The organism is Arcanobacterium sp. S3PF19 (assembly GCF_000758825.1).
Classification (GTDB): Bacteria; Actinomycetota; Actinomycetes; order Actinomycetales; family Actinomycetaceae; genus Arcanobacterium_A.
In genome coordinates, this window is record NZ_JRMX01000005.1 from 1 (window position 1) to 213018 (window position 213018).

Annotated in this window: 176 protein-coding genes, 7 tRNA genes, 1 other RNA gene, 1 pseudogene and 1 riboswitch; of the genes and pseudogenes, 90 read left to right on the forward strand and 95 right to left on the reverse strand. The window is 55.8% G+C overall.

Going from position 1 to position 213018, the window contains the following annotated elements:
* Window positions 1-161 precede the first annotated feature (161 nt).
* From HMPREF1631_RS00495 to dxs, 5 genes are all read left to right on the forward strand, one after another.
* Window positions 162-1121 (forward strand): class C sortase, encoded by a 960-nt coding sequence (locus HMPREF1631_RS00495; RefSeq protein WP_052046887.1) that lies wholly within the window; start codon window positions 162-164, stop codon window positions 1119-1121.
* 146 nt (window positions 1122-1267) lie between these two features.
* Window positions 1268-6562, forward strand: coding sequence for a GA module-containing protein (locus tag HMPREF1631_RS00500; protein WP_084707248.1), 5295 nt, complete (start codon window positions 1268-1270; stop codon window positions 6560-6562).
* Between the two features lie 207 nt (window positions 6563-6769).
* Entirely contained in the window at window positions 6770-9397 is a 2628-nt protein-coding gene (locus HMPREF1631_RS00505) for a BspA family leucine-rich repeat surface protein (RefSeq protein ID WP_156956168.1), read from the forward strand.
* A 78-nt stretch (window positions 9398-9475) separates the two neighbouring features.
* Window positions 9476-10003, forward strand: coding sequence for a hypothetical protein (locus tag HMPREF1631_RS00510; protein ID WP_034231104.1), 528 nt, complete (start codon window positions 9476-9478; stop codon window positions 10001-10003).
* Window positions 10004-10085: 82 nt separating this feature from the next.
* A complete protein-coding gene (dxs, locus tag HMPREF1631_RS00515) occupies window positions 10086-11996 on the forward strand; it encodes a 1-deoxy-D-xylulose-5-phosphate synthase (protein ID WP_034231107.1) in 1911 nt (636 codons plus the stop codon).
* Between the two features lie 19 nt (window positions 11997-12015).
* Here the strand turns inward: dxs and HMPREF1631_RS00520 are convergent, their stop codons facing one another.
* Genes HMPREF1631_RS00520 through mprF form a run of 3 tightly spaced genes read right to left on the reverse strand, consistent with a single transcriptional unit; the run spans window position 12016 to window position 16633 of the window.
* The gene (locus HMPREF1631_RS00520; protein WP_232215377.1) at window positions 12016-13224 is read right to left on the reverse strand and encodes an HRDC domain-containing protein; all 1209 of its coding nucleotides are present in this window, start codon (window positions 13222-13224) and stop codon (window positions 12016-12018) included.
* Complete coding sequence (locus tag HMPREF1631_RS00525; protein WP_034231109.1) at window positions 13221-13808, reverse strand: DUF3000 domain-containing protein; 588 nt, start codon at window positions 13806-13808, stop codon at window positions 13221-13223. The genes HMPREF1631_RS00520 and HMPREF1631_RS00525 overlap by 4 nt, the downstream gene beginning before the upstream one ends.
* The gene (gene mprF, locus HMPREF1631_RS00530; RefSeq protein WP_052046889.1) at window positions 13805-16633 is read right to left on the reverse strand and encodes a bifunctional lysylphosphatidylglycerol flippase/synthetase MprF; all 2829 of its coding nucleotides are present in this window, start codon (window positions 16631-16633) and stop codon (window positions 13805-13807) included. The genes HMPREF1631_RS00525 and mprF overlap by 4 nt, the downstream gene beginning before the upstream one ends.
* Before the next feature lie 174 nt (window positions 16634-16807).
* Here mprF and HMPREF1631_RS00535 point away from each other — a divergent pair, with 174 nt between their 5' ends.
* Window positions 16808-18193 carry an esterase family protein gene (locus HMPREF1631_RS00535; protein ID WP_034231111.1) on the forward strand — a complete coding sequence of 462 codons (1386 nt, stop codon included), beginning with the start codon at window positions 16808-16810 and terminating at the stop codon, window positions 18191-18193.
* Here HMPREF1631_RS00535 and glgX read toward each other — a convergent pair.
* Window positions 18147-20333, reverse strand: coding sequence for a glycogen debranching protein GlgX (gene glgX / locus HMPREF1631_RS00540; RefSeq protein WP_034231113.1), 2187 nt, complete (start codon window positions 20331-20333; stop codon window positions 18147-18149). The two genes, HMPREF1631_RS00535 and glgX, sit on opposite strands and share 47 nt — an antisense overlap.
* A gap of 90 nt (window positions 20334-20423) precedes the next feature.
* Window positions 20424-20495 (reverse strand) — tRNA-Val (locus tag HMPREF1631_RS00545).
* Between the two features lie 359 nt (window positions 20496-20854).
* Between HMPREF1631_RS00545 and HMPREF1631_RS00555 the strand changes: the two genes are divergently transcribed.
* The 3 genes from HMPREF1631_RS00555 (at window position 20855) to HMPREF1631_RS00565 (ending at window position 21126) form a co-directional block, all read left to right on the forward strand.
* Window positions 20855-20927, forward strand: a tRNA-Gly gene (locus HMPREF1631_RS00555).
* Window positions 20928-20959: 32 nt separating this feature from the next.
* Window positions 20960-21033: transfer RNA gene (locus tag HMPREF1631_RS00560), tRNA-Cys, on the forward strand.
* Between the two features lie 18 nt (window positions 21034-21051).
* A tRNA-Val gene (locus HMPREF1631_RS00565) sits at window positions 21052-21126 on the forward strand.
* 13 nt (window positions 21127-21139) lie between these two features.
* On the opposite strand, the gene HMPREF1631_RS00570 is transcribed toward HMPREF1631_RS00565, so the two are convergent.
* Both HMPREF1631_RS00570 and HMPREF1631_RS00580 read right to left on the reverse strand, forming a co-directional pair.
* Entirely contained in the window at window positions 21140-21949 is an 810-nt protein-coding gene (locus HMPREF1631_RS00570) for a sulfite exporter TauE/SafE family protein (RefSeq protein ID WP_034231117.1), read from the reverse strand.
* A gap of 203 nt (window positions 21950-22152) precedes the next feature.
* Window positions 22153-23526: an L-serine ammonia-lyase gene (locus HMPREF1631_RS00580; protein ID WP_034231122.1), complete on the reverse strand. Its 1374-nt coding sequence runs from the start codon at window positions 23524-23526 to the stop codon at window positions 22153-22155.
* Between the two features lie 164 nt (window positions 23527-23690).
* Between HMPREF1631_RS00580 and thrS the strand changes: the two genes are divergently transcribed.
* From thrS to HMPREF1631_RS00655, 15 genes are all read left to right on the forward strand, one after another.
* Window positions 23691-25703, forward strand: coding sequence for a threonine--tRNA ligase (gene thrS / locus HMPREF1631_RS00585; protein WP_034231124.1), 2013 nt, complete (start codon window positions 23691-23693; stop codon window positions 25701-25703).
* A gap of 60 nt (window positions 25704-25763) precedes the next feature.
* Window positions 25764-26396 carry a phosphatidylinositol phosphate synthase gene (gene pgsA / locus HMPREF1631_RS00590; RefSeq protein ID WP_034231125.1) on the forward strand — a complete coding sequence of 211 codons (633 nt, stop codon included), beginning with the start codon at window positions 25764-25766 and terminating at the stop codon, window positions 26394-26396.
* Window positions 26393-27391, forward strand: coding sequence for a phosphatidylinositol mannoside acyltransferase (locus HMPREF1631_RS00595; protein WP_052046890.1), 999 nt, complete (start codon window positions 26393-26395; stop codon window positions 27389-27391). Before pgsA ends, HMPREF1631_RS00595 begins: the two co-directional genes overlap by 4 nt.
* Complete coding sequence (locus HMPREF1631_RS00600; RefSeq protein WP_034231128.1) at window positions 27388-28518, forward strand: glycosyltransferase family 4 protein; 1131 nt, start codon at window positions 27388-27390, stop codon at window positions 28516-28518. Before HMPREF1631_RS00595 ends, HMPREF1631_RS00600 begins: the two co-directional genes overlap by 4 nt.
* Window positions 28515-29099: a hypothetical protein gene (locus HMPREF1631_RS00605; protein WP_034231130.1), complete on the forward strand. Its 585-nt coding sequence runs from the start codon at window positions 28515-28517 to the stop codon at window positions 29097-29099. Before HMPREF1631_RS00600 ends, HMPREF1631_RS00605 begins: the two co-directional genes overlap by 4 nt.
* A gap of 31 nt (window positions 29100-29130) precedes the next feature.
* Window positions 29131-29718 carry an NUDIX hydrolase gene (locus HMPREF1631_RS00610; protein ID WP_034231426.1) on the forward strand — a complete coding sequence of 196 codons (588 nt, stop codon included), beginning with the start codon at window positions 29131-29133 and terminating at the stop codon, window positions 29716-29718.
* 96 nt (window positions 29719-29814) lie between these two features.
* Entirely contained in the window at window positions 29815-30576 is a 762-nt protein-coding gene (locus tag HMPREF1631_RS00615) for a YebC/PmpR family DNA-binding transcriptional regulator (protein WP_034231132.1), read from the forward strand.
* A gap of 1 nt (window position 30577) precedes the next feature.
* Entirely contained in the window at window positions 30578-31201 is a 624-nt protein-coding gene (gene ruvC / locus HMPREF1631_RS00620) for a crossover junction endodeoxyribonuclease RuvC (protein WP_034231135.1), read from the forward strand.
* A 113-nt stretch (window positions 31202-31314) separates the two neighbouring features.
* On the forward strand, window positions 31315-31908 hold the full coding sequence (gene ruvA / locus HMPREF1631_RS00625; RefSeq protein ID WP_034231137.1) for a Holliday junction branch migration protein RuvA: 594 nt from the start codon (window positions 31315-31317) through the stop codon (window positions 31906-31908).
* Window positions 31909-31911: 3 nt separating this feature from the next.
* Window positions 31912-32934 carry a Holliday junction branch migration DNA helicase RuvB gene (gene ruvB, locus HMPREF1631_RS00630; protein ID WP_369794714.1) on the forward strand — a complete coding sequence of 341 codons (1023 nt, stop codon included), beginning with the start codon at window positions 31912-31914 and terminating at the stop codon, window positions 32932-32934.
* 56 nt (window positions 32935-32990) lie between these two features.
* Window positions 32991-33383 (forward strand): preprotein translocase subunit YajC, encoded by a 393-nt coding sequence (locus HMPREF1631_RS00635; RefSeq protein ID WP_052046892.1) that lies wholly within the window; start codon window positions 32991-32993, stop codon window positions 33381-33383.
* A gap of 78 nt (window positions 33384-33461) precedes the next feature.
* On the forward strand, window positions 33462-35303 hold the full coding sequence (gene secD / locus HMPREF1631_RS00640) for a protein translocase subunit SecD (protein WP_232215378.1): 1842 nt from the start codon (window positions 33462-33464) through the stop codon (window positions 35301-35303).
* A complete protein-coding gene (gene secF, locus HMPREF1631_RS00645; protein ID WP_034231143.1) occupies window positions 35303-36436 on the forward strand; it encodes a protein translocase subunit SecF in 1134 nt (377 codons plus the stop codon). The genes secD and secF overlap by 1 nt, the downstream gene beginning before the upstream one ends.
* A 2-nt stretch (window positions 36437-36438) precedes the next feature.
* A complete protein-coding gene (locus HMPREF1631_RS00650) occupies window positions 36439-36987 on the forward strand; it encodes an adenine phosphoribosyltransferase (RefSeq protein ID WP_034231146.1) in 549 nt (182 codons plus the stop codon).
* 83 nt (window positions 36988-37070) lie between these two features.
* Window positions 37071-39395, forward strand: coding sequence for a bifunctional (p)ppGpp synthetase/guanosine-3',5'-bis(diphosphate) 3'-pyrophosphohydrolase (locus HMPREF1631_RS00655; protein ID WP_232215379.1), 2325 nt, complete (start codon window positions 37071-37073; stop codon window positions 39393-39395).
* 51 nt (window positions 39396-39446) lie between these two features.
* Here the strand turns inward: HMPREF1631_RS00655 and HMPREF1631_RS00660 are convergent, their stop codons facing one another.
* Window positions 39447-40016 carry a hypothetical protein gene (locus tag HMPREF1631_RS00660; protein WP_034231149.1) on the reverse strand — a complete coding sequence of 190 codons (570 nt, stop codon included), beginning with the start codon at window positions 40014-40016 and terminating at the stop codon, window positions 39447-39449.
* Between the two features lie 133 nt (window positions 40017-40149).
* Window positions 40150-41481: a DUF349 domain-containing protein gene (locus tag HMPREF1631_RS00665; RefSeq protein WP_034231152.1), complete on the reverse strand. Its 1332-nt coding sequence runs from the start codon at window positions 41479-41481 to the stop codon at window positions 40150-40152.
* A 113-nt stretch (window positions 41482-41594) separates the two neighbouring features.
* Between HMPREF1631_RS00665 and HMPREF1631_RS00670 the strand changes: the two genes are divergently transcribed.
* Window positions 41595-42329 (forward strand): MBL fold metallo-hydrolase, encoded by a 735-nt coding sequence (locus HMPREF1631_RS00670; RefSeq protein ID WP_052046893.1) that lies wholly within the window; start codon window positions 41595-41597, stop codon window positions 42327-42329.
* Between the two features lie 81 nt (window positions 42330-42410).
* A complete protein-coding gene (hisS, locus tag HMPREF1631_RS00675; RefSeq protein WP_034231154.1) occupies window positions 42411-43733 on the forward strand; it encodes a histidine--tRNA ligase in 1323 nt (440 codons plus the stop codon).
* Between the two features lie 46 nt (window positions 43734-43779).
* Here hisS and HMPREF1631_RS00680 read toward each other — a convergent pair whose 3' ends face one another.
* Together HMPREF1631_RS00680 and HMPREF1631_RS00685 are read right to left on the reverse strand one after the other, a co-directional pair.
* A complete protein-coding gene (locus tag HMPREF1631_RS00680; RefSeq protein ID WP_034231157.1) occupies window positions 43780-45600 on the reverse strand; it encodes a DEAD/DEAH box helicase in 1821 nt (606 codons plus the stop codon).
* Between the two features lie 153 nt (window positions 45601-45753).
* The gene (locus HMPREF1631_RS00685; RefSeq protein ID WP_052046894.1) at window positions 45754-47133 is read right to left on the reverse strand and encodes an MFS transporter; all 1380 of its coding nucleotides are present in this window, start codon (window positions 47131-47133) and stop codon (window positions 45754-45756) included.
* 243 nt (window positions 47134-47376) lie between these two features.
* Here HMPREF1631_RS00685 and aspS point away from each other — a divergent pair, with 243 nt between their 5' ends.
* Together aspS and HMPREF1631_RS00695 are read left to right on the forward strand one after the other, a co-directional pair.
* Entirely contained in the window at window positions 47377-49152 is a 1776-nt protein-coding gene (gene aspS / locus HMPREF1631_RS00690; protein ID WP_034231446.1) for an aspartate--tRNA ligase, read from the forward strand.
* Between the two features lie 3 nt (window positions 49153-49155).
* Window positions 49156-49947 (forward strand): N-acetyltransferase, encoded by a 792-nt coding sequence (locus HMPREF1631_RS00695; protein ID WP_034231159.1) that lies wholly within the window; start codon window positions 49156-49158, stop codon window positions 49945-49947.
* Between the two features lie 44 nt (window positions 49948-49991).
* Here HMPREF1631_RS00695 and HMPREF1631_RS00700 read toward each other — a convergent pair whose 3' ends face one another.
* Complete coding sequence (locus tag HMPREF1631_RS00700; protein WP_034231161.1) at window positions 49992-52427, reverse strand: MMPL family transporter; 2436 nt, start codon at window positions 52425-52427, stop codon at window positions 49992-49994.
* 67 nt (window positions 52428-52494) lie between these two features.
* Here HMPREF1631_RS00700 and HMPREF1631_RS00705 point away from each other — a divergent pair, with 67 nt between their 5' ends.
* The 22 genes from HMPREF1631_RS00705 (at window position 52495) to HMPREF1631_RS00815 (ending at window position 73827) form a co-directional block, all read left to right on the forward strand.
* The gene (locus HMPREF1631_RS00705; RefSeq protein WP_034231448.1) at window positions 52495-53835 is read left to right on the forward strand and encodes a replication-associated recombination protein A; all 1341 of its coding nucleotides are present in this window, start codon (window positions 52495-52497) and stop codon (window positions 53833-53835) included.
* A gap of 119 nt (window positions 53836-53954) precedes the next feature.
* Window positions 53955-54575 (forward strand): 30S ribosomal protein S4, encoded by a 621-nt coding sequence (rpsD, locus tag HMPREF1631_RS00710; RefSeq protein ID WP_034231163.1) that lies wholly within the window; start codon window positions 53955-53957, stop codon window positions 54573-54575.
* Between the two features lie 89 nt (window positions 54576-54664).
* Entirely contained in the window at window positions 54665-55069 is a 405-nt protein-coding gene (locus tag HMPREF1631_RS00715) for a DUF948 domain-containing protein (RefSeq protein ID WP_052046895.1), read from the forward strand.
* A gap of 36 nt (window positions 55070-55105) precedes the next feature.
* Window positions 55106-57772, forward strand: coding sequence for an alanine--tRNA ligase (alaS, locus tag HMPREF1631_RS00720; protein WP_034231165.1), 2667 nt, complete (start codon window positions 55106-55108; stop codon window positions 57770-57772).
* Between the two features lie 13 nt (window positions 57773-57785).
* Window positions 57786-58250, forward strand: coding sequence for a Holliday junction resolvase RuvX (gene ruvX, locus HMPREF1631_RS00725; RefSeq protein WP_232215380.1), 465 nt, complete (start codon window positions 57786-57788; stop codon window positions 58248-58250).
* A 37-nt stretch (window positions 58251-58287) separates the two neighbouring features.
* Window positions 58288-59346: an endolytic transglycosylase MltG gene (mltG, locus tag HMPREF1631_RS00730; RefSeq protein ID WP_052046897.1), complete on the forward strand. Its 1059-nt coding sequence runs from the start codon at window positions 58288-58290 to the stop codon at window positions 59344-59346.
* Window positions 59327-60136 (forward strand): hypothetical protein, encoded by an 810-nt coding sequence (locus tag HMPREF1631_RS00735; RefSeq protein WP_034231168.1) that lies wholly within the window; start codon window positions 59327-59329, stop codon window positions 60134-60136. The genes mltG and HMPREF1631_RS00735 overlap by 20 nt, the downstream gene beginning before the upstream one ends.
* Before the next feature lie 38 nt (window positions 60137-60174).
* Window positions 60175-60639 carry a hypothetical protein gene (locus tag HMPREF1631_RS00740; protein WP_156956170.1) on the forward strand — a complete coding sequence of 155 codons (465 nt, stop codon included), beginning with the start codon at window positions 60175-60177 and terminating at the stop codon, window positions 60637-60639.
* Window positions 60640-60676: 37 nt separating this feature from the next.
* Entirely contained in the window at window positions 60677-61213 is a 537-nt protein-coding gene (locus HMPREF1631_RS00745) for a hypothetical protein (protein ID WP_034231172.1), read from the forward strand.
* Window positions 61214-61300: 87 nt separating this feature from the next.
* Window positions 61301-61858: an elongation factor P gene (efp, locus tag HMPREF1631_RS00750; RefSeq protein ID WP_034231174.1), complete on the forward strand. Its 558-nt coding sequence runs from the start codon at window positions 61301-61303 to the stop codon at window positions 61856-61858.
* A gap of 44 nt (window positions 61859-61902) precedes the next feature.
* Entirely contained in the window at window positions 61903-62376 is a 474-nt protein-coding gene (gene nusB, locus HMPREF1631_RS00755) for a transcription antitermination factor NusB (protein ID WP_198017345.1), read from the forward strand.
* Between the two features lie 205 nt (window positions 62377-62581).
* Window positions 62582-62893, forward strand: coding sequence for an integration host factor, actinobacterial type (gene mihF, locus HMPREF1631_RS00760; RefSeq protein WP_034231176.1), 312 nt, complete (start codon window positions 62582-62584; stop codon window positions 62891-62893).
* 81 nt (window positions 62894-62974) lie between these two features.
* Complete coding sequence (gene gmk / locus HMPREF1631_RS00765) at window positions 62975-63541, forward strand: guanylate kinase (RefSeq protein WP_034231178.1); 567 nt, start codon at window positions 62975-62977, stop codon at window positions 63539-63541.
* A gap of 42 nt (window positions 63542-63583) precedes the next feature.
* Window positions 63584-63853 (forward strand): DNA-directed RNA polymerase subunit omega, encoded by a 270-nt coding sequence (gene rpoZ, locus HMPREF1631_RS00770; protein WP_034231180.1) that lies wholly within the window; start codon window positions 63584-63586, stop codon window positions 63851-63853.
* Window positions 63850-65145 carry a bifunctional phosphopantothenoylcysteine decarboxylase/phosphopantothenate--cysteine ligase CoaBC gene (gene coaBC / locus HMPREF1631_RS00775; protein ID WP_232215381.1) on the forward strand — a complete coding sequence of 432 codons (1296 nt, stop codon included), beginning with the start codon at window positions 63850-63852 and terminating at the stop codon, window positions 65143-65145. The genes rpoZ and coaBC overlap by 4 nt, the downstream gene beginning before the upstream one ends.
* A gap of 74 nt (window positions 65146-65219) precedes the next feature.
* Window positions 65220-66413 carry a methionine adenosyltransferase gene (gene metK / locus HMPREF1631_RS00780; protein ID WP_034231464.1) on the forward strand — a complete coding sequence of 398 codons (1194 nt, stop codon included), beginning with the start codon at window positions 65220-65222 and terminating at the stop codon, window positions 66411-66413.
* Between the two features lie 40 nt (window positions 66414-66453).
* Window positions 66454-68517 (forward strand): hypothetical protein, encoded by a 2064-nt coding sequence (locus tag HMPREF1631_RS00785; protein ID WP_034231187.1) that lies wholly within the window; start codon window positions 66454-66456, stop codon window positions 68515-68517.
* A gap of 31 nt (window positions 68518-68548) precedes the next feature.
* The gene (gene fmt / locus HMPREF1631_RS00790) at window positions 68549-69511 is read left to right on the forward strand and encodes a methionyl-tRNA formyltransferase (protein ID WP_034231189.1); all 963 of its coding nucleotides are present in this window, start codon (window positions 68549-68551) and stop codon (window positions 69509-69511) included.
* Window positions 69504-70934: a transcription antitermination factor NusB gene (locus HMPREF1631_RS00795; RefSeq protein WP_052046899.1), complete on the forward strand. Its 1431-nt coding sequence runs from the start codon at window positions 69504-69506 to the stop codon at window positions 70932-70934. Before fmt ends, HMPREF1631_RS00795 begins: the two co-directional genes overlap by 8 nt.
* Window positions 70935-70970: 36 nt before the next feature.
* Complete coding sequence (rpe, locus tag HMPREF1631_RS00800; protein ID WP_034231469.1) at window positions 70971-71633, forward strand: ribulose-phosphate 3-epimerase; 663 nt, start codon at window positions 70971-70973, stop codon at window positions 71631-71633.
* Window positions 71634-71826: 193 nt separating this feature from the next.
* Window positions 71827-71971, forward strand: a riboswitch (FMN riboswitch).
* A gap of 73 nt (window positions 71972-72044) precedes the next feature.
* Entirely contained in the window at window positions 72045-72803 is a 759-nt protein-coding gene (locus HMPREF1631_RS00810; RefSeq protein ID WP_034231194.1) for an ABC transporter permease, read from the forward strand.
* Between the two features lie 10 nt (window positions 72804-72813).
* Complete coding sequence (locus HMPREF1631_RS00815; RefSeq protein WP_034231195.1) at window positions 72814-73827, forward strand: ABC transporter substrate-binding protein; 1014 nt, start codon at window positions 72814-72816, stop codon at window positions 73825-73827.
* Here HMPREF1631_RS00815 and HMPREF1631_RS00820 read toward each other — a convergent pair.
* Window positions 73824-74921: a DUF3866 family protein gene (locus HMPREF1631_RS00820; RefSeq protein WP_034231471.1), complete on the reverse strand. Its 1098-nt coding sequence runs from the start codon at window positions 74919-74921 to the stop codon at window positions 73824-73826. The two genes, HMPREF1631_RS00815 and HMPREF1631_RS00820, sit on opposite strands and share 4 nt — an antisense overlap.
* A gap of 31 nt (window positions 74922-74952) precedes the next feature.
* Between HMPREF1631_RS00820 and HMPREF1631_RS00825 the strand changes: the two genes are divergently transcribed.
* The 6 genes from HMPREF1631_RS00825 to lnt are packed head-to-tail and all read left to right on the forward strand — an operon-like array spanning window position 74953 to window position 82395.
* Window positions 74953-75969: a YafY family protein gene (locus HMPREF1631_RS00825; protein ID WP_084707256.1), complete on the forward strand. Its 1017-nt coding sequence runs from the start codon at window positions 74953-74955 to the stop codon at window positions 75967-75969.
* A 1-nt stretch (window position 75970) separates the two neighbouring features.
* Window positions 75971-76957, forward strand: a complete 987-nt coding sequence (locus HMPREF1631_RS00830; RefSeq protein ID WP_034231197.1) for a YafY family protein — start codon at window positions 75971-75973, stop codon at window positions 76955-76957.
* Entirely contained in the window at window positions 76954-77325 is a 372-nt protein-coding gene (locus tag HMPREF1631_RS00835) for a hypothetical protein (protein WP_034231200.1), read from the forward strand. The genes HMPREF1631_RS00830 and HMPREF1631_RS00835 overlap by 4 nt, the downstream gene beginning before the upstream one ends.
* The gene (locus tag HMPREF1631_RS00840) at window positions 77322-78233 is read left to right on the forward strand and encodes a diacylglycerol kinase family protein (protein WP_034231203.1); all 912 of its coding nucleotides are present in this window, start codon (window positions 77322-77324) and stop codon (window positions 78231-78233) included. The genes HMPREF1631_RS00835 and HMPREF1631_RS00840 overlap by 4 nt, the downstream gene beginning before the upstream one ends.
* Complete coding sequence (locus HMPREF1631_RS00845; protein ID WP_052046900.1) at window positions 78230-80842, forward strand: RNA helicase; 2613 nt, start codon at window positions 78230-78232, stop codon at window positions 80840-80842. Before HMPREF1631_RS00840 ends, HMPREF1631_RS00845 begins: the two co-directional genes overlap by 4 nt.
* A complete protein-coding gene (gene lnt, locus HMPREF1631_RS00850; RefSeq protein ID WP_156956171.1) occupies window positions 80782-82395 on the forward strand; it encodes an apolipoprotein N-acyltransferase in 1614 nt (537 codons plus the stop codon). The genes HMPREF1631_RS00845 and lnt overlap by 61 nt, the downstream gene beginning before the upstream one ends.
* Window positions 82396-82397: 2 nt before the next feature.
* Here lnt and HMPREF1631_RS00855 read toward each other — a convergent pair whose 3' ends face one another.
* The 4 genes from HMPREF1631_RS00855 to HMPREF1631_RS00870 all read right to left on the reverse strand — a co-directional run bounded on the left by HMPREF1631_RS00855 (window position 82398) and on the right by HMPREF1631_RS00870 (window position 84914).
* On the reverse strand, window positions 82398-82760 hold the full coding sequence (locus tag HMPREF1631_RS00855) for an RNA polymerase-binding protein RbpA (protein ID WP_034231217.1): 363 nt from the start codon (window positions 82758-82760) through the stop codon (window positions 82398-82400).
* Between the two features lie 260 nt (window positions 82761-83020).
* Window positions 83021-83527 (reverse strand): MerR family transcriptional regulator, encoded by a 507-nt coding sequence (locus HMPREF1631_RS00860; protein ID WP_034231219.1) that lies wholly within the window; start codon window positions 83525-83527, stop codon window positions 83021-83023.
* A gap of 176 nt (window positions 83528-83703) precedes the next feature.
* Window positions 83704-84456, reverse strand: coding sequence for a MerR family transcriptional regulator (locus tag HMPREF1631_RS00865; RefSeq protein WP_034231222.1), 753 nt, complete (start codon window positions 84454-84456; stop codon window positions 83704-83706).
* Between the two features lie 8 nt (window positions 84457-84464).
* Window positions 84465-84914 carry an FHA domain-containing protein gene (locus tag HMPREF1631_RS00870; protein ID WP_034231225.1) on the reverse strand — a complete coding sequence of 150 codons (450 nt, stop codon included), beginning with the start codon at window positions 84912-84914 and terminating at the stop codon, window positions 84465-84467.
* 247 nt (window positions 84915-85161) lie between these two features.
* On the opposite strand from HMPREF1631_RS00870, the gene HMPREF1631_RS00875 reads away from it, so the two are divergent.
* The 7 genes from HMPREF1631_RS00875 (at window position 85162) to HMPREF1631_RS00905 (ending at window position 92375) form a co-directional block, all read left to right on the forward strand.
* Window positions 85162-85235, forward strand: a tRNA-Pro gene (locus HMPREF1631_RS00875).
* Between the two features lie 435 nt (window positions 85236-85670).
* The gene (locus HMPREF1631_RS00880) at window positions 85671-86858 is read left to right on the forward strand and encodes a LacI family DNA-binding transcriptional regulator (RefSeq protein WP_232215382.1); all 1188 of its coding nucleotides are present in this window, start codon (window positions 85671-85673) and stop codon (window positions 86856-86858) included.
* Window positions 86859-87023: 165 nt separating this feature from the next.
* Entirely contained in the window at window positions 87024-87389 is a 366-nt protein-coding gene (locus HMPREF1631_RS00885; RefSeq protein ID WP_034231227.1) for an L-rhamnose mutarotase, read from the forward strand.
* Between the two features lie 23 nt (window positions 87390-87412).
* A complete protein-coding gene (locus HMPREF1631_RS00890; protein ID WP_034231229.1) occupies window positions 87413-88705 on the forward strand; it encodes an MFS transporter in 1293 nt (430 codons plus the stop codon).
* Between the two features lie 31 nt (window positions 88706-88736).
* Window positions 88737-89915, forward strand: a complete 1179-nt coding sequence (rhaI, locus tag HMPREF1631_RS00895) for an L-rhamnose isomerase (RefSeq protein WP_034231231.1) — start codon at window positions 88737-88739, stop codon at window positions 89913-89915.
* Between the two features lie 125 nt (window positions 89916-90040).
* Entirely contained in the window at window positions 90041-91540 is a 1500-nt protein-coding gene (locus HMPREF1631_RS00900; RefSeq protein WP_034231232.1) for a rhamnulokinase family protein, read from the forward strand.
* Window positions 91541-91556: 16 nt separating this feature from the next.
* Window positions 91557-92375, forward strand: a complete 819-nt coding sequence (locus HMPREF1631_RS00905; protein WP_034231234.1) for a class II aldolase/adducin family protein — start codon at window positions 91557-91559, stop codon at window positions 92373-92375.
* Window positions 92376-92821: 446 nt separating this feature from the next.
* Here HMPREF1631_RS00905 and HMPREF1631_RS00910 read toward each other — a convergent pair whose 3' ends face one another.
* The 8 genes from HMPREF1631_RS00910 to xerD all read right to left on the reverse strand — a co-directional run bounded on the left by HMPREF1631_RS00910 (window position 92822) and on the right by xerD (window position 99714).
* Window positions 92822-93469 (reverse strand): NUDIX hydrolase N-terminal domain-containing protein, encoded by a 648-nt coding sequence (locus HMPREF1631_RS00910; RefSeq protein WP_034231236.1) that lies wholly within the window; start codon window positions 93467-93469, stop codon window positions 92822-92824.
* Window positions 93470-93601: 132 nt separating this feature from the next.
* Window positions 93602-95044, reverse strand: a complete 1443-nt coding sequence (gene der / locus HMPREF1631_RS00915; RefSeq protein WP_034231238.1) for a ribosome biogenesis GTPase Der — start codon at window positions 95042-95044, stop codon at window positions 93602-93604.
* Window positions 95037-95756 carry a (d)CMP kinase gene (gene cmk / locus HMPREF1631_RS00920; RefSeq protein ID WP_034231475.1) on the reverse strand — a complete coding sequence of 240 codons (720 nt, stop codon included), beginning with the start codon at window positions 95754-95756 and terminating at the stop codon, window positions 95037-95039. Before cmk ends, der begins: the two co-directional genes overlap by 8 nt.
* Window positions 95757-95774: 18 nt before the next feature.
* Complete coding sequence (locus tag HMPREF1631_RS00925) at window positions 95775-96530, reverse strand: pseudouridine synthase (protein ID WP_034231240.1); 756 nt, start codon at window positions 96528-96530, stop codon at window positions 95775-95777.
* The gene (locus tag HMPREF1631_RS00930) at window positions 96527-97108 is read right to left on the reverse strand and encodes an SMC-Scp complex subunit ScpB (protein ID WP_034231242.1); all 582 of its coding nucleotides are present in this window, start codon (window positions 97106-97108) and stop codon (window positions 96527-96529) included. The genes HMPREF1631_RS00925 and HMPREF1631_RS00930 overlap by 4 nt, the downstream gene beginning before the upstream one ends.
* Window positions 97101-97919 (reverse strand): ScpA family protein, encoded by an 819-nt coding sequence (locus HMPREF1631_RS00935; RefSeq protein WP_034231243.1) that lies wholly within the window; start codon window positions 97917-97919, stop codon window positions 97101-97103. The genes HMPREF1631_RS00930 and HMPREF1631_RS00935 overlap by 8 nt, the downstream gene beginning before the upstream one ends.
* 13 nt (window positions 97920-97932) lie before the next feature.
* Window positions 97933-98790 carry an AAA family ATPase gene (locus tag HMPREF1631_RS00940; protein ID WP_034231245.1) on the reverse strand — a complete coding sequence of 286 codons (858 nt, stop codon included), beginning with the start codon at window positions 98788-98790 and terminating at the stop codon, window positions 97933-97935.
* Window positions 98791-98820: 30 nt separating this feature from the next.
* Window positions 98821-99714, reverse strand: a complete 894-nt coding sequence (gene xerD / locus HMPREF1631_RS00945) for a site-specific tyrosine recombinase XerD (RefSeq protein WP_084707292.1) — start codon at window positions 99712-99714, stop codon at window positions 98821-98823.
* Window positions 99715-99945: 231 nt separating this feature from the next.
* Here xerD and tkt point away from each other — a divergent pair, with 231 nt between their 5' ends.
* Together tkt and tal are read left to right on the forward strand one after the other, a co-directional pair.
* Window positions 99946-102051: a transketolase gene (gene tkt / locus HMPREF1631_RS00950; RefSeq protein ID WP_034231480.1), complete on the forward strand. Its 2106-nt coding sequence runs from the start codon at window positions 99946-99948 to the stop codon at window positions 102049-102051.
* A gap of 5 nt (window positions 102052-102056) precedes the next feature.
* Window positions 102057-103157: a transaldolase gene (gene tal / locus HMPREF1631_RS00955; RefSeq protein ID WP_232215383.1), complete on the forward strand. Its 1101-nt coding sequence runs from the start codon at window positions 102057-102059 to the stop codon at window positions 103155-103157.
* Between the two features lie 124 nt (window positions 103158-103281).
* On the opposite strand, the gene HMPREF1631_RS07150 is transcribed toward tal, so the two are convergent.
* The 10 genes from HMPREF1631_RS07150 to uvrA form a co-directional block, all read right to left on the reverse strand.
* Window positions 103282-103629: a hypothetical protein gene (locus tag HMPREF1631_RS07150; protein ID WP_198017347.1), complete on the reverse strand. Its 348-nt coding sequence runs from the start codon at window positions 103627-103629 to the stop codon at window positions 103282-103284.
* On the reverse strand, window positions 103581-103823 hold the full coding sequence (secG, locus tag HMPREF1631_RS00960) for a preprotein translocase subunit SecG (RefSeq protein ID WP_034231250.1): 243 nt from the start codon (window positions 103821-103823) through the stop codon (window positions 103581-103583). Before secG ends, HMPREF1631_RS07150 begins: the two co-directional genes overlap by 49 nt.
* A 140-nt stretch (window positions 103824-103963) precedes the next feature.
* A complete protein-coding gene (gene tpiA / locus HMPREF1631_RS00965; protein ID WP_034231253.1) occupies window positions 103964-104740 on the reverse strand; it encodes a triose-phosphate isomerase in 777 nt (258 codons plus the stop codon).
* Between the two features lie 3 nt (window positions 104741-104743).
* Window positions 104744-105937: a phosphoglycerate kinase gene (gene pgk / locus HMPREF1631_RS00970; protein WP_034231255.1), complete on the reverse strand. Its 1194-nt coding sequence runs from the start codon at window positions 105935-105937 to the stop codon at window positions 104744-104746.
* A gap of 92 nt (window positions 105938-106029) precedes the next feature.
* Window positions 106030-107034: a type I glyceraldehyde-3-phosphate dehydrogenase gene (gene gap, locus HMPREF1631_RS00975; protein ID WP_034231258.1), complete on the reverse strand. Its 1005-nt coding sequence runs from the start codon at window positions 107032-107034 to the stop codon at window positions 106030-106032.
* Window positions 107035-107262: 228 nt separating this feature from the next.
* Entirely contained in the window at window positions 107263-108252 is a 990-nt protein-coding gene (gene whiA, locus HMPREF1631_RS00980) for a DNA-binding protein WhiA (RefSeq protein ID WP_034231261.1), read from the reverse strand.
* Between the two features lie 63 nt (window positions 108253-108315).
* Window positions 108316-109314 carry a uridine diphosphate-N-acetylglucosamine-binding protein YvcK gene (gene yvcK, locus HMPREF1631_RS00985; protein WP_052046927.1) on the reverse strand — a complete coding sequence of 333 codons (999 nt, stop codon included), beginning with the start codon at window positions 109312-109314 and terminating at the stop codon, window positions 108316-108318.
* 19 nt (window positions 109315-109333) lie between these two features.
* The gene (gene rapZ, locus HMPREF1631_RS00990) at window positions 109334-110278 is read right to left on the reverse strand and encodes an RNase adapter RapZ (protein WP_034231264.1); all 945 of its coding nucleotides are present in this window, start codon (window positions 110276-110278) and stop codon (window positions 109334-109336) included.
* A gap of 25 nt (window positions 110279-110303) precedes the next feature.
* A complete protein-coding gene (gene uvrC, locus HMPREF1631_RS00995) occupies window positions 110304-112301 on the reverse strand; it encodes an excinuclease ABC subunit UvrC (protein ID WP_034231266.1) in 1998 nt (665 codons plus the stop codon).
* 7 nt (window positions 112302-112308) lie between these two features.
* Window positions 112309-115179 carry an excinuclease ABC subunit UvrA gene (gene uvrA / locus HMPREF1631_RS01000; RefSeq protein WP_034231269.1) on the reverse strand — a complete coding sequence of 957 codons (2871 nt, stop codon included), beginning with the start codon at window positions 115177-115179 and terminating at the stop codon, window positions 112309-112311.
* A 96-nt stretch (window positions 115180-115275) separates the two neighbouring features.
* On the opposite strand from uvrA, the gene HMPREF1631_RS01005 reads away from it, so the two are divergent.
* Window positions 115276-115563, forward strand: a complete 288-nt coding sequence (locus HMPREF1631_RS01005) for a YciI family protein (RefSeq protein WP_232215384.1) — start codon at window positions 115276-115278, stop codon at window positions 115561-115563.
* 17 nt (window positions 115564-115580) lie between these two features.
* Here HMPREF1631_RS01005 and HMPREF1631_RS01010 read toward each other — a convergent pair whose 3' ends face one another.
* The 11 genes from HMPREF1631_RS01010 to HMPREF1631_RS01060 form a co-directional block, all read right to left on the reverse strand.
* The gene (locus HMPREF1631_RS01010; protein WP_369794707.1) at window positions 115581-116690 is read right to left on the reverse strand and encodes a TerC/Alx family metal homeostasis membrane protein; all 1110 of its coding nucleotides are present in this window, start codon (window positions 116688-116690) and stop codon (window positions 115581-115583) included.
* A gap of 255 nt (window positions 116691-116945) precedes the next feature.
* On the reverse strand, window positions 116946-118982 hold the full coding sequence (gene uvrB / locus HMPREF1631_RS01015) for an excinuclease ABC subunit UvrB (RefSeq protein WP_034231272.1): 2037 nt from the start codon (window positions 118980-118982) through the stop codon (window positions 116946-116948).
* Window positions 118979-119818 (reverse strand): dephospho-CoA kinase, encoded by an 840-nt coding sequence (gene coaE, locus HMPREF1631_RS06695; RefSeq protein WP_198017348.1) that lies wholly within the window; start codon window positions 119816-119818, stop codon window positions 118979-118981. Before coaE ends, uvrB begins: the two co-directional genes overlap by 4 nt.
* Window positions 119819-119930: 112 nt before the next feature.
* On the reverse strand, window positions 119931-121400 hold the full coding sequence (gene rpsA / locus HMPREF1631_RS01025) for a 30S ribosomal protein S1 (RefSeq protein ID WP_034231274.1): 1470 nt from the start codon (window positions 121398-121400) through the stop codon (window positions 119931-119933).
* 177 nt (window positions 121401-121577) lie between these two features.
* Window positions 121578-124298 carry a DNA polymerase I gene (polA, locus tag HMPREF1631_RS01030; RefSeq protein ID WP_034231284.1) on the reverse strand — a complete coding sequence of 907 codons (2721 nt, stop codon included), beginning with the start codon at window positions 124296-124298 and terminating at the stop codon, window positions 121578-121580.
* Between the two features lie 76 nt (window positions 124299-124374).
* Entirely contained in the window at window positions 124375-125025 is a 651-nt protein-coding gene (locus HMPREF1631_RS01035) for an ANTAR domain-containing response regulator (protein WP_369794709.1), read from the reverse strand.
* A 37-nt stretch (window positions 125026-125062) separates the two neighbouring features.
* A tRNA-Leu gene (locus HMPREF1631_RS01040) sits at window positions 125063-125145 on the reverse strand.
* 73 nt (window positions 125146-125218) lie between these two features.
* A complete protein-coding gene (gene pyk, locus HMPREF1631_RS01045) occupies window positions 125219-126643 on the reverse strand; it encodes a pyruvate kinase (RefSeq protein WP_034231287.1) in 1425 nt (474 codons plus the stop codon).
* Window positions 126644-126647: 4 nt separating this feature from the next.
* Window positions 126648-127598, reverse strand: coding sequence for a prolipoprotein diacylglyceryl transferase (lgt, locus tag HMPREF1631_RS01050; protein WP_084707266.1), 951 nt, complete (start codon window positions 127596-127598; stop codon window positions 126648-126650).
* Between the two features lie 2 nt (window positions 127599-127600).
* Window positions 127601-128482 carry an FKBP-type peptidyl-prolyl cis-trans isomerase gene (locus HMPREF1631_RS01055; protein ID WP_034231289.1) on the reverse strand — a complete coding sequence of 294 codons (882 nt, stop codon included), beginning with the start codon at window positions 128480-128482 and terminating at the stop codon, window positions 127601-127603.
* Window positions 128479-129483 carry a tRNA (adenine-N1)-methyltransferase gene (locus HMPREF1631_RS01060; protein WP_052046903.1) on the reverse strand — a complete coding sequence of 335 codons (1005 nt, stop codon included), beginning with the start codon at window positions 129481-129483 and terminating at the stop codon, window positions 128479-128481. The genes HMPREF1631_RS01055 and HMPREF1631_RS01060 overlap by 4 nt, the downstream gene beginning before the upstream one ends.
* Window positions 129484-129538: 55 nt before the next feature.
* On the opposite strand from HMPREF1631_RS01060, the gene HMPREF1631_RS01065 reads away from it, so the two are divergent.
* Window positions 129539-130393 (forward strand): PD-(D/E)XK nuclease family protein, encoded by an 855-nt coding sequence (locus HMPREF1631_RS01065; protein ID WP_052046904.1) that lies wholly within the window; start codon window positions 129539-129541, stop codon window positions 130391-130393.
* 32 nt (window positions 130394-130425) lie between these two features.
* Here HMPREF1631_RS01065 and HMPREF1631_RS01070 read toward each other — a convergent pair whose 3' ends face one another.
* On the reverse strand, window positions 130426-131277 hold the full coding sequence (locus HMPREF1631_RS01070; RefSeq protein ID WP_034231292.1) for an undecaprenyl-diphosphate phosphatase: 852 nt from the start codon (window positions 131275-131277) through the stop codon (window positions 130426-130428).
* 50 nt (window positions 131278-131327) lie between these two features.
* Here HMPREF1631_RS01070 and HMPREF1631_RS01075 point away from each other — a divergent pair, with 50 nt between their 5' ends.
* On the forward strand, window positions 131328-132281 hold the full coding sequence (locus HMPREF1631_RS01075) for an aldo/keto reductase (protein ID WP_034231294.1): 954 nt from the start codon (window positions 131328-131330) through the stop codon (window positions 132279-132281).
* A 6-nt stretch (window positions 132282-132287) separates the two neighbouring features.
* Here the strand turns inward: HMPREF1631_RS01075 and HMPREF1631_RS01080 are convergent, their stop codons facing one another.
* Complete coding sequence (locus HMPREF1631_RS01080; RefSeq protein ID WP_052046905.1) at window positions 132288-132644, reverse strand: hypothetical protein; 357 nt, start codon at window positions 132642-132644, stop codon at window positions 132288-132290.
* 195 nt (window positions 132645-132839) lie between these two features.
* Window positions 132840-132925 (reverse strand) — tRNA-Leu (locus tag HMPREF1631_RS01085).
* A 231-nt stretch (window positions 132926-133156) separates the two neighbouring features.
* Here HMPREF1631_RS01085 and HMPREF1631_RS01090 point away from each other — a divergent pair.
* Window positions 133157-133588: pseudogene (locus tag HMPREF1631_RS01090) on the forward strand (phosphoribosyl-ATP diphosphatase); the annotation flags it as partial.
* 13 nt (window positions 133589-133601) lie between these two features.
* Here the strand turns inward: HMPREF1631_RS01090 and HMPREF1631_RS01095 are convergent.
* Window positions 133602-134099 carry a hypothetical protein gene (locus HMPREF1631_RS01095; RefSeq protein WP_034231300.1) on the reverse strand — a complete coding sequence of 166 codons (498 nt, stop codon included), beginning with the start codon at window positions 134097-134099 and terminating at the stop codon, window positions 133602-133604.
* A gap of 178 nt (window positions 134100-134277) precedes the next feature.
* On the opposite strand from HMPREF1631_RS01095, the gene HMPREF1631_RS01100 reads away from it, so the two are divergent.
* A complete protein-coding gene (locus HMPREF1631_RS01100; RefSeq protein WP_034231303.1) occupies window positions 134278-134754 on the forward strand; it encodes a tRNA (cytidine(34)-2'-O)-methyltransferase in 477 nt (158 codons plus the stop codon).
* A 133-nt stretch (window positions 134755-134887) separates the two neighbouring features.
* Window positions 134888-135223, forward strand: a complete 336-nt coding sequence (locus HMPREF1631_RS01105) for a helix-turn-helix domain-containing protein (RefSeq protein ID WP_034231306.1) — start codon at window positions 134888-134890, stop codon at window positions 135221-135223.
* Here the strand turns inward: HMPREF1631_RS01105 and HMPREF1631_RS01110 are convergent.
* From HMPREF1631_RS01110 to glgA, 3 genes are all read right to left on the reverse strand, one after another.
* Complete coding sequence (locus HMPREF1631_RS01110) at window positions 135177-136034, reverse strand: RNA methyltransferase (RefSeq protein WP_034231307.1); 858 nt, start codon at window positions 136032-136034, stop codon at window positions 135177-135179. The two genes, HMPREF1631_RS01105 and HMPREF1631_RS01110, sit on opposite strands and share 47 nt — an antisense overlap.
* A 7-nt stretch (window positions 136035-136041) precedes the next feature.
* Window positions 136042-136848: an ABC transporter ATP-binding protein gene (locus HMPREF1631_RS01115; protein WP_034231309.1), complete on the reverse strand. Its 807-nt coding sequence runs from the start codon at window positions 136846-136848 to the stop codon at window positions 136042-136044.
* A gap of 64 nt (window positions 136849-136912) precedes the next feature.
* Window positions 136913-138148, reverse strand: coding sequence for a glycogen synthase (gene glgA / locus HMPREF1631_RS01120; protein ID WP_034231312.1), 1236 nt, complete (start codon window positions 138146-138148; stop codon window positions 136913-136915).
* Window positions 138149-138290: 142 nt separating this feature from the next.
* Between glgA and glgC the strand changes: the two genes are divergently transcribed.
* Window positions 138291-139535 carry a glucose-1-phosphate adenylyltransferase gene (glgC, locus tag HMPREF1631_RS01125; RefSeq protein ID WP_156956174.1) on the forward strand — a complete coding sequence of 415 codons (1245 nt, stop codon included), beginning with the start codon at window positions 138291-138293 and terminating at the stop codon, window positions 139533-139535.
* 26 nt (window positions 139536-139561) lie between these two features.
* On the opposite strand, the gene HMPREF1631_RS01130 is transcribed toward glgC, so the two are convergent.
* From HMPREF1631_RS01130 to HMPREF1631_RS07195, 19 genes are all read right to left on the reverse strand, one after another.
* Window positions 139562-141175, reverse strand: coding sequence for an ABC-F family ATP-binding cassette domain-containing protein (locus tag HMPREF1631_RS01130; RefSeq protein ID WP_034231316.1), 1614 nt, complete (start codon window positions 141173-141175; stop codon window positions 139562-139564).
* Window positions 141176-141245: 70 nt separating this feature from the next.
* Window positions 141246-141581: a metal-sulfur cluster assembly factor gene (locus HMPREF1631_RS01135; RefSeq protein WP_052046906.1), complete on the reverse strand. Its 336-nt coding sequence runs from the start codon at window positions 141579-141581 to the stop codon at window positions 141246-141248.
* Window positions 141582-142046: a Fe-S cluster assembly sulfur transfer protein SufU gene (gene sufU / locus HMPREF1631_RS01140; protein WP_034231318.1), complete on the reverse strand. Its 465-nt coding sequence runs from the start codon at window positions 142044-142046 to the stop codon at window positions 141582-141584.
* 12 nt (window positions 142047-142058) lie between these two features.
* Window positions 142059-143351 carry a SufS family cysteine desulfurase gene (locus HMPREF1631_RS01145; RefSeq protein WP_052046929.1) on the reverse strand — a complete coding sequence of 431 codons (1293 nt, stop codon included), beginning with the start codon at window positions 143349-143351 and terminating at the stop codon, window positions 142059-142061.
* Between the two features lie 58 nt (window positions 143352-143409).
* Window positions 143410-144162, reverse strand: a complete 753-nt coding sequence (gene sufC, locus HMPREF1631_RS01150) for a Fe-S cluster assembly ATPase SufC (protein WP_034231320.1) — start codon at window positions 144160-144162, stop codon at window positions 143410-143412.
* Between the two features lie 51 nt (window positions 144163-144213).
* Window positions 144214-144543, reverse strand: a complete 330-nt coding sequence (locus tag HMPREF1631_RS01155) for a non-heme iron oxygenase ferredoxin subunit (protein ID WP_034231321.1) — start codon at window positions 144541-144543, stop codon at window positions 144214-144216.
* Complete coding sequence (gene sufD, locus HMPREF1631_RS01160) at window positions 144536-145666, reverse strand: Fe-S cluster assembly protein SufD (protein ID WP_232215385.1); 1131 nt, start codon at window positions 145664-145666, stop codon at window positions 144536-144538. The genes HMPREF1631_RS01155 and sufD overlap by 8 nt, the downstream gene beginning before the upstream one ends.
* Before the next feature lie 13 nt (window positions 145667-145679).
* Window positions 145680-147119: a Fe-S cluster assembly protein SufB gene (gene sufB, locus HMPREF1631_RS01165; RefSeq protein WP_034231325.1), complete on the reverse strand. Its 1440-nt coding sequence runs from the start codon at window positions 147117-147119 to the stop codon at window positions 145680-145682.
* A 34-nt stretch (window positions 147120-147153) separates the two neighbouring features.
* Window positions 147154-147837 (reverse strand): metalloregulator ArsR/SmtB family transcription factor, encoded by a 684-nt coding sequence (locus tag HMPREF1631_RS01170; RefSeq protein WP_034231507.1) that lies wholly within the window; start codon window positions 147835-147837, stop codon window positions 147154-147156.
* 535 nt (window positions 147838-148372) lie between these two features.
* Window positions 148373-150013 (reverse strand): murein biosynthesis integral membrane protein MurJ, encoded by a 1641-nt coding sequence (murJ, locus tag HMPREF1631_RS01175; RefSeq protein WP_156956175.1) that lies wholly within the window; start codon window positions 150011-150013, stop codon window positions 148373-148375.
* Window positions 149955-150791, reverse strand: a complete 837-nt coding sequence (locus HMPREF1631_RS01180) for a hypothetical protein (protein WP_052046908.1) — start codon at window positions 150789-150791, stop codon at window positions 149955-149957. Before HMPREF1631_RS01180 ends, murJ begins: the two co-directional genes overlap by 59 nt.
* An 18-nt stretch (window positions 150792-150809) precedes the next feature.
* Window positions 150810-151787, reverse strand: coding sequence for a copper transporter (locus tag HMPREF1631_RS06700; protein WP_156956176.1), 978 nt, complete (start codon window positions 151785-151787; stop codon window positions 150810-150812).
* A 2-nt stretch (window positions 151788-151789) separates the two neighbouring features.
* Window positions 151790-152974, reverse strand: coding sequence for a putative cytokinetic ring protein SteA (gene steA / locus HMPREF1631_RS01190; RefSeq protein WP_034231327.1), 1185 nt, complete (start codon window positions 152972-152974; stop codon window positions 151790-151792).
* Between the two features lie 4 nt (window positions 152975-152978).
* A complete protein-coding gene (gene recN / locus HMPREF1631_RS01195; RefSeq protein ID WP_034231328.1) occupies window positions 152979-154676 on the reverse strand; it encodes a DNA repair protein RecN in 1698 nt (565 codons plus the stop codon).
* Window positions 154673-155515, reverse strand: a complete 843-nt coding sequence (locus HMPREF1631_RS01200; RefSeq protein ID WP_034231331.1) for an NAD kinase — start codon at window positions 155513-155515, stop codon at window positions 154673-154675. Before HMPREF1631_RS01200 ends, recN begins: the two co-directional genes overlap by 4 nt.
* A gap of 61 nt (window positions 155516-155576) precedes the next feature.
* On the reverse strand, window positions 155577-156440 hold the full coding sequence (locus HMPREF1631_RS01205; protein ID WP_034231333.1) for a TlyA family RNA methyltransferase: 864 nt from the start codon (window positions 156438-156440) through the stop codon (window positions 155577-155579).
* A gap of 5 nt (window positions 156441-156445) precedes the next feature.
* Entirely contained in the window at window positions 156446-156580 is a 135-nt protein-coding gene (locus HMPREF1631_RS07265; protein ID WP_255347275.1) for a hypothetical protein, read from the reverse strand.
* Window positions 156577-157614 (reverse strand): HAD-IIA family hydrolase, encoded by a 1038-nt coding sequence (locus HMPREF1631_RS01210; protein WP_034231335.1) that lies wholly within the window; start codon window positions 157612-157614, stop codon window positions 156577-156579. Before HMPREF1631_RS01210 ends, HMPREF1631_RS07265 begins: the two co-directional genes overlap by 4 nt.
* Window positions 157614-159020, reverse strand: a complete 1407-nt coding sequence (locus tag HMPREF1631_RS07195; RefSeq protein WP_232215386.1) for a hypothetical protein — start codon at window positions 159018-159020, stop codon at window positions 157614-157616. The genes HMPREF1631_RS01210 and HMPREF1631_RS07195 overlap by 1 nt, the downstream gene beginning before the upstream one ends.
* A gap of 161 nt (window positions 159021-159181) precedes the next feature.
* On the opposite strand from HMPREF1631_RS07195, the gene HMPREF1631_RS01220 reads away from it, so the two are divergent.
* Window positions 159182-160264, forward strand: a complete 1083-nt coding sequence (locus HMPREF1631_RS01220; protein WP_034231518.1) for a polyprenyl synthetase family protein — start codon at window positions 159182-159184, stop codon at window positions 160262-160264.
* A gap of 25 nt (window positions 160265-160289) precedes the next feature.
* Here HMPREF1631_RS01220 and HMPREF1631_RS01225 read toward each other — a convergent pair whose 3' ends face one another.
* Window positions 160290-160649, reverse strand: a complete 360-nt coding sequence (locus HMPREF1631_RS01225; RefSeq protein WP_034231337.1) for an Rv2175c family DNA-binding protein — start codon at window positions 160647-160649, stop codon at window positions 160290-160292.
* 142 nt (window positions 160650-160791) lie between these two features.
* Here HMPREF1631_RS01225 and HMPREF1631_RS06705 point away from each other — a divergent pair, with 142 nt between their 5' ends.
* Entirely contained in the window at window positions 160792-162345 is a 1554-nt protein-coding gene (locus HMPREF1631_RS06705; protein WP_052046911.1) for a transglycosylase SLT domain-containing protein, read from the forward strand.
* A gap of 79 nt (window positions 162346-162424) precedes the next feature.
* On the forward strand, window positions 162425-164458 hold the full coding sequence (pknB, locus tag HMPREF1631_RS01240; protein ID WP_034231342.1) for a Stk1 family PASTA domain-containing Ser/Thr kinase: 2034 nt from the start codon (window positions 162425-162427) through the stop codon (window positions 164456-164458).
* 99 nt (window positions 164459-164557) lie between these two features.
* Here pknB and HMPREF1631_RS01245 read toward each other — a convergent pair whose 3' ends face one another.
* The 6 genes from HMPREF1631_RS01245 to HMPREF1631_RS01270 all read right to left on the reverse strand — a co-directional run bounded on the left by HMPREF1631_RS01245 (window position 164558) and on the right by HMPREF1631_RS01270 (window position 170278).
* Window positions 164558-165784: a pyrophosphate--fructose-6-phosphate 1-phosphotransferase gene (locus HMPREF1631_RS01245; RefSeq protein WP_034231345.1), complete on the reverse strand. Its 1227-nt coding sequence runs from the start codon at window positions 165782-165784 to the stop codon at window positions 164558-164560.
* A 73-nt stretch (window positions 165785-165857) separates the two neighbouring features.
* Window positions 165858-166277 (reverse strand): response regulator transcription factor, encoded by a 420-nt coding sequence (locus tag HMPREF1631_RS01250; protein ID WP_034231348.1) that lies wholly within the window; start codon window positions 166275-166277, stop codon window positions 165858-165860.
* A 41-nt stretch (window positions 166278-166318) separates the two neighbouring features.
* Window positions 166319-167269 (reverse strand): FKBP-type peptidyl-prolyl cis-trans isomerase, encoded by a 951-nt coding sequence (locus HMPREF1631_RS01255; RefSeq protein WP_034231351.1) that lies wholly within the window; start codon window positions 167267-167269, stop codon window positions 166319-166321.
* Window positions 167270-167338: 69 nt separating this feature from the next.
* Window positions 167339-167689 (reverse strand): iron-sulfur cluster insertion protein ErpA, encoded by a 351-nt coding sequence (erpA, locus tag HMPREF1631_RS01260; protein WP_034231352.1) that lies wholly within the window; start codon window positions 167687-167689, stop codon window positions 167339-167341.
* Between the two features lie 75 nt (window positions 167690-167764).
* Window positions 167765-168934 carry a glycerate kinase gene (locus tag HMPREF1631_RS01265; RefSeq protein ID WP_034231354.1) on the reverse strand — a complete coding sequence of 390 codons (1170 nt, stop codon included), beginning with the start codon at window positions 168932-168934 and terminating at the stop codon, window positions 167765-167767.
* Entirely contained in the window at window positions 168935-170278 is a 1344-nt protein-coding gene (locus HMPREF1631_RS01270) for a M20/M25/M40 family metallo-hydrolase (protein WP_034231357.1), read from the reverse strand.
* A gap of 145 nt (window positions 170279-170423) precedes the next feature.
* On the opposite strand from HMPREF1631_RS01270, the gene HMPREF1631_RS01275 reads away from it, so the two are divergent.
* Window positions 170424-171077 carry a DUF3043 domain-containing protein gene (locus HMPREF1631_RS01275; protein ID WP_052046912.1) on the forward strand — a complete coding sequence of 218 codons (654 nt, stop codon included), beginning with the start codon at window positions 170424-170426 and terminating at the stop codon, window positions 171075-171077.
* Between the two features lie 30 nt (window positions 171078-171107).
* Window positions 171108-172592: a leucyl aminopeptidase gene (locus HMPREF1631_RS01280; protein WP_052046913.1), complete on the forward strand. Its 1485-nt coding sequence runs from the start codon at window positions 171108-171110 to the stop codon at window positions 172590-172592.
* Window positions 172593-172594: 2 nt separating this feature from the next.
* Here the strand turns inward: HMPREF1631_RS01280 and HMPREF1631_RS01285 are convergent, their stop codons facing one another.
* Entirely contained in the window at window positions 172595-172939 is a 345-nt protein-coding gene (locus HMPREF1631_RS01285; RefSeq protein ID WP_052046914.1) for a hypothetical protein, read from the reverse strand.
* A 225-nt stretch (window positions 172940-173164) separates the two neighbouring features.
* Here HMPREF1631_RS01285 and lpdA point away from each other — a divergent pair, with 225 nt between their 5' ends.
* The 8 genes from lpdA to HMPREF1631_RS01325 all read left to right on the forward strand — a co-directional run bounded on the left by lpdA (window position 173165) and on the right by HMPREF1631_RS01325 (window position 182568).
* On the forward strand, window positions 173165-174541 hold the full coding sequence (gene lpdA / locus HMPREF1631_RS01290; protein WP_034231359.1) for a dihydrolipoyl dehydrogenase: 1377 nt from the start codon (window positions 173165-173167) through the stop codon (window positions 174539-174541).
* An 11-nt stretch (window positions 174542-174552) separates the two neighbouring features.
* The gene (gene sucB / locus HMPREF1631_RS01295) at window positions 174553-175947 is read left to right on the forward strand and encodes a 2-oxoglutarate dehydrogenase, E2 component, dihydrolipoamide succinyltransferase (RefSeq protein ID WP_034231361.1); all 1395 of its coding nucleotides are present in this window, start codon (window positions 174553-174555) and stop codon (window positions 175945-175947) included.
* Window positions 175948-176158: 211 nt separating this feature from the next.
* On the forward strand, window positions 176159-177379 hold the full coding sequence (locus tag HMPREF1631_RS01300) for an MFS transporter (protein ID WP_052046915.1): 1221 nt from the start codon (window positions 176159-176161) through the stop codon (window positions 177377-177379).
* 87 nt (window positions 177380-177466) lie between these two features.
* A complete protein-coding gene (locus HMPREF1631_RS01305; RefSeq protein WP_034231363.1) occupies window positions 177467-178177 on the forward strand; it encodes a DUF4191 domain-containing protein in 711 nt (236 codons plus the stop codon).
* A gap of 24 nt (window positions 178178-178201) precedes the next feature.
* Window positions 178202-179626 (forward strand): type I glutamate--ammonia ligase, encoded by a 1425-nt coding sequence (gene glnA, locus HMPREF1631_RS01310; RefSeq protein WP_034231366.1) that lies wholly within the window; start codon window positions 178202-178204, stop codon window positions 179624-179626.
* Between the two features lie 271 nt (window positions 179627-179897).
* Complete coding sequence (locus HMPREF1631_RS01315; protein WP_034231369.1) at window positions 179898-180809, forward strand: ABC transporter substrate-binding protein; 912 nt, start codon at window positions 179898-179900, stop codon at window positions 180807-180809.
* Between the two features lie 2 nt (window positions 180810-180811).
* Window positions 180812-181786 carry an amino acid ABC transporter permease gene (locus tag HMPREF1631_RS01320; RefSeq protein ID WP_034231371.1) on the forward strand — a complete coding sequence of 325 codons (975 nt, stop codon included), beginning with the start codon at window positions 180812-180814 and terminating at the stop codon, window positions 181784-181786.
* Between the two features lie 11 nt (window positions 181787-181797).
* Window positions 181798-182568 carry an amino acid ABC transporter ATP-binding protein gene (locus tag HMPREF1631_RS01325; protein ID WP_034231373.1) on the forward strand — a complete coding sequence of 257 codons (771 nt, stop codon included), beginning with the start codon at window positions 181798-181800 and terminating at the stop codon, window positions 182566-182568.
* A gap of 26 nt (window positions 182569-182594) precedes the next feature.
* On the opposite strand, the gene HMPREF1631_RS01330 is transcribed toward HMPREF1631_RS01325, so the two are convergent.
* Both HMPREF1631_RS01330 and HMPREF1631_RS01335 read right to left on the reverse strand, forming a co-directional pair.
* Window positions 182595-185588: a bifunctional [glutamine synthetase] adenylyltransferase/[glutamine synthetase]-adenylyl-L-tyrosine phosphorylase gene (locus tag HMPREF1631_RS01330; protein WP_034231376.1), complete on the reverse strand. Its 2994-nt coding sequence runs from the start codon at window positions 185586-185588 to the stop codon at window positions 182595-182597.
* Window positions 185588-186919, reverse strand: coding sequence for a glutamine synthetase family protein (locus tag HMPREF1631_RS01335; RefSeq protein ID WP_034231378.1), 1332 nt, complete (start codon window positions 186917-186919; stop codon window positions 185588-185590). Before HMPREF1631_RS01335 ends, HMPREF1631_RS01330 begins: the two co-directional genes overlap by 1 nt.
* 104 nt (window positions 186920-187023) lie before the next feature.
* Here HMPREF1631_RS01335 and panB point away from each other — a divergent pair, with 104 nt between their 5' ends.
* Genes panB through ppgK form a run of 3 tightly spaced genes read left to right on the forward strand, consistent with a single transcriptional unit; the run spans window position 187024 to window position 189600 of the window.
* A complete protein-coding gene (gene panB, locus HMPREF1631_RS01340; RefSeq protein WP_052046916.1) occupies window positions 187024-187821 on the forward strand; it encodes a 3-methyl-2-oxobutanoate hydroxymethyltransferase in 798 nt (265 codons plus the stop codon).
* A 48-nt stretch (window positions 187822-187869) separates the two neighbouring features.
* Complete coding sequence (gene map / locus HMPREF1631_RS01345; protein WP_034231383.1) at window positions 187870-188775, forward strand: type I methionyl aminopeptidase; 906 nt, start codon at window positions 187870-187872, stop codon at window positions 188773-188775.
* 48 nt (window positions 188776-188823) lie between these two features.
* Window positions 188824-189600, forward strand: a complete 777-nt coding sequence (ppgK, locus tag HMPREF1631_RS01350; protein WP_156956177.1) for a polyphosphate--glucose phosphotransferase — start codon at window positions 188824-188826, stop codon at window positions 189598-189600.
* 56 nt (window positions 189601-189656) lie between these two features.
* Here the strand turns inward: ppgK and rnpB are convergent.
* An RNA gene (gene rnpB, locus HMPREF1631_RS06720) (RNase P RNA component class A) lies at window positions 189657-190020 on the reverse strand.
* A gap of 43 nt (window positions 190021-190063) precedes the next feature.
* Here rnpB and HMPREF1631_RS01355 point away from each other — a divergent pair.
* A complete protein-coding gene (locus tag HMPREF1631_RS01355) occupies window positions 190064-190852 on the forward strand; it encodes a YaaA family protein (RefSeq protein WP_034231387.1) in 789 nt (262 codons plus the stop codon).
* A 77-nt stretch (window positions 190853-190929) separates the two neighbouring features.
* On the opposite strand, the gene HMPREF1631_RS01360 is transcribed toward HMPREF1631_RS01355, so the two are convergent.
* Together HMPREF1631_RS01360 and HMPREF1631_RS01365 are read right to left on the reverse strand one after the other, a co-directional pair.
* Window positions 190930-193029 (reverse strand): YhgE/Pip domain-containing protein, encoded by a 2100-nt coding sequence (locus HMPREF1631_RS01360; protein WP_232215387.1) that lies wholly within the window; start codon window positions 193027-193029, stop codon window positions 190930-190932.
* A gap of 8 nt (window positions 193030-193037) precedes the next feature.
* Window positions 193038-193721 (reverse strand): ATP-binding cassette domain-containing protein, encoded by a 684-nt coding sequence (locus HMPREF1631_RS01365; protein WP_084707296.1) that lies wholly within the window; start codon window positions 193719-193721, stop codon window positions 193038-193040.
* Window positions 193722-194034: 313 nt separating this feature from the next.
* On the opposite strand from HMPREF1631_RS01365, the gene panD reads away from it, so the two are divergent.
* Window positions 194035-194544 carry an aspartate 1-decarboxylase gene (gene panD / locus HMPREF1631_RS07060; RefSeq protein WP_232215388.1) on the forward strand — a complete coding sequence of 170 codons (510 nt, stop codon included), beginning with the start codon at window positions 194035-194037 and terminating at the stop codon, window positions 194542-194544.
* Here panD and HMPREF1631_RS01375 read toward each other — a convergent pair whose 3' ends face one another.
* The 10 genes from HMPREF1631_RS01375 to HMPREF1631_RS01425 all read right to left on the reverse strand — a co-directional run bounded on the left by HMPREF1631_RS01375 (window position 194545) and on the right by HMPREF1631_RS01425 (window position 211994).
* On the reverse strand, window positions 194545-197265 hold the full coding sequence (locus HMPREF1631_RS01375) for a BspA family leucine-rich repeat surface protein (RefSeq protein ID WP_034231391.1): 2721 nt from the start codon (window positions 197263-197265) through the stop codon (window positions 194545-194547). It lies immediately after the preceding gene.
* A 139-nt stretch (window positions 197266-197404) separates the two neighbouring features.
* Window positions 197405-198181 carry a hypothetical protein gene (locus HMPREF1631_RS06710; protein WP_052046918.1) on the reverse strand — a complete coding sequence of 259 codons (777 nt, stop codon included), beginning with the start codon at window positions 198179-198181 and terminating at the stop codon, window positions 197405-197407.
* A complete protein-coding gene (locus HMPREF1631_RS01385; protein ID WP_232215389.1) occupies window positions 198178-199083 on the reverse strand; it encodes a class C sortase in 906 nt (301 codons plus the stop codon). The genes HMPREF1631_RS06710 and HMPREF1631_RS01385 overlap by 4 nt, the downstream gene beginning before the upstream one ends.
* A 50-nt stretch (window positions 199084-199133) precedes the next feature.
* Window positions 199134-200669 (reverse strand): SpaH/EbpB family LPXTG-anchored major pilin, encoded by a 1536-nt coding sequence (locus HMPREF1631_RS01390; RefSeq protein WP_034231396.1) that lies wholly within the window; start codon window positions 200667-200669, stop codon window positions 199134-199136.
* Between the two features lie 203 nt (window positions 200670-200872).
* Window positions 200873-207730: a DUF5979 domain-containing protein gene (locus tag HMPREF1631_RS01395; RefSeq protein ID WP_034231399.1), complete on the reverse strand. Its 6858-nt coding sequence runs from the start codon at window positions 207728-207730 to the stop codon at window positions 200873-200875.
* A 438-nt stretch (window positions 207731-208168) separates the two neighbouring features.
* Window positions 208169-208570 (reverse strand): InlB B-repeat-containing protein, encoded by a 402-nt coding sequence (locus tag HMPREF1631_RS07280; RefSeq protein WP_304412809.1) that lies wholly within the window; start codon window positions 208568-208570, stop codon window positions 208169-208171.
* Window positions 208571-208664: 94 nt separating this feature from the next.
* Window positions 208665-210020: a hypothetical protein gene (locus tag HMPREF1631_RS06715; RefSeq protein WP_052046920.1), complete on the reverse strand. Its 1356-nt coding sequence runs from the start codon at window positions 210018-210020 to the stop codon at window positions 208665-208667.
* Window positions 210021-210191: 171 nt separating this feature from the next.
* On the reverse strand, window positions 210192-211346 hold the full coding sequence (locus HMPREF1631_RS01415; RefSeq protein ID WP_084707276.1) for an acyltransferase: 1155 nt from the start codon (window positions 211344-211346) through the stop codon (window positions 210192-210194).
* Window positions 211331-211588, reverse strand: a complete 258-nt coding sequence (locus HMPREF1631_RS01420; RefSeq protein ID WP_232215390.1) for a helix-turn-helix transcriptional regulator — start codon at window positions 211586-211588, stop codon at window positions 211331-211333. The genes HMPREF1631_RS01415 and HMPREF1631_RS01420 overlap by 16 nt, the downstream gene beginning before the upstream one ends.
* Window positions 211589-211652: 64 nt before the next feature.
* Window positions 211653-211994, reverse strand: coding sequence for a hypothetical protein (locus HMPREF1631_RS01425; RefSeq protein ID WP_052046922.1), 342 nt, complete (start codon window positions 211992-211994; stop codon window positions 211653-211655).
* Between the last annotated feature and the right edge of the window lie 1024 nt (window positions 211995-213018).

Here is a 213018-nt window from a genome sequence, read left to right on the forward strand (position 1 = left end):
CGCAGGCGTATACGCAGCCGGCGGATTCAGAAGAAAAGAAAAGAAAACAGCATAAAGTTTTCTTCTTTTCGCCGGAATACTAAAATAACGGGGGTGCGGCCGCAGCGGCCGCACCCCCGTGCCACCCCGCGCGGATATCGAAACAGGTTAAAGAGGAAAATGTGCTGCGTAAACTGCTGATCATACTGCTGACGGTTCTGGGAATCGGGCTGCTGATGTATCCGGTAGTCGGTATTTATCTGGGCAATATCGAGCTGCTGAAAGAATCGCGCGCGCAGGAGAAACGGCTGGAAAAGCTGAACAGCACACCGAAAAAGGCAGACAGACTCTTTGCGCAGGCCCGGGAGTATAACGCCAATATCCGGGGAATCCCGATTCTGGATCCGTATCTGCACCGAATGACGTCCAAAGGCGCAAAAGAATACAAAGACTATGAAAATACTCTCGGGGACGACGTCATCGCCCGGCTCGTGGTGCCGAAAGCGAATATCGATCTGCCCGTACGCCACGGCACGGAAGAAAATGCGATCTCCGCGGGCGTCGGCCATCTGTTCGGTACAACGCTGCCCGTGGGAGGGAAAAACACAAATTCCGTGCTCACCGCGCACTCGGGTTTGGTTACGGCGAGCCTGTTTGACGATCTGCCGAAGCTGAAAAAGGGCGATTCCGTTTTTGTGCACGTGCTGAACCGGAAACTGGCTTATCGGGTGGTAAAAATTACCGTGATTAAACCCACGGACCTGGAGCTGTTTAATCCCGTGCCCGGAAAAGATATTTTGACGCTGTTTACCTGCACGCCCTATGGAATCAATACACATCGTTTGGTGGTGACGGCCTACAGAACCGGTCTGCGCGGCGCCGGCGGGGAAGACGAAAAGCCGATTTGGATCGAGGCGTTCAGATATTGGATGATTCTGCCTGCTGCGCTCAGTCTGACGGGCGCCGCGTTGGTGATCTACTTCGGTTTTTGCAAAAAGAAAAAGGAAGACGGGCCGAGCGCCGGCCGGGGTGCGCAGGCGCCTGCCGGCCGCGGGGAACACGCTCCCGGGAACTGCCCGTCTGCCGGGTCTGCGCCTGCCAAAACTGCGCATGGCAGACACGTGCGCGGCGCAAATATGTGAAAACCGGTATTTGGCGTGGCGTAATTCACTTAATTTTTTATTATGTGAAACTTGAGTTTTAGTAAAATTGTTCCTGTATCGGCTGTGGCCGAGGCATACCTATTTTCTGATATTTAATGCAAGTCATGAAATAAAAGGATTGAATAATGGAACACAGTTTACCCGCAAAATACTCAGCAAAATCACAGAGCAACACCCGACCCATGCTTTTCAGAAGCGCCTGCGCCGCCGTGCTTGCAGGTGCGATGATGCTCGGAGGGGGAGGTGCTCCGGCCTTCGCAGACGGATACGTCAGCGGCGACAACAACAATCTTTACTACGGATACAAGACCGACGCCGGATACAGCGCCATTCATTTGCTCACCGAGGTGCAGTTCTACGACACCGCGGAAGACGCGCACAAAGGGGATGCCTCAAAGCAGAATCCGATGGGCAGGTACGTGCGTGTGCACTATTATTCAAACGATCCGGAAGACGTTGCCGCGCAGCCCGATTTCTGGGCGCTGCGTCCTTCGTGGTGGTTCGGCGTGCCCAAGGGGCTGGAAAACGTACAGCACATTAAGCTGATCCGCAAAGAGCGCACCACGCACAGCGGCAGCGTACAGGTTAAGCACCCGGAGGTTGTGGGCGGTAAAGACCGCAGAGGCTTTACCGTTGTAACTGCGCACGAGTATGCCAGGCCCTCGGATTTTGACGGCATTTCACGCAGCCATTATTCGCAGAACGACCGTCTGAACAGCTCCAAGGCGCAAAAGACGTGGGACACACTGGTTGGTTTCACCAAATACGACAACACGGGCAACACCAAAGACCAGTGGCCGAGGTTCCAGAACAACACCCAGTCGATCTTTGTGGATTGGGAGTCCGCCGGCGCGCGTTCCTACGATTTCACTTATATTGCCAGGATTTCGGACAAGGTTGCGCAGGACCGCGTGAACAATCCGCTGTACTTCACCGCCGGCGTGCACCGTCCGGTGGGTAACTGGCATTACGCAACGGGCCGCGCGTATTATGCGCCCCGGGCTGCCGACAATATCAAAATCAAGTATCCGCCGCTGACCGAGGTTGCGAATACGGCGAAGCTTACCGGGGAGGAAAATGCGCTGGTGGTAAAGGCGATTAAAGACGCCAACGCGCGCAACGCGGATTTTGGGAAGTATCTGCGCCCGGCAGACGGCATAACGGTAAACGCGGACGGCAGCGCGAAGATTACCTTTGCCGACGGATCTTCGGTGCAGATTCCTTCCGTCATGCTGGTAAAGCAGGGGCAGAAGATGGCGGAGAAGTACCGTCCGCAGCCGGCGAAAAAGACAGGCGTGATTAAACTTGATGCTCTGACGCCGGATGAAAAGAAGCAGGTGAAAGAAGCTCTGGTGGCGGCGAATAAGAAAGACGGCGCCGAGAACGATTTCTTAAAGCATCTGCAGAAGAACGGCACGGATTACGCCATTGAGGTAGAAAACAACGGCGACGCGCAGATTACCTTCGCCGACGGATCCAAGATCACGGTTCCGGCTTCGGAGCTGGTGTATCAGGGCGAAACGATTGCCGACTGGGCGCCTTACGGCGTGCCGGATCCGATTGAGGTGGAAAATCCGCAGACGCTGAAGCCGGATGAGATCACGAAAGTGATTGCCGCATTCGACGAAGCCAACAAGGATCTTTCGATCTATCAGGATTCGAAGAAAGAGGGTAAGAGCCCGGTTGAGTTCAAAGACGGCAATGCCGTGATCACCTGGAAAGACGGTTCGCTCACCACAGTGCCGGGATATCTCTTCCTGAAGAAGAAGGCGGCGGATGTGCCGCAGCAGCCCAAGCCGCCGGTGCAGACGGATAAGCAGTTTAAGGTGACTCCGAAGTCGCCCACGGCCGTGAATTTCGATCCGTTCCATCCCAAGCCCGGGGATTTGGATGCGAATCAGACGCAGATCGATGCTCTGAAGTTAGCTTTGAAGAAGTATTCGGCTGTGGATACGGCGGACGGCACCACGCCCGTTACGATTACCGGGGTGGATTTTGACTTCGATAACGGCAAGGTGGTTTTCCACGCCGACGGATACAAAGATTCTTCCTATCCGATGGGTCTGTTCCTGAAGCAGAAGCCCGATAAGCAGACGCCGAAGGAAACGGAGCACACGCCCGCCGGTACGAGCTATAAGTATAAGGTAACCCCGGTGGAACGTGAGGGAAATACGCCGAGTATGCCGGAACAGGTAAAAGCGCTGAAGAGCTTTATTAAGTCCAATTACGGCATTGATCTGACGAATGATCCCACTGTGGCCGACAGCTACAGTCTGCCGGAAAATGCGCAGGCGGTTCCCGGTACCTCGGGAATGAATGTGTTCAAGAAGGGGACACATGATGATGCGGGTGTGACGACCATAAATATCGCCGGAGACGGCAGCCTGACCGTGCAGGGATATGAAAAGGGTAATCCCAACCCCAAGCAGCTGTTTACCGTGCCCGTGAGTGAGCTCTACGTGAAGAAGGGCGCGCCGACCGACCACACGGTTTCCGATCTGAAGGATCTGGCGAAGAAACTCGTCAAATCGAAGAAGGCTGAAGGCGTAACGGCTTCCGACTTTGAAAAGGCGGGCGTCCCGGCCACCGACGACAACACGATCAACGCGATGGACGAGCAGGCACTGCGCGATTTCATCAAGAAAGTCTCCGATGCCCGGCATATCGAAGAACCGCGCAGATACAAGACCGATCCGCTTCCCGTGGAAGACCTGTCCGCAGCGGGGGATTCCTTCGCCGCCGCGGTGCAGAAGTTCATTGCCGCCAACTATGACGGCGCGAACGTAACCGTCACCGGAAACGAAGTAAAGCTCGTCACGAAAGAGGGCAGCGGAGAACTGAAGAACGTCTACAATCTCACGCCGAAGGCGGATACCTCCGGAATGAAGACGGCCTCTGCAGACAATCCGAAGGGAATTGCCTCCATTAAGAAGAGCAGCGACGGGAAGGGTGCCGATGTCTGCGATCCGGAGGGCAAAGTACTCTTCTCTCTCTCGCAGGCCGAGCTGTACAGCCAAAGCGAAAAGCCAATGCCGGCAGATCAGCTGCAGAAGATGAAAGACGAGGCAAAGAAGGCCATCGAGAGAAATCCGAAGCTGACCAAAGAGCAGAAGGCAGACTTCGCGAAGCAGATCGACGATGCAGATACTCCGCAGAAAGTGCGCGAGATTCTGCAGAAAGCCAATGAGCAGGCCGGGCAGAATAATGTGAGCAGCGAAGATCTGAAGAAGAAGCAGCAGGAAGAAGAGCAGAAAGCACAGGAGGCTGCCAGGAAGAAAGCCGAGGAAGAGGCAAAACAGAAGGCCGAGGAACAGACCCGCAAAGACAAGGCCAATGCGGAGAACACCATCGGCACTCTGGACAACCTCAGCGACGGTGAAAAGCAGGAGCTGAAGAAGAAGCTGAACGGCGACGGAGCGGGTAACGAAGGTGCAAAGACTCCGGCGGAAGTACAGCAGATTCTCGATGAGGCAAAGGCGAGAGACGCTGCCCATGCGGCGGAAAAGAAGCTCGTCTTCCTTGACCACGGAAAGGGTGCGCAGAGCGAAGCCGCCGATCCGAACCATAAGGAAGACGCGGCACTTGACGAGCTGCTGCACCGGGAGGAGTCGAAGCAGAATCAGGCGCTGAAGAAGCTTGAAGATCTGCTGAAACCGAACTCGGGCGCGACCGCCGCGCAGATCGATGCCGCCGTGGAGGAAGCAAAGCGGGCAAACGGCGAAAACGAGCTGACGGCGAAGCAGAATGCGAAAGCAGAGCTTGCCGCGCTGCCGCAGCTGACGGAGGAACAGCGAAAGGCCGCAGAGGAGAAAATCAACTCTGCCACCGCTCCTTCGCAGATCAAGAAGGCGCTGGACGACGCCAAGACCCAGGACGCGAAGAACAGGAGCGACGGCGAAAACCAGCGTGCCGAGCAGAACAAAGCACAGGCCGAAGCCGACAAGCAGGCTTTGGAACAGGAAAAGAAGCAGGCAAAGGAGGATCTGGACAAGATTCCCGACCTGACCGAAGAGGAAAAGAAAGCGGCCGTGGAGGAGATCGACCACGCGACGAAGAAGGGTGACGCTCCGGCTGTGGTGAACCGCGCCAAGAAGCAGAAGAAGATCCGCGCCGTTTTGAAAGAAATTTCCGGGCTGGAACATCTGAACAACCGGCAGAAAGCGACGTTTGAGAGCATAATCAAACAGAGCGACGGCACGAACAAGACGGGCGAGAACGGCCAACCCACCGACAGAGACGATATTGACGACGCCCTGGACCAGGCGCTGAAGCTCAACGGAGCCATGAAGCGTTTGCAGGACCTGGACGGAATCGCCAATACCTTCAGGAACGGTGAAAAGTATAAGGCACTGGATGCGGGACATCCGGATCAGAAGGCCAAGAAAGACGCCTTTGATTCCGCGTTCGGACGCACCGACTCCGCGGCAGACCCGAATCAGCCGGGTGTGCTGAATAAGGAGAAAGGCGACGATCTCGGATTTGATCAGGTAAACGGGCTTTACCGCGAGCTCCTGGAGGCCATGAAGGCCATTGATCCCGCCGTGCAGGGAGCCGGTCTGTACACCGAAGATCTGCAAAAGGAATACGATGCGGACGCGAAGCTGAAGGCGGATAAGGATCCGAAGTACGAAAACGCATCCGAGAATGTAAAGCTCGCTTTTGATACGGCTCTGAACAACGCCAAGAGCGCGTTGGACGAGGCGAAGAAGGCGGGCGCGGCCACGGATCAGGCGGCGCAGGATAAAGTCACCGACGCCTATGTGCAGCTGGTGAAGGCGCGTCAGGCGCTGGACGGCGTGGACACCGCCGGGCTGAAAGCACTGGTGGACGAAGCGCCGGGCGTTAAGGCGGACACGGTATTTACCAAGTCCAAAGAGGATCTGCGCCGGGCGTACGAACAGGCTGTCGCCGACGGTGCCGCTCTGCTGACCCGCAAAGGCGTAACCGAGAAAGAAGTGCAGAGCGCGATCGCAAAGATAAATGCGGCCAAGGCTGCGCTGAACGGCGTGGATACCGCCGGACTGCAGGAGGAAGTCGGAAAGAAAGACGGAATAACCGGATCCGACAAATACCAAAATGCTTCCGCGGATAAGAAGGCGGAATACGACCGGGCACTCGCCGAAGCAAATAATGCGCTGGCGGAGGCTGCGGATACGAATTCCGGCAAGACGGCCCGGGAAAAGCAGCAGCGTGTAAATGCGGCTTTGGAGCGTCTGCGTCAGGCGGAAAATGCGCTTGACGGCAAGGCTTCCGTGCCCGCGCCCGCGCCCGCACCTGCTCCGGCTCCGACGCCCGTGCCCGCACACCGCCTGGCCCGCTCGGGAAGCAATGCTTCCTTCGCAGGTCTGCTGGCATCCGTGATGGCACTTGCCGGCGCAGCGGCTGCCGCCTTTGGGCGCCGCCGCGGCGAACGGAAATAAAAATCTGATTTGAGGAAATAAATCAGGCTTTTGGGCAGTGCCGTTCCGCATTTGTGATGCGGAACGGCACTGCCTTCCTTTTTTTGCGGGATAAACGCCTTTGCCCGCGCATGCCTGCGGACTATGGGTGCACTGTCTTCCGTTTACGGAATAAACTCTTTGCATTGTATACTTGAATGGACTTGATCAAAAGAAGTGGAGATATGAGTGGATAATTGTCGTTGTCTGTTGCCCGAAAGCCGAAAGGCACGTTTCCTGATCGCGCTCTTTACCGTGATTACGGCGTGCGCTACTGCTTTTTCCTGTTTCTCTTCGGCCCGGGCAGACCGCACGGACGGTGTATCCGCACCGCACTCTGCCGCCGCGGCGCCGGGCAGTGCCGGTTCCGCTTCCGGGGAAAATGCCTCCGGTCTTCTGCTTACCGATGAGAAGGCAGAGAAGATGGAAGGCTGTGAAGCGGTTATCGAAGGGGACTATATTATTCTCCGTCCGAAGAACAATGCCGCGGAAGGCATACTTTGGAGACCGCGGGACGACGTAAAATACAAAAAATACAGAGACGAATACTATGCCGTGCAAAAAGTTCTCACCGACGAAAAAGCGGAGGGGAAAACCCTGAAGATAGAGGGAAAGATATACGGCTATAAATCCCTGTGGCGTCTCTTCTACCAATCTCCGATAAAATCCCTGGGCAATATCGACCGGCTCGACGTGGGCAACGTGACCGGAATGTATGAAATTTTCAGGGACGCCAAATTTATCTCCGATCTGAAACCGCTGGCGAAATGGAACGTCGGAAACGTAACCGATTTCAGCTACGCGTTCAGCGGGGCAAAATCCCTGATTAACCCGACGGGAATAGAAAACTGGGATGTATCGAAAGCTGCTTCGCTCACTTATCTTTTTTCCGAATCCGGGATCGCCTCTCTTGACGCTGTGAAAACGTGGAACACGAAGAACACGGAAAATATGCGCGGCCTGGTGGCAGGATGCGTAAACCTCTCAAGCCTTGAACCGCTTGCCGGCTGGAATACCGCCAACGTAACCAATATGCAGTTCCTGGCTGCCGGGTGCAAAAATATAAAATCCCTCAAAGGCCTGGAGAAGTGGAATACGTCGAAGGTAGATAATCTTGTGGGTGCGTTTTGGCAGTGCGCAGATCTGAACGACATTTCCGCACTGGCCAAGTGGGACGTTTCAAAGGTGAAGGAAATGAGCGGACTGTTTAGCACCTGCGGCAGCCTGGAAGATGTTTCCCCGCTTAAAAACTGGCAGACACAGAGCCTGGAAAAAATGGATTCCATTTTTGAAAACTGTACGCAGCTGAAAAACCCGGATGTTGTTTCGCATTGGGATACATCCAAAGTGACGGATTTCGGCAAGGCGTTTGACGGTGTGCCGCCCATGCCGCAGACGACAGTCCTGGATTTCAGCAACAAAAGAATTACCAAAGACAACATCTCCTCGCTTTCCACTCTCAAAGATCTGCAGGGAGTAATTATTGCCAATAATTGGCAGGTGGACGCCGATGCGCAGGCCGGTTTGGAAGCGGCGCTGTTTGCCAACCCGGTGAAGCACATTATCGTTACGGACAACGAAACACTGCTTACAAAACTCAAAGACGTCAAATATCCGAAACCGGTTACGCTTTGCGCGAAAGGGGAGAAGTTTTCGCTTTATCTGCCGGCGGTGTACGATTCGCGTATTAACGGCACGGGCAAACCCGCTTCCCATGATGCAATGGCTGTGGTGGGACCGCAGGTGAAAGCGGCAATCGAAGGAAAGATCGAAGAACTGCGGAAGGACCGTCCGCAGCTGAACCTTGCCGGAGATTATCTTCCGCCGGCCGAATCCGCGGCAGGGGAGTCTCCTCTGCGGCTCTTTCAGGATTATTTCCCGGGCGTGAAGGAAAAAATTGCGGCAAAAATGCAGTATGCGGCCGACGCAGATGCGCCCTATGACGCAAAGACCGTTGTCACGCCTGCAACAGACGGGGAAAAGAGCGTAATCACGGTTGTGAAGCCGGACGGGCAGAAAGAAATTAAAGAAACGGTGCTCCGCAAGGCGGTAAACGGACTGACGAAAGTGGGCAGCAGGAAGGAAATCCGGGGCACGGACGGGAGCGTGACCACCGAAATATACGGTGTCGACCCCGATACGGGAGCTTTGAGTGCCGCTGCGCTGAGCAGAAAGACCGTGAAAAAGGGAACGGAGATTTTGGATATCGCCACGCGCGTGACCAAAACAAAAGAGACCATAAAAGCGCACATGAAATACGAAGCCGATCCAAGCCTGACTTTCCGCTCTTCGGTGACGGTAACGCAGGCGGAAAACGGCGAGAAACAGATCACCGTAAAGAGCTATACGGAAAACGGCAGCCGGAAAGAAACGAGAACCGAAGATATTCTCAAACCCGCGCGGGAGGGACTGACCAAAATCGGAAATGCGGAGACGACTTACGAAACAATAGGCACTTCACGGGTGAAAGTGGTCAAAACATATGCCGTTGATCCGCTTACCGGTGTGCTGGGAGACGTAATATCCACACATAAAACGCTCACAGCGCAAACACTGCGGAACAATGCCGTTACCCACACGCCGGCGCTGCCTCCTGCCCGCAGCGTTTTGCCAAACGAAATGCCGGCGCGGAGCCGGGGCGGACACGCCGGCCGGGCCGCTTCCGCACCCGGCACGCGGCATCTGGCGAAGTCGGGCAGCTGTGAAACATGGCTGCCGGCGCTGTTCTTCCTTCTGCCGGCGGCGGGAATTACCCTGTCGCGCCGATCCCGGCGGGCACGGAACCGATTTGTGGGCGGAAGCGCTCCGCTTGCGTAAAGTCTGCCGTGCCCACACCGTTCGTGCCTGAAAAACGGTAAAATATAAATCAGGTATGAAAACGAAGGTGAGGTAATAATGCAGGTACACAAGGCGACGCAGGCGGATATCGCAGAAATTGAGGATATTTATGCCCGGGCGCGGGTATTCATGAAAGAAAACGGCAATCCGAATCAGTGGGGAAACGGTTATCCCTCGCATGAAAATGTCCTCGCGGACCTTGCCTCGGGTGCTCTCTACGCCGTGGAAGACGCCGACGGTCTGTGCGGGGTATTTACCATGACAGAGGGGGAGGAGCCCACATACCGCAAAATTGACGGGCACTGGCTGAACGACAGGCCCTATCTTACTTTGCACCGCGTTGCCGGGAAAAAGCGCACGGAAAAGGATTCTTCCGCCGCGCCCGCGGGGAGAAAAACGGGTATATTCGCTTCTGCGGTGGAATATGCGAAGCAGTTCGGACTCGATATCCGCGTAGACACCCACGAACTGAATCTGCCGATGCGCGCGGCGATTAAAAAGGCCGGGTTCACCGAATGCGGTACCGTATGGGTGCGCGACGGTTCGCCAAGGATCGCTTTTCATCTTCCCTGCGCGGAGCGCTGAGCGGGCGGGGGTAAATTGAGGCCGCCCCAAAAGAAACGTAAAATTAAATTGGCATGCGTAGGCGGTGTGGCTTGGAGGCACTATGGAAATATTGGACTCGCTAAACGGTCCACAGGATCTGCGTCGGCTCAGCGAAACGGAACTGGTCCGTCTGGCGGGGGAAATACGCCGGTTTCTGATCACCAATGTGTCGAAAACGGGAGGGCATCTCGGGCCGAATCTGGGCGTCGTGGAACTTACGATTGCCCTGCACCGCGTATTTGACTCCCCGGCGGACAAACTTATTTTCGACACGGGACATCAGGCATACGTGCACAAAATTCTGACCGGGCGCAAAGATTTCACGCGCCTGCGCCGCTCGGGGGGTCTGTCCGGGTATCCGTCCCGCGCCGAATCGGAACACGATATCGTGGAAAATTCCCATGCCACAACCGCTCTTTCGTGGGCGGACGGCATTTCGCGCGGGTTTCTGCTCTCCGGGCGCAAAGACCGCGTAGTTGCGGTTATCGGCGACGGTGCGCTGACCGGGGGGATGGCATGGGAAGCACTGAACAACATAGCCGAAGACGCAAAGCGTCCGCTGATTATCGTGCTGAACGACAACGGCAGATCGTATGCACCCACCGTAGGCGGTTTTATCCGCAGATTTGACGCCGTGCGCAAACTCGACGGACTGCGCGTGAACCGGCGTTACGAGGATATGCTGGATTGGGGAAAACGGGCGCTGAAAGGCGCCGGAACACCCGGCCAGCTGGCTTACGAGACGCTGCACGGTCTGAAACGCGGCATGAAAGGCGTATTTTTTGACGCCGGCATTTTCGATTCCCTGGGTCTGAAATATCTGGGCCCGGTAAACGGGCACGATCTTCCGCAGCTGCTGGAAGCCCTGGAGATGGCAAAAAATTTCGGTGCCCCCGTTGTTGTGCACGTGATCACGGAAAAAGGACGCGGATATAAGCCGGCGGAACTGAACACCGACGATCATTTTCATGCCGTCGGAGCGATTCACCCGGAGACAGGTCTGCCGCTTGTTCCCTCCAGATTCGGATGGACGAAGATATTCGCCGACGAAATTACGAAGATTGCCGCGAAGAATCCGAAAATAATCGGGATCACGGCGGCAATGATGCTCCCCGTGGGGCTGGGGCCGCTGCAAAAGAAATATCCGCAGCGGGTGATAGATACGGGCATTGCAGAGCAGCACGCGCTGACTATGGCGGCAGGCCTGGCAAACAGCGGTTTCCATCCGGTGGTTGCGCTCTACGCAACGTTCATGAACCGTGCATTCGATCAGCTTTTAATGGATGTAGCCCTGCACCGCGAGCCGGTTACGGTCTGTCTGGACCGCTCGGGGATCACCGGAGACGACGGACCGTCGCACAACGGAATGTGGGATATTTCCCTGGCGGCAATGATTCCCGGACTGGCGGTCGGGGTTCCGCGCGACGAAATCAGAATGCGGGCCATCCTGAACACGGCGGCCGAAATGGACGGCCCGAATCTGATCCGTTATCCGAAAGGCGGGGTGAGCGGCGAAATTCCGGCTGTGGAGCACCGCGGAACAGTGGATATTCTCTTTCGGCGCAGGGAAAGCGGGGAAAACGGGAAAAAACCCGTTCTGCTTGTCGGTGTGGGGGTGATGAACGGTATTTTAACCCAAGCTGCCCAAAGTATGGATACGGAATGCGTTGTGGCCGATCCGAAATGGATTTTTCCGATATCCGACGATCTCGTCTCCCTTGCGAAAGAAAGCAGGGCATTGGTTGTTTTGGAAGACGGTTTGGTCAACGGCGGATTCGGCGCGGAATTAAATCTGACGCTGCAGCAGCATGACGTACAGATTCCCACGAAGCTGCTGGGAATTGCAAAACAGTTTCCGCACCACGACACGCGCTCCCATATCCTGCAAAAGATGGGGATGACTGCCGCGGACGTATGCGCTGCCGTCCGTGCCCTCGACGGGCAGAGCAAAGCGGGAGAAGAGCGCGGATAAGAGGCCTGCGGCAGCGGCGTCAGTTCCCGGAAAAAGAATCCATGATCCGCGCGGCGAGCTGTTCTGTCTGCCACGGACGCGCCCCGTATGCGTGAAGTTTTTCCTCCAAGTCGCTGCCGCCGGACCAGCCCTCCCAGGCAAGCTGTTTTTGGATCGCCGGTTTCAGCAGCACTTCCTGGCGGATTCCCAGTTCTTCGGCGCGTGCCAGCACGCAGCCGCGCACCGCTTTCCACCGCCGGGCGGCATTGGGATTAACGTGCTCCCATTTATACGGCTGCGGAAAAGGATTTTTCGTGTCTTTTGCGCTCAGCTCCGGAAGATTTTCCCCACTGACCTTCCATGCGCTGTTCACGGCATTCCACCAGTATTTTACGTCCCTTTGCAGTATCCGCCGGCGCAGCGGCACGGAATTTGCCAGATCGGAAAAAGAGCGGGGTTTCCGGCGTGCTATTTCCCCCAGGACGGCTGAGGGAATGACTTTCCCGGGAGCTACATCCCGTATTTGGGCGATTCTGTCGCGTTCCGCCCACAGACGGGAGAGCATTTCCAGAGCGCGGCGGTCGTCTATCTCCAGTTTTCGCTGTGTTTTCCGCCAGGGCTGCCGGGGTTTCGCGGGAGCCGGGCGCAGAAGAACTTCCCTGCATTCCTGGGCGAACCACTCGTAGCGGTTGGCGGAGTGCAGCATGGCAAGCAGTTTTTCCCGCAGTTCATGCAGCAGTTCCACGTCAAGGGCCGCATAGGCGCGCATTTCCCCGGTCAGCGGACGCTTTGACCAGTCGTCGGCGGAGTGCTCTTTTGCCAGCGCGTAGCCCAGCACTTCGGCCACCATGGACTGCAGTGAGACGCGCTCGAATCCGAGAATCAGGCCGGCCAGTTCGGTGTCAAACAGGCTCTTCGGCTTCAGACCCAATTCGCGCAGGGAAGGCAGATCCTGATCGGCTGCGTGCAAAATCCATTCATCGTCCATAAGCGCGCGCAGCCGGTCCAGCCGGTCTTCGATTCCGACCGGATCCAAAAGAAAAATGGGGGAGTCTGCGCGTTTGATCTGCACCAGGTAGGCGCGGTTCGAATATCTGATTCCCATCGCCCTCTCGGTGTCGACGGCAAACGGGCCGCTGCATCTGCCGAGAACGGAAAACATTTCCGACAGATCTTCATGCGTTACATCGGGAATCCCTCCGCGCGGGACGGAAAGCTCAACGGTATTGGAAAAATCGATATGTTTCAAATCGTCCCGATCCTCTGCGGCAAAGAATAAAGAAGCGGATTATACGGAGGCAGACCGGCAAGTGTGGCGGCAAAATCGGCCCATGCCCGCAGGTGGGCAGTCAAATTGGGCGAGTTGGGGGTCCAGGACGCACGCAGCTCCAGTTCGATACGCGAAAGATCAAGCGTCTGCCCGCCGAAAGTTTCATTAAAGACGCGTGTTACCGTGCCGTTCAGATTATGAAAAGACGAATTCGCGGCCCGCAGCGAATCGTGAATCCAAGACCATGCCACTTCTCCCAGAAGGGGATCGTCTCCGAGTTCCGATTCGATCGGTGCCTGTGCGTGAATAACGATTCTGAACTGACCGTCCCATGCAGGCTGACCCTGAGGATCATAGAGAACCACAAATTTGGTGTTTCCGCGGTAGAAATCCGGATCACAGTGCGCGTCTTCGTTTATCTCCGCCTGCAGGGCAACGGCCCAGGGCGCAATACGCGTCGGCGGGGGAATCTGCGTGAGATGAAACTCCGGCCGGAACTTCTGCCCTTTCAGAGATTCAAGGGCAGTAACGAAGTCCTGCGGCGGAAGATTCTGGTCACTCACACACCGACTTTATCCTCTGAGTCGCCCGAAGTGGTTGTTGCCACGCCGTGGGGTGCCGAATCCCGTTTATTTTCCTTTTTGGGTTTCTCCTCCGGCCCGGGTTTTGATTTTGTTTTTGCCTTTGGTTTCGGCTTTGCCCCGGACGCTGCGGATTTGGGCCCGCAGGCCCCGGATTTCGTCTCCGGCGGGTTTTCCGCACCGGGATCGGTGAAATGCAGGGAACTGTTGCGGCACGCGGCGAAAAGTTCCCTGCTGCGTCTGCAGTCGTCGCTGTCGTGGTCGGTCGGTTTATTGATGATTTCCAGCAGCGCCAGGAGCAGCGAAGGCAGAGATTTCTTTGACGAATACACCAGATAGCGGGAATCCCAGCGGGGCCTGAACTTTTCTTTGTATGCACGCAACCCGTGGAAGTTGTATATCCGGTCGCCGAAATCATGCACGTAGCGCACAACGAGTTCCGCGCCGTGCGAATGGCGTTTGCGCCCCACGTTGGAAAGCGGGGCCATTCCCAAATTGAATTCCTTAAAGCCGACTTCTTTTGCCCACTCAATAAGCGAAACCAAAATTCCGTCCATCGTGCCGCCGGGGGAGTCCGGACGGAAACGCATCAGATCGAAAGAAACGGTTTCTTTGTTGAAGAAAACAACATTTGCGAATCCCTCAATGCGTTCTTTGGAACGCACAACGGCCACCGGGCCGTTCGACAGATAATCGGGATCAAAGAATCCCAGAGAATACCCCATTTCCTCACGTTCGCCGAGCCAGGAATCGGAAACTTCTTTCAGCTCTTTGATCAGGGAATCGCTGAACGGGGGATAAATCAGTTCGAAAAAGGTGCCGTTTTGCGCCATCCGGTTGCGCATTCTGCGGAATATCTTTCCGGAGTTGCCCACATTGGAATACGAATCCAGTTCGATGGTTGCGTCTTCCCCGATTTTTACGATTTGCAGTCCTTCCTCGACAACCAGGGGAAGATAGCGGTTGGCAATCTGATAGAAGGCAATACTCATATTGTGGTCGTCGGCAAAAGTAAGCAATTCGTCGACGGCGGCGGGAAAATCATCCCCGACACCGATCGGGTCGCCCAGAACCAGCAGCGATCCGCGGTGCGGGCGGTAGAGAAAAGCAACCGTATGGGCGCTGTTGTAGAATATCTGCTTGTCGCCCAGGCCGTAAAGATACGAGTAGTTGTTGCCGTCGTGGGAAAGAAGAAAATTATGGAACTCGTCGATTTCTCCGTGCGTGGGAGCCACAAAATCGAGTTTCTGCGAATGCGAAAAGATAATCGTCGTCACGATCACGCTGATTGCAAACAGGCAGAAAGCCAGCTGCAAAAGACGGTGGTTGGGACTGACCGAACGGATATAAACGGTTTTTGCGTGTATTGCCCAAATCCGCAGCGACAGCAGAATCAGGGGAATCAGCAAAGTAAGCACGGTGGCCTTTATCAGCTGCGCTTTTGTGGGCTTTTTCGGCTCGTTTTGGAAATGGTCGCGCGAAGCGAGCAGCAATACGGCGAAGAGAAGCAAAATAGCGGCATCCTTATATTCCATTCCCTCGCGCAGAGAAGACAGGACGCCCACGGCAAGCAGCCCGACGGCAATAAAATATACGTGGCGCACACGCTGTTTCAGGCCGTAGGCAAGCACGATCAGCATGGTTCCGATGGCAATCGACGTCAGGGCGGTTGCGTTGCGGATATCCGCCGACAAAAACCCGTAAAGGTGGACAGAGCGCAGGAATTTCTCGGAAGTGACCGTAGACAGAATCAGCAAAACACCGCCAAGAGCAGTGTAGAACCACAGCACATTGTGGATCATTCCCCCTCTGCGCCGGGCATTTTCCAGTTCGCGGTGGGCATCCAAAAATTCCGTGGTCGACAAAAGCAGTGCAAGCAGCCACGGGACGACGTAGTAGGAAATACGGAAAAGCAGCACGCCCAGGAACAGCTCGGAAGTGTCGATGCTGTGATTGGCGAAGAGTGTCAGGACGGCAAGATCAAATGTGCCGATTCCCGCCGGAAGCATTGAAAGCAGACCGATCACGGTTGCCGCGGAATACACAAACAGGCTGAACATGAAATGCGCGTCCGGGGCGAACAGGCGGATGCAGATCCAGAAAAAGACCGCGGCCGCCGCCCAGTCCACAACCGACGCCAGCAGCATTTGGCATTTCTGCGCAAAGTTTTGGTGGGAAAGAAAAGATTTGCCCAGATTTATCCGGCCGAGCCTGATGTGCTGACCGAAGAAATAAAACGGCAGATACAGGCATCCGACGAGGGAGATGATGAGCGCGCTGCCTTCCCAGCGCAGGGCAATCGGCAGTGTGGCGAGAATGATTGCAAACAGTCCGAGAAGGTTCGCCGCCCAGACGGACATGGTCAGGTTCAGCGCTTTTTTCGTGTCTATTCCGCGTGAAGTGTAGTGTTTTGTGCGCAGCGTTCCGCCCGTCAGTCCGCCCAAACCGGCGAAATTGTTGAATGCCTGGGCAATCCATCCGATCGTGAGTGCGTTCTTTACGGATATGTCCACGCCGAAGTGCCGCCGCGCAAACACGTCGTAGACGCCGGTTGCCATAAAGGCAAAAATTCCGAGAAGCATGACCCCCACGAGCACGTCAGGACGCTGACGGGAAAAAATTTCCTTCACCGTGAACAGTGAAATCGAAGACAACTCGCGATACGCCACAAAGGCCACGCTCAGGAGCATAACCGCATAAAAAATACGCAGCAGCGCTTTTCGGTGGGCGCCGAAGAAGTTCCGTGCCTTTTCCCAAAAAGCCGGGCCGTGCATTTCGCGCTCCGCGGCCGTACTGTTTTTCCTCATACCCTCAATTATACTTTTTGCCGAATCGGCAAAGGTGAAGCCGGGGAATGATTTTTTTCATGCAGATTCATACCTGAGTATGACTGCTCATATAACAGGGTGAAAAATTGTACTCTATCCTTGATTAATGAAATAATCAAACGTCATTAAAGGAAATCAGTAGGATAGAAAAAGATGTTTGCCCCCGATTCGCTGCTGTGGACAGTGCCGATTGCGGTCCTGTTCGTATTTTTTTTCGCCGGAGCGGTGAAAATGCTTCGGAACGGGGGAATGTTCCGTTTTGCCTTTGCCGTGCTGGGTGCGGCGGCGATTTTGTGTGCCGCGGCGGGATGGCAGATTAACTATTTCAGCGGATACGCAAAAAGCTGGGAAGAAGCGAAAACGATTCTTGCCGGAGAAAACGGAGCTGCCGGGCCGCCGGTGGCGATGCTGACCGCCCCGGCGCACAGCGCGGAAAACAAAATGAGTGCGCAGGGCACTTTTCTTGATACTTCCGATTTGGGCAGCGGCAGCAACAGCACCGACACGCTTTACAGATTTCGCGGCAGATATTCCGGTATAGAGCAGAAGGTGCGCATTTGGGCGCCTGCCGGCTGGCAGGAGAAAAAGAATCTGCACGTAATGTTTCTGCTGCATGGTTTTCCCGCCAATCCCGGAAAAGTATTTTCCAGACTGCAGGCGGATACGGCGCTGTCTCAGCCCGGGCTGGAAAACACGATATTGGTTATGCCGGAAACGCGTCCCGATCCGAAAGAACCTGACTGCGTTGATTTTAAAGACCGCCCCAAAGTGGGAACGTGGATTCTGAAAGACGTTGTGGAAGTGGTACGGGATAATTTCCCCGTTTCCGCCGACAGCGACGACTGGTCTATCGGGGGAGTCTCCGCGGGAGCGTACTGCTCCGGAATTTTGGCGGCGAAAGGCAATTCGCTCTTTGGCAGAGTCATCTTCCTCTCGGGATACGACGATCCCGCTTTCGGCGGCCTCAGACATCTTTCCGAGGCACGGCAGCGTCCCTACCGGATAACGCAGGCCCTTTCGGATGCCGCAAAAAAGCGTAAAAAACCGCTGAAAGTATTTGCTTTTGCTTCCGGCACGGATCGGGACGCGATCGGCTCGCTCAACGGCCTGTTGGCCCTAAAAAACAATAATCTGCAGGTGAAAGCCGTATATTACCGATACGGCGGACACAATTGGCAAACATGGTCGCGGGCATTTTCCGATGCGGGAAAATGGCTTGCCGGCAGGGAACCGTCGCACACCCGTACCCGGCCGATTCCCATTTCCCGCTCGGTGCTGAATCTTCCCGTGGTATTCGGGGCGGTGTATGCGCTGACTCTGATCGGTGCGCTGTGGATGCTGCTGAGAACCGGCAGAAAAAATCGTGCATCTTTGCCGCGGCGGCGCGGCGCAAAGTCGCCGGGAATGAAAAAAGCGGCGGCGGTCACGGTCTGTGCCATGGTATATGTCCTGATCGGATTCGCTTTTCTTGCCAATTTGCAGTTTGAAACGGTCAGTTCGTTTGCCGATCTGCGCGCAGTGTTTCAGCTGCTACACTGAGCAGGGATATTCGGTCAAATCCCTTTTCCCGCCGGCGCTGCAGAACCGTCACCGATCTGGAACGGACCGTAAAACAGTCGCCCGGCCGGTAGGCAGGGGGCATTTCGGCGTCCGCCGCGGAATCGGTAGACAGGGTCGGAATCCAGTCGGTTCCGATTTCGGAAGCGGGCACCGTGAATTTCAGATCTTCGGCCGAGGCGTTGAACGCAATCAGGAAATCGTCGTCGGTGATTTTCTCCCCGCGCAGATTCGGTTCGGTGATTTTGTCGCCGTTATAAAACACCATCAGCGCCCGGGCGTAAGACGTAGTCCAGTCGCTCTCGGTCATATACGTACCGTCGTTGCGCAGCCATTCGATGTCTCCGAGGACGGATGAGCCTCCGCGCGAAGAGGCACCGCGGAAAAATCTGCGGCGGCGGAATACCGGATGCCCGCCGCGCAGGGCAATCAGTTTTTGCGCGAAAGCGAAAATTTCCTCCGCTTCATCGTCAAAATCCCAGTTCATCCAGGAAATGGGATTGTTTTGGCAGTAGGTGTTGTTGTTGCCGTTCTGCGTGCGCCCGATCTCGTCCCCGTGGGAGATCATCGGCACGCCTTGGGAGAGAAGCAGCGTGGCAAGAAAATTTTTAATCTGCCGCAGCCGAAGTGTCTTTATCTGCGGGTCGTCGGTGGGGCCTTCCGTGCCGCAGTTCCACGAACGGTTGTGGTTTTCCCCGTCGAGAGAATTCTCTTTGTTCGCCTCATTGTGTTTTTCGTTGTACGAAACCAGATCGCGCAGCGTGAATCCGTCGTGGGCAACGATGAAATTAATTGAGGCCATCGGTTTGCGCCCGGAATGGGCATACAGATCGGACGAACCGCTGAGACGGGAGGCGAATTCTTCCAGCGTGGAAGGTTCCCCGCGCCAAAAATCGCGCATTGTGTCGCGGTATTTTCCGTTCCATTCCGTCCACAGGGACGGGAATTCCCCCACGTTGTATCCGCCCTCGCCGATGTCCCACGGTTCGGCAATCAGTTTTACCTGCGAAATTACCGGATCCTGCTGGATGATGTCGAAGAAAGTGGAAAGCTTGTCTACCGCGTGCAGTTCCCGTGCCAGAGTGGAGGCCAGGTCGAAACGGAAACCGTCGACGTGCATTTCCTCGATCCAGTAGCGCAGGGAGTCGGTGATCAGCTGCAGCGTGCGCGATTCGCGCATATTCAGGGAGTTTCCGGTTCCCGTGGTATCGAAATAGTGTGCGGGGTCTTCGGGCACAAGGCGGTAATAGGAGGGATTGTCCAAACCGCGCAGAGACAGCGTCGGACCCAGATGGTTGCCCTCGGCGGTGTGGTTGTAGACGACGTCCAGAATGACTTCGATATCCGCCTCGTGCAGTGCCTTTACCATCGATTTGAACTCATCGACCTGCTGCCCGCGGCTGCCGGAGGAGGAGTAGGTGTTCTGCGGGGCGAAAAAACCGATTGTGTTGTAACCCCAATAGTTTGAAAGTCCTTTTTCGATCAGACCCGTGTCGTTTACGAACTGGTGGACCGGCATCAGTTCAACGGCGGTAACTCCCAGTTTCCGCAGATACCCGATGTTTGCCGGATGCGCCATGCCCATATAGGTGCCGCGCAGAGAGGCGGGAATATCCGGGTTGAGCTTCGTCATTCCCAAAATATGCGTTTCATAGATAACGGTATTGTGGTATTCGTGTTTCGGAGGGCGGTCGTGCCCCCAGTCGAAATAGGGACTGTGGACGACGGAGAGCATCGTATGCCCCAAAGAATTTTCCCGGCAGCGTTTATCGGGATTGGAAAAATCGTAGGAAAAATTGGCCCGGTGGTTTTCCACCTGTCCCTCGATGGCTTTTGCATACGGATCGAGCAGAATTTTGGAGTCGTTGAAGCGCAGTCCGCGCGCCGGGTCAAATTCCCCGAAAGCGCGGAAACCGTAACGCTGCCCGGGGCGGATACCCGGCAGATAGCAGTGCCGGACGTCGGCGTCCGTTTCCGAGAGCATAATCTGTGTCTCGCTGCCGTCGTCGTCAATCAGGCAAAGACTGATTTTTTCGGCGTGGGCGGAATAAACCGCAAAATTCGTGCCCATGCCGTCGTAAGCGGCTCCGAGGGGATAGGGGCGTCCCGGCCAGATTTCCATCGTGCTTCCGTTCCGAAAATTAGGGGAATTAAAGGCGGCGCATACCGTCAATACAAAGATACCAAGTGTGTGCGCAATAAGCATTGAAAGTGGGCGATATGGGGTTCGAACCCATGACCTCTTCCGTGTGAAGGAAGCGCGCTACCACTGCGCCAATCGCCCGAAAGTTACCAGTCGATTATAGACCATCGAAACCGGATACCGATAATCGCATATCCTATTTGGGGTGTGTTGTCGGACACCTCCGGTAAATTTCCGGTGTTTTCTCCGTTTCCGTCCTTTTGTTTTCTTTTCTTCCGGATCTTTCGGGTTTCGCATCCCCGGTGAGTTTTCCGCTGTGTGCGCACGGGCGGAAAAGTTCTGTGCGCACGGGCGGACAGGTTTTTGCGCAGGCGCGCGGAAAGGCGTGCGGGCAGGCGTGGGGAAGTGGCGTAGGCCACGATGGGGGACTGGACATTTCGCAGGCAAAGTGGATATAGTAATCAAGTCGCAGCAAAACGACTCTTTGCCGGCGATGTTCTGCGGATGTAGCTCAGTTGGTAGAGCACAACCTTGCCAAGGTTGGGGTCGCGGGTTCGAGTCCCGTCATCCGCTCGATAGCCGGCAGAAGGTCTGCTTAACTACGTGGTGGGTTGGCCGAGAGGCGAGGCAGCGGCCTGCAAAGCCGTATACACGGGTTCGAATCCCGTACCCACCTCCACTTTCTGTGGGCAGCATTGGGCGGTTAGCGCAGCGGTAGCGCGTTTCCCTGACACGGAAGAGGTCGCTGGTTCGATCCCAGTACCGCCCACCAATGTGAATACGGTTCAGAGCCGGGAGTTTTTCCCGGCTTTTCTTTTTCCCTTCAGCAGTGTGCTGACTATCATCGCAATCAGAAACAGGCTGAACAGATACGACCCTGTGCGGGGTGTGATCCACTGTGCCATTTTCACTCCGCAGGGAGTGGTCAGTGTGGCAGTTACGCCAATCACAAGCCCGGTGCGCAGATCTGCCACGCGGTGTCTGAGATTGGCTGCCGTTCCGCTGAGCGAGGTGGGGATCATTACCAGCAGTGACGTGCCGCGGGCAAGCAAATCCCCGGCGCCGGCCAGCAGTTCCAGTCCGGGAACGATAATTCCGCCGCCGCCCACGCCGACCAGTCCGGCAAAAGTTCCGGAAACAATCCCGATTCCGATCATCAGCAAAACGGAGACAAAACTAATTTCAATCCGCGATTCGCGCACGGAAACATGAAACTGTTCGGCAACGATAATGCAGCAGGCAAAGGCGCAGAAAATCCACGGCAGAATTCTTTCCGGCAGTATTCGCAGCAGCCACGTGCCGATCTGCGTGCCGCATATGGCTCCGCAGGATACACAGAGCATGGCGGGCAGGCAAACCTCTCCGGCCAATCCGTAGGACAGCGCTCCGGCGGCGGAAGTAACAATAATGGCGGCAAGGGAGGTGGCCGCCGCGCGGCGCTGCGTCATTCCCATTACTGCCGTAAGTGCGGGAACAATTACCATTCCGCCGCCCACGCCGAACATACCGGCCAAAATGCCCGCCACTGCCCCGATCAGGGCAACCGCGCAAAAGCGTGAAAAGGGTATATGGGAGTATCCGGTGGGTGTTTTCATAAAATCAGTGTACTAAAACGCCGGAAGAAACTGAATTCCGTGTGCGGCCCGTTCCCATTCGGATGCGCCCGAACACGTTCCCTGCGGGGCAGATAAGCATTGTGTGCCCATTTTCTTTCGGGCGTGTTTTCCCCGGCGCGCGGGATGCGGAAACGGCCGGGGAAGGCGAAACGGAAAGAGGGAGGGGGAAACGGAGGGCAAACCTAGCATATGGTCACGTTTACGGCCAGACCGCCGAGAGAAGTCTCTTTGTATTTTGACTGCATATCCAAACCGGTCTCCCGCATCGTCTTAATCACCGAATCCAGGGAAACCAGATGTTTTCCGTCTCCGCGCAGTGCCGTGCGCGCTGCCGCCACCGCTTTTACCGCCGCAATGGCATTGCGTTCGATACAGGGAATCTGCACGAGTCCGGCAATCGGATCACACGTCAGTCCGAGGTTGTGCTCCATTCCGATTTCGGCCGCGTTTTCAATCTGTTCCGGCGTGCCGCCCAAAATGGCGGCCATTGCGCCTGCCGCCATTGAACACGCCGAACCAACTTCGCCCTGGCAGCCGACTTCCGCGCCCGAGATGGAGGCCATGGTTTTGAAAATAATGCCGATTGCACCTGCGGTAAGGAAGAAAGAAATAATTCCCTCTTCGTCTTCTGCGCGGATAAAATCGTTGTAATAGCGCAGCACCGCCGGAATAATGCCCGCGGCTCCGTTTGTGGGGGCGGTGACGATCCTGCCCCCTGCGGCGTTTTCTTCGTTTACCGCAAGTGCGTACAGCGTGAGCCAATCCATGCCTGCCAGCGGATCGGCGGTTTTCCCTTCCGCGCCGAGTTTGGCAAACAGCTCCGGTGCCCGCCGGGGAACGTGCAGTCCGCCGGGAAGAATTCCCCGGGTGTGCAGACCGTTGTCGATACACTGATCCATAACGCTGCGGATCTCAAGCAGCCCGCTGCGGATTTCTTCCCTGCTGCGCCAAACGAGTTCGTTTTCCAAAGCCGCCTGCGCGATCGTAAGTCCGTTCTTCCGGCAGATTTCCAGGAGCTCGGTCATGCTCCGATAGGGATAGGGGACGGCCGTGCCGTCTTTGGCAGGCTGCACGCTGTTCATGGACCCGGCGTCTCCGCCGACCACAAACCCGCCGCCCACGGAATAGTAATAGGCGGATTCCAAGAGCCGCCCGGCGCCGTCGAAGGCTTCCAGGCGCATTCCGTTTGGGTGTGCGGGAAGTTCGATTTCCCCCTTCAGCTCGATGTCGGTTTCTTCCCTGAAGTCGATCGGGTGACGCCTGTCCAGGTCAAGCCGTCCGGAAGTGCGAATCCGGGCCAGTGTTTCCTGTGTTTGGCGCGGGTCTGCGGTTTCCGGTGTTTCTCCCATCAGACCAAGGATTACAGCCGTATCCGTGCCGTGCCCTTTTCCCGTATAGCCCAGCGAACCGTATAAAACGCAGTTTACGCGGACCGTCTTTTCCAGCCGCGGGGCAAGTGTGCGCAGAAACATATTCGCAGCGCGCATCGGACCGACCGTGTGGGACGAAGACGGACCGATGCCAATGGAAAACAGATCAAATACACTTAATGCCATATAAACAGACTAACGCAAAGGGGAACGGTATTTAAGGATCGGTTTCGGGTTAGATTCGGCACGTCCCGCCGTGGCGGAAGAATTAGGAGGAAGAACAGGGTAAGCTGGTTACGAAAGTTCCATGCAGGTACCCCTGTTTCGTATCTGCGCTTTGAGGAGGTAGAGTGAAACTCGTTATTGACGGCGAAACTGTAGAGATCAATACGCCGGAAAACGGAATCGATTATTTTTCCGCAGACAGAAAAATCGTGGCTTTGCGGGTAAACGGCGAACTTAAGGATTTGGCCGTATCTTTGGATACGTTTCCTGAAGGCGCGCAGGTGGAGTCGGTACGGATCGATTCCCCGGACGGCCTGAATATTCTGCGACACTCTGCCACACACGTGCTCGCGCAGGCGGTGCAGAATAAGTTCCCCGAGGTGAATTTGGGAATCGGGCCGTTTATTACGGACGGTTTTTACTATGATTTCGGCAATATTGGGGCGGTCACGCCGGAGCTGCTCAAAGAGCTGGAAAAAGATATGAAACGGATTGTCCGGGAAGGGCAGCGTTTTGTCCGCCGCCGGGTAACGGAGGAGGAAGCCCGCCGCGAACTGGCAGACCAGCCCTATAAAATAGAGCTGGTCGGAATGAAGGGCGGCAGCGATGCGGACAACAATCTTGCCGCAGACGGCGCGTCCGTGGAAGTCGGCGGCACAGAGCTGACGATTTACGACAACGTCCGCCGCAACGGGGAAGTGGCCTGGAAAGATCTCTGCCGCGGGCCGCACCTTCCCAATACGAAGCTGATCGGAAACGGATTTGCCCTGACGCGTTCTTCGGCAGCCTATTGGCGGGGAGACCAAAACAACGATTCGCTGCAGCGGATATACGGAACGGCGTGGGCCACCAAAGAAGATCTGATTGCCTACCGGGAGCGGATTGCCGAATCCGAACGCAGGGATCACCGTAAACTGGGTGCGGAACTGGATTTGTTTTCCTTCCCCGACGAGATCGGTTCCGGTTTGGCGGTATTCCATCCCAAAGGCGGGATTGTGCGGATGGAAATGGAAAATTATTCACGCGAAAAGCATCTCAAAGCAGGCTATTCGTTTGTGAACACGCCGCATATCACGAAAGCGAATCTGTTTGAAACCTCGGGCCATCTGGATTTTTACGCCGAGGGGATGTACCCTCCGATGCATCTGGACGAGGAACGCGACGCGGAAGGGAATGTGACCAAGCAGGGCGCGGATTATTACCTCAAGCCCATGAACTGCCCGATGCACAATCTCATCTACCGTTCCCGCGGCCGCTCCTACAGGGAGCTTCCGCTGCGCCTGTTTGAATTCGGCACGGTTTACCGCAACGAAAAATCGGGAGTGATCCACGGTCTGACGCGGGCGCGCGGTTTCACGCAGGACGATGCGCACATTTACTGCACCCGCGGGCAGATGAAGGACGAGCTTTCCCGGCTTCTGACATTCGTGCTGGATCTGCTGAAAGACTACGGCCTGAATGATTTTTATCTGGAACTTTCGACGAAAGACCCGAAGAAATTTGTGGGTGACGATGCCCTGTGGGAGGAAGCAACCCAAACACTGGCGCAGGTTGCCGCCGAATCCGGTCTGGAACTGATTCCGGATCCGCAGGGCGCGGCATTCTACGGACCGAAAATTTCGGTGCAGGCGCGCGACGCGCTGGGCCGCACATGGCAGATGTCCACAATTCAGCTTGATTTTAATCTGCCGCAGCGTTTCGCTCTGGAATATACCGCCCCCGACGGTTCCAGACAGCGTCCGGTGATGATTCACCGTGCCCTGTTCGGTTCCATCGAGCGTTTCTTCGGCGTACTCACCGAACATTACGCGGGGGCATTCCCGGCCTGGCTGGCACCGGTGCAGGTACGCTGCGTGCCCGTAGCGGATGCTTTCGACGGATATCTGGACGGCATTGCCGAGAGGCTGCGCGAACTTGGCGTACGCACGGAAGTAGACAAATCCGGCGACCGGTTCCCGAAGAAGATCCGAAACGCCTCGCGCGACAAAATCCCCTTTACGCTGATCGCCGGCGGTCAGGATGCGGAAAACAACGCCGTTTCCTTCAGAATGCGTGACGGATCGCAGGATAACTGTGTTCCCGTTGACGAGGCCATAGCACGGATCACGGAGCAGATTAGGACACACGCAAATCAGTAGGGCGGAACATATTTTGTGTGCAAAATCTGCCGCGGGGCAGACTTCTGAGGAGGAAAACAGATGCTGAGCCGTACGGGACGTCCTTTGGCGCGGATACTTTTTGGGCCGGTCGCACGTATTTTCGTCAGAATCGGAATCTCTGCCAATACGGTTACGGTCCTTGGCACAGTGCTTACGGTGGTTGCCGTTCTTACCTTTTTCCCGCTGGGATATCTGCGTACGGGTACGGTGGTTGCCGCAGTGCTCGTGATATTCGACAATCTGGACGGGCAGATCGCCCGCTCCACGCACACCGACAGCAAATGGGGTGCATTTTTGGATTCCACGATGGATCGGATTGCGGATGCGGCGGTCAATGCCGGAATTCTGATCTGGGCTTATCTGTGGGCGGATGCCGGATGCCGGGTATGGATTTTGGGCGGCACTCTGGCGGCGCTCATTTTCGGATCGGTTGTGCCTTACGCCCGTGCGCGGGCCGAAGCCGTGGGGATGAATGCTGCGATCGGGATTGCCGAGCGCGCCGACAGGCTGGCTTTCACCGGTATCTGCGTTTTTTTGGTCGGATGCGGACTGAGTGAATGGATTCTGGCTGTCGGAATGTGGATTTTGGCTTTTCTTGCCGCGATAACATCCGCACAGCGGATATATACCGTGTATCGGCAGTGCGCCTCGCTGCGGCAGGTGTCCCGATGAATAAAGTGAAACTGTTTCTGTGGGCACAGGCGTTTACGGATAAGGTGCCCGAGACTCTGTCGCGTACCGTTTTTGAACTGATCGGCACGGCGGCGGGATTATCCAATCTTCGCGGCGTGCGCCGGCTGCGGAAAAACTGCCGGCGGATTGCGCCCCTGTCTTCGGGCCCGGGGCAGCGTCTGCGTTCCGCGCGGATAATGCGCTCCTACCTGCGTTACTATCACGGATCGCTCCGGCTTCCCGCTCTCACTGCCGGGCAGATCCGTGCCCGGGTGCGGGTAGATAATCTTTCCGTTCTGCGTGCCCGGCTTCGGAGCGGTTCGGCCGCTGCGGCCCTTCTGCACTGCGGAAATTGGGATTTGGCCGGCGCGTGGGCAAATATGGAGCTTGCGCCCGTGCATACCATTGCGGAAAAACTGAGTCCGCCCGAATTGGCGGATTATTTTTTGGATTTCCGCCGAAAACTGGGAATGACGATCTACCAGGCCGTGAAAGGCGGGAATTCCATCGGGAAGCTGACTGCGGATATGCGCGGCGGAAAATGTCTGGTGCCTTTGCTGTGCGACCGTGACCTTTCCGCGACGGGGGTGGAGGTTTCCCTGTGCGGAAAAACAATTCGGGTAGCGCCGGGAGCGGCTATTTTGGCTGTGCGTCTGGGCGTGCCTCTGATCCCGGTTTTTATCCGTGAAGAAAATTTTTCCTCCGACCGTGACCGTGTCCGCCGGGCGGGTTCGCCGTGGGGGATAAGGATCACCGTCGGAGAACCCATTCCGGTTCCCCCAAAATATCGGGGAAAGGAAAAACCGTCCGCGGAAATTCTGCGCGATCTTTGCCAAAAATGGATGAATCAGGCTGAAAAGTTCCTCACGGAATATCCTGAACAGTGGTATATGCTGCAGAAAGTGTTTACCGAGGATCTCGACCCGGCGCGCTTGGCCGCGGCGGGCGCCCCTGCCTGCGGAAAAGACAGTTTCAGACGGGAATCTGTGCGGTGAAGATCGGAATTGCGTGCGGTTATTCCTGGGACGTGCCCGGCGGCGTGCAGATTCACGTGCGCGACCTGGCACGGGAACTCATTTCCCGGGGCCATGAAGTCAGTGTGCTTGCTCCCTCGGGGAAAAAACCGGAAGAGTTGGAGCCTTTTGTCTTTCCGGTCGGGCGGGCAATCCCGATCCGCTACAACGGCTCGGTAGCCAGGATTGCGTTCGGCGCAAAAGTCAACCGCCGCGTGCGCATGTGGCTGAATGCCGGAGATTTTGACGTGCTGCACGTCCACGAACCTTTTACGCCCTCGGCGTCAATGCTGGCGCTGATGAACGCAAAATGCCCGGTGGTGTCCACCTTTCACACGGCAGGGGATAAATTTCTTGCCCTTTCGCTTACCGCACCTTTGATTGTGCCGCTGCTGGATAAAATTCAGGCCCGGATTGCGGTTTCCGAAGAGGCGCGCCGAACCGCGGTGCAGCATTTCGGCGCAGACGCATGGGTGATTCCCAACGGCGTGAAAATTTCCGGTCTTCTTTCGGAGAAAAAAGACCCCCGTTTTGCCGGCACCGCCGGCGCCCCGACGCTTGCTTTTCTGGGGAGAATTGACGAACCGCGCAAAGGTCTGCATCTGGTTGCGAAAGCTTTTCCGAAAATAGCGGAAAAGTTCCCGCGGGCAAAATTATTCGTGGCGGGAAGAGGGGATATTGCCAAAGCCGGGAAACTCTTTGGGCCCCTGGGCGCACAGACGGAATTTTTGGGTGCCGTCTCCGATTCGCAAAAGGCCGCCCTGCTGGGAAGCGCGGATCTGTATCTGGCGCCGAACACCGGCGGGGAATCCTTTGGGATTATTCTTGTGGAGGCGATGGCGGCCGGAGCGGCAATTGTGGCGTCGGACATTCCGGCTTTCCGTGCCGTGCTGGAAAACGGCAGATACGGTCTGCATTTTCGCAATGAAGATCCGCAGGACTTGGCAGATACCGTGATTGCGGCCCTGGAACAGCCGCAATTGCGCGAAAAGCTTTCTTCGGAGGCCAATTCCCATGCGTGGAAATACGACTGGTCGTCCGTGGCGACGCAGATTCTGCGCGTGTACGAAACCGCGCGTAAAATTTACGGGCCGAAGGAGTGCGCGTGACGGTGAAAGTTCTTGTTTTGGCGGTTTTTCTGCTGTGTGCGCTGTTTGCGCTCAGTGCCGCGGTGCGGGCGAGGAAACTTACCTATCTGCACACAACGGTGCTGAAAAGCAGAATTCTGACGGAGGCGGCGCTGGCCGCCAGAGCCGCCGCGGCACGCAGGTGCGCAAAAATACCGGAGCTGAACGCGGAAAATGCCCGGCTGCTGGACGAGACCGCTGCCGCCGCCGCGCAGCTTGCGGGGATCGGGCTGTGTGCGGATAATTTGGCGCAGGTGAGCGGGGAAAAACTTTTTTCCCCGGCAGATCCCGAAGAGTGCGAACGGCGTCTGCTTGCCGAATCGGAGCTTTCGCGCGTAATCCGCCGGGTTATAGATCCCCTGGAGGCAAAAACACTGAGCGCGGCGTCCGCGCGCGAAATTGCCGCACTTGCCGAAAAACGCGAAGATCTGCGGATGATCCGCAGATTCCACAACATACACGTCACTCAGGCACGCCGCGTGCACGCCACGCCGACGGCACGCATATTCCGTCTTGCGGGATCTGTGCAGATGCCGAAAACCGTTGATCTGGATGACCGCTGAAAACAGGAACGGGGAAAGACGGGGACGGAAAATGAGCGAAGAACGCAGCGAAACGGATCTGACGGCCGCTGCCGCCCGCGATGTGGCCGGGAACTGGCCCGTGGATGCCGACGGCTACCCGCACAGGCAGGCGGCGCGGGTGGTTCTGCTGGATCCATGCGACCGCTGTTTTCTGATTTTCGGCCATGACTACGCCGATAGGAATCACTGCTGGTGGTTCACTGTCGGAGGCGGGATGGAAAACGGGGAGAGTCTGCGCGAAACGGCTGTGCGCGAACTTGCCGAGGAAACCGGGCTGTCCGTGTCTGTCAGCCGGCTTACCGGTCCGGTGCTTCTGCGCCGCTGCACGTTTAATTTCGTTCGCGAGGTGCGTAAACAGGACGAAACATATTTTCTGCTGCGTGTTACGCAAAATGAGGCGGATCTGCTGCTGAAGGGGAAAAACAGAAATCTGACCTATCTGGAAAAGCACGTGCTCGACGAATACAGATGGTGGACCTTTGCGCAGATGAACCGGGCGCAGGCTGCCGGAACCGTTATTTATCCGCCCGGCCTGGCGCGGATGTGTGCGCACTGGGCGCGGGGATGGGACGGAAAAACACGGGAAATCACGCAATAACCGCCAAAGGGCGAAACCCGGCGGGGAAAACTTTTCCCGGGGCCGGAAAAGACTGTAAAATAAGTAGGACTTAAAGAGAAATTTGAAGGAGAACCTGTGTCGGGACATTCCAAGTGGGCCACCACAAAGCATAAGAAAGCAGCGATTGACGCAAAACGCGGAAAGCTTTTTGCCCGTCTGATCAAGAATATCGAAGTTGCGGCACGTACGGGAGGTCCGGATCCCGCCGGAAACCCGACTCTGTTTGATGCGGTGCAGAAAGCAAAAAAGAATTCCGTGCCGAGCGACAACATCGACAGGGCACTGAAGCGTGCTTCGGGCGAAGGGCAGGACGGCGTCATATATGAAAACATCATGTATGAAGGCTATGCTTCCGGCGGTGTGGCGGTGCTGATCGAGTGTCTGACGGATAACCGCAACCGCGCCGCTTCCGATGTGCGCGTGGCCCTGACACGCAACGGCGGTACGCTTGCCGACCCGGGTTCGGTGTCTTATATGTTTGCCCGCCGCGGTGTGGTGGAAGTGCCCAAGGCCGACGGTGTGGACGAAGACTCGATTCTGCTGGCCGTGCTGGACGCGGGTGCGGAAGAAGTAAACGACGAAGGCGATGTGTTTGAGGTGATGTCGGCGCCCAATGACGTGGTTGCCGTGCGCAGCGCCCTGATGGATGCGGGAATCGACTACAATTCCGCGGAAGTTCAGTTTGTGCCCTCGGTGAAGGTGGCCGTCGACAAAGACGGTGCGCAGAAGGTGCTGAAAGTACTCGACGCGCTCGACGATCTGGACGACATTCAGAATGTCTATTCCAACGTTGATATTCCGGCCGCCGTGATGGAAGAACTGGAAGCGGAAGACTGATTTGCGGATTCTCGGCGTTGATCCCGGTCTCACCCGATGCGGTCTTGGAGTTATCGAATTCTCCGGGGGGCGTCGGGTGAAACTTATTGACGTCTCGGTTGCGCGTTCCAAAGCCGAATTGCCCCCGCAGCAGCGTCTGCTGCTTATTTACAACAAACTTGTCGAGACAATGTGTCTTATGCGCCCGGATGCCGTTGCCGTGGAGCGTGTATTTGCCAAAGACAACGTGCTCTCCGTGACTTCCACCGCCCAGGTTGCGGGACTGGCAATGCTGTGTGCCGCACAGCGTTCCCTGCCGGTGGCGCTGTATTCCCCGACCGAGGTGAAGGCCGCGGTATGCGGTAACGGGCGGGCGGAAAAGTCGCAGGTGCAGCTGATGGTGCAGCGGATTCTGAAAATGGATGCTCCCGCCAAACCCGCCGACGCGGCCGATTCGCTGGCGATTGCCATCTGCCACGCATGGAAAGGAGTGCTTCTCGGGCGCGAAACTTCCCGTGCGCAGCACGGAGGGGCAAATATGCTCCCGCGCGCCGAGGGTCCGGATCTGACACCGGCGCAGAAAATGTGGGCGCGGGCACAGCGGGAGAATGCCTGCAGAGGTGCAGTGAGGCGACATTCCCGGTAAATTGCGTTAAACTTAACTTAAAACATCTGTTCGATATTATTGTCTGTTACGGGTACGGATCGGACGGCGGTCTATGGGCAGTAAAAGACGGACAGCGGGTATAAGGGGGTAAGGTGATATCTTCGCTGACGGGACGGGTGCTTTCGCGCAATGCTTCCTCTGCGGTAATTGAAGTCGGGGGGATAGGTTTTTGCGTGTTCGCCACTGCCGATACGCTAAGCACGCTCACCGAGGGGGAGTCGGTAACGCTGCCGACCGTGCTGGTTGTGAAGGAAGATTCCCTTACGCTTTACGGTTTTGCCGACGCCGAGGAACGCAGCGTATTTGAAGTTCTGACCGGCATCTCCGGTATCGGACCGCGCATCGCCCTCGCGGTTCTGACCGTGTTTTCCCCCGACGGACTGCGGGCGGTGCTTGCGGCAAAAAACGAGAAAGAGCTTACCCGCGTGCCCGGGATAGGGATTAAAGGCGCCCGGCGTATGATTCTGGAAATCGGAGACAGGCTCGGTCCGGGAAGCCTATCCGCTCCGAAAGTGTCTCCCGCCGCTCCCGGCGCGGAAAACGATGTGGTACAGGCGTTGGTTAACCTCGGCTGGAACGAACGTGACGCGCAGCAGGCATACGGGCAGGCGGCGCAAAACATTCCTGCCGGCACTGCCGCACAGCTGCTGCGCGGCGCCCTGCAGATTTTGGGAAGTCGGATGTAAATGATGGATGATTGGAACGTTACCGGTTTGGATGCGGGGGAAACGGAGCGTGCGCAGGAAGCGGCGCTGCGTCCGAAACATCTTACGGAATTTGTGGGGCAGACCGTGGTATGCAACCAGCTTTCACTGGTTTTGGATGCATCTGCGGCCCGGGGAGGAACACCGGATCATGTGCTGCTTGCCGGGCCGCCCGGTCTGGGCAAAACAACTCTGGCGATGATTATTGCCGGCGAAGCCGGCGGTTCGCTGCGTCTCACTTCCGGCCCGGCCATTCAGCATCCGGGGGATTTGGCGGCTGTTCTGTCTTCTCTGCAGGAAGGCGATGTGCTGTTTATCGACGAAATTCACCGTCTGGCGCGCACGGCCGAGGAAATGCTGTATTTGGCGATGGAAGATTTTCGCGTGGACGTGATGGTCGGGAAAGGGCCCGGCGCAACGTCCATTCCGCTTCCGCTGCCTGCGTTTACCGTGGTCGGGGCAACGACGCGCGCCGGTCTTCTGCCGGCTCCCCTGCGCGACCGTTTTGGTTTTACGGCGCATTTGGATTATTACGCGGTGCCCGAGCTGGCACAGATCGTGGAAAACAACGCGGTCAAATTGGATGCGCGGATCAGCGCCGACGCGGCTTTGGAAATAGCTTCGCGTTCCAGGGGAACACCCCGAATCGCCAACCGTCTTTTGCGCCGCGTGCAGGACTGGGCGCAGGTCCGCGGCACGGGAGTGTTGGATCTGGCCGCCGCAAGAGCCGCACTGGAAGTATTTGAAGTTGACGAATCCGGTTTGGACCGCCTCGACCGTGCCGTGCTGAACGCGGTTTGCACCCGCTTTGGCGGCGGTCCGGTAGGTTTGACCACGCTTGCCGTTTCGGTGGGGGAGGAACCGGAAACGGTGGAGACGGTCGCCGAACCCTATCTGGTACGGGAGGGATTTTTGGTCCGCACTCCCCGCGGACGTGTGGCGACACAGGCTGCATGGCGGCATTTGGGACTGGAAATGCCGGAAATGCCCGATACGCTTTTCAGTTAGGCCCAAAACGGGTAAAGTCTATTAGGTTGGAGTTATTTTCAGAAAATGGAGAGTCTATGGATCCGATTACTTTAATCGCTTTGGTCGTTGTTTTCGGCGGTATGCTTTTGTTTATGTCGCGCGCGGGGAAGAAGGCCCAGGCGCGGGCACGGGAAGAGAAGCAGTCGGCGCTGGTTGTCGGAAATAATGTGGTTACCGTAGGCGGATTTTTCGGACGGATTGTAGATATCGACGGGGATGCGGTTACTTTGGAATCGCCTTCCGGAGATGAAACCGTGTGGCTGAAAGACGCGATCCGCGGGCAGATGGATATCCCCTTTGCCGCCGTCAGCGAAGAAGAGGCAGCCGAGCTGGACCGGCAGGAAAACGCGCGGGATGACTCGCAGCCGGCGGCGGAAAACGCAGCGGAGGGCGAATCCGATACCGAAAAAGAATCTGAAAATAACTAGTTCGCGGTTCGTCCGCAGTGAGAAGAAAAGATTAATCGCGTGTCTCGAAAAAGGGAAAAAAGAACTCGCACGCAGTCGGTGAAACGCATTCTGGTGTTGTTTGTGCTGATTGCGATGCTGCTCGGAACATTGGTTTACGCCGGGATAAAGACGAAAGAAAACCGATTTACCCCCGATTTGGCTCTTGATCTGGAAGGCGGTACCCAGCTTATTCTTACGCCGGTAAGCACAGACGGATCACAGATCACACAGGATGATGTGAATCAGGCAATTGAGATCATCCGTCAGCGTGTGGATGCCTCGGGTGTGGCGGAAGCCGAAATTTCGGCCCAGGGCGGGCACAACATTGTTGTTGCCATTCCGGGTGCGCCCAAGAAAGAAACGCTTGATTTGGTGCGTACCTCCGCTGTTCTCAGACTGCGGCCGGTTATCGGCGTGTTGGCTCCGAAAGCGGTTGATTCCAAGGCAATTGCGCAGATGAAAGCGGCAAAAGCCGGTGAAAAGGACGTGCAGAAGGCAGCTGCCTCCGCGCCGAAACTCACCTCGGCACAGATCGACCGGGAACTGACGGCGATCGTTGACGCAAACGGAAACGGAAAAGTGGATTCGAAGCCGGCTTCGGATCCGAAAAACGGTTCCGATCAGGCATGGATCACCGAACAGCTGATGTTTGACGCCTACAGACTGGACTGCGGTTCGAAAGCGGCACGCATTAAAGGAACATCGGACAATCCCAAGACGGGCATTGCCTCCTGCTCGAGCGACGGAAAAGTAAAGTATCTTCTCGGCCCCGCCGAAATTGAGGGCACGAATCTGACGAAAGCCTCGTCGAATCTTGCCACCGACTCAAACGGCAATCCCTCCGGCGGATGGGCGGTAAGCATGCAGTTCGACGCGGCGGGAGCGAAAAAGTTTGCGGAAGTTACCGGCCGGATCTACAAGATGAAGAGCCCGCTCAATCAGTTTGCGATTGTGCTCGACGGGCAGGTAATCAGCGCGCCGGTGCCCAACGGTCCCATCGTGGGCGGTCAGGCGCAGATCACGGGCAATTTCAAGGCCGCCGCCGCCGCGAGCCTGGCGAATCAGCTTTCCTTCGGTTCCCTTCCGCTGAATTTTGAAGTTCAGTCTGAGGAACAGATTTCCGCCACTCTCGGTTCGGAACAGCTTTACGCGGGTCTGGTTGCCGGTCTGATCGGTTTGATCGTTATTGTGCTTTATATGCTCTGGCACTATCACGCGCTGGGCGTAATTTCGGTTCTTTCAATCATTTTGTCCACCGGTCTTTCCTACTTTGTGATCTGTCTGCTTTCGTGGGTGATGGGGTACCGTCTTTCCATGGCAGGCGTGCTGGGAATGATTATTTCGATCGGTGTGACTGCCGATTCGTTCATTGTGTATTTTGAGCGTATACGCGACGAAATGCGTGACGGACGAAATGTGCCGGGAGCCATTTTCCACGGTTGGGAACGCGCAAAGCGTACGATTATTATTTCCGACTGCGTAAACCTGATTGCCTCCACCGTGCTGTTTATCCTCACAGTCGGTTCGGTTCGCGGATTTGCCTTTACCCTGGGCGTAACGACGGTCCTTGATCTGTTGGTTGTGATGATGTTTACCTATCCGCTGATGGAGCTGTTCGGCCATACCGACTTCTTCGGACAGGGACGGCGTTTCTCCGGACTGAACAGGGAAAAGCTGACAAAAACGCCGCTGTACCGCGGGCGCGGCCGAATCGCCGACCGCCGGGGCAGTGCGGATTACCCGGCAGGGAAAACCGCGGAAAACAGAGCATCCGGCAGTGATCTTTCCGATGCCGAAGATGCGCACCTCAGTCTTGCCGAACGGAAAGCAAAAGAACGCAGGGCGGAAAAAGCCGCGGCTTTGAAAGGCATGACGGACAAATCGGGAGGTACACGCTGATGTCTGTGTATTCGGTAGGAAATGATTTATATTCGGGAAAAAAGTCGTTTGCCATTATCGGAAAGCGAAAGATCTGGTTCGCGATTGCGGTTCTCGCAATTCTGCTTTCCCTGGTTTCCTTTGCGGTGAAAAGCCCCAATCTGGGAATTGAATTCCGCGGCGGATCCCAGTTTACCGTCAGCGGTACGGACAACACTTCCCAGAAACCCGCCGTGGATGTGGTAAAGAGTATCGGGAAAGACGATGCCCCGCGTGTTTCTTCGGTAGGCAGACGCGGAATGCGTGTCCAGACCGTGCGTCTGGACGACAGGCAGACCCAGCAGGTAAAGGAATCCCTGGCGAAAGAGTACCGGGTTCCCGTGAAAGACGTAACTTCCACGTATATCGGTCCGTCCTGGGGCCAGGACATCCTGAACAAGGCAATCCGCGCCATGATTGTCTTTATGGTTACCGTATCGATTGTTTTGGTGGCCTATTTCAGGTCGTGGACGATTGCAGTGGGCGCAATGGGCGCGTTAATGCACGATTTTGTGGTCACGCTCGGTATCTACTGGATTTTGGGACTGGAAATTACGCCGTCCACGATTATCGGAATTTTAACCATTCTCGGATACTCGCTCTACGATACCGTGGTTGTGTTCGACAAGGTGCGCGAAAACACGGTTTCTCTGCGTTCGCAGTCCCGCTATACATTTGAGGAATCGGCGAATCTTGCCATTAACCAGACACTGATCCGGTCTCTGAATACGTCTCTGACCGGTCTGTTCCCCGTAATTTCCGTGCTCTTGGTCGGAGTGGGCGTTTTCGGTGCGGATACCCTGCGTGATCTGGCTTTGGTGATGTTTATCGGAATGGTGCTTTCCACGCTGTCTTCAATATTTATTGCCGCTCCGCTTGCCGTTGCTTTGGGTGCGCGTAATGCGGACATCAAAGAACACACGCTGAAAGTGCGTCAGATACGTGCCGCACACTCAGGAGAATCCAACAATGCGGACGCCGGCGGCGCCGCGCAGGCGGAATCGGATATGCTGGCATATGCCGGTGTGGACGAGCGTGTCGCGGGCCGGCACTTGGGCAGCGCGGCGCAGCCGAAACGTCATTCACAGCAGAAGCGGAAGAATAAGAGGAAATAATTATGTCACAGTCATCAGTATTTCCGACGGATGTGGTGGAACTTGTTGAGAGCCATATTCGCGAAGTGGCGGATTTTCCCGCACCGGGAGTGTTGTTTCGCGATATCACTCCGTTAATCGCAGACAGGGAATCTTTTGGGGCTCTGATTGGGATGCTTGCGCAACATTACCGGGGAAAAGTTGACGCTGTTGCCGGCCTGGAATCGCGGGGTTTCATTTTGGCCGCTCCGCTTGCCGTCGGATTGGGAGTGGGAATGCTGACCGTGCGTAAGGCCGGGCGTCTGCCCGGTCCCGTGGTCGGCGTGGATTACGATTTGGAATACGGTTCGGCGCGCATGGAGCTCCAGCCCTTTACGGTTGAAGACGGAATGCGCGTGCTTGTGATCGACGATGTTTTGGCAACAGGCGGAACTGCGGGAGCGGCGGTGGATCTGATTCGCCGTGCGGGCGGAAATCCTGTGGGGATCTGCGTTCTGCTTGAGCTGTCGGATCTGGGAGGAAGAGAATATCTCGGTCCGGATATGCCCGTGGATTCGGTATTGTCGTATTAACGGACCGCGCTTCGGCAGATTTGATTTTCGGCGGATGTTTCCAAATCTCAGAAACGTCCGCCGATTATCTTTAAATATGCTAAATGACTTATAATCCGTACATGGGCGCTAACGGAAAAGAAGATTTGCCTGCCTCGGATGTTTCGGCTGCGGAGGATGGCGGGACTGTTTCCCATGCGTACCGCGGCCGGCAGATTCCGCAGCTGCTGCAGCCGGTTTTTGCGGCACTGGGCGAGAGGGAAATTTCTTCCGCGCGTCTGCTGCACGCTTTTGAGGTTGCCGATTATTGGCACAAAGGGCAAAAAAGACGCTCGGGCGAACCCTACATTATCCATCCCGTTGCGGTATGCACGATTCTTGCGGAACTGGGAATGGACGAAGAAACGCTGGTTGCCGCATTGCTGCACGACACTGTGGAAGACACCGGCTACACGCTGAGTGCGTTAAAAAAGGAATTTGGGCCGACCGTTGCCCTGCTTGTGGACGGAGTAACCAAACTCGATAAGGTGGAATTCGGCAAAGCTGCCCAGGCCGAGACGGTGCGCAAAATGGTGGTGGCAATGGCGAAGGATATCCGCGTGCTGCTGATTAAGCTGGGAGACCGGCTGCATAACGCGCGTACCTGGAAATATGTTCCCGTGCAGTCGGCGCAGCACAAGGCACGCGAGACTCTGGAGATTTATGCCCCGCTGGCGCACAGGCTGGGAATGAACTCAATTAAATGGGAATTGGAAGACCGATCGTTTAAAACACTCTACCCGGCCGTATATTCCGAAATCGAGCGGATGGTGAAAGAACGCAATCCGAAGCGTGCGGCGTACATCGAAACGGTAAAAACAATGCTTCAGCGTGAATTGGAAAAAGCTCATGTGGAATGCAGTATTTCCGGGCGTCCGAAGCATTACTATTCCATCTATCAGAAAATGATTCTGCGCGGCCGGGATTTTGAAGACATCTACGATTTAATCGGTGTGCGTGTGCTGGTAAACGAGGTTGCCGACTGCTACACGGCTCTGGGCGTGGCGAACTCGGTGTTTACGCCGATTCAGGGCAGGATCAAGGATTATATCGCATCCCCGAAATTTAATTTTTATCAGTCGATCCATACTTCCGTTTTGGGACCCGAAGGGCGCACGGTGGAGATTCAGATCCGAACCCACGATATGCACAGGCGTGCGGAATACGGGGTTGCCGCGCACTGGCGGTATAAGGAAAATCCGAATCAGGAGACCGAAACAAAAAATACCACCGCAGAGGATACGCAGCTTGAATGGCTGCGCCAGCTGGTTGACTGGCAGCGGGAAACAGCCGATTCCGCGGAATTTTTGGATTCCCTGCGCTATGAAATGTCCGGCAATCAGGTGTATGTGTTTACGCCCGCAGGCGAAGTAATGGAACTGCTGGCGGGAGCTACTCCGGTCGACTTTGCCTATGCCATTCACACAGAGGTCGGCCACCGCACGGTGGGTGCAAAAGTAAACGACCGTCTGGTAACTTTGGACCACCGCCTGGAATCGGGGGACACCGTTGAAATCATTACGGCGAAATCCGATGACGCCGGTCCGTCCCAGGGATGGATAGATTTTGTGGTTACACCCAGGGCACGGGCAAAAATAAAAGCCTGGTTTACGCGCAACCGCCGTGACGAAGCTCTTGAATTGGGCAAAGACAAGCTGGCAAAGATGATTCGGCGGAAGAACGAACCGGTGCAGCGTCTGATGTCGCACGAGACTTTGGGTGCCGTGGCGCAGGATCTGAACTGCAGCGATATTTCCGAACTGTATATCGCTTTGGGGGAGGGGAATATCTCTCCGGAAGCAGTGGTGAATCATCTGATTTCGAGTCAGGGCGGCACGGCGGGTGTTGAGGAAACGATGTCGGAAGCGGTCACTCCCACGCGGATCAGACACCGCAAAGAGGGCAATGCCAATTCCGCGGTGGTTGTTGCCGGTCTGGACGACGCCGATGTGCTGGTGAAGCTGGCACGCTGCTGTACGCCCGTTCCGCCGGACGAAATAGTCGGATTCGTGACGCGCGGAAAAGGTATCTCGGTACATCGGGCCGACTGTCCGAATGTGCAATCCCTGCGCCGCGAACCGGACCGGTTCCTCGATATTGCCTGGGACGGTCAGCCGGACGGAATCTTCCTCGTGCAGGTGCAGGTCGAGGCTTTGGACCGGCGCGGACTGCTGGCCGATGTGACCCGTGTGTTTTCCGAACACGATATTAATATGCTTTCCGGTTCGATGAATACGACGGCGGATCGGATTGCGCGCTCAAATTTCACTTTCGAGATGGCCGATCCCCGCCATCTGCAGCAGGTTTTGAAAGAGCTGCGCAAAATAGAGGGTGTTCACGACGCATATCGCGTCACCGGTTCAAAGAAGACCGGGGCAAAACGCGTATAGCTTTCTCTTTCCGCAGTGCCAAACGCGCCGCGGTGAAACCGGCGGCAGTGTCTATTTTTCGTTTACGGCGGTGTTTTCGCTTCGCACCGGCGGAAGTGTCGGTTCCATGTTGTATATCAGTTGGATTAATATCTGCCTGATGGTTCTGATGTGGGGTATGCGCGGCATTTTCTGCGCAGTGTGCAGAATTTTTCTCAGACTCGTGCCCGATTCGGTGATCCGGGGCAGAAGACTTACTCCCGTGCACAGATCGCTGCGCAGGAAATCGATGGCAGTAAGTTCCGGTCCGCTTACTTTCAGATTTTCATACGTGCACAGAAAATGCGCGGGAATGATTCTGCGCGTTGCGCTTCCGCGGTATTTCGCGTCGCTGCGGGCAACGGGAAGCGACCGCGCCAGACTTATCCGGTATATGCCTGTGTGTATCCAAAGCGCGGTATCCAAAATTGCGATGTCCCCGCTGTGTACGAGTGCGTTTACCGCATGTGCGCGAAACCCGGGAGTACCGGTCAGATTTTTCGGCACAAAGCAGCGGTTGGGAAATTCCAAATAAAATCTGCTGTTTCGGTAGTAGTTCAGTTCCGCCAAAGTCTGTGCCCTGTGAATAAAGAAACCGCTCATATCCCAACTATCGCACAGGGTGGCAAACGGCGGGGGAGTTTTCCACAGCTGCGAAAACTCCCCCGTGCGGATTTGGGCCGAAAACGGTTTCGTCGTCCCGCATCCGCATACACGCGGGGCACGGTGCGGCTTTTTACCCCTCGGTTACGGCTTTCAGCCAGGCTTTACGCGCCTCCAAAGCTTCTTCAAACTCTTTTATTTTAGCGGTTTCGCCCTGTTCCTTTGCCGTTTCGATCCGGGCTTGCAGATCCGCGATCAGCTCTTCCAGCTGCGCCGCCATTCCCGAAGCACGCTCGTCCTTTTCCGGATCGGTCGAAGCCCACTGCTCGTTTTCCGCATCGCGGATCGCGGCTTCGATTTCCCTCATCCGTCCTTCGGTGCGCGCAATATCGGCGCGCGGCACACGGCCGATACGGTCCCATTTGTCTCCGATGGCCCGAATCTGTTCTTTGGCATAGGCAACATCGTTAATCGGCAGCAGTTTCTCCGCCTCGGCCAAAAGTTCGAGTTTCTGTGTCAGATTGCCGGCGTATTCCTCGTCGATTTGCGCGTTGTAGGCTGTTCTGGCGTCAAAAAATACCTGCTGTGCGGCGCGGAAACGCTCCCAAAGACGGTCATCGTCCTTTCTTCCCGAACGTCCCGCCTTCTTCCATTCTTCCAGCAGTCTGCGGTACGCGGCCGTAGTCGCCGTCCAGTCCGTGGATGTCTGCAAATCCACGGCGCGGGCAATAATGTCTTCTTTTTGCGCCACGGTCGCCCTGCGCTGTGCCTCCAGCTCTGAAAAGTGCTGCCGGCGGTGGCGGTCAAACTTTGTGCGTGCTGCCGAAAAACGTTTCCACAGTCCGTCCTCGGTGGCACGGTCGATCCGTGCGCCGTGGCGCTGGGCATACTTCCACTGTTCAAAGATCTTTTCAAATTCCTCACGTGAATCACGCCAATGCGTTTTTTCCGGATCCCGGTTGGCGATCTCCTCGGCGTGCTCCACGAGCGCGGTGCGTTCCTGCAGGGCTTTTTCCTTCGCCGCGGCGCGTTCCCCGGAAACGGTCTGCGCACGCTTCTCTATTGCCGCCGTAAGTTCCTGCGCCCTGTTGCGCAGGGCGTCCACGTCTCCCACCACGGCGGGCTCCGTCAGTTCGTCCTGCAGCGTTTTCAGCGATTTGCGCGCTTCTTCCGGCGAAATATGTTCCACGCGCGCTTCCAGCAGATCTATCTGCGCCTTTAAGTCGAGATACCGCCGTACGTACAGTTTCAGGGCGTCTGCGTCCGTGCCGCCTGCGGCGTACTGTCCTACGATTCGTTCCCCGTCGGCCGTTTTCAGCCAGACATTATGCTCTTCGTCCACGCGTCCCCACTTTGCGGCCTGCCCGGCCGCGTTTTCGTTTTGCAAAGCGCGTGCGTTTCGCTGCGCTTCGGCGGCAGGTTTGGGCAGCGGAACCGGTTTCTTAAAATTCTGTGAGGGATTCATTTTAAGCTTTCCTTCCTGACGGGGTAGAGGTGATTACCGTACAACGGTGTAAACCGTTTTTATTCTACGCCGTTTTTCCGTTAATGTTGAAATACGCCATAGTCAGGTAGGGGATGGATATGATTCTGCTGCGTTACGCTCAGACATTTTTGGAAGCAAACACTTATTTGATTGCCGCCGACGGCGAAAAAACAGCTTTGGTTGTGGATCCCGGCGCGGGATCTAGAATTTGGGTGCGGGAAACACTGCGGGATTTGGATTTGGAATGTGCGGCGGTGCTTGTCACCCACGGACACCCCGATCACGTCTGGGACGCGGCGGCCGTGGCGGGGAACAGCCCCGTTTATGTGCCTGCGCCGGACCGGTACCGTTTTGACGATCCGGCTTCCTATCTCACCGCGGATTTTTCCAATGCGCGTCTGGCTCTTTCGCGGATGGGCGGCGGTCCGTGGCGGAAACCGGACAACGTCTGCGATGTTCCGGGAGAATCCTACGATTCGGGATTCGAAATCGTGCCGAAAATACGCATCCGCGCGGTTGCGGCTCCCGGGCATACGGAAGGGTCGGCGGTTTTCCTTTTTGCCGGGCAGTCCACGCTGAACCGGGACAATGCCATTCTGCTTACGGGAAGGGAAGAACATTTCCTGCTGACGGGCGATGTTATTTTCAACGGCGGAATCGGCCGATGCGACCTGCCGGGCGGCGACGAACAGAAAATGGCGGCTACTTTGCGTTTCCTTGTCAATGCGGTTAAACCCGAAACGTATCTGCTTCCCGGGCACGGTCCGCACACAACGATGTTTCACGAAACGCGCCATTCGCCTTTTATGCATGCTGCAATGAGCTGACACTCCGTTTCGGAGGTTAGACATTGGTTACTAAACGTATGCCGGCTGTCGGTTTTATAAAATAAATGGGAGTATAGAAATATGACAAAGATATCAGGATTTCCCGAGTGGCTTCCCGAATGCCGCATGATAGAACAGAAGTTTTTGGACACCCTGCGTTCAACGTTTGAGCTGCATGGTTTTTCCGGTATCGAAACACGTGCCGTGGAACCGGTTTCGCAGCTGCTGAGCAAAGGTGAAACGTCGAAGGAAATTTATCTGCTTTCCCGCCTGCAGGAAGCAGGCAGCGGACGCGAAGCACAGCTGGGACTGCATTTCGACCTGACTGTTCCGCTTGCCCGTTACGTGCTGGAAAATGCGGGGAAACTGGATTTCCCCTTCCGCCGCTATCAGATTCAGAAAGTGTGGCGCGGGGAGCGTCCGCAGGAGGGCAGATTCCGTGAATTTGTGCAGGCCGACGTGGATGTTGTCGGGCGGGATTCCCTGGCTTTTCATCACGAAACGGAACTGCCTTTGGTGATGGTGGATGCTTTGTCCAAACTGCCGATTCCGCGTGTGGTGATTCATGCCTCCAACCGAAAAGTTGCCCAGGGGTTCTATGAGGCCCTGGGACTGGAAGACATAGAAGAAACACTGCGGATTATGGATAAACTGGACAAAATCGGACCCGAAGCGGTTAAACAGCTGCTGCGGGAACGTGTGGGGGCAGACGAATCCCGGGCGGAAGCGGCACTGCGGCTGGCGGAAATTTCCGCTCCCGATGCGAGCTTTGCCGATCGGGTCCTGGCTCTGGGTCTGCGCAGCCCCCTGCTGGATGAGGGGCTGGAGGAACTGGTCAATCTGGTGGAACGGGCAAATGCGCTGATTCCGGGGGCGATGGTTGCCGATCTGAAAATTGCCCGCGGTTTGGATTATTACACCGGTTCCGTTTACGAGTCGGTTTTGGAAGGGCATGAAGATTTGGGTTCCGTCTGTTCCGGCGGACGCTACGATTCACTGGTTTCCGACGGGAAACAGACGTTCCCGGGTGTGGGGCTGTCGATCGGTGTTTCGCGGATTTTGGCGCGGATTATCGGTCAGGGCAAAGTTGTTCCCAGCCGGCGGGTGCCTGCCGCGGTTTTGGTTGCGGTAAATGACGAAAAAGAGCGTTTTCACGCAGAATCCACCGCCATGCGGCTGCGCCGCCGCGGAATTCCCACGGAAGTCTGCCCGAACAGCGCAAAGTTCGGCAAACAGATTAAGTATGCCGACAAACGCGGCATACCCTATGTCTGGTTTACCACGGATGAGGGCGAGCAGGTGAAAGACATCCGTTCCGGAGTGCAGGAAAATGCCGATCCGCAGACGTGGATGCCCCTGCCTGCGGATCTGCATGTGGAGTTTAGCGCGGATACCGCGGTATAAATGCGGATATGCCGATTTCGCCCCGGCTGCGGCCGGGGCGTTTTTCTCAGCGGTGTTTTTTCTTTCCGGCTTTGCGTGCGTTCAGCCGTGCCTTTTTCCGCCGGTTTTCTTTCCCGGCAGCGCGTGCTTTGCGGCGTTCTTCCCCAAACTTCGTGTCTGCCCGGTGCTTGCGGATCTCGGCTTCGCCAAAGTTTGTTTTCCGTTTTCCCGGCCCGCGGTCTTTTGAAATTCTCAGCGCACGCCCGGAGACATGTGCGCGCGAAATTTTATGCAGCGTTTTTTCATCGAGTTCTTCCTGAAACTCAACCAGGGAAAAACTGGGGAAAATATCGATGCGTCCCAGCTGCGAACCGCGGATTTTGCTCTCTGCGGTGATGGCACCCACGATCGACCCCGGAGAAATTCCGTCCCGGTGCCCGACTTCCACACGGTACATCGTTCCCCGGCCGGCAAATGTCGGTTCCGCGCCGCCGCGGGTTTTTCTGCGTTTCCCGCCTTTAGGCCCGCTGTCGAATGTTTCGGTCAGAATATCGGGCCCGTCTTCTCCCTGTGTTCCGCTGTCCCGTGCGCCCAAAGCCATCAGAGCATAGGTAAGTGTTTCCAGACTGAATTTGCCGCCCCGGGATTCAACTTCCGTAAAGTGTTCCTTCAGCACGGTTTCGTATATCGCCAGATGTCCCTTTTCCGCTCTTTCCCCCGCTTCCCGCAGCAGTTTGCGCGCCCGGTGCGCAGAGACCTGTGCGGAGGTGGGAAGCTGTATTTCCTTCGGTTTTGCGTGCGTGATTTTTTCGATTTTCCGCAGACGCGATTTTTCTTTCGGGGTGACGAAAGTCAGAGCGCAGCCGTGCCTGCCGGCGCGTCCCGTTCTGCCTATGCGGTGCACGTACGTCTCCGCTTCCCGCGGCACGTCGTAATTTACCACGAGACCGATTCTCTCCACGTCAAGACCGCGTGCGGCAACATCCGTGGCCACCAGTACATCGAGAAACCCGCTGCGCAGACGGTTTACCAGTTTTTCCCGGTCGGTCTGCGCCACATCGCCGGAAAGAGCCGCCGCATGGATTCCGCGTGCCGTAAGTTCCAGGGAAAGTTCCTCGGCGGTGGCGCGCGTGCGCACAAAAATCAGGGCCGCATCGGCATCGGTGGTTGCCAGCACACGGGAAAGCGCCCCGATCTTATGCCGCGCGGGAACCACGGCGTAAGACTGTGCGATGGTGTCTACCGTGGAAGACGGGGGAGTGACGGTGATTTCAACCGGATCGTTCAGATACGTGTCGGCCACCCGGCGGATAGCGGGAGGCATGGTTGCCGAAAACAGCGCGGAGACGCGCTGTTCGGGAAGACATTTCGCAATGGTCTCCACGTCTTCGGCGAAACCCATCCGCAGCATTTCGTCTGCTTCGTCAAGCACAAAATAGTGCACCCGGGACAGATCCAATGCGCCGCGTCCGATCAGATCCATAATCCGCCCCGGTGTGCCGACAACCACCTGGGCCCCGCGCTCCAAGGCGTTCAGCTGCGGGCCGTAGGCAGATCCGCCGTAGACGGAAACAACGTTAATTTCGGCAATTTCCGCGGAAAAAGCGGCGATCGCGTCCGCCCCCTGCAGGGCCAGTTCGCGGGTCGGGGTAAGTACCAGGGCCTGCACAAATCTGTCTGCCGGATTGAGCTGCGCCAGCATCGGCAGCGCAAATGCCGCCGTTTTTCCCGTTCCGGTCTGTGCCACGCCGACAACGTCACGGTGTGCGCTCAGCGCAGGTATGGCCTGCTCCTGGATTGGGGTGGGTGTGGAAAAACCCATTTCCGTAATGGCGGCAAGAATATATTCCGGCAGGTTTAACGCGGAAAAAGAAGTATTTTGAGGCATGAAATTCCATAATCTGATAGTTTGCGGAAACGGTCAACGCTGTCTGCGGACCCTGCTCCGGTTATCGTATCACAAGTTTCCGGGCCGGAGTGCCGGTGCGCCGATGACATCGCCGCCGCGGCGCAGGGGGATTGGGCGTACGGGCAGCGGGATTCAGCTTCGGGGGCGGATCCGCCGCGCGGTCAGCAGACCGGCTGCCATTACCGCGCAGACGAAGCCGATTGTGACGGCGAAGGCGCTGTTGCCCATCGGGGCTGCGAAAGCGTAGACAATTCCGGCGTAGGCAATCATTACGGCAGCGCCAAGCGTATCGGAGATCTGAAGCCCGGAAGAAGTTTTTCCGTGTTCGTGCATGGCAGTGAGCGCAAGGGCGTGAACCGTCATTGCCGGATATACCAGGCCGATCCCGAAGGAGGCTATCAGCCATCCGATAAAAGTGATTTCTCCCGGCACGTTCGGAATCACCCCCGGCAGCGTTAAAGCGGATCCGACAATCTGTGCCGAAGACCCGATCAGAGGCAGTGCACGCCGAATTTTTCCCTCCGGCAGCCTGCCCTGTATCCAAGATCCTATCGCCCAGGTAACCGAACCTACGGTGAGTACCAGTCCGGCGCGCGTGGGAGAAAACCCGTGCACGTTTTTCAGCATTAGGGGCAGATAAAGCTCAACCGCCAGATAGGTGCCGTTGATGATCCCCCGGTAAAACACGGTTGCCGGAACGCCCGGAGCCGCCGTAAGCGTGCGCGGGGGAAGCAGGGGGCGGATTGCTCCCAGACTCAGACAGGTGAAAAACACAATTGCCGCGAGAACAGAGAGATTAAGCTGTTTTGCGTCCATCCCCGAAAGCATCTGCAAAAGACAGGCCGCAATTCCGGAAACGGCCGCGGCAAGAATCATTTTCGGCAGCCCGGGCAGTTCCTTCCGCTCCCGGGCATCGGGGAAGCGGCGCAGCTTTGTCAGCATAAAAGGGGCGGCGGCCAGCAGCAGAATCGGCGTGACGCCGAATACCAACCGCCAGTGCAGATAGTCCACAAAAATACCGGCGATTGCCGGGCCGACCAAGGACGGAAATACCCAGGCGGCGGCGAATGCGGCGAAAAATGCGGGCTGCCGCACGGGTTCGACATGCCTTCCGATCATCACATACAGCGGCACTATCAGCATTCCGGCGCCGAGACCCTGCGTGGCCCGTCCCAAAACAAGAATTCCGATATCCGGTGCGAAAGCGGCAAAACTCAGACCGCACAGAAAAAGAACCGAGCCCGTGTATAAAACGGGTTTCGGGCCTTTGGCATCGCACCACGGGCCTGCCAGGGCCGTGGTGATCAGCTGCGTGGCAAGTACTATTCCGGAGGCAAGCGCGTAAAAATTCTCCCCGCCCAGATCTTCAACCACATATGGCATGGCCGTGGCTACTGCGACCGCCTCGAAGGCAACGAGCGAAATCATGGTTACGGAAATATATTTCAGCCAGCGCTGCAGATTTTTCGGTGCGTCGGAATGCTGCCGGCGGCCGGGACGGGTGTCGCACACGCAATTCTCCTTTTTCTGTTTTTCCGTACAGTTTCCTATGCAACCGTTTTCTTATCTTCCATGGTGAGGGGGAAAGGTATTCTTTGCAATCTGCGAAGCTGTGAGTTTTCACTCGGGCGGGCGGCTGTTTTCCCCTCCCGCGCCGGCGGGAGTAGACTTTAACCCGTGTATCGCCCCCGTCTCGGGCATACTGTAGCCCACTCGTCTCGTGGGTGAATTTCCACAATCGAAATGAGGATTAAATTGCTTCGAACAAGAATGGCAGGTTCTCTGCGAAAAGCTGACGTAGGAAAAACCGTTACCCTGGCCGGGTGGGTAGACCGCCGGCGCGATCACGGAGGAATTGCTTTTATCGATCTGCGTGACGCTTCCGGAATTACCCAGATTACGATCCGCGAAGATGTTGCGCACAATCTGCGCGCGGAATTTGTGATCAAAGTTGTGGGCGTGGTCAACGAACGTCCCGACGGAAATGTGAATACCGCACTTCCCACGGGTGAAATTGAGGTTGAAGCCCGGGAAGTGGAGGTTTTGAATCCTTCGGCACCTCTTCCGTTCCAGGTTTCCGACCATGCAGACGATGCGGGCCAGGTCAACGAAGAAACCCGTCTGAAGTACCGCTATCTGGATCTGCGCCGTTCGTACGAGCAAAAGGCAATCCGTCTGCGCGCCAAAGTTTCCCGGGCGGCCCGGCGTGTGCTGGATGGACACGATTTTGTGGAAATTGAAACACCGACACTGATCCGTTCCACGCCCGAAGGCGCACGCGACTTTATCGTGCCGGCCCGTCTCGCACCGGGATCATGGTATGCGCTGCCGCAGTCGCCCCAGCTTTTTAAGCAGCTGCTGATGGTAGCGGGAATGGAACGCTATTACCAGATTGCCCGCTGCTACCGCGACGAGGATTTCCGTGCCGACCGCCAGCCTGAATTTACGCAGTTGGACATCGAGATGTCTTTTGTGGAGCAGGAAGACGTGATGAAGGTTTCCGAAGACGTGATTCGTGAAATCTGGGCTCTGATCGGAGCGAAAATACCCGAGAAAATTCCGCATATGCCCTTCAAAGAGGCAATGGAGCGTTTCGGTTCGGACAAGCCCGATCTGCGCTTCGGACAGGAGCTTACGGATCTTACCCAATACTTTGCGCAGACGCCGTTCCGTCTTTTCCATGCGCCGTATGTGGGAGCGGTGGTTATGCCGGGAGGTGCGTCCCAGCCCCGCCGTACCTTTGACAAATGGCAGGAATGGGCCCGGGCGCGCGGCGCAAAGGGACTTGCGTACGTAACCGTAAGCGAAGACGGCACACTGGGAGGCCCGGTATCGAAGAACATTTCGGATACCGAACGCGCAGGCCTGAGAGAAATTACGGGCGCGAAACCGGGAGACTGTATTTTCTTTGCGGCCGGCGAACCCACCGCGGCACGCGATCTTCTGGGGGCCGCGCGGCTGGAAATCGGCAGACGCTGCAATCTGATTGACGAAGATGCGTGGGCTTTCGTCTGGATTGTGGACGCGCCTCTGTTTAAGCCGGCAAAGCAGGCGGAAGCGGAAGGCGACGTGGCTGTGGCGGACGGTGCGTGGACGGCCGTGCATCACGCCTTTACCTCCCCGAAGCCCGAATGGCTGGACCGCTTTGACCGCGATCCGGGAAATGCCCTTGCCTATGCCTATGATATTGTCTGCAACGGAAATGAAATCGGCGGCGGATCTATCCGTATTCACCGCCGCGACGTGCAGGAACGTATCTTCAAGGTGATGGGTCTGAACGAAGAGCAGGCACAGGAGAAGTTTGGGTTCCTGCTGGATGCATTTAAGTTCGGCGCACCGCCGCACGGCGGTCTTGCTTTCGGCTGGGACCGGATCGTTGCCCTGCTGATGAAGGCTCCCTCAATCCGCGATGTGATTGCTTTCCCGAAGATCGGCAACGGATGGGATCCGATGACCGATGCCCCTGCGCCGATTACCGCCGCGCAGAGGAAAGAGGCGGGAGTTGACGCGGATCCCGGGAAAAAGGCGTAACCGTTGATCCGTCCGTTTTTCACATCTGAGGCGCTGACCCGTTTTTACCAATTCGCGGTGGCGCCTCAGATAACGGGAACTTCCCGTGTGCACTACCGCAGTTCCGATACGGTTATGGTATCGGGCCGGCCGGAGGGGAAAGAAGAAACATTTCTGTTTGTGCTCGGCGAAAACAGGCAGGAGCTGCACAGATATTTGGACGAATTTCGCCTGCGCGCAAAACGTCCGGACACGGTTTTGTTTGACCGGCGCATTTATGCTGCCCTGGGAGAGGAAAACAGAGAATTCTTCGGCCCGTTTTGGGGATGGAAATGGGACTTTTACTGGGCAACCGAGCCTCTTGCGCCGGCACCCGGAACCGAAAAGGTACAGTTCCTGAAAGCGGGGAGCGATCCGTGCCGCGCGGCGCTTCCCGAAATAAGAAACCTACTGGAAACGGTGATTCCCACTACCGACGCCCTGCGCGAATCCGAATCCCACGACTGGTTTGTCTACCGGCAGGATAACGGTGAAATCGCTGCCGTAATGGGCGGGCAGAAACGCGGCTGCGGCATACATTTTGCGGGCCTGGGGGCTTTGCCGAAATTTCGCGGACAGGGCTGTGCGACGGCCGTGATGACCGCGGCAGTTTCGTATTCCCTGCATATGCCGGGGATTGAGGGGATCAGTTTCGGTGCCTGGAACTGGAACACCAAGGCACAGCGGCTTTACCGCCGTTTGGGCATCCGCTGCGGGGATTGTCTGATTCACGGAGGCCGGGAACCGTTTGCGGAAGCAAATTCCGGCAGACGGTAATTTTCCGCGTATTTCCGGCCGCGCCCGGCGCCATGGCGCGAGAATCAGTGCACAATCCTGAACCTGTCGTATATTTTGCGCAAAGGCCCGGGTGCCCACCAGTTCCACTTTCCCAGCAGCGTCATCAGTGCGGGCACAAGAAGCATCCGGACCAGCGAGGCGTCAACAAATACCGTCACTGCCAGGGCAACGCCGATTTGCACAATGGGCAGCAGATCTCCGAAGCTGAATCCGATAAAGACGGCAATAATCGTAAGTGCCGCAGCGGTCACAATTCTTCCCGAGCGCTGCAGGCCTTTCTCCACCGCCGTGTTGTTGTCGCCGATCAGATCCCAGTACTCTTTGATCCGTGCCAGCAAAAATACTTCGTAGTCCATTGCCAGGCCGAATCCGAAAGCGGCCGCGCAGGCAACCACGAATGTTTCCAGGCTGTCTGACCGGGGCACGCCGAACAGTCCGTGCCGGAAAATAAAGACGGTGATCCCCATGGAAGTCACAAGAGAGAAAATATTGATCATCAGTGCTTTCAGCGGGGCGGCAAGAGATCCGGTCAGCAGAAAAAGCAGAATGAACACTGCCGAAATGATAATTCCGGCGGCGTAGGGAGCGCCTTCTTTCAGAGAGCCGATAAAATCATATTGCGTGGCCGCGGCCCCGCCGACGAAGAACCGGACGGCACTTTTTTGCGCGCGCAGGTCCTGTACTATTTTTGTTGCTTTTGCACCCACGGGGTCGGAGACTTTCGCGTACACGTTTACGATCGTGCCGTTTTGCGGTTTTTCGCCGATTTCCGCGCGTTTCACGTCCTCACGCCCGTGAAGGCCGCGGATAAAAGATTCGGCGTTTCTGCCCGGTCCGGGAACGAAAACAGATACGGTCGGAATGGCGAAAGCCGGGTAATCCCGTTCCGTTAAAGCCAGGGCCCGGTGCACTTCGCTGTCTTTGGGTGCGTATTCGGTGAAATTGGAGCGCATGGCCATATCCCGGATAGGCATGGCGGCCACGAACATCACCGCCGCCACCGCAATCAGAACTTTCCACGGACGGCGGTGTACCCATGCCGCAAGTTTGGAAAACATTCCGTATTCCCCGGTTGCGTCGCCCAGAATCCGGAAAAGCACGCGGATGCCGCGGATCCGCACAAGACGGGAAGGGCGGATCAGCTTTTTGCCGAAAATGCATATCAGCGCGGGAACCAATGTGACTGCGGTAAATACGGCAAAGAGGGTGACAAGCATTCCTCCGAGGGCGATCATTTTCAGCATCGGAGCCTTCATCACAAACAGCCCCGCAATGGAGCAGGCAATCGTGAGCGCGGAAAAAGATACGGTTCTCCCGGCCGTGCGCACGGTTTCGGTAACGGCACGGCGGATGGCCTTGTCCGTGACGTGCGCGGGGGAAGACCCAAAATCGGTGCCGGAATCCGAAACACCCGAAATCTCTTCACGAAAACGCGACACAACCAGCAGTCCGTAATCAATGGACAGGGCAAGACCGATGATCGTAATAATGTTAAGCAGGAAAGAATCGACGTTGGCACAGAAAGTGACGGCCCAGACCGCGCCCATCGACAGCCCGATCGCGCTCAGTGCCGATACCAGGGGCAGACCTGCCGCCAACAGTCCGCCGAAAACAATCACAAGAAGAACAAGTGCCACCGGCAGACCTACTATTTCGCCGCGTACCAGGTCTGTGGCGGTCCGGTCCATGAGCGTTTGGCGCAGCAGGGACGGAGAGAGGGCGCTGACGGTCACGGAAGCATTTTTCTTCCGCGCGCAGGTTTTGAAATCCGAAATAAGCGCGGCGAGCCGTTTGCTTTGGGCAGCCTCGTGCCCTGTTTTCATTTTAATTACGGTGGCAAACCCGGAATGCGACCGAAGTGCGGCGGCCGGATTTTTCAGGGAGGCTGTTTTTTCCGCGGCCTGTTTTTCCGCTTCGGACAGAATTTTTTCTTTCGCCTTTGCCGCGGTTTGCGAAGCAATTTGCTGTTTCACGGCTTCGCGTGCTTTGGGGTCGGCGATGGCCGCAATTTCCGTATGTCTGCCCAATTCCTGCGCCACGGCCGCGTCGATTTGCGGTTTCGCGGCATTTACGGCCGCTTCGCCGGCTTTTCGTTTTTGCTCTTCGACGTTGCGCCAAAATGCGGCATCGACGGTGAGCGGGTCGGAAAAAGAGGCCACAGTGCGCAGTGCGCGTGCTTTTTTGCCGAAATTTTCGAGTTCGCCGCGCAGTTCCCCGGGTTTTGCGTGTTCGGTTATCAGGATGAGGGTTTCTCCGTCGGTTTTTGCCGACTGTGCCTGCGCAACGCGGTCGGAATCCGAACCGGGAACCATGGATTCCCCGGATTTAAGACGTTGGAAAATATTTCCCCCGCCAAATCCGCCCAGGGCGGCGGTCAGCCCGGCAACGACGAAAATAACCCAGACAAGGATGAATATCCGTGGACGCTCTGCGACATGTTTTCCCAGATAATCAAACATATTTCAATATTAGCGCAGTTTGTGCCCCGTGTTCCGTGTTCCGCTGAGAGCCGATACAATAAAAAACGTGGATTTATTTTCGGATTCGGCTCTTGCCGACAACGGTACCCCGAAGGATACCCATGCCCCGCTTGCCGTGAGAATGCGCCCGCGCACGGTCGGGGAAGTTTTGGGCCAGGACCACCTGCTGCTCCCGGGCAGGCCTTTGCGCCGGCTGATCGACGGCGAAGAGGGTGCGGCGCCCGTTTCCGTTTTCCTGTGGGGGCCGCCCGGAATCGGAAAAACCACTCTGGCTTATCTGTGCGCACAGAACACGAAGAGAAGATTTGTCGAAATTTCCGCGGTGCAGGCCGGAGTTAAAGAGCTGCGCGCGGTGATTGAATCGGCGAAGGAATCTCTGTATGTGGACGGCAGGGAAACGGTTCTGTTTATCGACGAAGTCCATCGTTTTTCAAAGACCCAGCAGGATGCGCTTCTTCCCGCAGTGGAAAACAGATGGGTGATTTTAATTGCGGCCACCACGGAAAATCCTTCCTTCTCCGTCATTTCCCCGCTGCTTTCCCGCTCGCTTCTGCTCACGCTGCACCCGCTGGAAAAGAAAGACATTATGGCGCTGCTCGACCGGGCAGTGCACGATCCGCGCGGTTTGGCAGGCAGGGCCGAGCCGGATTCCGGGGCCCTGGAGGCAATAGCGGATCTGGCGGGCAACGACGGGCGCCGGGCTCTGACGCTTTTGGAAGCCGCCGCCGCGCGTACGGCCGGCAGACTCACCGCTGCGGATGTGGAAGCCGCCGCCGACACGTATGCCGTGCGCTACGACCGGGCGGGAGATCAGCACTACAACGTAATTTCGGCGTTTATCAAATCGGTTCGGGGTTCCGATGCGGATGCCGCGCTTCATTATCTGGCACGTATGCTGGAAGCGGGGGAAGATCCGCGTTTTATTGCCCGCAGACTGATGATTTCGGCATCGGAGGATATCGGTCTGGCCGATCCGTCGGCCCTGCAGGCAGCCACCGCCGCGGCACAGGCCGTGGCGTTGGTGGGAATGCCGGAGGCACGTATCATTTTGGCCCAGGCAACCGTGCATCTGGCCACGGCTCCGAAATCAAACCGCGTGTATGTGGCCGTGAACGAGGCGATTGCGGATGTCCGGGGCGGAAAAACGGGAACCGTTCCCGTGCATCTGTGGGACAAAACGGCGAAATCCTCACAGGCTGCCGCGGCGCAGACAGGGAAAAACACAGAGTATAAATATGCGCACGACTGCCCCGGGGGAATTGCGAGGCAGCAGTATCTGCCGGATGAGATCGCCGGCAGAACCTATTACCGTCCCTCCGGGCGCGGTTATGAGGCAAAAATCACGGAATGGCTGGCAGGAATCAATAAAGCTCTGGGAAAGAAATAATGCTACAATTTTCTGGTTGCCGAATATGTGTTTTGGCATCCTGGGATCTTAGCCGCAGCGGTTGGTCCCGCAGTAAACAGTAACCGTTACTGTGCCATTTTGTCGACAGGAGAAAAATTATGGCAGGCAATCGTTCACGTAAACTTGTGCGCGAATCCCGTGCTCTGGGAATCGCCCTTACGCCGAAGGCCGAGAAATATATGCAGCGCCGTCCCTACCGTCCGGGCGAGCACGGCCGCGGCCGCGTAAAGGAATCCGATTATTCGATTCGTCTGAAGGAGAAGCAGCGTCTGCGTGCCCAGTACGGAATTCGCGAATCCCAGCTCCGCAAGGTATGGGACGAAGCGCGCAGAATGGACGGACTGGCCGGTGAAAATCTGGTCGAACTGCTTGAAATGCGTCTGGATGCGCTGGTGCTGCGTGCGGGATTTGCACGGACCATTGCCCAGGCGAGGCAGGTAGTGGTTCACCGCCATATTATGGTGGACGGCCGGCTCGTGGACCGTCCCTCTTTCCGGGTAAAGCCCGGTCAGGTGGTTCAGGTGAAGCCGCGTTCGCAGACCTCCCCGCAGTTCCTGGTGGCTGCGCAGGGTCAGCATGCCGATGTTTTGCCGGCGATGCCGGAATATCTGAAGGCAGACCTGACGAAGCTGCGCTTTGAACTGATCAGGCGTCCCAAGCGGGCGGAAGTTCCGGTCATCTGCGATGTGCAGATGGTTGTGGAACATTACTCGCGGTAATTCTTTCACTGTGGCGCGTCACTGTTTTTTCGTGGCGCGCCATTTGTTTCTCCGCACAATTTTTATACGCGATGGAGTAGACTTCTGCTATGCAGGAAATTTCTTTGGGACAGATCGCGGCTTTGGTTGCCGCGCTTGCTTTTTTGGTGCTTGTTTATTATTCAATCCGTCCGTTGCGTAAGCTGGGCAAAGTTCTCGATCGGATGGCCGAATCCCTGCGCGAGCTTACCGAGCATACGCTGCCCGCAATAGACGAGGCCGCAAACACGGTGGCGGAGGCAAACAACCAGGTGAAAAAGCTGGATGTGATCACAGAAGCTGCGGCGCGGACAAGCGAAGACATTTCGGCCATGACCACCTTGGTCACTTCCACGGTGGGTGCGCCGTTTTTGGCGGCCCGCAAGGGCGCGGAAAAAGTCAGGGACGTATTTCACAGGCGCGGTTTTGAATCCTCCGCGGGAGAAGCCAAAGACGCCACCGGGCGTAAAAATTAACAACAGAAATCATATCTATAAGGAAAAGACATAAATATGCGCAGTGCAGAAATCAGAAATCGGTGGCTGGAGTATTTTGCCCGGCACAATCATAAAATTGTGCCCAGTGTGCCGCTGGTTTCCCCCGATCCTTCCATTCTTTTCACGATCGCGGGTATGGTTCCTTTTATTCCGTATATTGTGGGGACCGAGCCGGCGCCCTATCCGCGGGTGGCTTCGGTGCAGAAATGTATTCGGACCAACGACATAGACAATGTGGGAAAAACTACGCGTCACGGCACATTTTTTCAGATGTGCGGCAATTTTTCCTTTGGCGATTATTTTAAGGAAGGCGCAATCGACCTTGCTTTCGGGCTGCTGACCTCCTCCGTTTCCGAGGGGGGATTCGGACTGGACGGCGACCGTTTGTGGGTAACGATCTGGGAAAAAGACGACGTGGCCTACGATGCGCTGACGAAGTCCGTCGGGTTGGACCCGAAACACATCGTGAAGCTGAAGAAGGAAGAAAACTTTTGGTCTACGGGGCAGCCCGGTCCGGCCGGCGGATGTGCGGAGATTCATTATGACCGCGGCCCGGCATACGGACCGGAGGCCGTGGGCGGCACTGTGGATCCGGGGGGCGACCGCTATCTGGAAATTTGGAATCTGGTGTTTGACGAGTTTCTCCGGGGAGAAGGCGAAGGAAAAGACTTCCCCCTTTTGGGCAAACTCGAGCAGACCGCCATTGATACGGGGGCGGGCCTGGAGAGAATTGCATTTTTGCTTCAGAACAAGGCAAATATGTATGAGACGGACCAGGTGTACCCGGTGATCGAAACGACCGGGGAGATCACCGGCCGAAAATACGGCAGCAGCGCCCACGACGATGTTCTCATGCGTCAGATTGCCGACCATGTGCGTTCTTCGCTGATGCTTATCGGAGACGGCGTGCGTCCGGGCAACGACGGCCGCGGTTATGTGCTGCGGCGCCTGATTAGGCGTTCCGTGCGTTCAATGCGTCTGCTCGGTTACGACGAGCCCGCGCTGAAATATCTGCTTCCTGTTTCCCGCGACGCAATGCAGGAGACGTATCCCGAGCTGGGTGCGAAATTCGCGGAAATATCCGATGTGGCATACGGCGAGGAAGATGCATTCCGCCGCACGCTTGCGGCAGGCACGCAGATTTTTGATGTTGCGGTCAGCCGGGCGAAAAAAGAGAAAACCGTTATTTCGGGTACGGAAGCCTTTACGCTGCACGATACGTACGGTTTCCCGATCGACATCACGCTGGAAATGGCCGCCGAGGCGGGCGTGAAAGTGGACGAGCAGGGTTTCAGGGACTGCATGCAGGAGCAGAAAGACCGGGCCCGCGCGGACGCTCAGGCGAAAAAGACGGGCCATGTGGACGCATCCGTCTATCATGAGCTGCAGGAGAAGTCGGGAGGCAAAACCGATTTCCTGGGATATACGGAAGCGAAAGCCGATGCCAAAACAGTTGGTATTCTGGTTGACGGAAAACCGGTTCCCGCCGTCAGCGCGCCTTGCAGAGTGGACGTTATTTTGGACCGTACTCCTTTCTGGGCGGAACAGGGCGGCCAGCTTGCCGATCAGGGAACGATAACCAATGCGGAGGGCGTGTTCATTCGCGTGGAGGACGTACAGATGCCCGTGAAAGGTCTGTTCGTGCACCGCGGAGAGCTTACCGAGGGGGAGCTGGTGTTGGATGCGCCTGTGCTGGCACAGATCGACACGGACCGGCGGGCACAGATTGCCCGGGCGCATACCGCCACGCATATGATCCACAAGGCACTGCACGAACACCTGGGCGAACAGGCAACGCAGGCAGGCTCGGAGAATTCTCCCTCCCGGGTACGTTTTGATTTCCGTCACGGCAGACAGGTTCCCGCGGATGTGTTTAACGCGATTGAAGCCCGGGTAAACGAGCGCCTGCGCGACAATCTTGAAGTTACCGACGAAATCATGGATATCGATGCCGCCCGTGCTTCCGGTGCGATGGCTCTTTTCGGCGAAAAATACGGAAAGAATGTGCGTGTGGTATCGATCGGCGGAAACTGGTCGAAAGAACTGTGCGCGGGCACGCATGTGAAGAATGTAGGGGAAATCGGACTGGTGACGCTGCTGGGGCAGTCTTCGGTCGGTTCGGGCGTGCGCAGAATAGAAGCACTCGTGGGAAAGGGTGCCTATGCGCAGAACGCGAAGGAGCGCGCCATTTTGGCACAGCTGGGCAATCTCGCCCATGTGCAGCCGCAGGAGCTCTGCGCGAATCTTGAAATGCTGATGGGGAAGCTGAAAAATGCCGAGAAAGAACTGGCCGCTCTGCGTCAGGACCGGGTAAAACAGCAGCTGGACAGGATTTTTGCGCAGCGTGAGAAGATAGGGGATCTCACGGTGATCTGCGCGGATTTGGGTGAAGTCGGCGCAGCGGACGATATTCGGATGGCGGCTGTCGAGCTGCGCAACAGGCTTGCCGCGGAATCTGCGGCGGTGGCCGTGTTCGGAGTCGTCGGTGACCGTGCCTCGGTAGCGGTTGCCACTACCGCGCCCGCACGGGAAAAGGGCATTAAGGCGGGTGCCCTGGTGTCCCGGACTGCCGCGGTTCTCGGCGGCGGCGGCGGCGGAAAACCGGATATTGCCCAGGGCGGCGGTCAGAATCCTGCCGCTATTTCCCGGGCGATGGAGCATCTGCGGGCAGCTTTGGCATAAGATGAGAAGCGGAGTGCGGATCGCGGTAGATGTGGGAAAGACCCGGGTGGGAATGGCAAAAACGGATTCCTCCGGGATTCTCGCGGTGCCTATCGGCACGTTTCTGCGCGAAAAAGATGATTTCCGTGCTCTGCGGGAAGCTGTTTCGTCATCCCGCATTTTGGAAATTTATGTCGGTCTGCCGCTGAACATGGACGGTACGGAAGGCAAATCCGCCCGCGATGCCAGGCGGTGGGCGCGCCGGGCGGGCAAATGGGTATGCGGGGCGCCGATCCGCTTTGTCGACGAACGCCTGACCACCGTTACGGCACACCGTCAGCTGCACGAAGCCGGCAGACGGGAAATTTCGCACAGGGCTGTTGTGGATCAGCAGGCGGCAGTTATCATTTTGGAAAGTGCTTTGGCATACGAACGGAACACGGGAAAAATTCCGGGTATTCCCGGGGACGGAGGCAACGTTGACCGTGATTTTTCATGAAGATACCGCTTTTCGGAAAAACGGACCGCGTGGGAGAATGTCTTCCCGGAAAAGAACCCTCCTCACGGGTACTGTGCTTTTGTTTACGACTGCTCTGCTGGTTTTTGCGCTGGTGGTGGCACTGCCGAAGATCATGGAAGTTATCGGCGGCACGAGTGGCAAAGATTATTCGGGCAAAGGCAGGGGAGAAGTTACCGTAACTGTTCCCGCGGGGTCCAACGGTGCGAAAATCGGGGAAATCCTGCTGCAAAAAGACGTGGTGGCTTCGGCGGAGGCTTTTGTGTCCGAATTTAAAAACAATCCGCGCGCAAATTCCATCCGGGCAGGCAGCTACCGGCTGAGGAAGAAAATGTCGGCGGCAAACGCACTGGCCGCATTGCTGGATCCGGCTTCCCGGGCGGAAATTCGGATCACGATTCCCGAAGGATTTACGAAAGCACAGGCTGCGGCGAGAATTGCCCGACTGCTGAAAATTTCCCCGCAGAAAGTGAAAGATGCGATGGATGATGCGGCAGGTATCGGACTGCCTGCGGAATCCGGGGGAAACATCGAAGGCTGGCTTGCCCCTCTTACCTATGAATTCGCTCCGGACACGGATGTGAAATCGGTTTTGAAAAAGATGGTTTCCTGTCAGGTGAAAAAATTGGAGAAGGCGGGCGTGGACCCAGGCAGCCGGCAGAGAGTTCTCACGGTAGCCTCGATTGTCGAGCGTGAGGTAAGCTGGCACGAATATTACGGCAAAGTAGCCCGCGTAATTGAAAACCGTCTCAAATCGGATTCCGAATCCCACGGACTGCTGCAGATGGATTCAACCGTAATGTACGGAGTGGGGAAGACTTCCGGTATCCCGGGAGCGGACGATTTGGCAAACGACAATCCATACAATACGTATATACATCCGGGGCTTCCCCCGGCGCCCATTTCTTCCCCCGGCGCGGATGCGATTCGGGCGGCGGCGAATCCGACACCCGGTGACTGGCTGTATTTTGTGACCGTTAATCTCGATTCCGGTGAAACGCAGTTCACCACGACGCTTTCCGAACATCAGAAGTATGTGCAGGAATTTAAAGACTGGTATGCAAAAAACAGAAAATAAGCCGGCCGGCGAGCGCCCCGGAATCGGAATAATCGGTGCGGTGCGCAATGGGCGGGAACTGCGCCGGGCGGCAGCTCTGTGCGGAATCCGGGCGGTGTCCGTGCCTGCCCAAGACGCGGAGGGTATTTTGGCCGATCCGCACTGCCCTCTGGCGGGAGCGGTTTTCTGTTCGGATGCTTTCGGCGGAAAGTTGGCTTTTGACATGCTCGATGAGCAGGCAAAATTGACAGGCCGTACCGATACCGCCGTGCTGCAGCCCGCCGGAGGCTCCCGGCTGCTTGTTGGGTTTAATACCCGCCTTGCCGGTATCTCCGATACACTGCGCGCTTTTTTTCCGGTTCCCCCGCGCCGCTGTCTGGTACTGGGCAGTTCCCGGTATGCCGCGGAAATGCTGATGGTTTTGCCGCAGTTTCGTGACCTGGAAACCGAGGCTGCCGTAGATGCGCGGGATATTGCTTCTCCGGTGTCGCTTGCGATCCGGAAACTGGGTCTTTCCGTACATTGCCATACATTCGCGGATATCGGCCGGGCAGTGGCTGCGGCGGATCTGCTGATCGTGGCCGATCCGCCTCCGTGTGCTTCGTTTCTGCGGGAGAATTACGGTTCCGCGCTGCGGGGAAAGACTGTTTTTCTGGCTTCACCGCAGGAGTCCGCAGCCGAGGCGGAGAGATTCGCCAAATATCTGCCCGGCTGCGTAATTTCGGAAAAACCGGTCGGCGTGTTTCAGACGCTGGCACAGATACGGCTCCTGGCAGGAAAATCTTTGAATTTTTCGGATTTGTGTGGATAGTTTCCGCTGCCCGCAGGCAGATCTTTTACAGTGGAACCATGTATTTTTGTCTGAATCAGCCTTTTGCGCTGCAGAACATCTTTTTTCTCGGAATCATAATTCCGCTGGCGGTAAACGCGGCGGCCGATTTTCGCCGGCGCATTGTTTATCCTGCGCTTACACACCTGTCGGCACTGATTTTTACCTTTTCGGCGGCGTATAATTTCTACCGCGGAGTTCTTTCGCCGCAGACGGCGGCTGTCTCTGCCGCCGTGGCGCTGTGCTGTGAACTGATTCTGTTTTGCGGATGGAAAGCGGGGCTTATCGGAAAAGGCGATTTAAGGATTTTTGCGGTTACGCTGCCGCTGGTCGGTCTGCGGGGAGCGGAACGGATTCTGTTTCATCTCGCGGGTGCGGGACTTTTCACGGTTGCCGTGGGTTTGCTGTGCAAAAACGCAAACACCCGCGAAATCCCGATGGCGCCCGGCATCGTGGTATCTTTGGCGGCAGTAAGTCTGCTGTGAATTTAACGGAAAAATACGCTATCGGTATGGAGAACGAATGACGTTGGTCTTTATTGTGGGGGTAAGCGGCACAGGCAAGCACAGGCTTCTTCTGCGTCTGCAGGAGCACGGCTGGAACTGTGCCGATTTGCGGCGTTTTCCCGCATCGGATTCCGATTCTTTTTCCGCGTCGGTGATGGCCGGGGATTATGAAAAACTTGATGAGGACCTGAGCCGGGGAATTGCTCTTCTCGCCGCTGATGCCCGTTCCCGCCCCGGGGAACATTTTGCGGTTGCCGTTCCCGAACTCGTATTTGAGCTGCCGAAATTGGGTTATTCAAAAGCGTTTTCCCGATTTCGGATTTGTGCGGAAGAATGTGGCGTGTTGCCGGTCTGTCTGCAGAGCGATCTGTCCTGCCTGGTGAGAAAAAACGGATTGTTTGGCGCAAAATCGCAGTTTATTATGCCAAGACGGGTATTGCGCGAAAAAATCGGGCAGCTGAACAGAATCTGGGACACTTTTTCCGTATTGCGTATCGATACTTCCGCAGGTGTGGAGGAAGCGGTAAAGCAAGTAATTCTACACTCATTTTAAGCCCGCGATGGAAGACGGGCCGGTATATTGGGTATTCTGAAAAAGGACTGTTCATTTCGTGCGTAAGCACAAAACGATAGGATATTTATGGCTACTACCAATGATCTGAAAAACGGAATGGTATTGAAAATTGACAACCAGCTGTGGCAGGTTGTTGAATTTCAGCATGTCAAGCCGGGCAAGGGGCCGGCTTTTGTGCGCACCAAAATTAAAAACGTGCTTTCCGGAAAGAATGTGGATAAAACGTTCAATGCCGGCGTGAAGGTGGAAACCGCCACGGTTGACCGCCGCGACATGCAGTATCTGTACAACGACGGCACGGATTATATTTTTATGGATCTGGAGACGTATGAGCAGCTTCCGATTTCCGCCGAAATAATCGGGGACCAAAAGTATTTTATGTTGGAGAACCAGAACGTGGTTGTGGCAACGAACGACGGTACGGTGCTGTTTGTGGAGCTGCCTTCTTCGGTGGTTTTGGAAATTACGCATACCGAACCCGGTCTGCAGGGGGACCGCTCCAATGCGGGCACCAAACCGGCCACCCTGGAAACGGGATATGAGATTCAGGTGCCGCTGTTTGTTGAAGAGGGAGTAAAGATTAAGGTTGATACGCGCACGGGAGAATACATCAACCGCGCTTAAACCGCGGGGCAGTGTTTTCGGGAATTTGCGGGAGATTTTTAACTGTGGCTGAAACTCGGCGTCGTCACGACGGTAAACGAAAAGGTCGTTCTGTGCAGCGTCAGCGTGCGCTGGATGTTTTGTTTGAGGCTGATGCGAAGCAGATTGCCCCCGAATCGCTGGAAGAACTGCTGAACGGAAGAAAAGTTGTTTCTACCGCGCAGCAGCCCATCGGTGATTACGGGGTGCAGATTGTGCGGACCTATGCGAATTGGGCGGACGACGTCGATTCCATGATCGAAGCGGCTTCGCCGGCCTGGTCGGTGTCCAGGATGAGCGCGGTAGACAGAAATCTGCTGCGGATCGGAGCCGTGGAACTGATGTATCTGGAAGTGGACAAACCGATTGTGGTTACGGAAATTGCAAATTTGGCGCGGGATTTTTCCACGGATAAGGCAGTCGGATTTGTGATGGGCGTGTTGAACCGGATTGACGAAATCCGCCGGGCGGAAACGGCCGGCAAATCCGGCGATTCCTGAGATATCTTATCTACCTGCTCTAATGCTGTGCGGAGAAACCGGTATGCGGTTTCTCCGCACAGCATTTTCATGCCCCGGAAAAAACATAAATTAGACCGGTGCAAGAAAAATGCCGAAATCTATCCGATTTCCTTTTATTCGCGCTAATATGTGAATACATGAACACTAAGTACATGGATATCGTCACGCAATAGAGGAGGTTGTGATGGCTCTTCCAAAGCTCACTGTGGAACAACGTAAGGCCGCCTTGGAGAAAGCGGCACTGGTTCGGCGCCAGCGCGCAGAACTGAAGCAGAATCTCAAAGAAGGAAAGATCAGACTTTCCGAGGTACTTCGGATGGGCACGGAAAACGATATTGCCGGAAAACTTAAGGTAAGCGCTCTTCTTACCTCACTTTCCGGAGTCGGTACGGCGAAAGCCAAGGCATGCATGGAGGAGATCGGAATTTCCGAATCCCGCCGTGTGGCCGGTCTCGGACCAAACCAATCGAAGGCTCTTATCGAGCGGTTTGGCTGACGCCAATATCCGGTCCCCGAACCCGAAGTATGCATATACTTCGGGTTTGACTTTTTAACGGTGTTTTTTCACAATAAGCCTATGAGCGATACTCATCCCAATGTATATGTTGTGTGCGGACCGACTGCGGTGGGCAAAGGCACGGTGCTCAAAGAGGTATTTGCCCACAGCGACCGGCTGTGGTACTCGGTTTCGGCCACTACGCGTTCTCCCCGTCCGGGGGAAATAAACGGAAAAGATTATTATTTTGTTTCCCGGGCGGAGTTTGACAGGATGATTGCAGACAACCGGATGCTGGAGTGGGCAACCGTGCATAAAGTTCACCGTTACGGCACGCCGCGCGAGCCCGTGCTGCAGGCACTTGCCGCCGGCAAAATTGCCGTGCTGGAACTCGATTTGGCCGGTGCGCGGCAGGTGCGGAAAACCATGCCGGAAGCAAAACAGATTTTTATTGCCCCGCCGTCATGGGAGGCGCTGAAACAGCGGCTGATCGGCCGGGGTACGGAAGACGCGGCCGAGCAGGAGCGCCGTCTTGCCACCGCGCGTGTCGAGCTGGCGGCACAGGATGAATTCGACGAAATCGTGATTAATGATTCAGTGGCTAATGCCACCCGGAAAATACTGCACATTATGGGTATTAATCAGTAAAATTAGATGTTGCACGTGTGATACTCAGTTTGAGAGGTATGAATGTACGGTACTACACCAAATCCGGAAGGAATTACCAAACCCGCCATCGACGATCTGCTCAGTAAGGTTGATTCGAAGTATTCGCTGGTTGTGTTCGGCGCTGCCCGTGCGCGTCAGATCAACTCGTATCGGCAGGAGATGAAGTCCGGGGATGTGAACGTGACCAATATCGGTCCGTTGGTTCCTTCCACGCCCGAAGACAAGCCGCTGTCCATCGCACTTGAGGAAATTGCACAGGATAAGCTGGAAATGACTGTCGAAGGCGAATGACCGGCACTGTTTCCGGTAAAGATTCTCCGTTAATCATGGATAATGTGCATACCGTTACGGGAAAACGGATAATTCTCGGAGTCAGCGGCGGGATTGCGGCCTATAAGGCGGCGGTGCTGCTGCGCAGACTTACCGAGGCAGGCAACAGGGTAACGGTAATTCCCACGGATGCCGCTTTGCGGATGGTGGGGAAGGCGACGTGGGAAGCCTTAAGCGGAAACAGTGTTTCCGCGGATGTGTTTGACGGTGCCGATCGGGTGAACCATGTCCGTCTGGGGCAGGAAGCCGATCTGTGCCTGGTTGTTCCCGCCACCGCGGATACGATTGCGAAGATGGCCCACGGTATTGCCGACAATCTGCTTTTGACGACTCTTCTTTCCGTATCCTGTCCGGTTGCCGTTGCGCCGGCGATGCATACACAGATGTGGAACAATCCGGCGACACGTCATAATATCGATCTGCTGCGCGGGAGGGGAACGGTAATTCTCGGACCTGTTTCCGGCCGGCTTACGGGCCGCGATTCCGGACCCGGGCGAATGATGGAGCCGGAGGAGATTATCCGCCGGATTTCGGCCCTGCCTGACGGGAAGATACACGGTGCGGATCTGCGGGGAAAAACCGTTTTGATTTCCGGAGGGGGAACACGCGAGCCGATTGATCCGGTACGTTTTATCGGCAACCGTTCCTCCGGGCGGATGGCAGCCGAACTGGCACGCAGTGCGGCGCTGCGCGGCGGAAAAACGATTCTGGTGAGCGCAAATACGGAAGCGGAGATTCTGCGCTCCCTTCCCGGGTCCGTGCGGAATGTTCCCGTGCAGACCGCTGCCGAACTGGCACGCGAAATGCAAAAATATGCGGCCTGTGCCGACATTGTGATTATGGCTGCCGCGGTTTGCGACTACCGTACGCAGTGCGCGGGGGATGCAAAAATCAAACGCGGGAAAGATCCGATCACCCTTACGCTTGTGCCCAATCCCGATATTCTCCTTGATCTGGCGGAAAACAGACGCAGGGAAAAACAGCTGGTCGTGGGGTTTGCGGCCGAAACCGGAAGCGCGGGGAAGGACTTTCTGCAGCTGGGAAGGGAAAAGGCGCGCAGAAAGAAAGCGGATTTTCTGGCCGTTAATTTGGTTGGGGAAGAGCAGGGCTTTGGTCCGGTGAAAACCGAGCTGTTTCTTCTGGACCGCGAGGGACGGGAAAAAACCCGTTTTTCCGGGGAGAAAAGTACGGTTGCGCGGGACATGATGGAGTTCCTTGCGGAAAATCTTTATCCGGCGGAAAACAGGCCGTGACTGCGGCCCGTCGCCGGCCTGGTATTGCCGCCGGGCATTTTATTCAGTCGTTTAATACGGAAAGCGTAGGAAAAATGAGTTTACAGTCTTTTACTTCCGAATCGGTGACCGAGGGACATCCCGATAAAGTCTGCGATCTGATTTCCGATTCCGTGCTCGATGCTCTGCTGGAGCAGGATCCGCGGGCAAGAGTGGCGGTGGAAACTCTGGTCACTACGGGTTTGGTGCATGTCGCAGGAGAAGTCACAACGGATGCGTATGCCGAGATTCCGCAGATAGTCAGGCAGTGTCTGCGAAATATCGGCTATACGTCTTCCGGGGTGGGTTTTGACGCCGATTCCTGCGGGATTTCCGTTTCGCTCGATGCACAGTCGGCGGATATTGCCTCCGGGGTAAACAATTCTTTGGAACTGCGTTCGGACGGCGAAGGCGTCGATGTCTACGACAGGCAGGGAGCGGGGGATCAGGGCTTGATGTTCGGATACGCGGCGGCGGAAACTCCGGTTCTTATGCCGCTGCCGATTTACCTTTCCCACCGACTTGCGCAGAGACTGGCGCAGGTGCGTAAAGACGGCACGCTGGATGTTTTGCGTCCGGACGGCAAAACGCAGGTGACCGTATCCTATGACGGAGGTGTCCCGGTAAGTGTGGATACGGTTGTCGTTTCCGCCCAGCACGATCCGCAGATAACACAGGAAGAGCTGCGGGAAAAGATTATTGCGCATGTTATCGACCCGGTGCTCGCGGAATATGCGGCACATTATCTGCCCGGGCCTGCGAAGATTTTGGTTAATCCCTCGGGGCGCTTTGTGATCGGCGGGCCGATGGGTGATGCCGGAGTGACGGGCAGAAAAATTATTGTGGATACCTACGGGGGAATGGCACGTCACGGCGGGGGAGCGTTCTCGGGAAAAGATCCTTCAAAAGTGGACCGTTCCGCTTCCTATGCGGCACGCTGGGTGGCAAAAAATGTTGTGGCCGCGCAGCTCGCGGACCGCTGCGAAGTGCAGATTGCCTATGCGATTGGGCAGGCGCGCCCCGTCTCACTGCGCATTGATACCTTCGGCACGGAAAAGTGCAGACCGGAGCAGATCGGGCGGGCTGTACGCAAAGTGTTTGATCTGCGCCCCGCGGCCATTGTGGAGGCATTGGATCTGCTGCGTCCGATTTACGCGCAGACGGCGGCATACGGTCATTTCGGCCGGGAAGAAAAGGATTTTACGTGGGAATACGTAAACCGTGTCGGAGAGCTGCAGGCTGCTTTGTAAGGCGGAAAAAATTTGGGGAGCGGTGTGATTCAATAGGTATATGAAATCCCGAAATGAATTTGACGCACCGGATTTATTCACGGATCTGCCCGAAATCGGCAGGCAGTGCGAGCTGCTGCCCGCGCCCGCGCCCGTTGAACGGGATTATTGTGCGCAGAGCGAAAACGGCGTGGCGGAAATTTTGTTGGATCTGCCGCTGCGTCATGTGGACAGACCTTTCGATTACGCCGTGCCGCAGCGTTTTTCCGATTTGCGTGAGGGAATGAAAGTTCTCGTTCCTTTCGGGGCACGAAAAGTTGAGGGATACGTCGTAAAGAGAAAAAACACCACCGCAAATCCGGGTGCGCTGAAAGCGGTTGTGAAACTGCGTTCATCCGTTCCCGTTTTGGACGGAGATATTCTCCGTCTGTGCGAATCCGTTTCTTTTACCTCGATGGCGCCGGTGGCAGACTGTCTGCGGCTGGCTGTTCCTGCGCGCCATGCCCGCGCCGAACAGCGTATTTTGTCGCTGCCTGCACCGGTTTTCCCCCAATATGAGCAGGAAAAGACCGAAAAATCGGATCTGCCGCCGCGCTGCTCCCGGGATTTGGTCCATCTTTTGCCCGGCAGTGATTATTTTGCGGAGAATATATCTTTGCTCAAACAGACGCTGTCTGCGGGCAGGGGGATTTTGATTCTGACTCCCACCGCCGGGCAGGCGGATAAAATCCGTAGGCGTCTCAGTCTGCTTTTGCCGGAGGAACCGGTTACGGAATATACCGCGGAACTTGGCCGGGAGGAACGTTTTCTGCGATATCTTTCAATTTTGCGCGGAAGAACGAGGATCGTGGTGGGTACGCGCAGTGCCGCCTGGGCTCCCGTAAAAAACATCGGTTTGATCATTCATTTTGATGATCTGCATACTGCCTATACCGAACAGCACAGTCCCTACTGCGACGCGCGGGATGTACTGTATGCGCGCTCCGGACTGCAAAAATGCAGGTATATTATCTGTAATTTGGGCCCGAGCACCGCGGGAGCGTATTTTGCGCGAAAAAGCGGGGGACAGATTATTGACGCGCCCCCCGCAAAACGGCGCTCCGGACTGCCGCAGATTCTGGCTGCAAACAGTTATCTGTATGAGGGATCCCCGTGGGCCAGAATGCCGGATTCCGTTTTTTCCTTTGTGCGTGAGGGGCTGACGCGCGGATGCGTGCTGGTGGCCGTACCCCACTGCGGGTATCTGCCGATGATTGCCTGCCGGCAGTGCCGTGTGGGGGCGAAATGCGAAAAATGCGGCGGCAGACTGGAAATGCCCGCCCCCGATGCCGCTTTGAGATGTGTGCGCTGCGCAGAGCAGGTGCGGCACTTCAGGTGCGGTGAATGCGGATGTACCTCTTTCCGTGCCGTACGGATCGGAAGCAACCGTACGGCACAGGAATTGGGAAGGGCTTTCCGCGGAATTCCCGTTATTCTCGGGCACGAATGTGCACAGTCCGAAATCGTCGGGGAGCGGAAACTGATTGTGGCTGCCGTCGGCAGTATACCCCATGCGGCAGACGGGTATTCCTGTGCCATCGTGCTTGACACAAATTTTATGCTCAACAGTGCCACAGCCTGTGGCGAAGAAATGTTTTTGCGTACGCTGGCAAAAATAACGCCTTTCGTCCGCACCAGGGAAAACGGCGGAAAAATGCTGCTTGTTGGTGATCTGCCGGATAATTTGGTGCGGGTTTTCGGCAGATGGAATTTTTCCGAATGGGAAGACTGCAGGCTGCGGGAGCTGTCGCAACTGGGTTTTCCGCCGGTTTTGAAGTGGTATGAGCTGAGCGGATCGCGGGCCGAGCTGAAAGAATTCCTCGCTCTGCTGCGTCTGCGTCTGGGTGCGGGGGAAACAGGGGCGGATATTCCTTTTGAGGCGCTGCTTACCGGCGGAAGATCGGAGCTGATTAAAGGTCTGGGTATTTTCGGTCCGCAGCGCGCGGAAAACGGCAGATACACCCTAAACATAAAAATCAGTTCTTCGAATGCTTCCGTGCCGAAAAAAATCAGAGACGCCGTAACCGAGATTCACCTGCGTATTGCCCGCTGCGGTATTCGGATTCGGCGGATAAAACATTTATAATAAAACCGTCCCGAGCAGAAATGGATTTACAGTGCGGATTTTATTTGCAGGCACGCCGGCTTCGGCAACTGTCGTGTTGGAGGCATTGCTTCATTCGGAGCATGAGATTGCCGGTGTTCTGACCCGCGCGCCGGCGCCCGTGGGGCGCAGACGCGTGCTGACGGAAAGTCCCGTCCACGATTATGCCCGTTCCCACGGTATTCCTGTCTATACGCCTGCCACACTGAAAAATAACGCCGATTTTGCCGCAGATCTGAAAAACATGAATGTGGATGTAACGGTGGTGGTCGCCTACGGGATGCTGATTCCCGCCGATCTGCTGCAGATTCCGGCGCACGGCTGGTTCAATCTGCATTATTCGCTGCTTCCACGGTGGCGGGGTGCATCCCCGGTGCAGGCCACAATTGCGGCAGGTGACGACACGTGCGGATTTACGGTGTTTCAGATCGATGCGGGCCTGGACACCGGCCGCGTTCTCTGCCGTGAATCCTTTCCCCGCGATCCGAACCTGACGGCGGATGAACTGATTTCTTTCCTTTCTCTGCGCGGTGCGCGGCGTATTGTATCGGAGCTGGACGCTTTTCCCGCCGGAGGATATGTTTTGCACCCGCAGGAGGGAGATCCCTCTTATGCGGGTAAACTTTCTTCCGCCGCGGCGCGGATCAACTGGAATCTTCCCGCGCGGGAGGTGCAGAATCTGATTCACGCCAATACGGCTCATCCGGGAGCCTGGACGGTGCTTGAAGGGCAGCGGATAAAAATCGGAAAAGTGAAAATTTCCGCCTCCGCCTCGGATCTGAAGCCGGGGGAGATCTGCTTTTCCGGCGGAAATGTCGAAGTGGGCACGCACACGGAAAATATAATCCTGTCTGCCGTAATCCCTGCGGGGAAAACGCGGATGGACGCATCTGCCTGGTATCGCGGAGTGCAAAATCACTCCGGTTGCCGTATCTTTGAAACGGAACCCGAGAGGGAACAGGATTCCCATGTCTGACCGCGGGCCGAAAAATTGGCGTCCGGGACGGCGTCCCTCAGACCGGGCCCGTCGGCTCGCATTTGAGGTATTGTGCAGCGTTGAGGCAGACGGTGCTTTTGCGAATCTTGTTTTGCCCAAACGTCTGAGCGCGGCGCATTTCAACAAGCCCGACGCTTCTTTTGCCACCAACATCTGTTACGGAACTTTGCGTCTGCAGGGGCGTTGGGACGCAATTATTTCCCTTTGCACTCAGGGAAGAAACGCGGCGGATTTGGATCTTCCCGTAAAAATTTTACTGCGCATGGGCGCACACCAGCTTCTTGAACTCAACACTCCCGCACATGCCGCGATATTTGAAACCGTCTCTTTGGCAAGAAACACCGTGGGCACGGGTGCCTCCGGTTTTGTAAATGCCGTTTTGCGGCGGATATCGGAGCGTACGCTTCGGCAGTGGCGCGAGGCACTGCGCGATGTGTGCGGAGGGGGCAAATATAATTCCGTTGATTTTCTGGCGGCGTGGTTTTCGCATCCGCAGTGGATTGTCCGGGCATACGCCGAAGCCCTGGGTGCAAACGGCAGAGAGAAGAAAGATCTGCTAAAAGTTTTGGCAGCCAATAACGAGGCACCGGAAGTGGCATTGGCGGCGCGCGAAATCAGCGTGGAAGAGCTGCAGGCGGATATTGCCCGCGGGAAAATGCACAGCGAAAAGGGCAGGCTTGTGGATTCCGCGGTTATTCTGAAAGACGGAGATCCGCACAGAATTTTTGCCGTCCGCGACAGACTTGCCGGTGTGCAGGATGAAGGATCGCAGCTGGTGGCACAGATTACGGCGCACGCACCGATTGCCGGAAACGACGGAATGTGGCTTGATATGTGTGCCGGCCCGGGCGGAAAAACTGCTCTGCTGGCTGCCGCCGCAGGGAAACGGGGTGCGCATATTTATGCAAATGAGCTGCATGCCCACCGTCTTTCGCTGGTGGAGTCGGCCGTGAGTCCCCGAAGTGCCGACGTATCCCTGCGTAACGGCGACGGACGCGACATCGGAGAGGAAGAACCGGAAAGATACGACCGGATTTTGATTGACGCTCCCTGTACGGGGATCGGATCTCTCAGGCGCAGGCCGGAATCGCGGTGGAGAAAAAATGCCGCAGATGCTTTGAATCTCGCCAAAGTTCAGGGAGAACTGCTGGATTCCGGAATGCAGGCGCTGCGCGTGGGAGGGCTGCTGGTCTATTCGACCTGTTCTCCCTATCTTAGGGAAACACACGAAGTCGTACGCTCTTTCCTTGCGCGTCATCCCGAAGCTGAGCTGAGGGATATTGTGAAGACGGCTTCCGCTCTGTCGCAGGTTACATTCCCGGAAGGAAGAAAAACACTGCAGCTGTGGCCGGATACGGATGCTTCCGATGCAATGTTTGTGGCAGGATTTACGAAAAAGTAGCATTTGCTGCGAAAAATACCGAAAGAAAGGAACACAGTGGCTATTCGGATCAGTCCCTCGGTTTTAAACTGCGATTTTTCCGATTTAAAGGGGGAATTGGCAAAAATATCAAATGCCGACTGGGCACACATTGACGTGATGGATAATCATTTCGTTCCCAATATGACATTCGGTATTCCGTTGGTAGAGGCGATCGCAAAAATTTCCCCTCTTCCTCTGGACTGTCATCTGATGATCGAACAGCCGGATATTTGGGCGCCGCAATACGTGGAAGCCGGCGGTTCCTCGGTGACTTTTCATGCCGAGGCGGCGCAGGCTCCCCTGCGTTTGGCACGGCAGCTGCGTGCCCAGGGAGCGCGTGCGGGACTTGCGGTGAAACCCGCCACGGCAATTGATCCCTATCTGGATATTCTGGATGAATTCGATATGCTCCTGATCATGACTGTGGAACCCGGCTTTGGCGGACAGTCCTTTATTTCCTCCATGATGCGGAAAGTGGCAAAAACCCGTGAAGCCGTGCGCAAAAGCGGACTGGATGTGTGGATCCAGGTTGACGGCGGTGTTTCCCGCGACACAATTGAAATTGCGGCGCAGGCGGGCGCGGACACTTTTGTGGCCGGTTCCGCCGTATACAGGGCTGCGGATGCGGCAGAGGAAGTAAACGTGCTGCGGGATTTGGCTTCGGGGCACTGCCACTGACCGCATTTTCGCTTTTGAACGCGCAGATTTGGCTTTGGGCGGCGGGAAGCGGGCGGGAAAATATCCTGCCCGCCTTGCGGCATCTGTCGGCTTTGCCCCGGATCCGTTCTGCCTGCGCCGCATTGAGGCGGGAAAATGATTTCCTTTTTCTGTGGAAAACGGGGAAGAAAAGTAATACACTGGGGTCGTACCTGTAGTGCTCCGGGGTCAGTGTAAGTCTGAACCGGCGGTGAAAGTCCGCGACCCGGCTCTGCCGCATATGTGATATGTGCGCTTTGCCGGCTGAAAAGGTGAAATTCCTTTACCGACGGTTAAAGTCCGGATGGGAGGCGCACGAACGGCGGTGGGTTATGCCACCGCTTTCGGCTACTTTTTCTTGGCGTGCTATAAAAACTCGAGCAGAGGATTTTCATGCACATTCCGAAATGGGTTTTTCCCGTTCTGTTGGGTGCGGTGATACTGGGGCTTTGGATATTGTCCGGTGTGCTTTATCCGGCAAATTCGTATGCGCTTCCGCAGCCGCAGTCGGTTGTGAAACGTCTTTACGACGGAATCGCCGCCGGCTACCTCGTTTCGGCTCTTTCCCAAACTCTGCGCGAATCTTTGCTGGGCTGCTGTTTGGCTGCTTTGGTTTCGATTCCGCTGGGGATTCTGATTGCCCGTTTCCGGTTCGTAAGTGCGGCCGTTGAGCCGTATTTGGCTGCCTCGCAGGCGATTCCGGCCGTTGCGGTGGCGCCGCTGCTTGTGATCTGGATCGGCTACGGCACACTGCCGATAGTTGTGCTATGCGCAATTATCGTGTCTTTTCCGATTGTGATCAATACGGCGGTGGGAATCCGCTCAATAGACGCAGATATCGTCGAAGCTGCCCGTCTCGATGGGGCAGACGGCATAAAATTGCTGGTCTATCTGGAAATTCCGCTGGCTTCCCCCTCTGTTTTGGCGGGTCTGCGCAACGGATTTACGCTTGCGGTTACGGGAGCCGTAGTGGGGGAAATGGTTATCGGCGGGAATGACGGCATGGGAATCCGCCTTATGTCTTTTCAGCAGACAGGGGATACCGCGGGAATGTTTTCCTGCATTGCACTGCTCGCGGCGGCTGCCGTTGGCATCTACTCGGTACTGCGCTTTTTGGAGAACCGAAGCGTAAAGTCAGTCAGTAAAAATTAGGTGAAACAATATGAAGAAACTGCTTTCCCTGCTCGCAGCGGCAGGTATTTGTCTTTCCGGCTGTTCGGACAGCGTCCGCACGTCGGCAGAACACAACCGGACAGATTCGAAACACCACAGCATTACCGTGGGTCTGACATATATTCCGAATATCCAGTTTTCTCCCCTGTATGTGGCGGAAAAGGAAGGATATTTCCGTGATTTCGGTCTGGACGTTACATTGCGCCATCACGGTGCGCAGGAAGCGCTCTTTGGCGCATTGTCTTCGGGTACGGAAGATATCGTTTTTGCCGGCGCCGATGAGATGATGCAGGCGCGGGATTCGGGGGTGGATGTGGTAAATTGGGCCACAATGTACCAAAATTATCCCGTTGCCCTGATTTCCCCGAAAAGCGCGGGTATTAAATCATGGACGGATCTGAAAGGCAGACGTATCGGAGTGCCCGGTCCCTACGGTGAAAATTATTTCGGTCTGCAGTCCGCTCTGCGCGCCCACCACCTGGAAAAAGAGGTGACTGTGGAATATATCGGCTACACCCAGGCCGCGGCTTTGAAAGAAAAGAAAGTGGATGCGGTGATCGGTTTCGTAAACAATGACGCGGTGGCATTGGAAAAAGCCGGGATGGAAGTTGATCTGCTGCCGATCGCGGACAAAAAAGAACCGAATCTGATCGGTGTGGGATTCGGGTCGAAGCGTTCCGGTATCCGGGTGCAGGTCTATGCGAAATTCCTGAAAGCAGTGGAGAAAGCCGTGCGCAAAGCGCACAGCGACCCGCAGGCGGCACTGACGGCCACGGAAAAATACGTGCCGTCGGTGAAGGATCCGCAGACGGCGGAAATGACGAAAGAGATATTGCGCCGAACGCTGGAACTGTATCGGGGGAGCGGAATTTTCGGCAGGCAGGATTGCGGGGCCTGGGAGCGTATGTCCCATTTCCTTAAGGAAGCCGGGCTGGTGAAAAAGACTGTTCCCGCACGGGAAGCGTTTACCCGGTCGGTGACCGAAGCTGCGCGTAAACTTTAAAAGCAGTATCCCGCCGCGTAAGCGGCAATGAATGAAATGGGATCCTCCTGCAGGGTTCTGCCCATGGTGCGCAGAGTGTAACCGCACTGCGCAAGGCGGTTAAACGCATCGGGCACGGCAATATCTGCCCGGCTCAGATGCGGATAACCGAGCAGCTGTTCTTTTTGCCGTCTTACCTTGGCTTCAAGTCTGCTGTTTGCTGCGAGAGACGCACAGTCTGTGGGAAAGGGAACCATGCAGGGGGTATGCACAAGCCTGGTCAAAACCGTCATGGTGTGGTGGGAAATTCCGAAGTGCCGTTCCCGTAAATCGGCCTGCGACATCCGCAGTGCGGCAATCGGGCGGCCGCCGAGAGTGTATGCCGCTTCCAGAACGGATGCGATCTGCGTTCCGGAAAATCCCCAGCGGGTCCCTGTCCCCAGATTTCCCGGTCCCTGGGTTACAACTGCCAGATCCGCATGCCACACGTGTTTTGCCGCCAGCAGTGCGGAATAGATATTCACCGCTTCCAGGTCTCCGCCGAAAGCCTGGCCGCAGCTGACTGTGCCGATAATTGCCCCATTTTCCTTCAGTGACCATGCCAGTTGGGAAAACCAGGCGGGCAGTGCGCCGCCGTCGGTCATAATATAGGCGATTTTGGGCTGCGGCATATTATGTGCGGCCGCTTTGTCCCGCGCTCCCTGTACAACTGCGGGCAGTGCGGAGTGCAGATCGGCGGCAATGACGGGCATGGATTCAATGGAATCGCTGTCTTCCAGGATGCCGTGAAATTCGGATTCCTGTTCGTCTACTCCCTGCACCATATACTGCAGCGGAGTGTAGCGGGCCTTTACCAGATGACCGGGCTGCGGGGGAGGATCGGCCGGCATTCGGGTTAAATTTGCGATTACAAACAGATATCCGCCCGTTCCCAATCCGCGTTTTACGGCCGCGGCAGACACATATACCTCGTCACCTGCGAGAATATCCCCAACAAGAGGCAGATAAGCCAGCGCTTTTCCCGTTTCCCCGGATTCGAGGCACACCGACAGTTCCCGGGCCGGTCCCCACTGTCTGCCGATATTTTTTACTGTTGCACGACGCCAAATGATCACATCATCCATTCTAATCGACTATGCTTGAAACATGGTACAGGAACGGGCACACCCGGCAGCTATGCGGCGGATCGCGCTAAGATTTAAACTGGCGCAGGGCAATGCGTCTTTTTCCGAGCTTTTGCGCCTTCCCGCATATCAGAGCCACAGGATTAGCGAGCGCGGCAGGCAGCGGCTGCTGGAAAACGATCTTGCCGACCTGAGAAAAGCCGGTTTTACGGTAAATGCCGTTTCCGCAGGCGGTGAAATACGTTACGAACTGGACGATTCGCGGCAGATTCCGATCCGCAGCGATACTCCGCTCGATCTGCAGATGATTCGCTCGCTGCTGATATACAAGGGGAAAACTTCGGCCGAAGAGTATGCCCAATCTGCGATTAACAAACTGCTTGCGCAAAGTATACCGTTTACGGCGCAGGAAAATACCGCTGTGATTCCCACGGTGCCGGCCGGCGATTATATTTTACAGATTGCCCGAGCCATTGCCGGAAAAAAGTCACTGAAATTTGATTACCGTCCCGCAGGGAAGCCCGATACCCGCACATACCGCGTGCAGCCGATTCGGGTAGAGGTGCATTTCAACGCTTTTTACTGTCTCGCATACGAAATCAGCGTAAACGGCAGGGAAACCGGTGCGTTGCGCCGGTATAGGGCCGAAAGAATAGTAAATGAACCTGTTTTGGAACCGGGAACGGCGCTTCTTGGAAAGACTGCGGAAACGGAAAACGAATCGGCGTATTTCCGCATTGTGCACTCCCGGGTGCTGATTCGGGAAAACACGTGCGTTCCGCTTATGCAGCTGGCGGAAAAAACGGAGAAGAATGCGCTGCGGACTGCGGAGGGAAATTTTCACAGACTTACGCTGATCCCGATGGCGGTACAGGATTTGCTGGAATATGCGGGCTTTTACGGTCCGGATCTCATTTTGGAGGAGCCGGTTTCGCTGCGCGAGGATTATCTCCGCCGTCTGCGGCTTATGCGGCAGATATGCGCAGGCGGCGCGGATGGGAAACGCGGGGATGCAAAAACGGGGGAGGACGGAAACTAAAATGACGGATATTTCAATTTCCCGCAAGCTCTCCCTGCTTGCGTTTCTCTACCTGCACGGTCCGGTCACAAAACGGGAACTGGCACGGCATTACGGGCGCAGTGTGCGCGAAATCCACGATGAACTGACGCAACTGTTTTGCATGGAACTGACTTCCGCGGACGGTGAATCGTATCTTTGCCCGATTGACATCATTTTTGACGCGGAAAATGCCAATCCGCAGGATGTGGTGGAAATAGGGGGACTGCGGGAATACGGACTGCCCAAACTGGGTCTTGATGAACTGATCACGGTGCTGAGCATGGTTGATCTGGCGTTAAACTCCGCTGCCCCCGATGAGTTGGAGGAGCTGCGGCATCTGCGCTCCGTACTGGTAAAATCCGCGGCGGATGCCGGTTACGCCGATGCCGTGTGGGCGGAGCCGGCATTGATCGGAAACCGAGGCACGCTTCAGGTTATAGCGGAGGCGATAAAAAACAGATGTAAAATTACTTTTCGTTACTGGAAGTCGGACGGATACCGGGCGCGCAGCGAAACGGTGCGCGGTCTGCCCGTCTCGCTGCGTGCGGCGCATAAAACGTATCTCGGTTTTATGCGGGACGACGGAGAGCCGCGGGTGTACCGCACGGACCGGATTTCCGATGTTTCTTCTCTGAACGAAACGGTGGGGAAAAAAGAGGCAGACGGGTATATGCGCATTTTGCGTAAACGCGGCTGCGATTTCGGTACCGATTATGCAATTCTGCGGTGTCTGCCGCAGGCGCGCTGGGTTGCCGAAACGGTACCCGCCGCGGAAGTGGGGAAGGAAACGGAACAGGAATTGGAACTGCGTATTCCCGTAGCGGGCGTATCCTGGATCAGTGTGCTGCTTCTGCAGCTGGGAGAGAGCGTAAAAGATATCGGGCCCGCCGCACTGCGCGAAGAATTGGGTGATATTTACCGGGCACGGATTTTGGCCGCAGAGCGTGCGCAGGAGGATATACGGTGACGCTTATTCTGTTTTTTACGGCGGGGTTGGCGCTCCTGTCTGTCTATCTGCTCGTGCTGCTTTACCGCTGCGGAAAGTCGCTGTTGGGTCTGGGGAGAGCCTGCGCGGATTTTGCCGCCGCCTTTACCTCTTTTGTTACTCCGCACGTCCGTGAATATGTGCGGCAAAACGATATTTACGAAGATCCCTGCCGGAAACGCGCCGCACGGGAAAAACGCCTTGAAATACGGAAATACCGTGCCGCCGCCCGCGCGCGGCGTCTGGAAAATGCCGCAAAACGCTGGTCTGCCGCAGATTTTTCCCCCGCTCCCGCCCGCGGCGCAAAACACGGCGGACAGGCTGCGGCGAAGGCGGGTGAAGAACGGTGATTTTGGGTATTGCCGTTAATCCGCGTGCAAAAAACGGCGGTGTGCGCAGGTCGAAGCAGCAGATAAAACGGCTGATCGACGGATATCCCGTTGAGCCGAAGTGGTTTACCGGCCCGAACGCACAGTGCGTACTGAATGCAATCCGTGAAGCGGTGGCAGAGGGTGGGATTGACGCGCTGCTGGTGGCAGGCGGTGACGGAATGGTCCATCTGGGAGTGGAGGCGGTGGCGGGCACGGAAATTCCCCTCGGTATCGTTGCGCTGGGATCGGGCAACGATATTGCGCGCGAGTTCTCCCTTCCTGTGCACAATATCCGCGATTCGCTGCAAAAAATTATGTCTGCGCTGTATACGCGGCGGTTTTATGAGGCAGACGTAATTCATATTGATTCGGCGGCGGGGGAAAAGAACGCGCTGGCGATCGTGAGTTTGGGTATCGATGCCGATATTAATTATCGGACCAATGCCATGACCTGGCCGAAAGGGAAAATGCGTTATATTCGCGCTATTTTCCCCGGAATCAGAAATTACCGCCCCTACGGTGTGAAAATCGAATCGGAGCAATGCACGCTGACTTCTTCGATGTGTCTGCTCTCCGTGGCCAATACACGGTTTTTCGGCGGTGGTTTCAATATCTCTCCAATGGCCAAACCCGATGACGGCCTGTTAAACGTGGTGTTTGTTCCGGCTCTGAAACTTCCCGATTTTGCTGTTCTTCTGCCAAAATTGGCGGCGGCAAAGCATATTTCAGATTCGCGGGTGATGCACTTTCAGACGGAAAAAATTAAAATTTCCGCCGCCGCTCAGGCCGGAATTCATCCTCCGAGAATTATGGCGGACGGAGAATACGTCGGAGACCTTCCCGCCACGGTGACGGTGTTACGGAAAGCGATAAAACTTGCATTATGAATTCTGTTTTAAGTTATTTCACGGATAAATGTGCCCGCCGCGGAATCGTGCCCGATACGTTTCAGACAGATTCCATGCGTGCGCTGGAAGAGGGCAGGGACGTGCTTCTGAGTGCGCCGACCGGCGCGGGAAAAACATTGGTGGCACAGTTCGGCATTGAATTGGCTTTGGCCCATGGCTGCGAATATGTCTACACGGCACCGGTAAAAGCACTGTCGAATCAGAAATATAAGCAGTTTTGCCTGCTCTACGGCGAGGAAAACGTGGGTTTGCTCACCGGCGACACGGTGATCAACAGTTCTGCCCCGATTCTGGTGATGACCACCGAAGTGTTGCGCAATATCCTGTTTTCCCCTTCCGGGCGCACACGGCATTTTGGGTATGTGGTGCTCGATGAGATCCATTATCTCTCCGATCCCTGGCGCGGACCGGTCTGGGAAGAAATAATTTTACAGCTGCCTTCGGCAACGCGCCTGATTTCCCTGTCCGCCACAATCGAGAATATCGGCGAATTCGCCTCCTGGCTCACTTCGGTGCGCGGGGACACCGCGGTTGTCACTTCCGATTTACGCCCGGTGCCTTTGACCCGGCTTGTTGCGCACAAAAATTCTTTTGTTGCCGTGGATGATTTTTTGGCACACCGGGAAAAATACCGTCTGCATGCCGCGGAAAAGTACGGCAGACATTTTGCAGGCAGGGGAGGCAGTCGCGGTGTGGGGGCCGCGGCGCGGAAAAAGCTTGTTTTGGCTCTGCGCCGCGCAGGATATCTGCCCGCGATTTATTTTATTTTCTCCCGCCGCGGCTGCGACCGTGCGGTGCAGGATTTTATCGACGCCGATATCTGCTTTACCGATTCCGCGCAGCAGCGGGAGATTAGGCTGCAGCTGGATGCACTGGCCCAAACTCTCGGTGAGCAGGAGATGAAAACTGTCCGGTTCCGTTTCTGGAGCAGGGCTCTTCTGCGCGGATTCGGGGCGCATCATGCGGGAATGTTTCCGGCGCTGAAGGAACTTACCGAAAAACTGATGTCGCAGGGCCTGCTGGCATTGGTATATGCTACCGGCACGCTGGCGCTGGGAATTGATATGCCGGTGCGCACAGTTGTTTTGGAATCGCTGATGAAATGGGACGGCAGCGGTTTTGTAAATCTGTCTGCCACGGAATTTACGCAGCTGATCGGGCGCGCGGGCAGACGCGGAAAAGATGTGCGCGGCTATGCGGTTACGGTGAACACGCCTGAGTTGGATCCGCAGGTACTGGAATATGTTTCGGCGGGAAAAGCCGAACGGCTGGAATCTGCTTTTTATCCCACCTACAACACGGTTGTAAATTTGCTGCAAAATTACGGCCTTGATACCGCAAAATCAATTATGGGCAGGTCTTTTGCCCAGGCGCAGATAAATGAACAGCTTGCCGGGGAAAAACGGAAACTGGCCCGGATATGCGCGCGCATCGGGCAGCTGAAGCCAAAACTGGAGCATGTCTGTGCAAAAGGTGATTTTTTGGCTTATCTGGATGCACGGGCGCAGGCGGGCCGGGCTTCAAAATCCGCCCGAAAAAAGGCGAGGGAAGATTACCGGCGGGCGGTTGAAAAATCGTGGCGTACGGTAAAGACCGGTGGTCTGTACGCATTTTCCCTGGAGGGAGAGCTGGTTTATGCGTTGGTTCTCTCCGTGCGGGGGGAGCGGATCCGCATGCTGAATTCGCAGGGGGAGCGGATCTGGGTTCACCGCCGCAGACTGACTTCCGTGCTGCGTGCTCTGGGCACTGTTTCGCTGCCGCACGGTCTGTCGCTGAAAAATGCCGCCGTGCGCGAAGATCTTGCCGCGCGGATTTCCGCACCGGTGAAAGAGCGCATTGAACTGGGAACGGATATGGATCTCACGCATTCGTGGGACCGCATGGCCGTATCGCCCACTGAGGGGATGAAGGGAAACAAAGTTCATTTCTGCCCCGACCTTCCGCAGCATTTGGCCGCAGCGGAGGAGTATCTTTCTCTTCTTGAACGCAGGCAGAGCACGGAACGTTTTTTGGACGAATACCGCGACGCCGTCATAAAGGAATTTCTTGCTTCCTGCCGGGTGTTGGAATGTCTGGGATATCTTCAGCGCAGTTCCGACACATATAAGGTAAGTATGAACGGAAATTTGCTGCGCGGGATTCACAACGAGTCCGATCTGCTGATTACGCTGTGTCTTAACGAACCCGAATTTCAAAATCTTGATCCGCTGCGTTTTGCCGCTCTCTGCGCCGGCTTTCTGGGAGACAAGCGTCTGGGGAAAACCGCCATTGTGGATAAAAGGCTGCGCCGGGCCTGGGCGGCAGTGGAGAAAAATTATGTTTATCTCAGCGATCTGGAATCAAAATTCGCAATTGTGCGTACTTTTGAGCCGGACAGCTGCGGCATTTCATTATTTTATATGTGGGGCAGGGGAGAACAGCTGTCTGCGCTTCTGCACCGCAACAGAACGGATGTGGGGGATTTTATCAGTGCCGCGCGCAGACTCATCGATTTGCTGCGCCAGCTTTCCGCGGCGGGTGAGGGCTCGTGGGTTGGGCACACTGCGCAGGAGGCAATAAAGATTTTGCGCCGTTGGGACTGGCTGTAAATATGCGCACGGTGAAATACGGATTTTTGGCTGTTTTGGGCGGAGTGTGTTCTTTTCTTTCGGCTCCTCCGATTTGTCTGTGGCCGCTTCTGTTTCCGGCGGTTGCCTGTTTTGCCGCCGTGACTTTCTTCGGCAGCGTCCGTTTGGCGTTTGCGTCCGCGTTTCTTTGGGGATTGGTTTATTTTGGGCTTTTATTTGACTGGGTCACGGTTTCATCCGGTTCGGTTTTGGCGCGGATCGTGCTCAGCGTGGCCGAAGCTTTATTCGTGGCGGTGCTGGGCGTGCTGTGGAACGGTTTGGCCCGTTTTTTCCCCTCTGCGCGCAAAACGTTTGCGCAGACTCTGTTTTTATCCGTTTTTTGCGCTGTACTTTGGGTGGGAATCGAAGAAATACGTTCGCGTTTTCCTTTTGGCGGAATGCCCTGGGGGTTGGCGGCTTTTTCCCTGAACGATTCTCCTCTTTTGCGGCTGGCGCCTTACGGATCGGTTCATCTCGTGGGATTTACGGCCGTGGCCGCGGCGGTGCTGGGCTTTTGGGCAGTGGTGCATATTTTTGCGGGAAAACGTTTTTTGGCAGTGGGCAGCGGATTGCTGGCGGCTGCTCTTGTGCTGTTGCCCTCCGCTTTTCCCCGACACTTTTCCGGCAGGGGTCTTTCTCCCATACGTGTCGGTATCGTACAGGGTAACGTCCCCACAAAAGAAGAACTTGCGCAAGGTGTTGGGCGGGAGATCACCGTTTCGGAAAACCATGTGCGCCGGGCTCTGTCTCTGATCCGTTCCGAAAAAGTGGATTTGCTGCTGCTGCCGGAATCCGCCTCCGATCTGGATTTCCGCACGGATCCGCAGGCGGGGGCGCTGTTTCGCGGATTGGCGAAGAAAGCGAATGTGCCTGTGCTGCTTGGTACGCAGCACTATATTAAAAACCTGCGGACGAATGATTATGTGCTTTTGACCCCGGAGGGGAAAATCGGCGATACGTACTCAAAACAGCATCCCGTGCCGTTTGGGGAGTATCTTCCGTTTCGTTCCCTGATAACCCGGATTGTGCCGCGTGCCCGGGAGATATCCTTGGATATGATTCCGGGCAGGGGCCCTGCTGTGGTGAAAGTAAATCTGCGGGGAAAAATGCTGAAAATTGCGGTGCCGATCTGCTTTGAAGTTGCATATACGTCGGTGGTTGCGCAGGCGATGCAGGATGCCGGGTTTTTGGTCGTCCCGACGAACAATGCCTCTTTCGGGAATACGGGCGAAGCCGATCAGCAGTTTGCGATGACGCGTTTCAGGGCGGCCGAACACGGGGTAAGTGCAGTCCAGGTTTCAACTTCGGGTATTTCGGGGGCGGTAGATCCGCAGGGAAGAGTGCTCTACCGTTCCGCTTTGTTTACCGCCGATTCCGCGGCAGTGAAAGTGTATCCCGCAAAGGGGCATACTTTTGCCACGAGAACTTATTTTTCCAGGCTTATCGCAGTGGCCGCGGCGAACGTGTGCGCGGCTGCGTGCAGCCTGTCGGGATTTGCGGCAGGAAAAATACGTGCGCGCCGCCCGCGCCGGTAAAATCAGTGCTTTTGATAAAATCTGGTATGCAGCTTCCCGGAGCGCAGAAGTTCCAGACGCTCGTGCAGGATAACTTCCAATTCTTCTTTGCTGCGCCGTTCCAAAAGCATATCCCAGTGCGTGCGCGCCGGTTTCGGCTGCGTTTCTTCGCCGGAGGTGTCTTCTCCGCCTGCGAGTTCCGCCACGGCTCCGCATTTACATTCCCATTTGTAGGGTGACTCCGCGTCTATTGCCAGCGTTACCTTAAACCGGTGTCCGTTTGCGCATACATAGCTTTCCTCACGGCGTTCCACAAAGGAAACGCCCGTTTCGGATTCCAGGGAGTTGGCACCGATTTTCATGCCCCGCAGTGAACGCTCTACCATTTTGTTTTCTTTCCTCCGTCTGTTATTCACCTAAATCATAGCGAAGAGAAATAAAAATCTCTATTTGCTTTCCATTTGCCTTCCGTGCTGCCGGTCTCTTCCATAAAGCCGATAATGTACATTATGTCAAATTATAGTGGGAGAAAAGAAAACGGCATTTATAAAAGGCATACGAATATATCGGCCGGCGTCTCTCCCACAGGCTTCTCTCACACGCAGCAATGAAGCGGACCGGAAGTTTCGCGGGAAAATATTAGCGTTTACGCTTTGGCGGCGCGCCTGAGCGCAAGTTCGTCAACTGTATGATTTGCTTCCAAATGCTCGGTCGGCAGTTTCGACAGCGAACCTTCCACTTCGCGCCAAACTTTGCCCAAAGCGATACCGAACACGCCCTGTCCGCCGTTGATCAGATCAATTACTTCGTCGTTGGAAGTGCACAGATAAACAGAGGCTCCGTCCGACATCATCGTTACGCCGGTCAGATCGTCGACGCCAAAGGTCTTCAGCTGTTCTGCGGCGACGCGGATCTGCTGCAGGGAAACGCCCGTGTCGAGCAGTCTTTTGACTACTTTCAGGAGCAGAACGTCGCGGAAAGAATACAGTCTCTGCGTCCCGGAGCCGCTTGCGACGCGAATGTCGGGTACTACCAGACCCGTACGGTCCCAATAGTCCAGCTGGCGGTATGTGATTCCCAGTGCGCGGCACACCGCCGGCCCCCGGTATCCCGTCTGCATATCCAAATCCGGCAAAACATCACCGAACAGCATCTGTTGTGCGCGCTGTGGGACGCGATGCGTGGTTGCGTCTGACACGTCTGCCTCCTCGTAACTGTATCTGCTACTAGCCTATTGCTCTTTCACAATATTCTCAACAATATACAGAAAAATGCGTTTGGCGTGTCGTATAGGGTGTGTATTAAAGAATTACTTTAAGTATTTCCGTATCAGCGCAGTTCAACATCTATGTTTTCGACCAGCAGGGCGCGATAGTAGTTTGTAAGCATAATGCTGAATTCCGCAGTCTGCGCCACGGCCCGTTCTTTTGCCAGTGCGGACACACGGGAACGCTCCGTAGCCAGCAGATTCACCACATTAACCGCATGGGAATGTGCCGAATTGCGCACAGATTTCAGAATCCGCAAATCAATTCCCGCTTTTTTCAGCAGTTCGGCATACCTGAGAATATCTGCCGCCTGTGAGGTAAGTCTGCCTCTGGAATCCATCGCAATAATTCCCGCACGCACGTAATCTTCCACATCGGCCACGGAAATACCCACAAGCGCGGCCAACTCCCCTTTTTGCAGACGCGTGCCGGGCTTTACGGCATACTTGTCGGTGTCGCGCAGCGCCCGCAGCTTACCCGGATGCTCGCGTTCCGCACTTCCGCAGTCCAACTGTTTCAGAAGTTCTTTTATCTGCGGCAGACTCACATAGCGGTCTCTCTGCTCGATAAGGATAAACCGCAGACGTTCAACGTCCGCTATCGAAAAAAGGCGCTGATTGGATGCCGTGCGTTTGGGGAAAATAAGTTCCTGGGACTCATAATACCGAATCTTCGATGCCGCCAGAAACGGAAATTCGGATTTAAGAATAGCCAGCACTTCCCCGATTTTTAAAGACGGGTCGTGCGAAACTTCCTGCGGCCAGAAAGAAACGGGCGCATTCCACTCATGGTATTTCCGTGTTTGTGCAGACATGGACGGCCTTAGGAGTTTTTGCAGAAGGTGAGCCGGTATTTGCCGATCTGCACGATATCGCCGTTAAACAGTTTCGCCTCTTCCATCAGTTCCCGGTTCACATAGGTGCCGTTGAGTGAGCACAGATCGCGCACAAAGAACTGCCCGTCTTCGCGGATGAACACGGCGTGGCGGCGGGAAACCGTAAAATCGTCGAGAAAAATATCGGACTGCGGGTTTCGGCCAACCGTTACCCGGTCGGCATTAAGCAGAAAACGTGCCCCCTGATTTGGCCCGGACACTGCTATCAGCAGCGCGGAATCCGGCGGCAAAGCCGCAACTGCGGCCATATCCTCACTGTCCGGCCCGTGAATCCTGCCCACAGGTTCGGGCTGTGTGCGGGTAATGGCGGAAATACGGGAAGTGAGCGAACCGCTGCCGTCCTCCGTATGAATGGAATCAAAACTCTGATCCGACATTTCCGCTCCCCCTTATCTGCCGTGTTTTTACACTTAGAACCATTCTAGCCTATTTGAAAAATCTATTGCAGCTGTGAAATAAATTTTACAGTTGCAATTCTCACCCGGTCTTTTTTCGTTGTGCCAATGCGGAAAAACAGGTTCCGTTCCTCACGTCTCTCCCCCGTTTTTCCACAGGTGCCGGAACCGAATTGAATAAAAGTTTTCCATAGGCTAAAATTTCTATCTGTGCGGAAATTTCCGCAATCGGGCTATGGCGCAGTTTGGTAGCGCACTTGACTGGGGGTCAAGGGGTCGTGGGTTCAAATCCCGCTAGCCCGACTGGCGGAGCGTCTGTTTCGGTGTAAAATAGCTTTTCTTTTATACCTTGAGCAAAAACACTGTTCAGGTGTCCCCTCTTTGAGATCGTTAATTTCTTTATCTTTTCCGTATTCAAAATCATGTCGGTCTCACAATGCAATTAGAATATCCCAGAGCGTTTTCCTATGCGTATGTCAATTTTCCACGCCTTCCGCTTCGATGTAATACGGGAAAATTTCGGCACGAAGGGAATCCCTCGGACAGTATCCGTCATATATCTGCTGGGTAACACAGGCTATCCGCTGTCACCTCGCCGATTTCTTCCGGAGATTATTTTGATGCAAAGAATGGTCGGGTCTTGAAGCGGGTAGTGTGGTTTCCCACGCAATACTTGCACACGCTCGCCCAATATGACCATGCGTTAGATTTATGAAAAAATATCAAAGGAATTGTGCGATGCGGCAGGCCACATCGTTAGACTTAGAAGCGGAAGAATCCGGAAGGCAGAACATGACAGATCAACAGTACGAAAAACCCGAACTTTCGGAAGCTGTCGGCAGCACCGCTCACCCAGAAACCTGTCCGGGGCCTCTGACATTACCGTTTCAATTCCAAGGGGGAAATGTAACCCGACGCCCCAGTATCCGCGAGGTGTCACAATTGGCCGGAGTGTCATTGGGAACCGCTTCCAACGTTCTCAATCATCCGGAACTGGTTTCCGAGCATACACGTAAAAAAGTTGAAGCGGCTATCGAAAAACTTGGTTTCATCCCCTCCGAAGCCGGGCGCCGTTTGCGCAAAGTAGATTCCAAGTTGGTCGGTGTTCTTGTTTTCGATGTTGCCAACCCTTTTTTCGCCGCCGCCGCAAGCGCAATTGAAGCTCGTTTGGCAGAAGAATCATGTTTTCCCATTATAGCCTCAACAGGAGGAGATCCTGACCGTGAAGTCAATCTGCTTCGTCTCTTGCTCGGACAAGAAGTACGCGGAATTATTCTGACTCCGTCTTCCAATGCGGAAAAAAGTCTGCAATTACTCGAGACTACCAAAATACCTCTCGTTTTACTTGATCATCCGGCGCTGAAAAAAGGAATGAGTGCGGTTTCGGTTGACGATACCCGAGGAGCTGAGATAGCTATTGAGCACCTTCGGAGTCTCGGCCATCGTCGCATCGGTTTTATCAACGGTTCGCTTAAAGTGCGGCAAGCGCAGGCGCGAAGAGCAGGAGTGCGCAAAACCGTCATGAAATTCAATGACTTGTTGACCTTGGCGGAAATTAACGCCGAGCGTTTTGATGTGGCAAGCGGTGAAAGGGCTATGACGGAGCTCCTTTCCCTTCATCCGGAAGTAACCGCTGTTTTTTGTGCCAACGATTCTCTCGCAATAGGCGCAATGCGTGCTGCCAGACGTCGTCATCTGGCTGTCCCCCGCGATATATCCATTGTCGGCTTTGACGATATTGACGTTGCCCGTGAACTCATTACTCCGTTGACAACAGTTCGTCAGCCGATGGAGCAACTCGGGGAAACGGCAGCTCGTCTTCTTTTGGGGCAACTTGTCGAAGGCCGAGATATTGCCTTTGTCCCCAAGCTGGTAGTTCGAGAATCGACAGCACCTCCGCGCCATCCGGATAATGACCTCGTTTAAATGAGATTACTGAATTTTTCCTGAGACGGTTCGGGCAGTGCAATAAATGCTCAAGCCTTAGTTACCCGTGAATGAATCACGTTTTCTCTTGACATTGAATCGTATCAAAGATACGATTCAATAACAGATTGAAACCTTTCAATCTTTCAACGAAGGAGTTGACTTATGGCTGACACCCCGAATGTTGACCGTATTTTGAATGACACGACGCAGAAGTCAGATTCAAGATGCGGCTTTATTTTACGAGTTCGTAAAGACAAGCTGGATGAATACCTCCAAGCGCACTGTCATGTATGGGAAGAGATGCGCGATGCCTTATCGCGTTCCGGATGGCGAAACTACTCGCTCTTCGTCGATCCGGAAACCGCTGTCGTTTTCGGTTATTTCGAAGCTGATGACGTGTGGCAAGCTATGAGCCGTATAAATAACGAGGAAATTAATGCCAAGTGGCAGAGCGAAATGGCTCAATACTTTGTACAACCCAATGGTGGTACGAATTACTTCTTGTCCCAGTATTTTTATCTTCAGTGACATCTGATTTCAACGGAGAAAATATGTCAAAAAAACCATTAACCGGATGGAAGGCAACAATTGCCGTTTCCATGTCTAATTATATCGATTCAGGGTCCATTATTGCGATTGCAACCTCGCTTAGTTTTTGGGGGGCCGCATACTTCCCCGACGACAATGGCAGAATCGCGGGATTGCTTGCGGCTTTCAGTTCCAATGCTTTCGGTGCCGCTATCGGCGCTCTTATTGGCGGACCCTTGTGTGACAAATACGGACGAAAGGTCATCTACACCTACGACCTGCTGGTGTACTCATTAGGCGGACTCATTGTAGTCTTTGCTGCTAACCTCCCGATGCTATTCATCGGCTTCGTCATTATCGGACTTGCGGTAGGTGCATCGGTTCCGGCCGGATGGACATATATTGCGGAATTTGCACCAAGCAAAAGCAGAGGCAGGCATATCGGAGCAACTCAATTAGCCTGGTCATTCGGACCGTTTATCGGTTTTGGTCTCGCAAGCGCGGTAACACCTCTGGGGCTGCTCGGGTCCCGACTGATCTTTGCGCACCTCGTGATTATTGCTTTGATTACATGGTATATTAGACGAAATTTGGAAGAATCGGAGGCTTGGGAACAAGCCAAAGGAGGTTTGGAAACCAAACCGCCGTCAATGTTTCAGTCCTTTAAGGCTCTCTTCTCCTGGAAGTGCAATATCCGAGCATTGGTTTTCCTCGCAGTTATTTATACCTGTTGGAACCAGGCCGCCTCACAAAACGGCATTTTCCTTCCAACCATACTCAACAGCGTTGGGTATGACCAACTGGCTTCGAATCTATTTTCCATGCTCTCGTGGGGCGTAGTCATTATTGGCACAGTATTCTTTATGTACTTCGTGGATACGATCCCCTACCGTACCCACTTCTTTATCGGCGCACTTCTGGCTATTGTTGCCTGGATTATCCTCATATTCGGCCCTTCCGATTCCGCCTTTACCGCTTTCGGTTACGCAATCATTTGGGGTATTTCAGCCGGGCCATCTGCACAGGCCTTTTACTCGGTGTGGGCGCCGGAACTTTTCGCAACTCCGTATCGTGCCGGTGCACAGGGAATTATCTTCTTCCTGGTACGAGTTGCATCTGGTCTTATTTCCCTTATCTTCCCAGTCATTCTTCAATGGGAGAATGGACTCATGATCGACGGACTGCTCCTTATTGGATTCCTCTCGGTCTCTCTCATTGTCGGCACCTTTGGTTCACCGAAGACTCAAGGGAAGTCACTCGAAAAAATAGAGATCGAGCGGTATGGGCGGGTTGTTTCAGCCGTATTGTCGAAATAAACACTAAAGAAATATTGAGAAAGGAACAAACATGGTGAAATTCAGTGATCTCAGCGCGAAAAATCGCGAGATTCTCGAACATCAGGATATTGAACTGCCCTCGTGGGCTTTTGGAAATTCCGGCACACGTTTCCGTGTTTTCACAACACCGGGTGTACCCCGCGATCCCTTCGAGAAGATATCTGATGCAGCGCAGGTCAATTTCTACACTCACGCTGCATCTAAAGTTTCCCTCCATATCCCATGGGACATCACCGATGACTACGATGCTCTGCGTAAGCATGCGGAAGACCTGGGTGTAACAATTGGAACAATTAACTCGAATGTTTTCCAAGACGAGGATTACAAATTCGGCTCTTTGTGCAACGCGAACCCGAAAATTCGCCAAAAAGCAATCGATCATCACAGGCAATGCATCGATATCATGCGCAAGACAGGGTCGAAGGATCTGAAAATTTGGCTGGCTGACGGCACAAACTATCCGGGTCAGGATTCCATACGGGAACGTCAGGATCGACTGGCAGAATCTCTTGCGGATATTTATGCGGAACTTGATGACGATATGCGTCTGATTCTTGAGTACAAGTTATTCGAGCCGGCTTTTTACCACACTGATGTTCCTGATTGGGGAACATCGCTTGTTCAGTGCCAGGCACTGGGAGAACGGGCTATGGTCGTTCTTGATACCGGACACCATGCTCCTGGAACCAATATCGAATTCATCGTGGCTCAGCTCCTCCGAATAGGACGCCTTGGTGCATTTGATTTCAATTCTCGGTTCTACGCCGACGATGATCTCATCGTGGGAGCCGCTGATCCGTTCCAGCTTTTCCGCATTCTCAATGAGATCGTCGGTGCAAATGCCCTGGATGAAGGATCCCCCGTGAACTTCATGCTTGATCAGTGTCATAACCTGGAAGAAAAAATCCCTGCCGAAATTCGCTCTGTGCTCAATGTGCAGGAAATGACGGCGAAAGCTCTGCTTGTTGACCGGGATGCTCTCAAAGAAAAACAGGTAGCCGGAGATGTTCTTGGTGCAAATGAGATTTTCATGGACGCTTTCTACACCGATGTACGCGGACTCTTGGGCGAATTACGTGAGTCTGAGGGACTTGATCCGGATCCGATGCGGGCCTTTATGGAATCAGGCTACCAGGAGAAGATTCGGAAGGAACGAATTGGCGGAACTCAGGCAAGCTGGGGAGCCTAAAACTTTCACGCTTTCCTGCAGAAAGCTTTATCGATTTATCCCGCGCTTGAACTGTTGAGTGCCGAAGCGGCTTCGGGCCGAGTTTTTACAAGCCCGGCCCGAAGCCCCGATGAGGAATTTGAATAATGAAAAATTTTGTTGCCGTCGATTTGGGCGCTTCGTCCGGCAGAGTTATAACCGCCTCAATTACTGACGGAAAACTGAAATCGACAAATGAAATCACTAGATTTCGAAACGGACCTATCTGTGTTCCGAGTATCGGAAAGAATAACTTTTTCTGGCCAATACTTCGAATATGGGAGCATATTTGCGTGTCGCTGAAGAATCTGTGCGAAATGCCTATCGAATCAATAGGTGTGGACACATGGGCGGTTGATTACGCTCTCCTCGGCCCGGAAGGCGGACTCATAACTCCCCCCTTCAGTTATCGGGACAGCAGAACTCAGGATATTCCTGAAATAGTGTATTCCCGATACTCGGCAACGGATATCTACACACATAACGGTCTGCAAAACATCGATATCAACACAATTTTCCAATTGCTTGCCGCAGCTGGCAGCAGAGACTATCGGTCAGTTGTGGAAAAGGCGGAATCAGTCCTGCTGCTGCCTGATCTCGTCAATTATTGGCTCACGGGAAAGAAATATGCGGAAATAACAAACGCTTCGTCAACTGGCTTTGTCAATCCGCGTACCAGATCTTGGTCGGGTAAAATGACTGACATATATGAGGAGATATCTGGTGTCGATATCTCTGCGAAACTGCCCGAACTCATTGAACCGGGAACTTGGATCGGTGTTGTGCGAAATGAGATCTGCGATCTACGGACCCAAAACGGGGAAACTACTTCGGTGGTGGCGGTAGGCAGTCATGACACCGCCTCTGCGGTAGCGGCTGTGCCCGCTGAGGAACACAAGAACTTCGCTTTTATTTCCTGCGGAACATGGTCATTGGCCGGACTCGAATTGGATTCACCGATTCTCAGCGAGGAATCCAAGCAGGCAAATTTTACAAATGAACTCGGTGTTGACGGAACCATCCGTTATTTGAAGAACATTATGGGAATGTGGATTTTTAACGGTTGTGTGAACCAATGGAAAAAAACAGATCCGGGCCTCTCGATTGCTCAGGTCGTTTCTCTTGCGACGTCAGCAGCGCCCTTTCGTACGATTATCGATGTTAATAACCCAATTTTTGCAACACCCGGTGATATGATTGCGCGAATTGATTCTCTGGCCGAAAACAGTGGGCAACCACGGCCCAGAGATATCGGGGAATATGCCCGTTGCGTCATCGAATCTCTGGCTCTTGCGCACGCTAAAACCATCGAGCAGGCTACACGCCTTGCGCATAAAGATATAGATGTCATCCACATCGTCGGAGGAGGATCTCAGAACAAATTACTGTGTCAATTGACCGCCGACGCGTGCGGAGTTCCCGTTGTCGCAGGTCCCACGGAAGCAACAGCGCTTGGAAATATTTTACTCCAGGCGCGAACGGCCCGTTCGATACCGGATTCACTTATTGCGCTGCGTGAAGTTGTACGCGCATCGACCGAACTAACCGACTATACACCCAAGAACAACCAAAACGTTTGGCAAGAAGCCCGACGTCGAATTTTCTGATAAGAATGGAGAGACCATGACTTCTCAATTAACTGTTGACGCCCTTCTGGAACAAATGGGAGTGGCTGGACGTCGCCTCGACCACCTGCATGCTGCAGAAGCCGGTGCGGGAAATATATCTATTTCTATTGATTGGAATACCGATCTTGAATCGGTATTTACGGAGAAACAAATCGGCGTCAAACTTCCCCGGAAAGTACCTGCTTTGGCGGGACGAACGGTGTTCGTAACAGGATCGGGCTGCCGTTTGCGTGAAGTGGCAGATGCGCCCGAAAAAAGCGTTTCGGCTTTCATTGTGGATAAAGGGGGTGAAACCGGCACCTGGTACACACATTCAAACAAGACATATCAGCGCCCCACGAGCGAATTCAATTCACATCTTGCGGTGCATAATGACCAAGTGGTTCAGCGGGGTATAAGTTTTCAAGCCATTGTACATGCGCAGCCCCCGTATCTCGTTGCTCTCTCGCATATCTCTGAGACCCTAAACAACAAGGATTTTAATCGCATGATTTTCCGTTGGGAACCAGAAACCATTGTTCAGGTTCCAGAAGGAATCGCCGTCCTTAAATTTATGGTTCCCGGCAGCGATGAACTTATGGAGAACAATGTGATCGGACTGCGTGATCATCGCATTGCGCTATGGGCTAAGCATGGAATTATGGTTCGTTCGAATTTCTCCGCGCTTTCCGCAGTCGATATCATCGAGTACCTTGAGACCGGCGCCATGTATGAACATATGAACGCCGCAAGCGGCGGAAAGAGCACTGGACTGAGCGATGATGAAATCCGCCGTGTTGTATCCGCGTTCAACGTAAAAACAGATATGTACTAAACGGTATAAACCGCCGGGAGAGGATGAACTCCCCCTCTTTCTCCTCCTCGGATGCCGAGTCGGTGAGGCGTTGGAATTTTCCGCCCTCACCGACTCGGCATTTGGTCAAAGGAGTACGTGTTGCCGTAAAGAAACCGCGTAGATTATCTGAGTGCTGAAGATGACAGAAAATGTGCGGTTAACTTTTCGGATTATGTTGCGGTTTCTCCTCGTCGGTCGGCGGAGTTTTCGGAATTTCGACTTTTCCTGCACGTGAAAGATGCGCGGATATTTATCTTTGCAACGTTATTATGTGTTTCCCGTGTTCTTGAAATTTGAAACGGGCAAGAATCCGTTCGGTTTTATCGTATATTCCGGTCAGCCTGACGCTTCGGCCCATTTTCACGCCTGTAAAGAAAGGCAAATTCGACGCGTCTGTCGTTATGGGCGGCCGGATATTTTACAATTCAGCAGAACACGGCCTGCCAATTGGGATCTTTTACGGCCCGGAAACAGAGGCTGATCTGCTCCGGCGTCTGCTTCGCCGTACAGATTTCCGGCAGTTCGTCTTCCGCGAAATACCGCGCGTCCAGTGTTTCGCTGTTGGGTACGAATCTGCCGCCCAAAGGAGTGCATTCGACAAATATTTTCACGATATTGTGCACCCACGTGCGTCCTGTGCGATTGTCGCGGATCAACACCGCGAGCAGTCGCGTAGGCTGTACCTCCAAACCGGATTCCTCGCGTGCCTCCTTGACCGTGTTCGAAGCAACGGTTTCGTCCGCGTCAACCCATCCGCCCGGAAATGACCACAGTCCGTCATTTTCTTTTACGAATAAAAGTTTTTCCCGTGTTTGGTCAAAAATCACCGCGCGCGTGTCCAGCTTCGGAGTCTGATACCCGTCCTCATTGCAGAACAGATCTTTGACTTTCGCCAAAGAAATCTCTCCGGCGGAATATGCGGTAAGGATTTCTGCCGAAATTTCACGGATTCTTTCATAGCGTTCACGCTCAAAAACATTTTGGGTGTACGCCAGTCCGGACTGCGAGAGGGCCTGCAGTTCTTTGGCCCATGAAAGCCACTGCGGTTCGGAAGGATAAAATGCACTGCTCATATTTCCGATTTTACCGCAATATGCCCTCCGCCGGTTTCCTGCGGAAGGCGTGCCCCGCCCGATACCAAAAACCGCGGGAGCTGCCCGGTTTTTGGTTGCGGAGCATACCCCGCAAAACCGATCCCGAAGCGGCTATGGGCGGCGCCGTTTGCGTTCACGCACCGAAATCTGAATCGGGGATCCGGTGAAGCCGAATTCTTCCCTGATTTTCCGTTCCAGAAAACGGCGGTATCCGTGATCCAAAAATCCCGAGGTAAACAAAACGAACTTCGGCGGACAGTTTGCCACCTGCGTGCCGAACAGAATCCGCGGCTGCTTCCCTCCGCGTACCGGATGCGGATTGGCCGCCACCACCTCGCCCAAAAAGGCATTCAGTTTTCCTGTCGGAATTCTTTTTTCCCATGAGGCCAAAGCCGTATTCATTGCCCGCGTAATACGGTTGGTATGCCATCCCGTGAGCGCGGAAAGATTTACCCGTTCCATCCAGGGCAGCTGAACCAAATCCCTGGCAATTTCGCGCTCCAGATCCGCCCGGCGTTCTTCGTCCGTCAGATCCCATTTGTTGCAGATTAAAACAATTGCTTTTCCTGCATCTATCACCTGCCGGATTACGCGCACATCCTGCTCGGACAGAACCTGCGTGGCATCGGTGAGTACCAACCCGAGATCGGCGTTTTCCAATGCCCTCTGCGTGCGCACGGAAGCGTAATAGTCGGCGCCGTGCGTTAAATGCACACGGCGGCGGATCCCCGCGGTATCGACAAAAGTCCACAGCCGGCCGTCCAGTTCCACGGTTTCGTCCACGGGATCGCGGGTAGTGCCCGCAGTATCGTTTACGACCACGCGGTTTTCTCCCGTCAGCCTGTTGAGCAGCGAGGATTTGCCCACGTTCGGCCGGCCGATCAGCGCTATGCGGTGCAGGCCCGCCTTTCCGCTCTGTTTCCTCCCCGAAACTTCGGGCAGAACGGCAAGAACGGCATCCAGCAGATCTCCCGTGCCGCGCCCGTGCAGGGCGGAAACCGGATACGGACGGCCCAAACCGAGATTCCACAGCTGCGCCGCATCTGCTTCCTGCTGTGCGGAGTCAACTTTATTGGCGGCAAGAACAACCGGACGGTTCGCCCTGCGCAGCATTTTTACAATCTGTTCGTCGGTGTGTGTGATTCCCACATTCGCATCCACGGTCAGAAGTACGGCATCCGCCTGCCGCACCGCATATTCTGCCTGCAGGGCCACGGATTTGTCGATCCCCTCGGTTTTTGCCTCCCAGCCGCCGGTATCCACAACCGTGAAATTTCTGCCGTTCCATCCGGCTTCATAAGATACCCTGTCGCGCGTCACGCCGGGTTCGTCCTGTACCACGGCTGCCCGCCGGCCCACGATTCTGTTTACAAGCGTGGATTTGCCCACGTTCGGCCGGCCCACCACCGCCAGTACGGGCAGGGAAGGCAGAGCGTCGCGGGCAGGCATTGCAAAATCCTCATCGAGGATGGAGTAATCCTGCCCGTCGAGTTCATATCCGTCGAGAAACGAACGCTGCAGGGCAAAACTGTTATCCCGGTTTTCTTTATTCACCGCGCGGACCTCCGACAAGAGCAGCCACCGCGTCCACGGTCTGTTCGAGAGTGAGATTCGACGAATCTATTTCGGTTACCCCCTCCTGCGCGGTCATAAATTCAGAAACGGCGGAGTCGTCGCGGTCTCTGCGCAGAACTTCGTCGCGCGTGGCGGCCAGAGCCTGTGCGCTGTCGCTTCCCCGTACTTCCCGTGCCCGCCGGGCAAGCCGGGCTTCCCGGCTGGCCGTCAGCAGAATGCGTACGTCGGCATCGGGGGCAACTACCGTGGTAATGTCGCGTCCTTCGGCAACAATTCCCTTTCCCCCGGAGAATCCGCCCGGTTCGCATTCGCGGGCGATGATTTCCCGCTGTCTGCGGATCAGTTCTTTGCGCACGTCGGGATTGGTCGCCACCTGCGAAACCACTTTCGACAGTCCGGAAGTGCGAATGACGTCCGTGATATCCGTATCTCCGCAGATCACGTTTTGCCGCCGGGGATCGGTCTGCACGGTAAGCGGCATTTTCCGCACAGCTGCGGAAACAGCATCGCGGTCTGTTAAAGTGATGTTCTTTTGCATCACCCACCATGTTGCGGCGCGGTACATTGCCCCGGTATCGAGATAACCGAGACCGAATCTTTCCGCTACTTTTCGCGCCACCGTGGACTTTCCCGACCCGGAAGGCCCATCAATCGCCACGACCGCGGATACGGGCGTTTTTCCGTTTCCCATTGCTTTCCTTTCCGACACTTACATTCCCACCAGATGCTTCAATGCGCTCAGCTCACTGCCTGCGATTACGCGTGTCCGCCCCGGTTTCAGATGGCCTACGGTGATATTGCCGAATCCCGTGCGGACCAGTTCCATCACCGGATGCCCGACTTCTTCCATCATTCTGCGCACAATACGATTTTTCCCCGAATGCAGCCGCAGTTCCACAATTGAATTCCGGGCTGCCGATTCACGCAGCGTAAAACGGTCTACTTTTATCGGCCCGTCGTCCAAAGTAATTCCGTTTTCAAGAACTTTGCCCAGACCGCGCGTCACTGTTCCCTGCACGCGCGCAATGTATGTTTTCGGCACTTCATAGGAGGGGTGGGTAAGACGGTGGGTCAGTTCGCCGTCATTGGACAGCAAAATCAGTCCTTCCGTGTCTGCGTCGAGGCGTCCCACATGGAACAGCCGCCCGGGACGGTCGCTGACGAAATCCTGAAGCGTTTTCCGCCCCTGGTCGTCGTGCATGGTCGAAACCACGCCCGGCGGTTTGTAAAGCGCAACGGTCAGCATGTTTTCATTCTGTTCAATACGCATTCCGTCCACGTGGATCACCGCCGTCTGCGGATCTACCCGCACACCCAGCTGTCTGACCACGGTTCCGTTTACGCTTACGCGCCCCTGCCCGATCATTGCCTCGCACGCCCTGCGCGAGCCTACGCCGGCGTGTGCCAGTATTTTCTGCAGCCGTTGCCCCTGCGGGTCGTGAATATCGCGGTTTGCTGTGCTCATAGTATTTCTTTCTCGATATCTTCCAAAGCTTCATTATCCGGCAGATAAGGAGCCAAGTCCGGTAAATCGGAGAGAGATTTCAGCCCCATTTTTTCCAGAAAACAATCCGTTGTTTCATACAGTCCCGCGCCGCTTTGCGGTGCCGTCGCGCACTTGCGGATCAGTCCGCGCATCAGCAGGGTACGCACTACCGAGTCTACTTCCACTCCGCGCACCGCGGCAATCTGTGAACGGGTTACCGGCTGCCGGTAGGCGATAACCGCCAGTGTTTCCAGTGCCTGCACCGAAAGTTTTTCGTTCTGCCCGGCGGTTGCGTATTCGCCGACAACGTCGGCAAAACGCGGGTGGGAATAAAAACGCCATCCGCCGGCCGCCTCCCGCAGCTGAAAACCGCGCAGATATCCTTCCCCGTTTTGTGTCTCCTGCCCTGCGCACGAGCGTGCTATTTCCCTGAGCAGGGAAACTGTTTCCGCTTCGTCCAGCGAAAGTGTTTCCGCCAGCCGTGCAGCCGGAACGGGACTGTCGGCAACCATCAGAATTGCTTCCAGTGCGCCTTTCAGATACGCGCTGTCAGACACGGCTCTCCCCTTTCGTGCTTTTTTCCGCTGCCGGCGATTTAACCGCGGTCCGTATAATATAGAGCGGATCCAGCGGCGCATTCTGCTCTGCGGAAATTTCCCCGTTCCGCAGAAGTTCCAGAATAGCAAGAAAACGGGAGATAACGGTAGACACGTTGCCGGCGTCACGGCACAGTCCGGAAAACGACACTCTGTCTCCCGCGATCAGCCTCCCGCGCAGATAAGCCAGCTGCGATTCCACAGACACCGGCGGATCATGCAGATGGTCAAAGTTTACTTCGTCTTTTTTCCGGGACAGGACTCCGGCGGCGAGCCGGGCAAATTCCTCCGGAGTCAGATCCAACACCGTTTGCGGGAGCAGTGCGCTGATCTGCGGTTCCGGAGGAACATCGCGCGCAAAAGCCAGGGACTGCATGGCCAGACGGAGAGCGAATCCGTGTGCCACTTCTTTGAATGCCCGATACTGAAGCATTTTGGCAAACAGCAGATCACGCGCCTCCAGCAGTTCGGGCATTTCCCCGTCGCTCTCTTCGTTTCGGGGCAGCAGACGTGCCGCCTTCAGATCCAAAAGCGTTGCCGCAACTACCAAAAATTCCGAGGCCCCGGACAGGTCCAAATCTTTTTGGGCGCGCAAAAAAGCTATAAAATCGTCGGTAACCTGCGACAGCGATACTTTTGTGATATCCAGGCGCCGGCGGGCAATCAGCGAAAGAAGCACTTCAAAAGGGCCGGCAAACACATCCAGATGCACGGCGAATTCTTCTTTTGCGGAGCTGAATAAATCCGGTTCCGCGGCGGGTGCTCCCTTCATGGTTTTCCTGCCGTCAGGCACTGGCTCCCCGGGCAATCAGCTCCCGTGCCAGCTGTCTGTAGGCTTTCGCCCCGGGGTGGTTGGGTGCATATGTTGTAATCGGCTCGGCGGCAATTGTGGCGTCGGGGAATTTGACGGTGCGTGAAATCTGGGTTTCAAACACTTTCTTTCCAAATCTTTCCCTGACCAGATCGATTACTTCCCGGGCATGGATCGTGCGGGTGTCGACCATCGTCAGCAAAACACCGTCGATTACCAGACGCGGGTTGAGACGGTCCTGCACTCTTTCTATCTGATCGACCAGCAGTGCCACTCCGCGCATTGCAAAAAATTCCGCACCGAGAGGAATAATTACGCCGTGCGCGGCGGTAAGCGCATTCACGGTAAGCAGCCCGAGGGAAGGCTGGCAGTCCACGATAATCACATCGTATTCATCCGTCACCGGACGCAGCACGCGCGACAGGCACTGTTCCCTTGCCACCTCGTTGATCAGCTGAATTTCGGCCGCGGAAAGTTCGATGTTTGCCGGTGCCACATCAAGTCCGGGCACGGATGTGTGCACAATTATCTCCCTGATGTCGGGTTTTGCCGCAATCATTTCACTGTAAACCGTGCGTTCCAGCGCCATCGCGTTTATTCCCAGTCCCGCCGAGGCAGCTCCCTGCGGATCGAAATCAACTACCAGCACTTTGCGCCCGTATCCCGCCAGTGCCGCGGCCAGATTGATGGAAGTGGTGGTTTTCCCCACGCCGCCTTTTTGGTTACACATGGCAATAATCCGCGCCGGACCGTGGCTCTCCGGTTCTTTTGGCAGCGGAAACGCTTCGCCCTCGCCCAAATTCACAAAAAGTTCGCTCTGTTGTGCATTCACAATACTAATCTACCAAAATTTCCCCCAAATTTACGTATGCAGGGCACGCGGATGGGCAGTTGCATATACTTCGCGGATCGTTTCCGCGGTTATCTTGGTGTATATCTGTGTCGTGGCAACGGAGGCATGGCCGAGAAGTTCCTGTACGACACGTATGTCCGCACCTCCCTGCAGCAGATGTGTGGCAAAAGAATGACGAAAGGTGTGCGGGCTGATGTGCCTCAGGTGCGCGCGCTGTGCCGCCCGGCGGATAATTTCCCACGCGGATTGCCTGGAAAGCGGATTGCCGCGTTTGTTCAGAAACAGATACGGATTTCCGCTTCCTTTTGCGGCAAGCGCCGGTCTTCCCCGCACGAGATACGCGTCCAGGGCGGCCAGAGCGTAGCTGCCCAGCGGAACAATGCGTTCTTTTCCGCCTTTTCCCAGCAGCATGACGGACGCGGTTTCCCGGGAGATATCTTCCGCGCTCAGTGAAACGGCTTCGGAAATTCTGGCTCCGGTTCCGTAGAGCATCTCCAGCAGTGCCCTGTCGCGCAGGGAAACGGGATCGTCTCCCGCGCCGGCGGATTCAATCAGGTTCTGCATTTCCCCGACGGTGACCGCTTTGGGCAGCCGCAGCGGGATTTTGGGCGGTTTTACTTCCGCGGCCGGGTTGTGCTTCGTTTTTCCTTCCTCGAAGGCAAATTTATGCAGACCGCGGACGCAGGCGAGTATTCTGGCCACCGACGGGCGCGACAGATGCAGCCGGCTGTTTTTGCCCTGCAGATACTCCGCGAAGGCTTCCACGTGCCGCGTGTGCACCGCGGACAGTTCGGCAATATGCTCCGAATGCAGATAATCCGCATAGTAGCGCAGATCCCTGCCGTACGCCTTCAGTGTGTTTGCGGCCAGTGAGCGTTCGGCGCGTAAATGGCTGAGATACATATCGATGACGGGAAACGGTTTTCGTTCCGCTGTGATTTTGCGCACTTCATTTTCTGCTTTCTGTCGGATTCTCTTTGATTATAGCCATTTTGTTTTGACTTCCCTGCCCATGTGCCGTTTTTCTTTTCGCGCCGCGCATAGTCCCGAAGAAGTATGTGGCGCAATGCACTATAATTATCCGCAGGAGAGACCAATATTATAACAACGACTGTTATGGAAGTGAGTACCCGTATGAGTACGTTAAAATGGACGGAATACGACCAGAAAGCAGTGGATGCCGGGCGTGCGCTTGCCGCCGATGCCGTGCAGAAAGCCGGGAACGGTCACCCGGGCACCGCAATTTCACTCTCGCCGCTGGCGTATCTGCTCTTTCAGAAAATAATGCGCCACGATCCGCGCGACGACCGTTGGGTGGGAAGAGACAGATTTGTGCTTTCCATCGGACACTCTTCGCTTACGCTTTACAATCAGCTGTTTTTTGCCGGGTACGGCCTGGAACTGTCTGATCTTGAATCTCTGCGCACCGAAAATTCCCTTACTCCCGGGCATCCGGAATACCGGCACACAAAAGGTGTGGAGATGACCACCGGTCCTCTTGGCCAGGGCGTTTCTTCCGCCGTGGGAATGGCGATGGCCGCCCGGCGGGAACGCGGTCTTTTCGACCCCGACGCGCCGGCCGGGGAAAGCCCTTTCGACCACTATATCTTTGCCGTCTGCGGTGAAGGCTGTCTGCAGGAGGGCGTTACTTCCGAAGCGTGCTCGCTGGCGGGCACACAGGAACTCGGAAATCTGATTCTGATTTTCGACGAAAACAGAATTTCCATCGAAGACGACACGCAGGTTGCCTTCACCGAAGACGTGCTTGCCAGATTTGCCGCCTACGGATGGCATACCCAAAGCGTGAACTGGCGCGGAAAAGACGGATACAACGAAGATTTGGATGCGCTGTATGCGGCGATTGAAAACGCAAAAAAGGTTACGGACAGGCCGTCCGTCATAAAACTGTCTACGATTATCGCCTGGCCTTCGCCCACCAAACAGGGCACGGGAGGTTCGCACGGTTCGGCGCTGGGCGAAGAAGAAATCCGCGGCCTGAAGAAAATTTTGGGTCTCGACCCGGAAAAAACTTTCGACGTTCCCGCGGATCTATTGGCCTATACCCGCCGTCAGGCTGCCGAAAGAGCGGCCGGCGCACATAAAACATGGGATGCGCGTTTTGCCGCGTGGCGGAAGGCAAATCCGCACAGGGCAGAGCTGTTTGACCGGCTGCAGGCCGGAAAACTGCCCGAAAACTGTCGGGAGGCTTTTCCGGTTTTCGAACCCGGGAAAGATATTTCCACCCGTGCGGCTTCGGGCCGGGTGCTCAATGCGATTAAAGATGTTTTCCCCGAACTTTGGGGCGGATCGGCCGATTTGGCGGGCTCAAACAATACGGCGATGAAAGGGGATCCGTCCTTCATTCCCGCCGAGCATTCAACCAATGCCTGGTCAGGGAATATATACGGCAGGAATGTGCATTTCGGAATTCGCGAACACGCGATGGGCGCAATTCTCAACGGGATTGTGCTGCACGGGCCGACACGCGCCTATGGAGGAACATTCTTCGTGTTCTCCGACTATATGCGTCCCGCTGTCCGCCTGGCGGCACTGATGAAAGTGCCTTCCGTGTTTGTGTGGACGCATGATTCGATAGGCGTGGGCGAAGACGGTCCGACGCATCAGCCGATCGAACATCTGTGGGCATACCGGGCAATTCCCGATTTTGATCTTGTGCGCCCCGCGGATGCCAACGAAACATCCTATGCGTGGCGTGGGATTCTGGAACAGAAAGAACGGCCGGCGGCGATTGTTCTTTCCCGGCAGAATCTGCCCGTATTCGAACGCGGCACGGAAGCAAAGGGAGATATGCTCGCCCCGGCCTGCGGCGTTTTGCGCGGCGGTTACGTGCTTGCCGCGGGAGATGACGTCGCCCTGCTCGCCACGGGTTCGGAAGTGTCAATAGCTCTTGACGCACGTAAGATTCTGGCAGAAGAGGGTATTTCCGCGCGCGTTGTTTCTCTCCCCTGCCTTTCCTGGTTCGAGGCGCAGGACAGCTCATATCGGGAAGAGGTGCTTCCTCCCGCCATGAAGGCCCGTGTAAGCGTGGAAGCCGGTTCGACTTTCGGCTGGGCCGGATATGTCGGAGACGCCGGCAGAAGCATCGGAATAAATCACTACGGAGAATCGGCCCCCGCAAAGAGGCTTTTTGAAAAGTACGGCATTACGGCGCAGGCAGTTGCCGCGGCGGCAAAGGAGTCCCTTGCCGCCGCTGCCGGATCCCGCTGCGGAAAGGAATGAATACGATGAACAATATCGAAAAACTACGTGAGTGCGGCGTCTCGGTATGGCTGGATGATCTTTCTCGCGCCCGCCTGGTTTCGGGGCAGCTGGAAAAGATGATCGGGGACGGTTTTATCAGCGGCGTGACCACGAATCCGTCTATTTTCCGCAACGCAATCAGCGGAGCCCGGGATTATCGGGAAGATATCGCCAAATTATCCGATGCCGGCAAATCGGCGGAAGAGATTATTACTGTTCTTACGTCCGAAGACGTAAGGCAGGCATGTGATCTGTTTGCCGAAACCTACCGCAATACCAACGGATACGACGGGCGGGTGTCGATTGAAGTGGATCCGCGTCTGGCCCATGCCGGCGAAGAAACGGTAGTGCAGGCAAAGAAGCTGTGGAAACTGGTAGACCGTCCGAATGTGATGATTAAAATTCCGGCCACGCTTGAAGGTCTGCATGCCATTACTGCCGCCGTGGCAGAGGGAATATCGGTCAACGTAACTCTGATCTTCTCCGCCGACCGCTACCGGCAGGTGATTGATGCCTATTTCTGCGGATTGGAAAAGGCACTGGAAAAAGGGATCGATATCAGTACCATTCATTCGGTTGCTTCGTTTTTCGTCTCCCGTGTGGACACCGAAATCGATGCCCGGCTGAGCGAAATCGGTTCTCCCGACGCACTGGCGATGCGCGGCAAAGCGGCTCTGGCCAACGCCCGTGTCGCCTATGGCGTGTATCTGGATCATTTTGTGAATTCGCAGCGTTTTGCGCAGTTGGCTGCCCGGGGTGCCAATATCCAGCGTCCTTTGTGGGCGTCGACGGGTGTGAAGAATCCCGATTACTCCCCCACTTTGTATGTTGACCGTCTGGTGGCAAAGAACACCGTGAATACAATGCCGGAGGCAACGTTGCGGGCAACATTGGACACTGCGGAAATAACCGGAGACACAATCTGCGGTGAAATTGAAAATTCCGAACAGATAATTAAACAGATTGTCCGTCTGGGAATTGATTTTTCTTCCGCTACCGACAGGCTCGAAGCCGAGGGTGTGGAAAAGTTTGAGATTGCATGGAATGAGCTGAACGAAGCCGTGGCCGAAGCCATGCAGCAATAATCGGTTACGGTTTATGGTTTTGGGGGTGGCCGCTTTCGCTGCCACCCCCAAAACACTTTATATTTGTTTGACGGACGTTGTTATTGTTTTTTGCGCGGCATCCCAATTTGCTTTCACATTTCCGTCAGCGTAAAAGGGGTACGTCACGGATTTGCGAATAGTCTTCCGCCATTGCCGGCGGAATGAAACACACGAGGGAAAACACCATGGCAAGTATCGCGGATATGCAAAGACACAGGCGGACTTTTCCGTTTCCGTAGATCTGTTTCGGCACTGAAATCTCCAAAAATAAACCATTATTCTTGGATTTAAAACTACTTAGGTCAACCTGATTTTTCTGTCCTTTTTGTGTGAAACCGCAAATTACGGCTAAAAACAAAGCTGCCCCAAAATCTGTGTTGGGGCAGCTTTTGTGCGGTAAGATCACATGAATTTGGTCAGCAGACCGATCAGAATAATCAAAACCGTCCATATCACCGAAGTTCCGATGGTGATTCGGTTCAGATTCCTTTCCGCGACGCCCGAAGAACGCATGGAAGTGGAAATGCCTCCGCCGAACATATCCGAAATGCCGCCTCCGCGGCCTTTGTGCAGCAGAATTGCGACCATCAAAAGCAGACTTGAAATCACCAAGAGTACTTTGCAAATGACTAAAATAACGCCCACTTCTCTATACTTCCTTTACAGCCTAAATTCCGCTTTGTTTTGCAGCCAAGTCGAATTTCGACACAGCCTTAATAATACAAGATGTTGGTGAGTTGTAAAAGTTTACCGCCCACCAACATCCCGCAGTGTTTCGGACTGCCTTATCCCAGATAAGTTACAATCTTTGCGAATTCATCCGCTTTCAGCGAAGCTCCGCCCACGAGGGCTCCGTCCACATCAGGCTGCGCCATGATGTCTTTTACGTTTGCGGACTTCACCGAACCGCCGTACTGAATACGCAGTGCATCGGCAGTGGCCCGGTCGAACAGTTCGGCGACCTTTGTTCTGATTGCGCCGCATACCTCCTGTGCGTTTTCCGGTGTGGCCACTTCTCCGGTTCCGATTGCCCAAATGGGTTCGTAGGCGATAACCGACTTTGCCACTTCTTCGGCAGTCAGACCGGAGAGCATTTCCTCTACCTGGCCCAGCACGTACTGTACGTGTGTACCGGCTTTGCGGATTTCCAGAGCTTCGCCGCAGCACATAATCGGCAGCAGACCCGCATCCAGTGCCTTCTTCGCCTTCTGCCCCACGAGCTGCGAGGTCTCACCGTGGTATTCGCGGCGTTCCGAATGTCCGACGACCACATACGTGCACCCCAAAGCGGTGAGCATGGCTGTGGAAATCTCGCCGGTGTAAGCTCCGGCATCGTGGACGGACACATCCTGTGCCCCGTACTTAATTTTCATTTCATCGGCTTCAACCAGCGTCTGCACAGAGCGGATATCGGTAAACGGAACGATTACCGCAGCTTCCACCCTGCTGAAATCGTGCTTCAGATCTTTCAGCGTCCAGTCAAGCTTCTGTACGAGTGCGGCAGCCTCCAGATGATCCAGATTCATCTTCCAGTTACCGGCCATTAACGGTGTGCGTGCCATAAATTAATCCTCCAATACGGCAATTCCCGGCAGGGTCTTTCCCTCAAGAAACTCGAGCGAAGCTCCGCCGCCGGTTGAAATATGGTTAAATTTAGTCTCATCGTAACCCAGCGTGCGTACCGCGGCCGCGGAATCTCCGCCTCCGACAATGGTGAATCCGCAGGCATCCTGCATCGCCTGCGCCACTGCGCGGGTACCTTTTGCAAATGCCTCAAATTCAAATACGCCCATCGGTCCGTTCCATACGATCGTCTTGGAATCGGCAATTGCCTGTGCGTATCTTTCCGCCGTCTGCGGACCGATATCCAGACCCATTTCCTGCGCGGGCATTGCGTCCGCCGGATGCACCGAAGCAGGCGCGTCGGCTTTGAATTCGGCAGCGGTGACGTTGTCTGTGGGAAGCAGGATTTCAACTCCCTTTTGCTTCGCCTTTTCCAAATATGCTTTGGCGTTTTCGATCTGATCTTCTTCCAGCAGTGACTTTCCTACTTCGTATCCCTGTGCCCGAAGGAAAGTATATGCCATACCGCCGCCGATGAGCAGCCGGTCCGCTTTCTCGATGAGATTGTCGATCACGCCCAGCTTGTCGGAAACTTTTGAGCCGCCGAGAATAACCGTGTAAGGACGCTGCGGATTGTCGGTTGCCTTGGAAAGCGAATCGATCTCTTTGAATACGAGTTCGCCCGCCGCAGACGGAAGCAGCTTTGCCACATCGTATACAGACGCCTGCTTACGGTGTACCACACCGAAACCGTCCGAAACATACACATCCGCCAGAGCCGCGTACAGGGCGGCCAGTTCTTCGCGTTCGCTGTCTGTTTTGGATGTTTCGCGCGGGTCAAAGCGGACATTTTCCAGCAGCACCACTTCGCCCGGACCGACCTGCGCCGCCAGACGGTGGGCATCTTCTCCCACAGTGTCGGCAGCAAGTTTTACGTTTTGGCCCAAAAGCTCTCCCAGGCGTGCCGCAACGGGAGCCAGCGAAAAGTCCGGGTTTACCTTTCCTTTCGGACGGCCCAGATGTGCCATTACGACAACTTTCGCCCCGGCTTTGACAAGTCGGGTAAGAGTCGGAAGGGCGGCACGGATCCGGCCGTCGTCGGTGATGTTCTTTTCCGCGTCGAGAGGCACATTAAAGTCTGAGCGAACAAGTACTTTCTTCCCTGAAAGATCTCCGAGTGAATCAATTGTACGCATTATTTTCTTCTCCGTTTGACGAGTTTTGAAAAGATAGGTGTCTGTGCCGAATCGCACAGACACCTATCAGTTCGACATAATTAATGCTTGGCTTAGAGCTTGGAAGCTACGAGCGAGCAAAGGTCAACGAGGCGGTTGGAGTAACCCCATTCGTTGTCGTACCAGGAAACAACCTTCACCTGATTGCCGATCACCTTGGTCAGACCGGAATCGAAGATGGAAGAATGCGGATCGGTTTCGATATCCTTCGACACGATCGGATCTTCGGTGTAGGCGAGAATGCCCTTCAGTTCGCCTTCCGCTGCCTTCTTAACGGCAGCATTTACTTCCTCAACGGTGAGTTCACGCGGGGCTTCGAAGGTCAGATCCGTTACCGAGCCGGTCGGAGTCGGAACACGCAGCGCGTAGCCGTCGAACTTGCCCTTGAGCTCCGGAATTACCAACGCAACGGCTGCCGCGGCACCCGTCTTGGTCGGAACGATGTTCAGAGCTGCCGCCCGCGCACGGCGCAGATCCTTGTGCGGACCGTCCTGCAGATTCTGATCGGCGGTGTATGCGTGAATGGTGGTCATCAGACCCTTTACAATGCCGAATTCATCGTTCAGAACCTTGGCCAGCGGGGCAAGGCAGTTTGTGGTGCAGGAAGCGTTGGAAATAATGTTGTGCTTCGCCGGATCGTAATCCTTTTCGTTTACACCGAGCACGAAAGTTGCGTCTTCATTCTTCGCCGGAGCAGAAATGAGAACCTTCTTCGCTCCCGCGGCAATGTGCGCCTTCGCGTCTTCGGCATTGGTGAAACGGCCCGTGGACTCAACAACGATATCCACGTTCAGCTTGCCCCACGGAAGATCGGCCGGGTTACGCTCTGCGAAAGACTTAATTTCCTTGCCGCCGATGAAAATGGCGTCATCGTCGTAGCTGACTTCCTGATCGAGTTTACCCAAAATGGAATCGTACTTGAGCAGGTGTGCAAGGGTCTTGTTGTCGGTAAGATCGTTGATTGCCACGATCTCAAAATCAGCACCCTTGGCAAGAGCCGCACGGGTGAAATTACGGCCAATACGGCCAAAGCCGTTAATACCAACGCGAATAGTCACTCTGTTCCTCCTTGTACACAGATGTGTACGTAGTATGAGATGTTATCGCCGGGCATCACCGGCGATCTCACGATAAGCACCTGCCTGTGCAAGGCACTTTTCGATCCGTATCAATACTATCTCCAAATCACACTTAAGTTAAGGACTAACGGCACTTTCGCGTGTTTCATTCACAGATAGCGAATGTGCCTGTGTTGTTTTTCACTTTGGTGCGCAAAGAAGAACGGTTTATCCCCGCAAAGAACGTTTTTCCGCTTCCTCAACGGCATCCAGTGTGGAGGGAATTCCGAGTTCCTGCGCGCGTTTGTCGGCCATCGTGTTCAGTCTGCGCAGTCTGCCCGCAACCGCATCCTTTGTGGCGGTCTGCGAAAGTCTTTCTCCCAGCACGTTCAGCGAGTCGTGCGGGTATTTTATTCTGCATTCCCCGGCTTCGCGCAGCTTTTCGGGAATATCGGCTCCGAGAATTTCAAAGGCACGTTTTACGCGGATTACCGCAATCACCGCCGCGTCCGCACTGCGGCGCATATTGGCGTCGTCAAAGTTCGCCAGCCGGTTAATGCTTCCGTTGACTTCCCGCTGCGTGCGCAGCTCCTCCCAGACAAGAACCGCATCGTTGGCGCCGATTCGGGTGAGCATTGCGGAAATTGCATCTCCTTCGCGGATATCGACCCGATGCGCACCCCGCGATTCTCTTGCCCTGTAGGGAATCTCCATCCGTCTCGCCAGGCCGCCGATCGCATAGGCAGCTTCCAAAGACGGGCACGTAACTTCCAAAGAGGCATTTCTGCCCGGCTCAAGCAGGGTTCCCCGGGCCAAAAAAGCACCCCGCCAGGCCGCCGCCGCATCGGCTTTCGATCCCGAGACGATATGCGGTGCCAGACCCCTCATCAGCCGCCCTTTGGCGTCCAGCAGACCGAGTCTGCGCGCAATCCGCTCCCCGCGGTCCGTCACCTGCAGCACATAATGATTTCCGTTGCGCATTGAATTGTGCACGGCCACCAGTTCCGCCGTAATGTTGTATGCCCTGCGCAAAAGTTCCCACAGATGCCGTGCCGCTCCGGGATGCGTGAGTTCCGCGTGCAGGCCAACCACGCCGGAATTGATCTGCAGGCCTCCGGCAAATCTGAACATGGTCGAAATCTCGGCCACCATAGACGAGGCAAGGGGCGGATACACATCCGAAATTTCATTTTTTACCGGCACGGTTAACGCTGGCATTGACGTAACTCCTCATAAAGACTACATTACAAGCTATCAAAAATCCGTTTTTCCCGCGACCCGTCAATCCCCGCCACGGGCGCAGCTGCGGAAATTAAATGCAATTTCACGGTAAGCCGCGGCAAGGTAGAGCGGATCATGGCGCACCGGATTCCGGGGATCGGCAACATTGCGGCAGTACAGAGAAGCATTGCACAGCTGCGCCTCGTTTTGCAGCCTGTCCGGGTGTGCCGTCGCTCCCCTGTCTGCCAAAACCGCATCCAGTTTCACACCGGGAGCAGTATCGCGGAAAATGCGTACCAAATCCGCGGCAGACATGGACTGCGTCTCCGCATCGTCACTCAGATTCAGCACCAGTATCTTTTTCGCTTTCGACGCCGTGAGAGCCGCACGCAGCTGCGGAACCAGAAGATGCGGAATTACGGACGTATACCAGGATCCGGGACCGAAAAAAATCAGATCGGCATCGCCAATCGCGTCCAACGCTTCCTGTGCGACCGCAGGATTGGGCGGAATAATCCGAATCCTGTCGATCCGCGCATTTGATTTCGCCACCGAAACCTGCCCGTGAATCGTTTTCCTGCTGCCGCGGACACTCGCATCGGCCTCGATCTGCAGGGGAACGGAAGCCATGGGCACAACCCGTCCTTTTGTGTTCAGCAGCCGTCCCACCCAGTCCAAACCCGTTACCGGGTCGTCGCCGAGCAAATCCCAAAGTCCGGTAATCAGCAGATTGCCGAGCGAATGCCCATTCAGATCCCCGGCAGAAGAAAAACGGTACTGCAAAACATCACGCCACGTCTGACCCCACTCACTGTCGTCACACAGTGCGGAGAGAGCCATCCGCAGATCGCCCGGGGGAAGCACGCCGAACTCTTTGCGCAGGCGCCCCGAGGAGCCTCCGTCGTCTGCCACCGTTACCACGGCAGTTACATTGCGGGTCAGAATTTTCAGTGCCGAAAGGGAAGCGTACAGGCCGTGGCCGCCGCCGAGGGCAACCACTTTCGGGCCGCGGGCCCCGGAATCCGAAAATACGGATTCCATCCGATGATATGCATCCATTGGTGCGCGCACCTGCCGTTTATTCGCGTCCCAGATCACGGTGCAGCGTGCGCACGGCAATCCCCCGTTCGCGCAGCAGCCGGGAAATTTCCTCCGCTATTGCCACCGAGCGGTGTTTTCCGCCCGTGCATCCGACGGCCACCGTCACATACGGTTTCAGTTCGTGTTCGTATCCGTCCACCAGCCCCGCCAGCAGGTCGGCATATTTTTGGGCAAAGGTACGTGCCCCGTCGACATTGAGCACAAAATCCCGCACGGGACGGTCTTTTCCGTTAAGGTGACGCAGTTCGGAGACCCAATACGGATTCGGGACAAAACGCACGTCGGCAACGTGGTCGGCGTCCAGGGGAATACCGTATTTAAAACCGAAACTCATCACCGTAAAACTGACTTTTGCCTGCGTTTCGGAAGCGACGTTGCTGCGGATTTTGCGCGCCAGATCGTGCACGGAAAGATTTGTGGTATCGATTACCGTATCGGCCCGGTTACGCAGCTCGCGCAGTGTTTCCCTCTCCCGCCGGATTCCCTGCAGCAGCGTCCCCTCTCCCTGAAGCGGGTGCGGGCGGCGCACGGACTCATACCGGCGGACCAACTCCTCGTCGGAAGCGTCCAGATAAATAATCCGGTAATCGACGCACGACTCGTGCAGGGAATGCAGCACATCCACCAATTCCAAAAAGAAATCCCGGGAGCGCACATCAACCACACACGCCAGTTTCTGCACGCTTCCCGCCGGTGTTATCAGCCGTGACATCGCCTGCAGCAGACGCGGCGGAAGATTGTCGATCACATACCAGCCCAAATCTTCCAACGTGGCGGCGGCGCGGCTTCTGCCGGCTCCGGACATTCCCGTTACGATGAGAATTTCGGGCACGGTATTTTGGGGCAGGGTGGCCCTGCCGTCCAAATCCGCAATAAATTTGGGAATCTTGGCTGTGTCGTTGATGTTCGCAAAATCGCTCATATGACTATCGTGCCACGAAAATTTATTATTCACCATCGGCCGGGTAATTATGGGAATGCAGATATTCGCTGACCGTCTGTGCCAGCTTCGGTCCGATTCCCGGCACCCGGAGCAGATCTTCGGGCGCGGCATTGCGGATACGTTTCACGGATCCGAACTTTTTCAGCAGCAGTTTCTGTTTGTGCTCCCCCAGGCCCGGAATTTCGTCCAGTGCCGAGCGGGTCATTGCCTTTGCCCGTTTTCTGCGATGGAAAGTGATCGCAAAACGGTGGGATTCGTCGCGCAGATGCTGCAGCAGCCGCAAAGCCGGAGAACTGCGCGAAAAAATAATCGGATATTCCTCCCCCGGGATCCAGACCTCTTCGAGCCGCTTTGCCAAACCGATCACGCAAATCTGCGCCCCGGCGGCGGCAATTGCCTTTGCCGCCGCATTCACCTGCGGCAGGCCTCCGTCTACCACAATTAAATCCGGACGGTAGGCAAAATGCGGTTTTTCCGCGGCCCGGTCCGTGCGGGCTTCCGCCGGCTGCTCCCGGCCGTGCCCCTGCGCGCAAAGATTGGTATTTTCCCGTTTCAGGCGGGAGAGCCGGCGTGTAAGTATTTCATTCATTGCCGCAGTATCGTCTGCTTCCCCGTCTCCGCCGTGCACTTCGAAATGGCGGTATTCTTTTTTCTTCGGCATACCGTCTTCAAATACGACCATCGAAGCCACCCGGTATGTTCCCTGCGTGTGGGAAATATCGTAGCATTCGATCCGCAGCGGGGAAACGGGAAGATCCAATCCCGCGCGCAGTTCCTTCAGTGCCGCATCCCGCTGCGGCAGATCGCCGATCCGTGCCAGTTTGTGCTGCCGCAGAATCCGCACCGCATTTTCCTCTACGGTCTGCATCAGCTGTGCTTTTATTCCCCTTTGCGGCACGCGAAAATGCACGGCGGCTCCGCGCAGCGCAGTCAGCCACCCGAGCAGGGCTTCTTCGTCGGCGGGAAGCAGAGGGAGCCAGATTTCGCGCGGTATTGCGCCGACAGCTGTATGACGGACGTCGTCTACCGATTTGGCGCCGCTTTTTTCAAAAGCGGCGCTGCTCCGGGCGGATTCCCCGTACGCCTGAATCAGAAGCGAATTCAGCAGCGTAGGTGCATCGTAGCCTCCCGTTTCCGTAATCCACCCGCGCTGACCGCGCACACGTCCTGCGCGCACATAGAAAACCTGCACTCCGGCTTCCAGCTCGTCCGTGCTCAGCGCAAAAATATCGGCATCCGTGTCCCGCGCAAGCACAAGCGTATTGCGCCGGGCAATTGTTTCCAAAGCCGTGATCTGATCCCTGATTTTTGCTGCCGTCTCAAATTCCAGATTCCCGGCCGCAAGGTGCATCTGCCGGGTCTTCTCGCCGATCAGTTCTTCGCCGTCCGATTCCAGATACCGCACAAGAGAGCGGATAATTCCCCGATACTCTTCCTCCGAAACACGTCCGACACAGGGGGCGCAGCATTTGTCGATAAATCCGTTAAGGCAGGGACGGTTTGTTTTCCGCGCCGTTTCAAAAACCCCTTTGGTGCAGGTGCGCACGGGAAAAATTCTGCGCAGCAGGTCAAGGGACTCGCGTACCGCATGCACCTGCGTGTACGGACCGTAATAGCGGTTCCCTCTGCGGTGTGCGCTGCGGGTGACCACAAGCCTCGGGTACTCTTCGGACTCGGTTACGGCAAGATACGGATATGATTTGTCGTCGCGGTACATGATGTTGTAGCGCGGAGTGTATTCTTTAATCCAGGCATATTCGAGTGTAAGCGCCTCGAGTTCCGAGCGGACGGTCACCCATGTTACCCCGGAAGCGGAAAAAACCATTTTTCGCGTGCGCGGATGGAGTTTTTGCGGGTCGCGAAAATAGGAGACCAAGCGTTTACGCAGCGATTTGGCCTTCCCCACATAGATAATGCGTCCTTCGCCGTCAAGGAAACGGTATACTCCCGGTTCGACGGGAATATCGGATGTTTTCGGACGGTACTCTGCCGGATCTGCCATGCGCGTTTCACCCTGCGTCTGCCGGTGTTTTCATCCCGAGTAGCGGGGCAAGAAAACGCGCCGTGTATGAATTTGGATTTTTTGCCACCGTTTCGGGTCTGCCTTCGGCAATGACCAGGCCGCCGCCCACGCCGCCCTCGGGGCCCATGTCTATGATCCAGTCGGCGGACTTTATCACATCCAGATTGTGTTCGATAACGATCACGGTATTTCCTTTGTCGGTCAGCTCCCCGAGTACTGCCAGAAGTTTGCGCACATCTTCAAAATGCAGTCCCGTTGTAGGCTCGTCAAGCACGTAAACCGTCTTTCCGTTGGAGCGTCTATGCAGTTCGGAAGCCAATTTTACGCGCTGTGCCTCACCCCCGGAAAGAGTCGGAGCAGGCTGTCCGAGGCGGATATATCCCAGGCCGACGGATTCAAGCACTTTCAGATATTTCGTAATGCCGGGCACGGAGGAGAAAAATTCTTTCGCTTCCGAAATGGTCATATTAAGCACCTGGGCAACGTTTTTCCCTTTGTATGTTACTTCCAGTGTTTCGCGGTTGTAGCGGGCGCCGTGGCACACTTCGCAGGGAACATAGACGTCTGGCAGAAAATTCATTTCGATTTTCAGCGTTCCGTCCCCGCCGCATGATTCGCATCTGCCTCCCTTGACGTTGAAGGAGAATCTTCCCGGTCCGTATCCGCGCACCTGCGCTTCCTGTGTCTGCGCAAAAAGACGGCGGATAGGATCCCACATTCCCGTATAGGTTGCGGGATTCGATCGGGGCGTGCGTCCGATCGGGGACTGGTCCACATGGACGATTTTATCCAGATTTTCCGCGCCCAGTATGTCTTTGTGGCGTCCGGGAACGTGGCGCGAACCGTTTAATTTATTTGCCAGCGATTCGTAAAGAATCGAATTTACGAGCGTGGACTTACCCGAACCGGATACACCCGTTACCGCCGTGAATACTCCCAGGGGGAAGCTGACGTTTATGCCGCGCAGATTATTTTCTTTCGCGCCTATGATTTTGATCTGTGCTTTTTTGTCTGTTTTTCTGCGCTTGGAAGGGACGGCAATCGTGCGTCTGCCCGTCAGATAATCTCCCGTCAGACAATGCTCTGCGGTGCCGATTTGTGCCGGAGGTCCGCTGTAGACGACCTCTCCTCCGTGTTCGCCCGCATACGGTCCGATATCCAGCACCCAGTCCGCGGTGCGGATTGTGTCTTCGTCGTGTTCGACCACAATCAGGGTATTTCCCAGATCCCGCAGCCGGCGCAGCGCGGCAAGAAGTTTTTCGTTGTCTCTTTGGTGCAGACCGATAGACGGTTCGTCCAGCACGTAGAGCACGCCTACCAGACCGGAGCCGATTTGCGTGGCCAGACGGATTCGCTGCGCCTCGCCCCCGGAAAGTGTGCCGGCGGCCCGCGAAAGCGTGAGATATCCCAAACCGACCGAAACAAGAAACTTCAGCCGTGCCAGGATTTCGGTCAGTATCTGCGCCGAAATTTTGGCTGCCCGTCCCTGCAGGGAAATATTTTCCAGATACGAAAGCGCACTTTCCACAGACAGGTCGGTCAGCTGCGAGATATTCAGTTCTCCCACGCGCACGGCCAGAACTTCCGGTTTCAGACGCGCGCCGCCGCATTTCACGCAGGGCACATTTCTCATATATCCCCGGTAACGTTCTTTTTGCGTATCGGAATCCGTTTCCCCGTATTTGCGCATTACATACTGTGCTGCGCCCTCAAACCCGGAATAGTAGGTTTTTTCTCTGCCCCAGCGGTTTTTGTAGCGCATTTTTACCCGATAGCCGTGCCCCAGAAGCACCGCATTTTGCTGGGCCGGGGTCAGTGTGCGCCAGGGATCGCGGAGCGAAAATCCGAGTTCCGCGGCAAGTGCGGAAACTTTCTGCATGAAAAATTCCGCCGCTTTTTTTGACGCGGCGTGTGCCCAGGGAATAACGGCACCTTCCGCAATGCTTTTTTCCGGATCCGAAATCAGCAGTTCCGGATCGACATGCAGTTTAAACCCGATTCCCCCGCATTCGGCGCACGCTCCGTAGGGCGCGTTGAAGGAAAAAGTGCGCGGTTCTATTTCCTCCAGTTCCAGCGGGTGACGGTTCGGGCAGGAACGCTGTTCGGAAAAATTGCGTGTTTTGCGCTCTTCTTCCTGTTCGTCGTTGAAGTAGACGGTTACGGTTCCGTGTGCCAGACGCAGTGCCGTTTCCACGGAGTCCGTTAGCCGGGTGCGGATTTCGGGTTTGATTACTATTCTGTCCACACCGGCGAAAATTGTGTGCTTTTTCGTTTTGGCAAGCGGTTTCGTTTCGCCCAGGCGCATTGACTCCCCGTCCACGCGAACCCGGGAAAAACCTTCCGCCTGCAGTTCTTTAAACACTTCTAAATGTTCGCCTTTTCTTCCGCGGACCACCGGAGCCAAAATTTCACATCGCGTTCCCCCGGGATACGCCAAAAGCGTATCGACAATCTGTTCGGCGCTCTGTGCCGAAATTTTTTCCCCGCATACCGGGCAGTACTGCGTCCCGGCGCGGGCATACAAAAGACGCAGATAGTCGTATATTTCCGTAATCGTTCCCACTGTGGAACGCGGATTGCGGTTGGTGGATTTCTGATCTATGGAGACGGCCGGGGAAAGTCCCTCAATAAAATCCACATCCGGTTTGTCCATCTGTCCGAGAAACTGCCGCGCGTAGGAACTGAGCGATTCCACATAACGGCGCTGCCCTTCGGCGAAAACAGTGTCGAAAGCCAGAGAGGATTTTCCCGAACCGGAGAGTCCGGTGAAGACAACCATCTTGTTTCGCGGAATGTCAACCGTGATGTTTTTCAGATTGTGTTCCCTTGCGCCCTGCACATGTATTACGTCTTCCATTCTTTCAGTTTAGCCGCAATTCCCTTCCCAAACAAACGTTCGACGGCGGAACCGGTCACACCGGCGGACCGGGATTTTATCCCCTAAACTGATGATATGAGCATGAACATCGCAGCAGTATTTTACACTTACGACTCTGCGCGGGCAGACGATCTGGCCGCCGTACGCCCCAAACACCGTGATTTTCTCCGCAGTCTGCGCGAAGAGGGAAAACTTCTTGCTTCGGGGCCTTTGTCTCCGGGCGGCGCGCTGATTGTGGTCCGCGCCCGCTCGGAAGAGGAAGCTCTGGTGCTTTTGGACGGAGATCCGATGCGGACGGCGGGCCTGGTCACCAAACGCAGTGCCCGGATGTGGGAACCGGTTATCGGCCCCTTCGGGGAATAGTTTCCGGCCCGTTTCCGTTATTTTTCCTCCGCGGTTTCCCCGTCTTCGGCAGGTGTCCGAAAACCGGTTTCGTCCCCCGCTTTGGGAAGATATTTTCGTGACCCGTAAACCGAGGCGGCAACCGTAAGAAGGATTATTCCCAAAATCACGGAAACGGATGCCAAAATCGAGGGTTCCGGCACAAAATCCAGCACGCCGTAGCCGTGTGAGGCATGAAGCAGCAGTTTCCAGGCAATAAATCCCAAAATTGCGGCCAGACCGTAGTGCAGATAAATCAGCCGTTCAAGCAGCCCGTCCACAAGGAAGAAAAGCTGACGCAGACCGAGCAGGGCAAACGCATTGGAAGCGAACACAATAAAAGGCTGCTTTGTCAGGCCGAAGATAGCCGGAATGGAATCCAGGGCAAACATCAGATCAATGGAACCGATTGAAACAATGCACAGCAGCAGCGGTGTGATCCGTGTTTTCCCCTCATGGCGCAAAATCAGCCGGTCTCCGACAAAACCCGGGGTAACAGGGGCAACACGGGAAACCAGACGCGTTACGAACGTAGGTTCATACTCTTCTTCCGCCGATTCTTTGCCCGATGCGCGCTCACGCGATTCGCGCAGACCGTCTATCGTCTGCGTAACCGCGGTATAAAGCATCCACAGCCCGAAGATAAAGAAAACCCACACGAAATGTTCTATGAGTTTCGCGCCGATCATAATAAAAATAAAACGCAGCACCAGGGCAATCACGATTCCGTACATCAGCACTTTCTGCTGGTATACGCGCGGTACGCGAAATGCGGCAATAATAATGATGAAGACGAAGATGTTGTCCAGCGACAGTGAATATTCCGTTATGTACCCGGCGAAAAATTCGGCGGCAAACTCGCCGCTGTGCCGAAAATACAGAATTATGCCGAACACCGCCGCCAGGGAAACATAGACAGCCGTCCACCGCGCCGCTTCCCCGATCGTCGGTTCATGTGCTTTGCGCACGTGTCCAAGCAGGTCAAAGGCAATCAGCGCCAAAACGGCCAGTCCCAAAACAGCCCACTCCCACGGGTATACATGCATCTGTGTCTGCTGTGCGGAAGCCGGGGCGGCGAAGAGAAAACTGCACAAAAGATTATCTGTCATATACGCATCCTTTTCAGTACGGTCCGAATCAGAGGTCTCTTCCCGCCCCGCGTCTTTCCGGCGGGGCCGCGGCCCGGATGCAGGGCAACGTACTGACGAACCGCTGTTCTGTGGGAATACTCCCCTCTGCGGTAATTCTACTGCAAACAGCCCCGGAGAAGACGGGGATGAAACATGACATACAATACATAAAGCGTATGCGGTGATTTTCCCGTGCCGTGTGCCGACGCCGGGTTTTGGGCGTGCGGGCGGCCGTTAATCAAGTACGGCGCGGATTTCCTGTTTCAGATCCCTTATTTCATCACGCAGACGCGCGGCCTGCTCGAAGCGCAGATTCTTTGCCGCTTCACGCATTTGTTCCGTCAGTTCCGTAAGCAGCGTATCAAGTTCCCTGCTTTCGCATTTGGCACCCGCGCGCGGATTTGCTTTTTCGCTGTTTCGCAGCTTTTGCGTATCGGCTTCCTCGCGGACAAGCATATCCGTTACGTCGGCGATTTTCTTTCGCAGCGGCTGCGGATCTATTCCGTGTCTGCGGTTAAACTCAATCTGAATTTCGCGCCGGCGGTTCGTTTCCTCAATTGCCGCCCGCATATTGGGCGTAACCGTATCGGCATACATATGCACTTCCCCGGAAACGTTGCGTGCGGCACGTCCGATGGTTTGGATCAGCGATTTTGTCGAACGCAGGAATCCCTGTTTGTCCGCATCCAAAATTGCCACCAGCGAAACTTCGGGCAGATCCAGTCCCTCGCGCAGCAGATTGATCCCCACGAGCACATCGAATTTTCCCAGTCTCAGCTCGCGCAGCAGCTCCACCCGGCGCAGAGTGTCGATGTCGGAATGCAGATATTCCACGCGCACACCGCGTTCCGCCAAATAATTTGTGAGGTCTTCGGCCATTTTCTTGGTCAGCGTGGTTACCAGAACCCGTTCGTCGCGTTCGCTGCGCAGACGTATTTCCTCCAAAAGATCGTCTATCTGTCCCGCGGTCGGCTTTACCGTGATCTTCGGATCCGTCAGTCCCGTGGGACGGATGATCTGTTCCACGTATCCGTCCGCCCGGCCCAGTTCATAATCGCCGGGTGTTGCGGAGAGGTATACGGTCTGTCCGATACGTTCCAGAAATTCTTCCCATTTCAGCGGACGGTTATCCATTGCCGAGGGAAGTCTGAACCCGTATTCAACCAGAGTGCGTTTACGCGACATATCCCCTTCGTACATCGCTCCGATCTGCGGTACGGTCACATGGGATTCGTCAATAATCAAAACAAAGTCATCTGGGAAATAATCCAGCAGCGTGTTTGGCGCGCTGCCTGCCGGACGGCCGTCTATGTGTCTGGAATAATTTTCGATACCTGCGCACGAACCGATATTGCGCATCATCTCCAAGTCAAATTCGGTGCGCATTTCCAGCCGCTGTGCCTCGAGAAGCTTATTTTGCGCCCGCAGTTCGGCAAGACGCCCGCTCAGCTCCGTTTCGATGGAACGGATCGCCTTTTTCATCCGTTCCTCTCCGGCCACATAATGTGAGGCGGGAAAGATATGGGCGGTATCCGTTTCTTCCATTACTTCCCCGGTCAGGGGATTCAGCAGCGAAAGGGAATCGATTTCGTCTCCGAAAAATTCGATCCGCACCGCCAGTTCCTCATATACGGGAATGATTTCCACGGTATCCCCGCGTACGCGAAATGTTCCCCGCCGAAAATCCAGATCATTGCGTGAATACTGCATCTGCACAAACTTCTTCAGCAGTTCGTCACGGGAAAGTTCCTCTCCTGTGCGGAGCATCGTCATCCGGGACACGTATTCCTCCGGCGTGCCCAAGCCGTAGATACACGACACGGAAGCCACCACAACCGTATCGCGTCTGGTCAGAAGGGAATTTGTGGCAGAATGACGCAGGCGTTCCACCTCGTCGTTAATCGAGGAGTCTTTTTCGATGAAGGTATCGGTCTGCGGAACGTAGGCTTCGGGCTGATAGTAGTCGTAATATGAAACGAAGTATTCCACTGCGTTATTCGGAAGCAGTTCTCTGAATTCGGCTGCCATCTGTGCGGCCAGCGTTTTATTCGGTTCGAGAATCAGTGTGGGACGCTGTATCTGTTCGATCAGCCAGGCTGCGGTGGCGGATTTGCCGGTGCCCGTTGCGCCCAGCAGAACAATATCTTTTTCCCCGCTGTTGATCCGTTCCGTCAGTTCCCTAATTGCTTTCGGCTGGTCTCCGGCAGGAGAATAACGGGAAATAACCTGAAACGGTTTCCCGCCCGGGGGAATTTTTGCAGCCGGATTCATTTTTCGTATTTCCTTTCCGCGCATTCGGACAGGACGAGGAAACTGCGCACGTCCCGGCAGTATGCCAGTCTTTTTTTCATCAGGTCGGCGCAGGTGGAGAATGTTATTTCCCGCGGGATTTTCAAATATTTCAGGCGGCCTGCGAATTCATCACCCTGCCCGGTTTCCCCCGTCCGGTTTTCCCCGGTGTCCCTGCCGCAGGCAGAGGAACGCTCCAGGAAATCGGCAAAGGGTGAAATCCAACTGTGCCACAGCCACTTTACGCTGTGTGTCAGGATTTCGGGGGCCGCATCATTTTTGATATGCACATCGCACATTTTCGCCACGGCAGCGGGATCATCCTGCGCGGCGATCCGCTCTTCGGCTTCGCGGCGGGTCATCTTCCGCCGGCGGATCATTCTTTCAATCCGCGTTTCCCTGTCGGCGTTTACGTGAAGGGCGGCGTGTACGCAAAATTCCAAACCGCTGCCCAAAAACAGCGGAATATTGTGCACAATAACGCAATGCGGGCGGTGCAGAAGAATCTCTTTTTCCCGGGCGCATGCCATTTTTGCAATCACGGGATGCAAAACGGAATTTAAAATCCGCAGACTTTCCGGGACGCGAAAGACCTCCGCCGCCAAAGCCGCGCGGTTCAGAGTGCCGTCGGGGGTAATCATCTGCTTCCCCCACCTGCCGCGGATCTGTTCCAGGGCTGCGGAACCGGGGGAAACGGCTTCGCGCGCCAGAATATCGTAATCTATTATCTGCGCGCCAAACTTTTCCAGCCGCAGGGCGACACAGGATTTGCCGCCCGCAATCGGTCCGGTCAAAGCGAGTTTCAGCATGGTGGCCATTCTTAATATGAAAAACGGATTTTGGAAAATGCGCGAAAACGGCTGTTTGCGGATATGCGAACCGGTGGATACACACCGTACCCACCGGTTTCGGATAAAATCAGAATGATTTTCAGAGAAGCTTTTCGCGCAGTGCGGCCAACGCTTCGTCGTCAGCCAATGCGCCGTCCGCATCATTCCCGGAAGAATAGGATGCCGGTACTTCCTCTGCCGTGTCCGAAGAGGAGGAAGCATCCGACGCTGCGGCAGCATCAGCTTCGCGTTCCCGCGCAACCTGCACACGGTGGGCCTGCCAGCGGGCTTCCGCCTTGGCATATTCGGCCTCCCAGGCAGCCTGGTTTTCTTCGTATCCTTCCATCCATTCGTTGGTTTCCGGATCGAAGCCTTCCGGATACTTGTAGTTTCCGTCTTCGTCGTATTCGGTAGGCATTCCGTAAAGCGAAGGATCAAAATCTTCGGAATCCGGATCCACGCCTTCGTTCGCCTGCTTCAGCGAGAGCGAAATACGCCGGCGTTCAAGGTCGATGTCGATAACCTTCACAAACACCTCGTCATTGACCTTTGCCACCTGCTCCGGCATTTCAATGTGACGCTGTGCCAGCTCGGAGATGTGCACAAGGCCTTCGATTCCGTCTTCGACGCGCACGAACGCCCCAAAGGGCACAATCTTCGTTACCTTGCCGGGAACAACCTGACCGATGGCATGGGTGCGGGCAAATGTCTGCCACGGATCTTCCTGGGTGGCCTTCAGGGACAGGGATACGCGCTCCCGGTCGAAGTCCACGTCCAGCACCTCAACGGTTACGGGCATACCCACTTCAACGACTTCGGAAGGATGGTCGATGTGCTTCCAGGACAGCTCCGAGACGTGTACGAGACCGTCTACCCCGCCCAAATCGACAAACGCGCCGAAATTGACGATCGAGGAGATCACACCTTCGCGCACCTGACCCTTCTGCAGGGTATTCAGGAAGTGCGAGCGGACTTCGGACTGCGTCTGCTCCAGGAACGCCCGCCGGCTGAGCACCACATTGTTGCGGTTCTTGTCGAGTTCGATAATTTTTGCTTCGATCTGCTGTCCGATGTACGGCTGCAGGTCGCGCACGCGGCGCATTTCGACCAGGGATGCGGGAAGGAATCCGCGCAGACCGATGTCGAGAATCAGACCGCCCTTTACAACCTCGATAACGGTACCGGTGACTACGCCGTCGGCTTCCTTGACGGCCTCAATCTCAGCCCATGCACGCTCATACTGTGCGCGCTTCTTGGAAAGCATGAGACGGCCTTCTTTGTCTTCTTTCTGCGTAACAAGCGCGGCGATCTTATCGCCGATCTTCACCTCGTCCTCGGGATCCACATCATGCTTGATGGAAAGCTCCTTGGAGGGAATTACGCCTTCGGTTTTGTAGCCGATATCGAGAAGGACTTCATCGCGGTCTACTTTTACTACGGTACCTTCGACGATGTCTCCGTCGTTAAAGTACTTGATTGTTTCATCGACAGCAGCGATTAAATCTTCTTTGGTGCCGATATCGTTGATTGCGACCTCCGGATATTTGGAGGTTTCTTTGTTAGCGGTCATAGAGTTGATAACTCCGTTACGGATTAAACTAGTTCTTACATGGACAAGGTATCTTCCGAAGATTTCCCCGGAACACACCAATGTCTAACTTTACTGGGAAAAGTGCTGTGTATGCAAGCCTAAAAGCATATGAAAACCGCGCTTTTGCGCACATTCGCCCGTGGGGTGCGTATTTTGTCAGTGTGCCGCCGCACGCCAGTTTTCCCCCACGCCCATGCCAACGGTGAGCGGCACGTCCAGATTTACGGCATGACCCATTTTTTCCCGCACGATGCGTTCGACGGTTTCCCGCTCCTGTGCTTTTATTTCCAGTACCAGTTCGTCGTGCACCTGAAGCAGAATTCTTGAGGTAAGGTTTTGCCGCCGCAGTTCCGCTTCCGTATCCGTCATGGCGATTTTCATTATGTCTGCCGCCGACCCCTGAATCGGGGCGTTAAGCGCCATTCTTTCCGCGGCTTCGCGCAGCCGGCGGTTTTCGGAAAGCAGATCCGGAAGATACCTGCGGCGTCCGAACATCGTTTCGGTGTAGCCTTTTTTACGTGCTTTTTCCACAAGGGAATCAAGATAGTGTTTTACGTTGCCGAAACGGGCAAAATATTCCTTCATCAGATTTCGTGCCTCAAACACCGGGATACGCAGTCTCTCCGACAGCCCGTATGCGGAAAGACCGTAAGCCAGACCATAGCTTACCGCTTTGATTTTGGTGCGCTGCTGCGGGGAAACCTGCCCGGGTGGTATTGAAAATACTTTTCCGGCAACATATTTATGCAGATCGTCTCCGTGATTGAAAGCCGCGATCAGTTCGGCGTCGCCGGACAGATGTGCCATCAGGCGCATCTCGATTTGGGAATAATCGGCAGTAAGCAGGAGATCATACCCGCTGCCAGGCACGAATATCTCGCGAATCTGTTTCCCCTCTTCGGTGCGCGCGTGGATATTCTGCAGATTCGGATCGGTGGAAGAAAGTCTTCCCGTGGCCGCCACAGTCTGCTGATATGTGGTATGGATTCTTCCGTCCGCACAGATTGCTTTTTGCAGCCCTTCTGCAGACTGCAGCAGTTTAACCGCGTCACGGTACTGCAGCAGGGCGGAGAGAAAATTCTGCCCCCGAATTGCGGCGTCGTCCTCCCGGAACGCAATTTTTTCCAACAGCTGCCGCAGAGCCTGCGCATTGGTTGTGTATCCCGTGGCGGTTTTTTTGGTGTGCGGAAGTTCCAGTTGTGTGAACAGTACCTCCTGCAGCTGTTTGGGGCTCATCAGATTAACCGAGTCGTCGCCGATTGCGTTATATGCCTCCTGCCGCGCAGCGGCGGCTCCGTCGTCAAAATCGGAAATCAGTTTTTCCAGGCGCGGCCGGTCAACGGCAATGCCGCGGTCTTCCATGCGCGCAAGAACTTCACCGGCATTCAGTTCCATTTCCAAAAGCAGTCCGCTGTGCTCATTTTGCGCCAGACGCGCGTCAAATACATCCGCAAGGTCGAGAACGCGTACTGCAGCGAAGACCAAAGAAGCGTCGGAACCGCCCAAAGTACCGCAGGGAGAAATATCAAGCGTGCCGGGATCGTGTTCTTCGGGCACCGTTCCCAGATAGCGTTCCGTCAGTTCGTTAAATTCGTAACTGCGGCTGTCAGGATGCAAAAGATAGGCCTGAATTTCGGTGTCTGTGCAGATCCCCGTAATTTCCAGATCACAGGCAAACAGGGCATGCCGCAGTGCCTTTCCTCCGTGAACGGCCTTTCGGGCATTCGGATCGGCGAGCCAGGAGCGGATTGCCCGGCGGTCCGCTTCGTCCGTTTCCTGCGGGGAAAACAGAATTACATCGCCGTTTTCCGCGGCAACGGCAACTTTTCCCGCTACTCCCCTGCCCGGAGAAAACACCCCGCCGACAGCCAGGCCCCAAATTTTTTCCGAACGCCGCAAAAAGTCTGCGGGAGCAGCTTCTTCGTGTGTGAGCAGACGTATTTCGCGGATGGCCGGAGCATCCGCGGCCGGGCTCTGCGCAGGATCTTCGCCGCCGTCACGCACCGGCAGCGTGCGCAGCACCTTTGCCCGTACGGAAGAAAACTCCAGCAGATCGCAGAGTCTGTTGAAAACCGGACGGTCCACCCCGCGGGGAATCAGCTCGCCGAAATCCCCTACCGGGTGAAGATCCGTAACGAGCCGGTTTAACTCCCGATTCAGCATGACCTGCGGAATATGGGCACGCAGCGACTCGCCGGCTTTCCCCTTAATTTCTTCGGCGTGGGAAATTATTTCGTTTAAATTCCGATATTTCTTAATCCATTTTGCCGCCGTTTTCGGCCCGACGCCCGGCACACCGGGAAGATTGTCCGCACCTTCTCCGACAAGCGCCGCCATATCGGAGTATTCGCCGGGCAGTACGCCCGTTTTTTCCGCTATTTTCTCCGGCGTAAGCAGCTGCATCCGGGAGCGGGGCATCGGATAGACAACCGAGACCCGATCGGTTATGAGCTGATAGGAGTCTTTGTCGCCGGAGGCAATAAACACCCGCATTCCCCGCTTTTCGCCCTGAACGGCAAAAGAAGCCACGATGTCGTCGGCCTCGTAATCCTCGACGGTAAACCACCTGATCCCCACGGCGTCCAGCAGCTGCCTGATCAGTTCAATCTGCCCTTTGAACTCTTCCGGGGTCTTTTTTCTGCCCGCCTTGTACGCATCGTATTTTCGGCTGCGGAAAGTCCCGCCCGGAAGATCGAAGGCAACGGCAACATGAGTGGGATCATATTCCTTTATCAGATGCAGAAGCGTGTTTGTAAATCCATGCACCGCATTTGTGTACTGCCCCGCGTTGTTGCGGAAAGAATCGGCAGGAAGCGCATAGAAAGCCCGGAAAGCCATCGAATGACCGTCGATCAGTAAAAGTCTGTATTCACTCACGGTTTCATTCTACCTTACGCTTCCCCGGAAAAAGACGGCGGGTGTGAGGAAGAGGTGTTGCGGCGAAACTCCGGCTTTATGCCCTGCCCACCTGCTCGATTACGGCATCGGCAACTTCGCGCATCGTGAGTCTGCGGTCCATGGACGTTTTTTGAATCCAGCGGAAAGCTTCCGGCTCGGTAAGCCCCATCTTATCCTGCAGCAGACCTTTGGCACGGTCGATGCGTTTGCGTGTTTCAAACTGTTCGGTCAGTGATTCCACTTCGTTTTGCAGGGAAATTATTTCCTGGTTGCGCGAAATGGCAATCTCGATTGCCGGCAAAAGATCGGCGGGCGTGAAGGGTTTGATCACATACGCCATCGCGCCGGCGTCCCGGGCACGGTCCACCAGATCTTTCTGTGAAAATGCGGTCAGCATAACAATGGCACAGTTTTGCCTGTCCAAAATCTTTTCCGCGGCGGTGATCCCGTCCGTACCCGGCATTTTCACGTCCATTACGATCAGGTCGGGCTGCAGTTCGCCGGCGGCTTCAATCGCTTCGTCGCCGTTTGTCGCTTCCCCGACAACATCGTATCCGGCTTCGCGCAGCGTCTCTACGATATCGAGGCGGATCAGCGTTTCGTCTTCCACCACCACTGCGCGGATAAGATTCCTGTCCGAATCGTCGGCGATCCGATCTACTTTCGTTCCCGCTACTTCTTTGATTCCGTCATTTTCTGCTGACATTGCATCTCCCCTGAAACGCACAGTGTTTTTTCACCAGTGCTCCCGGCGGGACTCGAACCCGCACGCTTTGTGGGCGCTGCATTTTGAGTGCAGTGTGTCTACCAATTCCACCACAGGAGCAATGCCGACCAAGTATAAATATACAATCTGTACCTGACCGGCTCAAATCCAAAGGCAGTGTTCCCTCACACCCTCAGCGGTGCGAAAGCGTCTCTCCTACCTTATGGATTCGGATCGTATTCGTTGAACCGGCCGTCCCCGGCGGCATTCCGCAGATAATAACCACGCGGTCGCCTTCCACAGCCATCCCCCGTTCGCGCAGCGTCAGATCAACCTGATCCACCATTTCGTCGGTGTTCGTTACCTGCGGAACCAGAATGCTCTGCACGCCCCAGGTCAGGGCAAGCTGCTTGCGTATATGCTCAAAAGGAGTAAATACCACCAGCGGGATCCGGGCCCGCAGACGCGCCATACGCCGTGCGGTCTGCCCCGAGCTGGTAAATACGGTAAGGAACTTGACTCCCAGCGACTCCCCAATATCCATCGCGGCCCGGGTGAGAACACCGTTTCGCGTGCGGTGCAGATTCGCGGTTTTCGGAATCGTCTCCAGTCCCTGTTCCTCCGTGTATTCGATAACCGAAGCCATCGTCTCCACGCAGCGGATCGGATATTTGCCCACGGAAGTCTCCCCCGAAAGCATTACCGCGTCGGCACCGTCCAAAATCGCGTTTGCGCAGTCCGAAGTTTCCGCCCGCGTGGGAGTCGGGGAACTGATCATCGACTCCAAAACCTGCGTTGCCACAATAACGGGTTTTGCATACCGCCGGGCGATGCCGATTGCCCTTTTCTGCACCAGGGGCACCTGCTGCAGGGGAAGCTCCACGCCCAGATCGCCGCGTGCCACCATAAAGCCGTCGAAAACCTGCGCCAGTTCCTCAAGTACCTCCACGGCCTGGGGCTTTTCAATCTTCGCGATTACCGGCACCGTGCGCCCGACCCTGTCCATGATTTCATGCACGTCTTTTGCGTCGGCAGGCGAACGGACAAACGACAGAGCCACCAAATCGCAGCCGTAATCCAGACCCCACTCCAAATCGATCCGGTCTTTCTCGGACAGAGCCGGCACCGAAACGGCCACGCCGGGAAGATTGACGCCTTTATGATCGGAAACCGGTCCGCCGACCACGGTTTCCGTCGTTACCCGCGGTCCTTCGACTTTCACCACACGGACCTGCACTTTGCCGTCGTCAATCAGGATAATATCGCCCGGCGCGCAGTCTCCCGGCAGCCCTTTGTGCGTGGTGGAAACCAGCTCTTTGCTTCCGGGAACGTCCTCGGTGGTGATCGTAAAAATATCTCCCGGTTCAAGCGTTATCGGACCGTCGGCAAACGTGCCCAAACGGATTTTCGGCCCCTGCAGATCCACAAGAACCGCCACCGGAACATCCAATTCGTCGGCGGCTTCGCGAACCCAGTCGATACGCTCCTCATGCTCGGCATGTGTTCCGTGCGAGGCATTAATCCGCGCCACGTTCATGCCGGCTTTAATCAGCTCAACAATTTTTTCCTTGGATCCGGTAGCCGGGCCCAGGGTACATACAATCTTTGCTCTTCGCATAATTCTATTCTACCTGAGTTTTACCGATTTTACCCGTCTTATTTTTTGCGCCGGCCGAATCCGGCGCGTACGGCACTTCTTCGGCAAATTCCGCGGAAGAAGACGAAGGATTTTTGTCTTTTTCCGGTGCGTGCAGATATATTTCACACAGTTCCGGCCGTTGGCGCAGATAACGGGCGTAGACGGCGGACAGAACAACGGAAAAGAGAAAAACCAGCAGGGAAACCCACACGTTCAGCCGCGCACCGGCAATGATCTGCGCTTCGTCGATACGCAGATTTTCAATCCACGTCCGGCCCAAAGTGTAAATCGCCGCATACAGCAGCGCCAGACGCCCGCCGTTCAGGCGGAATTTCTTTTCCGCCCACAGCAAAACGGCCGCGCCCGCAATGCACCAGAGCGATTCGTACAAAAACGTGGGATGAAAAAGCGTGCCCGGAGAGTAGCCCGGCATCAGATGCCCGGCATCGATTTCCAGTCCCCAGGGCAGATCCGTCGGTTTTCCGTACAGCTCCTGATTGAAGTAATTTCCGAACCTGCCAATTGCCTGCGCCAGAATCAGCCCCGGCACAATCGCGTCCGCGAAAGGGGCAAAACGGAGATTTTTCCTGTGCAGGGCAACGAAAACCGCCGCCGCACCAAAGACGACGCCACCCCAGATACCCAAACCGCCTTCCCAGATTCGGAATATCTTCGTCACATCCCCGTTTTTTCCGAAATAGGGACCGGGTGTGGTCACAATATGATAAAGCCGTGCCCCCAAAATTCCGGCAACCACCGCATACACGGCAACATCAAAAGTGACATCCCGCGGTCCCCCTTTTGCCCGGTAACGCCTGTCGGTCAGCCAACACGCCGTCACGATTCCCAGCAGAATCATAAGCGCATATGCCCGAATGGGAATCGGTCCCAGATACCATACGTTTTGTCCCGGCGAGGGAATCGAAAAATGCATTCTTATTCCTTTCCGTCTCCCGTTTGTCTCCCGGTTTCCGACTCGGTTCCGAGAATATCAATCACTACGGTTAAATCGTTCTTTCCCTGCGCTTCGGCTGCCGGAATTCCGACCGCGATCCGCGATCCGCAGCGCTGATCGGTGACTGCTTCGCGCAGCCCCTCCAACGCCTGCGAAATTTTAAATTTTGCCGGCGCGGATTTTTTCCACGTATTCTCAAGCACTTTCCCCGCGGAATTTACAAGCAGATAGTTCGCAGTCACCGTATCATGCGGTTTGACCTGCACGCCGGAGCCTTTAACGGCCTGGTATACGGTTAAGGCCGAATACGGACCCTGCTGCGGGCCGGAAACGGATACGGGGATACCGTCCTTCCCCGGTGTTATTTCGGGGAGATTCGTGCCGGCCGGCGGGCGAATCCACGGTCCCCGCAAAACGGTGGGGAGAATATCTACAATCACGATTTCCAGCCGCACCGCACTGTCGGTACGTTTCAGCAGCGCAACCCTGCTTCCTTCGCGCATTCCCAAAACGGCGGGCGCCAGATCTTTCAGCTCTTTTTTGCGTGCGCTGCCGGAAAACACGATCTCGCTGTTTCTGTCAATCGGCTTATATCCCTTTTGGTAGATAAATGCCTGTGCCCTGTAGCGCAGCTGCCCCCGTTCGGCAATAAGACGTCCTGTGCCCCGCGTTAAAATCCGCACTTCGCCCGCGTTGGGAAAAGCACTGCCCGCGGCCTGCACGCTCAGCGGAGCTCCCGGCGCACCCGAAACGGAAATCCGCAGCGGCGTGGTGTGGGAAAAATCGAAATTCAGCACGGTTCCAAACACCAAACCCGTGCAGATACTTGCCAAAAGCACGCAAAACGCCGTTGTGCGCCTCATTTTCCGCTCTCCGGTTTCTCTCCGCCGGTCCCGTGCATGTATGCCTCTTCCGCGGCGCTCCTTCGTGCCACGTCCCGGCACACCTTTCGCAGTTTCCTTTCCGAAATTTTGCGTTCTTCGCCGGCTGCGGCCGGCGGGGACACTCTCTCCCGCAGCGGTCCGCTGCCCCGAGCCAGTCTGCGGGCGGTAACCAAAAATCCGGTATGGGCAACCATCCGATGGTCCGGACGCACGGACAGTCCGTCCAAATGCCATGTACGCAGCATCGTCTCATTGGCAACCGGTTCCGTGAACAGCCGCGTTTCGCGCAGTTTCTCCACAAAACAGGACATTTGCGTCGTAGTCGTCACATACGCCAGAATAACACCGCCGGAAACAAGCGCCCGGGCCGCGGCGGAAACATTTTCCCACGGATCGAGCAGATCAAATATAACCCGGTCGATATCCGCTTCCTTCTGCGCCGCGAGCACATTTTGCACATCGTCCAGGACTATCTGCCAGTTTGCCATCTCCCCGCGAAACCAGGAGCGCACATTTGCCCGGGCAATGTCGGCAAATTCCGCGCGTTTCTCAGCGGAAATCAGTTTTCCCCCGGGACCCGCCGCGTTCAGAAGGGATATCGACAGGGCACCGGAGCCGACGCCGGCTTCAACTATTCTCGCTCCCGGAAAAATATCTGCCTGATGAATGATCTGCCCGGCATCTTTGGGGTAAACCACGGTTGCGCCGCGCGGCATCGAAAGAACATAATCCGAGATCAGGGGACGCAAAGCCAGCAGACGCCGCCCGGCGCCGGTTTCCAGCACCGTTCCCTCTTCTTTTCCGATCAGCTCCCTGTGCCGGAAATTCCCCCTTCCGCACTGAAAAAACCCGTTTTCCGTGAGCGTAACCGTATAATGTTTGCCTTTCGTGTCGGTCAGCTGAACGCGCTCTCCGATGCGAAACGGCCCGCGCCGAAAATTTTGGGCATACGGTTTTGGATTGTTCCGGTCCATATTCATCCACATTCTCCGCTCCGAAAGGCAACACCTGCGCTTATAAGTGTAGGGTAAGGGTATGGATATTTCATTACCCGCAGCCGAAGCGCCGTCTTCCGGGGCCGCGCTCTCGCCCTCGCGGGTTTCAGATTACCGCAACTGCCCGCTGAAATTCCGCTTTCTTGTGATAGACAGGCTGCACCGCACTCCCTCCGCTGCCGCACTGCGCGGAACGATAGTACACGCCGTTTTGGAGCATCTTTTTGATCTGCCGCCGCAGGAACGCACGAATGCACGCGCCCGCGCGGCGCTGCGCCCCACGTGGGAGGAACATCTTCTGCGCGAACCGGAATCCGGGGAGCTGTTCGCAGACGAAGAAGAAAAACAGGCCTGGCTGGATTCGGCACTCCCGCTGCTGGATATGTATTTTCATCTGGAGCGTCCGCAGTTTCTCAATCCTGCGGCACGCGAAAAACACATACGGGCCACAATCCCCGCGGGGCTTGCGATCCGGGGAATTATCGACCGTATCGACAGGGCTCCGAACGGGGATTTGCGGATAGTCGACTACAAAACCGGAAAATCACCCGCGCCGCGTTTCGGCGCCCAATATCTTTTTCAGATGAATTTCTATGTCACGGCCGTGTTTCGCGGCGACGGCATTCTTGCGAAAAGAACGCAGCTTATTTTTCTGAAAAACGGCAGAGTCCTTACCTACGATCCCACGATGGAAGACGTTCTGCGCACGGAATACGAATTGGAGAAAGTCTGGGAAAAAATTACGCATGACATCGCTTCCGATTCTTTTCTGCCCCGGGAAAGCCCTCTTTGCCACTGGTGTGAATTCAGACGGCTGTGCCCCGCTCTGGGAGGAACCGCACCGCAGATGAGCGAATCGGGGGCAAAGCATCTTCTTGGTGCGAAGTGCGGCTAAAGCGCTGTGTGCGTGTGGGCGGGTCGCGCCGGTTACGCCGCCCGCAGCAGCCCTGCGGCAAGCATCAGCACCACCGCGGCAGCCAGAACCAGTCTGTAAACAACAAACGGCAGATAGGATTTCGTTTCGATCAGTTTCAGGAACCAGACGATCACCGCGTATCCCACCGCAAAAGCCACAACCGTTGCGACCAGTGTGGGAAGCGCGCCGGCGGAAGCTCCGGCAGAGGAATCCGAGAACAGCCGGTAAAACCCGGAGCCCAGCACGGCCGGAATCGCCAGCAGAAACGAAGCCCGGGCCGCAGCTGCCCTTGTGTATCCCAAAAGCATTCCCACCGTGATGGTTCCCCCGGAACGCGATACGCCGGGAATCAGAGCCAGGGACTGCGCAAACCCCAGAATTACCCCGTCGCGCAGAGTCATTTCCCGCAGCTGTATGCGGCGCTTTCCGATTCTGTCGGCCACGCCCAGCAGAACGCCGAACACAAACAGCATCAAAGCCGTCAGATAAAGATTGCGGAACACGGAATCGATGGCGTCTTCCAGCGCCAGCCCGAGAACAACAATCGGAACGGTACCGAAAATCACGATCCAACCCAAACGCACGTCGGGATCGCCGCGCAGCGCACTGCGCCGGGCGGCGCCTGACTTTCCGAACGGCAGCGAGCACAGCCATTTACGGATAATACGTGTAATATCGCGCCAAAAATAAAGCACGACGGCAATTTCCGTACCGATTTGCGTAACGGCGGTAAACGTCACTCCCGGATCTCCCAGATGCGGAAAGAGTTCGCCCGCAATGCGCAGATGCGCGGAAGAGGAAATCGGCAAAAACTCGGTTAAACCCTGTACTATTCCCAAAATAACGGCTGCAAAAATACTCACACACCCAGAGTATCGCCAAAAATACGAAAAGTTGAGTTAGGCTCGTTTATGTGAAACATACCAATATCGGACAATCGGGACTGCGTGTCGGCAGACTCGCAGTCGGCACTCTTACCTGGGGACGCGACACGGATTTGGACGACGCTGCCGCAATCACTTCTTCCCTGCTCGCAGCAGGAGGCAATCTGATCGATATTTCTCCCGCATACGGGGAGGGACTGGCTGTCGAAACGCTCGGAAAAATTCTTCGGAAAAGCGTTTCGCGCTCCGATCTGGTTATTGCCGCCCACACCGGTTTTTCCTGCACCGAAGGCACGGAACACACAGACTTCCGGGCTGAGGTGCACGCAGGAAGAAACACGGTTATTGCCAACACCGAACACACTCTGTCCGTATTGGGCACGCATTACCTTGATCTGCTGGTTCTGGGCGCTCCGGATCCGTCCACGCCGTTGGGGGAAACTCTTTCCACGGCCGAAAATCTTCTCCGGCGCGGGCTGGTGCGTTATCTCGCAATAGCCAATTACCCGGCATGGAAAGCCGCTCTGGCACTGCAGCGCGTTGCCGATGACGGGGAGAAAATAATTGCCCTGGGCACGCAGCTCTCACTCCTAAACAGGCAGCGGGCGGAGCAGCTGCTGCAGCTGGCGGAATTCACGCATACGTCCGTTATTGCCTATGCGCCTCTCGCCGGCGGGGCTCTGACGGGAAAATACCGCAATACCATTCCGCCCACATCCAGGGCCGCCACGCCGCATCTGGCGTATACGGTCTCCCCGTTTCTCACCGAACGGCCGCGCCGGATAACCGAGGCTGTGGCCAAGGCGGCGGACGGTTTGGGACGCACACCCTCCGATATCGCCCTGTCCTGGCTGCTGTCGGACCAAAATGTGGCTGCGGCCGTCTGCGGCCCGCGCACGGCGAACCAGGCAAACCGGCTTTTCGCCGCCGAAACAGAGGATCTTCCCGAACAGGTGCTGAAAGTCCTAAACGATATCTCCTAAGAGACGTCAGTCTCCGTAGTCCAGATCGTCTTCGTCGTCGTAGGCAAAACCGCCGTCATCGAATTCTTCGTCGTCGAACTCCGAATCAAATTCTTCGTCGTCTTCATCCCCGGCGAAGTCGGCACTCTCCGCGGAAAATGCCGAATCGGAATCTTCGGTTTCCTCCGCATAGGTATCGAACGGCGCCTCGATGCCAAACCGGGTAAAAATCGCATCATCGTAGACGGTGTACGCATCCGCAAGGCGGTCGGCGGCGCGCAGCACGGCCGGTGAATCGGGATCTTTGAATTCATGCACGGCGCTGTTGAAATTTTCCAGCGCATTTGCCAATTCCCGATATGCATTAAGTGATTCGTCGTCCATAGCAGAATCGTATCTTACCCCGCTCTTTATTGCCAGCAGAACAGCCGCCGCGCCGGATTCTGAAACGCCTGCCCGAACGGCCGCTCCCGCCTTCCGGCATGGGGCGCTGCGGAATAAGGAAAATCCGGATAAAAAATACCGGCGGGACGAGCCGCCGGAGAGCCGAACAGTATCGGAAACAAAATGTCAAAACCGTGCGCGGAGGGGGACTTGAACCCCCACCCACTAATGCGTGGACTAGCACCTCAAGCTAGCGCGTCTGCCTATTCCGCCACCCGCGCGTTTAATAACGTTAAATAATCTATCACGGACAAACACCTGTTACAAAATTGCCGCCCGCCTTTTCGGTGTGACTTATCTAATGCGTGCCCGACGCGGAAAACACCTGAAAAAGAAAGAGCATCTCCCAAAACCAAATAACACAATCCCCGAAACAAAGATAGAATGCAGAGTGAAGAATAACTCTCCGTGAGAATCAAGGAGCGGAAATGACTGCATTGGATCCAAACCGTCCGGAAGATCTGGTTCGCCGGTTTCATGAAGTATACGGATTGCCGGTTAAAACGGATACACCCAACGTCGACAGACAACGCGTCCATATGCGCATGAGGCTGATTGCCGAGGAATTTGCCGAACTTTTTGGCGCGGTTTACGGCAGCAGGGCACGCGAAATAGTTGAAGAGGCCACCGCCCGGGCCGCAGCCGCGGACAGCCGCAGACGCGATACCGTGGAAACCGCCGACGCGTTGGGAGACTTGATATACGTAATTTACGGGATGGCTTTGGAAACGGGAATTCCGATGGGTGCGGTACTGGCCGAAATCCAGGCCTCGAACCTTTCAAAACTCGGGGAAGACGGAAAACCCATCTACCGCGAAGACGGAAAAGTCCTGAAAGGCCCGCATTTTTTCCCGCCGAATCTGAAAAAAGTGCTCGGAATCTGAAAAAGTGCCCGGATTAGGGTAAATCCGAAGCGGTATTTTCCCCGTTTTCCCCCTGCCTGTTTTCTTTTTCCGGGCAGAGCGGCCCCGCAGCGGAACCGTCAAGCGTTGCGCACAGAATTTCTCCCGAAAGACGGTCGATTCTGCTTTGAATCTTCTTCATCTCCGATTTTTTCAGTTTCGGGCTCATCGCCTCCAGGACCGGAAGGGATTTTTCGATCTGCGCCAGCTCCCCGCGCCAAAGGCGTATCTGCTGTTTTTCCCGGGTGCCGTGCGAACCGCAGTCCAATACGGCGGCCTGACGCGCAAGAATTTCCAGACGCCGCGCGATATCCATGTTTACCGATCCGCAGGCCCGCTCTTTTTCCGCGCAGGACGAAACACCGGCCGGCGACTGAAAAAGGGAATTTTCCCGCGCAAGACGCTTTAGCCGCGGACCGTATCTGTGCAGCGCACGTGCCACCGTCGGGCCGGCGACTGCCGCTGTTTTCAAAAGCAGTTTAATTTTTCCCATCGCTCCCCTTTTCACGCAGAATCAGTTTACCAAAACCGGGAAGAAAACTTTTCTTCGGAAAAGGTTTTGAAAAAATACGCACGGGAAATCCGTGCGGCGCGCCCGGGATTTTCTTCTTCGCCGGCTATACACTAGTCTTGAAAAGGATCGCAACAACATTTGGAAAAGGTGCGTTTAATTGCTGCATTTTGTTTTTCACGAACCCAAGATTCCCGGAAATACGGGCAACGCAATCCGTCTTGCCGCCTGCACGGGAGCCACCCTGCATTTAATCGAACCGCTGGCCTTTGATTTTTCCGACACGCATCTGAAACGCGCCGGCCTTGACTACCACGATCTGGCAACCGTAAAAATTCACCGCAACTGGGAAGCGGCAAAAGAGTATTTCGGCGCGGACGCAAGGGTATTTGCGCTCACCTCGCATACGGAAAACAACTATGCGGACGAATCCTACCGAGACGGAGACGTACTGCTTTTCGGCACGGAACCCACCGGTCTTCCTGCCGAAATTTTAAATGATCCGTATATCGCAAAGAAACTTCGCATTCCCATGCTTCCGGCCCGCAGATCCCTGAATCTGTCCAATTCGGCCGCGATTGTGGTCTATGAGGCCTGGCGGCAGCTGAACTTTTTTGCTTCCGCGCCCGTTTCCTGAATGCCCCGCCGGTGCAAAAGGCGCCCGCGTGCGAACGCAGGTGTCTTTTTGCGTTATGGCAGGCTGCAGACCCCACAACAGACCGTGTATACACAGCCGACATTCAGCTGTGCATCTCGTATCAATATAAGTTATGGAGTGTAGCGCAGCTGAACTGATTCTTTCAAAGACACTGGCCAGGCATATCCGCAGAAGACGCGAAGAGCTGCACAAATCACAGGAACAGGTGGCACTGGACGCGGGAATAGACCGCAACCATTATCAGGTAATAGAATCGGGACGTTCCGACCGCCGAAGCAACAATCCGCTTAATCCGCAGCTGTTTACCCTGGTAAAAATAGCAAACGCACTGGAATGGTCGGCCATAGACCTGCTTGCCGAACCGCTGGCATATTATCAGGCGGCAAGCGCGGGCAATACCTCTACTGCAGTTCCCACGCTGCCAGCGCGCCGGCAGCCGCCACGTTGAGGGAATCCACTCCGTCATACATCGGAATCACCACCGAATACCGGCTGCGGGCAATAGTTGTCTGCGACAGTCCGTCTCCCTCCGTTCCGAGAATCAGCGCAATTTTCGCCCCGGAAGCGCACACCTCGGGCAGGGAAGCGAAATCGCGCAGAGAAAGGGCGTCCGCACGCAGGGCAAGAGAAGCGGTTATCCATCCGCGCTCTTCCAGCATTTTTATTTCCTGCGGCCATTTTTCGATGCGCGTCCAGGGAATATGAAACACATTGCCCATCGACACCTTCACGGACCGGCGGTAGAGAGGGTCGGCGCACGAGGGCGTCACCAGAATTCCGTCGACGCCCAGCGCCGCGGCGGAACGAAAAACAGCCCCCACGTTTGTATGGTCAACAAGATTTTCGAGAACAAAAATCTTTGCCCTCCGCTTTTCCTTCCGCGCGGTATCCTCAATCCGGCACAGAAAATCCGCCGTACCGGGCAGGCACGGACGCTCGAAGGAAGCCATCGCCCCGCGGTGGATCCGATACCCGGTAATCGACTTTATCTGCCCGCTGCCGGTGAGAAAAACCGTTACCCCGCTGTCTGTGCGATGATATTTATCCAACAGCCGCAGAATATCGGCCAGCCACCGTTCCTCCAGCAAAACCGCGCGCGGACAGTGCCCGGCGGCAAGACTGCGTTCGATAACTTTCAGCCCCTCCGCGAGATACAGACCGCGGCGCGACTCCAGCTTTCGGCGCAGCGCAACATCCGTAAGCCGCACAAAATCATCGAGACGCGGATCGGAAAGATCATCGGTATGCACAATATCCATATCCGTATCACCGCCCCGGCATATTTTCCGTATTTCGCGCCGAAACGGAGAACCTCCCGCCGTGCCGCGAAATTTCAAGATCCATGCCGAAAAGAGAGGAAATGCGTTCCGAAGTAAACACGCTTTCCAACGGTCCGCAGGCAAATACCTGCCCGCCGCGCAGCAGCAGGGCGTGCGTAAAACCGGGCGGAATCTCCTCCGCGTGATGCGTTACCAGCACCATAACGGGTGCGCTTTGGCTGCGCGCCAATTCTTCCAAAGAGCGCAGCAGCTGTTCCCTGCCTCCCAAATCGAGCCCCGCGGCCGGCTCGTCCAAAATGAGAATTTCCGGGTTGGGCATCAGGGCCCGCGCAATTCCCACCCGTTTTTTCTCCCCGGAAGACAGCGACGAAAAAGTGCGCCGCGCCAAATGGGAAATGCCCAGATCCGCCAGTAAGCGCATCGCCCTGGAATCATCCTGCGCGGCATAACTTTCGCGAAAAGATACCGATACGCCGTAAGCCGCGGTGCGTACGGCATCCAAAACGGATATAGGGGAAGGAAACTTCGCATCCCGGTCGGCAGAGGAAAGACCGACAAGCGAACGGATCTGCGCGGGATCGGTTTGCCCCAAATCCTCGCCAAGCACACCTATTTTTCCCTCATCGGGGCACATTCTGCCCGCCAAAAGCCGGATCAGTGTGGTTTTTCCCGCGCCGTTCGGACCAAATACAACCCATCGCTGTCCTTCGTCCACAGACCATGAAACGCGGTTTAAAATTTCCCTTCCGCCGCGCCGCACGCACACGTGCCTCATTTCCACTGCATTATCCATAACGCTGTCCCCTGCCGTTTTCCGTTTTCCCGCGGACCTCCCGAAGTGTCCGGCCCAAAGTAATCTAGCCCAAAATGCTTCGGTAAAAATCCATGGTTTTTACGGCAATTGCCGACCAGGAAAAATACTTTTCCACACGTTTTCGCCCTGCGGCTCCGTACTCGCGTGCCAAATCCCGGTCCGTGCACAGACGGTTCAGCGCGGCGGCGAGATCGGATTCAAATTTCTCCGGGTTCAAAGGCGTGCCCGTGCCGTCGTTCAGCTGCTCAATAGGCACAAGCAAACCGGTTTTTTCGTGCTCGATGCAGTCCGGGATTCCTCCCGTTGCCGTTCCCACCACCGGCAGGCCGGCTCCCATTGCCTCAAGATTCACAATCCCCAACGGTTCGTAAACAGAAGGTGTCACAAAAACGGTTGAGCAGACTTCCAAGGCCAGAATCTGGGGCTGCGTCAGATTATCCTCAATCCAGACCACGCCTTTCCGCACTGCTTTCAGCCGGGCAACCAGCTCCCGCGTCTCCTGCGCAATCCGGGGAGTATCGGCAGCGCCCGCACACAAAATCACCTGCACGCCCGGGTCCACTTTCCGCAGCGCGCGCAAAAGCCAGGGAACGCCTTTCTGCCGTGTTATTCTGCCGACAAAAATCACCGTGGGCCGCCGCGGATCCAGGCCGTAGCTGCGGAAAAAGTTTTCTGCCTGCTCCCGGGCCGAATCAGTCTGCGGAGCCTTCCAGGTATCCAAATCAATTCCGTTGTGAATCACCCGCACGCTTTTCGGATCCAGGCTCGGATAGCAGCGCAGAATATCGTCTTTCATCGCATGCGAAACGGCCACGATTCCCGCGGCGTTTTCGTATGCGGCTTTTTCAATCCACGATGAAACCCGGTAGCCTCCGCCGAGCTGCTCCTCTTTCCAGGGACGCAGCGGCTCGAGGGAGTGGGCCGAAATTACATGCGGAATACCGTGCAGCAGTCCCGCGAGATGTCCGGCAAAATTCGCATACCAGGTGTGTGAGTGCACGATATCCGCGCCCGCCGCACACTGCGCCATCAGCAGATCGGTCCCCATCGTTTTTAACGCCGGATTTGCCTGCGCCAACTCCTGCGGGCAGTCATACCCGCGTACGTCGATCCCTGCGGGAAGATCCGGCACCGCCCGGCCCGCACGCCGGGCGCCGTCAAAGGCATGCACGCGTACCTGCGCGTATTTGCGCAGTACTTTTGCCAGTTCGGTAACGTGCACCCCTGCCCCGCCGTACACAAAAGGAGGAAATTCCCTGGTCAGTAAATCTATCCGCATCGGTGACACCTTTCGCCGGTCATGTCGGTAAACAAGTAAACAAACACCGTATCCATTGTATGGCGAAACACCCGGCAAAAGGCTACTATTAAATTGAGTGTTTAAGTTCTTTTCTCAACGGCGAGCGGACGGGATGGCTGATATGGGCGGAATACCAAGGGTTCTGGCAATTGTACTGGCAGGCGGTGAGGGAAAACGCCTAATGCCGCTGACTGCGGAAAGAGCAAAGCCCGCCGTGCCTTTCGGCGGAATCTACCGGCTGATAGATTTTGCCCTGTCAAACATAGTAAATTCGGGATTTTTGCGCATTATCGTGCTTACGCAGTACAAATCGCACTCTCTGGACCGCCACATCGCACAGACCTGGAGAATGTCCACGCTGCTGGACAACTACGTTGCTCCCGTGCCCGCCCAGCAGAGAAAAGGGAAAAACTGGTTTCTGGGATCGGCCGACGCCGTCTATCAGTCGCTGAACATTATCGAAGACGACTCCCCGGATTATGTGCTGATCACGGGTGCGGACAACATCTACCGCATGGATTTTTCGCAGATGCTTTCCCAGCATATAGACACCGGAGTCGGACTGACCGTCGCCGGAATCCGTCAGCCGAAGGAGCTTTCTTCGGCATTCGGCGTAATTGAGACAGTGCCGGACAATCCGCGCAAAGTCCTGCAGTTTCTCGAAAAGCCGGCGGACTGCCAAGGCCTTCCGGACTCCCCGAACGAGATTCTGGCCTCGATGGGAAACTATATTTTCACCACCGAAGCGCTTATCGAAGCCCTTAATTCGGATGCGCAGGACGCGTCCTCGCAGCATGACATGGGCGGAAATATCGTGCCTGCGTTTGCTCGGGAAAATGACTGCGGAGTATACGATTTCTTTTACAACGACGTGCCCGGTTCAATGGACCGCGACCGCAATTACTGGCGGGACGTGGGCACAATCGATTCGTTTTACGAAGCCAATACGGATTTAATTTCGGTAAATCCGATTTTCAATCTGTACAACGACAAATGGCCCCTTTACACAGGCTACACGGGTCTGCCGCCGGCAAAATTCGTTTATGGGCACCATGAGCGTCTCGGTCACGCGCTGGACTCGATTATTTCTCCCGGAGTGATTGTTTCCGGCGGAGAAGTAATGGCCTCCGTGCTCTCTCCGCATGTCAGAGTCAATTCATGGTCTTCGGTGCGCAACTCCGTTATTTTTGACCATGTAAACATCGGCCGGAACGCCACCGTAGTGAATGCCATCGTGGATAAATTTGTGCGCATAGACGAAGGCGCACAGCTGGGAATTGACCGCGAACACGATCTGGACCGCGGATTTACCATTACCGACAGCGGAATTGTGGTGGTTCCCAAAGGCTCGCACGTCAGGCGCTGACACACCCGAAATACGCACAGACCCGCTCATCCAAGGGAAAGCAGTTCCAAATAGTCCTCGGACCACAGGTCTTCATCGCCCTCCGGCATAATCAAAACACGGTCCGGGTTCAGTGCACGCACGGCGCCCTCATCATGCGTAACCAGAATAACCGCTCCGCGGTATCTGCCCAGTGCTTTGAGAATCTCCGCGCGCGAAGCGGGATCCAGGTTATTGGTCGGCTCGTCAAGAAGCAGCACATTGGCTGCGGACACTACCAGCATAGCCAGTGCCAGACGTGTCTTTTCCCCTCCCGAAAGCACTTTTGCGGATTTGTCTGCCTCATCGCCGGAAAACAGAAAAGATCCGAGTACTTTGCGCACATCGGTTTCGTTGAATTGGTCGGGCGCGGCCGAGCGCATATTTTCCGCCACCGTTTTGTCTGCGTCGATCGTTTCGTGTTCCTGCGCGTAGTATCCGAGTTTCAGTCCGTGGCCGTGCAGCACTTCACCCGACTGCGGCTCTTCCAAACCCGCAATAATTTTCAGCAGCGTGGTTTTGCCCGAACCGTTCCCGCCCAGCACCACAATGCGGGAAGTACGGTCCACCGCCAAATTCAGCTTTTGAAAAACGCTCAGACTCCCGTAGCTTTTCCCCACATTCCGCAGCGTGAGCGGATTTTTCCCGCAGTGCGCCGGATCGGGAAACCTAAACGCCGCCACTTTTTCCGCTTTGCGCTCCTCCTGCGTTTTGCCAAGCAAATCCAGTGCGCGTTTTTCCATATTCTGTGCGGCCGTTGCCTTGGTTGCCTTGTAACGCATTTTATCGGCCTGTGCCAGAAGCTCGCGTGCTTTGCGCTGCGCATTTGCCCGCTCCCGCCGCCGGCGTTTTTCGTCGGTTTCCCGCTGTTTGAGATAATCGTCCCAGCCGAGACTGTACACGTCCACCGTGTCGCGCTCCGGATCCAGATGCCAAACCCGGTTCACCGTGTCGCGCAGCAAATCCACGCTGTGGGAAACAACGATGCATCCTCCCGCGTAACCGCGGATCCAATCGCGCAGCCAGAGCACGGAATCATGGTCCAAATGATTTGTGGGTTCGTCCAAAAGCAGTGTCTGCGCCCCGGAAAAAAGAACACGCGCCAACTCTACGCGCCGGCGCTGCCCGCCGGAAAGAGTATGCAGTTCCTGCCGTAAAACACGCTCGGGCAGCCCCAAAGCCGCGGTGATCTCGGCTGCCCGGGCATTGGCTGCCCATCCTCCCGCAGCCCGAAACTCCGCATCCAGACGCGCATAACGTTCCATCGCCTTTTGCTGCCGGGGCCCCTCACGGCCCATTTCCAGCTCGGCTACGCGGATTTGGCGCAGTTTATCGGCAATTCCGCGCACGGAAAGCACCCTGTCGATGCCCCTCCGGTTCGGGTCGCCCACTTTCGGATCCTGTGCAAGATAGCCAATCCGGTCTTTCACCGACAGCGTGCCGGTGTATTCAACCGCACCCGCATCGTTTCCCAAACCGGCCAGGGTTTTCAGAAAAGTTGTTTTTCCCGCGCCGTTACGCCCCACCAGACCTATTTTCTGCCCTTTGCCGATACTCAGATTCACTTCTTTCAGCAGTGTGCGGGCGCCGATGCGCAGAGAAAAATTCTGTAATGTGATCACCCAGCTATTCTAAGGGCAATTGTGCGGAAGCGAAAAAACGAAACAGCGGCTGTTGCCCACAGCTCACGTGTCAGACGTTAAATCCCAGCGCCCGCAGCTGGTCGCGTCCCTCATCCGTGATTCTGTCCGGGCCCCACGGCGGAAGCCACACCCAGTTAATCCGAAAATCGTCTACCAGACCGGATACCGCCATCCGCGACTGTTCCTCAATCATGTCTGTGAGCGGACAGGCGGCAGAGGTGAGCGTCATATCGGCTACTGCCGATTTTCCGTCAAAAGTCAGACCGTAGAGCAGACCCAAATCAACGATATTGATCCCCAGTTCGGGATCTATCACATCGCGCAGAGCCTCCTCAATATCCGCAACGGTCACAGCCTTTGGCTGCTCCTGGCGAAAATCTGCCATCTATTTTTCTCCTTTGTCCGATGCTGCCCGGTCCGCCGCGTCGCGCAGAGCCATCCATCCCAGCAGAGCGCATTTTACGCGGGCGGGAAATTTGGAGACACCCTGAAACGCAGCCGCGTCTTCCAATATATCCGTCTCGGCTTCGGTCAGTTCGTGACCGCGGTTATCCATCATCTTTCGGAACGCGGCAAACACCTCGGCGAACTCATCGAGACTTTTGCCTTCCAGCATCTGCGTCATAATCGAAATCGAAGCCCGGGAAATCGAGCACCCCTCGCCTTCCCAGCCGACTTTTTCCAGCTTTGTGCCGTCATCGCTCAGTTTCACCTGCATTTTTACCTCATCCCCGCAACTGGGATTCACCTGAAACGATTCTCCCTGCGGGTGATCAAGCTCCCCTTCTCCGTAACGCTCTTTTGAAGCGTCGAGAATAATCTGCTGATAAAGCTGTTCCAAATCATTCAAAATGATTTCTCCTCATTCAACTCCGAAAAATCCTCTCACCTGCCGCAGTGCTTCAATAAAACGGTCAATGTCGGCAACCGTATTGAAGGGGGCAAGCGAAGCCCTACTCGAAGAGAATACACCAAAATGACGGTGAACCGGCTGTGCGCAGTGGTGTCCTGTGCGTACAGCCACACCGTACGAATCGAGCAGCTGGCCGACATCGTGGGGATGGACCCCCTCAACCTGAAACGCAACCGCACCCACACGGTTCTCCGCCGTGAGCGGACCGAGCACACGCACATGCCCGACACCGGCAATTTCATGCAGCAGATATCCGGTGAGATATTCTTCGTAAGCGGCAATTCTGTCCATTCCCGCAGCCTGAAGATATTTCGCCGCGGCTCCCAGACCGATTATCTGCGTAACGGGCTGCGTGCCGGCCTCGAATCTGGCCGGCATACCCTTATAGGTTGTTTTTTCCATGGTGACCAGCTCAACCATGGATCCCCCGGTCATCACCGGCGGAAGCAGGGAAAGCAGTTCTTTTTTGCCGTAAAGTACGCCTACACCCGTAGGGCCGTACATCTTATGCCCGGAAAAAGCAGCGAAATCCACGTCCATCCGGTGCAGATCCAAAGGCAGATGGGGAACGGACTGGCAGGCGTCCAAAACAGTCAGCGCACCCGCGCGGTGTGCGATCTGCGTCAGCTCCGAAACGGGGGCGATCGCCCCCGTCACGTTGGACACATGGGCGAAAGCAACAATTTTCGTCCCCGAATCGATCACACCGGCCGTATCCAGATCCAGACGGCCGTCTGCAGTCAGATCAATCCACCTGAACTCCGCTCCCGTGCGGGCACACAGCTCCTGCCACGGAACGAGGTTCGCGTGATGCTCGGCGCGCGTAACCACCACGGAATCGCCTTTGCCCAGGACCAGGCGCGAATCGGTTGCGGAAGAATCATTTTCCCCGCGTCTGCCCCGCGTGTAGTTGTCGATCGCGTAAGCCAGCAGATTCAGCGATTCGGTGGAATTTTTCGTCCAGACCAATTCCTCCGTTTCCGCGCCGACCAATTCCGCCACGGCCGCGCGGGCGTCTTCGTATGCAATCGTGGATTCCTCGGCAAGCCGGTGCGATCCGCGGTTTACGGCACCGTTGTGGAAGCACATCTGCTCGTTCACAGCATCTATAACCTGCTGCGGCAGCTGCGCCGTGGCACCGGCATCCAAATAGACAAGATCGTTTCCTCCGCGTACCTTCCGCCCCAAAATCGGGAAATCTTCCCGCCTCACAGGCTGTTTTGGTATCTGATCCGTGCACATAATTTCCGGCTTTCTTTTCTTTTTGCGTGTTCCGACAGAAAAATCGGGAATAAAAACTTTATTCCGCTTCGTACTTTGCGTATCCTTCTTCTTCCAGGCGGTCGGCAAGTTCCGGACCGCCGGAGAGAGCCACTTTTCCGTCCACAAACACGTGGACGAACTGCGGTTTGATGTAGCGCAGAATTCTGGTGTAATGGGTGATAAGAAGGATGCCGTTGCCGTTCGCCCGGTGTGCGCGGTTCACGCCCTCCGATACCAGACGCAGGGCGTCCACATCCAGACCTGAATCCGTTTCGTCAAGCACCGCAAATTTTGGTTTCAGCAACTCCAGCTGCAGAATTTCCAAACGCTTTTTTTCGCCGCCGGAAAATCCGAAATTAACGTCACGGTTGGCAAAATCCGCGTTGATTTTCAGATTTTCCATCGCCGTTTTCATTTCCTTCACCCATTCGCGCAGCTTCGGAGTCTCCCCCGAAACCGCCGTTTTGGCGGCACGCAGAAAGTTTGACACCGACACTCCCGCCACTTCCACGGGATACTGCATTGCCAGGAACAGTCCGGCGCGGGCCCGGGCGTCGGCGGTCATTTCAACGATATTTTCGCCGTCGAGGAGCACTTCCCCCTCTGTGATCTTATACTTCGGGTGCCCCGCAATCGAATACGCAAGCGTGGATTTACCCGAACCGTTCGGACCCATAATCGCATGGATCTCGCCGTCCCCGACGGTCAAATCCACGCCTTTCAGAATCTGTTTCTCGCCTTCCGGCGTTTCCACGGAGACATGTAAATTTTTAATTTCCAGGTTTGACACGTTATTTTCTCTTCTCTTCGATGTTTCGGTTAGATTTGACTGCCTGTCAGGCTAATCGGCGTCCAGTTCCACGAAAACCGATCCGCTGCGCACGTGCGTCGGATAGGTTTTTACGGGTTTGGTTGCGGGAAGTGTCCGGGGATCTCCGGTAGCGAGATCAAACACGGCCCCGTGTCTTGTGCACTCAATGGTTTCTTCGTCCACAAACCCGTCCGAAAGTTTGAAACGACCGTGGGAGCACCGGTCTTCCAGGGCATACCAGTTGCCGCTCTCACTGTGCACAAGGGCAATGGCAATTGCGTTTCCGGCCGCTGACGCAAACTCAAAGCGCGCCGCCTCCCCCGTGGCAACGGCATCCACCGGACACAGTTCTTTAAGCATTTTCGCCCTCCATCGTCCGCTGCAGCTCTTCTTCAATGGCCTGCATCAGGTGCTGCTGCACGGAAGGCACTCCGATCTGGCTGATCAGTTCCGCGAAGAAGCCCCGGACAACCAGACGCTTCGCCTCCCGTTCCGGAATTCCCCGGGACTTCAGATAAAACAGCTGCTCATCATCGAATCTTCCGGTGGCAGAAGCATGGCCGGCCCCCTCGATTTCACCCGTTTTGATTTCCAGATTCGGCACGGAATCGGCCCGCGCGCCGGGAGTGAGCACCAGATTACGGTTCAGCTCATATGAACTGCTTCCCTCGGCTTTGGCGCCGATGAGCACATCCCCAACCCACACGGAATGTGCGTCCTGCCCCTGAAGTGCGCCTTTGTATGTCACGTTGGAACGGCACTTCGCAATACTGTGATCCACAAACAGCCGATGTTCCAAATGCTGGCCGGCATCCACAAAATATGCCCCCAACAGGTTTACGTCCGCTCCGCTGTCGGCAAAATCAACCGAAGTCGTTACGCGGACCGTGTTTCCGCCCAGCGTCACCACAATATGCCGGAAAGACGCATTGCGTCCGACCCTGATTCTGTTGGAGAGCATATGCGCCGCACTGTCGTCCCAATCCTGAACCGTAACCACGGTCAGATGGGAACCCTCTTCCGCCAGGATTTCGATTCCTTCGGTAAGCCGCGCGCTTCCCTCGTGGTTTATGATCACGGTCGCCTCGGAAAATTCTTCCGCCGCAATCAGGATATGCATCCCGGCAACCGCGCTTTCCCCTTCGCCGCGGACGCCAACCATTATTTCCTTCTCCGGATGGGCATTCTTCGGCACGGTAATCACATGGGCTTCCGTAAAAGATTCCCAGGCCAGGGCGCCGGTGCGGTCCTCCGGGCCGATTATTTTCCCCAAACGCGGATCGGTGCGCGAGGCGCGCTCGTAAACCGCATCTCCCCGCACCTGAACGGCGGGAGCTTTGCCGCAGGCCGAATCGGCAAAAAAATCGGAAATCCGTTCAACCGGGGTAAAACGCCATTCCTCTTCACTTCCCTGCGGAATATCGTAATCGCTTACCCGAAACGAGAGCGGACGGTCTGCACGGGAAAAGACATGCTTCTTCATAACTTCGGACATTTTATCCTACGGATCCTTCCATTTGCAGTTCAATGAGACGGTTCAGTTCCAGTGCGTATTCCATCGGCAGTTCGCGCGCAATGGGCTCCACGAAGCCGCGCACGATCATGGCCATCGCCTCCGTCTCCTCCATTCCCCGGCTCATCAGATAAAACAGCTGGTCCTCCGAGACTTTCGACACGGTTGCCTCGTGTCCCATCTCCACGTCGTCCACGCGCACATCCACATACGGATAAGTGTCGGTACGGGAAATCTGATCGACCAAAAGAGCATCGCAAAGCACGTTTGATTTTGAATGTACGGCATTCTCGTTTACCTGCACCAAACCGCGGTAGGAAGAACGCCCGCCGCCGCGGGAAACGGATTTCGAAACAATCGACGAAGACGTATTGGGCGCCATATGCACCATTTTCGCCCCCGTATCCTGATGCTGCCCTTTGCCCGCAAATCCGATCGAAAGCGTTTCGCCTCTCGCGTGTTCGCCCATCAGATACACGGCCGGATATTTCATCGTTACCTTTGATCCGATATTTCCGTCGACCCATTCCATCGTGCCGCCCTCTTCCACAACGGAACGCTGGGTAACCAGGTTGTATACATTGTTCGACCAGTTCTGAATGGTGGAATAGCGCACGCGCGCACCCTTCTTCACAAAGATTTCGACTACTGCCGAATGCAGGGAATCCGACTTGTAAATCGGAGCTGTGCAGCCTTCCACGTAATGCACATAGGAATCCTCGTCGGCAATAATCAGCGTGCGTTCAAACTGCCCCATATTTTCCGTATTGATTCTGAAATACGCCTGCAGGGGAATCTCCACGTGGACGCCTTTCGGCACGTAAACAAACGATCCGCCGGACCATACGGCCGAATTCAGGGAAGCGAATTTGTTGTCTCCCAGCGGGACCGCCTTGCCGAAATACTCTTTGAAAATTTCCGGGTATCTGCGCAGCCCGGTATCGGTATCGAGAAAAAGCACACCCTGTTTTTCCAGATCCTTGCGGATCTGCTGGTATACAACCTCGGACTCGTACTGTGCCGCCACGCCGGCAACCAGCCGCTCCTTTTCCGCTTCGGGAATTCCCAGACGGTCGTAGGTCTCCTTGATGTCTTCCGGCAGTTCATCCCACGAGCTGGCAACCTTGTCGGTAGTTTTCACGTAATACTTGAAAGAATCAAAATCAAGTACGGACAGATCCGCTCCCCAAGTCGGCATCGGGCGGCGTTCAAAGAGTTTTAACGCCTTCAGACGTTTCTTCAGCATCCACTGCGGCTCGTTTTTCTGCGCCGAAATATCACGCACTACCTCTTCACTCAGCCCCCGGCGGGCATTCTCGCCGGCAACATTGGAATCGTGCCAGCCGTAGGCGTAATTGCCGATCGAAGCAATTGTTTCTTCCTGGGTCAAAGTTTCCTTTGCGCCCGGTACTGTTTGCGACATTTATATCCTTTCACGTTGTTTCGCAACGCATCTGCTACATACCCGGATGGGTACGGTGAATCTTTGGTGTCCCAAGCGGGATATTGGTGGTACAGACGTGACCGCCGTTGGCAAGTGTGGAAAGACGCTGGATCGGAATTCCCAGCAGACGGGCAAAGGCGCGTGTTTCGGCTTCGCACAGCTCGGGAAATTCCTGCGCCACGGCATGCACCGGACAGTGCCCCTGGCACAGCTGCAGCGCCAGGCCCTGCGGACCTCCGCGGCGCAGCGTCGTCATAAACCCGTCCCGGTCAAGCATTTTTGCCAGGGCGATGACGCGTTCCGGAGGGTTTGCCCCTGCGGATTCCAAAAGTGCCCGATACCGTTTCTCCAATGCCTTTGTGCGGCGGTTTACAAATTCTTCCACCCCGTCTTTGCCCAAATTTTCCCGCACAAAGTCCAGCACCTGATTTGCCAGTTCGGAATATGCTTCGCCAAGCTGTGACTGGCCTTTTGAAGTTGCCACGTAACGGCGCGAGGGGCGGCCGCGTTTCAGAGGCGCGGTTACCGGCCCGTCGTATACTTCGATAAACGAGTCATCGATAAGTGTGGAAATGTGTCTGCGGACGGCGGCAGGTGTAAGAACCAGCATTTTTGCCAACTCCCGTGAGGTGATCGGACCTCTTTCCACAACGAGACGCAGAATCTGTTCCCTTGTGCCCAAATCGTTTCGGTCCATTTTCACCCCCACGGTTAATACCCTTTATGCAACATTCTTGTTGCTAAAATAGTTTTATGCAAGTCAAAAAGCGTAAAGTGAAATCTTTCAATTTTTGCACGGCTACCCGCACAAACGCATATTTTTACCCAACGTGCGCCGATCGCCAAAACAACAGCGCAGAATATGGAAGAAAGCGGAAAACTCTCTCCGGGTGTCTCTAAAATACGCGAAATAAAACCGTTGGGCAATCCGTTTTATCTTTCCGCTTCCGCGAGACTTCAAAAAATAAAAAACTTTTACGCACGAATTACACACGAATAGACAGCTCTCTGCACGCGCAGAGCCACACTGCCAATAACGGCAAATCTTTTAACGGCAGAATCACCCCGCCAAAGGCTTTCCGGGCAGGAGCATTCAGCTAATCCCCATGTTTGCCCATCTCCCCGAACGGCTTATAAATATAAAGGTTTATCCCGATCTTTTAATATCTGTCCGGCGCTCTTTCCACAGCGTTCTTTTCAAAATCGGTTACCGCTTCGGCACGTCCCGGCACTCAGCGGATATGATCGCTTTTCACTGCGAAATTCAGTATTTTCCGGTCGGTGAGCGCAACTGCGGCCGCAACCGCAATCAGTACAGCCGCTGTACCTGCAATAACGGCACAGCACACTCCGAAGATACCCGGGCCCATTCGGAGCAAAATTGTTTCCACGCACTGCCGTCCGCCCCAAACGGCAAACGGAAGCAGCACGCACAGTATGCCAAACATCCGTGTGTATCCGGCAAAAATACGTCTGCCGAAAATTCTGCACAGTGTGAGATAGGTGAAAAATACACCCACAGTCATTCCTATGCTCAGCGCGGCGCCGATTCCCGCCAGCGCGGAAAAACGCCCGTGAACACCGAAATGCGGCGCCAAAAGCAGCACGGCCGCCGCCGCACCCCAGGCAAGTGTGTTGACCCATACCACTTTCCGCCCCAAATGCAGCGCATAGAGCACGCGCGCACCGTGATACAGCAGGGAATATCCGACAAGCGCCGGCGCCGAAACCCACATCGCGAAATCCAAAAACGCGATGTTCCGCCCCAGCTCGAGAACGATCTTCGCAGGCAGAGCCAAAACGGCAAGCAAAGCCGCAGCCGCGAAACCCAGCAGCAGCACAAGTTTCGTGGATTTTGCCACCAGCAGGCACAGCTCTCTGTTTCTGCCCATTTCCGCCGCAGCCGAAATTCGGGGAAAAACCGCCGTTGCCACCGGCACGGCCAGCACGGCGTAGGGAACCATAAAAATTGAGAACGCATAGCTGAATGTGGTGTAGGCTCCGACACCGCCGAAAGCGTTGGCAAAATACATAATCATTACGATCACAATCTGCTGCGCACTCAGTGCGGCCAGGCCGGCACCCGCCAAATGCACGGTTCGGCGCGCAACGCCCGGCGGAAATTTCCATGTAGGAGAAAGTCTGCATATCTTCAGCACGGGAATGAGCTGCGGCAGAGAAAAAAGCACAACACCCAAAGTAGTACCCAGCCCCAAAAGAAGAGCCGCTTTCACGGGCAGTGTTCCCGCATCCTGCAAATGGCCCACATATCCGGCGTATCCGCAAAACACCGCAATCACCGTCACCGACGACAAAAGCGGGGAAAGAGCCGGAAGCACAAATTTTCGGTGTGCCTGAAGGATGCCTGTAAATACAACCGACAGACCGTAAAGCGGAATCTGCAGCGCAAACAGCCGCAGCAGAAACGAAGCCAGCCGCACCACACCAGGATCCGCATTCTTTCCGAACAGCATTCCCGTTACCGAATCGGCGCACAGCATCACCAGAAACGAGATCGGAAGCCCGACCGTCAGCACCCATGTGACGAGGGCCGAGGCGGTCCGGGCCATCTTTTCCTTTTCGCCGCGGGCCAGAAATCCGGAAATCAGGGGAATAACCGCCCCCGCAAGGGCGCCTCCGGCGGCAACCTCAAATAAAACATTGGGCACGGTGTTGGCGGTGTCGTAGGCAGTGGCAACCGTTCCGTCCGAGACCGCCCAGGACTGTGCCAGTTTGCGCAGCAGACCCGCAAAACGGGAAAACACGGTCAGCAGGGCAATTACTCCCGCCGCGCCGGCAAAACCGCGTGTTATTTTAGCTGCCCGGGGCATAATCGCTGCGTCCCAGCCGATCCAGAGCGGAAAGAATTTCACTGTCTTCGATTACGCGCGAAAACGACACCTTCTCGCTGAGCAGAGTCAGGGCCGTAATCCCCGAGAGGGACAGCAGACGCAGGGCACGCGAACGCGAAGCGCTCAGCGCCACACCCAAAGACGCGCCGAGAGCATTTGCCCCCAAATCCCCGAGCATTGTCTTTCCCGCAAGATCGTCGGGAAGAAGACAGACAGCCGATCCCAGCACCGAAGATCCGATGCCCCTTCCCCGTCCGGGCAGAGTCAGTACGGACAGCGCCGCAGCCGCTTTCAGCGACCTTCCCGGACGCAGATCAAAGAGATTGAGCAGATTTGCCATCCCTGCCGTAATCACCGTATTCACTGCCGTGTCCGAGATTCTTCCGACACGGCTCCCGCCGTTTTCCCGTATAATACGGGACGCACACAGGGAACCGGAGCCGATAATCAGAATTTTCAGCAGACCCGACGTTATCTCCCCGTTTTTCAGGGCACCCAAATGCCCTCTGAAGCCCTTGCCGCGGGCCGCAAATTTATTTTCGCACCGGTCGTCGATCCACCCTGCCAGGGCTGCGGCACAAGTTGCACTCAGTGCGCCGCGGCGCAGTTTTTTCCCACCGGAAAAAACGTTGCCCGCAAGCACCGCTCCCACGGCCGCCACGCCTTCCGTCAGGGAAACGCTGCCCCCGGAAAAGGAAGTCCGTTCCCAATGCGGGCCTTTCAGATTTTTCGCCGCCGCTTTCGTGCAGCAGAAACCGGCTGCGGCACCGGCCGCAGGCAGCAGTATGTTTTTCAGCATTTTTACCTCTCTGCCGTGTTATTGCGCGGAAGCGGATGCGTTTTTGCCGGCTTCCGTGTGCTCCCCGATTACCGCGTCAACACCGTCGGCAAGACCGTAGGAGACCGTCTTGCCCTGAAAATCCGCCGCCAGCGCCAGCGGAATATTTACCATGGCCAGAGCCGGTTCGATTGCGTCGGCGGTAGAGATGTTCAGTCGCGCCGTGCGCGCCACGAGCACCAAATCATTTTGCGAATCCGCATTTCCCGACAGCACCGCGGGCATCTGCTCCCCTGCCGCGGAGATGAGGGCACTAAACATTTTTGTGTTCATATCCTGCTGTTTTGCCTGCCGTGCATTGCGCGGATGATCTTTGGACGGCGGATTGTCCGGCACATCGGGAGCCAGAATCACAAGCCCGTCTGCCTTATTCGCCCCTGCCTGCGAAAAATCCGCCACCTGCACATCCGAGGAACCGAATATATCGTACAGCGGTTTCTCTTCCGGGGATTTTATTCCGCCTTTCAGCAGTTTCAGCAGGGCAAGCGAAATTTTTCCGTTCGCGTCTTTCACCGCCGCGGCTTCGGGAAGCACGGTCTGAATCTGCCGGGCAAGCTGTTCACGCTCTCCGTTTTCCCCCAGTGCCGTCCAGTTTTCCGTAATCTGCACCGTGCCGTTTACCGCGGCTCCCGCGGCAGTCAGCACATCCCGGGTTTTTTTCACGATATCGTCTTTCACTCCGGGAAGCACGGCAATCGAAACGTTCATGTCTTTCAGTGTGTTGCCCACCAGCGTCGGGGCGGCAGCTTCCCAGGCACGCGCCTGGCCCGAATTGCGTATGGTCAGCGATTCGTTTTCCGATTTCAGGGCGCTGTTTGCCGCCCGCAGTGAATCCACTTCCGCGGAAAGTCTTTCCCCGATGGAATTCTGCAGCGGGCCGGCACCCAGAATAATTCCCACCGCCAAAGCAATAAATACGGAAATCAGCGACACCAGATGATAGCGAAAATCAATCATTTTTACCACCTAAAAAGACCTTTGAACCAATGTGCGGCATCCGAAATCCATACCTGCACCAAACCGAAAAATACCTGCCCTGCGGAAGTGGAATACATTGCCGCGCCGATTGCCAGCACTCCCGCCGCCGCCAGCAGAACCAGCGGCCAGGTTGGGATCCGTGCCCGATAAAGCCGGGAGACGCCTTTCGCGTCAATCAGTTTTGCACCGACCTGGAGCCGGGTGAGAAACGTGGAAGCCATTCCTTTCCGCCCTTTGTCCAGATATTCAATCAGTGTCGAGTGCGTCCCCACCGCCACAATCAGTTCTGCTCCCCTGTCGTCGGCAATCAGCATTGCCACGTCTTCGGAAGTGCCGGTAACGGGAAACACCACATAGTCCACGCCCAGATTTTCCACGCGTTTCTTTCCCGGGGCGCGTCCGTCCCGGTAGGCGTGTACTATAATTTCCGCTCCGCACAGCAGTGCCTGATCGGAAACGGAATCCATGTCACCGACAATCATATCCGGTTTGTAGCCCGCCTGAAGAACGGCATCCGCGCCGCCGTCCACACCGATAATAACCGGACGGCATTCGCGCACGTAGTGGCGCAGTGCCTCCAAGTCTTCCTTGTATTGGTATCCGCGCACCACAACCAGCGCATGGCGTCCTTTGAAATTGGTTTTGATATTTTTCGGCACGCCCACGCCGTCCAGAATCAGATCCTGTTCTTTTTCCACATATTCCATGGTGTTCGCGGCGAAGGCCTTCAGCAGCGCGGGAATCCCCCGGCGCGCAATTTCCAGATCGCGGCGGTTTGTTTCCTCCGTCTGCACCGTCCCCTGCGCCACCGCCGTTCCCTCGCAGAGCACCTCGCCGGTGTGCAGAATCTCAACCGTGGTCCCCTCGGGAATATCCATTATTTTTTCGCCCAAATTGTCGATCAGCGGAATTCCCGCAGACAGCAAAATCTCCGGACCCGGATTCGGATATTTTCCGGAAGTGGATTTTGCCGCGTTCAGCACTGCCAGGGGTCTGCATTCCACAAGGGCCTCCGCCGAGACGCGGTCGATATCTTCATGGTCGATTACCGCAATATCACCCGTCGTAAGGCGCTTGGTCAGATTTTTGGTGCGTCTGTCGCTCTTGACCATCCCGCTGATTGCCGGATCACAGCCTCCGTCGCCGGACCACAGTTTTCCAAACATGATTCTATTCCTCCGTTGCGCCCAGCTCCAGCAACTGGGCAGCGTGGATCCGCGCCGCAGTTGAATTTGTCTGCCCGGAAAGCATTCGTGCCAATTCCGCCTCTCTTTCTTCGCCCTTCACTTCCTGCACAGTGGTAAAAGTTTCTTTCCCGTCGGTAGTTTTGCTCACTACCAGCTGAGTATCCCCGAACGCCGCAACCTGGGCCAAATGCGTTACCACGATAACCTGTGCCGTCCGTGCCAGGCGGGCAAGACGCCGCCCCACCTGCAATGCGGTTTCCCCGCCGATACCGGCATCAATCTCGTCAAACACGAATGTGTGCCCCCGAAGACTGTTTTTCTGCGCGAGGACGACTTCCAGCGCGAGCATAATCCGCGACATCTCACCTCCGGAAGCCGTCTGCGCCAACTGCGCGAATCGGGCCCCGGGATGCGCCGAAAGAAGAAAAGACACATCATCGCCTCCCGTTTCCGAAAGCTGTCCGGCTTCCCGTACGCGTACCGTAAACTGCGCACCGGCCATCGACAGTTCCCGCAGCTGCCCGCTCACCTGCCGGGAAAGTTCCCCGGCGGCCCTGCGCCGGATATCCGATATTTCTCCCGCCAGTTTTTGCAGTTCTTCGCGTGTTTCGGAAACCCGGGTTTCCAGCTCCCGCAGATATTCGCGGGGATCCTGCGCTGCCGAAAGTTCTTCCCGCGCCTGCCGGCAGCGTTCAAGCATCGTCGGAATGTCCATTGCCAGATCGCGCTGAATTTCGTTCAGCGCGGCCCGCCGCCCGTAAATGCGGTCCAGCTGCCCGGGATCGGCGTCCGTGTTTTGCAGCGCCGCATTTAATTCCGTGCTTACATCGGAAATCAGCTGCGCGGCATCCGTAAGTGTGCGGGCGTGCTGCGCGAAATCATTTTCTTCGCCCCTGGACAGTTCCCTTATCGCCGAATCCAACAGAGACAGCACGCCCTGCGCCGAATCCGACCCGTCCAGCAGCGTAAGGCTCCCGCATAAAATCTGCCTGTAAGTTTCGCTGTGTTCGAGCCTGTGCGCCCGGGCACGAAGTTCCTCTTCTTCCCCGATCTGCGGATCTACGGCTTCCACGCGCCGGATAAGTGCTTCCAGGGCAAGACGCCTGGCACCGTAACCGCCGAGATCGTCTTTTGCCGCGGTATACCTCCCGGTCAGCTGTCTGTAGTGTTTCCACTGCCGCACATAGTCGGCGTAGACGCGAAGTTCGCGAATGCGCGCATACCCGTCCAATGCGCGCAGCTGGTCGGATTTGTTTCCCAGCCGCAGCTGATCGGCCTGCCCGTGCACGGTAAAGAGCCGGCCGGCAATTTCTTTCAGTACGGCGGCAGGAACTCCCGCTCCGCCTACCCGGGCCCGCGACCGTCCGGTCTGCGAGACCTGCCGCAGCACTACAAGCGTAGCTTCGTCCCCGCACAGATCCACACTGCCTCCGCTGTCTTCGGCTGCGGCACACACTTCGCTGTCGGCGGGAATTTGGAAGATTCCCTCAACAGTGGCTTTCTCCGCTCCTTCGCGCACCAGCGACGCATTCGCCTTCGCTCCCATGAGCAGCTGCAAAGAAGTCAGTGCCATGGTTTTGCCGGCACCCGTTTCCCCGGTAATTACCGTCATCCGGGGATGAAAATACAAAGAGGAGGAGGCGATTACGCCCAGATTGCGGATTGAAATTTCTTCGATCATGATTCGTCGCCTCCCTGCACTCTCCATCCTGTCACCGGCAGCTGAAATTTCGCCACCAGACGTTCGGAAAAAGGCGCGTCGTTCAGTCTTGCCAAACGCACGTTTTCGCTGCCTCTGGTGACGCTCAGCACCGATCCGCGCGCAAGGGGAAGAGTGCGCCGCCCGTCGCAGGTCACCGCCGCCGTGTCTTCACTTATCCTAACGGTCAGAACGGAATTTGGCGCAACCACCATCGGCCGCGTAAAGAGCGCATGCGCCGCAACAGGCACGAGTACCATGGCCTGTACGTCAGGCCAGACAATCGGGCCTCCCGCGGAAAAATTGTATCCCGTGGAGCCGGTCGGGGTGGAAATCAGAATACCGTCTGTTTTAAACGAGGAAACGCCGTGCCCGTCGACTGCCACATCAACCCCGATCATCCGCGAAGGCGGCGCCTTCGCAATCGCCGCCTCGTTCAGCGCCCAGCCGCAGACGGTCTTTCCCGTCGGGTATTCCACGGTCAGGTCAACGGTCATTCTTTCGTCCACGGACCATTCCCGGGCAATAATCGCATCTGCCACATTCCTCAGGGAATCACGGTCGACTTCCGCAAGAAAACCGACATGGCCGTAATTAATGCCCAAAATCGGTTTCCGCAGTCCGCGGGCCCGCTCGGCGGCCCACAGAATCGTGCCGTCGCCGCCGAAAACCGCGATCAGTTCCGTACGCGACAAATCGGCGTGGGCACGGGCATCCACAACTTCTATTCCGGCCGCTTTCATGTATTTTTTGAAAGAAAGAATCGAGGAGTAAATATCCGAACGCGAACTGTGCGCAATCAGCGCAATGGATCGTGCCATGCAAATTCTCCTCTACGTAAACAGATTCTGTTTTATTATAAGTGTTCTTTGTCTGTTCTCACTATTGTCTGCGGCTGTCTTCCCGGCGGATTTGCCGTTTTCCTGCCGGACCGGCGGCGATTGCGTCACGGATCATCTGCCCTATGTCGGTTTTTTCGGGAGTGTCGGGCATCTCCGGCGTTTTTTGCAGATAAAGGAAATACTCCACATTTCCCTTCGGGCCGGGAAGCGGAGAAGGCGCGCAGTCTTTCACCGTCAGTCCGCAGTCCGCGGCGCAGTTCGCCACTTTCAGCACGCTGCGGTAATGCAGATTCACATCACGTACCACTCCGCCCGCGCCCAGCAGTTCCCTGCCCACCTCAAATTGGGGTTTGACCATCAGAAGAAAATCCGCGCGCTCCGCGCAGGTCCGCACGAGAGCCGGAAGAACGAGCGTCAGTGAGATGAAGGAAAGATCCCCCACCACCAGCTGCGGTCTTATTCCCACTGTCTCCGGTCGCAGTTCACGCACATTGGTCCGTTCCACTACGGTTACGCGCGGATCCTCGCGCAGCCGCCACAGCAGCTGCCCGTATCCCACATCGACGGCGACCACGTGTGCGGCTCCCCGGCGCAGAAGCACATCGGTAAACCCGCCTGTGGAAGCTCCGGCGTCCAATGCCTGCACGCCCGCGATTTTCGGGGCCCGCGAACCCAGATAGGACAGTGCGCCCAGCAGTTTATAGGCACCGCGGGAAGCGTAATTGTCCATGTTTTTCGTGTCTATCACAAGCGCCTGCGCCGGATCCATCTGCCGGGCGGGCTTGGTCACGGTAATCCCGTCCAGCTTTACGCGCCCCTGCCTGATCAGCGCAACAGCCGCGCTGCGCGAAGGAGCCAGCCCGCGGCGGGCCAGTTCGGCATCCACACGAATCAGTTTTGCCATAATACTTATGCCTGCGTCCGCGAAAGCTGTTTCGCCAGTTCCGCATGTATTTCCTCAAGAACGGCTATCTGCTGTTCCAAATCCATTTCGGACAGACGCTCCAAAGACGCATCCACGGAAATCGGAGGCTTTGCCATCATTCACCCCGCACTACCGTTATCTGCGCGGGCAGACGCAGGTTCTCCCGCTTCCCGCCGTTGTCGAGATATTCCCAGACCGCGGCAGCCGCCGCCCTGTAGCTGTTTGGCAAGATCACCCCGGGCATTGCCGATCCGTCTGTCACGACCGTTCCCTGCGTTACGGCAGCGCAGTGGCCGGCGCATCTCCAAACATCCCCGTCTTTGAAGACACGCGGCATGGGCCGCGCCAAATCCGATAAGTCCAGTGCCAGAAAATTGGGGCGTTCGTCCGGTTCGGCAAGCAGAACGTCCCGTGCCCGGGAAACGCCCGTGAGCACGTGCAAAGCGGGAATTCCGGCATTCACCGCACCCGCAATATCCGTATTCAGGCGGTCGCCCACAGCCAAAACATTTTCAAAGCCGCTGTGTATCTTGGCGTAATTATAAATATAGCGGTCCGGTTTTCCTGCCGAAACCGGGGTTTTGCCCGTTGCGTTGACCACCGCGGCGACCAGCGATCCGTTTCCGATCATTTCCCCGCGTTCTTTGGGCAGTGTTGCGTCCAGATTCGTGGCAAAGTAAAGTGCTCCTTTTTTGATTGCCAGCACGGCTTCGGAAAGCTCTGCCCAGCCCACATTTTCCGCCAGTCCCTGCACGACCGCCACGGGATCGGTGTCGGCATCGGAAACCGTTTCGTATCCCGCCTCGGCAACCGCCTCCTGCACTCCGGCTCCGCCGATTACGAGCACCCGTGCCCCGGCCGGCAGATATTCTCCGAGCTGCTTTGCTGTGGTGAGCGCGGAATTCACCACTTCTTCTTCTGCGGTGGGAATTCCGATCCTGCTTAAATGCGCCGCCACCGTACGCGGTGTGCGCGAAGAGTTATTCGTAATATAAACCGTTTTTGCGCCCAGAGATTTGGCTTTTTCAAGCCCCTCCGGAGCGTGCGGAGCCGGCTGCGCGCCCAAATAGCACACGCCGTCCAGATCCAAAAACAGTGCCTCATAATGTGCGGCCGGGGGTTCATTGCAGTATAGCAGCTGTGTTGCGGGCATTATTCATTCTCTTTTTCATTTTCCGTGCCGGTGGGGAAAAGCCCGTCAAAATCTTCGTCGGAAATCTCCACGTCCCGCAGATCCGAACCGCTTTCCCGTTCGGCTGCCGGCTTTTCACCGCCTCCGTTTTCGGCTTCGTTTTCGGACGGATCCGAAGCGGTCTTTTCCTCTTCATTTTCCGGTTCGTCGTCCAAAATATCGTTCAGGTCCACCATCAGATCGCCGCCGTTTTCACCCGTAAGTTTCGCCTCCCACTCGGCGCGCAGTGCCCCGGCTTCCTCTTCCCGTCCCAATTCCGCCAAACGGTCTGCCTTTACCAACTGTACCCTGGCGGCAAGAGCGGGATTTAGGTTTTCAACCAAAATTTTCTCCAAAACCTTCAGCCCGCCCCGGGCATCTCCCAGATCGCCGTGCGCACCGGAGGCAACCAGCGCGAGTTCGATTTTCGCTTCGGGTTCAAGACGGTTCAGCGCAATCCCCTCAATAAACCGCAGCGCTTTTTCGGATCTGCCCAGTCCGCGTTCCGCGTCCGCCTCCAGGGGCACATGGGAATAATCGTCGCTCATGCGGCGGTATGTGCGCAGTTCGGTCAGGGCCTGCCTGTATCGCCCGGTCAGATACGCGGTAATTCCCAGAGCCTCGCGTACCACGTCGATCCGCGCCGCGCGCGTGTACGCCGCCCGGGCATGTCTGTATGCCGTCTCGGGTTCGATATCCAGCATTTCTCCGGCGTAGGCCAAATGGCGTGCCACGGCCTCGGCATTTTCCCGGTTCAGATTGCGCAGGTGCAGACGCGTATCGGCATCCAGACTTTCTGCGGTAACGGACTGCGGAATCTCACTGAGAATCTGTGCCCTGGCATCACGGAAGTTTCGGTCTTCGCGGGCAGGCCTGTATTCTCTGCGTTCGTTTCCGCCGAACCGTCCTTTGTTTTCCCCATAGTCCCGACGCTCCCGGGCTTTGCCGTCCCTAAAGTCCGGCCGGTCTTCACGCCGGAAATCCTTTCTTTCCCGCTTCCCCTCAAAGCGTTTGGAATAGCCGCGTCCTGCGCCGCGCGCGTCACGCCCGTCTTTGCTCTCCCCGGTGCGGTATTGCCGGCGCTGCGGCCGGCCGGAATCAAAATTTTCCTCCCGGCGCGCAGTGCCTGCGTCCTCACGGCCGAAACGGTTCCGGTATTTACCGCCCCCGTCGCCTCTTTTGCCGTTTCCGTTTGCGCCGCGCGCGTCACGCCCTCCGCGCTGCTCTTCGCCCGCCGACCATAGGCGTTTGCCGCCTTTTCCGTCTGTACGCGAATCCCGAAAAGAACGTTTCCCCGATGCGCGGCGGCCGGACGAAGCAGGGCGCCACATAGATCCTCCCGTGCCGTTCTTCCCCCGCCGGGTGCTTTGCTGTTGATTTTCAGGCATATTTTCCTCGTACTTCGGTATAAAAATTTTCAAACACTGCCTTATCAGGTTACCCGTTTCCGCGTATATATGAGGAGACAAAACGGTGTGATTTTGCTTTTCTTATTTTGCGCGGGCGCAATAAGCGGGAGATACGCTGTTTTTCCTCTATGATTGAAGGTATGAGTGAACAGGTCCGGGCGTTCCGCCAAAATGTGAATCAGTTCTTGGAAAAGTATCTGAATGCCACCGCTATCCCCGCACAAGACGTTGACGGGCGAATCCGCGATTCGTTTCTTGCGCCTGCCGCCGCACTGGCCGGAGGCGGAAAACGCACCCGGGCACTTTTTCTGGCCGCCGGGTGGCAGATGTTTTCCCCGACACCCGATTCCCTGCCGGTTACCGCCGCCGCCGCATTGGAGCTGTATCAGCTTTCCGCGCTGATTCACGACGATATTATCGACGGCGCATCTCTGCGCAGGGGCAGCGAAACCGCCCACGTGTATTTTCAAAAAGAACACGGCCGGGAGCATTGGGCAGGCAGCGGGGAGGAATACGGACGCAGCGGCGCGATTCTGCTTGGCGATTTTCTTCTTTCTCTTTCCGCACTTACTTTTGCCGACGCGGAAGCGGTGAACGATACGGCGCGGGCAGAAGCGCAGAAAATGTTTCACCGCATGACGGCAGAGGTTGCTTTTGGGCAGTATTTGGATATGCGCGGCGAATACCTGCCTTTGGACAGCGGCCACGACGCGGCGCTGCGCGGGGCAATGTCAGTGCTGTATCACAAATCCGCCCGCTATTCCGTGGAAGTTCCGCTGCTGCTGGGAGCGGTTTTGGCAGGGGCCCGCCGTGCCGATCTGGCTGCGGTTTCACGTATCGGACGTCCTTTGGGGGAAGCGTTTCAGATGCGGGACGACGTTTTGGGAATTTTCGGCGATCCGCGGGAGACGGGCAAGCCCGCCGGAGACGATCTGCGGGAAGGAAAACGCACGGTTTTGCTTTCCCTGACGCGCAAAATGCTTGCCGGTGAAGCGGAAGACCGCCGTCAGGCGGATGACTTCGATGCGCTGATCGGCAGAGAGCTGACAGACGAAGAACTGCGCAGGGCGCGTGGGTATATTGTCGGCAGCGGAGCGCTTGCCCGGCACGAGAAGATGATTTCCGCCCGCGAAACACTGGCCGCACAGGCTGCCCGGGATCTGGGCAGAAAAAGCACCATCCTTGATCTGCTGATGGATCTGCTTCGCGCCAGGCGCTCGTAACGCTGCCCGGGGCGTTAAACCGCGGTTAAAAAATCAGTCCCGTGATTTCCCTGCGGACAGCGTGAATATTGTTTTCCCGAAGAGCCTGCAGAGGTGTGGTTCCCAGCACGTCGTTTTCTTCCAGGAGCCAGCGCATTGCCTCTTCGGAATCGAATCCGGCATCGCGCAGGGCAGTCAGCGTTCCGCGCAGAGGCCGCAGGATCTCCCATTTTCCCGATTTATCCGTAAACTGCAGTCTGTGTACCGCGAGTGCGTTGTTCGGCCCCCGGCGGACCGCAAGGAGAAAGTTGCCGCGGACGAGGTTGCGCACGTCGCGCAGCGGGATCTGCAGCAGTTCGGAGACTTCCGGGTAGCTGAGCCATTGGGGCATATCATTTGAATCCATCACGCGATTATAATACCAATTTTTTGTTTCGACTTTACGACACACTACAAAATGAACTATGCTCTCAATTGTAACAATTAAAACGTTTTGAACTTTTGTCACACCAAAAACAGGTGGGCACAACTATATTGCGGAGGCAAGTGTGTCGAAAAAAATGTTAAAAGGTACCGGTACCACTCTCGCCGTAGCAGCGCTTGTGGGCGCAGTTGCCCCGACAGCCGCCACGCCGGCAAACAATATTCCGGAACAGAACGCAGATCCCCATCTTCGCGGCAACACCGTTCTCGACCATGAGGCACTTTCGCAGACCGACGGAAAACAGAAAATAAAAACGGGCTACAAAGTACAGAGCGGAGACGATCTGTCCGCAATTGCACAAAAATTCGCAGTGACGGAAAAAGATCTGATCGCTGCCAACCGTCTGGAAGCCGGAGCCGCGCTCCGGCCGGGCAAATGGCTGCAGATTCCCGCAGCGGATGCGGATAAAGACAGCCAAACGAAGTCTGCACCCGAAAGCAATACGCCCGCCGCGCCCGCTCCCGCGCCTGTCGCGGCTGCGGTTCACACCGCAGGGAACACACCCGCGGCACCCGCCGCTCCCCTGCACTCTGCCGCCCCCGCTGCGCGGCGCATCGTAACTCCGGCGCACCCGGCCGCTTCCGCGGAAAGATCCGCGGACAGAAAAGCCTTCGCCGGATATACGGTCTTCGCGGCCTTCGACGCAAAAACCTCATTGGATCGGAACCGTTCCGTTTCCGCGGCGGAGGCGAAACCCGCAGTGGCGAAAAAGCGCACACGCCGGGCACTGAGCGAGGCACCGCAGACTGATCCGCAGCCTGTGCTGGTGCCCAAGATCTCCGTATCGGCCTCTCCGAAACAAAACCCGTCTCCCGCACCGACGCCCGCGCCTGTCGCGGCTGCGGTTCACACCGCAGGGAACACACCCGCAGCGCCCGCCGCGCCCAAGACCGCTGTGCAAAGCGCGGCTCCGGCTGAGGTGCGGAAAGCCGACACACCCGAAGACACCGACCGTCTGGCACGCGAAGTTATGGCAGGAAAATACGGCTCCGGGGAAACCCGCCGGGCACTGCTGGGAAGCAGATATGCCGCAGTTCAGCAGCGGGTAAATCAGATTTCCGGTTCACGCGCACAGGCAAAACCGGCGCAGACACAGGCCGCCGCGCCCAAAACAGGGAAAACACCCAAAGCACAGCTGGTAAAGAATAATTTCCCCGGATACACGTATCCGCAGGCCACCGTAAACGCGGCAAACGAAAACAAACACGCTCTCGTTGCCTCAAAGCTTCCCTCAAAAGCCGAGGTGCAGCGGATGGTGGCAGGCACGGCGGCGCAGATGGGTGTGAATCCGAAGCTGGCTCTCGCCCATGCTTTCGTTGAGTCCGGTTTTGACGCCGCGGCTGTTTCTCCGGCCAATGCCGTGGGAACAATGCAGGTAATCCCGGGATCCGGAAAATGGGCGGGAAGTCTCGTAGGCCGCAAACTGAATCTGCTCAATCCGCAGGACAATATCGTCGCGGGTGTGGCAATTATCAGATATCTCCAGAAACACGCGGACTCCCTCGAACAGGGCATCGCCGGATATTATCAGGGACTGGGCGGGGTAAAGAAGAACGGAATGCGCCCGGATACCGTAAAATACGTGGCAAAAGTCAAGAATGCGATGAGCCGCTTCTGAATATCCGTCCCCGGTCCGTATCGGCAACATAACGTGGGTTTGTCGGGTACGGACCGGCTATTTTAGGTAACCTGAGAGAGTGAAGAACAGCGACTATCTGATCGGCACAGTTATTGATGCCAGATACCGTATTGACGCACTGATCGCCCGCGGAGGAATGGCCAGTGTCTACCGCGCGGACGATCTGCGCCTGGAGCGTCCCGTTGCACTGAAACTGATTCATCCGCATCTGGCGGAACAGGACAATTTTACCGCCCGTTTCATCCGCGAGGCACGCGCCGCCGCTTCGCTGAACGACCCGCACATTGTTGCCGTGCACGATCAGGGCGTGGCCCACACCCCCGAAGGCGAACGGGCTTATCTGGTGATGGAGCTGGTAAACGGCCCTAATCTGCGCAGCGAATTAAACCGCCTGGGATCACTCACCCTCGGACAGACGCTTTCCCTCATCGAACAGATTCTTCACGCTCTTGCCGCGGCACATAAAGCAGGCATCGTCCACCGCGACGTGAAACCCGAAAACATTCTGCTCTCGGCGCCTCTTCGCCCGGGCAGCGTGCATGCGCAGGAAACGGCAAAAGTAGCGGACTTCGGTCTCGCCCACGCCGCAGGCAGTCTGAGCGCCGGCACATCCGCCGTTCTGGGAACAGTGGCATATCTCGCACCCGAAATTCTCTCCGGCCGGCGGGCGGATGCCGCCGCCGATATTTACTCCGTGGGAATCATGGCCTACGAACTCCTTGCGGGGGAACTTCCCTACCCCGGCACCTCCGCATTTTCCCTTGCCTACGCCCACCTTAACAGGCAGATTCCGCGGATCGGGGAAAAACTTGAATGGATTCCGGAGGAAATCGACTCTCTGATTTCGCTTTTCACCGCCAAAAACACAGCCGAAAGACCCGCAAACGCGCAGGAGGCACTGAAAATACTGCGGCATGCCGAAAGCATGATTTCCCCGGAGCTCCTGCTTCGCCGGCTGCCCATATTCCCGCCGAAAGCCAATACGCTGCCCACGCAGGTTCAGCCTTCATCTGCCGAAGCGCCGACCGAAACGAAAAATACCCCCGCGGCCGGAGAACAGCCTGCATACACCGCAGACCTGCACCCGCAGCCGGCAGTCACGGAAATACTTGCAACGGCCCCCGGGACTTCTCTCCCTGAACGGCACTCCGCCGCACGTATGGCACAGACTGCGGAAAAACAAAAGAAAAAACGGAAACACAGATCCCGCCGCCTGCCGATTTTCCTCCTTCCGCTGCTGATCCTCGCCGCACTGTGCGCATCGGGCGGATACTGGTGGTTTGAATACGGGCCCGGCATGCGCCTGCAGGTAACGGACGTTGCGGGAAAAACCTCCGCCGCTGCCGCCGCACAGCTGAAAAAGGCCGGTTTTACCGCCGTGGAAACACAATATGCGTTTTCCGATACCGTTGCCAAAGATACCGCTATCGGAACAGACCCCAAAGCAGGGAGCAAAATCCACCCCTCCGCAAAACTGCGGCTGCTTATTTCCCGGGGAGTGGAATATCTGCAGGTTCCCGACCTGGTAAATCTGAATGCGGATGAAGCCCAAAAACTGCTCGGAAAGTCCCGTTTCCGGGCACGGCAGCGTGAAGACTGGTCCGAAACCGCGGAAAAAGGAAAAGTAATCAGTCAGCAGCCGGCAGCCGGCACATCCGCCGTGCACGATTCGGAGGTTCTCTTTACCGTTTCCAAAGGGCGCAAACCGATTTTGGTGCCCGACGTTACGGGAATGGCGGAAACAGAGGCACGCGCCGCGCTCGAAGCACAGTCACTGCGTGTTTCCGAAACCGAAACCTACTCGGATACCGTGGAAAAAGGCCGTATTATTTCCCTGAGTCCCGGTGCGGGTACAACGCTGCACGCAAACGACACCGTAACGCTGACCGTTTCGAAGGGCAAAACTCCGGTTCCCGTGCCCAATGTGGTCGGCAGACAGCTCGGAGAAGCCGTGAAAATCCTGAAAGATGCGGGATTTAATGTGGATGTGCAAAAAATTCTCGGCGGACTTTTCAAAACCGTGCGTCTGCAAAATCCCGCGGGCGGAGAAAAACTGCAGCCCGGCAGCACTGTGTCACTCACGGTTGTGTGACCGGCCTGCTTCGGACGCAAAGCGGGGGGGGCACCGTAGTACCCCCCCGCGAAAAGTGTTTCGGCTGTTTTGCCCGCCCGCGGCGCGGGCAGCCGTTTTTTATTCTGCGTGTTCCGACTTCGGCTCCCACTGCTGACCGATGTCCTGCATGAGATCCTTAAACCATTTCTGCGTGACGTCAAACGGCTTTGCGCCGGCAATTCTCCCGAAATCAATTGCCTTCATTGTATCGCCGTCTTCTTCGTCATTGCCGATCACGCCGGATTCGCCGCGCAGGGCACACTCCACCGCCATCTGCGCCATCTGCGCAATCAGTTTCTGATCTGCTTCGTTTGACGCCGCGGAACGGGAGAAATATCCGGACTTTTGAACCATCACTTTTTCCGCCCCGATTGCCTGCGAGAACTGTTTGGCGAACCACTGCCCGGGATTGATCGTGTCCAGCTTCACGTGACCGAACGGGTCGCGTTCCACTTCTTTTCCTTCTTCCAGCAGTTCTTCGATGATCTCGTCAATTCCCGCACCTTCGGAAAGGAAAATGTTTACATTGCCGATCTCATCCATAATTTTACGCAGCCGGGAAGCCTCCGTATCCAGATCAAAGGTAATTTCGGGAATATATACGGCATGCACATCCCACCGGTCGCCGGAAAGACCCGAAGAGGGCACCCAATCCTGCTCCCGCACCCATTTATGATAGTTATCCGCCGCCTGCGCCGTCAGATATCCGCAGTTGCGGCCCATTACTTCGTGAATGATCAGCATTCTCGGATTGGAGCGGTGTTCGCCGACGATATTTTGGGCAAACTTTGCCGCCTGCTCCGCAGCGGTCCACGCCCCGAGAGACTGGCGAATCGGCACGATATCGTTGTCAATCGTCTTCGGCAGTCCCACAACCGTCAGTTTATAGTTGTTGTCGCGAAGATACGCCGCCAGATCCGCCGCGGTGGTGTTGGTATCGTCCCCGCCGATCGTATGCAGCACGTCCACGCCGTCGCGGCGCAGATTTTCCGCCGCAACTTCCAAAGCGTTCTCCCCCGGCCTGATTAAGCCGCGGTCCACAAGATCCTGCGAATTGGTCAGCTTCACACGCGAATTGCCGATCGGCGAGCCGCCGAATTTTGCCAGTGCCGCGGCGTTGCGCCGTGCGTGTTCGTCAAACACCACATAATTGCCCGTCAGCAGACCGTGATATCCGTACTGATAACCGATAATTTCAATCTTGGGATCAAGGGCAGTGTAGCGCTGGATCAGTTCTCCGACCGCAGTGGACAGACAGGGCGCAAATCCGCCTGCGGTGAGAAGAGCAACACGGCGAACCGTCATTGTGGACCTTCCTTCTTTTTGTTTACGAATTACGGTAAAACTTTTTGTTTATACCGTTGTGCGGCTTTGGCGTTCAGTGCTTTTTCAGCACTTCACGCACTGTAACCGCCAATTCCCGGGGATTAACCGGACAGGACAGCACGGCTGCGGGTTTTGCCACCCGCGCCAGCCATTCATCCTGGGGACGCGCGATCAGCACAATATATGGGATATCCGGGTTAATTTCGTCGCGGATTTTCATCCCCAATCCGATTCCGCCCAATTTGGATGCCTCGGCATCCAAAATCATCAGATCAAATTTGCCTTCCCTGACTTTCAGCTCCGCACCTTGCCAGGTTGCCGCCTCCGTCCATGAGATTTTGGGCATATTCGCACCCAGGCGGACGCCGAGAGAATCAATTACCTCACGGCGCACGTTACGGTTATCGGAGTAGAGAAGAATCCGTACGGCATCTTTTTCCGTGTTCTCCGCCCCGGCATTGTGTTCGGTCATACCGCTCTCATTTCATCCATTTTCCCGCACGGGAGTGCGGGTTACTTCTTTCGTGCTTCCTTTGTCTGCCCCAAAATATCAACCACCAAAGCCGAAGAGAGCTTATTCGCCCCTTCCGTGTTTTCCATCGGCGGAAGGGTAATCAGTACCCGCGATCCTACGGGAATTCCGACCAGGCCGTCAAACAGCCCTGTTTTCTGCACCGGGGAACTTTGCACTCCGACCTGGCCGTATGTGGTCTCGGAAATGGAGTTGTCCCAATTCGAGGCCGCCACCTGATAGTAGATGGTAGTTCCGGCTTCCCCGACGGGCTCTCCCGTGCCCCGGGCCAGAACGGTCGTGGTCTTTTCTTTCGGATCGCTCATTTTCGGTTTTACTTTTACGGAGATCGGGCCGCCCACAGCGCCCTTTATCTCAATCGGCAGAGAAGCGGGATCCGCCTCCGGCTGCGCGTCGGGCTGCCCTGCCTGGTCTTTGGAGTAAGCATCGGTGATCTCCACGTAAAATGCGATCACGTCGTCTTTCCCTATTCCCGCCGAGGACTGTCCGCCCGCCGGGCCGTAACCCAGTTTCGGCGGTACGATCAGAGCCACTTTGGCTCCCACTTTCTGCCCGGCCAGACCCTTTGTCCAGCCCGGAATAACTTTTTCCAAAGAAAAACCGGTGGGATTTCCGCGGTCAAAGGAAGAATCGAAATGTTTCTCCTTTCCCCACACCTGACCCGTATAATTGGCCACCACGAAATCGGTGTTTTTCACTTCTTTGCCCGTGCCGGGCTGCAGCTGCTGCACAACAAGATCCCGCGGAGGTTTGGTTTTGGGAAACACAAGCGAGATCACGCCGTTTTTTTCTTCGGTTTTCAGCTGAGATTTATCCCATGGGGCAAGCTGCTGCGCGGACTGTGCGTCTTTTTCGGATTCGGCCTGCGCGCACGCGCCGACCCCAAGCAGAAGCGTACCTGCCAAAACAAGCGAAATAACTTTTCGTTTCATGGAATCCCTTCGCATTTTCCTTAAATCATGCGTATCTACGCACACCCCTCCGGCGGAGCAGGCTTTTCTTCAGTGAAACGACTCTCCGCACGAACACGTTCCGACCGCATTCGGATTGTCGATGGTAAATCCCTGGCGCTCGATCGAATCGGCAAAATCAATCACCGCACCGTTCAGATAAGGAACGGACATCCGGTCAACCACAACTTCCACGCCGTCAAAATCGGCGGTTGCGTCCCCGTCCAAAAGACGCTCGTCAAAATAAAGCTGATACATCAGTCCCGAACATCCGCCCGGCTGAACTGCCACACGCAGCCGCAGATCGTCCCTGCCTTCCTTCTCCAGCAAAGACTTTACCTTCTCGGCAGCCGCATCGGTCAGCTTAACGCCGTGTGTGGCGGTTTCGGCTTTTTCACCCATCAGAATTCCTCCGTAATTATTCGTTATTTATACTCTAACTTCTAAATACGCACAGATAAAAGTCATGAAAAAAATTCACTTCCGGCGTAATTGGGGAGCAGACCAGGTCTGCGCAATTTTCATCACCGTTTCACTCAGTTTTTTCTCCGCGAAATCCCTTTCCCCGCCGGCGCAGTCCCCCTCCGGCACGGAGAACAGAGCGGGCGTGGGATAATACGCGCTGATTCCCAGACGGGGCAGTTCTCCGCGGGAAAAATCGTTCTGCCCGCCGACCACCGCCAGCGGAATTGCCTGCCTGCCGGCAATCTGCGAAACGCGGATCAGAGTTTCCGGAATAACGTCGCCGATCCCGCCACTGAAATACAGCACCAAATCCGCCTGTTTTATCAGTGCGGTGAATTTCTTCCCCCAATACAGATCCCACAGCAGCGTTCCCGTTTCCGCAGTTTCCACGCCCAAAAGGGAAAACATCAGCCCCAGGCCGCCGCCGATCCCCGCCCACCGTCCGCCGGCGGATCCCGGTGCGGAAGGCAGCAGAGTGCGGCGCAGCGCGGCAGCGGATATCCTGTCTATCCACATTCCGGCACGGGATTCGTACTGCTGTGCCTGCGCGGGAGAAACGCCGCGGTAAGTCCACATTCTGGCCATCCCGGAAAACCCGGTGAGCTCCTGGGCAAAGGCGCAGGTAACAAAAATACCGGAGTTTTCCATGGTCTGCGCGATTTTCTTCATCTCTTCGCGCAGGACATCCGCCGGCGGAATCTGGGTAAAACTTACGGGTATTGCGCTCAGCGCGGAGAAAAACCCCAGACCGTAATCGGATGCCGTGCTGAACCGCGGAAGATTCAAAACGGTACGCTTTATCCCCAATTGCGCAATTTCTTTTACGGCTTCGCCCACCGGTGCGGAATTGCCCATAAAGGGCAGCACATCTCCGCCCGTCCGGCTTTCTCCGGTGCTCTGCCAGTTCAGATACTGTGTCAGATCAAAAACGGCCTGATCTTCGCGCGCGAAATAATCACCCACCATACCGTTTCGCAGCACCAGCGGCTCCGGCGCCGTATTGAAATGCGCCTGCAGCGCGGTTGTGATATCGCAGGCAACGCCGGTTATTTTTTCCCCGCGGGCGTCTATTCCCATATCCGGCACGTCGCCGCAGATCTGCATCCAAGCCTGTCTGCAGACCCGGGCGACGGCATCGGCGGGAAAATTCGGAAAGGCGTGCGCAAGGGCAAAAACCCGCACTTACTCTCCCAGTCTGCCGAGCAGAAGAGCCTCGGCCACGATGGCATTGCGCCAGTCGCCCAAATGCAGCGACTCGTTTTGCGAGTGGGCCCGCGTATCGGGATCTTCCACGCCGGTCACCAAAATCTCCGCCTGCGGGAAGGTTTCTTTCAAATCGGCAATAAGCGGAATGGAACCGCCGATACCGATATCGACAGATTCCCTTCCCCACGCTTCGGACAGTGCCCACCTTGCCAGTTTCGTCGTTTCGGTGTCTTCCCCGGCGGTGAAGCCCGGGCCGCACTCGTTTATCTTTGTTTCAATTTTTGCCCCAAACGGAACGTTGTCTTCCAGATAGCGAAGCAGCGTCTCTCCCGCACTGCGTGAATCCTGACCGGGTGCAACACGCAGCGAGAAGGTAACTTTTACGCTCGGAATGAGAGTGTTGGAGGCCAGACGGCAGGGAGTGACGTCCATCCCGATCACGCACACTGTCGGTTTCGTCCACAGACGCGAAGTCAGGGATCCGGTTCCCGTAAGACGAACGCCGTCCAGGATTCCCATGTCGGCACGCAGATCGGCTTCCGGGTAATCCACGTCGGTTTCGTCTTTGTGCAGCAGACCGGGCACGGCAACTTCCCCGGCTTCGTTGTGCACGGAGGCGATCAGACGCGAGGCAACCGTGACCGCATCCAGTACCGGGCCGGAATACGCGCCGGAATGAACCGCATGATCGAGAACGGAAACCGTCATTTCCGCCTGTACCACACCGCGCAGCGAAGTGGTCAGTGAGGGAACGCCGACTTTCCAGTTATTCGAATCGGCCACCACAATCACATCCGCCGCAAGACGGTCTCTGTATGTATGCAGGAAATCGGCAAACGTAGGTGAGCCCACTTCCTCTTCGCCTTCCACAAAAAGAACAATACCCACCCCGGGATCGGCCGCTTCAATTGCGGCAAGATGCAAAATCACACCGGCTTTGTCGTCGGCGGCGCCGCGCCCGTAAAGACGTCCGTTTTTCTCCGTTACTTTGTAGGGATCCGTCTCCCACAGGGCCAAATCGCCTTCCGGCTGCACGTCGTGATGCGCATAGAGCAAAATCGTCGGTTTGCCCGCTGCGGCGGCGCGCGTGGCAAGAACCGCCGGACGGCCCACCGCTCCCGAATCGGTCTTCAGTTTGATTACTTCCGCATCCAGACCGAGCCTGCGCGCTTCTCCGGCAATCCAGGCCGCCGAGCGCTCAAGAGTGGTCTGATCGAAAGAGCTTACGGAAACGGAGGGAATTGCGACCAAATCTCCCAGTTTCTCTTTGTATTTGGCAAGTTGCGAATCAACACGTTTCTTAATTGCTTCAGTATCCATAAGGCTTATCTTACCTTTTTGTTTCGCAAACAGGTAGCTGCAGAAAGCCGGATTGCGGCGGCGACTGCGCAGAATATCGGATATACGCTAGACTTGTATCGAGAATACGGAAAGCCGAATGCAAGCAACACAGGATGGAAGTTCAGTGATCAGTCCAAAATCCGCACCCGAAAACCATGATTCCCCCCGCGGGGAAAACGCGGAGGAATCCGTGAAAAAAGGCTACAATCCCCCCAAGGGAACGGCCACGCCGAAGCGCAGACAGGCGGAAAAACGAAACCGCCGTCCCCTTATCGCGGACCGCTCCCGGCTCAGCAGGGAGGAACGCCGGGAACTGAAAAAAGAACAGCGGAAAAAGTCCGATGAGCTCTACCGTCTTCAGCAGGCAGCGATGCGCACCGGCGACGAACGCCATCTTCCCCCGCAGCACAAAGGAAAAGTGCGCCGCTGGGGACGCGACTACATAGACGCCTCTTTCTGTCTTGCCGCATGGTTCATGCCGCTGGCGGTTTTGATCGTACCCCTCATTTTTCTCCAGGGCAGGTTTCCGCAGATCGCCTGGATTTCCACTCTCGTTTTGTATGCCATATTCGCGGTTATGTTTATTCACGCCCTCTACCTGGCGTATACCGCCAAAAAATACGCGGCGCGAATTTTCGGCGCCGCTGCCCTGCCCCGCGGGTTTATGGCCCAGATGCTTGGGCGCGGATTCTATCCCCGCCGCTGGCGTCTTCCCTCCCCGCAGGTAAAACGCGGAGAATTTCCTGCCGGCGCAACGTCGGCCAAGAAACCGGAATAATTTTGGCAACCGTGTCCGAAAGGCAGTCCAATGTCCCACTTTGAAATTTCCCCCGAATACCGCCCGGAAGATTTTGATGCCGTGATTCTCGCGCTGCGCTCCGCAGACGGCGAAAATACGCGGGCGGACGGCTCCGATACACCGCAGACGGGGAAAATTATGCCCCTTCCCGAACTGTCGGCAGAGGAAACCGCTCTGCTGGAAACACATCTGCGGACGTTGGGCGTACAGGGCGAAGCCTCCCGCATTGCGTTGCTGCCGCATCCCCTGTTCCCCTCCTGCCTCCTGATCTGTGTCGGCGTCGGAGCATCCCCGACGGGCGAAGATCTGCGAAATGCCGCGGGAGAGGCAATCCGCCGCGCACGGGGCAAAAACAGGGTGGCCGTTATATTTCCCGCTCTTTCCGAAAAGGATCTGAAAGCGGTTACCGAAGGACTGATGCTCGGCAAATACCTCTACACGCGGTATACCGGAGAGGAAGAAGACGGCGGACAGAAAATACATATTGTTTCCGCACTTGCGGGGGCGAAGGATATTTTGGACGAAACCGTCCCTGCCGCAAATGCGGTAAATACCGTCCGCGATCTGACGAACACTCCCGCGGCGGATCTGAATCCGGACACATTCGCACAGATTGCTCTCGACGAAGCCCGCGACGCCGGCTGCACGGTCACCGTCTACGAAGGGGAAGCCCTGATTCGCGAACGGCTGGCGGGACTGCTTGCGGTGGGGTCCGGTTCGCAGTATGCCCCCAGACTGATTCGTGTGCAGTGGTCCGCGGAAAATGCGAAAAAGAATATCGCCCTGGTCGGGAAGGGAATAACTTTCGACACCGGCGGCTACTGCCTCAAACCGGGCGGACACATGACCACGATGAAAACGGATATGTGCGGCGCGGCAACGGCCCTGTATGCGGTGCTTACCGCCGCCCGGCTGCGTCTTGCGGTCAAAGTCTGCGCATGGCTGTGCATTGCCGAAAACATGGTTTCCGCCACTGCTTCGCGTCCCGATGACGTAATAACATACCGCAACGGAACATCGGTTGAGATTAACAATACGGACGCCGAGGGCCGGCTTGTAATGGCCGACGGTCTGCTGATGGCCGCCGAAGAAAAACCCGATGCCATCATCGACATCGCCACTCTCACAGGGGCGCAGACAGTTGCTTTGGGAGAAAGAGTCAGTGCGGTGATGGGCACCGAATCTGTGCGCGCGGATTTATGCCGGGCGGCGGAGGAAACCGATGAGCTGCTGTGGCCGATGCCGCTGCCCGCGCATCTGAAAACCGGCTTGGAATCGGATATTGCCGATCTGAAAAATTCCGGTCCGCGCAGCGGCGGGATGCTGGTTGCCGGAGTGTTTTTGCGCGAATTTACCGGCGGTCTTCCCTGGGCGCACATAGATATTGCCGGGCCGGCGTTCAACCGCGAGAAACCCTACGGGTGCACGCCGAAGGGAGCAACGGGCGTCATGCTGCGCACTCTTCTGCGCTATCTGGAAACCGCCGCGCGCTGATTTCAGCTGCGCCGCACGGAATTTGGATGCTCCCTGTTCCACTGTCTCATCTGCGGCGGATACCCGGCGGCGGCCACGCTGAGACATTCGATTTCCATTTTTCCGCAGAGTCTGCGCGCCTCGTCGCCGTCGCGGACTTTTCTGCGCGTCCACTCCCCGCTTTCCGCAACCAGGAGCAGCGATGCCGGCTCCCGCGCGGTTCCCTCTTCGTAATATCCCCGCACGTTTTGGCGGGAAGCGGCAAAATCGGACAGATAAACAAAATCCGCGTTTCTTTCGCTGCGGTTTCTCCGATTCATTTTTTCGTAATCCGACTTATTTTTTCTCAGCCGTGAAAACAGTTTCAAGATTCGCTCCCCGTCACTCGATTGCGGATATGTAAATATCCTATCCGCGATTGGCCCAAATCCCGAATTTGGCCGGATACGGGATAACGGGCGCAAACGCAGATTAGTAATTCTTATTACCTTTTTAATCTGTGCCAAAAAATGAAATAATTCCAAAAAAATGCCAAAATTAGGACTAAGGTACGAGACTGTGCCGGCCATTTATATTTTTAAGGGAGAAAATTCGTGGTAGACACTCAGGAATACGATGTCGTTGTTTTGGGCGCGGGCTCAGCGGGATATGCCGCGGCCATGCGTGCGGCGCAGCTGGATATGAAAGTGGCGCTTATTGAGGAAGACAAAGTCGGCGGAACGTGTCTGCACCGCGGATGTATTCCCACCAAGGCTCTCCTCCACGCCGCCGAAGTCGCAGACGAAATGCGCGAAGGAAGTTCCATAGGCGTGCTCGGAACTTTCGGGGGAATCGATGTGCCTGCCCTGCACGCATACAAAAACGGCGTAATAGAAAAAATGTACAGAGGACTCACGGGTCTGATAAATGCGCGCGGCGTGGAAACCATCTCCGGGCGCGGGCGTCTCGCAGGCCCCGACACCGTGGAGGTAAACGGAAGACCGGTCAGAGGAACACACATTGTTCTGGCTTCCGGTTCATATTCCAAAACCATCGGGCAGAACATAACCCGGCGGGTCATCACTTCCGAGCAGGCACTGAATCTGCCGGTCGTGCCAAAATCCGCGATTGTACTGGGCGGAGGTGTGATCGGAGTGGAGTTTGCCTCGGTTTGGGCATCCTACGGAACCGAGGTAACCGTGCTGGAGGGACTCGACCGCCTTGTTCCCAACGAAGACGCGGCGATTTCAAAGAATCTGGAACGCGCTTTCAGAAAGCGGAAAATTAATTTCAAAACCAAAACGCTCTTCGAGCGCGTGGAAGAAACTACGGACGGCGTGCGCGTATTTACCGCAGACGGAAAAGAATATACGGCCGAGTATCTGCTGATTGCCATCGGCCGCGGCCCTTCGACCTCCAATCTCGGATATGAAGAACAGGGTATTAAGCTCGACCGCGGATTCGTGGTAACCGATGAGCGTCTGCACACGGGTATCGGCAGCATTTATGCCGCGGGCGACATCGTGCGGGGCGTGCAGCTGGCACACCGCGGATTCCTTCAGGGAATTTTCGTTGCCGAGGAAATCGCCGGCCTGAATCCGAAAGTTATCGACGAAAACGAAATTCCGAAAGTCACTTTCTGCAATCCGGAAATTGCTTCCGTGGGACTGACGGAAGAGAAAGCCGCGGAAAAATTCGGCAGAGAAAACATTAAAACGGTTGAGTTTAATTTGGCGGGGAACGGAAAATCGCAGATACTCGGCACTTCCGGTTTCGTAAAACTCGTGCGCCGCAAAGACGGGCCGATTCTCGGTTTCCATGCCATCGGTTCACGCATGGGCGAACAGATCGGCGAAGGACAGCTGATGGTTTCCTGGGAAGCCTTCCCGGAAGATTTTGACGGCATGATTCATGCCCACCCGACGCAAAACGAATCCGTTGGCGAAGCAGTTCTCGCTCTCGCCGGCAAACCGCTGCACACACACAATTAGAGAGGGAGAAAATGTCTGCACAGATTAAGATGCCCGCCCTGGGCGAATCAGTTACGGAAGGAACCGTTACCACCTGGCTGAAACAGGTTGGCGATGCGGTAGAGGCCGACGAACCGATCCTGGAAGTCTCCACGGATAAAGTGGACACGGAAGTCCCGGCCCCTGCGGCAGGCGTACTGGAGTCAATCGAGGTCGGAGAAGACGAAACCGTTGCCGTGGGAACGGTGCTCGGATATATCGGTGACGGATCTTCCTCCTCCGATGAGCAGAGCGTGCCCGATTGCGCGCAAAATACTTCTTCGCCGGCACCCGGGGAAACGGCGCCGGTTTGCGCCCCCGCCCCCGTGCCCGCAGAAACGGCATCTGCCCCGGACACGCACCCGCAGCAGCCGTCTTACGCCTCTTCGGCTCTGCCTGCCGCCGGCACGGATTGCACGGCATATGTCACACCGGTAGTGCGCAGGCTGGCAAAAGAGCTCAACGTGGACCTAAGCGGAATCACGGGAACCGGCGTGGGAGGACGAATCCGCCGCCAGGACGTAAAAGCCGCGGCCGATGCGGCGCGGCAGGCTGCCCGGGAGAAGGCCGAAGCGGCACTCGGCACGCCCGCGCCGTCGGTGCATACTTCCTCCTGCGCAGCCGGCTCGGTAAAAGCCGAACTGGCGGATAAGGCTGCCGCGGCGGCGGCACTGCGCGGCACACGCCAAAAGATGACGGGTCTGCGCAAAACGATTGCCAAACGCATGACTGAGTCGCTGCAGACTTCCGCGCAGCTGACTACCGTAATGGAAGTTGACGTAACGCGGATTGTGGCTCTGCGGGCAAAGGCAAAAGATTCTTTCGCCGCGCGCGAGGGCGTGAAACTTACCTATCTTCCCTTCTTCGTCAAAGCGGCCACGGAAGCTCTGAAAGCACATCCGATCATCAATTCCTCCGTGGAAGAAAACGAAATCGTCTACCATAGCGGGCAGCATATCGGAATTGCCGTTGATTCGCCCAAGGGTCTTTTCGTACCGGTGATCCGCAACGCCGGGGATCTGAACATCGCCGGAATTTCCAGGGCGATTTCCGATTTGGCCAAGCGCACCAGGGACGGTTCGATTTCCGCCGGGGAACTGAGCGGATCCACGTTCACGGTTACCAATACCGGATCGGTCGGGGCACTCTTCGACACCCCGATCATCAACCAGCCAAATGTGGCCATTTTGGGAACGGGCGCCATTTTTAAGGCTCCCGGCGTGGTCATGGATCAGGACGGAAACGAAACAATTTCCATCCGGTCCAAGTGCTTTCTCGCTATTTCCTACGACCACAGAATCATCGACGGAGCCGACGCCTCGCGGTATCTGCGGGACGTGAAGATGAGACTGGAAGAAGCGGATTTCGGTGCGGAAATAGGTCTGTGACGGAGCGAAACCGTCTGCCGGGCGGCGCGGGTTTATCCGTTCCGCCCGGCTCTGCTTTTGGGCTGCTCCCGAAGGGGCGCACGCTTTGCTTTCGGTGCGCATTTGCCGGGTTTGGTTACGTATTTAACTGTTCCGCCGCCGCGGCGGAAAAAAAATTTTGCTATCGTTGACGAAGTAAACACATTGTCAGGCATCGAAACACACGGTAAAAGTGAAACATAATTCCAAACTGATTCTTACTTTCGGAAATTACCGCGGGCTTCCGCGCACAGCGGGAAGATTCCATATGGCAGTTGCATTTATCGGCAGACTGCCGGTTGCAATGAACGTTATCGGCGTACTTACGCTGGTGACTGTGATCACGGGATCCGTCTCCACTGCCGCGTTCGTTTCCGCAGCCCAGGCAGTTTCGATCGGAATCGGAAATCCGCTTGTCGGGCGGCTGTGTGACCGCTGCGGGCAGCGCGCGCCGGTGACCGTTATCGGTTTTTGCAATTTTCTCTGTCTCTGTGCGTTAATTTTTCTCTCTTATCTGCACCGTCCCTCTCTTTGGGCACTGATCGGGGTGTGTGCGCCTCTCGGACTGACCACCGTTCCCCTGGGCGCATTGGCCCGCGTGCGCTGGTACGCCATGGCGAAAAATCCCCCGCAGCTGGCAACCGCGCTGTCTTACGAGTCAACTGCCGACGAATTGGGATTTGTGCTCGGACCGGCGGCCGTAGGCATTATTTCTTCGGCTTTCTCCCCCGTTGCCCCGATGATTCTCTCCGCTGCCATCGTGCTGCTCTGCGTAATTCCTTTTGGCCTGATCCGCCGCACGCCCGCTGCACAGACGGCAGAAAAACAGAATAAGCCCTCCCCGAAAGCGGGCACGGTTTTGAAAGCCGTGGCAATCCCGCTGACCGCGATGTGCTGTCTGGGAATGTTTTTCGGCGCAATGCAGACTTCCACCACCGCTTTTGCCTATCTTTTCGAAATCCCGGGCAGAGCCGGGCTGATTTATGCATTTATGGGCCTGGGCTCGGCACTCACCGCCCTGGGCGCGGTTGCCCTGCCTGAGCAGTTCACACAGGTACAGCGCATAATTACGGGCGGACTGGGAATTATGATCGGCGCAATACTCTGTTCCCTCGCTGCCTCCCCCCTGATCCTGACCGTTTTCATGTTTGTTTCGGGTCTGGCGATCGGCCCGGCTTCGGTTGCCATCTTTACCCTGGCCGGCGACAGTGCCCCCGAGGGCGGAAATGCTTTTGCCGTTACGGCACTCGGATCGATGAATGTATGCGGTGTCTCCACCGCTTCCATTGCCGCAGGCCGGGCAGTGTCCCATTCGGCTGCGGCCGGTTATTACGTGGCGGCCGCGGCGGGGCTGATTATGGCTGCGGCCACCGGTATTGCCGCACTTCAGAGGCGACACCGAAACCGGATTTAAGAACGGTCTCAGATTCTCCGTTCTTTTGGCGCTGCTCTGTTTATCGTTTACTATTATTATGTTGTGCAATCTAGCAAGGATATCTAAATGGCTGAAGAGAAAAATACAGACAGGAAAAGCAAAAAACCGAAAAAAAAGCGTTGGTATCACAATCTGGCCGATGCCTACCGGGTGGCGAAGAAAACCTATCCCCGCGCAGGGTGGGCACTGCTCGGAGTATTCTTCGGTTTCTTTCTGCTGGGACTGATTGCCGGCTGCATTACCGGACGGTTCATTCTCTGGCCTCTTTTCGGGCTTTTGCTTGGTCTTACACTTGCTTTGGGACTTCTTACGTCTTTGGTGAAACGCGCTTCCTACCGGCAGATTGACGGTGTTCCCGGCGCAACCGCGGCTGTGATCGGACAGATCAAACGCGGGTGGGTGATCACCGAAGAACCTGTACGCTTTAACGCCAAAACCAAAGATCTGCTGTTCCGTGCCGTTGGCAGGCCCGGTGTGGTACTGCTGGCGGAAGGACCGGCGAACCGTGTACAGCGTCTGATCAATGAGGAACGCGCGGCCGTCAGACGTATCGCTCCCTCCGCTCCGGTGCATATAATTAAAGTCGGAAACGGAGAGGGACAGGTGAAGCTCGCAAAACTCCAGCGGGCGATGATGAAACTGCCAAAACGGATCACCAATCAGGAAGTAGCCGCTCTCGCTCAGCGTTTCGATGCCGTAGGCACCAACAATTTACCGATTCCGAAGGGAATTGATCCGACAAAGGCCCGTGCGGGGCGCCGTGCATTGCGTGGATAGTTTGCAATTAAAGGGAGAATTTCAATGTTTGCCAATATCGAGGAAGCAATAAAATTTATTGCCGACGAACAGGTCCGGTTTGTGGATATCAGATTCTGTGATCTGCCGGGCACAATGCAGCACTTCACCATTCCCGTAAGCACGTTCGAAAGCGGGAATCTGAGCGAAGGATTTATGTTTGACGGTTCTTCGATCCGCGGTTTCACCCAAATCCACGAATCGGATATGAAACTCGTGCCCGATGTGACAACCGCCTTTACCGACCCGTTCCGCAAACACAAAACTCTCGTAATGAACTGCGCCGTTGTTGATCCGTTCACCGGAGAGGCATACCGCCGCGATCCGCGCAACGTGGCAATCCGCGCAGAGGAATATCTGCGTTCCACGGGTATCGCCGATACCTGCTATATCGGCGCCGAAGCGGAGTTCTTTATTTTTGACGATATCCGTTACTGCAATTCACCGAAGGAATCTTTCTATGCCCTGGATTCCCGGGAAGCCTGGTGGAACAGCGGGCGCGAGGAAGAAGGCGGAAACATCGGATACAAGACGCGCGTTAAGGGCGGCTATTTCCCCGTTCCCCCAAGCGACATGATGTCTGATCTGCGCAACGAAATGACTCTGCGCTGCACCGAAGTCGGACTGCGCGTGGAGCGTGCCCACCACGAAGTGGGCGCGGCCGGACAGCAGGAAATCAACTATACTTTCGATAAGCTGGTTACCGCTGCCGACGACATGATGAAATTCAAATACGTAATCAAGAATACCGCCGTCGAGAACGGCAAGACCGCCACATTTATGCCCAAACCGCTCATGGGCGACAACGGTTCGGGGATGCACTGCCATCATTCTCTGTGGAAAGACGGTGCTCCCCTGTTTTACGACGGAAACGGTTACGGCGGTCTTTCCGATTTGGCACGTTGGTATATCGGCGGTCTGCTGAAACATGCCCCGTCTCTGCTGTCGTTCACCAATCCTTCGGTAAATTCCTTCCGCCGTCTTGTTCCGGGTTTTGAAGCCCCGATTAACCTTGTGTATTCGGCCCGCAACCGTTCCGCGTGCATCCGGATTCCGGTTACGGGATCGTCTCCGAAGGCAAAGCGGATTGAATACCGCACGCCCGATCCTTCCGCGAATCCGTATCTTGCTTTTGCCGCGCAGATGATGGCGGGACTGGACGGAATCCGCAACCGTATCGAACCTGCGGCTCCCGTCGACAAAGATCTGTACGAACTTCCCCCGGAGGAGCATGCGCATATCGCCCAGTTGCCCGGGTCCCTTTCCGAGGCACTGCGGAAACTGGAGGAAGACCACGACTACCTCACCGAAGGGGACGTATTCTCCGAAGATCTGATTGAAACCTGGATCAGCTACAAACGGGAAAACGAGATTGAGCCTTTGGCACAGCGTCCGCATCCCTTTGAGTTTGAACTGTATTACGATCTGTAAGACTGCCGATAAACGCAGAAACAGCGGAGTCCGCCCGGTGGCGGGCTCCGTTTGTATAAATAGGCCTGCTGCCTGCTGCCTATAATATAAAAAATATACGCATAATATGCACTCCGTCTTTTCCCTGCAATCTTCCGTTCCCCGTATTGCAAACGGTATCAAGATGAAGCACATCACATTTTACGTATCTATATACCTAGTTCCGCATATTTATGTATATACTGAAGATGTTGAAACACGATACACGTTCAATTGACTTTCAGGAGGAATCATGCGGCACATTAAGTTTGCGGCAATCGGTACGGCACTTCTTCTTTCTCTCGCTGCCTGCGGCGGCGCGGACAAAGCGGACAACGGCGGCGCGGACGCCAAGAAAGACAGCGCGGTTCAGGCAACTGACCTTTCCGGTCTGAAAAAGGTAGACTCCGTGGCATCGCTCGTTCCGGATAAGGTAAAGGCAGACGGAAAACTGCTCGTCGGCAACAATATCTCTTATGCCCCCGCGGAATTCTTTGCCCCCGACGGAAAGACTCCCCAGGGATACGATATCGATCTGACCGCCGCCCTGGCGAAAGTAATGGGCCTGAAACCCGTAACGGAAAATGCCGAATTTGCGGCAATTATTCCCGCCATCGGAGGAAAGTACGAACTGGGTATCGCCAATTTCTCCATCAATCAGGAACGGCTGAAAACCGTAAATATGCTGCAGTACTTTGAAGTCGGATCGCAGTGGTCGGTGAAGAAGGGCAACCCCAAGAAGTTTGATCCGGCCAGCCCGTGCGGCAAGGCCGTGGGCGTACAGACCGGTACCGTTCAGGACGAATCCATCGACGCCCTGAACGAGAAGTGCCCGGCAGACAAGAAGATTCAGATTCAGCGCATGGAACAGCAGTCTTCCGTGACCACTGCCGTTGTCGGAGGCAAGGTAGACGCGATGTACACCGACTCTTCCGTTGCCGACTATGTGAAGAAACTGACCAACGGACAGGCCGAGCCCACCGGAAAAACCGAGGACATGGCGGGTATCGGAATTGCGATCGCCAAGAACGACGAGCAGATGACCAAAGCCACCCAGGCCGCTCTCAAATACTTGATTGAAAACGGATATCTTGAGAAAATCTTTAAGACGTGGGGTATCACCGACGGTCTTTCAAAAGAAGCAACTCTTAATCCCGGAGCCTGAATATGAAACATCAAACCGATCAGCCTGAATTAATTAAGGCAGTTCCGGTTAAACACTATGGTCGCTGGATTTCAGCGGCCATAGTCGCGTTATTCGCGGCCGCACTCCTTACCTCAGCCGTAACCAATCCCAAATACGAGTGGGACGTGGTTTTGCACACTCTTTTCAAGCCTGCGGTGTTCGTGGCAATCGGATGGACCCTTGCGCTGACTTTTCTTTCAATGGCACTGGGCATAATCCTGGCAATAGCGGCTGCCGTAATGCGCCGGTCGGAAAATCCCGTGCTGCGAATTGTCTCCACCGTCTACGTATGGTTTTTCCGGGGCACCCCGATTTACACCCAGCTTATTTTCTGGGGTTTAATCGGTATCTTATATGAAACGGTCACGGTGGGAATCCCTTTCACGGGCATAGATTTTTTCTCCTTCAAACCTTATGAAATGTTTTCCGACCTGCAGTATTCAATGTTTGTCTTTGCCGTCATCGGCCTGGGACTGAACGAAGGCGCATACCTTTCCGAAATTGTGCGCTCCGGGCTGAACTCCGTCGATCCCGGCCAGGAAGAAGCGGCAAAAGCTCTGGGAATGGGCAATGCCCAAATTCTGAAACGGATCATTCTCCCCCAGGCAATGCGGGTAATCATTCCCCCTACGGGCAACGAAACCATTTCCATGCTGAAAACCACTTCTCTGGTCACCGCCGTTCCCCTGACGCTGGAACTGACATACGTCACCAACAAAATGGGGGAATCCACATTCAAACCGATTCCCTACCTCATTGTGGCCGCCGTCTGGTATCTGGTCATCACTTCCGTGATGATGATCGGCCAGTACTATCTGGAACGCTATTACGGGCGGGGCAGCGGGAAATCCCGTCCGGCGTCCCAAAACAGGCATAAATTACGCACCTCAAGGCAGGAAGCCATTAACAGCGCGTCAACCACAACCGATAATCCATTCGTGGAATACACCCCTTAAGGAGCGTTGCAATGAACGAAAACACACCAATGGTCCGATTCGAAAACGTTCACAAATTTTTTTCCGACCTTCACGTGCTCAAAGGCGTTTCCTTTACCGTACCCGCCGGGAGCGTCTGCACGGTTCTCGGTCCTTCCGGTTCGGGAAAGTCCACCGCACTGCGCTGCATTAACCAGCTTGAGCAGATTCAGGCGGGAAGAATCTACGTGCAGGACGAGCTGATCGGCTATAAGGAAAAAAACGGCCGGCTTCACGAACTTACCCACGCGGAAACGGCAAAACAGCGCGCAAAGATCGGGATGGTATTTCAGCGGTTCAATCTGTTTCCGCACATGACCACGCTGGAAAACGTGATGGAAGCACCGATACACGTGCTGAAGAAAAACCGCGGCGAAGCACGCGAAACTGCCGAACGGCTGCTTTCCCAGGTCGGACTTGCCGACCGTCTCTCCCACTATCCTTCCGAGCTTTCCGGCGGGCAGCAGCAGAGAGTGGCCATTGCCCGCGCGCTGGCCATGGAACCGGAGCTGATGCTGTTTGACGAGCCCACTTCCGCGCTGGATCCCGAACTCGTGGGCGAGGTGCTGAACGTGATGAAAGATCTGGCACAGATGGGCATGACGATGATTGTTGTCACCCACGAGCTGGGGTTTGCGCGTGAGGTATCCGATCAGGTAGTGCTGATGGACAACGGATACATTATAGAATCGGGTTCCCCTGCGGAAATTTTCGACAATCCGCGCCACCCGCGCACAAAAGAATTTCTTTCCAAAGTCCTTTAATGCCCAACGGTACGGAAGGAACCCTATCACCGCGGCTGACGCGTGTCGCCGTAAAAAATTCTTTCCGTTATCTGTCGGGCAAGACGGGCTTTGTGCAGATGATGTTCGATTACGTCGTGCTTGCGGCGCTTCGAAAAACCCAGCATAGACGCCACGCAGGCCAGTTCCCGCGGGTCGCGAAGCAGAAGATTGACTTTTGAGTCTACAAAGCTGCCGGTAGCCAAAATATTCAGGTCCCGCAGACGGGAGGCAGACATCCACGCTTCCCGCAGAATTTCCGTTTCCCGTGCGCCGAGCAGTCCCGCGCGTTCGGCTTCGCGCAGCGCATCGGCAGTGCCTACCGTGCGCAGAGCGGGAATCCGCGCGGCATGGCGCAGCTGCAGAAGCTGTACGGTCCATTCCGTATCCGACAGTCCCCCGGGCCCCAGCTTCAGGTGGTCGGCGGCAGCCGGTCCGCGCGGCAGACGTTCCTTTTCCATCCTTAGTTTCAGCATTCTTACGTCGCGTATTGCGGAAACGGACAGAGCCTCCCGGGGGTAGCGCACCGGATCGATAAGATCCAAAAATTCCTTTCCCACATCCGAATCTCCCGCGCAGAAACGTGCGCGCAGCAGTGCCTGGCGTTCCCAGGTATCACACCAGCGCAGATAATAATCGCGGTATCCTGCCACAGACCTGGCCAATGCACCGTTTCTTCCCTCCGGGCGGAGATTGGCGTCCACTTCCAGCGCCGGTTCCTCGCCCGGGGACTGCAGCAGACGCATAAAGTTTTGGGCGCAGCGCAGAGCGTCTTGCCCGTCCCGTGCCTCATTGCCGCCTTCGCCCCGGTAGACAAACAAAACATCCGCGTCCGAGGAATAAGTCAGCTCCCGTCCTCCGTAACGTCCCATCGCAATTACCGCAAAACGCACCCCTATTTCCCTTGCGCATTCTTCTTCCGTCTGCGCAATTGCGGCTTTTACGCCCGCCTGCACAGCCATATCTGCGGCATTGGCGATTGCCCTCTGCGCCCCGGATGTATCCGTCAGATTCAGCGCCTGTGCAAGAGCCGTGCGCAAAAGCTCCTTACGCCGCAGATATCTTCCCGCGAGAACGATTTGCGCAGGCGAAGTACGCCTGGAAAGCAGGGAATTAAGTTCCACACGCATTTCTTCCGCCGTACGGGGAACCAACAGCCTGTCGTCTCCCAGCCAGGAGATGGATTCGGGCAGTGCGGGAAGCTCGCGGGCAATGTATTTGGATTCGGAAAGAAGACGGGCAAGCCGTTTCGCGGTGCTTCCCGAATCACGCAGCGTACGCATATACCATGAAGTTCCGCCCATTTTTTCCGAAAGGATCCGAAACGCCTTCAGCCCCTGGTCCGGTTCCGGACCGGATCCGAACCAGCCCATCATCACCGGCAGGATTTGACGCTGAATGGCTGCCGTGCGGGAAATACCCGTGCCCAGAGCCGAAATATGCGCCAAAGCCTGCTGCGGGTCACGGTATCCGATTGCCGCCAGACGCTGCCTTGCCGCCTGCGGATCCAACGAAACATCGTCTTTGGAAAGTTTCGCCATCTCGGGCAGAAGCGGGCGGTAATACAGCGCCATATGGAGTTTTCTTACTTTCCTGCGCAAATCGCGGCGGTAGTTTTCCAGCTGCACGGGATCGGAAAACCGCCCGCGTTCGATGGAACGCCCGATCCGTGCCAGCTCGGCTGGATCCCGGGGCACCAGATGTGTTCGCCTGAACCGGCGCAGCTGGATTCTGTGCTCCAGAACCCGGAAAAACCTGTAACTTTGCGCAAGTTCCTCCCCGTGCGCCCGGGATATGTATCCTTTTTCGGCAAGCGCGGCAATTGCCTCCCACGTATTTGCGCTGCGCAGATCGAGATCCGTACGCCCATGCACCAGCTGAAGCAGCTGTACCGTAAATTCCACGTCGCGCAGACCGCCTTTGCCCAGTTTCAGCTGCCGTTCTTCCTCCGAAGACGGCACCAGATTCTCCACGCGTTCACGCATGGCCCGTGTCTCTTCCACGAAACTGTCGCGTTCGGCTGCGTTCCACACCAAAGGCTGCAGACCGCGCACAAATTCTCTGCCCAGCCGGGTATCCCCGGCTATCGGACGCGCTTTCAGCAGCGCCTGGAATTCCCAGCCCTGCGCCCAACGCCGGTAATACGTCAGATAGGAAGAAAGCGTGCGCACCAATGCGCCGTCTTTTCCTTCCGGGCGCAGCCCGAAATCCAATTCCCACAGCCCGGGAACGCTTCCGGGACCGCAGACGATCTGTGTCATTTTACCCAGTATTTCGGTGGCACAGCGAATGATCCGCGCCTCAGGCAAATCTCCGTCCCCTTCGTGCACCACCGCTATCAAATCCACATCCGAACTGTAGTTCAGCTCCCGCGCCCCGGTTTTTCCCAGGGCAATAAGAGCCGGCTTCACCCGGGGCAAATCGGAAAATTCTTCGGCCGCAATATCCAGCGCTTCCGCCAGCGTCGCTTCCGCCAGCGCGGAGAGGGATCCGCATACCTGCGACACGGCCGCACACGGATCGGGCGCGGTTAAATCGTAAGCCGCCACCTGCATTACCCGTGACCAGTAATGCAGACGCAGAGTCTCGCTTCGACGCTCATGTTCTGCTGCGCGCAGGGCCTCTTTCACCGCCCGGCGTTCCCTGTCCGCATCGGGATTCAGATCAGGGTAGGCACCGGGAATAAAAACACGCAGCAAAGCAGGATGGGAGATAAGAAGATCGGAGAGAAACGAGGAATATCCGAGCAGGGCAAAAAGTCTGTCCGCGCTGTCTTCGTCGGCGCAGATCCGCAGCAGAATTTCGGCATGGTCTCTCTTTTGCCCCACCGTTTCCCACAGACGCACCAAATGCAGCAGGCACGCATCCGGATCCGGCGTTTTGCCAATCTTTCCCGGCAGCCAATGCGCGGGGAAAGAAGCCGGTTCGAGCGCTTTAAGCAGTTTTTCCGCGCGCTGCGGATTCTGAAAACCGGCATTGATCAATTCCGTTTTGCCGGACATCAGTGCATAAACCTCTGCCGCTCAAAGGGCGTAACCTGCAGCCGGTATGCCGCCCATTCATGCTCTTTGTTTTCCAGGAAATAGGCAAAAGCGTCTTCTCCCAGGGTGGAGGCCGCCAGTTCCGAGGTTTTCATCAGCGTAATCGCGTCTTTCAGTGATCCGGGCAGCTCCCCGATTCCCTGCACTTTCCGTTCCAGACCAGTCAGCGCCGAAACGTCGGTGTCGGCAGGCTCCGGCAGCGGATAATCATTTTCCAGTCCGTCCAGGCCCGCGTTTAAAATCGCGGCATACGCAAGATACGGATTTGCGGCCGAATCAATTGCCCGGTACTCAATGCGCGCCGATTTCGGCTTGTCCGCACGCAGACTCGGCACCTTAACCAATGCCGCCTGAGCGTTTTTCCCCCAGGTTATATACCGCGGAGCCTCAAACCCCGAGCACAGCCGCTTATACGAATTCACATGCTGGTTTGTCAAAGCTGTGATATAGGGCGCGTGATGAAGCAGTCCCCCGATAAACTTCCGGGCCGTGACAGACAGACCGAATTCCCCCGTCGGATCGGCGAAAGCATTCCGGTCTCCCTCAAAAAGGGAAAAATGCGTATGCATTCCGTTACCCGGATATCCGATCATCGGCTTGGGCATAAACGACGCCTGCACACCCTGCTGCAGCGCAACCTGATCGACCACCACGCGCATGGTCATCACATCGTCCGCCATCGAGAGCGCGTCGGAAACCCTCAGATCAATCTCGTTTTGCCCCGGTCCCGCCTCGTGATGCGAAAATTCCACCGGGATCCCCAAAGACTCCAGCGTCTTGACGGCTTCGGAGCGGAAATTGCGCGCAAGGGAACGGGAAACATTGTCGAAATACGAGCCGTTGTCGATCGGTTTGGGTTCCGCCGCCGGATTCGTCTCCGGATGAAAAAGATAAAATTCGATTTCCGGATGCGCATAAAACGTAAACCCCAAATCGGAAGCACGGTCCAGGGCGCGCTGCAGCACCGAACGCGGATCGGAACGGGCCGGTTCGCCGTCGGGCCCGAGAATTTCGCAAAACATCCTTCCCGTTGTTTCGTCGTTTCCGTACCACGGCAAAATCCTAAATGTGCGCGCATCGGGATGCATCACCAAATCGGATTCGTGCGCGCGCGTCAGTCCCTGAATGGCGGAACCGTCGAATCCGATCCCCTCGGTAAACGCATTTTCCAATTCCGCGGGACTGATTGCCACCACTTTCAGCGTGCCCGCCACATCGGTAAACCAGAGCCGAATAAAGTGTACGTCTTTCTCCTGCACTTTGCGCAGTACATCTTCCTGTAACCGGTCCACTGCCGCTCCTTTGCCGAATTCATACCGTTTTGCCTGAATATACGCTTTTCGCAGACTCAGGCTAAAATAGAGACGTTGTCTATATTCTAGCCGAGGATTTGCCTATGTATAAACGTGTGCGCGCCCATCATCTGCGCCTGATGAAAACACAACGGACCCCAATCACCATGCTTACCGCATACGATGCCTTAACTGCGCGTATTTTCGACGCGGCGGGCACAGATATGCTTCTTGTCGGGGATTCGTATGGGAACGTAATGCTCAACTACGGCTCCACCGTTCCCGTCTGCCTGGAAGAGATGGTCACTGCCACCCGTTCCGTGGCCGGCGCGGTCACGCGCGCATTCGTGGTGGCGGATCTGCCGTTCGGAAGCTATGAGGAATCTCCCGCCCTGGCTGTCCGCTCGGCAGTGAAACTGATAAAGGCGGGCGCGGCCGCGGTAAAACTGGAAGGCGGCAGACGCCAGCAGGATAAAATCGCCGCAGTCACCGCCGCCGGGATTCCCGTGGTGGCGCACATCGGTTTTACCCCGCAAAGCGAAAACGCCCTCGGCGGGCCGCGCGTGCAGGGCCGCGGGGAAGAAGCGGAAAGACTGTATGCGGACGCTCTTGCGGTGCAGGAAGCCGGAGCCGTAGCCGTCGTGCTGGAACTTGTGCCCTCCCCTGTCGCGGCCCAAATCACTTCCCGGCTGGAAATTCCGACAATCGGAATCGGCGCCGGAAACCAATGCGACGGCCAGGTGCTCGTCTGGTCCGATATGGCGGGCATGACCGACCGCGTGCCGAGTTTCGTAAAAATATTCGGAGAAGTGGGCAAAGCTTTGCTCGCGGCGGCCAAGGATTACAACGAAGCCGTGCGCTCGCGCGCTTTCCCTGACGAAAACCACAGTTTCCAAAAATAAAAGTCCCGATACGCCGCAGACGGCAAACAACCACAGAAAGAAGAAAAAATGAATCCGAAACGCGCACCCCTGGGAACACTGAAACCGGGGAAGCTCTCCCCCGGGCGGAAAGTGCCGCGCGATATCCCCCGGCCGGAATATATGTTTCACGACGGACCGGAGCGCGTAACGGCATCGGAAGTAAAAAATGCCGAAACCGTAGAGAGGATCCGCCTGGCGAGCCAAATTGCCGCAGACGCGCTGTATACGGCGGGAGCCGCGGTTGCCCCGGGCGTTACCTGCGACGAACTGGACAGGATCGCCCACGAATATATCTGCGACCACGGCGCATATCCCTCCTGCCTCGGCTATATGGGATTCAAAAAATCGATCTGCACTTCCGTTAACGAAGTTATCTGCCACGGCGTGCCTGACGACCGCCCCCTGGAGTCCGGCGACATAGTGAATATCGATGTTACCGCCTATTATCAGGGCGTTCACGGCGACACCAACGCCATGTTCTATGTGGGGGAAGTAGATCCGGAATCAAAACTGCTGTGCGAACGCACCTATACGGCCATGATGCGCGGAATAAAAGCCGTTAAACCGGGGCGCGAAATCAATGTGATCGGACGCGTGATCGAGTCCTACGCAAAACGTTTTGACTACGGTGTTGTCGAAGATTTTACGGGCCATGGCGTCGGGGAGGCATTCCATTCCGGTCTGATTGTGCCCCATTACGACGCGGCACCGATGTATAACGAGGTCATCACCCCGGGAATGGTTTTCACCGTGGAACCGATGCTGACTTTGGGCGATATCGACTGGGAACAGTGGGATGACGGATGGACGGTAGTTACCCGGGACCGTGGACGCAGCGCACAGTGGGAGCATACAATTGTAGTGACGGAGACCGGCGCGGAAATTCTGACTCTCCCCACCCGGGGGCAGACGTCAGCCGCAATGCCGCGCTAAATTCTGTGCCGGGAGCCGAAGAAAAACAATCACAAAGGAGTATTCACAGTGCAAAGCATTCGGCAGGATATCGGAATCGGAATCGACGTCGGCGGCTCGGGAATCAAGGGTGCGCCGGTAGATTTGCATACGGGTAATTTTCTTCGCGAACAGACGCTGATTCCCACTCCTCCCAACGGATCGCCGGCCGAACTGGCAGCGATTATAAAAGAAGTGGCAGACAGTTTTTCAATGCCCGCGGATGTGCCTGTCGGCGTGTCTTTTCCCGCGCCGGTGATTAACGGAAAGATCCCGATGATGGTCAATCTTTCGCAGGAGTGGCTGGGAATGAATGTGACTGAATTTCTCTGTCTCGAACTGGGAAAGCCGGTAGCGGTTTTGAACGACGCCGACTCTGCGGGCTACGGGGAAGTTCATTACGGAGCGGCACAGGGCGGGCAGGGTACCGTGCTGATGCTTACTTTGGGCACCGGAATCGGCTCGGCTCTGGTCCGCGACGGAATACTTGTTCCCAACACCGAGCTGGGGCACATCTTTTTGGATGACGGCACCGAAGCCGAACCGTATGCGGCAAGTTCCGTGTTCGCCCGCGAAGGATGGACTTTTGCCCAGTGGGCAGAACGGCTGCAGCGTGTATTTTCGCATCTGGAAATGCTCCTTGCCCCGGATCTGTTTATTGTGGGCGGCGGGGTGTCGCAGAATCACGATAAATTCCTTCCGCTTCTGCACACCAGGGCGCGGATAGTGCCCGCCAAACTGCGCAACAGGGCAGGAATCGCGGGCGCGGCTTTATTCGCCGCGGAAAAGGCAGAAGAGCAAAAATAATCCCGGCAGCGGCGTAATATTGAGCGGGTCGGGCGCGAAACCGAAAACACGGAAGAAGAACGGGCCCGCCGATACGCCGGGTTCTGTCTTGGGCGACCATCCATCTGCGTTTGACGTTACCGCCAAACTCTAGCAGCCTACCCGTGCGCTCGGCGGGACACCTCAACGCGCACTGCTTGGCCTTGCTCCCGGCGGGGTTTACCGTGCCGTCACCGTCACCGGTGACGCGGTGAGCTCTTACCTCACCTTTTCACCCTTACCGCGTCTGCTTTCGCATCCGCAGGCGGTTTGTTTTCTGTGGCACTTTCCTGCAGGTTTCCCTGAGTGGGCGTTACCCACCGCCGCTCCCTGCGGAGCCCGGACGTTCCTCGGCTTTCCCCCGGTTTAGAGTTCCGGTGCCGCGGCCGCCTGGCGGACCCGTTCCGTTCAAAAGTGTATCACGGCTGTTTGCTAATATTTAATTATGAAGATTTTGCTGCCTCCCTCGGAGGGGAAAACGGCTCCCGCCGGCGAAAAGCGTCCCGATCTGTCCGCTCTGTCTTTTCCCGAACTAAACCCGCTGCGCGAAAAACTCATTGCCGCTCTCATGCGTCTCAGCCGGGAAAAAGATGCGGCGCGTCTCCTGCACGCGGGGGCGAAAGCCGAAAGCATGGTGGCCGCACAGGCAAATTTAATGTCTTTGCCCTGCGCGGAAGCAATACGCATTTATACGGGCGTGCTATATAAGGCAATCGGCTACGATTCCATGAAAATTTCGGAGCGGGAGTTTGCCGATACGCATCTGCTTATTTTCTCGGGACTGTTTGGGATATTGCGTCCCTCGGATTTTATTCCCGCCTACCGTCTTCCAATGGGGATTACGCTGCCCGAACTCGGCAGCAATAAGACGCTGTGGAAAAATGCTCTGAAAGATTTTCCCCTGCCGTGCGGCAATTTGATTGTCGACTGCCGCTCGGAAAGCTATAAAGTCTGGATGCCGGAAAAGAGCTCCGATTCGCCGCAAATCGTACAGGTCGGCGCAGTGGCGGAAAATCCGCGCACCGGCTGCCGAAAAGTTGTTTCCCATCGGGCAAAACACTATCGGGGACTTCTCACCCGCAGCATAATTGCGGCGCACGCCGAATTGGACAGCGCAGCGGAACTGGCCGGTTTTTCACAGACGCTTATCGGGCAGGGCGCACTGCGGTCCGTGGAGCTGCATCAAATTACGCAGCGCACATTCCGTCTGACGCTGATCGGCTCCGCGCACTGATCAATCATATCCGCGCGGGCGGGAAAGGTCCGCCCGCGCCTACACCCGCGCACTGATCCAACCGATCCGCACAGGCGTTATTCCAGCGTGATTACCGGGTGCAGATCCGTCATCTTCACGTTTTGCTTTCTTAAAGCGGCAAGGGTGCTGAGTATAAAAGCGATAAGCGCAAATACAACGAGGAATCCGATCGCCGCGGGCACAAATCCGCCGCCGGTGCCTGCCATTGCCTGCCGCAGTCCCATAACGGAATACGTCATGGGCAGGAAGGGATGAACCGCTCTGAAGAATCCCGGCGTCATCTGAATCGGGAAAGTTCCGGCCGAACCGGTTATCTGCAGCATCAGCAAAATAATTGCAACCAGTTTTCCGGGAATGCCGAACACAGACATTATCATCTGTATAATCGCCATAAACGCGAGTGCCGTAAAAATTCCCACCGCGTAAAAAGCAGGCACGTTGTTGATCTGCAGTCTGAGCAAACCGTGGATCACACCCATCAGAACAACCGACTGCACTACGCCCATCACCGCGAAGGGAACAAAACTGATAAACGTGCTCTTAATCGGATTCATCCCACACAGCAGTGCGCGTCTGTTCATCACCCGCAGGGTAAATGTCGCTATCAGTGCGCCGACCCATAAACCGATGGAGATAAAATACGGCGCAAATCCGGTGCCGTAATTTTTCACCCGCGAATAATTGTTTTCGTCCAAGGCAACCGGGGCACTCATCATTCTGCTTTTTTCCGCCGTATTGCTTATACGGCCCTTTTCCTGCGCCTCACTGAGACCGTGATGCAGCTTTGCCGCGCCTTCGCTGAGCTCCGGTGTATGGGAAGACAGCTCGCCGGCTCCCGCAGCCAGAGACGCGGAACCGTCCGCCGTTTTTTCCGCGCCCCGGGACGCATCGTATATGCCGCGGCTGAGTTTTGCGCTTCCCCGGCTTACATCCCCCAGACTTTCTGCCAGCTTACCGCTGCCCGCAGCCAGAGACGCGGAACCGTCCGCCGCGGCGGACAGCCCTTTTTCCAGCGTATCCGCGCCGTTTTTCATTTGCAGGCTGCCCGCGGAAAGACTGTCCGCTCCCCCTGCGAGCAGTGTAAGTTTCGAGTTGAGCAGATGTGATTCGTGTTCCAGGCCGGCTGCGATTTTCTCCAGATTTTCGAGCACATCGTCTTTCGTCACACCCGGGTTTTGCGCACGGATAAACAGTTTTATAATATCCCTGCCCGTGGCGTCGCTGCTTTCCTTAACTCTCTTTTTCAGTTCCTCACCCGCCGCACTGAGTTTCCGTGTTCCCGTGTAAAGACGGTCGGCACCTGAAGAAACCGCACGGCTTCCCTCATGCAGCTGTTTTATGCCTGCGTTTAAATCCCCCATCTTCCGCGCGAGTTTTCCCGCACCTTCTTCCGTGCGGATGTTGCCTTGGGAAAGAGCATTCGATCCGGTTTCAAGATCCGCCAGTCCCCCGCGCAGCTTATGCATCGCATCGGAGAGCCGGTGTGAACCGGCGGCCAGATCCCCGCTCCCTTTCTGCAGCGATTGCGATCCTTCGCTCAGTTTTTCGGCACCGTTTGCGGCCTCGCCGAGCCTGTCGGACGCGGCATTGATTTTGGCAAACGTGTGCTCCCAGTATTCCTCGGCAATTGCTTCGCTGATTTCGCTTCTGATCGCGTGAAATGCCGTTTCTCCGATCTGCGAGGCCAGCATATTGGATGCCCGGTCATAGCTTACGTGCATGGTTGCCCGCCTGGGAGTGTCGTATTCGGCAGAGGCAATGCATTCGCTGAAAGACGCGGGAATGGTTGCCGTCATGAAATATCTGCCGTCTTCCAGGCCTTTGCCCGCCTGCGCGCGGGATACGAAATTCCATTGAAAGCCTTCTTTTCCGCTGCCCATTTCTTTCAGTCTGTTTTTCACTTCCTGCCCGACATTGCGCATTTCGCCGTTGATCATCGCCCCGCGGTCCTCTATTACCACCGCCACGGGCACAGCGTCCAGAGTTTTGTACGGATCGGTAAATGCCCACAGATAAAGCGCGCCGTAGAGAAGGGGAATCAGCGCAATGGTACCGACCACAAGTTTTTTGGCCTTGCCTTTAAACGCATTTTTACATTCGCGAAATGCAAGACCCGCCATATTGACATGCACACCAATCATCTCCGTTAATCGCATAAAGCAGCTCAGTCAAGCGGCGTAACGCCGTCGGCACAGTTTTCGAATTCGCTTCGCAGCACACCGACCAGGCAGGAGCAGCAGTGTTCGGTGACGTACGAGCGAAGGTCGCTCCACAGAAGACGGCTCTGTTCGCCTGTAAGTTCGGTTTCGATATCATCGAGAAAAAGAAGCTGCGGCTGTTTCAAAAGCGCCAGGGCAATTCCCAGCCGGGTGCGTTTATCCGGCGTCAGATCCCCGATCAGTGTTTTGGACGAAACGGAAACTTTCCAGCGGGCAAGCATATCGTCCGCGTAGCGAAACAGCGCGCCGCGGTTTCCCGCAAATTCCCCGTACTGTTTTTTCAGCAGCGGGCAGCCGGCCGCAAGCTTCAGTTCTGCGGCAACCGCTTCGGCCACGGTCTGTGTTTTGCATAATTCGTTGAGCGTGCCGAACAGTCCCAGTCCGACATACCTGCGGGAACGTTTTCTTTCGCGCGGGAGCACAGCATCGCCGATTCTCAGTTTTCCCGAAGTGAATTTCATGTATCCGGCAAGAGTGAGCAAAAGTGCCGATTTCCCCGAACCGTGCTCACCGGATACGGCAATGATCTGATGCGGTGTTACGCTGAGCGAGATCCCCCAAAACGGGGATCCCGAAAATCTCCTTATTCCCAGTTCTTCGGCTTCCAGAAGTATATCTGTGTCCTGCATGGCTGCTGTCGGCGCCGGCGTTACGGCAAACATTCGGGTTGCCCGCGGCGCATTTCCTCTCTGTTGTTGTGTAAAATCACCCTCGGATTATCTGCGGTTAATACGTTTTTCACTGATAATTTTCATATTCACTTTTATATATTCATGCTACGTGCGAAACACGGCACAGCCGCAAAAAGTAACGGTAAATTCAATAATATCAACAATCCCCGGCATTTCTGCCGCTATCTACAGCCTACTCTTTTCCGCAGAAAGTCACAACCTAGCGTATATATATTCAGAATATTCGGGCAGCGCGCGCGAAAATTTTACTGTGCGGCAAACAGGCTTTCATCTCACACCCGAAATCGTGCCCGCACAGGTAAGCAGCAGTTACAATACTAGTGTTTTATATGCGGATCAACTGCCGCATTTCCAACGTCTTAAAGAGAGGTTTAACGTGCTGCGAACCGTCCTTTCGGGAAAAATTCACCGCGCCCTGGTCACTCAGGCGGAACCCGGATATGTGGGCTCCGTAACCGTCGACAAAGCTCTGCTGGAAGCCGCCGGAATACGCGAATATGAACGCGTGGAAATTGCCAATGTTTCCACCGGGGCACGCTTTGCCACATATACCATCACGGGAGAGGAAAACAGCGGAGTCATCTGCCTAAACGGAGCCGCCGCCCGGCTGGCGTGCGTGGGCGATCCGGTCATTATTATGGCCTATGCGCAGATGAGCGACGAAGAATACGCAACCCACTGGCCCAAGGTGGTTTTTGTCGACGCAGACAATGCCCCCTGCCGTATTACGCATTACGAACGGCACGGGGCATTGGCGTAACTATTTTCCGCTGCGCCGCGTTTTTCCGCGTTTCGCTTTTATTCCGATCAGTCCGATCAGAGCCGAGCCGAGCGCGGCTAAGCCGAGTTTCGCATCCGCGCTTCCCGTATCCGACAGCCTGTTTGTTTTCGCTCTGTGCTTTGCGCACGAAGCGGCAGAGCACAGGGAGTCGGATGCCGAAGCGGACTGTGCTGCGTTACCCGTGCCCGCACTGCCCGGCGCGGTCAAAGACCCGGATACATGCGGAGTAACGGAAGGTGTTACCCGCGCAGGCGGATTCGGCACAGGAGCCGGCGGAGTTACCGGCGGATTCGGCACAGGCGCCGGAGGGTTTGGAGAAGGGCTCGGAGGATTTGGCACAGGTGCCGGAGGATTAATCGGCGAGGAAGGCGTCAGCTCTGTCCAGGGCATAATGGTGACGGTCTTCGGATTGCCGAGTTCACCGGTATCCGGATTGACCTCGTACGTGACGGTAATGGTTTTCTTCCCTTCCCGGGTCACCTGCACGTTGCCGATACTGACAACTTTGTTAACGGCGGCCACGGCCACGGTTTTGGTCCCGTCCACAGTTTTGGTCAGACCGTTTTGCGGGTCTACCTTATATGTGACTGAAGTGGTTTCCGTGCCGTTTTTGCCGCCCTCTTCCCTGCGCTCGCCATACGCAAGAGTGCTATCTGCCTTGTAAACCGTTTTGAAGGTAAGGGATTTTTTCGTTACCTTCACATTGCCGACACCGATTTTTATCTCGGTTGCGGGAGTGGTTACTTTCTCCTGCGTAGACTGCACTTCTTGGGTGAGGCCTGTTTTGGGGTCGACTCTGTATGTTGTAATAATCGTCTTTTTCCCAATGGAACCCCCGTTTTTGGCTGCTGTTTCCCCGTAAACCGAGGCCGGATCCGCCTCATACACGGTTTTGGGGGAAATATCCTGAACTTCCTCCTTGGTATTGCCAACCTGCATTACGGTGTCCGTAGCGGGCACGGTCTTTGTGCTCTGCCCGTCAATTTCATCTGTCAGACCCCGGTCAGGATCCACTTTATACGTCACAACCGTTGTTTTCCTGCCTTTGGCACCGACCGTCACGAGCATAAGCGCAGTGTAGGGGATGTTGCCCGGCACGTATTTGGTATCCGGATCGATTTCTTCCACCGTAACGTTTTTATTCCCGACGCGCGTCTTGCCGTTGCGCACCGGTTTTGTAACGACGGTGGAAACGGCGTTTTCATCCCACTTTCCGTTCACTACTTTTCCGGTAAGCACTTTCTGCTCTCCGTCTTGGGGCCGGGAATCCACTGCCGTGCTTCGGTAGTCAAGATTTGGATCTGCCTCGTATTTCATCTTGCCTTTAATGGTCTGCACACTTGTCGCCGGCAGATAATAATTTCCGAAAAGTGCCGTCGGCGAAGCGTCTGCGCCGGGTTCCGTTTCCGGAATCGGGTCCGCATCCGGGCTAATTTCCGGATGCTGCGCGCGAAGCCTGTTCGCTTCTTCCCGCAACGCCCGCATCAGCTGTGGTTTTACCACTGCCATTGCATCATTCGAGGCCGGTTTTGTCTGATCCGTTTCCCCGGTTGCCGGGTCAATGCGCGAATCGTATACGGCAGGAAGCTCCACTTCCGCAACTCCGCCCTTATAAAACAGCTTTACCTTCCTGTAGAATTTGTATTTTTCGGTCTTTGCTTTCTCCAGCAAAGTTGCATTGTCCGTGATCAGAAGATGTCTGCTCGGACCGGTAAACTTCCTCAGAGTGGGATTCCAAAAAGTCAGAATAGAACCGTTGGCCGGATCATTCACAAGTTTTGCAATCGGATTTTCCTGCCCGGCGGGATCTGCCGGCGTCCAGTTGTTGGCAATCAGCACGCCGCGGAAAGAATTAAACATATTCTTCACATCGGCAGAGTTTTTAAACTTCTTATTGCTGAAATCGAGCACGAAACTGTCGTCTTCGTCGCCCACGCCGGAAAACATCAGATCAAGTTTGTCGGTGTTCGATATATCCCATTTGGAAAGATCGAGTTTCCCTTTCAGCTGGGAAGCCAGGTTAAACATCTTTTCCATATTCGTCACGCCGGACGTATCCCAATTCCCGATACCTTTGATATACTGCAGTCTATTGGCGTTCTTGCTGTAGTTCTGCATAAAGAACGTCGCCAGATTCTTCGCAAATCTGATGCTCAGATTATCGGTAACATTAATGCTTTGGCCATGCATCTGGTAAAACAGGGTATCGTTCGCGCTCGGCTCCGTGGAGTCGAAAATGTAAACGCGTTTCTCGAAACGGATGGGGAAACCGTCGTCGAGATCGTTAAAAATGAGCTTCCTTCTTATTGCGGTGAAATCGTCTTTCTTATTCGCAAGCGAATAGGAAATAACGCCCTCCTCGGCGCCGTCCTTGGGCCGGATGACGGCCTCTTTTTTTATTGTGTCGATATAAACTTCGCACCCGGGAAGATTTTCGGCTTCCTCTTTCGTCATGGAGAGGCGTTCGGCCGCAAGACCCGCATCGGCATTTGCTCCCGTGTTCCCCGCAGCTGCCGATGCGCTGTTTGCGCCGGCATTATGGGACGCGGCTTTGACGGCCGACACTGCCGCCGGCATTTTCACGTCCGCGGCGGCGTATGCCGCGGCGGTCGGCACACCGCCGGCAGCCGCAATGGCGGTTACGCATATTCCCGCGCTTAAAGGAATAAAAATACTGCGTTTGTTTTCACTGTTTTTCAAAGCATTCCTTTCGCTGCAAATACTTATTTACACACGGAACTTCCGCACGTGCCGCAGACGCGCCGGCGGATATCCCCTGCCGCCGCTGCCATTATATTCCCTCTGCCGCGGGCAAAAAACACAAAATCCGTTTTTATATTTAATTACACACCCGGCCGCCGCGGTTTTCGTTTCTGCGCCGTCTGCCCCCGAGAATCAAAATTCCCGCCCAGAGCAAAGCGGCGGCAAGCAGCGCACTTCCCGCTGCCATCGCGCCCGTCACCGCCATTTTGGACAGCGTTCCTCTTCCCGGCGCCGGGGCAGTGCGCGGAGACGCAGGATTCGGCGAAGGGCCGGGCGCGGGTGTTTCTTCGGGCATCATTTTCGGAGTGACTTCCGTGTTGAAATTCCACGTATGCAGATTCGCATTCCCCGTGGGAACGGTGATTAAAAACGGCTGGATGCGCGGGTATTTGTGGGAGGTGTCGGCTGGTTTGCAGTCGCTGACCAGGTAAAGGCCGACCGGCAGGTTGGAAAAAACAACTTTTCCGCTACCGTCGGCAGCCATGGTTTTCGCAGTTTCCAGTCCGTTGTTTTTTGCCTCGGAAACGCTCATGCGCCGGATCCGCTCCCAGTCGGCGCCCACAAGGTTCACGCCTTTTACTCTGCTGATCTGAATTATCTGCCCTGCCACGGGACCGACCGGCAGCTGCCCGGCGGCGGGTTCGTCGAAAGGATTGCCGCCTGTTTTTGTGATATGCAGTTTTCCCACGGCCGCAGGGTCGATCGCGGCCGTGTTCAGACCGGTTATGTCGCCCGTCACCACTTCGGATTTGGCGGACCGGCCCGTTTCCGCCGCCCACGCGGTCACCGGAATCAGGCTGAGCGCAGTCAGTATCCACAGACCCGCCTTCAGTCTGCGCCTTATGCCCTTCACTGTGTCCTCCCTGTTGTTTTTTGCCCGCGGCGCTGCTTTCGCAGCCACATCGCCAGGATAAAAGCCGCCAAACAGGCAATGCAGATAACAATTATCACCCACCACGGCCATTGCAGTCTTCCCACACCGAAGGGATTGCCGCTGTCCATCGGCACTCTGATTCCCGTCACCAGCAGGCGGTGACTGTTAATCCCGTAAGGTGTGCAGGTAATAATCGTCAGCAGATCCAGATCTTTTTGCACCTGCAGAGTTTTTACCTGCTCGGGGCGGACCACTCTGATCCATTTCACCCTGTATTTCAGTTTTTGCCCTGCCACCTGCACATAGATCGCGTCCCCGATTTCCATCCGGGTCAGATTGTCCAGCAAAGTGGCAGTGGAAAGACCTGTATGCCCGGTCAGTACCGCATGGGTGCTTTTCCCGCCGACGGGCAGCGAGGAGCCGTACAGATGTCCGATTCCCCGCTCCAGCGTTTCGGGCTGGGTTCCGTGGTATATGGGCAGATCCACCTTGGCTTTCGGGACCACAAGTCTTCCCATCTCCGGCAGCACACTCAGCTCTTTCAGGTAAAGCTGATAAGGATTGTTGTTTTTTGCCACGCGCGCCAGCCAGGGGTCCAAAATCGGAGCCCCGGGAGTGTGCCGGTTATATTCCTGTGCCGCTTTATAGGATGCGGAGAGCTGTTCCCGCTTGATATGTTTTTCCGCTTTGGAGTATTCGTAGGCGATTTTCAGCTGGCGGGCATTGTTCCACTGCGTTGCCACTACCGGGTAGAGCAGCACGACAATGCCCGCCACAGCCAAAATTACGGGAATAAGAGTGGAGCGGCGCCCGCGGGCGGGGCGGTTATCCACACGCCCCCGGTGCGCAGGCACTTTTCCGATTTGTTCTTTTTTCCGCAATGTTCACCTTTGTATCGGTGCGGGGCATGATGCCCCGCACCGCTTCGTTTTTAGTTTTCCGCCTGTGCGCGGTTGCGGCGGGCGTAGTAGTATGCGCCGCCAAACAGACCCGCTGCCACGATCAGGAACAGCGCGATGCCCGCACCACCCGTGAGCGGAAGCTTGGAAAGAATACTGTCGCTCTTCAGCGTGTTCGTATACGTCACTTCCACCACCGGGTTATTGGGCTGATCTTCGTTCGCTTTCTTCACCGCTTCCTTGGTAAAGTCCACCTTGGCCACGGAGCCGCCCAGTTCGTAGCCTTCGGGAGCCTTCGTCTGCTTAATACACAGGGGCTTTCCGGCTGCGATCGGCCCGGTTTCCGTTCCAGCTTTCACGCCGGTATACAGCGGGTCACCTGCTGCGACGGGCTTGTCGTCCGTGCTTTTCTTACCGCAGGAATAGATGTCAAATTCGGCGTTCTTGCTGTTCAGATCGGTACCGCTGCCGTCTTTGTTCATGATCTTGACTTTCGCCATCTGATCTTTGGGGTGATCTTGTTCTTCCGTGGTGTTGCCGCCGTTTTCACCCTTCTTCGAGTCCCAGTTGTACGAGGCTTTGTTCTCGATAACCCAGTTCGATGCGGCTTTCGTCCACACGGCGTCATTCTCGGGAGCCACGGTTCCGCTCAGCGTGACGACTACGGACTTACCCATCTTTTCCTTCAGCTTTGCCAGGCCTGCAGCGGTAAATTTGATGCCGTAATCCCCGGTGTTAAGAACTTCATAGGTGTCTGTACCCATTTCTTCTTTGTTGGCGCCGTCAAGGATTTCTACCTTTTCGATCTTCGAATTAGTCGAGTCTACTTTCAGTGCCTCCGAAGGCTTATCCGTGATCTGATAGACAGTGAACTCGTTGTCTCCTTTTTTCAGCGTGGGAATCGGGGAGCTGATTTCGAATTTCATCTTCGAACCGGGCTTAATCACTGTGTTTGCGTCCGTTATATCCTTCTTGGTGATCTTGCCGGCTTTGCCGTTCTTCGGATACACCGTTACCTTATCCATCCATTTCCCGGTGTCTTTGTCGGTCAGCGGAATCAGGATCAGAGCGGGGATCGCCGACAGATATCCGTTCGGCGCAACCGTCTGCGTCAGGCGGTACAGGCCGGGCTTAACCGTAAATGTGGCTTTGCCTTCCCCGTTCAGCTCCTGCGTCAAAGCCGTGAAATCTGTATCCGGCGTAAAAGTATCCGCGGTTGCCGCTGTGGCATTGTTGTAGCCGCTTACGGTGCTCACGTCATATTTGCCTTTTTCCAGCTTAAAAGTACCGGAAGGCAGCTTTTTCGCGGTGTCGAATTTACCTTCTTTTCCGTCGGCGGCCGTGCCCTGCCCGTTTTCGTTCAGCTGCGGCTCAACCGAGATTGTGTAGTTTTTATTCATGTCAATCGCGGCGCTTGATACCGGAGTTTGGCGGACGGGAGAACGAGGGGTGGCAAAAGCGGATAAGGTGCCCGCGGTTCCTGTTGCCACAAGACCGAGCGCGACCATGCCCGTGGCCGCGGCCGCGGCCACAGCCTTTCTCAGCCTGTCTCTGCCTGCTGTAAACATTTTTACCTCTTCGTGTAGTGGTTATTAACGGTTTGATATATCTTTAACGTTTCGTATTTGGAATCTGCGTATTTAACTCACCGCCTCCGGTTATCCCGGATCCTCGGCGCGGCGCAGACATCTTTGGCGCGATAGAATCCACCACCAACGCCCCGATACCCGCACGGCCGGCAGACGCGGCAGACACGGCAGATGAAATATCTTCATTCCCGCCTCCTACGCCACATCGTCACTGCAGATGCGCCGATCAGACAGATCCCCGTCAGCAGCACCCACGGAAGATAACCGCCCGTTTTCGGAAGGCTGCCAAAGGTCACGTCGGCCAGCTCAATCTGCCAGGCAGGTATTTCGCCGGTCGGCGCGTAAGCCGCCACCAAACCCGAACTGCCGGTTTCCGTGCTGAGCTTCACTGCGGTGTCGCCTTCCGGTTTTTGCCCGGTGGGGGGCTCCAAAGCAATGTCGAACTTCCATGTGAAGGGGAACTGCTCTCCCGCATTTTTTCCGGCAGCGGTGTTCGTCACCAAATAGCTGCCCGGAGCCAACTCCGTCTGCGACTCGAAAACGCCGGCACTCACGGGTTTAAGCTCTATTTCACTTCCGAACGGATGCTGCCCACTCCCGGCAACAAACATCTTAAAGCCCGCGTCCTCCACCACGGGCCTGCCGTGAGGTTTGCCGGTTTTATAGATCCGCACCTTGGTTCCGTTTATGTAAACGGAATACAGCACGGCTCCCCGCTTCGTATCATCGTTCAAAGTCACTTTGAAGTCAGAGTCGGTGAGCGTAACTTTCGTGTTGATATTCGAAAAATAGCCTTTCTTCGGCTGCTGTTCGGGTGCATCCGGCGCTTTGGGCGCGTCCGGCGGTTCGGGCACGTCCGGGAGATCCTGCCCCCAGGGCACCCAGTTCGCCGCCACTTTCAGGTGCCGTATCTGCGATGTATCCGGCTTCGTTCCCGTTATTTCACAGACCGTGCCGATAGGCATACTCGGCAGTGTCGCAAATTTTCCGCGCACCTGCGGATCGAGCGTACCGGTCAGCGGCGGATATTTTCCTCCCGGATATTCACTGCCGGGCGGCACGGGCAGACCGGTCTGCGGGTAGGTGCAGGCATAGCCGTAACTGTATGTGTGCTCTGCGGGGAGCACGTCGTCGCGGCGCGGTCCGTCTACCGCGGTAGCGATCTGATATTTCACATTCGGCACGAAATACAAATCGCGGAACGTCAAAACGGCGGCATTGTTTTCGTCCGTCTCTTCCAAACCTACCGGTTTCACATTCAGTACGCCCGGAGTCGTCTGCTTTCCGGCGGAAGCGCTCTGATCTTCCCTGCCCCTGATCCGAAGCACGGACCCGGGCACCAAAGACAGTTTCGGATATGCCGTCAGCGGATCTTTTCCGGCCAGGTTCTCATGGCTGATCTCGCACTCGGAAGTTGCGGGCACAAAATTTCCTCCCGCCGCGCCCGAGAGCAGCGAAATCCCGCCGTCCGCCGGCAGATCCATGCTGCCCTCGTACACCCGCGGTTTCAGGCTTTGATCCGCGGGATTTCTGTCTTTCAGATATTTGTCCGTGCATCGGTAGTGAGCCCGGTATCCCACCGCGGCATTGGCAGTCAGCGCCTTTCCGAAAGACGTATACATATCCGTGCTGTCTTTGGGTATTTCCTGCACAACTTTCAGATTTGCCGCGCCGCGGTCAAAACGGTTCTCAATTTGGAAGACGCTTTGTTTCTGCGCTTCCCGGGCGTTGTTTACCAAATCCGGGTGCACAACAAAACCGAGAATCTGCTTGTCGCCGTCCTGCAGCATCAGATTTGAATCGTCTTTCGTCTGCGAATTCTGCCCGCCGTTGTAGGCAAACAGATTCTTCAGTCCGTCTGCGCCCGCAGTCAGTGTCGGCTGACCGGGGTCTTTGGCGATCGTGGTCAGAACATGGGCGTCAAATTCCGGGAACTTCTGTTCGCTCAGCACGCAGCGGTAATTGACGGGTATCAGCTGACTGCCCGTCACGTCTTCCCACACTCCGGGCCGGGTTTCCTTAAAACTGAAATCAACCTTCGTGATCGCGGCCGCGCTGGAAGGCTTGGCAATCCCGTCTCTGCCGGCCACCGGCGGCGGCACACAGTAAAGACGCGCTTTAAACGTTTTCCCCTTAACCAGTTCCGCGCCGTTCCCCGTGTTTTTCAGGCTTACTCTAACCTGTGTCTTCTGGAACGCATAGTTATTCCATGTAACCATCGTGCCCGCAAAGTTTTCCGGCAGTGTATCGGGAACAACCGGATTTCGGGGTTTTCCGTCCTTGTCTGCGGGGTTGTCCCTCTTGGCGTTGTAATACCTGTTTGCCCGGGCGGGAACGTCGCGCGGCAGCAGCACCGTGGATTTTACCGTCGCTCCCTCGTCGGCCGGGCGGCACTTATCCGAGGAGGATTCACAGATGCTTTCCGGTTCCCGCGAACGGTAACCGTCGGCTATCGCCCAGTAGTGATCCCAAACGGTATTTTTCTCATTTGCCGATTCGGGCGTCTCGGTCAGGGTGCATGCCGCACCCGCGGGCAGCGCATCCACCGTGTTCCATTCGCCCTGCTGAAAACGTCCTATTTCGGCACTTCCCGCAGGCTGCAGCTTCTGCAGCCGTTCGCGAAGATCGTCGCCGAACGTAGCCTGCGCATCCGCAACCTCGCCGGCAGCCGGATTGGCAATTCTGTTAATCTTGCGCGGAGCGGGGATGCCGATCTTCTTTCCGTTCAGCTTACAGCTCCACTGCACTTCAAACTGCCTGTCGGCGGAAATAATCGTCACGCCCTCGCCGCCGACCTTCTTTTTCACGTTAAAAGAAGCCAGCTGCATCCGGTAGTCCCGGTTCAAAGTGATGTTTTTGGCGGTATCGGAAGTCCATTCGTACGTATATCCGAGACCTTCTTCCGGTTCGTCGCCGGAGCCGCTGCCCGGTCCGGCTGCGGGAGCGGGGGCAACAGCCACGGAAACTGCCCTGGCCTGCACGCCGTTCCAGCGCACTTCCTTCATATCGGCTCCGGGAACTTTCAGGGCGTCCGCCAAAGCTTTCGCTTTACACCGCCAGCCTGCAGGAACAGACACACTGCTCTGCGCTCCCCCGTTGGACAGCTGCAGCAGCTGGGTGACTTCGGACTTATTTTCCCCGCTGCCCAAAACACAGGTCAGATCTACCGGCACTTTGGTCTCCGAATCGGCGTTTCCTCCTATGCCCAGGGCAGCCGCACGCCATTCGCCCGGCACGGGAATCCGCTGCGCGCCCGCCGTTGCCGCGGCATTTTTGGAAGTCCACATGGTCGGATCGGTGTTCAGGTTCGCGGCAACCGTTTTCATCTTAAACCAGATAAACAGCGACTGCGCCCCGGATTTACCCGTTTCCGGGGCTTTGATATTGGCGCTGACTTTCGCCCCCGCAGCGGCTCCGCCCGGATTGTCCGACAGAGCCCACCTGACCTCAATTTTCTTCTCCGTATCCGGAGGCAGCAACACCGCACCGAGACTGCACCCGGCTCCGGAGGCAATGCCCCGGGTCGGAATTTCCGTCACACCGCCTTCCCGCACTTTTATCGGCACGGTCTTGGCTTCGGAAGATCCCTCGCACCTGAGCGTTGCATTCACCGTTTCGGGAATCAGGCTGCGCAGAGCCCGGTACTCCGGCCGGGATTTCACATTGGAATGCAGATAGAATTTACCGGCTTCCGGCAGAGTATAGGTGGTGGTCAGATCAACCGTGCCCGAGTCGTTCCAATTCAGCGTGACTTTCCGCGAAGGAGCCGAATAATTGACTCCGAGGGAATCAATTCCCTGCGGTTCCGACTGCACGGTACACACCGACCCCTGGGGAATACCCGTGATCGTTGTGTTTCCGCTGCCTTTGATGTCCGCATACCGAACCGCCTGCGGATTTTCCCCCGGAACCGTGCAGGAAACGGATATGCGGTTGTTCTTTCCGCCCAAAGCGCCCTTTACGGCATTGCCCGGCGTAGGCGTCCCCCAGGCCACGGAGTGTCTTATCTGCAGCGAGCGGGGTTTATAGGTAGCGGTATTTACCAGTCTGACCTGTTTTTCCTCCGTCACATCGGTGATCGGATCAATTCTGATCGGATCGGGCACGCGCACATCGGCATTCGTGAGCTGGCTGCGCCCGGAAATCTCCCGTAAGGTACACACCGCACCCGCGGGAACCGAATCAACCACCGTCGGAGCCGTGCTCCTGACCCACAGCGGCTTGGAATCGGGCACATGCCCCGGAATCGGAATAACCGTATTATGATCTTTACACTCAAGATTGAACGGGAAGGCGGCACCGATTCCCTGCCGGGCAGCTTCGCCGGCAAGCACTTTGGTAACTTTTATTTTCCCTTTCAGACGCTGCAGATCCTGCGTTATGCGGATTATCTGTTCACCGCCGGAATGAACCCAGAAATAATTGTTTCTGCACGCTTTGGGCTGTGTCGGTTTCACTGCCGCAGTTGCGTCGGAAGCGCAGACCGTGGATTCGTAGCTGTCTTTGGTCACGACACCGGGGAGTTTTACCTGCTGCCCGATGCTCTGATTCGGGCCGTGTATATGCTCGTTCGGCGGCGTGGTGGATATCAGGCAGTGCGTGCCTACGGGCCATGTCGGATTGCCCTTTTTGTCCTGTCCCAAAACGTACTCGGTTCTGCCGTCGGTGGGCACCCCTACCCAATCCACTCCGACAAATCCGGGATAGGCGCCGTCGTTCTTCTCCGGCAGTTCGGGCGGACGCGTCGGATCGGCCATAAAACGGCAGTTGTAGTAAACGGGGACTTTCTTCGGCAGACTGCCGTCTTTTATCCTCGCCGCCAGCGCGGGATCGTTCTGCGAGTTCGTAAATCTCAGGGAAACTTTGATCGCCGCCCGCAGGGAAGAATACACGGTGTGCGACACAAGCTTTGAAATTTCGCCGACGGAGCTGTTCGGATCGCTCAGCCGGACCGTGGCGACTATCTTATTAGACACCGACTGTCCGCGGTCTTTCTTTTTCTCCGTCCGGGCAGTATCGATCCCAAAATTGGCCTGCGTGAAATCGGTGTCCGAAGTAAAGAGACGGTGCGCCTTGTCGAGAGTGTATCCTGGGGGCAGATTCAGCGTCTCGTCAATGGTACACTTCGTCCCCACCGGCACAGCCACATCCGAGAGCGGGATGGGCTTCAGTTCCGCAACCACGTTCAGCCCGTTTACTTTGCGCTTGGCGGAGCCTTCAAACTCGTATTTCTCCGGATCGTATGCCATCGGATCCGTGCATCTCCATTTGAAGCCGTAACTGACCGCACTGTTTTCCCTGTGGGGATACCCGCCTATCTCATAGCGGATCTGCTCATTGGCAACTTCGGCTTTCTTAATAAGCTGCGCTTTCTGCATCGGACGGGAATAGGTGGCGCACTTGATCGAGAAATACTTTCGCGCCTCGGCGGGAGTGATCCTAAAGCCTATCCGGCCGTCGTCGTCCGCGTCCAGATCCGTGGGAGTGAAATCCTCAAATTTATCCGTCTGTCTGTTCAGTCCCCGACAGCGTGCATTATGCCCTTTGAACTTCGTAAATACGTATCTGTTTTCTTTTTCGGCCTCTTGGCGTACTTCCACGCCGTCCGCCATTTTCGCTTTGGTCAGATTGACAACCACACGGCCGTCCCGTTCCGTGGCGTAGTCCTGGGATATGCCTCCGCGCACGGAAGTAAAGCGGAAATCCTGGCCCGCATTGGGTTTCACATACCGGAAATCCTGATCGACCAAATCCGAGGTGACGGAAATATGGCTGTCTTCCAGAACCCAATTTTTCAGATATTTGAAGAAATTGCCGTTGGCGATATCGTCCTTTTGGGGATGCGCATAATAATCCCCATCCGGATAACGAAACCAGCTGTTGGGCAGCCTGTCACTGTCGGCTCTGAAATAAATGGACTGGAAATTCGGGGTTTGCTCCGTCGGATTCGCACCCGTCAGTGCCTTGAGAAACAGGGGGCGCGTGGATCCCCCTCTGCCTGTCACCGGTGCTGCGTAGATCCAGCTTCCCATTCCCAGCACGCGAATATCCGCACCCAGGCCGCGAATCATCCTTGCCACATCCAGCATTCCGGCGCGTCCCGGATTGGCGTCCAGCTTATCGCTCCAAAAAAGACAGCCGTGTTCGAAGTCGGTATCGGAGTATTTGTCTATGAACGATCCGTCCTCCGGATGGTCAAAATACCATCTCGGCCAGTTTTTGGTGAACCTGGTGTTTCCCTTGCAGCTTCCCCCGAGCTGCTTTGCGGAATTCAGGTGCCAGTGCGGATCGGCCATCGACATCAGAATAATTTTTGAATACAGCGGCCGCGGCTTAAAGTTGGGATCGCCCGCGTGCAGTGCCAACTGCTGCTGACGGTAAAGATACATATCCCGGTAGAGTCTGCCCAAACCCCATTCTCCGTTTGCGCCGTAATAGGTGTCGAAGCTTCCTCCCTCGCGTCCGTGGTCGGGACTGCTGGCATCCAGGGAACGGATTTTTTCAATCACTTTGTTGTATCCGGCTTCGTCGGCAAGCGAAGTCGCCTTTAATTCGGGCAGGTTGTTTCCTAAGATGCCGCCTTCATCCTGTTTTCTCGCATAGTGATAGATACCGATTGAAAGCGGAGAACCTTTCAGGGGCGCAATCGCCTTTTCAAGAGCCTCATTCTGATCCCAGTTTCGGCACAGACCGCTGTCCTTAAAACGCTTCTTGCTTTCGGGCATATTCGGATAGTTTTTGGGGCAGGGTTTCCATGCGGTTCCGGGAATTGCACCGCCCATCGTCTGGTAACCGTAGAAAGAACCGAACTCAAACACCAGGGCAATTGAGCCCGCATTTTTCAGTTCTCCGGTACCTGAGGGACGGGGTGGGTCTGACGGCCAGGGATCGCCTTCGCCGCCGATAATGGGCCGGGCAGTATCCGCAGGCGCACCCTCTGCCCGGGACTGCGCCCAAATACCCATCGGGATCAACGCGGCAATCAGTCCCAGAACAGTCAGCAGTGCCGTAAACTTCTGTGACTTTCCCTTCTCCGTCACGGTACCTAAAATTCCTCTCAAGTTACGTGTGACTTTTTGAACCGGTGTGCACAAACACCTAAACAGGATTTTATCGGCCGCCACCCCGCGGGGGGGGGACTTAAGTCTTGCCTAAGTTTTTTATTTTGCTTTTTTCACACTAATATCTACAGTTTCCGGATTATCACCTGGACACCGGGCAGAACTCTGTATATAACCCAGTTTCGGTGAAGCGGGCGGCGAAAAACAAACCGCAACAGTAAAAGCACGCGGCAGACGCAAATCCCGCAGGGGGGGGAACGCCCCCCCTAAACCAGCGAAAACCAGCGAAAAACCGCACAAAAAGCCGCACAGGCATGCAAAAACCGCAGGCACCCCCCCCGACTGCCGCCCGGCCTACCGGAAAGCGTCTTTTTCCGGGGCGGACCGGGGGAAAAAATCTTCTTTCGGCTGCGGCCGTTACCCGTTCTTCCGTGCCGTTTTCGTTTTTCTCAAAGCGGCCGTGCCCGCGAGCGCGCTGCCCGCCGCGCACAGCAGCAGTCCAAAAGAACCCGCTCCGGTGCGGGGCATTCTTCTTTCTGCGGAGGATCGGGGCGCGGGGCGATCCGCCGGATATTCGCGTATATCGGGCGCCGCGCCCGGTCCGGGCCGGGCAGCAGGCAGATTCGGGTTCGCGGAGTCTTTCGTAAACACGGCGTATACCGTTATATCTTTATCAACGGCAGAATTGCCCGTAAACACGGCTCCCGTGCCGTCCTTTTGCGTGTTCCACTCTTTGAACTCATATCCGTCTTTCATCGGATTTGCCGGCATGGACTGGTCCTTGAGGGAATCGGCGGCAATCGTCTTTCCCCGTTCCACGCGGACGACGGTCAGAATTTTATCGCCGATTTTGAGAGTAACCCTCCTATAGGCCGGTTCCGGCGCTTTGAGGAACCGGAAGGCCGTGCCTGTCTCACTGTCGCATTTTTCTGCGCAATGCAACAACTCCCGCAAGCGTAAAACCGATTGCCGCGCCCAACTCCGGCAAAATGGCACCCGCCCCCGTGCGGGCAATTGTGCCGGCAACAGGTTTCGGATCCGGATTGGGCACCGGTATCGGCTCCGGATCGGAAATCGGAGTAGGTGCAGGGGCAGGCCCCGGGTTCGGCTTAGGTCCGGGATTCGCAGCCGGATCAGGACCGGGCACCGGTATCGGCTCTTCGGGGCACAGCGTAACAACCGCAGCAGCCTGATCACAGCCGTCCTCTTTTACACCGTTTAAAAAATAATGAACGGCCGGATTACTTTCCAGGGCAAATGCTTTTACATACGCCTCATAAACCGAATTTTTGTTAGGCGTTACGTCTTCCCCAATCATATTGTTCATCTTATTTTCACGTGTTACGGCGCAGCGCTCACTCCCGGCCAACCCATCCGGGGTATTCTTCTCAAACAGCTTTTTATTGACGGCGGCATCGGTGAGCGAATAATACGGCAGAGCTCCGCGCTGCCACTGCTCATACTCCGTCATATCCTGACAGTCCTCCCCGTAACCGCCGCCCGGCTCGTTAGAACACCGCGAAGTTGTGTTGGTCACCCGCACAGGCAGTACCGTCAGTTTGGACTGTATTTTTATATCCCCTTCTATTTTCAGCGTGAAGACTCCGTGCTCTTTTATCTCAAAACTGTATTCATGATACAGATTATGGTTTTCCATACCCTGCGCACCGCTTCTGTAATTCAGGTATGCCACTTCAGGATGATTCGGATCTTCGGAAGCATACGATCCGCTTCTGTATACTCCCAAATTGGTATCGTTCACATCGGAGACAAGCAGACCGCCTTTTGCGGAAGAAAGATCATTTCCCTGCCCATCACGAAATTCCCCGTTTTGATCAGGCGCAAAATCAACAATGGGAACGGCCTTGTTTACCATACGCACCGGAACGGGAGGTTCGGCATTGCCCGAAGGCACCGGCGGCCGTTTGGCTAAAATTTTTTCATATTCTTCGGTATCCGGCACGCTCACGAGAGTCACTTTTACGTTTTGCAGCACATTTGGCACAAAAACCGATGTTTTCCTCACATAGTTCGCACTGTCGGCAGAGGTAAAAAGCATGGAGGACTGCACCTTGTATGCAACGTGCGCCGTATCTCCGATTTTTTTCACGCAGGTGTTTTCACCGTTGCAGTTCACCGCGCCGCCGGTCACGGAACTTATTCCGCCGCCCCCAATTGCAAACGCACTTTGCGCAAAAGCAAAATTTACGGCAAAAACCACAAAAGCCAATGCACCAAAAATACCGATTATCCGATTAGTCCTTCCCATGAAGACTCACTTTCCGGGTAAGTACGCTCTCGGCAGCATTTCCCTGTGTCGTCGTATATTACGAAATATCATAACAGACATTCTTCTCCGCCACACGGGATTTCGGGAATTACGGTTGCCGGGTCCGAAAAATACGGCGTCTGCGGATTTTAGGGTAAAAATTATGCGCGCTCAGCCGCATGAGCCGTTCGCGGTTTCCTTTGGGCGCTCTGCCGTTAAAAGATATTTCGCATGAACGCGTTTTTCCCGGGCGGACGGCTTTATTTTTCCGAGAAGTGCCTGAAGGTGTTTTAAAAACATATAATCGCATATGCACGACAGGGCCAATGCCAGGCAATAGGCACCTACCACACCCGCCGCCCACAAAGGAAGCCTCACTGCGAAAGGCATAGGATTCCCGTCGGTCAGCAGACCGTGCGCCTGCAGCATGGCAAATACGGTTTCAACGGAAACGTAATTAAAAAGATAAATTGAATAGGAACGCTGCGCCACAAAAGACACGATGCGCCCGGCAGCCGGGCACGAAAAGCGGAGTCTGCCGAAAAAAATAAAAACGGCAACGGTAATAAAAAACCATAAGTAGCTCGGATCGGCTCTTTTGTAGCCGAAAACAGACGAAACAGCGCCGAGGGGCCAAAGCGCGAACCCGATCAGGCAAAGCCTGCGCAAAGCCTTTTCGGAAAAGAGCTCAGGCAGACGTTTCACAAAGTAGCCAAGACAGAAATAAACGAAATAACCGCCGGGAATTATCCGGGTAGGTATAAGCAGTGCAAGCGTATCGGCAGCCGCCGCGGCACCGGTCCACCGCACGGCTGCCGCAAAGGAAGAAATACAGGTGACGGCAATTCCCCAAGTCATTACGGCGGCGGTGAGCAAAAACAGTGCGCGCTGCCTTTTTGCGCCAAGCGATTCAAACATTTCATACAGCCAGGGAGCAAGCATTAAAAACGGTATAAGAGCGCCCACAAACCACCATTCGCCCGCGATAAGCGAATGATACCACCGCATAAAGCTCCCGCAGGAGAATGCTTCTTTCCCCTGATAAACAACGTAAAAATATAAAAGCACGCCGTAAAGCAAAATAGGAAGGGAAACGGTGAGAAATTTTTTCCACAGATAATCCGCATATGGCACCTTAGGCTGCCGGATGGCAAAATACCCCGACAAAGTAAAAAATACGGGATCGCAGATAAGAAACATTTCCCCCGCAACGTAACCAATATCAAATTCGTGTACGGGTTTGAGATATGGGACTGTGTGTACGGCAACCACAAAAAACATTGCAAGAGACCGCAGCAGATCCAACTGCGTTATTCTCTTTGCCATGCACAACACCCTGTTTCCCTATCGTTTTTCCCATCATCGCCGAATATAAACACTTCCGTTATGTCCCTGCCCAGAACTTTGCAGATTTTGTAGGCGGTTTCCACTGTGGGGCTGATCGTTTTATTTTCATAAGCCATAATGGAGCGCCTTTTCAGGCCGACCGCCTTTGCCAACTTATGCTGCGACAGGCCCAGTTCTTTTCTGTACTCGCAGATTCTGTTGTCCACTTCCAATTCAGCCAAGCACATCCCCGTTCACAGTTATTTTTACAGTGCCAGTTACATTTATAGTACTGAATGGGCAGCTTTAGTTTTTCACGCACCGATATTTTACTTTTCGCAGTTTCTCCTGAAGATACACAACTATTTTCACTGCCGATTTCCAGCACAGCAGCCCCAATGCGGTAAATACTATTCCCGCCAACACCCCGGCCAGCAGCCCGGGAATGCCCGAAATCTCATGCGTAAAAAATACAAACGTTATATTTTCAAACAGAGAATTGGGCACAACGCCTTTTATAAAAGCCAGTATGCCGCCCAAAACACTGAGACCGCCCGCAAAAAGAAACGACACGGCCAAAACCGCCAATGTCGGAATAACAGAGAGCCAGAGCAGCGAAGCAAATGAACAGAAACCAAGAAATTTCATAAACCGCAAAAACAAAAGACCCCACTCCCACCAAATACTGCGGGCCCTATCCCCCGCATTGTTACACACACTGCACCACACAGTATACCTTTGTCAACCGGTAACGCATTACCGCCCGCAATCGCAGCAGTATCAGGTTGCGGAATTCCCGCATTCTTCAAAGCAGGTGTCGCTTTGCGTGTGTATAAAAACAGCCCCGGTCTGTGCTGTTTTGCCTGTCTGCTTTTTCCTGCGCTTGCTTTACCTGCGGTCTAAACCGTTTAAGTCAGGATCAATGTTAATCTCCTAATTGCTGTGGTCTGTTTCCGGTTCGACACTTCGGTGCAGGGATCACCCCCGCGTATGCGGGAAAGACTATGTCAGGTCGCGGCCCTCGAGCTTATCCCATCCCGAAAGCTCCAAAAGGACTTTTCGGTGAAACGCTCGAATCTGTGCTCCTTCTGCCAGTGCGCTATTTTTCCTGCCGGCTCATATTCTTTTTTTCACGTATTTTCTTTCTCCTTTATGGTGGCTAGTGTTTCTTGTCGGTTAGGTCGGTTCTTGCTCCCCGCCCGGGACGGTTCTTATTCCATTCGTCTATCGTGCCCGGCAGCCAGCCTCTTACTGCTCTTATACCGCTGCCGGTGTAGGCGTCCGGTGTGGGGAGTAAGCCTTTTGCCGAGTATGATTTGGCCGTGTTGAAGGTGACTCCTATGCGTGCGGCCAGATCAGTTAGGGCTAGATAATGGATGGGTGCTTCGTTTGTTTTTCCTGTGTCTGCCGGCATTTTGTCTCCTTTCTCGTTTACAACAATAACTATATATACTTAAACGTCTATAGTAAAGATGCGAACAACAAAAACAAAATGAACTACATCACAAAACAGCACACAAAAACACCCTTCCACCCACTCATCCCAATCAGGGGCATTTGCGATTCTTCCCCACGCACACCCAAGAGGCCCGCCTCACGGAGTTTACAGCCCCGGCTCTTCCGCCACCGCAGATGGGGAAAAGTAATTACTTCTATGATTACTCCCCCCCCC

Excerpts from the sequence above, each read along its gene's own strand:
- HMPREF1631_RS00500 (WP_084707248.1), top strand. The coding sequence starts at position 1,268 with ATGGAACACAGTTTACCCGCAAAATACTCAGCAAAATCACAGAGCAAC.
- HMPREF1631_RS00510 (WP_034231104.1), top strand. The coding sequence starts at position 9,476 with ATGCAGGTACACAAGGCGACGCAGGCGGATATCGCAGAAATTGAGGAT.
- dxs (WP_034231107.1), top strand. The coding sequence starts at position 10,086 with ATGGAAATATTGGACTCGCTAAACGGTCCACAGGATCTGCGTCGGCTC.
- mprF (WP_052046889.1), bottom strand. The coding sequence starts at position 16,633 with ATGAGGAAAAACAGTACGGCCGCGGAGCGCGAAATGCACGGCCCGGCT.
- HMPREF1631_RS00535 (WP_034231111.1), top strand. The coding sequence starts at position 16,808 with ATGTTTGCCCCCGATTCGCTGCTGTGGACAGTGCCGATTGCGGTCCTG.
- glgX (WP_034231113.1), bottom strand. The coding sequence starts at position 20,333 with ATGGAAATCTGGCCGGGACGCCCCTATCCCCTCGGAGCCGCTTACGAC.
- HMPREF1631_RS00570 (WP_034231117.1), bottom strand. The coding sequence starts at position 21,949 with ATGAAAACACCCACCGGATACTCCCATATACCCTTTTCACGCTTTTGC.
- HMPREF1631_RS00580 (WP_034231122.1), bottom strand. The coding sequence starts at position 23,526 with ATGGCATTAAGTGTATTTGATCTGTTTTCCATTGGCATCGGTCCGTCT.
- pgsA (WP_034231125.1), top strand. The coding sequence starts at position 25,764 with ATGCTGAGCCGTACGGGACGTCCTTTGGCGCGGATACTTTTTGGGCCG.
- HMPREF1631_RS00595 (WP_052046890.1), top strand. The coding sequence starts at position 26,393 with ATGAATAAAGTGAAACTGTTTCTGTGGGCACAGGCGTTTACGGATAAG.
- HMPREF1631_RS00610 (WP_034231426.1), top strand. The coding sequence starts at position 29,131 with ATGAGCGAAGAACGCAGCGAAACGGATCTGACGGCCGCTGCCGCCCGC.
- ruvB (WP_369794714.1), top strand. The coding sequence starts at position 31,912 with ATGGATGATTGGAACGTTACCGGTTTGGATGCGGGGGAAACGGAGCGT.
- HMPREF1631_RS00635 (WP_052046892.1), top strand. The coding sequence starts at position 32,991 with ATGGATCCGATTACTTTAATCGCTTTGGTCGTTGTTTTCGGCGGTATG.
- secF (WP_034231143.1), top strand. The coding sequence starts at position 35,303 with ATGTCTGTGTATTCGGTAGGAAATGATTTATATTCGGGAAAAAAGTCG.
- HMPREF1631_RS00650 (WP_034231146.1), top strand. The coding sequence starts at position 36,439 with ATGTCACAGTCATCAGTATTTCCGACGGATGTGGTGGAACTTGTTGAG.
- HMPREF1631_RS00655 (WP_232215379.1), top strand. The coding sequence starts at position 37,071 with ATGACTTATAATCCGTACATGGGCGCTAACGGAAAAGAAGATTTGCCT.
- HMPREF1631_RS00660 (WP_034231149.1), bottom strand. The coding sequence starts at position 40,016 with ATGAGCGGTTTCTTTATTCACAGGGCACAGACTTTGGCGGAACTGAAC.
- HMPREF1631_RS00665 (WP_034231152.1), bottom strand. The coding sequence starts at position 41,481 with ATGAATCCCTCACAGAATTTTAAGAAACCGGTTCCGCTGCCCAAACCT.
- HMPREF1631_RS00670 (WP_052046893.1), top strand. The coding sequence starts at position 41,595 with ATGGATATGATTCTGCTGCGTTACGCTCAGACATTTTTGGAAGCAAAC.
- hisS (WP_034231154.1), top strand. The coding sequence starts at position 42,411 with ATGACAAAGATATCAGGATTTCCCGAGTGGCTTCCCGAATGCCGCATG.
- HMPREF1631_RS00680 (WP_034231157.1), bottom strand. The coding sequence starts at position 45,600 with ATGCCTCAAAATACTTCTTTTTCCGCGTTAAACCTGCCGGAATATATT.
- HMPREF1631_RS00700 (WP_034231161.1), bottom strand. The coding sequence starts at position 52,427 with ATGTTTGATTATCTGGGAAAACATGTCGCAGAGCGTCCACGGATATTC.
- rpsD (WP_034231163.1), top strand. The coding sequence starts at position 53,955 with ATGGCAGGCAATCGTTCACGTAAACTTGTGCGCGAATCCCGTGCTCTG.
- HMPREF1631_RS00715 (WP_052046895.1), top strand. The coding sequence starts at position 54,665 with ATGCAGGAAATTTCTTTGGGACAGATCGCGGCTTTGGTTGCCGCGCTT.
- alaS (WP_034231165.1), top strand. The coding sequence starts at position 55,106 with ATGCGCAGTGCAGAAATCAGAAATCGGTGGCTGGAGTATTTTGCCCGG.
- mltG (WP_052046897.1), top strand. The coding sequence starts at position 58,288 with ATGTCTTCCCGGAAAAGAACCCTCCTCACGGGTACTGTGCTTTTGTTT.
- HMPREF1631_RS00735 (WP_034231168.1), top strand. The coding sequence starts at position 59,327 with ATGCAAAAAACAGAAAATAAGCCGGCCGGCGAGCGCCCCGGAATCGGA.
- HMPREF1631_RS00740 (WP_156956170.1), top strand. The coding sequence starts at position 60,175 with ATGTATTTTTGTCTGAATCAGCCTTTTGCGCTGCAGAACATCTTTTTT.
- HMPREF1631_RS00745 (WP_034231172.1), top strand. The coding sequence starts at position 60,677 with ATGACGTTGGTCTTTATTGTGGGGGTAAGCGGCACAGGCAAGCACAGG.
- efp (WP_034231174.1), top strand. The coding sequence starts at position 61,301 with ATGGCTACTACCAATGATCTGAAAAACGGAATGGTATTGAAAATTGAC.
- mihF (WP_034231176.1), top strand. The coding sequence starts at position 62,582 with ATGGCTCTTCCAAAGCTCACTGTGGAACAACGTAAGGCCGCCTTGGAG.
- gmk (WP_034231178.1), top strand. The coding sequence starts at position 62,975 with ATGAGCGATACTCATCCCAATGTATATGTTGTGTGCGGACCGACTGCG.
- rpoZ (WP_034231180.1), top strand. The coding sequence starts at position 63,584 with ATGTACGGTACTACACCAAATCCGGAAGGAATTACCAAACCCGCCATC.
- coaBC (WP_232215381.1), top strand. The coding sequence starts at position 63,850 with ATGACCGGCACTGTTTCCGGTAAAGATTCTCCGTTAATCATGGATAAT.
- metK (WP_034231464.1), top strand. The coding sequence starts at position 65,220 with ATGAGTTTACAGTCTTTTACTTCCGAATCGGTGACCGAGGGACATCCC.
- HMPREF1631_RS00785 (WP_034231187.1), top strand. The coding sequence starts at position 66,454 with ATGAAATCCCGAAATGAATTTGACGCACCGGATTTATTCACGGATCTG.
- HMPREF1631_RS00795 (WP_052046899.1), top strand. The coding sequence starts at position 69,504 with ATGTCTGACCGCGGGCCGAAAAATTGGCGTCCGGGACGGCGTCCCTCA.
- HMPREF1631_RS00810 (WP_034231194.1), top strand. The coding sequence starts at position 72,045 with ATGCACATTCCGAAATGGGTTTTTCCCGTTCTGTTGGGTGCGGTGATA.
- HMPREF1631_RS00815 (WP_034231195.1), top strand. The coding sequence starts at position 72,814 with ATGAAGAAACTGCTTTCCCTGCTCGCAGCGGCAGGTATTTGTCTTTCC.
- HMPREF1631_RS00825 (WP_084707256.1), top strand. The coding sequence starts at position 74,953 with ATGGTACAGGAACGGGCACACCCGGCAGCTATGCGGCGGATCGCGCTA.
- HMPREF1631_RS00830 (WP_034231197.1), top strand. The coding sequence starts at position 75,971 with ATGACGGATATTTCAATTTCCCGCAAGCTCTCCCTGCTTGCGTTTCTC.
- HMPREF1631_RS00845 (WP_052046900.1), top strand. The coding sequence starts at position 78,230 with ATGAATTCTGTTTTAAGTTATTTCACGGATAAATGTGCCCGCCGCGGA.
- HMPREF1631_RS00855 (WP_034231217.1), bottom strand. The coding sequence starts at position 82,760 with ATGGTAGAGCGTTCACTGCGGGGCATGAAAATCGGTGCCAACTCCCTG.
- HMPREF1631_RS00860 (WP_034231219.1), bottom strand. The coding sequence starts at position 83,527 with ATGCTGTTCGGTGATGTTTTGCCGGATTTGGATATGCAGACGGGATAC.
- HMPREF1631_RS00865 (WP_034231222.1), bottom strand. The coding sequence starts at position 84,456 with ATGTCTGCACAAACACGGAAATACCATGAGTGGAATGCGCCCGTTTCT.
- HMPREF1631_RS00870 (WP_034231225.1), bottom strand. The coding sequence starts at position 84,914 with ATGTCGGATCAGAGTTTTGATTCCATTCATACGGAGGACGGCAGCGGT.
- HMPREF1631_RS00880 (WP_232215382.1), top strand. The coding sequence starts at position 85,671 with ATGCGGCAGGCCACATCGTTAGACTTAGAAGCGGAAGAATCCGGAAGG.
- HMPREF1631_RS00885 (WP_034231227.1), top strand. The coding sequence starts at position 87,024 with ATGGCTGACACCCCGAATGTTGACCGTATTTTGAATGACACGACGCAG.
- HMPREF1631_RS00890 (WP_034231229.1), top strand. The coding sequence starts at position 87,413 with ATGTCAAAAAAACCATTAACCGGATGGAAGGCAACAATTGCCGTTTCC.
- rhaI (WP_034231231.1), top strand. The coding sequence starts at position 88,737 with ATGGTGAAATTCAGTGATCTCAGCGCGAAAAATCGCGAGATTCTCGAA.
- HMPREF1631_RS00900 (WP_034231232.1), top strand. The coding sequence starts at position 90,041 with ATGAAAAATTTTGTTGCCGTCGATTTGGGCGCTTCGTCCGGCAGAGTT.
- HMPREF1631_RS00905 (WP_034231234.1), top strand. The coding sequence starts at position 91,557 with ATGACTTCTCAATTAACTGTTGACGCCCTTCTGGAACAAATGGGAGTG.
- HMPREF1631_RS00910 (WP_034231236.1), bottom strand. The coding sequence starts at position 93,469 with ATGAGCAGTGCATTTTATCCTTCCGAACCGCAGTGGCTTTCATGGGCC.
- cmk (WP_034231475.1), bottom strand. The coding sequence starts at position 95,756 with ATGGGAAACGGAAAAACGCCCGTATCCGCGGTCGTGGCGATTGATGGG.
- HMPREF1631_RS00925 (WP_034231240.1), bottom strand. The coding sequence starts at position 96,530 with ATGAGCACAGCAAACCGCGATATTCACGACCCGCAGGGGCAACGGCTG.
- HMPREF1631_RS00935 (WP_034231243.1), bottom strand. The coding sequence starts at position 97,919 with ATGAAGGGAGCACCCGCCGCGGAACCGGATTTATTCAGCTCCGCAAAA.
- xerD (WP_084707292.1), bottom strand. The coding sequence starts at position 99,714 with ATGTATCTCAGCCATTTACGCGCCGAACGCTCACTGGCCGCAAACACA.
- tkt (WP_034231480.1), top strand. The coding sequence starts at position 99,946 with ATGAGTACGTTAAAATGGACGGAATACGACCAGAAAGCAGTGGATGCC.
- tal (WP_232215383.1), top strand. The coding sequence starts at position 102,057 with ATGAACAATATCGAAAAACTACGTGAGTGCGGCGTCTCGGTATGGCTG.
- HMPREF1631_RS07150 (WP_198017347.1), bottom strand. The coding sequence starts at position 103,629 with ATGGACGGTTTTGATTATTCTGATCGGTCTGCTGACCAAATTCATGTG.
- tpiA (WP_034231253.1), bottom strand. The coding sequence starts at position 104,740 with ATGGCACGCACACCGTTAATGGCCGGTAACTGGAAGATGAATCTGGAT.
- pgk (WP_034231255.1), bottom strand. The coding sequence starts at position 105,937 with ATGCGTACAATTGATTCACTCGGAGATCTTTCAGGGAAGAAAGTACTT.
- whiA (WP_034231261.1), bottom strand. The coding sequence starts at position 108,252 with ATGCCAGCGTTAACCGTGCCGGTAAAAAATGAAATTTCGGATGTGTAT.
- yvcK (WP_052046927.1), bottom strand. The coding sequence starts at position 109,314 with ATGGATGCATATCATCGGATGGAATCCGTATTTTCGGATTCCGGGGCC.
- rapZ (WP_034231264.1), bottom strand. The coding sequence starts at position 110,278 with ATGAGCGATTTTGCGAACATCAACGACACAGCCAAGATTCCCAAATTT.
- uvrC (WP_034231266.1), bottom strand. The coding sequence starts at position 112,301 with ATGGCAGATCCGGCAGAGTACCGTCCGAAAACATCCGATATTCCCGTC.
- uvrA (WP_034231269.1), bottom strand. The coding sequence starts at position 115,179 with ATGGAAGACGTAATACATGTGCAGGGCGCAAGGGAACACAATCTGAAA.
- HMPREF1631_RS01005 (WP_232215384.1), top strand. The coding sequence starts at position 115,276 with ATGAGCATGAACATCGCAGCAGTATTTTACACTTACGACTCTGCGCGG.
- HMPREF1631_RS01010 (WP_369794707.1), bottom strand. The coding sequence starts at position 116,690 with ATGACAGATAATCTTTTGTGCAGTTTTCTCTTCGCCGCCCCGGCTTCC.
- uvrB (WP_034231272.1), bottom strand. The coding sequence starts at position 118,982 with ATGAATCCGGCTGCAAAAATTCCCCCGGGCGGGAAACCGTTTCAGGTT.
- coaE (WP_198017348.1), bottom strand. The coding sequence starts at position 119,818 with ATGGCCACCATGCTGAAACTCGCTTTGACCGGACCGATTGCGGGCGGC.
- rpsA (WP_034231274.1), bottom strand. The coding sequence starts at position 121,400 with ATGACCGCTAACAAAGAAACCTCCAAATATCCGGAGGTCGCAATCAAC.
- HMPREF1631_RS01035 (WP_369794709.1), bottom strand. The coding sequence starts at position 125,025 with ATGTCAGCAGAAAATGACGGAATCAAAGAAGTAGCGGGAACGAAAGTA.
- pyk (WP_034231287.1), bottom strand. The coding sequence starts at position 126,643 with ATGCGAAGAGCAAAGATTGTATGTACCCTGGGCCCGGCTACCGGATCC.
- lgt (WP_084707266.1), bottom strand. The coding sequence starts at position 127,598 with ATGCATTTTTCGATTCCCTCGCCGGGACAAAACGTATGGTATCTGGGA.
- HMPREF1631_RS01055 (WP_034231289.1), bottom strand. The coding sequence starts at position 128,482 with ATGAGGCGCACAACGGCGTTTTGCGTGCTTTTGGCAAGTATCTGCACG.
- HMPREF1631_RS01060 (WP_052046903.1), bottom strand. The coding sequence starts at position 129,483 with ATGAATATGGACCGGAACAATCCAAAACCGTATGCCCAAAATTTTCGG.
- HMPREF1631_RS01065 (WP_052046904.1), top strand. The coding sequence starts at position 129,539 with ATGGATATTTCATTACCCGCAGCCGAAGCGCCGTCTTCCGGGGCCGCG.
- HMPREF1631_RS01080 (WP_052046905.1), bottom strand. The coding sequence starts at position 132,644 with ATGGACGACGAATCACTTAATGCATATCGGGAATTGGCAAATGCGCTG.
- HMPREF1631_RS01095 (WP_034231300.1), bottom strand. The coding sequence starts at position 134,099 with ATGGGAAAAATTAAACTGCTTTTGAAAACAGCGGCAGTCGCCGGCCCG.
- HMPREF1631_RS01105 (WP_034231306.1), top strand. The coding sequence starts at position 134,888 with ATGGAGTGTAGCGCAGCTGAACTGATTCTTTCAAAGACACTGGCCAGG.
- HMPREF1631_RS01110 (WP_034231307.1), bottom strand. The coding sequence starts at position 136,034 with ATGGATATTGTGCATACCGATGATCTTTCCGATCCGCGTCTCGATGAT.
- HMPREF1631_RS01115 (WP_034231309.1), bottom strand. The coding sequence starts at position 136,848 with ATGGATAATGCAGTGGAAATGAGGCACGTGTGCGTGCGGCGCGGCGGA.
- glgA (WP_034231312.1), bottom strand. The coding sequence starts at position 138,148 with ATGCGGATAGATTTACTGACCAGGGAATTTCCTCCTTTTGTGTACGGC.
- glgC (WP_156956174.1), top strand. The coding sequence starts at position 138,291 with ATGGGCGGAATACCAAGGGTTCTGGCAATTGTACTGGCAGGCGGTGAG.
- HMPREF1631_RS01135 (WP_052046906.1), bottom strand. The coding sequence starts at position 141,581 with ATGGCAGATTTTCGCCAGGAGCAGCCAAAGGCTGTGACCGTTGCGGAT.
- HMPREF1631_RS01145 (WP_052046929.1), bottom strand. The coding sequence starts at position 143,351 with ATGTGCACGGATCAGATACCAAAACAGCCTGTGAGGCGGGAAGATTTC.
- HMPREF1631_RS01155 (WP_034231321.1), bottom strand. The coding sequence starts at position 144,543 with ATGCTTAAAGAACTGTGTCCGGTGGATGCCGTTGCCACGGGGGAGGCG.
- sufD (WP_232215385.1), bottom strand. The coding sequence starts at position 145,666 with ATGAAGAAGCATGTCTTTTCCCGTGCAGACCGTCCGCTCTCGTTTCGG.
- sufB (WP_034231325.1), bottom strand. The coding sequence starts at position 147,119 with ATGTCGCAAACAGTACCGGGCGCAAAGGAAACTTTGACCCAGGAAGAA.
- HMPREF1631_RS01170 (WP_034231507.1), bottom strand. The coding sequence starts at position 147,837 with ATGGACCGAAACGATTTGGGCACAAGGGAACAGATTCTGCGTCTCGTT.
- HMPREF1631_RS01180 (WP_052046908.1), bottom strand. The coding sequence starts at position 150,791 with ATGCTGAAAAACATACTGCTGCCTGCGGCCGGTGCCGCAGCCGGTTTC.
- HMPREF1631_RS06700 (WP_156956176.1), bottom strand. The coding sequence starts at position 151,787 with ATGATTGATTTTCGCTATCATCTGGTGTCGCTGATTTCCGTATTTATT.
- steA (WP_034231327.1), bottom strand. The coding sequence starts at position 152,974 with ATGTTTGGAAAACTGTGGTCCGGCGACGGAGGCTGTGATCCGGCAATC.
- recN (WP_034231328.1), bottom strand. The coding sequence starts at position 154,676 with ATGATCGAAGAAATTTCAATCCGCAATCTGGGCGTAATCGCCTCCTCC.
- HMPREF1631_RS01200 (WP_034231331.1), bottom strand. The coding sequence starts at position 155,515 with ATGGCACGATCCATTGCGCTGATTGCGCACAGTTCGCGTTCGGATATT.
- HMPREF1631_RS01205 (WP_034231333.1), bottom strand. The coding sequence starts at position 156,440 with ATGGCAAAACTGATTCGTGTGGATGCCGAACTGGCCCGCCGCGGGCTG.
- HMPREF1631_RS07265 (WP_255347275.1), bottom strand. The coding sequence starts at position 156,580 with ATGATGGCAAAGCCTCCGATTTCCGTGGATGCGTCTTTGGAGCGTCTG.
- HMPREF1631_RS01210 (WP_034231335.1), bottom strand. The coding sequence starts at position 157,614 with ATGCCCGCAACACAGCTGCTATACTGCAATGAACCCCCGGCCGCACAT.
- HMPREF1631_RS07195 (WP_232215386.1), bottom strand. The coding sequence starts at position 159,020 with ATGCCTGAAAATCAACAGCAAAGCACCCGGCGGGGGAAGAACGGCACG.
- HMPREF1631_RS01220 (WP_034231518.1), top strand. The coding sequence starts at position 159,182 with ATGAGTGAACAGGTCCGGGCGTTCCGCCAAAATGTGAATCAGTTCTTG.
- HMPREF1631_RS01225 (WP_034231337.1), bottom strand. The coding sequence starts at position 160,649 with ATGGATTCAAATGATATGCCCCAATGGCTCAGCTACCCGGAAGTCTCC.
- HMPREF1631_RS01245 (WP_034231345.1), bottom strand. The coding sequence starts at position 165,784 with ATGACGGTTCGCCGTGTTGCTCTTCTCACCGCAGGCGGATTTGCGCCC.
- HMPREF1631_RS01250 (WP_034231348.1), bottom strand. The coding sequence starts at position 166,277 with ATGACCGAACACAATGCCGGGGCGGAGAACACGGAAAAAGATGCCGTA.
- HMPREF1631_RS01255 (WP_034231351.1), bottom strand. The coding sequence starts at position 167,269 with ATGAAACGAAAAGTTATTTCGCTTGTTTTGGCAGGTACGCTTCTGCTT.
- erpA (WP_034231352.1), bottom strand. The coding sequence starts at position 167,689 with ATGGGTGAAAAAGCCGAAACCGCCACACACGGCGTTAAGCTGACCGAT.
- HMPREF1631_RS01270 (WP_034231357.1), bottom strand. The coding sequence starts at position 170,278 with ATGGATACTGAAGCAATTAAGAAACGTGTTGATTCGCAACTTGCCAAA.
- HMPREF1631_RS01280 (WP_052046913.1), top strand. The coding sequence starts at position 171,108 with ATGTCCCACTTTGAAATTTCCCCCGAATACCGCCCGGAAGATTTTGAT.
- sucB (WP_034231361.1), top strand. The coding sequence starts at position 174,553 with ATGTCTGCACAGATTAAGATGCCCGCCCTGGGCGAATCAGTTACGGAA.
- HMPREF1631_RS01305 (WP_034231363.1), top strand. The coding sequence starts at position 177,467 with ATGGCTGAAGAGAAAAATACAGACAGGAAAAGCAAAAAACCGAAAAAA.
- glnA (WP_034231366.1), top strand. The coding sequence starts at position 178,202 with ATGTTTGCCAATATCGAGGAAGCAATAAAATTTATTGCCGACGAACAG.
- HMPREF1631_RS01315 (WP_034231369.1), top strand. The coding sequence starts at position 179,898 with ATGCGGCACATTAAGTTTGCGGCAATCGGTACGGCACTTCTTCTTTCT.
- HMPREF1631_RS01320 (WP_034231371.1), top strand. The coding sequence starts at position 180,812 with ATGAAACATCAAACCGATCAGCCTGAATTAATTAAGGCAGTTCCGGTT.
- HMPREF1631_RS01325 (WP_034231373.1), top strand. The coding sequence starts at position 181,798 with ATGAACGAAAACACACCAATGGTCCGATTCGAAAACGTTCACAAATTT.
- HMPREF1631_RS01330 (WP_034231376.1), bottom strand. The coding sequence starts at position 185,588 with ATGTCCGGCAAAACGGAATTGATCAATGCCGGTTTTCAGAATCCGCAG.
- panB (WP_052046916.1), top strand. The coding sequence starts at position 187,024 with ATGTATAAACGTGTGCGCGCCCATCATCTGCGCCTGATGAAAACACAA.
- map (WP_034231383.1), top strand. The coding sequence starts at position 187,870 with ATGAATCCGAAACGCGCACCCCTGGGAACACTGAAACCGGGGAAGCTC.
- HMPREF1631_RS01355 (WP_034231387.1), top strand. The coding sequence starts at position 190,064 with ATGAAGATTTTGCTGCCTCCCTCGGAGGGGAAAACGGCTCCCGCCGGC.
- HMPREF1631_RS01360 (WP_232215387.1), bottom strand. The coding sequence starts at position 193,029 with ATGCGATTAACGGAGATGATTGGTGTGCATGTCAATATGGCGGGTCTT.
- HMPREF1631_RS01365 (WP_084707296.1), bottom strand. The coding sequence starts at position 193,721 with ATGCAGGACACAGATATACTTCTGGAAGCCGAAGAACTGGGAATAAGG.
- HMPREF1631_RS01390 (WP_034231396.1), bottom strand. The coding sequence starts at position 200,669 with ATGTTTACAGCAGGCAGAGACAGGCTGAGAAAGGCTGTGGCCGCGGCC.
- HMPREF1631_RS06715 (WP_052046920.1), bottom strand. The coding sequence starts at position 210,020 with ATGGGAAGGACTAATCGGATAATCGGTATTTTTGGTGCATTGGCTTTT.
- HMPREF1631_RS01415 (WP_084707276.1), bottom strand. The coding sequence starts at position 211,346 with ATGGCAAAGAGAATAACGCAGTTGGATCTGCTGCGGTCTCTTGCAATG.
- HMPREF1631_RS01425 (WP_052046922.1), bottom strand. The coding sequence starts at position 211,994 with ATGAAATTTCTTGGTTTCTGTTCATTTGCTTCGCTGCTCTGGCTCTCT.